The following is a 227,849-nucleotide window of genomic DNA, read 5'->3' on the forward strand; positions in this document are numbered from 1 at the left end:
AAGTGCGTTGCGGATGCAATCGAAGTTGTATCCAACGGGAACGCAATCGTGGGAACCGACAAAGGTTCCATGTGCGCAACGTTCGAATACCGCGAACATTACCGCGCGGATTCCGGCCTCAGCAAAGAGGAATACCGCGAACGTTACGATGGGAATTCTCCTTCCCACTAAAAAGAAACCCCTCCGCGTAGAAGCCGGAGGGGTTTTTTGCTAGGCGGTTTTTTTCTTGAGCAGGGCAAACGGTGCCCAGAACAGCAGATGCATCGCCAGCGCCACGCCTTCCAGCGACAGGAGGTACCACGGCCACGGACCGAGCACGTCGAGGATCGAGGCGTTGGACGGCTTGTGCGCGAGGAACATGTAATTGCCTCCCGTGAGCAAGTCGAGCCCGTACACGACCAGCGCGAGGACGTTCAGAGCGGCGAAGGAGCGCCAGACCGAGCCGAACGTGGGGCGGTATCTCTCGACGAAGACCATGAAAAAGCACGCGACCACGACCGCGCCGTGCCCGATGAAGAATTCAAACGTGCGGAAGTGAGGAAACGCATAGTTCCCGAGGTCCGGGGTCAAGAGCGCTTGCAGAGCGCCTCCAAGTCCGGCGAGGAACATGAATTCGAAGAGACGATAGCTTTTGCTGAGCAACATGAGGATGGCGAGGAGGAGCGAGATTGAGCAGAGCTGCAAGGGGAGGGAGAAATCGAGCGTCCAAGCCCCCTCGTAAGCCTGCCAGGACTCAAGCGAGATTTCGCACAGGAGCAAGAGAGCGGCGAGGACGACGCGAAACCGGAGGTTCGCGGAAGGCCCGCGCAGCTTTTTTCGATAGATGTAGGTGAGGAGGACGGCGGCGAGGATCAGGAGCAACGCGAGATCGTGATGCCAGTCGAACAAGATGAAGGGATGGTCCAGCCCGTGGATACTCCAGTTCGGGTTCATACGCACGCTCCTAAGTGGTGGATATCTCCAATTTTACTACAGAAGTTCGGAATTGTTCCATTTCCTTTTTTCAGGATAAAGCAGGGGTTCTTGACGCAATCTACATATGCCAAGAAGAAACTGTATGTATCGGGAGGAGTCAACATGTCTCTTAGAAACTTTGTAGGGCGCAACGCGATGGCGCTTCTGTGTGCAACCACCCTCATGATGGGCTCAGTTGCTCCGGCCTTCGCAGATGAAAAACAAACCGCGAAACCGACCACGCAAGTCGACCTCGCGAAACAAGCCACGTCGGCGGTCCTGATGGACGCCGCGACGGGGGCCGTCCTTTTTGAGAAAAACAGCCACCAGAAATTGCCACCGGCGTCTGTGACCAAGGTCATGACGATGCTTCTGATCATGGAAGCGGTCGACGCGGGGAAAGTGAAATGGACCGACAAGATCAACACGTCCGACTACGCCGCGAGCATGGGGGGATCGCAGATCTTCCTGCAACCGGGCGAGCAGATGACGTTGGAGGAAATGCTCAAGGGCATCGCGATTGCTTCGGGGAATGACGCGGCGGTGGCGGTAGCGGAGCATATCGCAGGGTCTGAAGAAGGCTTCGTGCAGTTGATGAACGAGCGCGCGAAGGAGCTCGGGTGTGTGGATACGAGCTTCTCGAACGTGAACGGGTTGCCGACGGAGAACCACTACACCTCGGCGCACGACTTGGCGATCATGTCGCGCGAGTTGGTGAAGCATGAGGAAGTGACGAAGTTCACGGGGTCTTATCAAGACTACCTGCGTAAGGACAGTGAGAAACCGTTCTGGCTGGTGAACACGAACAAGCTGGTGCGTTTCTACCCGGGCATGGACGGGATCAAGACCGGGTTCACGGGGGAAGCGAAGTATTGCCTGAGTGCTTCGGCGAAGAGGGACGGGTTCCGTGTGATCGCGGTGGTTATGGGTGAGCCGACCTCGCCGGTGCGGAATGCGGAGGTTTCGCAGTTGATGGACTTTGCGTTCGCGAACTACCGCTCTGAAGTCTTGTATCAAAAAGGCCAAGAAGTTGAAAAAGTCGAGATCGACAAAGGCGAAGTCCCCGTCCTCCCGCTCGTAGCCGGAGACACCGTCGGCATCCTCATGAAAAAAGGCGCGAAGAAGGAAGAGTTCCAGAAGGAAATCGTGCTGAATGAAGTGAAGGCTCCTGTGAAAAAAGGCCAAGTCGTCGGCAGCATCGTGATCAAGCAAGGCGGGAATGAGATTGCGAAGACCGATTTGGTTGCAGGGGCGGACTGCGGGGAAGCGGGTATGTGGACGCTGTTTAAGCGGACTGTGAAGTCATGGTTTACTTTCGGGGGGTGACCTTTTAACGGGAACCAGTGAATTTTTCGAAATCTGAGAAGTTTTCCCTTCTGTATTTTTCATAGCACGACATCTAAAGTTTTGACAAAAAAAGTGTAGACCTAGTATTTCTACACATCCGAAAGCCGGAATGTTTTTCCGGCTTTTTTGTTTGGCCAATAATGAACTATAATGAGAATAGCTGGATATAAAGGAGTTGATAAAATGGCTGATTTCAAACTGAAATTACTACAACGCGAGTTAGATATCATCACTAAAAGGTTATCTAGTTCTGTTACTTATACAGAACTTCTAAATTGGTTGGGGAATTTTGAAGAAAACGAAAAAGAATACGTATTAGAATTGCTGAGTTTATTTGATTACATCACTTCGGATGATATTTTTGAGAGGTACTATGAACATTTTAGTACTATTCTTAGTCGAGAAAATGAAAAGAAAATAGTTGTTCATCCTATCGGTAAATATGGTAAGAGTGGAACTGCAATGATGTATTATGCCAAAAAGGCAATCGAAGAAACAAAGCAAAAAGATCGATTCGATTTTGTTTATGATATAAAAAATTATATTGATGGACTAGAGAGTTTGGATGGCATTGTATTTGTATTTATCGATGACATATTCGGTAGTGGTGATTCGACGATTGAATATTTTAATGAAAGAATTCGTGATGGTGTAAATTCAAAGTCGGAACAAGCGACAATTTATTTTGTTTCAATAATAACAATGAGTAATGCAAAAGGTATTATAGAACAATCAGTTCCTAGATCAATCATACTAACAGAAATACGAGAAAAGGTTTTTACTGAAGGGATTGGATTGATTGAGAGAAAAGAAAGAATTAGAAAAATCAAAGATATTTGTAGAAAATACGCAGAGAAGGGAGGGAAATTATATTTAAAAGATAAAAATTTCAAACCGTTTGGTTACAAAGATTCACAAGCCCTTATTGCTTTCTCTTACGGAACTCCTAATAATACTATCCCGATTTTTTGGGGTAATCGACAAGGATGGTTTCCGTTATTTCCACGATTTTTATCTAACAAAGTTTCGCGTAGAAAAGAGTATCGACGAGAGATCGCACAATGGATCAGCATTGCTAGAATTTTTGGAGAAGATGCGTTCGTTACAAAGACAGTTGATGAGATGAACAGAACCATAGAATACATCGGTAAGGATAATTTTCAACTTTTCGCAGTAATAAAGTTTTTATTAGAAAACAATGACATTCCAGTGATTTGTCAAAAGTTAGGGATATTTGAGTCTGAATATCAAAAAGTCATTGCAATCGGAAAATCAAGAGGGTACATTAGTGAGAGGGGAACTGTTAGTGATCTAGGTTTTGCAGAATATACTCGGATTCATGATCTTGTCACAAAGGAATCAGAGAGTTTCGAAGGAAAAAAGCCGCGCTTCAAAGATGCTTCTTCTTACAAGCCTATCACATTTCGAGGGTTTAAATGACGCTGGTTAGAATGTGTTCACATGTGTGTGAACTCTGAGTTGAGTATACTCAGATGATATTTTGAAGTAACTGTAAAGTGCAGCCCAACGGCTATCGCCGGGGCGCTGCACTCGCCTTCGCTCGTGAAAGAATTTCAAGTTTTGAGTAACTAGTGTACGTGACCCTCGAAATGATGATATAAATGTGAGTGTGATCCTGTGAACCAGTTAGGTTTAGACAAAGAACTTGAAATGTATTCAAATGTTTTGATGGATAGTGGGTTACCTGTTATCTATTCTTTGAAACACTTCTCATTAATGGCTGGTGTAGACAGAACTAGGTTATTACGTATTACCGAACAAAGGGATCGGAATTATCATAGGTTCCTTTTGGAAAAAAGAGCAGGAGGTTTTCGCGAGATTCTAACGCCTAAACCTTTATTAAAAAGAATTCAGAGATTGATATACGTAAATATATTGGCTACTGTTGAGCTGGATCAAAGTTGCTTAGGTTTCCGAGAGGGTAGATCCATAAAGGATAACGCGCAGATTCATGCCAATCAAGACGCCGTAATGAAAGTAGACTTGTATAGGTTTTTTGATACGATCTCTGAAAAACGGGTTTATGGAATGTTTAAAAGCCTCGGCTATCACACTAACCTATCAGTTGATTTTGCGAAACTTACTACGCTGCATCCATCTGAACAGTATTACTTAGAAATTATGAATGATAAAAATTTGCCGGATCATTATCCTGATCCACATTTTGCTAGATTACCTCAAGGAGCACCAACAAGCCCGGTGATCTCAAATATTATTGCACGTAATCTTGACTTTCGGTTAAGAAAACTTGCTGAAAAACTGGGAGTGAATTACTCCAGATATGCAGATGATATAACTTTTTCTGGAGTTTTAACCAAGTTGCCAAAAATTCATCTGATTAACGATATAGTTAGGAGTGAGGGTTTCTTTATTAATGGATCTAAAATATCTTTGCGAAAGAAAGGTACGAAACAACTTGTAACTGGGCTAACTGTATCAAATGGTGTTCATGTTCCTAAGAAGTATAAACAGGAAACCTGGAGGCATTTGTATTACTCCAAAAAATACGGTGCTAAAGATCATTTAAGACGAATTGGAAAAACGGGGATTTCAGGATTTGAGGAGTGGCTCTTGGGAAGAATTCATTTTATTAGATCAATAGAACCAGAAGTTGGGGATGCAATGTTAGAAAAATATGAAGTCATTGATTGGAGTTTGATTTAATTTCATGCATTTCGAATAGACGTAAAGGAGTAGAAGCTTTGATCTCAAAACCATAAGATTCCACGTAAAAGTATTTGGGCGATGGAGGCTTTGGTCAACTATCGAAATGAAATTTCATTTTAAAATTCCTACAAACTCGGGCAGAGTGTCCGGGTTTTTTTTGTTCAGAAAAGTCGTGATCTGACTATTTATTACCTGTCTATATCCCACCAATATAGCGAAATTTGGCTCTGAATGAAGTGAAGGCTCCCGTGAAAAAAGGCCAAGTCGTCGGCAGCATCGTGATCAAGCAAGGCGGGAATGAGATCGCGAAGACCGATTTGGTTGCAGGGGCAGACTGCGGAGAAGCGGGGATGTGGACGCTGTTCAAGCGGACTGTGAAGAACTGGTTTACGTTTGGGGAGTAAAGTAGGAATCGGCATTTTCTTATAAAAAGAGATGACCATCATGCAGAGTATGAGTTCTGCACGAGGGTCATCTTTTTGTTTTGTGAATTGATCAACTAACTTTTCTCCTTCTCCATTTGAATGCACTTATTACTAGGAGTCCAATAACTATAAAACCCGCAGTGATCCATGTAAAGCGGTTGTTGGTAGGTGGTGTCTGTTCGGGAAGATTGCCTCCCGAACCAAATTGAGATTCTCCTTGTTTCTGGTTGATAAGGTCCGCTTCGAGATTCTCTTTGAGGGCCTTTTCAATTTCGGAAGCGGGTGAAACTTGGATAGGATTTACTTTGTTGAGTTTTACATTGCGGTTGCCGGACAGATCAGGAATTGCTACTTCTTGATTTTTAACAGTTCCGACTAAGTAACGTACATTTTTATCCACGACAAGTGTCGGCTCTACCTTTGATGCAACATAGTCATCAAATTTCTCCCAACTGGCTAAGAAATTCTTCGAATCTCCGCCTACACGTTGGAGGGCATAGTTGCCGTTTTCTTTGCCGATGATGATCGAAGTGACTGCCTGTCCGTCCTTTTCTAATAGAAACTCCCATTCTTGTTCCGCCTTACTCACGGACAGCAGTGAATGGGTAGTTGATTTTCTCAATTTCTCAACATCAATAGAGTGTATTTGCAAACCAGGCCCTAAAGTTAGCTGCTCAACTTCCTCTTTATTGGAAAGACCAACATCAGTGGGAGAGAGTGAAAGCAATTTTTTTGCCTCCACTACACCATCCGTTTGTGCGAACTTCTCAACTTCTGTGGACACCTGAGAATGAATGCTCGCATAAATCGGTTGGGTCATGGTTACAGTCAAAAATCCGCACAACAAAGTCACATAAAAAAGTTTTCTCATCCTATTTCAACTCCCATTATTTATATGCCCATGCATCTTTGAGCCCACCGATCCAACTGTGCCGGGAGTCATCTACGAACGAAACATGAGATGTCCAATAAGCATTTCCGTCTCCGGGGTCCATATATCGCACTTGGTCTGTTGATGTTTCTGTACTCCAGCCGATGAGAACAACAGCATGAGAGCCACCAGTCTTCCAGTTCCAGCCACTGAAGATCGGTTTGTTCCCGTTTATTTGCGCTTGAATATCGCTAAAAAACAACGCCCCATTAAATGAGTTCGTGGATACACCATAGTGATAAAGAGCGTTTTGAGCCTGAGTCCCTGTTGCAGTATTATTCGGAGCAGTTGTCGTTCCAAACACGTAGTTTACAATATCGGATTGTGTTTGACCCCAGTATCCGTAGTGGGCGAGAATTGCATAATCGTCGGCAGCCCAGCACCAGTTGGATTTGAGTTGTATTGAGTTGCTCCAATTGCTTACAACAGAATAGGCTGCATGAACTGGTGAAGCTGTCGAAACGGGGATCAACACTGTTGCGCTCAAAATGGCTAGCAATCCTTTCATCGGTTTAGATATTCGTGTTACATTCATAGTTAACCTCCTGAATGGAAAGTATAATTCCTTCACCATATTACAACAGTTGTAAAATAGATTCAATTCAATATTTGTGTTTGATCTATAAATAATAATATAAATAATCGTCATATTGTTTGTCTTGAACGAAGTCAAAGCCTCCGTCAAAACAGGACGGGTGGGCGGCAACAAAAGCTTTAATCGAAAAACGCATGGCGCGAAGTTTGAACTTGAAGCAAGGGGACATGCTGTCTGTCGCCATGACCAAAGAGCAGCATCAGGTGTATACCAACAGTTGGCGAGATTGTAAAACGGGGACAAGAGTATGGCGTATTCTACGAAAAAGAGTGGTCGAAGAAAGAGATGGACGGCGCAGAATACCTGATGATTTTTACAACCAATCAAATTGATGAGCCGCTCGTCGACAATCCAAACACCCATTACAGACCCAAGAGTGAATCCTGTAAAAAGTACGTGGATCAGACATCTGATTTAAAGATCAAAAAGAAATATGCAGGGAAATGGGATTTTTATTTCCCGTACGAAATGGAATTCGCCGTGTCGCCGTCCTTGCGCGAACTTTTCGAAGCGGAAGGAATCCAAGGGATGTCCTATCGACCGATCTACACCAATCGGGTGGCAATTGGTGGTCACGAAAGAAATGCCTCCGGTTCATGAGTTGACGGGTTCAACCGTTCAAGTGAGTACTGGGGTGGCGGCTATTACCCGCGCCCGCTCCTCATCGTGACCCAACGCGTCCGCCAATTGATGTTGAAACACAAAATCAAAGGCCTCGTCTTTGAACCTGTCATCATCGTCGAGTAACAAAAACAAACGCGTGAAAAAACCGGAGATCTACTTCTCCGGTTTTTTTGCAATCGATTCGTCTTCAAGGCGGCGATTCTGCATGTAACCATACCGTGGTTGTAGTAGGGACCTGAGCAGTTACGGAATAACGGGTCTACTTATGGTAATCCTATAAACAACCAAAAACAGGAGGAGTTTCCATGCAAATTGGGGAAGAGCTGCTTCGGACTGCGATCGCCTATCTTGTGATGCTCGTCCTGTGCCGTATCATGGGCAAAAAACAGGTGAGCCAGATGACCTTTTTCAATTACGTCGCCGGGATCACATTCGGTGCGATCGCGGCTTCTCTCGTCATCGACACTTCCAAAGACCTTGGGTTGGGCATACTCAGTTTGGTGGAGTGGAGCGTGCTGACCATTCTGATGGGAATTGTGTCGCTTCAATCGCCGAGACTGCGGAAGGTGATTGACGGACAGCCCACGATCATGATTCGCAATGGAAAAATTCTCGACACAGCGATGAAAGAGTCACGCCTGAACATGGACGACCTTACCATGCTCTTGCGAAAGAAAAACGTATTTTCGATCATGGACGTGGACTACGCGATCTTGGAGCCGGACGGCGCGCTGTCCGTGCTCAAAAAACAACATGCCCAAGCCGCCACTAAAAAGGACGTATACGCCAAACCGTCCCCCACCCACTACCTGCCGACCGAAATCATTTCGGACGGCCGCGTGGTGCAACGCAACCTGCAAGAGCTGAATCTCAGTCGAGACTGGCTGGAGCAACAGTTGCGGCAACTGGGAGTTTCAGATGTGAAAAAGGTGTTCTACGCGGAGATTCAAGCGGATGGTTCGCTGCATGTGGATGAATTTCAGGAGCGGGTGCATTGAACCGGAAGCTTACTGCACAAAAATGTGCGGTAAGCCGGACAAAAAGTGATAGATAAAACACGCTGACCCTTAGGCGTGTTTTTTCTTTTTCAAGGACATCGTGAATCAGTATCGGTGGGTGGGGCAAGTTGTTTTTTGTCAATCAAGACTTTTTACATAGGGTGGTTCAATCAACTTTGGTATACTGATAGAAGTCAGATTGATTATTGTTTCGGAGGGATCGACCAATGAAGGTTTGCGGTATAGAACTAAAAGGCTCTGAAGCCATTGTAGTCAGCCTAGAAGGAACCAAGGGTGAATTCACCAGACTTGCACCAACAACGAAGAAAATAGCCCTCTCAGACAATAAAACGCAAGAAAGCGCACAATCCTTCCTCCAAACCATCCAACAATACCTCCGAGATGCCGGCATCGAAGCAGTCGGAATCAAAGAACGAGCAACCACCGGAGAGTTCGGCGGCGGGGCGATGACCTTTAAACTCGAAGGTCTGATCCAGAGCCTGGATCTCCCCGTACAACTGTTCCACCCTTCAACGTTAGCAGCTACGATGCGCCGTACCCCGGTCAGCATCGAAGATCAAAAACTGCACAAGTACCAAACGGATGCTTTCAAAGTCGCCTACCACTTGTTAGGCGAGTAGGCACTCCTATCTCCAATCTAAAAAAGCGAGCCGACGTCCCACGACGTCCGCTCGCTTTTTCCATCACAACAACGTGTTCCACTCTCGCTTTTTCCCACCTGTCACGCCTTCCACTGATACACGACCCCCGGCGTCTCTTCCTTCTCCGGATGCAGCAACTCGCCAAGCGGGGGCAGTCCCTCGGGGAACGTGGCCTCTCCCGGACGACCCGGCACCACAAAAAACGGCGTCCCCAGCGACACATACGGATACAGCGTCTCGATGTCCACATTGCGCATCCGCAAGCACCCCTTGGTCACATCTCCCTGCCCGATGAGCTCCAACTGGTTCGTCCCGTGAATGGCGTACCCTTCCTGCAACTCCATCCCGCGCGTGCCCCACGGGCCCTTGCCGCCGTTTGGATTCACAACTCGGCGCGACACGTACGATTTCGTAAACGGCATCGGCGGACCGGAAGCGACAGGGTAGAGCGTGAGAATCTCCTCCCCGCGCACCAACGCCAAGAGATTCGCCTCCGGATAATAATGCAACTCAAGTCCCACATCCTCCAACCCACAAGGACACTGCGTCGCCGTCAAGAGATCGGGCGACAACTCGCTGAGCACGTTCACCGGCTGTGGACGCATCAAGTCCCCGTATCCGTTGAGATCACGTCCGTACAACTCCGTAAACCGCTGACGCCCATTCTCCACCACCAACTTCGGCAAATCGCTCGGCTTTGTGTGCGACACCGAAAACATCTCATACAGCCGATCCATCCCCACAGACAGCGTCAACAAATGAAACAACACCAAAAACAGCATCGTCCCCGCCCAAAAACGCTTCCGCTTCTCCCGAGAGCGTTTTTTCAAAAAAGGGGGCTCCGCTGTCTGCCCATTCCTCTCTCTATCATCCGACCCGGAAAACGTCCGTTGCTTCAACCGAATGATCGAAGCCAAATGACCTTCCTGCGCCGCCAAACTGTACTGCTCCTGCGCCTCCCGCAATTTCCCCAGAGATTCCAAAAAACTTCCGTACTGGTAGCGCATCTCCGCATCGCGGGGGTGTTTTTTCAAATGATCCCGGTAGTCGGGCTGTTGCACGAGGGTGCCCCCCTCACGTCTGTGGTGGTCTGAACGAACAATCTTATAAGGAAGATATCGGTTTTTGGCATGCTTTCCCACATAGGTCTTCAGACTCATTTTCCACCGCTTGACAGGGAATGGATGAACCAAGTACAGTTAAAAAAAGTAGACATGTAGACCACTACACATAGATCGTAAAAAAGGGGACCCAGGGCTCCCTTTTTTCATTTGGTAAAGAGGTGTATCGATGAAAGTTTCCGTCTGGATCACCTGCCTCTCCGACGCCGTATACCCGCGTGTCGGGGAAGCGATGGCGAAGGTGTTGCACCGCTACGGGGTGCTCTTGCATTTTCCGGAAGTGCAGACTTGCTGCGGACAGCCGGCGTTCAACAGCGGCTATTGGGAACCTGCGCGTGTTGCTGCAAACACGATTCTCGAGGCTTTCGCAGACAGTGATTTCGTCGTCGTGCCGTCGGGATCGTGTGCGGGAATGGTTCACCACTTTTATGAAAAACTGTTCGCGGGCGATGACCAACTCGTCGCCCAAGCCCGCGCGTTGAAGGAAAAAACGTACGAGTTCTCCCAGTTCCTCGTCCACGTTCTGGGCGTCACCGATCTTGGCGGTGTATATCCTGCGCGGGTCACCTACCATCCGTCCTGCCACGCCACGCGTTTGCTTGGCATCGACGAAGAGCCTCTGACCCTCTTAAAAAATGTCCATCACCTCGACCTTGTGCCTCTGCCGTTTGCCGAGGACTGCTGCGGATTCGGCGGGACGTTTGCGGTCAAGATGTCTGACATCTCGGCGGCGATGGTCGAGGAGAAAACGGAACACATCTTGGAAACGCAAGCAGAAGTCTTGGTCGGGCTCGACATGGGCTGTCTGATGAACATCGGGGGCCGCTTGTCGTATGAAGGCAAGCGGGTACGAGTCCTGCATCTCGCAGAACTGCTCTGTGAAGCTGTCGGGTTGGCCGACGCGAGAGGAGAGTTGACGAGATGAGCGGCTTCAACCCGACGATACCCCTTCGCGAACGCGTGCAAGTCGCGCTCAACGACGAGTTCTTGCGGAACGCCGTCAAGTTCACCACGACCAAACTCCGCACGCAAAAAGCGGCCGCCACCGAAGAGCTCGGCCGCTGGGAGGACTGGCGGGAGCGGGCCCGGGCGATTCGCCTGCACACGATTGCAAATCTCGACTATTACTTAGAACTTTTCATTGAAAACGCCCGCCGTCACGGTACACACATCCACTTCGCCGCCACGGCAGACGAAGCGGTTGAGATCGCGATGCAAATCGCCAAAGCAAGCGACGCGCAATCGGTCGTCAAGTCGAAGTCGATGGTCTCAGAGGAAATTCACCTGAACGAAGCTCTTGAACAACACGGCATCGAAACCGTAGAGACCGATCTCGGCGAATACATCATCCAACTGGCGGACGAAACGCCGTCGCACATCATCATCCCGGCGATTCACAAAAACAAACAGCAGGTCGCAGACCTTTTTTCCCAAGAGGCGGGCATGACCTTGCCGCCCGACACGGAGGTGCTGGCGGGATTTGCTCGTCGCAAATTGCGGGAGAAGTTTCTTGAAGCGGACATCGGCGTGACGGGGTGCAACTTTGCAGTGGCCGAAACGGGGTCGATGGTGCTGTTCTCCAACGAAGGCAACGCCCGGATGGTTTCCACGTTGCCAAAGACCCAGATCACGTTCATGGGCATGGAGCGCATCGTGCCGTCGCTTGAGGATCTGGAAGTGATGGCGACGATGCTCCCGCGCTCTGCAACCGGGCAGAAGTTGACCGTCTACATGTCGGTTATCACCGGACCGCGCCGCACGCAGGACTCGGACGGGCCGGACGATCTGCACATCATCCTCGTGGACAACGGGCGCTCGAAACAACTGGGCGACCCGGAGTTTCAAGAGGTGCTGAACTGCATCCGATGCGGCGCTTGTTTGAATGTCTGCCCGGTGTACCGCCACGTCGGCGGGCATTCGTACGGCTGGGTCTACAGCGGCCCGATCGGGGCGGTGCTGACCCCGCGCTTGCAAGACGATCAGGAAAAATGGGGCGAAGTTGCGTACGCTTCGACGCTCTGCGGAGCTTGTTACGACGCGTGCCCTGTCAAAATTCCACTGCACGACATGCTGGTTCACATCCGCCGTCAGTACGTGGAAGCCGGGTACACGCCGAAAACCGAGCAACTCGCGATGCAGGCGTTCGGGTACGCGACGGGCGATCACAAGCGGTTTCGACGTTTGATTCGACTGGGCGTCACCGGGCAGAAATTTTTCGTGCGAAACGGCAAGATCAAAGCGAAGATCGGACCCCTCAAAGGCTGGACCGCTCATCGTCATGCGCCGGCCCTCGCAGAAGTTTCGTTTCGCGATTCATGGAAAGCGTTGGAACGCGAGCTAAACGGACACCCTGTCGAGATGGAGCCGTCCATGCGCGACCGAATGACCGAGATTCTGAAAAAAAGGAGGACGTCCGATGACGAACAAGCATGAGATGTTGGCGAAACTCAACGAGCAATCTCAGCAAAGGCAACACGCATTCTTGGACGGCATCGCCAACCGTCTCGGACGCCCGCGCCTCACAGAAAAACCGGCACACCCGCATCGCGGCGCGCCTGATTTCTGGCAACGGTACGAAATCTCGGAGGAGGAGCGAGTCGCGCTGTTCGTCCACAATTGGAACGGGCTCGGCGGCATCGTCAGACGTTTTTCGGAAAAAGAGGCGCTGTCGGCGTTCGTCGCAGAAGTTGCGGACACCCTCGGCGCGAAGAATCTCGTGCGCTGGGATCATGAGCTGTTGCAAGACCTCAACGTAGAAGCCCGGCTCCCGCATGTGGAGATGACTGTCTGGAACTCGGACGACGCTCTGAACTTGAAAGCCAAGGCAGCCGGAGCTGACATCGGAATCGTCGTCGCCGATCATGCCATCGCACAAACCGGAACGGTCTGCGTCACCTCGGACGCGGGCAAGGGCCGTTCCGTCTCTCTCTTGCCAACCGCTCTGATCACGATCATCCAAGTAGAAGACCTCAAAACGCGCATGGGCGAAGTGCTGACCGCTCTGCAAACGCAATACGGCACAACACTTCCCGCAGGTGTCCACTTCATCACGGGGCCAAGTCGCTCGGCAGACATCGAGAATGACTTGACCATCGGGGTACACGGACCGGGAATCGTCTACGCACTGCTCTTGGGGTAAAAAAAGAAGGCGTTACACTCGTGGGAGTGTAACGCCTTTTTTCGCTGCTTCGCTTACAGGTCTGCAACTTTGACCAATTGCTTGCCGATGTTGTCGCCGCGGAAGAGGCCGAGGAACGCTTCGACGACGTTTTCAAGTCCGTCGACGATGTTCTCGCGGTATTTGATCTTGCCTTCCATGACCCACTGGCCGAGTTGTTGCATGCCTTCTTTGTGTTGCTTGGCATAGTCGTTGACGATAAACCCTTTGGCGAGGGCACTGCTTTTCAGCAGTTGCGTGAACACGCGCGGGCCGAGGTCCGGCTTCTCCAAGTTGTACTGGGAGATTTGACCACAGATTGCGATGCGTGCTTGGAAGTTGATGCGGCTCATGACGGCATCGGTGATTTCGCCGCCGACGTTGTCAAAGTACACGTCTACCCCGTTCGGGCAGGCTTCCTTCAACGCAGCGCGCATGTCTGCCGTGGTTTTGTAGTTAATCGCGACATCGAAGCCGAGTTCGTGGGTGAGATACGCGCACTTCTCGTCGTCCCCGGCGATCCCGACCACACGGCAGCCTTTGATCTTGGCAATCTGGCCGACGATCGTGCCGACAGCACCGGCAGCACCGGAGACGACGACCGTTTCGCCCTCTTGCGGTTGGCCGATTTCAAGCAGACCGAAGTACGCGGTCAGACCGGGCATCCCGACAACGCCGAGCGCAGTGGAGATCGGCGCGACGGACGGGTCGATTTTCAACAGACCGCGCCCGTTGGAGACGCTGAAATCTTGCCAACCCAGCAAGCCGACGACCACATCGCCCGGTTGCCAGCGTTCGTTTTTGCTCTCCACGATTTCCCCGACGACGCCCCCTTGCAGGACTTCGCCGAGTGGATACGGCTCCACGTACGATTTCGCATCGCTCATGCGACCGCGCATGTACGGGTCAACAGACAGATAGAGCGTGCGCACGAGAACTTGACCGTCCTCCAAGTCAGGAAGAGTCACCTCGCGCAGTTCAAAGTTTTCATCGGCGGGCATCCCGACCGGACGGCTGGTGAGCAGGAACTGGCGGTTTTTTCGATTCGTCAAGGTACTTCACTCCTTGTGCAAAGATAGACGCAAGTTGCATATGTATGGGTGGTAGACGTGATTGTATTACTTCATGAATGTAACCTACTTTAGATTCGAAAGTCAAGCGTGGTTTGGGCAAGATTCGCAGAGCAAGCAGGAATGGGGCTTGTGTTAGCGAAACGTCTAATACTGTACTACTTATCTTTTAAAAAGGAAGGGTCGATCCATGAACATTAAAACAAAGCTCTACACAGGGTTTGGAGCGGTCCTTGCGTTGGTGATTTTGATGCTGTTGTTGGTTTTGAACATGCTCAGCAACTTGAACGGCAGCATGAATGACATCGTGAAGGACCGCTATGCGAAGCTAAAAAACGTAACGGCTGTGCGGTACGAAATCAGCAACATCAACCGTGAACTCTACTCTTTGGTGTTGGACAACAAGCAGAGTGCCCTGGACACGACGGTGCAAGACATTACCGCTTCCAAGACGCGGGAAGAACAAGCGATGCAACTCCTTGAAAAATCTGTGGAGATTGACGATGCCAAGACATACGTCGCCCAACTCCGCACGCAGAGCATCTCGTTTGACCGGAATCTCAACCGCTTGATCGAAATGGCGCGCGCCGGTCAACATGAGGACGCCGTGGCGTTGTTGCAAGGCAACTTGCAGATTGATCGGATCGCGTTGTTCGATACGGTGGAGCAGTTAAAAGCCGTGCAGGAAAACCGGATGGAGACTGCGTTGCAGGACGCGACCAAAACCTACAACTTGGCTGTAAAATTCACGGTGGGCTTGATTTTGTTCTCGCTGATCGTCGGCGGCTTCATTGCATTCGGGGTTGTGCGCAGCACGACCGGTTCCCTGCGCTATGTCGCATCGGTCATCACCCGCGTCACAGAAGGGTCCAAGGAAGACTTGCCGCGCATCGAAGTGAAAACGCAGGACGAGGTCGGTGAAATCTCCAAAGCTTTCAACGCCATGGCGGAGGCTCTGGAAGACCACGCCCGCCACGAGCGCGAGTTCCAAGCGGCCATCCAAGAGCAAAGCTGGTTGAAGACCAAGTTTGCCGAGATCACGACGATGTACCAAGGCGTGCAAGACCTGCAATCGCTCGCCGGTTTGCTGATGTCGAAGCTCGCACCTTTGGTTTCGGCCAGCTATGGAGTCTTCTATCTAAGAGAAGGAGTCCGCGACCAACAGCGTCTGGTGAAGTTGGCGGCGTACGCCGACAACGAACAAGACCTCGCAGCAGAGGGCTTCCGCATCGGCGAAGGCTTGGTCGGTCAATGTGCGCAGGAGAATCGCGCCATTCTGCTGACCGACATCCCGGACGGGTACATACGCATCACCTCGGGACTGGGTTCCGCCACTCCCACTTGTATCTTGGTCCTGCCCGTTGAGTACGAAGGTCAAGTGCGGGCCGTGATCGAGTTGGCGTCGTTCGAACCCTTCACGGACAGCCAACGCACCCTGCTCAACCAAGTGGTGGAAAACGTCGGCACCACGATCAACTCGATCGCCTACCACATGCAAGTGGAAAAACTGCTCAAAGAATCGCAGGCGATGACCGAAGAGTTGCAAAGCCAGTCCGAAGAATTGCAACTCCAACAGGAAGAACTCAAAACGATCAACGAAAAGCTGGAGGAGCAATACAACAACTCCGAGACGAAAACCCGCGAGTTGCAGAAAACCAAAGTGGACTTGGAAGACAAGGCCCGCCAATTGGTGCTCTCCTCGAAGTACAAGTCGGAATTCCTCGCCAACATGTCGCATGAATTGCGGACTCCGCTGAACTCGCTGTTGATCCTCGCCCAGATGCTGGCGGAGAATGTGGACGGCAACTTGAGTCAGAAGCAGATCGACTTTGCGAATACCATCCATGCTTCCGGCAACGACTTGCTGAACTTGATCAACGACGTCCTCGATCTCTCCAAAGTGGAATCGGGCAAGATGGACGTTCATTTAGAAGAAATTCTGCTCGAAGACGTGCGACGGTTCGCAGAACGACAATTCGAACCTCTCGCCCGTCAAAAAGGGCTTGCTTTCACCGTGAACGTTCACGCCAATGTGCCGGGCGCCGTCTACACAGACGAAGTGCGACTCCAACAGATCGTGAAAAACTTGCTCTCCAACGCGTTCAAGTTCACCGAAGCGGGCGGGGTACACCTCGACATTCGCCTCGCAGAAAACCGAGCATTTGCAGAAGGCACGCCCTTGGCGCAATCGCCGTCCGTGCTGGCGATTTCCGTCACCGACACCGGGATTGGCATCCCGAAATCCAAGCAAGAAGTGATCTTCGAAGCGTTCCGTCAAGCGGACGGCACCACATCCCGCAAGTACGGCGGCACGGGACTCGGCCTCTCGATCTCCCGCGAGATCGCGCAACTCTTGGGCGGAACTCTGGAAGTGATCTCGGTCGAGGGCCGTGGTTCCACGTTCACATTCTATCTGCCAACTGAGTATCAACCGACGCAAGGCGTAACGAGTGCGGCGCTTTTTGACGCAAACGAAGAGGCGGAAGTGGCCGTCACGCTCGCAGACGCTGAAACTGAGATTTCGACCCCCGACAACGTGACGGCTGCAGAATGCCCCTTGGAAGGGAAAAAAGTGTTGCTGGTCGATGACGACATGCGCAACATCTTCGCGTTGACGACCGCGCTGGAAGCTCAGCAGATGAAAGTGATCTTTGCAGAAAACGGGCGCGAAGGCGTGGAGATGCTCCGCGAGAACCTCGACGTGGACTTGGTGCTGATGGATATTATGATGCCGGAGATGGATGGATATGAGGCGATGCGCTTGATCCGCCAGATACCGGGCGGGGAAGACCTGCCGATCATCGCCTTGACAGCCAAAGCGATGAAAAACGACCGGGCGAAGTGCATCGACGCCGGGGCATCCGATTACATCTCCAAACCGTTGAATTTGGAGCAGTTGTTCTCGTTGATGCGGGTGTGGTTGTATCGGTAAGCGGGCAGAGAGGAGGAGCACGCCATATGGAAGAGTTTGATGACGTGCGGCGGGACGCTCATGACTTCTTGGAGATTGGAGAAGTCGAGCGTATCGAGATGCAGCTTCTCATGGAAGGAATCTACCGGCTCCACGGATTTGATTTTAAGAATTATTCGTTGCCGTTCCTCAACCGCCGCATCCAGCACCGGATGCGGGCGGAGAAACTGCATTCGATCTCGGCGTTGCAGGATAAAGTCCTGCACGATCCGAAAGTGATGGAACGCATGCTGAACGACTTTTCCGTCAATGTCACGGAGATGTTCCGTGACCCGTCGTTTTTCCGGGCGTTTCGTCAGCGCGTCGTGCCGATCTTGCGCGAGTATCCGTACATCCGCATCTGGCATGCCGGTTGCTCGACGGGCGAAGAAGTCTATTCGATGGCGATCCTCTTGCATGAAGTTGGTTTGTATCAAAAAGCTCGGCTGTATGCGACCGACATGAACGAAAAAAGCCTCCAGCGGGCGGAACGTGGTGAGTTTCCGCTCCAGCGCATGCAGCTTTACACCAAGAACTACCTCAACGCCGGAGGGTCCAAGGCATTTTCAGAGTATTACAGCGCTATACATGAAACAGTGGCGTTCCATCCATTTTTGCGAGAGAACATCGTGTTCGCGCAACATAATTTGGTGACGGACCGCTCGTTTAATGAGTTTCATGTGATTGTTTGCCGCAACGTCATGATCTACTTTGATCAGTCGTTACAAAACCGTGTACACGGGCTGTTCTATGACAGCTTGAGCGACGGGGGCATCCTTGCGCTTGGCAGTCGGGAAGGGCTGGCGCTGACGAAACTCGCCGTTCACTATGAGGAAGTCGATCCAGCTGAGAAGTTGTACCGGAAGATCAAATAATGAGGCGATGACATGGGACTGAATCAACAGGAAGTCAACATCCTCATGGTCGATGACCGACCCGAAAACTTGTTGGCGCTCGAAGCGGTGTTGCAACAACCGCACTACCGTTTGGTCAGCGCAACTTCGGGAGAGGAAGCGTTGAAGTGTGTATTAAAGGAAGAGTTTGCGGTGATTCTGCTCGATGTGCAGATGCCGGGGATGAACGGATTTGAAACCGCCAAGCTGATCAAAGCCCGCGAACGCTCCCGACACATCCCGATCATCTTCATTACGGCGATTCACCAAGCGACCGAACATGTCCATCACGGCTATGCGGTGGGGGCGAACGATTATATTTTCAAGCCGTTCCACCCCGACACGCTTCGTCTGAAAGTGGAGAGTTTCGTAAAAATCCACCGCGACCGCGAGATTTTAAAGCAGCGCACGCGCGAGTTGGAGGAAGCCAACAAGTTGCTCAAACGGACTTCCTCGGAGTTGCGCCGTACAGAAGCGTTGGCAAGGATGATCGGCGAAACGTCACGGGACACCATCGTCACCTACGAGGAAGCCGGCACGATTCTCTCTGTCAATTCGGCCGTGGTTGAGATGTTCGGGTATGAGCCGTCCGCTTTGCAAGGAAAACCGGTGTCCACGCTCGTCGAAGTGGCGGGCCTGGGCATCGGAAAGACGGTGGAATCGACAGCTGTGCGTCTTGATGGGACCTCGTTCCCGGTGGACATGCAAATCGGGGAAGCGTCGCTTGAGGGCCAGCACATCTACGTCTGCTCGATTCGCGACATCACAGAGCGCAAGCAGATCGAAGCGGCACGCACCGAACAATACCACCTGTTAGAAAACTTGGTGGTCGAGCGCACGCAGGATTTGTTCCGCTCGCAGGAGCGGTTCCGCAAAATTTTTCAGTCGAGCCCGAGCGCGATTGCGATCCGTTCCTTGCTCGACTGTCGCTATCTGGACGTGAACGACTACTGGGTGGATGTGACCGGATACAGCGCGGACGATGTCCGTGGGGCGACCTCCGACCTGCTGCGCTTGACCCCTTGGGGCGAGGAAGAACGGCTGACACCTCATCAACCGGAATGGCAGCGAAGCGTGCGCAATGCACGCGTTTCCTATGAGACCGCCTCCGGCGTTGTGCGCCAAGGCTTGCTCTCCACAGAGGAGATCGAGTTGCACGGCGAACCGTGTCAGTTGATCTTGATCACCGACATCACCGACCGGATGATGTTTGAGAAAGAGATGGCGCGCTTGGAGCGTCTCAACTTGATCGGCGAGATGGGGGCGGGGATCGCGCACGAAATTCGCAACCCGATGACCACCGTGCGCGGCTTCCTCCAAATGTCCAGGAAAAACGCAAACCCGCCCTCGTACGAAAACATTGAACTCATGGTCGCCGAGCTCGACCGGGCGAACGCGATCATCACCGAATTCTTGACGCTTGCCAAGAACAAGACAACCAATCGCGAAGCCACAAGCCTCAACAACATCGTCGACGCGATCTTCCCGCTGATTCAAGCGGAAGCGTTGATGTCTGACAAAGACGTGAAGTTGGAGCTGACCGACATCCCGAACTTGGACTTGGATGAAAAAGAAATTCGGCAGGTCATCTTGAACCTCGCGCTCAACGGTTTGGAAGCGATGTCTTCCGGCGGGTTGCTCACAATTCGCACCGGACGTGACGAGGGAGACGTGGTGCTGGAAATCTGCGACCAAGGGCCGGGCATCCCGCCCGAGATGTTGGAGAAGATCGGCACCCCGTTTGTCACGACCAAGGAGACAGGCACCGGGCTTGGTCTCGCCGTCTGCTACAGCGTAGCCGCTCGCCACGGAGCCCGGATTGAGGTCAAAACGGGCGAGACCGGCACGACGTTCCTCGTGAGATTCGCGCTCTAAGTGCATCGAGATATGAAAAAAGCCCAAGGACGGAAGTCCTTGGGCTTTATTATGTGTAGTTTGCCAGACAGGAGTGACTGTCGAAACATCGCATGCCCTACCTCTCATGCGACCATATGGCTCCTGGGCCACGCCTGTTGTGAATCGTGGGAAAGTCTAAGATCTTGTACACACACCAATATGACAAATTAGATCTCTGCATTAACACTCTTGTCCAGCTACCTTGCGATTCACTTAGTATACACGGGAATTTACAGAGATGCAAGCCTTTGGCAAAACGTTACAGATCGGGTATGCTGAATTTACCAAATAAAACGAGGTTCGAAATGAGGCAGATTCATGTCGAAGTGGTTTACGATGCCCGTTGCGGTGCATCTGTTTTTTGTGCGCGATGGAGAAATTTTGCTGCTGAGACGCTTCAACACCGGGTACGAGGACGGCAACTACAGCGTGCCGGCCGGGCATCTGGACGGCGGGGAAGAAGTGATCTCGGCGGCGATTCGCGAGGCGCACGAAGAGTGCGGCGTGGTGATCAAGCCTGCTGACGTGCAAGTCGTAGGCGTCATGCATCGCCGTGCGAACGATGAACGCGTGGATTTTTACGTATCCGTTTCCGTTTGGTCGGGGGAAGTGGTCAACACCGAGCCGGACAAGTGTGACGATCTGTCGTGGTTTGGGCTCGATGAATTGCCCGACAATATGATTCCGTATGTCCGCAAAGCGATTGAAAATTACCACGCAGGGGTTTGGTTTGACAGTTACGGTTGGCAACCGGGAGAGTGAGGGAGTTCGATGTTTCAAGGAGCGGTGATTGAAGAGTTGGCGGTGCAACTGGCACGGGAGTATGTGTTTCCCGAAGTCGGCGAGGAGATGGCGGAAGTCCTCCTCGGCAAGTGGAAAGCAGGCGGCTATGACGGAGATCAATCGCCGCAGGAGTTCGCTTTGCAACTGACAGACGATTTGCGGGCGGTCTGTCGAGATCTGCATGTGCGAGTCGTCTACAACGAGACGCCGAGTGAACGTTCTCCAAGGGATGCCTCCTCGCTTCGGCGCCATCTTGAATTGATGAATTTTGGCTTTTCAAAAGTCGAGCGGCTGGCAGGGAATGTCGGCTACCTCAAGATGGACGCGTTTCATTCTCCAGATCTGGCCGGCGACACGCTGCGCGGGGCGATGGCCTTTTTGAAGCACACGGGGGCGATGATTCTCGACATGCGGGAGAATTCGGGCGGGCAACCGGAGATGGTGCAATTGCTGTGTTCGTACTTTTTGGGAGCAGAGCCGGTGTTGCTCAATACGATTTATTCCCGTCGCACGAACTCGACGCAAGAGTATTGGAGTTTGCCGTACGTGCCGGAAGCGCGGTATCTCGGGAAGCCGGTCTATGTGCTGACTTCTCGCCGGACGTTCTCGGCGGCGGAGGAGTTGACGTACAACTTGCAACAACTGAAGCGGGCGACCATCGTCGGAGAAGTGACGCGCGGCGGCGCGAATCCGGGCGGGATGGTGAAAGTACACGAGAATTTCTCCGTGTTCATTCCCATGAAGCGTTCGATCAACCCGATCACCCAAACGAATTGGGAAGGCAAGGGTGTCACACCGCATGTTGCACTCGAAGCGGACGCCGCGTTTGAGTGGGCGTATCGTGAAGCGCTGAAGGAGATCGCAGAAGAGGTCTCCCTGCGACCGGAGGCGTATGGGAACGGTCGTTTTTTAAAAGAATTGCATACGGCTGCAGATCGCGAGTAGTCTGTGAAAAAACGCATCTCCGCGGGGGAGGTGCGTTTTTGTGTGGACGCAGTGGTATAATATCTGTAGAAATCAAGAAAAAGTGGGGATTCTGTGAACATAACTCAGCTTGCCATCATCGACCTCGGCTCCAACTCGGCGCGTCTCGTGCTCTACGAACAGGACCAGCAGGGGATGCTGTTTGAAGCGGACAACGTCAAGCAAGTCCTCCGCCTCAGCTCGCACATCACCCAGGACGGCGTCCTCGACGACGAAGGCGTCCAACTTACGCTCGACTGTCTGCGCCGTTTCAAGGACATCTGCGACGGGCGAGGCGTCACCGAAATCGTCGGCGTTGCCACCGCCGCGATGCGTCAAGCCAAAAACGGCCCCGAATTATGCGAGGCCATCGAACGCGAAACCGGCATCTCCATCCGCATCCTCTCCGGACCTGAGGAGGCGCACTACGGCTATCTCGCGGTCGTCAACACGATGAACCTTCGCGATGCGTTCACCGTCGACATCGGCGGCGGCTCCACCGAAGTGACGTGGGTAGAAGACCGGGTCTGCGTACATAAAATATCGTTCCCCTTCGGTGCCGTGTCTCTGACACAGCGCTTTTTAAAAGGCGACTTGCCCACTCCCGAGGAACTCAAGAACCTCGAACAGTTTCTCCGCGAGCAATTCGCGAGTGCTCCGTGGCTGACCAAACGCTTACGTCCCGTTCCGCTGATTGCGATGGGCGGTGCGGCGCGCAACGTCGGGAACATGCACCAAAAGAAACGCAACTACTCGTTCCAAAGCTTGCATCATTATACGTTGAACTCCGCGGACATTGCGGACAGCTATCAAACGCTCGTCAAGACACCGCTTGACAAGCGCAAGAAAATCAAGGGCCTCTCCAAAGACCGCGGGGACATCATCGTCGCAGGCGTGGTCGTTTTTTCCGTGTTGTTGCAGGTGACGGGGAGCGAGCACTTCGTGATCTCGACGAAAGGCTTGCGGGACGGTTTGATGTTTGAACGAATCTTGCAAGGACAGAACGACAACGTTCTCGAAGACGTCTCGCTCTACAGCGCCCGCCAATGGATGAAGCGTGACCGAGTCAACAGCGTACGTGCCGAACAGGTCTCGCGTCTCGCGGTCTCGATGTTTGACCAACTGCAAGACCTCGGGTTGCTCCAAGCAGACGCCGGTCAGCGCCGCTTGCTGCAGATTTCCGGCCTCCTCCAAGACATCGGCCTCTCGATCAACACCTACGACGCCGCACAGCATACGTTCTATCTGCTGACCAACGTCTTGCTCTACGGCCTGACACACCACCAACGCTTGGTCACAGGGATGCTTGCTTCCTACAAGACCGACAAGAAACTGGAAAAACAGTTCAGCCAGCACAAAGACATGATCACGCCGGCTGAACTGCCGGCGATCAAGCGTCTCGCGCAACTCGGTCTGCTTGCCCGCTTTTTCAATCGCCCGCTGGCAGGCCAAGTCCGCTCCGTTCAATTGGAAAAACGCGGAGACCAGATTCTGCTCCAATGCCGCGTGCTTCCCAAACACATCATCGACCGAGCCCAAGTGAACGAACTCTTGGAGGCGATGAGCAAATCCTATGGACAGAAGTTCGCCTACGAGTTAATCGAAGTTCAACCCTAAGCGAAAAAAGGGGGTGGCTCACCGTGGACGACCTCGTTTCCCGGATGCAGGAGAAGTACCAAGCCAACATCGCCCACGCCCAACACGTCGCACGGCTGGCTCTGCGTCTTTACGACGGCTTGGGCCGTCTGACGCACGTGGTGACCGCCCATGACCGAGCGGTGCTGGAACATGCCGCCCAACTGCACGACATCGGCCATTACGTTCACAGCAAAAAACACCATCTGCACTCATGCCATCTGATCCGTCACGACCGCTTGTTGGAGAGTTGGCCGGAAGAGTTGCGCCTGTGGGTGTCTGTGCTCGCGCTGAACCACCGCAAGAAAAAAGTCCGCCTCGAAGACCTCCCCGCCAAACACCATGCCCGCGCCCTCACGCTGATTGCGCTGTTGCGCATGGCAGACGCGCTCGACTACGAACACGATCAAGGGACGAAACTCGAGCGTGTGGAAGTCGAGGAGGAGGAACGGCGGATCGACCTCTACCTGAGCGGTTTCGAAGTTGAAAAAAACGCCGAACACTTGCTGGGCAAGTTTCGGCTGGGGCTTTTAACGTGGAACGTCGACATCGTCCTCCACGGGGCCTCTGACTGGGTAACACTACGAACTCAAGGAGCACCTACGCAATGAAACAACATTTCGACCTCCCTACGTACTATATCAATCGGGAATTGAGCTGGCTTTCCTTCAACGAGCGCGTGATGGAGGAAGCGACCGATACCAGCAATCCGCTGTTGGAGCGCTTGAAGTTTTTGGCGATCGCCTCTTCCAACTTGGACGAGTTCTTCATGGTGCGCGTCGCCGGGATTCTGGACCTGTTCCGCACCGGGTCGACCAAGCCGGAAAGCAAGGCGGGGATGACTCCGGCGGAGCAGTTAGGTGCCATTGCACAGCGCGTGCATCCGTTTGTCGAGCGGATGTACTCGATCCTCGACGATCACATTTGGACGGAACTCCACCGCGAGAACATTCGATTTTTGAAACCGATCGAGCTGAATGCGGAGCAGGAAGCGTTTTTGGAAGACTATTACGAACGCAAGATCTTTCCGGTGTTGACGCCCTTGGCGGTCGATGCCTCCCATCCGTTCCCGCATCTCGCCAACAAGAGTTTGAACTTGGGCGTCTTGCTCCAAGCGGACCACAGGCACGATCAGCACCACCACAAGCCCAAGCATTTGTTTGCCGTCGTGCAAGTCCCGTCGGTGATCCCGCGCTTCCTCGAACTGCCGACGGACGACTCGACGGCGAAGCACTACATTCTGCTCGAAGACGTGATCTGCCAGCACATGAAGATGCTGTTCTCCGGTCACAAGATCATCGAGAGCGCCGCGTTTCGGATCACCCGCGACGCCGACATGTCGTTTGACGAAGAAACGACGGAGAACTTGGTGCAAGAGATTCAGAAGGAATTGAAAAAACGCCGCATGGGCGTCGCCGTCCGGTTGGAGATTGCCGCGACGATGAGCGAGACGTTGCGGGAGATGCTCACCGACTGGCTCGACTTGACGCAGCATGACATCTACGAAATCGACGGGCCGATCGACCCGACGTTTTTCATGAAGTTTTACAATGCGCTTCCGGGTGTCGAGCACTTGAAATTCGATGAGTTCGAATCGCAGCCGCCGCATGATTTTATCGGGGAGAACGGCATCTTCGAAGCGATCCAGCACAAAGACATCCTCGTGTTTCACCCGTATGAATCGTTCGATCCGGTGTTGCACTTCATCTCGCAAGCGGCGGACGACCCGAACGTGCTGGCGATCAAGCAGACGCTCTACCGGGTCGGCGGCAACTCGCCGATCGTAAGCGCTTTGGCACGAGCGGCGGAGAACGGCAAGCAAGTTACGGTGTTGCTGGAAATCAAAGCGCGGTTTGACGAGGAGAACAACATCGTCTGGGCCAAAAAGTTAGAAAAAGCCGGCTGCCACGTCATCTACGGGCTCGTCGGCTTGAAAACACACTCCAAAATCACACTGGTCGTCCGCCAAGAGGGACACCAACTGCGCCGCTATGTTCACTTGAGCACCGGCAATTACAACGAAGTGACCGCTCGCATCTACACCGACCTCGGGATGTTCTCCGCCCGCGAAGAACTCGGCTATGACGCGACGGAGTTTTTCAACCACTTGACCGGATACGGCAACGCCCCGGATTGGGAAGAGATCGTCACGGCGCCGATCGGGTTGAAGCAGAAACTGTTGGACATGATCGATCGCGAGATTGAAGTCTCCACGATCGACAAGCCGGGTTTGATCATCGCCAAAATGAACTCGCTGACCGACAAAGATCTGATCAAAGCGCTCTATCGCGCCTCCTGTGCGGGTGTGCGCATCGAGTTGATCATTCGGGGCATCTGTTGCCTGCGCCCCGGCCTCGAAGACGTCAGCGAGCACATTCAGGTCTCCAGCATCGTCGGGCGATTCCTCGAACACAGCCGGGTCTTCTACTTCCAAAACGGCGGGGACGAGGAAGTGTACCTCTCCAGCGCCGACTGGATGACCCGCAACATGGAGCATCGAATTGAGATTCTGTTCCCGGTCAAGCAAGAAGACTTGCGCGAGCGCTTGGTCCACATCTTGAACATCCAACTCAAAGACAACGTCAAACGCCACGTCCTGCATCCCGACGGCACGTATCACAAAGTCCGTCCCGGACACGGTGTTTGGTTGGACTCCCAGATGTATTTGGCGCAGGAAGCCGAGCAATTTGCACAAGCGAAGGAAATGCAGACCTACGTGAACCGCTTGGTTCCGAAAACGCACGTCAAATAAAAAAAGCCGACGGGTCCAAGACCGTCGGCTTTTTTCTTATTGGTGGATGATCGAATCTTTCAGCGTCGCCACGTGGGTGATGACCGCGTCGATGTCTGCCGCCGGGACGTTGAAGTCTGCGAGCGCATCGCCGAGGTGCTTTGCAACGGCGTTGAAGTGTTCTTCTTGCAGGTTCATGCCGGCATGAGCTTTCTCCATCGACTTGCCGCTGTATTGGTGCGGGCCGCCGAGAGCGAAGGAGATGAACGCAGCTTGGTGACGGCGTTGCTTTTCCATATCGGTGTGCTTGAAGAATTCGTTAATGGTCGGATCGGCGAGTACGCGGTCGTAGAAGTTATCGACTACCGCAGAGATGGATTCTTGACCGCCAAGTTTTTCGTAGAGAGACATGTTGAATTTCCTCCTTGTGTGTTCCGGTTGATCTCACGACTTCATCCTACCATCGGGGTCGGAGGGACGTTGTGACATAAATCACAGGAGCTGCTCTAATTTCCCAACATCCAAGATCAGATGCAGGTCCGGAGCTGTCTCAACCGCACCGTCCCGCTTCAATTGGTTCAATGTGCGGTTCACCGTCTCGCGCGAGGTCCCGATCATGTTCGCCAATTCCTGATTGGTGATCGGGATGTTCAACCGCGTACGAGCCTCCAGAGGTTCTCCGTGCAGGCGAGAGAGGCGGATGAGCATCAGCACGAGACGTCCGTGCGTGTCGTGCATGACCATCTCGGAGAGGCGAGACTGCAGCTCCATGTATTTGTGTTCGATGACGGCGAGCAACTTCAAACAGAGCGACGGAGTGGATTCAATCAGGTGACGGAAGCGTTCGGTGGAGAGCGTAAACATTTCGCCGCTCTCGATCATCACCGCATGGGCAGGATAGACACCGGTGGAGAAAAAGCCGACATGCGGAAACATGTCCCCCTCTTGTAACACCGTTACGACTTGTTCGCGGCCGCTCTCGTCATTGCGATAGATTTTCACTTTGCCGCTGACGATGAAATAGACCGTCTGCAACGATTCCCCTTGCAAAAAAAGACCCGTTTTCTCCGCGAAGCTTCGACGAACCAAGAGTTGGGAGATTTTCCCCAACTCCTCATCGTCCAACCCCCGGAACAGCGGGATGTGCGTTAACAAATGTAGTGTTTCCATAATCAGGCCCTTTCTTACGTACGGTTTCATCTTGGCGCATATGAATCAAGCCCCACTCGCACATCATCTTGAGCAGCGGACGTAGAGATTCCCCGTATTCGGTCATCGAGTACTCGACTTTCGGCGGGACTTCGGCATACACGGTGCGCAGGAGCAAGCCGTCCTGTTCCAACTCGCGCAACTGTTGGGTCAGCATCTTTTGCGTGATGCCGGGAATCATACGTCTAAGATCGCCAAACCGGATGACCCGGTCGCGCAGGTGCCATAGAATCAACGCTTTCCACTTGCCGCCGATCACCGCAAGGGTGGCCTCAATCGGGCAATTGAATTTCCCAGTATTCTCTGTATCCATGAGGATCACTCCCGAACTTAGTCATTCTACTTATTATAGAGGAAAATCGGCTGTTCGAAAAAGGGTATAGGTTGACGGTTGGAGTTTCGTGGAATATGATTCCTACCAGAAGGAGGGATGTCAGCATGGAACAATTCATCTTGAAAGTGGAAGGCATGTCCTGTGGACACTGCAAGGCCGCAGTCGAAACCGCCTTGATGGAAGCAGGCGCCCAGAAAGCGGTCGTCAACTTAGAGGCAGGAACTGTGGATGTACACTTCGACCCGCAGAAACTCACGATTGACGGAGTCAAAGAAGCGATCGAAGAGGCCGGGTACGACGTCGTCTAACCGAATGCCACACATATACGCGAAAAACGGCAGACGTGGGGAGCGTCTGCCGTTTTTCTTTGTCTCTCTGTAGTTCTCTCTGGTCCCTTTAACCATACCGTACTCCGACCGGAAAATCATCTGACGACTGGCACATCTTGCTCCAAAAACCAGCCCTTACCTTGCCGAGAGAGGTTCAATTCGTCGTGTTTCAACTCGATCGTGATTGTTAAGCAGATGTGTACGAAAAATGAAGATTGGACAATAAAACGAAAGCTACGTTGAACTCAATGTTCTATTTGTCTATTTTTCGCCGAATTTGTCGATTGAGAGACTGCGAGAGTGATGGTATAGTTCTAAGTGTCGCCGGTGACAAACGAAACAACACCGACGATGAACGAAACTTTACAAGTTTAACTCACGGAGAGATGTCCGAGCTTGGTCGAAGGAGCACGATTGGAAATCGTGTAGGCGGGAAACCGTCTCAGGGGTTCGAATCCCCTTCTCTCCGCCATCTTTAAACTTCCTGTGTGGCGGTGTAGCTCAGCTGGCTAGAGCATTCGGTTCATACCCGGAGGGTCGGGGGTTCGAATCCCTCCGCCGCTACCAATTTCATATGGAGAGATACCAAAGTGGCCAAATGGGGCGGACTGTAAATCCGTTGCGTAAGCTTCGAAGGTTCGAATCCTTCTCTCTCCACCATAATGGGGGATTAGCTCAGTTGGTAGAGCACCTGCCTTGCAAGCAGGGGGTCAGCGGTTCGAATCCGCTATTCTCCACCATTTGTTCCTCGATAGCTCAGTTGGTAGAGCGCCCGACTGTTAATCGGATGGTCGCAAGTTCGAGTCTTGCTCGGGGAGCCATTTGCCTTTTTAGCTCAGTAGGTAGAGCGCATCCATGGTAAGGATGAGGTCATCGGTTCGATTCCGGTAAAAGGCACCATCTGCGGAAGTGGCTCAGGGGTAGAGCATCGCCTTGCCAAGGCGAGGGTCGCGGGTTCGAATCCCGTCTTCCGCTCCATACGTTTGAAGAGAAGCGCCTTGATGATCTACGGATCATCAGGGCGCTTTTTTCGTGTGCCAATACTTTCATTTGTCGAAATTGTCTAAATACGGTATACTTCATCGTATAGCAATTGACGGGCAATGGGGTGAACGAGATGAAGAGAGGGTCTTACGTTGTACTTCTGGGGGTGGCTGCGGCGCTCCTGGGACTAATCATGCCGCATACGGAGCGGACAAGTTTTGCACAAAGAGACGTGAGCGCTGTTTCTCGCCTCCCGGGTGAGACGTTGAAACTGAAAGTGGCGACCTATAACATCCATATCGGCAAAGATGCGGAAAATAAACTGAATCTTGAGGAAACAATCAAGACACTCCAAGAAACGGACGCCGACATCATCGGGCTGCAGGAGATCGAGCGGCACAGCCCGCGCTCTCGTTTTGAAGACCAGCCGCGTTTGATCGCGGAAGCTCTGGGCTTGCACTATCATTTCGAACCGGCACTCACTGTCGGACCGTTCCAGTTTGGCAATGCACTGCTTTCCCGCTACCCGATCCTCTCCACCGAGCGCATTCAGTTGAAAAGCGCCAAGGAGGACCGTGTGGCCCTGCTCGCCACGTTACAGGTGCGAGGGGAGCCTGTGCGCGTGATGGTCACGCATCTGGGGCTTCTGCAAGGGGAGCGCGCCCGCGACGTCGAAGCGCTGGACAAGCGTCTGCGGGAGGAGGAAACTCCGTTGCTGGTGTTGGGGGATTTCAACACCGACCTCACATCTGTGGAGCTCAAACCGTGGCTTGCGAATCTACACCCGACGACCCCGGAGCGGATCGAGACGTTCCCCGGCAGCGGCGAGCAGATCGACTATGTGCTCACGTCCAAGCAGTTCAAAGCGACAAAAAGTTACACCGTCACCAGCAGCGCATCCGACCATGTTCCGCTGGTCAGCGAACTGGATTGGAACCAAGAGTAAGGGTCATAAAAAAACCCCTGCATCTCATACAATGCAGGGGTGATCTTCTTTTGAACGGTTGTGACAAACGTTGTCTTACATCACCAAGATGCGGTCGCGAAGGTTGGACTCCACGATCGTTTGCATCTTCTGCAGGGATTCCGTTGCGGAGAGGAAATCGCCGCGGGATTTGTAGATCTCGCCGAGCAGGGCATACGTCTTGGTGAGTTGCCCGATCATGTCGTTGCTTTGGAACAGTTCGATCGCTTTCTCTGCGAATTCAACGGCGGTGTCGAATTCTTCGGTCATCAGCTTGATTTCCGAGAGCGTGCGGTAGAGGAACGCAATTTCGCGCATCGACGGGTCCATCAACTGGAGAGCTTGCGTCGCATGCTTCTCCGCGTCTGCGTAGCGGCCCACTTTGAGCAAGAGGCGGGAGATTTCGGAGTGGACGTTTGCGATGTCGATCTCGGTGCCGTGCTTGGAGTAGCCTTCCATGCACTCGTCGAGCAGCGCAAGCGCTTCTTCGGTCTTGCCTTCTTCGCCTTTGATGATCGCCAAGTTGACTTTGTTGTCATACGAAGTCTTGACATAGTTGAGCGATTTGAAGATCGCAATCGCGTCTTGGGTGTGCTCAACCGCTTTTTTGTAGTTTTTCATTTCCTTGTTTGCGTGACCGAGACCGTTGTAGGTTTCGCCGATCAGCTTCAAGTAGTTCGTGCCTTGGAGCAGTTGGTACGACTCCGTGTAGTATTTGAGCGCATCGTTGTATTCGCCAAGCTTGAGATTGACCATCCCGAGGTTGGTGATGACGAACGCTTTGGTCGAGACGTCGATGTTCTCCGTGCGGGAGATGATCTGGTAGGCTTTTTTCCAGTGGAACTGTGCAAGCAGGAGATTCTCTTTGCGCAGTTGGATGACGCCCAGTTTGTTCAACGCGAGAACGGCGGTGTTGTGCTCGCCGGTGCGAATCGAGCTGTCGAGAACGTCCTCGAACAGTTCGGTTGCGCGTTCGAATTGCTCGACGTGCAAGTAGCAGTTCGCGAGGTCAAACGAGATGTTGGTGAGTTGCAAGTGCGGAGCCGGGTTCTCCAAGAGCTCTTCGAGCAAGGAGATTGCACGGTCGTACTCGCTGGATTCCATAAACGCTTTGGCCAGCTTGTAGGTGCTGGTCTGTTCGAGTTTGGTTTGCATGTCAGTCAAGAAGTAGTCGACCGAAGTCTCCAACTTTTCTGCGATGGCGCAGAGGAGTTTATGAGAAGGATTCGCTTTATCCGCTTCAATTTGAGAGATCATGCTTGGTGTCACCATGCCAGCGCCGAGGTCACTTTGAGTGAGACCCTTCAAAATCCGAAGTTCCTTGATTTTCTGTCCAAGTGATGTAGTAGTCATTGGGTAACCCTCCCACCCAGTAGTTATGAAACTAAAACTTTCGTGTGTCTATATTGTACTACAGCATTCCACTAAAGGAAATAGGTTTTCCTGTCAAAACATGAACAGCAGTCACGTTTTAAATATTATACAGGTTATACGAGTTTCCTGACAAATATACCAGATGGATTCTTCACTGTCCAGTCAAGACTAGGAAATTGACCGCATAAATTGTGAATAGAGATGCAAGATGTTCTGAAGGCTGTTGGAAAGGAGGGGTTTAGGTGTCCGACCGGTACCATCCGACTCTCTATCAAGCTTCGACCACGGCCACGACGCGAATTCTGGGCTGGGACTCCGTGAGTTGTGCCGTTGGCATCACCCAAACGGTGTATCCGGCTGCACGACCCAACGCCGTGTTGCTGGCGAGCCCGACGTGCTATCCCGAGGTGCTGGCCGCCACCCGTCTTATGCATCACCCTTATGACGCGGCCCTTTTGTTTACAGAGGGAGACGGACTTGAGGACACCGTGTCCCGCGAACTCATTCGTCTCTCACCGCGCGGAAACGGTCTGCCGGGCCAAGTGATCGTCATTGGAGTGATGCCGGCTCGCACGTTGCACGATCTCGCCGACCTTGGATTCAAACTCTGGCACGTCATCGGACATGATCTCTGGGAAACGATCGAATTTCTCAACGAGCTTGAGATTGGAAAAAAGTCGGGCAACGCTTTGCTCGTCTCAAGCGATCCCTGCGCGGGCGGCACGGTGGCAGGCGGTTATGCCGCACATACCGGTGCGCCGATTCTGTTCGCCTCTGAACAGGGTCTCTATCCAAGCACCGTGCGTTGGTTAAAAAAACACCCTCGCACGCGGGTCTTCGTCGCGTCTCCCGAAGCCTGGCTTCCGGCCCGGATCGCCGGTGAGATTAAAGCTTTAGGTTCGAAAGTGGAGGCGTGGGTCGGAGGAGCGGATGCGTACGACATGTCGGTCCGCTTCGCAAAATTCCGCCATAAATCACGATTCGGTTGGGGAAAGCGAGAACGAAGCTCGTCGCCCGTCACGCTGGTTCCGATGGAGCCTTGGCCGGTCGGTACGGCCGCGAGCGCCCTTTCGTACCGGGGCAAATACACGCCGCTTTTGTTGACCAAGCGCGATGTCCTCACCACGCCTGTCGAGGACTTTCTCCGCGGCTTGCATGCACGTGAGCAAACGCAGGGCCAGCAAGGCCACGGATTTATCGTCGGCGGGTTCGAGTTAGTGTCCTACCCGGTGCAGATGCGCATGCACCGTGCGCTGACCGAAGGAGGCCTCGACTTTTAGGCAGTATTCTATAGTAGAAAAGTAGTAGAGAGACTCCGGGTACAATCTCTTCCAATCGGGCATGATGAACCTATTGGAGGGATTGACATGAACCTGAAACTGCGAAAACTTGCCTGTCTGCTCAGTGTTGCCACCTTGGCACTCGGCACTGCGGGATGCACATCGTCCACAGCTCAGGGCGTGCTCATCTCCGCCCACGATTCGGCTCAAGAAACGGCAACCCCTGTAACGGCGGTCGTGGGGATGGTCTCCCCGAATTTCTCTCTCCTCGACTACGAAGGCAAACGGCACCAACTCAGCGAGTATCGCGGCAAACTTCTGCTGCTGAACTTCTGGGCCTCTTGGTGCGGACCTTGCCGCCAAGAACTCCCCGACTTGGCGGCTGCCTCTCAGGAATTGCGAGACCGTGTGCAACTCGTCGGGGTCAACCTCGCTTCGCAAGACGCCGCCAACGTGTCGAAGGACCTGCTTCAACGCCATCACATCTCGTACCCGAACCTGCTGGACACCGATGGAAGCGTCGCCGACGCGTATGGAATCATGGTCATCCCGACTTCGTTCCTGCTCGACGCAAACGGCAAAATCCTGCAAAAAATCCAAGGCCCGCTGACCAAAGACTCCCTCGAAAAACTCCTGCCCAAAACAAAATAACTCCATCGCGTATACAAAGCACCCCTTGTGGTCACACTGGTACTTCAGTGAGAACGGGAGGGGTTTTTTGTCATTCTGTCCCGCGAAAAATGGCAAGATTCCTCGAATGGATAGACGTTTTGTCGAGGGGGAGGAACCGGGAATTTCAAGGTAGAACTGTATGCCCAAGACGAGAAAAACTTCCTGAGGAGGGAGCCAACATGAGTTTGCAAATCGAGACGGTCGTCAGCGGAGATACGCTGATCGTTCGTATGTCTGGCGAATTGGATCATCATACGGCTGAGCAAGTGCGACAACAGGTGGAGGGTGAATTGGACCGCCACCGGACTCCGCACTTGATCATGAATTTTGAAGGGCTCGGGTTTATGGATTCCTCCGGTCTTGGCGTGATCCTTGGCCGCTACAAACGCGTAACGGCAGGTGGCGGTCGCATGTCGCTCTGCTCGGTCAACGATCAACTGATCAAGCTGTTTGAACTTTCCGGGATGCTGAAGATTCTCCGCATCTACGCAACGGAATCGATGGCATTGTCTGAGACGGGGGTGGCGTAAAGTCATGCAGAACAATCACATGGAACTGAAATTTTCCGCTCGTTCGCAAAATGAATCGTTCGCCCGCGTCACGGTGGCCGCGTTCGTCTCGCAACTCGACCCGACGGTAGAAGAATTGACCGAAATCAAAACGGTCGTCTCGGAAGCGGTCACCAACGCGATCATTCACGGCTACGAAGAGCAAGAAGGCCAAGTCTATATCCAATGCTCGCTGATCGAAGGCAACGTGGAGTTGATCATCGAAGACCAAGGCCGCGGCATCGACGATGTCGAAGAAGCTCGCGAGCCGCTGTACACGTCCAAGCCGGAGTTGGAGCGCTCGGGTATGGGCTTTACGATCATGGAGAACTTCATGGACGAGATCGAAGTGGTCTCGCGCCCCGGGGTGGGCACCCGCGTGCGCATGGTGAAATTCATGAAAAATCATTCCTTGGCCAAGCACTAGGCGCCGGGGCAACCACATGGAGAAAACAACGACTCCAAATCTAAAATATTCGGATGTGCAGGTAAAAGAGCTGATCGCCAAGTCGCAGTCCGGTGACGATTCCGCCCGTGAATCGCTGGTTCTGAGCAACCAACGGCTGGTCTGGTCAGTGGTCCAACGCTTTTTGAACCGGGGCTACGAGCCGGACGATTTGTTCCAGATCGGTTGTATCGGGTTGATGAAAGCCATCGACAAATTCGACCTCTCCTATGACGTGCGGTTCTCGACCTACGCCGTGCCGATGATCATCGGCGAAATTCAGCGCTTCTTGCGCGACGACGGCAGCGTCAAGATCTCCCGCTCGCTCAAGGAAACCGCCCGCCATGTGCGTCGCATGCGCGATGAGCTCGCCAAGAAACTGGGCCGCCAGCCGCACATCAACGAAGTGGCGGAAGCGCTCGGCATGGAACCGACGGAAGTGGTATTCGCCCAAGAAGCGATGCGCCAGCCGGCTTCCATCCACGAGACGGTGTTCGAAAACGACGGAGACCCGATCTACCTCATGGACCAAATCTCGGACGAAGCGCAGAACAAATGGTTCGACAAGCTCGCCCTGCACGACGCGCTCGCCCGTTTGCCCGAACGGGAGCGCCTGATCGTCTTCCTCCGCTTCTTCCGCGACAAGACCCAAGCAGAAGTCGCGGAGGTGCTCGGCATCTCGCAAGTTCAAGTCTCACGCTTGGAGAAAAAAATCATGCAGCAGATTCGTGATCAATTAGGGGGTTAAGGGGTCGAGATTCGTTCCATACTACGGACATCGAGCCTTTTGTTGAGAGGTGAACCGCAGGTTATGGAACCATCGATCCCGAAGTCCGCACGGTCACGCATCCTCTGGGTGGCGGTTGTGCTCTGCCTGCTCGCCGGAAGTGCCGGTGGGTACTATTGGTGGTGTGGACAAGTCGCCGTCAAGTATGATCGCATCACCAACGCCAAGCGCGTCTGATATACCGGGTTTTCACAAAAAAGGCACCGTCCGGCAACTTTTGCCGGGCGGTGTCTTTTTTGTTGAAATGGGTACTCTACACCTACAGGTAACCAAGGCATGGAGAGGGTGGTGGTCTCGTGAGCGTCAAAGTCAAGCGTGGTTTGCAAGTGAAGGCGGATTATCAAAAACGCGCCAAGGAACTCACGCCGAAACGGCCCGTCATCGCCAATTCGATTCGGGCGTTTCTCGTCGGGGGACTGATCTGTGAGATCGGACAGTTCATCCAGCAATTTTTCATCGCATACTTCGGATTCAACGAGAAAAACGCCGGTAACCCCACGGTTGCTGTTTTGATTTTCATCTCGACATTGTTGACGGGGATCGGGGTATACGACCGCATCGGCCAATGGGCCGGAGCAGGTTCGGCCGTGCCGGTTACAGGGTTTGCCAACTCGATGGCGTCCGCTGCGATTGAACATCGCAGCGAAGGCACCGTGCTTGGCATCGGCGGGCAGATGTTCAAACTGGCCGGACCTGTCATCGTGTTCGGCACGGTGGCTGCGTTCATTATCGGTTTGGTCAAAACGCTGTTCCAGATGGCCGCAAGTTGAGGTTGAAGAGAGGAGAGGTGCTGAGATGCCGCTGATCGGTCAACAGACTTGGCGATTTGATTCCAAGCCCGTCTTGCTTGGCACCGGCGCGATTGTCGGACCCAAGGAAGGCCAAGGGCCGCTGGCGATGGACTTTGACGAGATCAACGAAGACTCCTACTTCGGGCAGGATTCGTGGGAGAAAGCGGAGCGTCGCTTTTTAGAATCGGCAGTTGAAATTGCGATGCGAAAAGCGAATGTGACATCTGAGCAAATCGATGTGCTGTATGCAGGCGACCTGCTCAACCAGATCATCACGGCTAATTTTGCGGCACGTACGTTGGCAGTTCCGTTCTTGGGGTTGTTTGGCGCTTGTTCCACGTCGATGGAAGGGCTGGCGTTGGCCGCGATGACGGTGGACAGCGGGTTTGCCAAGCATGCGCTGGCGGCAACCGCTTCGCACAATTCCACCGCCGAGCGTCAATTTCGCTACCCGACCGAGTACGGAGGTCAAAAACCGCCCTCGTCACAATGCACCGTCACAGGCGGTGCTGCTGCCTTGGTCGGAAAAACGGGCCTCGGGCCGCGCATCACCCATGCCACGATCGGCAAAGTGGTGGATTTGGGCATCAAGTCGCCGTTTGAAATGGGCGCTGCGATGGCACCGGCGGCGGCCGATACGATTCTCTGCCACTTTCAAGACACGGGGCGAACGCCTGAGGACTATGATCTGATCGTCACGGGCGACTTGTCTCGTGTCGGCCTCCCGCTCGCGGTGGAGTTGATGGAAGAGCAGGGGTTGTATTTGGGCGACAAGATCAAAGACTGCGGGATCTTGATCTTCGACCCTGATCAGCCAGAAGTGTTCTCAGGGGGTTCCGGATGCGCTTGCTGCGGAGTGGTCACGTACGGGCATTTGATGCGTCGCATGCAACAAGGCGAGTTGGGGCGCATCCTCGTCTGTGCGACCGGAGCTTTGCTTTCTCCGCTCTCCAGCCAGCAGGGGGAATCGATTCCCTGTGTCGCCCATGCGGTTGTGATTGAGAGGGGGAGCGGAGCATGACGTTTTCCATGACGTTTGTCTGGGCGTTTCTGATCGGCGGAGGCATCTGTGTCATCGGTCAATTGCTGATGGACTTGACGAAATTGACCCCGGCCCATGTGATGGTCATCCTCGTCTGTGCCGGAGCCGTGCTCGACGGATTGGGTCTGTATGAACCCTTGATCAAGTTTGCAGGAGCCGGTGCCACCGTGCCGATTACGTCATTTGGCAACGCGTTGGTGCACGGGGCGATGGCCGAAGCGAAAACGCATGGCATCGTGGGATTGATCACCGGAATTTTTGAAGTGACCTCTGCGGGGATTTCAGCCGCGATTGTCTTCTCGTTCTTCGCCGCGTTAGTCTTCCGAGCGAAGGGCTAAGGGATCACAACTACCGACAGAAGGAGTGATGGGAATCATGGCTCAACACCAAGGTACTGGGAAACGCAAGGTGATCGTGGTAACAGACGGCGACCAAGTGGCTCGTCGCGCCGTTGAGGAGGCAGCGCAGCAAGTGGGTTGCCGCGTAATCTCGCGTTCGTCCGGCAATCCGACCCCGCTGGACGGCGAGCAGATCGTGCGACTCGTTCAACATGCGAAGCACGACCCGGTCGTCGTCATGTTTGACGACAACGGCAATGGTGACTTCGGATACGGCGAGCAAGCCATCCAGTACCTGACCAACCATCCGGAGATTGAGGTGTTGGGTGCAGTGGCCGTCGCTTCGAACACACCTTTTGTCGAAGGGGTGCATGTTAACTTTTCCATCGACCAAAATTTGCGCCTCATCGAGGATGGGGTGGACAAAGACGGCATCCCTGCCAATACCGGGGATGGCGTTGTCTACGGAGACACCGTGGATGTGCTGTCGGAGTGCGACATCCCGATCATCGTCGGCGTCGGCGATATCGGAAAGATGCAGGGCAAAGACCATTTTATGAAGGGCGCACCGGTGACCAAAGCGGCCTTTTTAGAAATCTTGAAACGGAGTGGATATGAAAATGCCACAGATCCTCAATAACGTGGACATCCCACCGTCCGATCAGGAGTTGCCGCTCGAGAAACGCTTGTCGGAGAACTTGAAGTTCTTCGAGCGGGTGCTCGGGATCGGACAGAGTTTTGATATGGTCAAGCGCGAAGTGACATTTGGGGGACACGATATGTGTCTCCTGTATGTCAATGGCTTCGTCAAGGATGACATTCTCGACGAGCTCTTGCGCAACCTCTCAACGTTAAAACGGGAACAGTTGGCTGTCGATACGTATGACAAACTGTTCAGGACGTTCCTGCCGCATATCCAAGTCGATAAAGTCGACAAAACGAACAAGATCATCACGGCGATTCTCTCCGGTCAGACGTGCCTCTTGATCGACGGATACGACGGGGCGTTCTTGATCGACGCCCGCAGCTATCCGGCTCGAACACCGAGTGAGCCGGAGTTGGAGCGCGTCGTACGCGGTTCTCGTGACGGCTTTGTCGAGACGATGGTGCAAAACTGCGTCCTTACGCGCCGCCGAATTCGCGACCCGCGTCTGCGCATGGAGACGTTGCAAATCGGGGCACGCTCCAAAACGGACGTCTGCGTGGCCTTTTTGCAGGACGTCGCCGACCTGGAGCTGGTCGAGGAAATCAAAAATCGGTTGAAAAGCATCGAGATCGACGGGATTCCCATGTCGGAGAAAACGGTCGAGGAGTTCTTGATCCGCCGCAACCGCTTCAACCCGTATCCGGTCGTGCGTTATACGGAGCGTCCGGACGTGGCGGCGATCCATCTCTTGGAAGGTCACGTGCTGATCTATGTGGACACATCTCCGTCTGTAATGATTACGCCGACGACGCTGTTTCACCATGTACAGCATGCGGAGGAATTTCGAGAGAACCCCGTTGTAGGGGCCTATATACGCTGGATTCGGTTCGCCGGGATTCTCGCGTCGATGTTCTTGGTGCCGTTGTGGATTCTCTTTACGTTGATTCATCGGGAATGGATGCCGACGCAATTGGAGTTTCTCGGGCCTGAGAACGTCGGGGCGATTCCGATCGTGTTGCAGTTCATCTTGGCGGAGGTTGGGATAGACCTCATGAGGATGGCGGCGATTCATACGCCGACCCCGCTTGCCACTGCGATGGGCTTGGTGGCCGCCGTCTTGATCGGGGACATCGCCGTCAAAGTCGGGCTGTTTTCGCCGGAGGTCATTCTCTATCTGGCCGTATCGGCGGTCGGGACTTTCGCGACGCCAAGTTACGAGTTGTCGATGGCGAACAAGCTCTCGGCGATGTTCTTCATTATTGCGGTCGGCATCTTCGATTGGATCGGGTTGGCGGTCGCCGTGGGCATCTGGATGATCTTGCTGCTCACCACGAAATCGATCAACCGTCCGTACCTGTGGCCGCTGATTCCGTTCAACGGTCGTGCCTTCCTCGACATCCTCGTACGCGCACCCGTTCGTGAGAAAAAAGCTCGACCTTCGATCGTTCACCCGCGTGACAAGGACCGTCAACCGAACTAGAAAAAGTCAGGAAAAAAGTGTCGCACCCAATTGCGACACTTTTTTGTATACTCGTGCATATCCTGCATTGCATTGTATGACGATTCTTTGTATAATCGACGTAATAAAAAATCTAGATACGTACCGTAATAAGAGTACCTGCAACGGTCGACGACATTCGGATTCGTCGGCTTTTTTACGTATAGAAGCGTGGCCAGAGACGAGAGGAGACGACAGCACATGTATTTGCACGGGACGAGTCGGGTAAATGAGCACGGGCATCTTGAGATCGGAGGCGTGGACACCACGGAGCTCACCTCCAAGTTCGGAACCCCTTTGTATGTGTTCGACGAGCAGTTGATGCGCGAGACGATGCGTGCCTACAAGTCTGCTTGGGACGCTACCGGTCTGCGTTATGAAGTCGCCTATGCATCGAAGGCGTTCTGCACGTTGGCGATGTGCCGCATCGTGGCGGAAGAGGGGTTGGCGCTCGACGTCGTGTCGGGCGGCGAACTGCATACCGCGCTGAAAGCGAACTTCCCGTCGGAGCGCATCCATTTCCACGGGAACAACAAGACCCCGGACGAAATTGAACAGGCGTTGAACGCGGGCATCGGAGCGTTCGTCGTCGACAACTTCCATGAACTTGCGCTGCTCGGCGCTTTGGCGGTCGAGAAGGGCGTCGTCGCCGACATTTTGCTTCGTCTGTCTCCCGGGGTTGAAGTTCATACGCATGAGTACATCTCGACCGGTCAAGAGGATTCGAAGTTCGGGTTCGATCTGCAGAGCGGGGCGGCACAGCAAGCGATTCAGCTCTCCCTGCAGACCAAGGGCGTTCGTTTGGTCGGGTTGCACTCGCACATCGGGTCGCAGATCTTTGAAACGGAAGGCTTTAAGCATGCGATCGACATCGTGGGGAATCTGTTCGCCCAAGCGGTGAAGGAATGGGGCGCGAAAGACCTCTCCGTTCTGAACGTAGGCGGCGGCTTTGGCATTCGCTACACCGAAGGCGATACCCCGCTCCAAGTTCAACAGTACATCGAAGCGATTGCGGAAGGCGTGAAAGCAACGTTTGACTCTCTGGGTCTTGCACATCCGGAAGTGGTCATCGAGCCGGGCCGATCCATCGTCGGCAATGCAGGTACAACGCTGTACACCGTCGGTTCCTCCAAGAACATCCCGGGCGTGCGCAAGTACGTGTCGGTGAACGGCGGAATGTCTGACAACCCGCGTCCGGCGCTGTACCAAGCGGTCTACGAAGCGATGCTCGCCAACCGTGCGACCGAAGAACCGACCGAAGTCGTCTCGATTGCGGGCAAAGCGTGTGAATCGGGCGACATGCTGATTTGGGACGCGAAGCTTCCGGAGGTACAAGCGGGGGATATCCTCGCGGTTTCTTGCACCGGCGCTTACAACTACAGCATGGCGTCCAACTACAACCGCATCGCTCGTCCGGCGGTCGTGTTCGTGCAAAACGGAGTCGCGGATGTCGTCGTCAAGCGCGAAAGCTTCGATGACCTCGTGTCGCTCGACGTCGTCCCAGCGCGGTTGATGGACGGAGTTTTGAGCCAGTCGTAGGGGAAGTAACGCTTCCGATGTGGACAGGCGCGGAGGGCAAGTCCTTTCTCCCAGGCATAGGATAGCTTGAGAGGAGGGATGACTACGATGGCAACTCTCTTGTTGTTCTTGCCGCGTTTGTTCACATTCTTTGGAACGTTTCGGAGTTTCTACGGGTTTATCAGTCCGTTTTGGCCGGCAATCTCCGGAATGTTTGGTGGTCGTCGGGTAGCTGCGAAAGCGTAACGAGAATACAAAAGAGCACCGAGGAATCGGTGCTCTTTTTGTGTACCTGCGTTACTTTTTCGGATTCGGAGTCGTGACCGACCAATCGGTTGACGTGTTGGTATCAACAGTCGGGTTGGTGCGGGAGAGAACTTGACCCGTGCCGGTGGCAAGACCCCAGCCGGATACGTAGTTCATCCATGCCACTTCGTCTACGGCGGTGCCGGACGCGTTTTTCAGATACAGGTCGTCGCCGGTGTTGGTCAGTGTCAAGCTCAGACCGGAGACGTCAAGGCCAAAGCCTTTGAACGAAGTAAATGCGGTGCTGTCCTTGCCGACCATGAGGAAGCTGTGCGCCGGGACCACGGTGCCGGACGGGATCGTGAAGGAACCGGACTTGTTGCTGAGTTTGTAGCCGGAGAGATCGACGGAGACGTTGTTTTTGTTGTAAAGCTCTACGTATTCTTTGGTCGCGTCAGAGCCGTTGGTGTCATAATCGACCTCGGAGATGACGACGTTCGAAGTGCCTTTGGTTTCGTCCGGGCTCCAATTTTGCATGCCGGCCGTCCAGTCATACCAGAACAATTGCTCGTAGTACGCGTTGACTTCGGTGTTGTCGATGATCACGCCTGCTTCGCGGTTGTTCTCCGGCGAAGATTCCGACCAGTTGATCGAAGAGACGAGGGTTTTTTTGCTGTCGACGAGCACGCCTTTGTTGTGGACTTTTTCAAGTCCCAGCGTTTTCAAATCGATCAGTTTCGCTTGCATGTCGAGGTGTTCGGAGGCTGCGATGTCGTTCACGTATTGAACGGTGTACGTGTTGTCACGCGGATCGGTCGTGTCCAAGAACGCAGAGTCGAGCAAGATGCGAACTTTGACGCCACGGCGAGCGGCGTTGATGCATTCTTCCAGATAGAGGTCCGGGGTGGTCGTCGTGCTGCCGGTCGACGGCGTGCCCCAGAATTTGTGAGCGTAGAGCTGTTCAACGAGCAGGCTCTGGGTGGCCGACTTCGCGAGACCGAGGATCGAGTTGTTTTGCAAGAACGTGCTGTCCGGAGCGAAAATCGGACTCGCGGTGAACTCGCCGTTGATCGGCTTGTTCTTGAAGTTGCCTTTGTACGTCGAAGTCGGGGTGGAAGTGTCCGCCACGAAGCCGGCCGTCGGCGCACCCCATTTGGTGCTGGATGCCGTGTACGGGAACGAGTCCTTGGCGTTGACGTTCCAGTCACCGTTGAACGTTGTGGAGTAGAACGACGCGACGCTTGCGTTGTTCATGATAATCCCCCAGCCGCGGTTCCCGTAGTTGGTGTTGAACGGAAGGCTGGAAGCGGCGAAGTTCTCGGATTGAACCATGACGCGGTTGCCGTCGATGATCGCGTACTTCGCATGGTCGAATCGGTAGCGCTTGAACGCACCGATGGTGGTGTCGTTGATGATGAAGCGCACTTGGCCGCCTGCGCCGACGATTTGCTGGGCGACGTACTTGCCTTGGTCGACGAGGCCGCCGACCGGAGCACCTTCGAGGAAGACGCGGACTTTGACACCGCGCTTGACGGCGTTGGTGATCGCGTCCATCAGTTGCGTTGCTTGGAATTCGTAGACATTGAGATCAATGGATGTCGTCGCACTGTTCAGCAAGCTCACGACGGTATTGAACCCGTTGTCAGGCGAAGAGTACGGTTGTACACTTCCTGCAAACGTGTAGGTCGGGGCTCCATAGCGCGATTGACCGGCTGCGTAGACACGCAAATGCTTCCAGTCGGCCGCCGTGTTGCTTTCCGGATACAGTTGGGACGTTTCATCTTTCTCACGAACGTAGATTTCGCCGGCTCCGACAACCGGAACGCCGCTACCCGACCAACCGGTCGTTGTGGTACCCGTGCCATAAGCCATCGTGTCCACGTTGGCGCCGCTTGCGTTGTACAAGTAGATGACGCTGCCCGCATTGGCGATGGCGGGAGCGGACCCGGTGACGGTCATTTGAGGGACGGTGGAGTCGGTGTCAGCCCCGTATTCGAAGTTGGCGGGGAACAGCATCTCCGTTTTGAAGTTTGCAGCTTGCTTGGTGACGTATACAGTTTGTCCCGCGGAGAGCGAGGTTCCGGTGGGGAAGCTCAATTTCGCGGTGGAGGTCCCGATCTGGAGATACCAACCGGCGAGGGAGATCGAACTGGCCGTAGGGTTGGTGATGGCGATGTATTCTTCCGGTTCGTTGGTTTCGTTGGTGTCCGAATAGACTTCTGTGATCAGCGGGGTATTGACGGCAGCCGCGTGGGTGCGAGTTGTCGGCAGAAGTCCTGCGATAAGCCCCGCAGACAACAGCGCGGTCATCAACGTGCGGGACATGCGAAGTTTACGAGTTGTAAACAAGTGGAGCACCATCCTTTATGAGGTTTATAGGAATATCACGAATGATTCACATTCATTCTACTTCATTGTTCGTATTCAATGCAATTGGAAATTTTCTTTTTTCTGAAAAAAAGCCCTGCGACGAGTGGCGCAGGGCTTCCTTTTTTGTCCATAAATTTAGTTTCCATCATAGGTTACGGTTGATTTCCGGGTTCGGCGAATGCGTCGTTGCCACATCCAGAACGCGAGTGCGGCGAACACGGCCGCTCCGAGAGCGAGGTAGCCGAATGTTCGTGTTTTGAGCTGACTGGTCGGAAGTGTCGGGGAGAGGACGTCTTGAGGCGAGAACAAATCTGCAGAAACGACCGATTGGTCGTCCAAGTGGAATTCAACTCGCCCGACTTTCGAACCCTTGGGAAAAGGAGCCGCGGGAACCGAGAGGTGAACGGACGGCTCTTTTTTGGCTGTGGACGTCTTGGGGGTTGTGCCGTAGACGTCTTGGTGCAGAATGGCCGGGACCTTGGTGCCATTGACTTCGAACGTCGCGAGGGAATCGCCCGCGTGCGCGAGTCGTTGCGTGGTGAAATGGTCGAAGCCGTAGTCGAGCAGTTGCGTAGTTTCCAGTCGAATGGTCTGTTTCAACTGAACGCCCATCACGACCGCCATCACTTCGCGGTCGCCGCGTTTGGCAGATGCGATCATCGTCTGCTGGGCTTGGTCGGTGAATCCGGTCTTGACGCCCGTGACTCCGTCGTAGTTCCAGAGCATCGGATTGATGTTGACGAGACGGGATTCCCAGGCTTGGCCGTGCCAGTCGTAATATTGGGTGGAGACAATTTCCCGAAATTTTGAATTTTTCATCGCATAATTGGCGATCAAGGCCATATCGTACGGCGTGGTATAGTGATTGTCATCGTGAAGTCCGTTGGGAGTGACGAAGTGCGTGTGGGTTGCGCCGAGTTCCTTGGCTTTCGCGTTCATCATCTCGGCAAATTTCGGGACGGAGCCCCCGATGTGTTCGGCGATGGCGACGGCTGCGTCATTGCCGGAGTTCAGCATGAGGCCGTAGAGCATCTGTTCCAAGGGCTCCTGTTCGCCGACTTCGAGGTAGACGCGATTGCCCTCTTGGTTTCGGGCGAGTTCCGAGGTGGTGACCATGTCCTGGAGACCGCCTTTTTCCAGAGCGAGGATACAGGTCATAACTTTCGTGATCGAAGCGGGGAAGGCTTGAATGTCTTTATGATCATCAAATAACACTTGACCGGATTGCATGTCGAGGACGACCGCGCCCTTGGCGGTCAATCCGGTCGGAGTCTCATCACTTGCGTTTGCTTGGGGAATACTAGTTGAGGACACCAGACCGATCAGGAGTCCGACGGTGAGGCACCAGGTCCAAACTTTTTTCATTCGCTCACACTCCACCGGTTGAGAATCATGTCGCTATGTTTGAGCCATCTCTTATTGTAGTACACGATATTGACCAATGCAAAGTTAGTAATTTACAGGAAGTGCTTGCTAGACTTGCGAATCCCATGTAAAATCTTCCTGTTACAGATACATAGGGGGTAGAACAATGCAAAAGACGAAGAAATGGCGTTTCTTCACCCCTGCGCGGGTATTGGTCATCGGGTTTGCAGGCCTGATCTTAGTTGGGGCGATCTTGCTCTCGTTGCCAATCGCGTCGCAAAGCGGCGAAAGTCTGCGCTTTCTCGATGCTTTGGTCGAGGCGACGTCTGCCGTCTGCGTCACCGGGTTGATCGTCGTGGACACGGGCACCTATTTTAATCATTTTGGTCAGATCGTCCTCATCTCGTTGATTCAAATCGGGGGCTTGGGATTCATGACCCTCGCGACGTTCATAACGATTATGACAGGGCGCAAGATCGGGTTGAAGGAACGGTTGTTGCTCCAAGAGGCGCTCAACGTCTCGACGCTGGAAGGGTTGATCCGTCTGGCGCGCAACGTCGTGTTGATCACGATGGGGATTGAGTTGGTGTTTGCCGGTATCTTGGCGACTCGTTTTTCATTCGACATGCCGTTGGGACGTGCGATCTATTACGGTGTGTTTCACTCGATATCGGCGTTTTGCAACGCGGGGTTTGATTTGTTTGGCGACTACAAGTCGATTTCTGACTATGTCGGCGACCCGACGGTCAACGTCTGCATCGGTTTCTTGATCATTCTCGGCGGTTTGGGATTCACGGTACTCGCCGACATGCCGCGTCTGTTTCGTCGGGAGCGGACGATGTTGCATACCAAGTTGGTCCTGATCACGACGGCGTTCTTGCTTGTGGTCGGTACGATTGGATACTATTTGTTTGAGAACGACAATCTGGGAACGATCGGCTCTTTCTCGGAAGGAACGAAGTGGCTGGCCTCGTTCTTCGCATCGGTAACCGCTCGTACAGCGGGGTATGCGTCGATTAATTATGAGACGATGACCCAGGGCGGTCTGCTCTGGTCGGTGATCTTGATGTTCATCGGGGCGAGCCCCGGTTCGACAGGGGGCGGGATCAAGACGGTCACGTCGTTTGTGATCATGCTCTATATCATCAACGTCATTTCGAACCGTGAGAATACGGTGGTGTTTGGCCGTCAAGTTGCACGGCAGACGATTTACAAGTCGTTGGTCATTTCGGTGATGGCCGTTTTGCTGGTTGTGTTCTCGACGATGATCTTGACGATTACAGAGCACGTCGATTTCCTGAGACTGCTGTTTGAAACGACATCGGCGTTTGCGACGGTCGGTCTGTCAACGAATTTGACCCCGACGTTGAGCGATCCGGGTCGCGTGTTGATCATCATCTTGATGTACATTGGACGTCTTGGCCCGCTGACCATTGCGGTGGCATTGGCCGCCCGTCAAGTGGACAAAGCCAACCTCAAGTATCCGGAAGGCAACTTGTACGTTGGGTAAGGTGGGTAGACGCATTGGGAAAGTAAGGCTATACTGAATACTGAACTCCATGTAGTTCCTTCAGGGTGTGGTGAGGCTTCGGCCAATTCCCAACCGGCGGTGATGCTCCTGTTCCTACAGGAGACGAGTCCGCGAGCCTGCAAGCTTGCTTGCGGTGCAGGATCTGGTGCGATTCCAGAACCGACGGTACAGTCCGGATGGGAGAAGGAATGTGTTTGGACGGCAGACGGGGAAGTGTACCCTTTTTTAGACAAGGGGGGAAGTCTGTCCGTACGCAACGCAATCAAGAGCCCTGAAGTCAGTTTTTTACTGATTTCAGGGCTTTTTTTATCTCATTGTTCTCTATAGAAGGGATGGATGTTCGCCATGACCGATGTACAGTACATGCAGATGGCGTTGGACCTCGCAGCTCAGGCGAAAGGGCAAACCAATCCGAATCCGCTGGTCGGCGCCGTACTCGTCAAGGACGGTCGTATCGTCGGTTTCGGTGCCCATCTGAAAGCGGGCGAGCCGCACGCAGAAGTACACGCGTTTCGAATGGCGGGCGAGCATGCGGAGGGCGCTACGTTGTACGTGACGCTGGAACCCTGCAGCCATCACGGCAAGACGCCGCCCTGTGCAGATCTTGTGATCTCGTCCAAAGTCAAAAAAGTCGTCGTCGCGATGACCGACCCGAATCCGCTGGTTGCCGGAAACGGGATCAACCGAATTCGTGCGCATGGGATCGAAGTGGAAGTCGGCGTGTTGGAATCGCAGGCGGTGGCGCTCAACGAGCGCTTTTTGCACAACATGCGCACGTCGAGACCGTTTGTCGTGATCAAAACCGCGATGACACTCGATGGCAAAATTGCGGCGCATACGGGCGACTCCCGCTGGATCACCGGCCCGGACGCTCGCGTCGCCGTGCATCAACTGCGAAACGAAGTCGACGGCATCCTCGTCGGGATCGGCACCGTCCGTGCAGACGATCCTGAATTGACGACTCGAATGCCTGAGGGCGGAGGCAAGCATCCGACTCGGATCATCCTCGACTCCTCGTTGCAAATCGAGGAGACGGCGAAAGTTCTGGACACAAGCATCGCTCCGACTTGGATCATCACGTCCGGGGGAGCGGATGCGGAAAAAAGTGCCCGCCTGCGTGCGCGCGGCGTGCAGATTTTGAAGTCTGCGCCGCACGATGTCGCCGCCGTGCTCGACCTGTTGTACGCAAACGGCATCACCCACTTGCTCGTCGAGGGCGGGGCGACGGTCAACGGCGCTTTTTTGCAAGCGGGGTTGATCGACAAAGTAATGGCCTTCATCGCGCCCAAGCTCATCGGAGGCGCAGGAGCGCCGACGCCGTATGCCGGAGCAGGTTTTGAAAAAATGTCGCAGGCCGTCACCCTGCGCGACATTTCCGTAACTACATATGGTGACGACATTTGTATCACCGGCTACCCGGTGTATGAAGGGGAGCAGCAGTAGATGTTCACTGGACTCGTTGAAGAGGTCGGGACGGTTGCGGAGATTCGCCCGTCCGGTCATGCGATTCATCTGAAAATCAAGTCTACGAAAGTTCTTGACGGCGTCGCGCTCGGCGACTCCATCGCAGTCAACGGCATCTGCCTGACCGTCACGGCGTTTGACAAGTCTTCGTTTACCGTCGATGTCGTGCCGGAGACGATGCGCCGGACCACGCTGCATGAACTGTCTGCCAACTCGCCGGTCAACTTGGAGCGGGCAATGCAGATGGGGGGTCGTTTTGGCGGGCACATCGTGTCGGGGCATATCGACGGCGTCGGACGGTTGGTCTCTCTCCAGGAAGAGGACATCGCCAAAGTCGTTCGTTTCTCGGCACCGCCGAACGTCTTGCGCTACGTCGTCGAGAAAGGTTCGATCACCATCGACGGCGTTTCGCTGACCGTCATGGACGTGGACAGCGAGTCATTTCGCATCTCGGTCATCCCGCATACGTGGATGATTACCGTCTTGCGGCATCGTCGGGTCGGGTCGACCGTCAATTTGGAAGTCGACATCATCGGCAAATACGTCGAGCGGCTGTTGGGGCCGCATCTGCCGGGAGCCAATTCCCAGAGCGAGAGTACCCGCCTGAGCCTTGACTTCCTGCGCAACAATGGATTCGCGTGAGGGGGAAATTCCCATGTTTCACACCATCGAAGAAGCGGTAGAAGACCTCAAGGCCGGCAAAGTCGTCATCGTCGTGGATGACGAAGATCGTGAGAACGAAGGCGACTTCATCGCGCTCGCCGACCGCACCACAGCGCAGACGATCAATTTCATGATCACACACGGCCGCGGACTCGTCTGCGTGCCGATTACGGAAGACCGTGCGGCGCAACTCGAGTTGCGTCCGATGGTTCATGTGAACACCGACCAGCACGGTACGGCGTTCACCGTCTCCGTCGATGCCAAGCATAGCACGACCACCGGCATCTCGGCACACGAGCGCTCGGCGACGGTGGCGGCGCTGATCGACGAAAATGTCGGCGGCAAAGACTTCAAGAAACCGGGCCACATCTTCCCGCTCATCGCCAAAAACGGCGGCGTGCTTCGCCGCCCCGGTCACACCGAAGCGGCGGTCGACTTGGCTCGACTGGCAGGCAGCTATCCGGCGGGTGTGATCTGCGAAGTGTTGAAAGCGGACGGCACGATGGCCCGCGTACCGGACCTCGCGTTGATCGCACAGGAATTCGATCTGAAGATGATCACCATCGCGGAGTTGATCGCGTACCGCAAGGACCGTGAGAAATTGGTCGAGCGCTCGGCGTCGACGAAGGTGGAAACCGACTCCGGCACGTTCGACCTGCATGTCTACACCAACTTGTTGGATGGACAAGAGCATCTCGCGTTCGTCAAGGGCGACATCGACTCCCAAGCACCGACCTTGGTGCGCGTGCGCAAGGAATGCCCGATGGGGGATATCTTCGGTTCGCATGCCTGCCAGTGCGGGACGCAATTACAAGCTGCGATGCGTGCGATTGAAGAGAACGGCAGCGGTGTGCTCCTGCACATCCGCAACACGTCGCAAGAGCGCAGTCTGGCGGCGAAAATCAAAGGGCAGGACATGGCAGATGCGCAAGACTACGGCATCGGCGCGCAAATTCTGCGCGACCTCGGCGTCAGCAAGATGCGCCTGCTCAGCAACAACCCTCGCAAATTTGCGGGGCTCTTGGGATACGGGCTCGAAATCGTCGAAACTGTACCGCTCAAGAAGCTCATTCAACTGTAATCACGAAGGGAGAACAACTTACAATGGCGAATTTCCTCGAAGGCAATCTGATTGGCACCGGCCTGCGCGTAGGCGTGGTCGTCGGTCGATTCAATGAATTTATCGGAAGCAAACTGCTCGGCGGTGCTCTTGACGCATTCAAGCGTCACGGGGTAGACGAAGATGCGGTGGATGTCGCGTGGGTACCCGGCGCATTTGAAATCCCGTTGATCGCACAAAAAATGTCCGCTTCCGGCAAGTACGACGCCGTCATCACTCTCGGCGCCGTCATCCGCGGGTCCACTCCGCACTTTGACTACGTCTGCAACGAAGCGGCCAAGGGCGTTTCCAAAGTCGCTCTTGACACCGGCGTACCGACGATCTTCGGCGTCCTGACCGTTGATTCGATCGAACAAGCCATCGAGCGTGCCGGCACCAAAGCGGGCAACAAAGGCTGGGAAGCTGCCGTCACCGCCATCGAGATGGCAAACCTCGGGAAACTGTTTTAATAAGAAAGAAGCCGTGCTCTCCTCATGAGGAGCACGGCTTTTTTTTGTGACTTCCAGTACAATCGCATATGGTAAATATACTAACCCACCTGTATACTGAGGGTAGTTCATCAAAATAGGGCACTCTACAGAGTGCGAACGTACCAGAAAGGGGATCTTCACTGGCATGCCAAACCAAACGAATCGCAAAGCGGTGTTGATCGCCGTGTTGCTTGCGAACTTCCTGTCAGCGATCGACGTGTCGATTGTGGGGACTGCGATGCCGACGATTATCGGGACGCTCGGGGGCTTGCCGATCATGTCGTGGGTGTTCTCGGCGTTCTTGCTCGCTTCAACCGTCACCGTGCCGATCTACGGCAAGCTCTCCGATCTCTTCGGGCGCAAGATCATCTTCATGCTCGGTGCGGCGTTCATCATCTTGGGCTCCGTTCTCTGCGCGATGGCAGGTTCCATGGAGCAGTTGATCATCTTCCGCGTTGTCCAAGGTCTCGGTGCCGGGGGCATCATGGCGGTGGCGACGACGATCATCGGCGACATCTTCACCGTGGAGGAGCGAGGCAAGTTCCAAGGGCTGCTCTCCAGCGTCTGGGGCATCTCCGCCATCATTGGGCCTTTGCTCGGCGGTCTGATCATCAAGTTTCTCTCGTGGGAGTGGGTCTTCTACATAAACGTCCCGTTCGGGATCATCGCGATGATCGTGCTGTTCGTCGCCCTCCACGAGAACATCGAGCGCAAAACACACAAAATCGACTATATCGGCTCGTTCACGCTGGCCGTCTCGATGACCACGTTGTTGCTGGCGCTTCTGAGCGGGGGGTCGCAGTATCCGTGGATGTCGATGCAGATCATGGGTCTGTTCGCGTTGGCTGTTGTATTTTTCATCTGGTTCTTCCTGAATGAACGTCGAGTTTCGGAGCCGATGATTTCCTTTGACCTCTATCGCAATCCGACCATCGCCGTCTCCGCCGCTGCGAACTTCCTGTCAGGCGCTGTGCTGATGGGGCTGAATTCGTACATTCCGTCCTACATCCAAGGGGTACTCGGAGAAAGCCCGACGATGGCAGGAATGGTGTTGATGCCGCTGTCGATCGGCTGGCCGCTGGCGTCGTTTATCGGCGGCAACCGCCTGATCAAATGGGGGTTCCGCAACACATCGATTACAGGACTTGCTTTCATCGCGGTCGGTTCGGTGCTGATCAGTTTCACCACCGAGGCGATGGGCACTTGGTATCCGATGGTCACGCTGTTTATCATCGGATTTGGCATGGGGTTGTCGACGATGTCGTTTACTGTCGCGACGCAGTCGGCCGTCACGTGGAACCAACGGGGCATTGCGACCGCCTCTCTCCAATTCGTGCGGTCGCTTGGGTCGGGTGTCGGGGTGGCGATCATGGGGGCGCTCATGAACGCCAAGATTCTCAACGACCTCTCGCAAAAAGGCATTCCGAACCCGCTCGATGCTTCCAACGCGTTGCTCGATGAGAGCCGCAGACCGCACCTGCCTCCGGAGTTGTTGAATTCCTTGAAGGATGCGTTCGGCAGCGGGTTGCACTACACGTTCATCCTCACCGCCGTGTTCGGCGTACTTGGATTTGTGATCACCTTGAGCTTCCCCAAGAATCAACAAAAACCTAACATTTCCTAGTCGAAAAGGACCATGCCATCGGGGCAGGGTCCTTTTTTTTGTGGGGCAAAAGTCTCGCTTTTCGTATATTCGTATTTGAATACCACTTTTAGGAATCGGCGCAGAAATCGACTGTCATTCGACGGCGGTTTGACAAGAAACGCTCTAATTCGAAAATCACTGTATTTTAAGCGATGATATAGTAAACGTAACCCAAAAACATGACAACAAAAGAGGTGAATCAACATGGGAGTTATTCTAACAGCTCTCGGACGTTACCTTCCCGAGAAGATCATGACGAACCGAGATCTCGAACAAATCGTCGACACGTCCGATGAATGGATTCGCTCGCGCACCGGCATCCAGGAGCGTCGCATTGCGGCACCTGAGGAAAGCACGTCGGTCCTGGCGATCAAAGCAGCGCAAGAGACGATTCGCAAACGCGGCATCGACCCGGCGGAAATCGATCTGGTTCTGGTCGCGACGATGATGGCGGACAGCCCGTTCCCGTCGACCGCTTGCAAAGTTCAACATGCGATCGGTGCAACCAACGCGGCGGCCTTCGATCTGGCAGCTGCTTGCTCCGGATTCGTTTACACCTTGGAAACGGCGGCGCAGTTCATCAAAGCAGGCACGATGAAAAACGCGCTCGTCATCGGCTCCGAAGTCTACTCGCGCTTCCTCGATTGGGAAGACCGCGCAACCTGTGTCCTGTTCGGTGACGGAGCTGCGGCTGCATTCCTCGAAGCGGACACCGTCGATCACTTCCTTGGCAGTGTACTTCGTTCGGACGGATCGGGCGAAACTCTGCTTCATATGCCGGGCGGCGGCACCGCAATGCCGGCCTCGCCCGAAACCATCGAGAACCGCCAGCACTTTTTGAAAATGAAAGGCTTGGAGTTGTTCCAGCAAGTCGTACCGATGGTCTGCGATGCACTCCTCGACACGACGGAGAAAGCGGGTGTGGATCTCAGCGACGTGGCCCTGATCGTGCCGCATCAAGCGAACGTCCACATCATCGAAGCGGTCTCGGATGCACTGGGCATCCCGATGGACAAGTTCATGATCAATATCGAAAAATACGGCAACACCTCTGCCGCATCGGTACCGTTGGCGCTGATCGATGCTTCCGAGCAAAACCGTCTGCAACCGGGCGACCTGGTCCTGATGGTCGGGTTCGGCGCAGGTTTGACCGTTGCTGCCTCTCTGATTCGCTGGTCTCCCGCGTTCGTCGCGTGAAGATCGGAATCGACATCACCCACCTCGATGACTTTGAGCAGTTTGACGAAGCCTCGGTTGATCTGGTGTTCACCCGGGCGGAATGGGCGGACGTCGACGGCGATCCGAACCATCTCGCCCGCAAGGCGGGTCGATTCGCGGCGAAGGAAGCTGTTCTGAAAGTTCTCGGGTGCGGGCTGGGGGATATCTCCCTCGTAGACATTGAAATTCTCAGCGCTGAAAACGGTGAGCCTCGTGTCCGACTCAGCGGTCGAGCCTTGGAATGGTTTCAAACCCTTTCCCTCGACCAACTAGAATTGTCAATTTCGCATCATCGAGAGTACGCGGTGGCGGTTGCCGTTGCCACCCCGAAATGAAAGGAGTGAGTTCCATGCCGAAAAGACTCGAAGGAATCGTCTTTGAAAACTCCCGCGGTCAAGAACTGGTCGGGGTCATGCATCATGGACAGGGCGAAGGCCCGCACCCGTGCCTGATCGTCTGCCACGGATTTGCAGGAACCAAAGTTGGAGGAAGCCGCCGCTTTGTCGAGTTTGGCCGCTACGCAGCGGAGCGCAACGTGTCGATTTTCCGCTTTGACTTCGCCGGTTCCGGTGACAGCGAGGGCGACCTGATCGATCTGACCTTGGATCGTGAGTTGGATGACCTCGAAGCTGCCGTCCGCGCCATCTCCGCTCTTCCGAGCGTCGATTCCTCCCGCGTCGGAGTCGTTGGACACTGCATGGGCGCTGTAACAGCCCTTCGTGCCGCGTCCCGCAACCCGGAAATCTGGCGCACGATCGCGTGGGCGCCGTTCACCGATCTGTCGGACACGATGCGCCGCCTGATCGGGGAAGATGCGATGAGCGTGTTGGAAGAGGGCGACGAAGCGGATTTCCTCTACCAAGACCAACTGTTCACCGCAGGTCCGAAGATCTTGGATTACGCGACCGACCTCGACATGGTCCAAGAAGTTTCCCGCATCACGCATCCGCTCTTGATCATCCACGGCACCGAGGACGCAACCGTACCGCTGTCCGCTGTGGAAGAGTTGATGACAAAAATCGCAGATACCCCGGGCCTCAAACGTCTGGACGTGATCGAAGGCGGACACCACTCCTTCCCGTATCACCAACAGGAACTGTTTGAACTCACCCTCAACTTTGTGCAAGAAAAAATTGCTGCCGGAATGGAGAGATAACGATGCCTGATTTCGATACGTTTGCTGCGGCTGTTGCCGAGCGCTTGAACCTCGATGCTGAAAAAATCCAACCGCAAGCCCTGTGGGTGGGCGATGTCGGTGTAAGTTCCGTTGACATCGTAAAAGTCGTCATGCTCATCCGCCAAAAGTTTGGGGTCAAAATTCCGACCACCGCAGCGGGCAAGATCAAAACCGTTGATGACGCGTACCAACTGCTGCAAGGGGCGTCCGCATGAGTCAGGTGATCACAGTCGAACAGTCGCGGCTGGTCGAACAGATCCAAGCTCTGCCGGAGCAGACGTACAAACTGGTTGCGTTCGACATGGACGGGACGTTGCTCAACGCAGAGCATGCCCTCTCCGAGCGCACCATCAAAGCTGTACAGGCGGCGGCGGAGCAAGGCTTGCATGTTCTGCTGGCAACAGGTCGGATGGCGAGTGCCGTTCGCACGCATCTGGACCTGTTGAAAACACCCGGCCTCGTCGTTTCCCACAACGGGGCGGTCGTCAAAGACCTGCACACCCAAGAGATCTGGCACAGCCAGTCCATCGCGCAAAACGTGGTGGATCACGTGTTGACCTTGGTTGAAAAAGTGGAGGTCACCGCGTTGCACTTCAACTATGACGAAGAGATTCTGCTCGTTCACCCGAACCCGCACAGCGATGATTTCGCTCGCGACCTCGGCGTCGAGCTGACATATGTCACGTCGCTTCGGGAGCGCAACGAAGGTCCGACCAGTATCTTGTTCATGGATCGCAAGTCGGTCTGTGACGAACTGCTCGCAAGTCTCCAAGAGGCTTGCCCGGATGGGTTCGATTACGTCTTGATCCCTTGGAACGAAGAGCGTTGGCAGTTCCAACTCTTGCCGACGCAGACCTCGAAGGGTCACGGCGTACTGCGTGTCGCAGAAAAACTCGGCATCTCGCCCGCTGAGATCATCTCGTTCGGGGATTCCTACAACGATTTGGAAATGATCTCGGAGACCGGTCTTGGGATCGCGATGGGCAACGCGGTCCCTGAATTAAAGCATGTGGCACGCTTGATCACGCTGTCCCACGAACAGGACGGTGTGGCGGTCGCTCTGGAAGCGTTGCTGGAGAGGGGACGCCGATGACGGCCCTCCGTTATGTCGTGATGTTCCCCGGTCAAGGCTCTCAGTACGTCGGAATGGGGCAGGAGATTGCTGATCATTCTCCCGCCGCCGACCATCTGTACGAAGTCGCCGAGAAATTCAGCGGCATGCCGATTCGCTCCATTTCCTCCGAAGGGCCGGAAGATCTGCTACAAGAGACCGCCAACACGCAACCGTGTCTGCTGGTCGCCTCGATTGCATGTTTCGAAGCGTTGCGCGAGGAGTTCCCCACGCCGCCGACGTACGTCCTCGGACACAGTGCCGGTGAGTTTGCCGCACTCGTGGCTGCAGGAGCACTCTCCTTTGAAGATGCCGTGCTGCTCATCCAGAAGCGCGGGCAATTGATGGGGGAGATGGCCAACGGCGGAATGGCCGCTCTGAAAAACGTAACGCTTGAAACGGCGCAACGCATTTGCAAGGAAGCAGTGGTTCCCGGTGGCGCTCTCGTCACTGCGAACCTCAACTCACCGAATCAGATCGTCATCTCCGGTGACGAGGATTCGATAGAAGAAGCGGTGATGTATTGTCTCGAACGAGATATCGAAGTTGTGCCGCTGGCCGTCTCGGGTGCGTTTCACTCCCCGCTGATGCAGCCGGCCGCCGAGGAGTTCGCCGAAAACCTGTCCCGTGCGACCTTCTCGTCGACTACAATTCCGGTTATCTCCAACGTGACGGCAGAACCGACCACCGATGGAGACGCTTGGCCGGAGTTGCTCGCCAAGCAGATGGTCTCCCCGGTGCTGTTTGAACCGTCCATTCGTGGGCTTGGTGAGGCTGGCATCACCACGTTTGTTGAAGTGGGCCCCAAAAATGTGTTATCCCGTCTGATCCGTCGCATTCTGCCGGAAGCACAAACCCTGCATGTGCAAGACCTTGCAAGCCTGCACGAAACGGTCGCTCGTTTGCAAGCCCTGGCTGAAAGCAGCAAAACCCGAGAGGAGATTTCCAATGCCATTTCTTTCCGTTGATACGTGGTCCGGTCTGTCGGTCGAAACGAAAAAAGCGTTTCTCTACCAAGCAACCCGCCGCACGTCCGAACTTCTGAACATCCCGCCGGACAAAATCCAAGTTCTGATCCGCGAGTCCGCTTCGGAAAACTGGTCGAAAGCGGGCGCACACGTGACCGATTCCGACTTCGCCGCGAAGACCCGCCTCACCGACTGGAACACGTCCTACGACGACGGTCAATCGCCGATCTCGAACATGACGGTCATCACGATCGACGTCTGGAACTTCTACAACCAAGAACAAAAAGACGCATGGGTTCGCGAACTGACCATCCTGTCCGGCGAACTGCTCGGCACTCCGGCTGACAGCGTGCTGATCTTGATCCGCGACATGGTACCGGGCAACTGGGGCCAAACCGGCGTCACCGGCGCTTCGTCGAACTTCCTGACCGATTCGCGCCGCCTGAACGTAGATTTTTCCGTAAAGTCATAATTCCATACTTTTTTGTAACCGAATTTACATTATTCTAGAATAGGGAGAGATTACAATAATGAATATCGACACCAAACAACTGATCGTCGTCAACCACTTTGAAGTGGCAGCCAACACCCAGGAGCAAGTAGAGCGCCTGTTCACGGAAAGCGCGGCGCGCAAAAGCCTGAAACACGCTGTGCTCTACAAAGGTCTCGATGACAACAAGTACGTGCTGCTCTACGAAGTTGCTGACTTTGCCGAACTGCAAGCCAAGCTGGAGTGCGAAGCGTATCGTGAGTTTGTTGCCGAACTGACCCCGCACCTCGCGTCCGACTTCCACCAAGAGATCGCAGGTCTCGTTGAAGCGGTTCGCGACCGTGAAACGCTGGTTCCGACCACGCCGTTCATGCAACTTCGTCACATCGAAGTACCGCTCTCCGGGATCGAACCGTACCTCGACTGGCGCCGTCGCCGCATCTTCGAATACGTCAAGAAAAACGACCTCGTCGGTTCCTTCTTGGCCTTCCACAGCGTCGTTTCGACTACGCCGGGCGTTCTGTTCGTCGTCGAGTTCTCCCACGATCCGGTCGAATACCGCAACAGCTTCTTGACCCCGGAATACCAAGTCATCATCAAAGAAGCAGGTCACGACCACATCAAGGGCGGTCTGAACACGGTTGAATACCAACTGGCAGTCGCTCCGCTCGCGCTGCAAAGCTCGCACTAATCTGCACCTGGAAGGGAGTTCTTGAAAACATGGAAGCATTGAACGGCAAAGTCGCGATCATCACCGGGGCCAACCAAGGCATTGGCCTCGCCATCGCGCAACGCCTCGCCGAACAGGGCGTCGCGATCGGTATGGGTTCGAACAAAGCAGAAGAACTTCGTCAAGCAGCGGAGGAAATCCGTGCAGCAGGCGGACGCGTCGTCGCAGTTCCGGTCGATGTGCGCAACCCGACTGACATCGAAGACCTCGTTAAGCAAACGCTGGAAGCGTTCGGCACGATCGACATCGTGATCAACAACGCAGGTGTCACCTACTTCGGCGGCGTGCAGCAATGCACGGAAACCGAGTGGGACAACACGTTGAACATCAACGTCAAAGGCTACTTCCTGCTGACGAAAGCCGTTCTCCCGACCCTGATCGAGAAAAAAGGCGGTCACATCATCAACATGTCCTCCATCTGGGGCAAAAAAGGTTCCGCCACTATGGTTGCGTATTCCACCTCGAAATTCGCAATCGAAGGCTTCACGCAAAGTTTGATCGACGAAGTCAAGCCGCACGGGATCAAAGTGACCAGTGTCGTGCTCGACAAAGTCGACACACCGTTCCGCGACAACATGACGGAGTTCGTCAACTTCTCGGAGGAGCAAAAGCAACGCATGCTGACAGCAGATGATGTGGCGGACAGTGTGATGTTCGCGCTGACCTCGTCGCCGCGCAGCTTGCCCTCCAGCATCCATCTGGATGCGTATCTCTGGAAGTAATATCCGATTTCTGTGGACGAGGCTTTGAAATTCAAAGCCTCTCTACCTATTCCTAGGAGTGATTCGTTCATGAACAATTGGCTGATTTATATTTTGTTGGTCTGTTCCACCGTCTTCTGGGGCGGTAACTTTAACGCCGGTAAGCTCGCGGTCGACCACTTGCCGCCGTTCACCGCAGCAGCGTTGCGCTTCGGCCTGGCTTCCATCGTGATGTTGCTGATCTTGTTCGCGAAGGAAAAAATCAACAAAGAAGCACTCAAACAAAACTTCTGGTCGTTCGTACTGCTCGGTTTGATCGGGGTGTTCGGTTTTAACGTCCTGTTCTTCGTTGGCTTGAAATACACCTCTGCGGTCAACGGCTCGCTGATCATGGCGACCAACCCGTTGATCACCGTCCTGTTTGCGATCTTCATTTTGAAAGACAAATTCACCGTGCAACGTGCCATCGGTTTCTTGCTGTCCCTGATCGGTGTCGTAGCCGTCATCTGCAAAGGCTCGCTCGACACGCTGACCTCGCTGAACTTCTCCGGCGGCGACCTGATCATCCTCGGCGGGAACATCTGCTGGGCCCTGTACGGCGTACTTGGCCGTAAGATTGTCAAAAACTCCACGCCGCTCTTGACGACGACGATCACGATGGTCATCGGTGCTGTCGTCATGATTCCGTTCGCACTGGCTGAAACGCAAAAAATGCCGCTGCTCGACCAACCGGGCTCCCTCTGGGGCGCGATCTTGTTCATGGCGTTGCTCGGCTCCGTCCTCGCGTACCTCTGGTGGAACCAAGGGATCGCGAAAATCGGCGCAGGGAACACCTCGATCTTCTTCAACCTCGTTCCGGTCTTCACGATGCTGATCACCGTCGTTACCGGCTCCACGGTTACGGTGGCTCAAATTGTCGGCGGTCTGCTCGTCATCTCCGGCGTTGTGTTCTCGTCCGGTCTGATCAAATTCAAATCCAAGGCTCAGGTGGCGGAAGCAGGCCTGACTGCCAAGGGCAAGTAGGGAGGACGCACTCATGGTACATGTCCTCGTCACCCTCAAAGACAATCCGAACGAACCGGAAGCTTTGGCGGAATACAAGCGTCGTGCCACGCAAATTCGTGACGAATACGGCGCCGAGCTCGTGCTTCGCATGAATGCGCAAGAACGTCTGGTCGGCGAGTTGTCGGAAGAATCGGTGCGTCTGCTGAAGTTCCCGTCTGCAGACCATGTGCGCGGCTGGCTGAACGATCCGCGCTATCTGGAGATCATTCCGCTTAGAGAACGCGGCTACGAACGGGTCACCGTCACGATTCTCGAAGACATTCGCTAAGGCGCGGCAAAGGAGAGATTCAGGATGGAAATGCGCACCCTCGGTGCATCTGGCCTGCAAGTGAGCGCGATGGGCCTTGGCTGTATGGGCATGTCCGAATACTACAGCGGCCGCGATGAACAGGAATCGCTCCTGACCATCAACCGTGCGCTGGAATTGGGCATCACGTTTTTTGACACCGCCGATCAATACGGTTTGGGTCACAACGAAGAACTGGTGGGGAAAGCGCTTCGCCCGCACCGCCGCGAGATCACGCTCGCAACCAAGTTCGGATTCGTGCGCGATGCACAGGGGAACTTGATCGAGATCAACGGTCGACCGGAGTATGTGAAGCAGGCATGTGACAACTCCCTGCGCCGTCTCGGGACGGACGTGATCGACCTGTACTACCTGCACCGTGTCGATCCGAAAACTCCCATCGAAGAGACCGTCGGGGCGATGGCAGACCTCGTGAAAGCAGGCAAAGTGCGTGCCATCGGCCTGTCTGAAGCGTCTCCGTCCACGATTCGCCGCGCCCATGCGACCCATCCGATTGCTGCGTTGCAATCGGAGTACTCGCTGTGGAGCCGCGACGTTGAGGACGAAGTTCTGCCGACCGTTCGGGAATTGGGGATTGCTTTCATCCCGTACTCGCCGCTGGGTCGCGGGTTCCTCACCGGTTCGATTCAACGCTTTGAAGACCTCGCGCCGGACGATTACCGTCGGACCTCGCCGAGATTTCAAGGGGAGAACTTTGCCAAAAATCTCGAACTCGTCTCCCGAATTCGAGAGATGGCCGCAGAGAAGAACTGCACCGCGTCGCAACTCGCGCTGGCATGGCTCCTCGGTCAAGACAAAGGGATGATTCCCATCCCGGGCACGAAGCGCCGCTCGTACCTCGAAGAAAACGCAGGAGCGCTCACCGTCTCTTTGACGAAGTCTGACTATGCGCGCATCGACGAGGTTTCTCCGAAAGGGGCGGCCTCCGGTGTTCGCTATCCGGAAGGCGCCTTGGCGTTGCTGGATCGCTAGACCCTGTAAACTCAAAAAATCCCTTTTGTGTGCCCGACACACAAAAGGGATTTTTTTATGCCGAATACGCTTGCAGCTTCGCCTCGACGATTTTGGTGAACGGTTCATTTTCCTGCAAGGCGAAGACGGCAAGTGATTTCTCAAACATCGCCAAGATGCGGTTGCGATCTCGTCCGAGCTGTTCCAAGGCGATTCCACGCTGGAAGTACAATTCTCCCAGCAGATACATCGTGTCATCGCGCAGGCAGATCAGGATGCCCTGTTGCGCCAATTTCATCGCTTCTGTGAACTCACCGGAATAATACAGCGCTTTGGCGTAGTTGTACAACACGCGAATCTTGATCTTGGGATCTTCGAGGATCGGCATCGATTGCAACGCTTGCAAGCATTCGCGAAACACGTCGCAGGCATGAGGGTAGTCATTCTCTTCCAAGTACAGAATGGCGAGAGAATTCATGATCTCGACGGTACGCTTGCTGACAAACTTGGTTCCTTTGCCGATCTCGACGGCGGAAGTCAGGAGTTCCACGGCAGCTGTCAGGTCATGGTGGATATAATAGGCCACGATACCGCGATGCCAGAGAAAGAACTGTCGGGCAAACGGAGCTTGGAACAAGAGATTGTCCCGCTCGTTTTCCAAGAGTTCGGCGAGAAGTTGATAATTTCGTTCCCGAACCGCTTCCCGCATGAGTTCGAACGTTTGCTTGGCATAATCATAGCGGGGATTTGCCGCCATGCTGTACAGATAGTCGATCGTCACATCCAGACGACTCGCCAATTCGTACAAGGTGTTTGAATTCGGGATCACCTCGCCCTTTTCAATCTTACTAAGTTGTCCCTGGGTACAGATTGAGGAGGCGAGTTCCTTCTGCGTCATCTGCAAGGAGACGCGTAGGTCTTTGATGATTTTACCGATTACAAATTGCTCCATGCAAAACCTCGCTACCATATATTCGAAAATGAATACCTACTCAGAGTATACCATAAAAAAATTATAAAGAGGTAAGTCAGTTGTTCTGAATGAGCGGCATGGCAAACGCATAGTTTGTGGGAATTATATAAACTCTTACTAGAAGCAGTAAAAAAATAAATAGTAGAATAACAAGGAGAGATTACCATGAACAAGCTTGCAAAATTCCGTCTGACGTTACTCGTTGCACTTACGCTGGTAGGAGGGGCCGTGTACACCGAAATCGCACAAGCAGATGCTCATTCCGTATATCTCGCCGTAGACGTTGACTTGCCGCCTTGCCACTAGAAGTTTATATAGAAGAAAAAGGACCTCGTTCACGACTGTGAGCGAGGTCCTTTTTCATATCTGTCTATTTCTAACGATTGTGAACTATTTCAACTCTTCCACAGCTTCGACGAGACCGTCCGCCGTGTGTCCGATCTGTTCGAAGGAAGTCTGCAATTCCTCCATGCTCGCAGATTGCTCCTCCGTGTACGTCGCCAGTTGCTGGATGGTGCCGTTGATTTGCACGATGGAACTCTGGATCGTATCCAGAAGTTCTTGAATTCCGTGTACCGCGCCCTTGCTTCGTTCGGCCATCTTGCGAATCTCGTCGGCGACGACGGCAAACCCGCGCCCGCTGTCACCGGCGCGTGCCGCTTCGATGGCGGCATTCAGTCCCAAGAGGTGCGATTGATCCGAAATCTCCGTGACAAACGAGAGAATTTGGTACACGCTCTGAATCTGTTGGGCGAGATGCTTGGACAGATCCGAAACGTCGCCCAACTGTGTGGCCACATCTTGAGTCGAAATCGTCATCTGGTTGGCCGAGGCGGTGACGGTCTGCAACGAAGCTGTCAGCTCGGTGGCACTTCGACGCAGTGTATCCGACTTCTCATTGGAAACAACCGTCGAGAACACCCCGACGACCGCACCATCGTCGAAGATCGGAATGGCGGTGGAGACATAGGAGATGCCAAACGTCTCCGGACCGCGCTCTTCCCGCAGTTTTTGCCCGGAGCGCAACGCTTTATATGTAACGGAACCTTCAAATCTATGAATGGGTGTGCCGACCACGATCTTGAGGTCGATCTGACGGCCCGGCAGGTAGCCCAAAACGGTCTCTGTGTCAGCTACGATCAGACAAGCATCTTCGGGTAGGGAATCATGGAAGAGTGACATATTCCGTAAACATTCCTGCAATTTATCAGACACGTAAATATTCCTCCCTTACCACGTACTTGTCCATTAATTTTACTACGATTCATTTCCAAGGTAAAGTCAAAGTCGCCGAGAATCCGGCAAGAGTTTGCAGATTCGATTGTCGGACAATTCCCCACTATGGTATGATACTCTGGAACTTATCTGCCCAGAGAAGTATTGTTGATTGGTTGCCAAAGGAGGGCAAGTATGTTTTTAAGTGGAATGGACTTCAATAGTTTTCTGTTTCGTGCGCTCGCGTTTTTGATTGCGATCACGTTTCACGAGTATGCACACGCGATTGTGGCGTATCGCCTCGGAGATCGGACACCGAAAGAGCAAGGTCGCCTGACGTTGAATCCGATCGCTCATTTTGAGTTGATCGGGACGCTGATGCTCTTGTTTGCTCCGATTGGTTGGGCGCGGCCGGTTCAGTTCAACCCGAACAACTTCAAGGGAAACAAACGCGTCGGAACGATCCTTACGACGCTTGCAGGGCCGATGGCCAACTTGATCGTGGCGTTTGTGTTCGCTGCACTTTACACGGGCATGATTCGTCACAATTGGGTGACCGATCCGGCTTGGACCAGTTTCTTCGACAATTTCTTTTTCACGACGTTCTCTCTGAACCTCTATCTGTGCGTCTTCAACTTGATTCCGATTCCGCCGCTGGACGGGTATTGGATTTTGCGTGACCTCTTGCCGCGCAAAGTGGCATACGACCTGACGCCGTTTGAGAAGTACGGTTCGTTCATTCTCTTGCTCTTGATCTTGACTCCGTTCTTCGGATTTGTCGTCACGCCGATCGTCTCGTCGCTCGCTCAAGGGATCGCCGGCCTGTTGACGTGGATCTAACGCATGGAAGCACTGAATCTCAGGCTCGACTCCTTTGAAGGTCCGCTCGATCTGCTCTTGCATCTGATCGACAAGTCGGAGATTGAGATCACCGACATCCCGATCTCCCAGATCACCGACCAGTACATGTCGTACTTGCGGACGATGCAAGAGTTGAATTTGGAAATTGCCTCTGAGTTTCTCGTGATGGCGTCCCAGTTGCTCGCGATGAAGTCCGGCCTGTTGCTGCCCCGCCCGATTGAGATGGACATCCCCTTGATCGACTATGACGAGGACACCGACTATGACCCGCGCCAAGCGCTGATGGAGCGCCTCATCGAGTACAAGAAATTCAAGCAACTCGCCGAAGATTTGCGCGACCGCGAAGACAGGCGCAACCGCGTCTTGACCCGCCCTCCGGAGAACTTGACCCACTTGATTCCCGAAGTGGAGCCCAACCCCGTGGAGGGCGTCTCGCTGTTCGACCTGCTCGATGCGTTTCGCAAGGCGCTCGCCAAAGCCCAACCGGATGAGTACGTCGCCGGCATTCAACGCGATGAAATTTCGGTGGAGAACCGCATGCAGGAAGTGTTGGACCTCATGGCGTTCTCCGGTGGACGCGTGCGCTTCTCCGAGTTGCTCGGCGGGTATTACCGCCGTTCGGACATCGTCGTGACGTTTCTCGCCCTGCTGGAATTGATGAAGGGCAAGAAGGTCGTCTGTTTGCAAGACCGTCTCTTTGACGACATTGTCATCGAAGCGATGTAAGTTTGGAAAGTAAGGGTGGAAGAACCATGGATGCCAGTGAGAGGAAAGCCGTCATCGAAGGCTTGCTCTTCGTCAGCGGCAGTGAAGGCATGGAGGCCAAACAGGTCGGCCTGATCCTCGACATTTCGGTTGAGGATGCTCTAGACCTGCTCTACGACCTCCAAACCGATTTCAACCGCGAGAAACGAGGCTTGCAGATCGTCGAAGTCGCAGGGGCGTTTCAGCTCACGACGCGACCGGAGCATGTCCCGTTCTACGAGCGCTACGCCTACGAGCCGCAGAATTCCGCGCTCTCGCAAGCGGCGCTGGAGACGCTTGCGATCGTCGCCTACAAGCAGCCGATCACCCGTGCGGGCATTGAAGAAGTGCGCGGTGTGAAGTCGGAGCGCGCGATCAACACGCTGATCTCCAAGCAGTTGATCAAGGGCGTCGGCCGGGCAGAAGGGCCGGGGCGACCGATCTTGTTTGGCACGACCAAGGAGTTTCTCGAATATTTTGGGCTCGGCGCACTCAGCGAGTTGCCGCCGCCGCCCGCCTTCGTTCCGAGCGAGGACTTGGAGGACGAGGAAGAACACATGCTCTTCCAGACCCCTCCGGACTTGTTCCGCGACGAATAAAAAGAGCCCGAGCCGGGAAACGGCCTCGGGCTTTTTTTGTATGAAGTGGTAGTTGTTGGGCAAGCTAAGACGGAATCTGAATGTCTGGAGGAAGGCGACCATGACCTGGGGTTGGGGACTCCTGCTGGGACTCTTGGCGGTGATCGTGATCCTGCTGGTGTTGCCGGTGCGCTTGGAAGTGCATTACAAGCGCGAAGGCGCAGACGACCGGTTGCATCTGGGTGTGCGTGCCTTGTTCGGGATCGTCCGTCTCGGATATGACATCCCCGTGGTCGCCCTCATGGAGCGCAAAGGAAAACTCGCCGTCAAAAAGGACCCGGCCAAACAGATGCCAAAAAGTCAAAAAGGCTGGACGACCGTCACCGTCGAGATGATTGAGAAGGGCATCCGCAAGTTCAACGAGATTCGGAAAAAACTCAAGAGATACAAACGGGCCATCCGTCGTCTCACCAAATCGTTTCACTTGGACCAGATGAAGTGGTACACAAAGTTTGGAACCGGTGACGCGGCGCAAACGGGCGTGTTGACCGGGTTTGGCTGGGCGTTCAAAGGTGTGATCAACGGCCAACTGCACCACTATCTCAACGTGGAACAGCGTCCCGTCTACCGGGTGCAACCGCACTTTCAAGCCAAAGGGTTTCGGACGGAGATGACTTGCATAATTCGATTTACGCCCGGTAAAACTATGGTGGCAGGACTTACATTGGTGATTTTATGGTTGATGGAGGGGATCAAATGTCGGAGCATCCGATTCAAGGACTGATGTCCACGGCCATGGAGAATTTGAAGGAAATGGTCGATGTTAACACCATCGTCGGCGATCCGGTGGAAACCCCGGACGGCAGTGTCATTCTCCCGGTGTCAAAAGTCGGTTTCGGCTTCGCGGCGGGCGGCTCAGAGTTTGACCCGGAAGTCGAAGGCAAGAAGGATAAAGCGGACGTCGAGCTACCGTTTGGCGGTGGTGCAGGCGGCGGTGTGTCGATCACTCCGATCGGCTTCCTCGTCGTCGGCAACGGCCAAGTCAAGATGCTTTCCACCGAAGGCCCGAACCAAATGTACGAAAAACTGATCGATCTCGCGCCGCAAATGTTTGACAAAGTGTCGCAGATGATCAAAAAGAACAGCAAGCAAAACGACAAGCAGCAACAAGCCGGGAGCTCGAATGGAAACGGCAACAACGGCGGCATGCGCAAGTCGGAAAACCAGCAATACGAAATGTAAGAGCTTCATAGCGAGTGCAGAGGCGTCCCGATCGTGGGGCGTCTTTTTTTTGTGGCCTGTACATACAGTTAGGACAAGGACAAATCTGAGGAGAGAGTAGGAGGACCAGATGAAAGCAAACATGCTCGCGGCCACGCTCACGCTCGCAGTCGGTGTGACGATCTTGCCGATTTCTGCAACGGCGGCCTCCCATGATCCGGCGGCCACCACGTACATTGATGTCGCGCCCACGACCAACAACGTCTACGCAAGCGATGTGTCGGTCAGCGCCCGTTCCGCTGCGGCAATCGATGTGCAAACCGGACGTTTTCTGTACGAGAAAAACGGCGATGACAAGATGCTGATCGCCTCTCTGACCAAGATCATCACCTGCATCGTCGCCATCGAATCAGGCGTCGACCTCGACTCCGAAACGACCGTCTCCAACCGTGCGGCGGGCAAAGAGGGTTCGTCGATCTACTTGAAAGTCGGCGAGAAGCAGAAGATCCGCGACCTGCTCTACGCCGTGATGCTTCGCTCCGGCAACGATGCGGCCACCGCGGTCGCCGAAGCGTGCGGGCAGGGCTCCGAAGCGAAGTTCGTCGAGATGATGAACGCCAAAGTGCAAGATCTCGGACTCACCGGCACGCACTTCGCCAACCCGCACGGCCTCGACGCCAAAGATCACTACTCCACGGCGCACGACATGGCCGTGCTGACTGCGTATGCCCTGCGCAACCCGACGTTTGCCCAGATCGTCGCGACACAAGTCAAGACGATCCCGTATCCGGGAGAGGACTACGCTCGCAAACTGTACAACAAAAACAAGATGCTCACCCGCTACGAAGGAGCCGACGGTGTCAAAACCGGCTACACCAAAGCAGCGGGACGTTGCCTCGTCTCCAGCGCCACCGTCGACGGTCGTCAAGTCGCCGTCGTCACACTCGACGCCCCGGGAGACTGGGTCGACCACCAACGCCTGCTCGACTATGGCTTTGAAGCCTACACGAATTTCCCTGTCGCCAAGGAAGACGAAGTCGTCAAAACCTTGCCGCTCGAAGACGGAATCGAACCGCAGGTCGACGTGAAGGTAGGCGTTGAATTCACCTACCCCGTTCGCAAAAACGAACAGGACAAATTGCGCACGGAGATGAAGCTGGACGATCATCTGCAAGCGCCCGTCGTCGGCGGGGAGAAAGTCGGCGAGATGAAAATCTACTACGAAGACAAGTTGCTCGGCGTCGTGCCGCTCGTCGCCGCCAAAGACGTGCGGGAGAAAACCTATTGGGAACGATTCAAGCAGTTTTTCAGCGGCATGATCCGCAACTGACGAGGGAGGGGGAGTCTCCATGATCAACGCGATCTGGTTGATTTTGCTCGTCACGGGCATCATCGTGGCCGCCCTCAACGGCCGGATCGACGTCGTGACCGAAGCGGTGCTCAACGGGGCCAAGCAGGGTGTGGTCGTCTGTGCCGGGTTGCTTAGCATCGTCGTGTTCTGGATGGGATTGATGAGGGTCGCGGAAGCGGCGGGCCTCGTCCAATCCCTCGCCAAACTGATCTACCCGCTGGCCCGCTTTTTGTACCCTTCGGTGCCCAAAAACCACCCGGCGATGGGCTCGATCGTCGCCAACATGAGCGCCAACATGCTCGGGCTCGGGTCGGCCGCGACACCGCTCGGTTTAAAAGCGATGCAACAACTGCAAGAACTCAACCCGCACAAAGACCGCGCCTCCGACGCGATGTGTACCCTGCTTGCCATCAACACCTCAGGACTTACGATCATCCCCGCGACCGTCATCGGTCTGCGTTTGCAATACGGCTCGGCACGTCCGACGGAGATCGTCATCACCACGCTGTTGGCGACGTTCCTCGCGACGACCACCGCCGTTTTTCTCGACCGCTACTTCCGGGCTCGTGAACGGCGCAAGGGCGGGTGGCAAGAATGATGCAAGTCGTGCAATGGTTCGCGTCTTGGTCGTTGCCTTTGATCATCGCCTTCATCCCGACCTACGCGTTCTTGATCAAAAAAGTTCCGGTCTACGATACGTTCATCGACGGGGCCAAGGGAGGCTTCGGCACCGTCATCAAACTTTTGCCGCACTTGGTCGGGATGCTGGTCGCCGTCACCGTGTTCCGCGAGTCGGGGGCGATGGAGTATTTGATCAAGCTCCTCAACCCGCTGTTGCAACCGCTTGGCGTACCGCCGGAATTTCTGCCGATGGCGCTCTTGCGCTCGATCTCCGGGTCTGGCAGCATGGCGATCATGACCGACATCTTCCAAGCGCACGGGCCGGACTCGTTCCTCGGTCGTCTCGCGTCGACGATGCAGGGCGCGTCTGACACGACTCTCTACGTTCTGACCGTCTACTTCGGCTCTGTGGGCATCCGCAAAGCCCGGTACGCGGTAAAAGTCGGCCTGCTCGCCGACCTCGCCTCCGTCATTGCGGCGCTGTTTGTGACACACTGGATTTTCGGGTAACCAAAACTCCTTCCTCCTGCATAGGATGTGGATACGCAAGGGGGCGGGAGCACATGAAGTTCTCGGGCATCGTGTTGCATGATTCCAGCTGTCCGACTCTGAGAAAGTCAGGGTATGATTTCTTTGTCAGTCGTGACGGACTCGTGACGCCGTCCAACGACTTCACCGACGACGACTATTTGCATGTCTGCGTGGAAGGGGATTTTTCGCGACCCATTCAGACGGGGGAGTATCCCAAAGTCCGGGAGCAGATGTTTTGTTTGGTGAAGCTCGCGATTCGTCTCGCCTCGCTGTTCGAGTTTGATCCGCAAGCGATGATTGCCCACGGCGACACCTGTCCGGGCGAAGAATTTCCTTGGATGGACCTCAAAGTCCGCGTCGGACGCCCCCCTCACTAGGGCCTAGTGAGGGGTATTTGCTTTTCCCAGCCACTTCCTGCATAATGAACTCTCGAAGTATCAGCATGGGGGTGTCCCGATGGAAGAACGTTTGCAAAAAGTCTTGGCCCAAGCCGGTGTGGCTTCGCGTCGCAAGTGCGAAGAGATCATCTTGGCAGGAGACGTAACAGTCAATGGACAAGTGGTGACCGAACTCGGTACCAAAGTCAATCCGCTGGAAGACCATATCGAAGTCAACGGCCAATCGATCTCGTCTGAGAAGAAAGTCTACATACTCTTGAACAAGCCCCGCGGCGTCGTCACCACCGCGTCCGATCCGCAGGGCCGCCAAACCGTCATCGAACTGATCGACGTGCCGGAACGCATCTACCCGGTCGGACGTCTCGACCTCGACACGGCAGGTCTGTTGATTTTGACCAATGACGGTGCCTTGGCGAACGGCCTGATGCACCCAAGCCGCGAGATCAACAAAGTGTACAAGGCGTGGGTGAAAGGCAACGTGAAGCCGGACGCGATCAAAGCGCTCACCAACGGCATCGAATTGGAGGACGGCATGACCGCGCCGGCGAAAGTCCGCCTGTTGGAAAAAGGGGAGCTGGAGTCGCACATCGAACTCACGATCCACGAAGGCCGCAACCGCCAAGTTCGCCGCATGTGCGAAGCGGTCGGTCATCCTGTGAAATCGCTGATGCGCACCCAGTTGGCGTTTCTCAAAATCGGGCGCATGCGCTACGGAGAGTATCGGGAACTGACCCCGATGGAAATCGAGCGCCTGTACGCCGTCGCCGGGATTCAAAACTAACAATGCGGGCATCCTATGGGACAAACACTGGTTCCATTAGGAGGGCTCACCATGAAATCCATCATGCAAGCGGTGCTCTGCCTTGGCATATCCGCCGGTCTCGTGGCCGGTTGCGCCCCGAGTTCGAGTGCGGGACCGCGCGAAACGAACGAAACCCGTTCGGACAAAGGCATGAACGCGTACGGAGCTTACCAAGCTCCGGCCGCTCATCGGCAGGTCGTCACCGACCTTCGTGTTTCGCAATCCGGCGTTACGACGCGTTCGGCACACGGTTTGGCGTATGAATTGGAGTCGATCCCGGCGGTCAAGGGGGCGGCTGTGCTTGTGGTCGGCCCGGATGCGTTTGTGGGGATCACGACAGACCCCAACCATGCCCTGACTCCATCGGATGAGCAACTTGTGCGTCGCAAAGTCTTCACACTCGACTCGACGATCAAAAGCTGCCGTTTGACCGCTGAGCCGCGCGCTGTCCAATACCTCAGCGGGTACACCGACGCTTTGGAGAAAGGCCGTCCTCTGACCACATACCAAGAACAATTCCGCTCGTTCGTGGAGCAGACGTTCCAAAACGCCGCGCAATAATGAATTCCGGAAGCCGATCCTATCTATGGAGAGGCTTCTTTCATGCTCGCAATTCATAAAAATGTCACTTCCTGTCGCTCGGGAAATGCATGCCTTCCTGTATAATTAGATCCGGGTGTATTAGAGAAACAAGAGGTGTCATTCATGTCTACACGATCGAATCTTTCCAGAAACATCACGATCCTCGTGTTGTTGGTGGCGGCCATCGGGATCATGTACTCGGTGTTTGCCTTTACCAAAAAAGAACCCACCGTGCTCGAAGTCGGACAAGCCGCACCCGATTTTCAACTTGAGACGTTGGATGGACACAAAGTCCAACTTTCCGATTACAAAGGGAAAGTCGTGCTGCTCAACTTCTGGGCGTCTTGGTGTGAGCCGTGCCGCCAAGAGATGCCGGATATTGAAAAAGCATACGAAACTTACAAAGACCAAGGACTGGTGGTACTCGGCGCGAACCTGCAAGAGAACAACGTCTCGATCAAGGGCTTTGCTGACAACATGGGCATGACCTTCCCGATCCTCATGGACAAGGATGGCAAGCTCGCCGTTCAGACCTACAAAGTCAAGCCGATCCCGACTTCGTTCTTCATCGATCAGAACGGAATTCTGCAGGCAAAAGCCGAGGCCCCGATGACGCTCCCGTTTATCGAGGACAACGTCAAACCGCTCCTTGCTGGAACCGGGGGATGACGCAGAAGTGAACAACGGGAAGAAACGCTCCGTTTTTGACGGGATTTGGGACTTTTTTGCTTCCGTCAAAGTGGGGGTCACGATCATTGTCCTGCTGGCCGTCGGCTCTGTACTGGGCACGATCTACCCGCAGACCAATGCGATCCCCAGTCCCAACCCGGAATTTTATTACTATGACACATACGGCAAACTCGGCGATTTCTACTACCGGATCGGTCTGGCGGACACGTTCAATTCGTGGTGGTATCTGACGCTGGTCTTGATGCTCTTCATTTCCCTGATCATCGTTTCCATCGACCGCGGGATTCCGCTCTACAAGTCGTTGAAAAGACAACCTGTCGCCCGCAAAGTCATCGGGATCAAAGGCGACCGCCTCTACACCCATGTAGAGGGTCCGGAAGCGCAAGTCAAACTCGATGAACTGGCCGCCAAATTGAAAAAACGCCGCTACAAAGTCCGCCGTGAAGACGGAGCCCTGATGGCGGAAAAAGGGCGCCTCGCACGCTTTGGCGCCTACGTCATCCACTTGGGTCTGATCATCACGATCCTCGGTGTGTTCTCCCGCCTGATTCCGGGCTGGTACTACACCGACATGATCTGGCTCAAAGAGGGCGAGACCAAAGCGGTCGGCGACCTCGGCTTTTCCGTTCAGAACAACGGCTTCACGCTGGAGTTCTACGACAAAGAACAGACGCGCGCCAAGAAATTCGAAACGGACGCCGTCGTGTTCGAAGACGGAAAGCAGACGGCTGCCAAGCACCTCGCCGTCAACGACTATCTGACGTACAAGCACACGAACATCTACCAGAACAGTTACGACCCGCAACCGATGTTCCGCACGGGTACGATTGAGTTGCTCGATACCAAGAACAACAACAAACCACTCGGCACTTTCGTTCTGGATTTCAACGATCCCAAGCGTGAATACAAAGTCGGGGATTACACCCTGACGATGACGAACTACTTCCCGGACATCAAGATCGACCCGGAGAAGGGCGTGTTCACAAATTCGCGCGACCCGTACAACCCCGGCATTCAGTTTGACATCACCGGCCCGGATCAAACAGAACCGGCTCGTCAGTGGATGCTTCCGCTGGCCGGACCGTTCGTCAAACAGATGCTCGGCCAAGATTACCGCTTTGACCTGCAATTCAAAGATGTGGACCTGTTCCATATGACCGGCCTCAAGATCGAACGCGACCTTGGTTGGTGGCCGATCGTCTTCCCGGGCCTCATCATCGCTCTCTATGGCCTCGTCCTCGCATTCTACTTCCAACATCGCCGTGTTTGGGCTAGACTGGAAGAGGGCGTCCTGCACATCGGGGCAACTACGAACAAGAATTGGCTCGGCATAACCGGCGAACTCAACAAAGTGCTGGTGCCGCTCGGCATCGAACCGGTGTCGCAGAAGAGAAAGGAGGAGCCACAACAGTCATGATGCAGTTATCGAGTATCTTTTTCGGAACGGCCTTTTTCTCGTACTTGGCCGCTACCATTCTATACGTCGTCGGTTTGACGGGACGCAAGATGAAAGCCCAGTCGGCCGCTCTGGCGACATTTTGGACGAAGTGGGGCTACATCGTCATCATCATCGGGGTGGTCACGCAAGCGCTTGCGATTGCCACTCGAGGAATTTACGGCGGGTATACGCCGGTCTCGAACATGTTCGAATACATGAGCTTCTGGGCGTTTACGATCATGCTCGCTTTTGTTATCATCAACGCGTTTTACAAAGTTCCGGTGCTCGGCGCATTCGTCGCTCCGATCGGACTGGTTATCCTCGCGTACGCATCCGTTTTCCCGCGCGATTCCAAGCCGCTGATCCCGGCTCTGCAATCGTACTGGCTGAACATCCACGTCACCACCGCCGCACTCGGCGAAGGGATTTTGACGATCTCCTTTGCAGCAGGGCTCATGTACCTGTTGGTGACGAGCGATCTCACCAAGAACTCGCGCACCGCGAAGTTCTTGGAATTCACCGTCTATCTGTTCTTCGCCTTGCTGTCGTTCGTCGCCACCTCGCTTGGTTTCCGTGCGGCAGGTTATGAAGTCAACCTGACCGGCACGATGGGCGACTTGCTCTACCATCTGCCGCCGTTCATCGGGACGTCGGGTACGGAACTTGGCACGGCGACTCATTTCCTCGGCCTGCCGCTTCCGTTCTTCGATGCACCGGCTTGGATGCATGCAGCTGACGCAGGTCAGCAGCTCAACACCATCCTCGTCACGATCATCGCGTCGCTGATCCTCTACGGACTGCTTCGCCTGCTGGCTCGCAAGCCGATCTCGATGGTGATTCAGAAGTGGGTGCGCGGTCTCGACGCGGACATGCTGGACGAATTGTCCTACCGTGCCGTTGCGATCGGCTATCCGGTCTTCACCCTCGGGGCGCTGGTGTTCGCGATGATCTGGGCCCAAGAAGCATGGGGTTCCTACTGGTCTTGGGACCCCAAGGAAACCTGGGCTCTCATCACCTGGTTGTACTACACGGCGTACTTGCACTTCCGCCTGCAACGCGGCTGGGAAGGCAAGAAAACCGCATGGATGGCTGTCGTTGGGTTTGTCGTCATCCTGTTCTTGCTGGTCGGTGTCAACTTGGTCATCTCCGGCCTGCACTCCTACGCAAAAGCCTAAGTGATAGAAAAAACACAAGTCACCGCACGCGGTGGCTTGTGTTGTATAAAAGAGGAGAGTGCGTCTGAATGGAACAAAATCCGAAAATCCTCATTGTCGACGACGAAGATCGCATCCGCCGGCTCGTGCGCATGTACTTGGAGCGCAACGCACTGGATGTCGAAGAAGCCGAGGACGGCCAAGTGGCGCTCGACATGGCACTGGAAAACCACTACGACTTGATCATCCTCGACCTCATGCTGCCAAGCCTTGACGGTCGTGACATCTGCGCTCAACTTCGCCAGCAAGGCAAGGATGTGCCGATCATCATGTTGACCGCGTCCGGCGATGAGATGAACCGCATCCACGGGTTTGAACTCGGCGCGGACGATTATGTCGTCAAACCGTTCTCACCGCGTGAACTCGTCATGCGCGTCAAATCTCTGCTTAAACGCTCCATGGCGACCCAAATCGGGGAAAAAGAAACACCCGCCGCGATTTCCAGCGTTCTGACCTTCAAAGGCCTGACCATCAACATGGACTCCCGCCGCGTGGTTTGCGAGGGCGAGGAAGTCTCGCTGACACCGAAAGAGTACGAACTGCTCTGCTACTTGGCACAGCGTCCGGAGAAAGTGTTCTCCCGCGAAGAGCTGTTGCGCGACGTCTGGAACTACCAGTTCTACGGCGACCAACGCACCGTCGATACGCACATCAAGCGTTTGCGCGAGAAATTGGGCAAAGCTTCGGAGCGCGCCGCTTCGATGATCGTCACCGTCTGGGGCGTCGGCTATAAGTTCGAGGTGTCGGAGTGATTCGCAACAGCGTCGTCGCCAAGATCTGGCTGACGATTATCTCGCTGTTCATCGTTGTGCTGCTTTTGCTCTCGATCTTCTTGGAGCAACTTTTCGACAACTACTTCTTGAAATCGGAGGAGGACCGCCTCGACGAGCGCATGGCGCACATGGCGGAAGTCCTCACCAACCCCGGCTATTCGCAAACGGAAGCAACGTTGATCATCAACGAGCTGGCGGTGGAAGAGAATGCAGAAAAACCGATGCAGATCGACCCGCCGTCCAGCGAGACGCTCATCGCCCATCTGAAGCCGGAAGACCTCAAGATTTTGGTCTCCGGCCAGGCGGTCATCCAGCGTGGCAAATCGCCGTACTGGGAGCCGAAGCTGGACAAAACCGAAGATTCGTTCTGGGTGCTTCAACCGTTGATCGTGCGAGGAGAGGTCGTCGGGCTCTTGTTCGTCGTCCAGCCCATTCATGCGGCCCAAGCGGTCGGAAAACTTCGTGAACTGCTGTTCTTCTCGGCGGGCCTCGGGGTTGTGCTGGCGACAGGTCTTGCCTTCGTCGTCTCCAAAAACCTCTCCAACCCGCTGCTGCAGATGAACAAAGTCGCCAAGCAGATGATGGAGGGTGACTTTCACGGCAAAGTGCAAGTCGTCACCCAAGACGAGGTCGGGATGCTCGGTCAATCTCTGAACACGCTGGCGTACAAGTTGGAGGAGAACATCGACAACCTCGAGCGGGAAAAGGAACAGCTCGCGTCGATCATCACGTCGATGAGCGACGGTGTCATCTCGGCAGACCTCAACGGTGCGATTACGCTTGCCAACCCGCAAGCTCGTCGGATGATTCGCGGGCAATGGTTGGTCGAGACGGGGGACCCGTCAGGCAAGACCTTGCCGCGCGACCTCTACGATTTCGAACAATCCGTGATGAAAAACCGCCAAATCCTGCTGGACGAATTGCACTGGCAAGGCCGCGTCTTGCTCATCACGATGGCACCGCTCTATGAAAAAGACGGCGACACCCTCCGCGGGGTCGTCGCCGTCCTGCGCGACGTCACCGAAGAACGCACGCTCGACAAGATGCGCAAGGACTTCATCGCCAACGTCTCGCACGAACTGCGCACGCCGCTGGCGATGATGCAGGGGTATTCGGAAGCGTTGCTCGACGAGTTTGGGGACGACCCTGAACAACGGCAGGAATTGACGCAGATCATCCTCGACGAGACGCACCGCATGCGCCGTCTCGTCAACGACCTGCTCGACCTCGCCCAACTGGAATCCGGACAGTTTCAGATGTCGGAGGAGGAGCTCGACATGGCGAACCTCATCCGCCGTGTCGGACGCAAGTTTGCCACCGTCTCCAACGAGCGGGGCGTAGGGCTTGACTTGCACATCGATGAATCGAAACTGCCCATGCTGGTCTACGGTGATCCGGATCGCTTGGAGCAAGTGTTTACGAACCTCGTGGACAACGCATTTCGTCACACGCCGTCCGGTGGTCGTTTGACGCTTGATGTGACGGCGGACGACACGCTGATTCGCATCGCCGTCAAAGACACGGGCGAAGGCATCCCGCAAGAGGACCTGCCGTTTGTCTTTGAACGTTTTTACAAAGTCGACAAAGCCCGCACCCGCAGCAAGGGCGGCACGGGCTTGGGTCTTGCCATCACGCACAACATTGTCAAAAGCCACCACGGCGACATCGTCGTGGAGAGCGAAGTGGGCAAGGGGACGACGTTCAATGTCCTCCTGCCACGCTACAACGGCTAAAAAAGCGGTGTCCCACAGGAGTGGGAACACCGCTTTTTTTTTACATCTCCGGGAGCAGGCGCGAGACGATGTCGGCAATCTCGTCGCTGAGGCCGGTGATCGGTTTGCCCGCTCGTGCGGCGTTGATCAACTCACGCGTGCGGGTGATGGTGTCGATGTCGGAGGAGACGATGGCTCGGTATCCCTTGCCGGTGCGCTCCGCCGCTTCCTTGACGGAAAACTTGATCGTGTCGATCTTCGAGCCGGTGATATTGTCGGCGAGGTCGATCCCGACCAGCGCCGTTTTACCGGTCAAGAGCACGGCTGCACGTTCTACACCGTTGATGCGCGTGACGACGTTCGAGATTTCGTTGGCTTGTTGAGTCAGCGTCTTGCCGGCAGACGTGTTGTAGTCGGCGATCTTCGGTGCGCGCAGGGAGTAGTCCGGCTTGCGGATCTCCGAGACTTGCGCTTTGTTCGGGTTTTTCTCGGCAGGCGATGATTTGTCGGCCTGCTGGTTTTGCACGCCTTCGGACGTGCGTTGGTTTGGCGTGTCTTTTTGCAAAGCTTGCGGGAGAATTTTTTGGCTGCAACCTGTAAGACCCGTCGCGAGGACGAGCGACAGAGCTACAGGGAGTAGTCGAGAGATTTTCATAGTCGGCACCCCTCCTTGTCGGTAGTGTGCCCAGCATGAAAGGAACGATATCGGGTAATTCTTGACTATAGAAGCGTTTGGAAAGGAGATCAAAACAAGCATGAGTTGGGTGTATTATGGCAAACTGTTCGACACGAAGTTCCAAGCCGGTTGTCTCGCCGACCGTTTTCGTCAAGATTGGTGGAGCAACGGGTACACCTCCCCGTCGTTTGTAGGCATTTACCGAACCAACAAGGGCAGGTACGGAGTGAAATACCTCCAATAAATTGTGTTTCCACGTGGAACAATTCTAAATATTATAGAAAATTGTCGAAAAAAGGAGTGTTGTCACATGTCCAATTTCCAAAATCCGACGGATGAAGAACTGGTCAACGTCCTCAAAAGAAGCAAAGACATCGCGGTGGTCGGTCTGTCCGGCGAAGTGACCAAACCGTCCCACAAAGTGGCAGAGTATCTGCAATCGCAAGGGTATGAACTCATCCCGATCAATCCGAATCTCGACTCCGTGCTCGGTCGCAAGTCGCACAAAAGTTTGCTGGATGTAGAAGGAAACGTCGACATCGTCAACGTGTTCCGTCGCAGTCATGAATTGATGGAGATCGTCGAACAAGCGATCCAAATCAAAGCAAAAGTGGTGTGGGCGCAATTGGAGATTGCCGATGAAGCGGCGGCCAAGCGAGCACAGGAAGCCGGAATTACCGTCGTGATGGACAAATGCTTGAAAATCGAACACGCCCGCTTGTTGGGCAAAGAAAAGCTCTAAACTCCCTCAGGGTACACCCCAAAAAACACCTCCGCCCACACACTTTACAAATGCTTCGTTGTCTGTAAAATGTGTGGAGGGGAGGTGTTTTGGCTTTTGATGAAACAACTTGCAATGTTTTTGTGTGTATTTGGAATTCTCGGACTGGTCTATATCGGAGCTGTTGAGAAGCGGATTCCGATCAATACCGTCGTCGCGGCGGCTGTGTCACGCTGAACGGGGCATACTAGGCGAAAAGGAGTTGCGCCTAATGCCGAATGTTGACAAAAGCCAAGACAAGAGCAAGGACAAGAACCAGCCCCCTTCCACATTGCCTAAGGCGATGGAGAAGCGCATCTCGCTGAAATGGCTGACCCTGCAGGCGCTCGACAACGCCGTCGCCCGCTTGCAAGCGCAGGGCGGTCAACCCCGCGTGACGATCTTGACGGCATACGGACGGATTGCAGGTGAACTGCAGGAGATTCAATCTTCGTACGCGGAGTCGTTTCACGAGGCGGAGAACGGGCGATTGACCCCGGACGTCTCCTCGATGGTCACGCACTTGCGAAGCGAGATGTTACGCACGTTGGAAGAGCAAGAAAAGCAACTCGAAATCATCGACACAGCCCCGATCTTGTCCTTGAAGAACGTCGTGCTCACTCAAGGGGGACAAGAATCGGTCTCGATGCCACAGTTGACCCTGTTTGCCGACCAAGTGATCGGGTTCACGCTGGAGGAAGTTCCCACCGTGCACTAAATCTTGTCAGAGGTAGGGAGCTATGGTAGGATGGGAGTGCTGAAATGTCCGTCTCCAAGTATGAGGAGACGGTTTTTTGTATGTGATATGACGGACAAAGAGCGAGGCTTGGGGTACAATGGATACAAGACTCTATGTGATAACGGGTCATGCGTTTTACAAGGGACGCTCGTTGGAAGATGTGATCGCGGCCGCCATTCGCGGCGGTGCCGATTGCATCCAATTGCGCGAGAAGGACTATACCGGGCGTCAACTGTTGGAAGCCGGACATGTGTTGCGCCGCTTGACTCGTGAGGCGGGCGTAAACTTGATCATCAACGACCGGATCGACGTGGCGAAAGCGGTCGATGCGGACGGCGTCCATCTCGGTCAAGGCGACCTGCCGATCGAAGTGGCGCGCGAGATCTTGGGCGCGGGCAAGATCGTCGGAGTCTCCACGCACAACGTCGAGGAAGCGCTGGCGGCGGAACGTGCCGGAGCCGACTACATCGGCCTCGGACCGATGAAACCGACGCAGACGAAGCTCGACACCGACCCGGTCGTCGGACCGGCGGGCGTGCTGGCCGTACGACGAGCGGTGCAACTCCCCATCGTGGCGATTGGTGGAATCAAGGCAGAAGACACCGCCGAGATCATTCGCAACGGCGCGAACTCCGTAGCGGTTATTTCCGCTGTGGTCGGAGCTGAAGATGTGGAAACTGCGGCACGTGTGATTCGCGGGATCGTGGACAGAGAGAGGGGGAACCGGGCATGAAGCTGATCATTAACGGTCAAGAGCGCGAAGTGGACAACCTGACCACGCTTGCAGACGTGGTGGGGCACTTCGGCTTGAACGAGCGCATCATCGTCATTGAGCACAACTTGAACATCATCCCCCGTGAGCTGTATGCAGAAACGGCTGTGTCCGACGGGGACAAGATCGAGATCGTCCATTTCGTCGGCGGCGGCTGCTAAATAACTTTTTTTGTACATAGAAGGAGTGTCGAAACAGCATGGCTGAAGAACATCTCAAAATTGGCTCGTACACGTTCAAATCCCGACTGTTGCTTGGAACCGGCAAGTTCTCAGACTTGGATGTCCAACAACAGGCGGTTGATGCTTCGGAAACGGAAGTGCTGACGTTTGCCATCCGTCGTCTGAACATCGACAACCCGGACAACCCGAACTTCTTGGAACGACTTGATCTCAAAAAGTACACCTTGCTCCCGAACACCGCCGGTGCTCAAACTGCGGAGGAAGCGGTTCGGATCGCCCGTCTGGCGAAAGCATCCGGACTGTGCGACATGATCAAAGTCGAAGTCATCGGGGACATGCGCACGTTGTTGCCGGACCCGATCGGCACTTTGAAAGCGACGGAGATGCTCGTCAAGGAAGGCTTCACCGTCTTGCCGTACACTTCGGACGACCCGATTCTGGCGCGTCACTTGGTGGAAGCGGGCGCTGCGGCGATCATGCCGGGCGCGTCTCCGATCGGTTCGGGCCTTGGTCTGTTGAACCCGCACTATCTGTCGTTCATCATCGAAGAAGCGAAAGTCCCGGTCATCGTCGACGCAGGCGTCGGCTCTCCGGCTGACGTCGCCGCCGCGATGGAATTGGGCGCAGATGCGGTGCTGTTGAACACGGCAGTTGCCGGCGCGAAAAACCCGGTGTTGATGGCGGAAGCGATGAAGCTCGCCATCGAAGCGGGTCGCAAAGGGTTCTTGGCAGGTCGTATCGCCAAGAAACGCTATGCGAATGCGTCCTCACCGATGGACATGATGATTGAATAGCACAAAGTAGAGCTGAGGAAAGGTGAGTGGGAGAGATGAGAACCGATTACCACGTACATACGGAACGCGGTCCGTATACGGTGGAATGGCTTGAGGAATTCATTCGCACAGCAAGCGAACGCGGTGTGGGAGAACTGGGGATCTCGGAACACGGGTACCGATTTGCTCAGACTCGCCCACTGTTTCACAACGCGTGGACAGACGAGCGGCGGACGGAAGACCTGGACGAGTACATGCAGATGTTCAAGGACGCGAAGAAAGCGGGGCACAACGTCAAGTTTGGCCTCGAGCTCGACTACATCCCCGGCCGCGATGCCGAGATGCGGGACTTTATCAAGAGCTATCCGTTCGATTATGTGATCGGCTCGATTCACTGGATCGGCGAAGACTTTGGGTTTGACACGCCGCAGTACTTGGCGCAATGGAACGACTGGGACGTGAAGGACGCGTACCGCGAGTATTTCGAAATTCTGCTGCAACTCTCCGACTCTCGGATGTTCGATTTCGTCGGGCACCCCGATGTGATCAAGGTATACGGTCACGAACCGGACGATGCGGTGTTCTTGCAACGCTGGTACGAGCGTCTGGCGAAGTCGTTTGCCACCAACGATCAGGTGATCGAAGTCTCAACGGCCGGGTGGAGGAAGCCGGTGAACAAAGTCTACCCGGCCCCGAATTTCCTGCGCGCTTGCTTTGCGGAGCGGGTGCCGATCGTCTTGAACTCTGACGCCCACCGCCCGGAGGACGTCGGAGCCGATTATGATCGCGCTGTCGAGTACATCCAGAGTGTCGGCTACAAGCAGATCGTCACATTCTCTCAACACGAGCGGACCCTCGTAACGCTCACCTAACTCTACTGATTGCACGAAAAAGGAGACGGACCGCACGCGCGGACGTCTCCTTTTTTGACTTCGTGCTTGCTTACGGGGTGGTCGGGGGCTGTTCCGGGCAGGTGGTTGTCGTCGACGTATCTGTGGTGGTGGTGGTGTCCGTAGGTTCGGTCGTGGTGGTCCCGTCTGTAGTCGGCGTTGTGGTTGTGGTTGTGGTTGTCGAGGTGGGGCACGTCATCCAGTACGGCGGTTCGTTGTCAGCCGGTGCCGGCGCCGGGACGAGTGCAGTCACAAAGAGCCCGATCAGTGCGAGGATGCAGAGACTTTTTTTCATAACGATTTCCCCCTCTAGCTATTGGTCAAGAGCTTTCGATAATTGCGAAGCGCTTTCTGCAGGTAAGGGACTGCTTGTGGCTCCCTGCCTTTTTCCAGATAGAATTCTCCTAACTTCTCCGCACTTTCCGCCAATTCAGTGGAACAACCCAACTTTTCATACAGATCGATGGCTTTCTCATAGAACGCGACAAATTCCTCTCCACGGCCTTCGACAAGCGCAACGTCTCCCAGTTGCCGCCACGTGTGGGCGATATGCAACGAGTTGTCCTTGTCACGAGCGGCTTTCATCGCTTCCTCCAAATGTTGCTTGGCTTCGGACAATTGGCCTTCTTCGAGCAAGACTTTGGCGAGCGCACGGATCGAGTTCAACACGCCGTCGCTGTCTTTGACTTGACGCTTGAGTTTGATCGAGCGGGCGTAGCTTTTGCGCGCCTTGTCGAACTGTTTCATCCGGAATTCCAATTCGCCGAGGTTGTGGTAGCAGCGACCGAGCGACCCGATGTCGGAGGTTTGGCTCAAGATGCGAATGGAGCGCTCCAGATGAAAGTGCGCTTTGTCATAACGGCTCTGGTTCATGTAGGCGTTTCCGAGCATCATCTGCGTCCGTCCGATGTTGATGATCATGTCATGCTGTTCGAAGATCGGCAACGAGCGTTCGCAATACCAGATGCAGCCCTCCCACTTGCGGAGCATCTGGTTGATGATCGCGAGGTGATAATAGAGCCGGCCGGCTTGTACAGAGGTGTCCTGCGTGGCATCGACCAAACGTTCTGCTTCGCGAAGCAGGTCATAGGAGTCCCAGACTTGGCCGAGGGCGTAGTAGTTGTTCCCCATCGTGGCGTAGATGTTTAAGATCTTGTCGAGCAAGAGATGGTTCCCGTCCTCCTGATGCAGCCGTAACGTCTCACGGCCCCACTCGGTGGAGACCCCATACTTTCCGCTTGCGTTGTAGAGGACGCAGAGATAATACGTACTTTCGACCAGATATTTGGCGCTGTTCTTGGTGAGTGCTTCTGAATAAAGGGTGTGGGCTGTTTCCGTGGCTTCCGGGAATTGGTTGTTCGAACGGTGCGAAATGACGAGTTGGAGGAGTTCTTCCAGCCAGTCATCCTGAAGATCGTGCATGACCAACAGATCGTCCACGCTGCACTGCAAGCGCTCCGCCAAGTGCGAGAGTGTTTCCGGCGTTACCTTCAACTTGCCGCGCTCGATGAGCGAGATCGATTGAATGGAGAAGAGATCCTTCGCCAGATCACCCTGCGTCAACCCGAGTTCCTTTCGACGGTCTCGGATGTTGCGTCCAATTTGGACGGCTTGACGTTGTTTCCATGGTTGCACAATGCTACCCCCAAGAATATGGCTTCGTATTAGGTAGTGTAACAGAATTTTCCCTCGAATCCTAGATGGGCCGTCTCAATAAAGTAGAAATTTGTCGAAAATTGTCGATGGTGTTTTAATTAAAGTAAATCCCCCAAAACGTCGACACAATATGTTATAAAATAAGTATAGATCAAACACGTTATTGATCTTTGTAACTGGGGATGGGAAGGGGTATGAAGTATGAGTGATTTAACCATTGGGATGCAGTTGAAAAAACTGCGGAAGCAAACAGGTCTGTCGGTCAAGGAATTGGCGGATCGCGCTGGGGTTTCGCAATCTTATATCTATGCAATCGAATCGGGCACGCGTGGGGCGCACGCCACGAAACTCGATTGCATCGCAAGTGCTTTGGGCGTACCTGTAGCGGACCTGTATGGGTTCTGGAGTTATTAAGGGTTCTTCGTACTCAATAGGGTGAAAATGGGAGAGGGCACTGCTAGGGGCGGTGTCTTTTTCCTTTTGTGTTAGAATGAGTGTAGTGACAAGCACAGAGGAACGTGCTTTGGAAAAAGGGAGTGTACATAGGATGCAGGTACAAATTTTTGCGTTGGGGATGTTTCAGACGAACGGCTATCTGCTGGTCGATGAAGGAAGCAAGCAAGCGGTCGTCATCGACCCCGGTCAGGACCCGGATGCATTGCTTTCCGCCATTGAGGAGCAAGGGCTCAAGGTGATCGGCATCTGGTTGACGCACGCGCATTTGGATCACATCGCAGGGGTTGGCGAGCTCAAGGAAGCGACAGGGGCTCCGGTGTTGGTTCATGAGATTGAGAAGGATTGGATGACCGATCCGATGTTGAACGGGTCGGGGCGTTACACCGAGTATTTCGAACCGATCACGGGTCCGGCGGCCGATCGTTTTGTCGCGGCGGGGGATCTTTTGAAATTGGGCGATACGGAGTTTGAAGTCCGTTTTACGCCGGGGCACACGCCGGGTCATGTGGTGTATGTGACCGAGGGGATGGTGTTCGCGGGCGACACGCTGTTCAACAACGGCATCGGGCGGACCGATATGCCGGGAGGAGATACGGCGCAGTTGGTCAAGAGCATTCGGGAGCAATTGTACACGTTGCCGGAGGAGACCGTGGTGTTCTGCGGGCATGGTCCGGAGACGACGATTGGGCACGAGCGCAAGAACAACTGGGCGGTGAATGACCAGACGGACCTGCTGCAAGGCGGCGGGGGAATGATCCGTTTTTAGAAAAAAAGCCCTCTTACACGCCTGCTTGGGCGTGTGAGAGGGCTTTTTTTGCTTACAGGGTCACGTCTCGAACGCTGAAGATGCCTTCCAACGCTTCGATCGTGCGGCAAGTTTCTTCATCCGGAGCGCGGTCGACGGCGAGCACCATGAGGGCGATGCCGTTTTCAAGCTTGCCGACTTTCATGGAGTCGATGTTGACGCCGCCTTCGCCGAGGATCGTGCCGACTTTGCCGATCATGCCCGGCTGGTCACGGTTCTCGGCGAGGATCAGAGTGCCTTGCGGTTCGAGATCGACTTTGAATTCGCCGATCTGCACGATGCGGGAGCCAAGCGAGGCTTTGTGCGTGCCGGCGACCGTGATGGTGGTGTTCTCGGTAACGACGGTCACTTTCAGCAACTCGTTGTACGTATCATGGCGCGACGCTTTCGTTTCCTTCAATTGAATTTGGCTTTGCTCCGCGAGGAACGGCGCGTTGACGTAGTTAACTTCGTCACCGTGGTAGTAGGAGAGCATGCCTTTCAAGAAACTGCGGGTCAGCGGTTCCGTTTGCTGCTCAGCCAGCGTCCCGTAGAACCCGATCTCGATCTTGCGCACGCTGTCCACCGCCAAGTTGGCCGCCAAAGAACCGAGCTTTTCAGCCAACGTCAAGTACGGTTCCAAGGTGCGCAACGTGTCGTTGGACAGCGACGGCAGGTTCACCGCGTTGCGGAACGGAAGACCTTGCAAGATGTTCAAGAGTTCCTTCGCCACGTCAATCGCGACGTTGATTTGCGCTTCCTCCGTCGAAGCGCCCAAGTGCGGGGTGACAACGACGTTGTGCATGTCGATCAACGGATTGCCATGCGGCGGCTCTTCTTCAAAAACGTCAAGGGCCGCAGCCGCGACCTTGCCGTTCTCCAGCGCTTCGGCGAGGGCTTTTTCATCAATGATCCCTCCGCGCGCACAGTTCAAGATGCGCACACCGTCGCGCATGCGGGCGAACTGGTCGCGGCTGAGGAGATGCTTGGTGTCTTTGGTCAGCGGAGTGTGGACGGTGATGAAGTCGGAGCCTTCCACGATCTCATCGACGGTGGACATGCGCACGCCGAGGCTCTCCGCACGTTCACGAGTCAGGAACGGGTCATAGGCGAGAACGTTCATGCCAAACGCTTTGGCGCGCTTTGCCACTTCCGAACCGATCCGACCGAAGCCGAGCACGCCAAGCGTTTTGCCGTTGAGCTCGACACCGACGAACGATTTGCGGTCCCACGTACCGTTTTTGAGCTTCATGTGCGCTTGGGGAATCTTGCGCGCCATCGCCATCATCATTGCGAACGTGTGCTCACACGTCGAGATCGTGTTGCCGTCCGGAGCATTGATGACGACGACGCCGTGGCGGGTTGCGGCAGGAACGTCGATGTTGTCAACGCCAACTCCGGCGCGGCCGATGGCGCGGAGTTTTTTTCCTGCTTCCAGAATTTCAGGCGTTACTTTGGTTTGGCTGCGCACGAGCAGGGCATCGTACTCGCCGATGATCTCACGCAGTTCAGCGGGCGTGAGGTCGGTTTTGAGATCCAACTCGACGAGCGGGGAATCGATCAGAGCTTGCAGGCCTTGCTCCGAGATCGGGTCACTGACGAGAACGCGATACTTAGACATGGGCGGTCACCTCTTGTTCTTGCAGATAGACTTCCTGAGCAGCGCGTACGCCACGGCCGAGTTCGATGTCGGCTCCGGCTTTGCGCAACGCGATTTCAAGTGCGGCGAGAACTTGCAGCATGTCGGCCGGCGTTGCGTAGCCCATGTGACCAATTCGGAAGATTTGGCCTTTGAGATGTGCTTGACCGCCTGCGACGATGATGTTGAAGTCTTTTTTCAAATGTTTGCGAACGGCTTCCACGTCGAATCCGTTGCTGCCGATCGACGTGACGGTGGGGGAGGCGACATGGTCTTCGGTGAACAGCGGCAAGTGAAGTGCTTTGATGGCGGCACGGGTCATCGCTTGCATTTTTTGATGGCGGGCGAAGATTTTCGGGAGGCCTTCTCCTTCGATCAGGGCGAGAACTTCCGCGAGGCCGTAGATCAGCGAAACGCTCGGGGTGTACGGAGTGGTGTTGGCCGCCAGTTGCTTGCGATAGGAGCGGAGGTCGAAATAGAAGCGCGGCGCTTCGTTTTTCTCGATCAGGTTCCAAGCTTTTGCAGAAGCGGCGAGGAAGCAGAGGCCCGGCGGGAGCATCAGGGCTTTTTGCGAGCCGGTCACGACGATGTCCAAGCCCCAGTCGTCCATCGGGAGTTCCACGGCAGCCAGCGAAGAGACCGCATCGACGACGAGGATCGCGTCCGTTTTGCCGACTTGAGCCGCGATGCCGCGAATGTCATGCAGCACGCCCGTCGAGGTCTCGCAATGGGTGGCGAAAACGACTTTGACATCCGGGTGTTCTGCGAGCGCCACGGCGACTTGCAAGGGGTCGATCCCTTCGCCCCACGGAGCGGTTACTTCTACGATGTTTGCGCCGTACGATTTGCAGATCTTGGTGAACCGATCACCGAAGTTGCCCGCCGTGCAGACGAGCACTTTGTCACCCGGTTGAACGGTGTTGGCGACGGCCACTTCCAAGCCTGCGGTGCCGGAACCTGCGAGGATGTACACGTCTTGCTCCGTCTGGAATACGTATTTCAAACGCTGTGCAGTTTGGGCAAACAGCGCGGAGAACTCGCCGCTGCGGTGGCCGACCATCGGGCGTGCCATGGCACGTTCAACTTGCGGGGGAACCGGGGTCGGGCCTGGAATTCGGAGGATCGTCTGGTCTTGGAACATCTCGTAACACTCCTTTTGTGGGAATTAGAATGAAGCTAAACAAAAAAATCCTCCCGTCCCTTTCCGCGCAGAACTCGATTCTGAACGGAAAGGGACGAGAGGATCTACAGCTCCTTCGTGGTGCCACCCTTGTTCGCATCCAACCGTCTCGGGGGAGAACGGGGGATGCCTCTATGACCGATAACGAGGTCAATCGACTGCCTCTACGACCTGCCGCACATCGTGCGAACAGGGATTCAAGGAGACGCTCAGGATTGCTGAGTCCAACGAAACGGCGTACCGGTTTGCAGCAACCACCGGCTCTCTGAAACGCCGCGATCAGGGGACGGTTCCTTCATCGCGTTTGTCGTGTGAAGATGTCGTGGAAATTATCTGTATCTTAGCATGGCGATTTAAATGGAGTCAAGGATATTGAGCTAATGATTTCATCGTGATTAATGATGAAAAGGCTTTCATTACTTATTTCGATGCAAACAAATTCAAACGCTCAAGATCAGATAGACGCCGTTGGAAAGGGAAACGACTTCTCCTTGCAAAGCGCGGGCGAGTTCCATCGTGAGTTTGTGGCAATTTTCGTCGGAGTCGGCGAGGAACGCTTGCGCTTTGCCGCCGGCGAGATGCTTTTTGTCGGTGGCTACGACGGCGATGATGTCGCGGGAACGGGTCGGGCTGGACATTCGGGGTTAGTCTCCTCCTTGGTCGGGCAGGACATTTTGGTTGCTCAAGCGCTCGCTTTTGCGCGTGGATTCGAGAAGCGGCACTTCAGCCACCAACTCCAGCAGGGACCCGGCATCGCGGCGGATCGGGACGAACGCAAAGCAGAAGCGCCCGTTGTGGAAGTCGCGCCGCATGTAGAGATAGCGTTTCAAGCCAAACGTGCGCGAAGCTTCATGAATGATCGTTTGTCGCTGACCGTAGTGGGCGAGTGCGATGGAGGCACCGACGGTCCGCGGCGTAATCATCACCGCCAAGCCTTCTTGTTTTAACAAGTCCTGCGCTTCCGGCAGTCCCACATTGGCGACGGGGATGTCATCGACATGCAACATCGAGCCTTCAAACGATAGCGTTGCCAATTTGATGTCGGCAAAGTCGCCGATGTTTTTCCCTTTCGTATAGCGGCGCAGCAAGTAGACGACGAGAAAAGCGAGCAGCGCCCCGGCGGGAATTTCCAATACGTACTGGTGGCCGGGGATGAGCATCATCGTCAGCACGCAAAGCAGAGAAGCGACCAACGAGAGATAGTTGCGCGATTCAAACGTCTTGGCGATTCCGTCGATGTACGCCGCCCCGCGCGGAGTGTACTCCGATTGCTCCAAGTCCTTCAACGATTCCCGCTCGGTCTTGCGCACGTCGCGAAACTGTTGGACGGCGAGCATGAGAAACGACACGCCGACGAAATTTTGAGTGATCAACGTAATGGGAAAAACGGCTCCAATCGTCGCCGCAACCGCTCCGGTGATTACGTTGATGAATTTGCCGTTGGGGTACGACGGGTATTGGCGCGTGTCTTCCTTGATCGTGGACATTCGTGCGGCCGTGCCCACGACGAAACCGGTTGCGATCATAGTCAGATATTCGGGCGACAGCAATGCTTGCGCCAAAGTGGGCACCTCCTCCGAGTTTTGCAATCGTTAGGTGTAGTATGTGATCCTTGGGCAACTTGCCATACTGTAGAAAAAAGGGAGGGATGCGCACGTGGACGTGAGCGCAGAGTGGAAGGAATGGGCAAGAGCGGCGCAACGGCCCGTCGCCATCACGGGAGCGGGAATCAGCGTGCCGAGCGGCTTGCCGACGATCAACCGCGAGTGGCGAGGGGTGCCGTTGCGAGAGGTTTTTACCGAGGAGATGTTCAAGGACGACCCGGCGCGATTTTACCAGTGCTACCGAGAGATGCTGTTGGATTGGCGGGAAGCACGTCCCAATCCGGCGCATGAAGCGTTGGCGGCGAGAGGGGTACGGATCATCACGCAGAACTTCGACGGTCTGCACCAAGAAGCGGGATCAAAGGAAGTTCTCGAAATTCACGGCAACTTGCGCGAACTGGTTTGCTTGCATTGCCGTGAAGTCTACCCGGCTCATGTGGCGGAAACCAACCACCTCCCGCATTGCCCGACGTGCGGGAATTTGCTCAAACCCAACATCGTGCTCCTTGGCGAAAAAGTCCGTCACATCGTGATCGCCACCGATTGGGTGGGGCAATGCGACCTCCTCTTGGTCATCGGGACGAAGCTGGAGATGGCGCCCGTGCGTCTGCTGCCGGAGATCGCCGACGTCAGAGGGGTGCCGATCATTCGCTGCAACAAGGGCTCCGAACTTCTCTTGCCTGAACTGTTTGCATAAAAAAATCCCTGTGCCGCCGGAGTGGCGGACACAGGGACTTTTTCGGTTATGTGTGGTAAAACTACCAACGGGATTCCGGACCCGAGGTGATAAATGCGATCGCCATGAAAGCGCCGGCGAAACCGACGAGAATGGTCGCATACGCTGCGGAATGCTCGGAGAGCAAGACGCCGAAAGCTGCGAAGATAAGTGACATGATTGCAATGCCCATATAGTAACGATACACGGGAATCCCCCCTCACGGTCTGAAGTCGAACTCTGTCATCAGTCATGATACCACTATTTTTCAAACCTATGCAACAGATTTCACATACTCGCCATATTTTTGAAGGTTTTGGACCGCATCTTTTTTTGAAAGAATAGTAGGAAATTGAAGTGGCTTGTCGAAATAAAAGAGCAACCACGAATATTCCGAGGGAACGAGGGAGAATCATGACAATTGCGGCAAGCCAAAAAGAACTGGTGTCCGACCTGCATCGCGGGATCCGTGCAATCGACTCTGCAGTAGCGGAGATCCAACGCACCGAGGAATCTTCGCTTCGCACCAAGGAATTGGCAGAATATCTCAACGAGAAGATCAAGGAAATTGATGCGATCACCGTCTCGATCAACCGCATCGCGTCGATGACGAAGATGCTCGCCCTCAACGCAGGGATTGAAGCAGCACGCGCAGGTGAGCACGGTCGCGGCTTCTCCGTTGTCGCAAACGAAGTTCGGAAATTGTCCGAGCAGTCGGCTGAGGCGACCACTTCTATTAAGAACGTGATTCAGGCTGTACAAGGTCTCACCGGCGATTTGTTCAACTCGGTCGACGAAGAAACCAAATCGGTGCAATCTTCTGTCACGGCGATGCACGAAGCGAAGGCTTCGTTCCACACCATCGTGGAGAACTTGGCTGAAGAAGGCTCCGAGGAGTAAGACAACACGAACTTATACGTCATGACTGTCGCAGCCGATGAGACTGCGACAGTTTTTTTAGAGGAGGAGAACGGCGTGTCGGACAAACGCTATATCTTGGCGCTGGACCAAGGCACGACTTCTTCGCGGGCGATCTTGTTTGACGAATCCGCGGTGGCGGTGGGCGTCGCCCAACTGCCGTTCCAGCAACACTACCCGCAGCCGGGTCATGTCGAGCACGACGCAGTTGAGATTTGGCAGACCCAACGGGATGCCATGCACCAATGTTTGCAAAACGCCGGTGTCCGACCTGACCAGGTCGCCGCCGTAGGCATCACCAACCAGCGCGAGACCACGGTGATTTGGGATTCTGCGACGGGAGAGCCGATCGCGCCGGCGATTGTTTGGCAATGCCGCCGCACGGCCGAACGTTGCGACGAGTTGGTGCAAGGAGGATGGGGAGACAAGATTCGGAGCAAAACAGGACTTGTCGTCGATGCGTACTTCTCCGCAACCAAGGCGGAATGGATGCTCAACCAAAGTCCCGAGTTGCGCCAACGAGCAATGCGCGGCGAGTTGCTGTTCGGCACCATCGATTCATGGCTTCTGTTTCAACTCTCCGGTAAGCGCTTACACATGACCGACGTTACCAATGCGTCGCGCACGATGCTGTTCAACATCCATACGCTCGATTGGGATGATGAACTTCTGGAGTTGTTCGGCATCCCGCGCGCGATGATGCCGGAGGTGCGTCCCTCTAGCCTCGTCTACGGGCTGACCGATCCGGGCGTGTTCGGGGCTGAAGTTGCGCTTGCGGGGATTGCCGGTGACCAGCAGGCCGCGCTGTTCGGACAGGGCTGTTTCCAACCCGGCATGGCGAAGAATACATACGGCACAGGATGTTTTCTGTTGATGAACACGGGAAGCAAGCCGACCGCTTCCACTCACGGTCTCTTGACGACCATCGGTTGGCAGATCGGCGAAGAGGTGACGTACGCATTGGAAGGTTCTGTGTTCATCGCGGGGGCGGGCGTGCAGTGGTTGCGCGACGAACTCGGGCTGATCAAGGACGCGGCGGAGACAGAAGCGTTGGCGTATTCGGTGCCGGATGCCAACGGAGTCTATCTCGTTCCGGCCTTCACAGGTCTTGGTGCGCCGTATTGGGACCCGTATGCGCGAGGCACGATCTGGGGCTTGACCCGAGGGACCAACCGAGCGCATCTTGCACGAGCTTGTTTGGAAGCGATCGCCTACCAGACGCGCGACGTGCTGGAGGCGATGGAGATCGACTCCGGCATGGAAGTTCAACGTCTGCTCGTCGACGGCGGCGCGGTGCAAAATAAGTTCCTCATGGAGTTCCAAGCGGATTTGCTTCGCCTTGATGTCGTGCGCCCTGAGCAATTTGAGAGCACGGCACGTGGAGCGGCGTTTTTGGCGGGTCTGGCCGTCGGATTCTGGCCGGGGTTGGATGTCTTGACCGAGTTGATCGGCACGGCAGCCACCGTGTTCACGGCGCGCATGTCAGACGCCCGTCGTCAAGAGTTGTACAAGGGATGGAAACAGGCCGCCCAACTTTCGCAAGGTTGGCTGATCAAGAAAAACTGATTGGTTTTTCGTGCGGCGAAGCGTTATAATGTTTGAGAAGGAAAAAGTTGACGATGAGTAGTTTTTCATACTCAGATACATAAGGAGGAGACAGCATGAAATTCCAACTGGGCGCATTTGCAACCGGTCGTACCACCATTTTGCCGGTATTCGTGGGTCAAAAGGGAGAACAATTCGGTCTGAACCTGACCGATTATCATGGCAAGAAAAAGGACCACGTCGTTTGGTTTGACAAAGACGGCACCCGTTTCGTCGTCGTCGGCCTCGGCGAACAGAAAAACTTCCATCTGAACAAACTGCGTGACGCGATGGCATTCGGCGCACGCGCAGCCGTCAAGGAAGGCGCTACCGAAGTTACCGCCCTCGTCCCGACCCTTGAGGGCTTCACCACCGAGCAACTCGTACACACGTCCGTCGAAGGCTACAAACTCGGCGAATACCGTTTTGACAAATACAAGAAATCCAAAGAAACCATCACCGTGGAAACCGTCACCCTCGCAGGCTTTGACGGCGCTCTGAGCGGTGTTGAAGGCGCGATCAAAACCGGCGAAATCTACGCAGAAGGCACGATCATCGCCCGCAACTTGAAAAACGAACCGTCTAACAAAATGAAGCCGTTCGTACTGGCTGACTTTGTACAAGACCTGTTCAAAGACTCCAAGAACACCTCCATCGAAGTCTTCAAAGGCGATGCGCTTCAAGACAAGAAATTCGTGGGCCTGATCGAAGTCGGCAAAGGTTCCGTCAACCCGCCGGCGATGATCAAAGTCACCTACCAAGGCGACGCTTCCAAGCCGCTGACCGCACTGGTCGGCAAAGGTCTTACCTTTGACACCGGCGGGATCTCGCTGAAAGTCGGCGTTCGCGACCTGTCCAACATGCGTATGGACATGGGCGGTTCGGCAGCGGTTATCGGCGCACTGTACATCTTGACCCGTCTCGAAGCTCCGGTGAACGTCGTGATGCTCGTGGCATCGGCTGAGAGCATGCCGGACGCAGCGGCGTTCTTGCCGGGCGATGTGATCGAATACCCGAACGGCGTCTCCGTACACGTGGGCAACACCGACGCAGAAGGCCGCCTCGTGCTGGCTGACGCGTTGATCTACTCCAAGGAACTCGGCGCAGAGCGCGTCGTTGACATCGCAACCCTGACCGGTGCTTGCGCGGCAGCCCTTGGCAACAAACTTGCAGGTCTGTTCGGTGAAGAATCTGTCGTGGAAGGCATCAAAGCTTCTGCGAAAGTCACGGGCGAGAACGTCTGGGAACTGCCGCTGTGGGATGACTACGAAGAACTGTTGTACTCTCCGATCGGCGACATCCGCAACATCACCGAAGGTCCGGGCGCTCTGACCGCCGCTCTGTTCCTGCGTCGATTTGTCGGCGAGAACCAAAAATGGGCTCACATCGACATGGCAGGTCCGATGGACGGCGCGAAAACCCACACGTACAGCAACGAAGGCGCGACCGGTTTCGGCGCACGTCTGCTGGCGGACTGGGTTCTCCGCTAAGTCGGGAGTCACGCACACATGTCCAATCAACGCCTCTCTTCCTATATTCGCTTTTGGTGGCGGACTTGTGTCGTGTTCTGCCCGCTGACGTTTCTCATTCTCTACGGGAGTGACGTGATCTGGTGGAAAGCGTTGCTCTCGGCCCTTGGGGTCGGGGTAGGCGGGCTGTTGCTCGTCTTGCCTTTTATCCTGTCGTGGGGCAACGTGGACCGCAGCCTCTGGTCGCAGGAGGAGTACATCAAGCGCCAGATCCGCTATCGGGAGAAGTTGCGCCAATGGGAGAACCAAGAGGAGGACGACGAACAATGAATTACGCGTACATCTTGGAGCAAAGCCGCAAAGCCAAGGCAACGCGCTCGCTCTACGAATACCTCAAGACACACACCAAGCAACCGTTTCTGCCGGCGGCAGTCGTCGCCGATTTCCCGATTACAGACGGGATTCAAGTGCAGAACCAAGATAAGCACCGCGTGATTAACCTCCGTTTGCATGACGAGCACTTGAGCCCGTATATGCGTTCGGACATGAGTTTGTTCCATCTGCTGATGATGGATGAGAAAGCGGACATTCGGATGTTCCGCGCGGAGGCCGGCTGGATGCTGGTGTTTGAAGGCATTCAAGTCGCTCCGAAACCGTTCGGGCAGAGCGGGTACGACATGCGATGACAACTCAGAACCTCTTCAAGTACCCTGAATGTGTACTGAAGAGGTTCTTTTTTGCATATCATTCCTCACTTAATTCGTGACGAAAGGGGTCGCTTGCCCATGAAAGTGAGCTTTTCCAAGCAGACGAGGGAACAGGACCTGCAGGAGATGGCGGGGAACGGTGTCGACGTACTCGTAATCGGCGGCGGCATCACCGGGGCGGGGATCGCCTGGGATGCGGCGCAACGCGGTTTGCGTGTCGGTGTTTTGGAGCAACGGGATTGGGCGTGCGGCACTTCCAGCCGTTCGACGAAATTAATTCACGGAGGACTGCGCTACCTCGCACAGGGGGAGATTGCACTGGTGCGTGAAGTCGGTCGCGAACGAGCGCTCCTGCATCGCCTCGCGCCGCACATCGTTCACCCGATGAACTTGCTGCTCCCGATCTACCGTGGCGGGGCGTATTCCCGCATCGGAGCCTCGATCGGACTTTGGCTCTACGACCGTCTCGCGGGCGTCAAACATGCGGAGCGTCGCCGGATGCTTTCCAAAATGCGCACCCTAGAGGTCGAACCGGGTCTCAAGGCAGAAGGACTTCGCGGTGGGGGACTCTATGTCGAATACCGTACCGATGACAGCCGTTTGACGATGGAAGTTCTCAAAACGGCAAACCAAGAGGGTGCTCTCCTCGCCAACTATGCAAAAGTGACAGAATTGCTGTACGACTCGGGACGTGTCTGCGGCGTGCGAGTGGACGACCAACTGGGAGACCGCAAACTCGACATCCCCGCCAAGATCGTCGTCAACGCCGCCGGACCGTGGGTGGATGAAGTTCGCGAATTTGACGGCGAAGTGACCGGCAAACGACTGCACTTGACCAAGGGCGTGCATCTGACGGTCGATGCAGTCGACCTGCCGTTGCGCCATGCGGTCTACACGGGGACGGATGACGGTCGGATGATGTTCTTGGTGCCGCGTGGAAAGCGCGTGTACATCGGCACGACAGACACCACGTACACGGGTGAGATCGCGAAGCCGATCTGCACAGAGGAAGACATGGAGTATCTGCTTCGCGCCGTCAACCAGAACTTCCCTGATGTGAAGCTGTCACGAGAACATGTAAAAAGTTCGTGGGCGGGTCTGCGTCCACTCCTGCACGAAGACGGCAAGTCCCCTTCCGAGTTGTCGCGCAAGGAAGAAATTTTCCACAACGAATCCGGTCTGTACTCCATCGCGGGCGGGAAACTGACGGGCTTCCGCAAGATGGCGGAAAAAATCGTCGACCTCGTCACCCAAGACCTCGAAACCGCAGAGGGCCGTACTTTCAAGCCTTGCAGCACCGATCTCACTCCGCTATCCGGGGGCTCGACAGGCGGGCTGGGATTTGAGCCGTTCTACAGAGCGATGCAGATCATCGGGCAGGAGGAGTACTATCTGCAAGAGGATGTGCTGGATGCGCTGCTGAATCGCTACGGCTCCAATGTGCGCACGATCTTGCGCTACATCGAAGACGACCCGCGCATGGCGGAACGAGTCGGTGGACGTCTGCCGGTTTTGCGCGGGGAGCTGAGGTATTCGGTTGAGCACGAGATGACGCTCTCGCTCGCCGATTTCCTCGTTCGCCGCACGGGCGATCTGTTGTTCTCCGCCGAAGAAGCGCTCGATTCGGCACCTGCTTTGTTGGAAGCCCTCGCAGAGCTTCTCGGCTGGGGAGAGCGAGAGCGTACACGCCAATGGGACGCATGGGAAGAAGCGGTGGAGGAAGCCAGAGGGTGTTTGTCGGGCAGGGAAGTGCGAGTGTAGGAAAAAGAGCTCTCGACCGCTACGGTGGTCGAGAGCTTTTTTTGTAAAAAAAGGAGGATGTCGTCAGATGTAGAATCTTGCAGGTGAGGTGAAAGACTTTATGAAAAAAGCACAGCAACGACTTCTCGGCACGACGCTGGCTCTGGCGATGTTGTTCGCCCCGAGAGCGGTCTATGCGTATGAGGGAGTCGCTTCGACGACCAAGACGGTCATGGGCCGCACGGTTCAATTGGTATATGCAAACTTAAACGACAGCAATTTGGAAGTCAAAGCGGTCTCGGCCGAAAGCCGTGTCGGTTCCACGGAGAGTTTGGCCGCGCTTGCTCAGCGTCACGGGGCGTTGGCGGCGTTGAATGGCGGATATTTTAACGCGTATGATGACCAGCAGCCGTTGACCGTTGTGCGGACGGACGGGAAATTTGAGCACAACGGATCGTTTGGCGCGGTGTTTGGGATTGACGAGTTGAACCATACCTACTTTGGGCGTGTGTATCCGACAATTCAGGGCAGCACGAACGATTCGTGGGTCTGGCCGAACAACTGGTCGGCGTGGGGGATCAACCATTACTACAGCGATCCGAACGCGATCACGATCTTGACGCCGGAAGTGGTCAAACGTTCGCTTAGCGGCGGCAAGACGGTGGTTGTGAAAAACAACGTCGTCACAGCAATCGTCGACGGTGACGCCGGCGTTCCGGAGGACGGGTATCTCATCCACTTCGGGTCGGGCGTGGTCTCGTCGGCGAAACCGTTCCAAGTCGGAGAGCGTGCCGCGTACAAAATCTCGTACCAAGATGCGTCCGGCAATCCGGTGCATTGGGAGCATGTGTTCAATATGATGGGCGGCGGGCCGATGCTCGTCTTCAACGGCGCAGTTGTAGTAGATCCGATTGCGGAGAAGTTCACCGACCCCAAGCAAACGGGCAACGTCCGCTCGACACGCACATTCGTCGGGGTGAATGCAGACAACCGACTCGTGCTGGGAACAGTGCCGAACGTGTCGGTGTATGAGCTGGCCGATGTGGTGAAAGCACTTGGATTGGTGCATGCGGTCGGCATGGATTCGGGTGCGACGGCAGGGCTGTATGCCAACGGAAGCTACTTGACCCAGCCGGGTCGCGAGGTGCCCAATGCGTTGGTCGTCTCGCTGCGCCAAGGGCCTGTGTACACGACCAGTGGATTCGTTGACGTGGCGAACTCCTACTGGGCGAACAATTCGATTACGAACCTGCATGCCAAAGGTGTGATCAACGGGGAAGTGATCGACGGCAAGCAGGTGTTTCACCCGGAGGACACGATTACGCGCGGAGAGTTTGCGACGTTGCTGACGAAGGCGCTTGGTTTGAAGGCGAAGTCTGCGAGTACGAAATTCGCAGACGCGAAAGGCTCGTGGATGGAGCCTTATGTGCAAGCAGTCAGCGAGGCGGGGTTCATGGCGGGCTACAGCACGACAGACTTCGGCTCGGGCGATCCGCTGACTCAGGAAGAGGTCGTCGTCATCCTTTCACGGGTCGGGAGCAAGTACGGAGTTGGCGCAACCCTTGCAGACCGCTGGTTGCCGGATGCGCCGAGCGACTGGGCGGACAAGCAAGTCCACATCGCGATTCAACAAGGGCTGATCGTCGACTCGTTCGGAGACAAAGCGTTTAAACCGCTGGACCAAGCCAACCGCGCACAAGTGGCGAGTGTGTTGGATACGTTGTGGTGGAAGTTAGGGAAGTAAGGAAAAAAAGCTCCCAAGCCGCGTGCGGCAGGGAGCTTTTTTTTGCATGGGAACCCGGCGGGAGGGTAACGTAACTGTACCATTGCGCGGAGGAGGGTTCGAATGAAAAAATGGATATTGAAAAGTTTGCTGGTCATCTGCGCGTTAAGTGCGGGTGCTTCGGTCCCGGCAACGGAGGTTCAAGCGTCGGAACAACTGCAAGTTGGCAAGCACATCCTCAAGTTGCCGAACGGTCAAACCGTGTATTCGGACTCTAACACGTTCACGTATGAAAACTTGCAGATTCAACTTCAAACGATCGGGGCCGTCAAGCCGACGGGGGCATTCTCCGTGGCAAACGTAATGGGGAATCATGCGGAACTTGTGAAGGAAGAAGTCGTTCGACTGCCGCAGGGGGTCTTTACGTACGGCCTCGTGAAGCGCACGGAACCGGCGGCTTCGATGTCCGACAAAGTCACGATGGAACACTGGCTCGTCGGCATCGGCCCAGCCCCTGACCGCCCCGACATGATCTGGGCGTACACCATGATCGTCAAGGGAACGGGCGACGAGTCCGCGATCAAAACCAAGATGCTACAGTTGGCGAAGAACTGGCAGTTGCCGGTGACGCCGAATAAGTGACAGAAAAAGCTACCGAACTGCATGAGGTTCGGTAGCTTTTTTTCAACCAGCAAATTCTCAAAAATATTATCCAATTGAATAATAGATATGTACAATAGGAGAATAATCTGATACGATACAGATGTGCTTACATATGAAGGAGGTGTATAACATTGTCGGATCAGTTGTTAACAATCGGACAGCGCGTGAAGCGGCACCGAGCGGAGCGGGGGATGTCCCAAGTCGAATTGGCGGAAGGAGTTTGTTCGCCGCAAACGGTCAGTTTGTTGGAAACGGACAAGCATACGCCCTCTGCTGACATTCTGCGCTGCTTGGCTGAGAAGTTAGAGATTCCGTTGCACGAGATGATGCGGAACCGGGAGAGCGAGTTGGAAGTGAAGTTACAAGTGGAGGTCTTGAAGATCTACACGGAGCAAAAAGCGTATGACCAAGCGTTGGAGTTGATTGCAGAAATTGATCTTCGGGACTACCTGCCTGAACATGACAAGACCCAAGTGAATCTGCTTCGGGCCGAGTGCTGGATGCGTACCAAACGTGTGCAGGAAGCGCTCGACCTCTTGGTGCAATTGAAAGACCAGTTGGAAGCGGAACGTGTGTGGGATGATCAGTTTATGGCGAGTTTTTACAACAAACTAGGCAACGCATACTATTTCGAAGCGAACCCAATTTTTGCACACTTGAACTACCTTCGTGCGTTGGAGTTGAGTAAAAAGCATCCCGAATCTCAGCTTCAAGTGGCGGAGATTAGCTTTAATTTGGGTACTGTGTGCAGTTGGTTAGGATTCTACCATGATGCAAATGAGTATTTGAGCGACGCATTGGAAGTGTTCGATCGTATTTCGGATACGAAGCGACTTGCTTACACGTATTTTACTTTCGGGGTCTTGCACAAGAATCTCAACGAGTTTGAGAAAGCAGAATCGTATCTCCAAAAAGCCTTGGCTCTCTATCGATCTCACAACCTTGTGGATATGTCACATCTCGTACGCCAGCAATTCGCAAAATCCATTCTTGCAGGTCAGGATGCCAATCGTGCCATTTTGGAATTGCTCGATTGCGTACGTGAATTTAAAAATAGCGGTGATAGTAGGCGTGTGATTCAAACCTACGCACATATCGCTTCCTTATATATAGAAGAAAATCGTTTGGATGATGCGGTCAAGTGCCTCGTCGCTGGAGTAGAAATAGCGGAGACCGCATCCATGAAGAACGACCCGATGTATGGTTATCTAAACCAAGTCTACGCTAAGTTTTTCTTGCGAGATCAAAAGTTTGAGTACGCGATAGAGTATTCTTTGCAGGCTGCAGAGCTCTATGTGAGTTCGGGTCTGCTGAGAGAGTCTGCCGATTGTTGGCAAATTTGTGCTGAGGCTCATCGGAAGTTAGGAAGGACCGAACAAGCCTTTGCTATGTTTGAAAAAGTGGCAAACACTCTTCGACGTGCTCAAGAAAATATAAATGTAGAAGATAGGAGGTTTTTACATTGAAAAAAGGAATCTTGTCTCTGATGGCGGCCATGTTGCTTGCAACTGGTATGGTGAGTGCAGGTACTCATTATACGAAGGCTGCCGTGGATGACGGCCCGGACCCGCACGGTTACGTTGTGAAAGTTGCAATGGATACGTACCCAGACCCGCTCTCGATCAAACACGTATAAGCCTCACCGAAAAGACTCCTCACATCCGTGAGGGGTCTTTTTTCATACAGTGTGCTTGCAAGATTTTTATATGAACTTGTTATTTATTAGAAGTGCGTTCTCCATTACAATTTATTTGTAGATAAGATTCGGACACAAATGAAGAGAGGGAGGACGTACGTATGGAAATGTCAGTGATCGGCGAACGAGTCAGAGAACTTCGAACCACCCGCAACCTAACGCAAGGGGAGCTCGCGGAGGGGTTGTGTACGTCAAGCATGATCTCGCAGATCGAGACGGGCAAGGCGAGGCCGTCGTATCATATGCTGTCTGAGATCGCGGCACGTTTGGAGGTGTCGATGGAATTTCTCGTCGAGGACGCCCAGCCCAATCAGGAATACATCACCGCCTGCCGCACCGCCCAGATGTTGGTCAGAGGGTCTCACTACCTGCAAGCCATCCAACTGCTCAAAGACCTGCTCAACTCTCAAAAAGGCCAACAAGACGGTGTCCCGCTGCTCTGTGATCTCATCGTCTGCTACATGGGCGTCGGACAAATCGAACACGCCACACGCTTGGTGGACAGGCTGGAACGCGAAGCAAAACGATGCGAAGAATACGACTTGCTCGCTCTGATGTACCAACATCGCGGCACCCTGGCGTTTCAAGCAAGAAACTACCGCAAAGCTCTCCACGACTGGCAACGCGCTCTGGAAACGCTCGGGAGGGTGGAGGAGCCGGACCGCTACCTCTACGCCGGACTGCTGGTCCGACTGGCACAGGTCCACGCGAAATTCGGCCACGTCGAAGAATCGCTCGAACTCTGCGCTCGTGCCATGCCCTACTTCGAACATGCCCGCAAAATCACCGAGCAAGCGCGGACGTGCCTCAGCCTCGCCAAGTCGTTCCGCCAATCGGCGGACTACCGCAAAGCGATCACGTTCGCCGAGCGGGCGCGGCATTTGCACGATGTCATACACCACCGAGTAGAGGGCGAAAGATGTCGCATAGGTCGCGCTCTGTGGATCGCCCGTCACCGAACGGTCGAAGAGGCGCGGGAGATCTTGACCGGTACGGTACAGCGGTTGCAAAAGTTGGGATGTCTGGACGAAGCGGGAGCGGCCGCGTTCGAACTCGCGCAGGTACACTTGCAACTCGACGATGTCACAGCAGCAGAGGAAGCATGGGCACAGGCGGAGCGCTGGATGCCCCAAACCCCCGCCAACTCCTGCAAACTCCAAACCTTACAAGGCCGTCTCGACGCCAAGAACCATCGCTTCCATGAAGGCAAGCGCCGCATCCAAGACGTAGTGGACAAACTCTACGAACAACGCCGCCTGTTCGAGTGGGAAGAGGCACTCTCGCAACTGGCGTGGGTCGACGCGGAGGAAGACCACCATCGCCAAGCCTGCCACGTGCTCCTCGAAGCCCGACAGCAAAACCGCGGCATCCTCCGCGAAAAAGGCATCTGCCTCTAAGCCACACGATTCACAAAAAAAGTCCCCGACACCACCCAGGGCGGTGCGGGGACTCTTTTTTCAATAAAAACTACTTCAAAACCGGCTTCTCCGGCGAGAAGGAATCGTCTCCACCCGCAGAAGTTGCTTTCACGACATTGATCTGAATCACGGTGTTGTCGAGAATGACCAGACGAACGCTGTCGTTGACCTTGACGGTGGAAATTTGACCTGCCACGCCGTTCAAGAGCACCTTGGCATCCTTGGCGACAGGGAGGGTGAGGGATTTGTTGTTGTTGATCGAGATGGAACCCTCAGCGGTTGCCGTCGCCGCCGTATAGCCGATGACTTTGCCCTTGGCGAAGTTCTCGATCTCCTCAAGGCTCGGCGCAACGTCCTTCGCTTGGGCGAACACGACTTCACCGTTCTGGTTCAAGAGCACGCGGACGTTCATGCCCGGCTTGAAATCGCTCCATTCTGCGATCTTGTTGTTGAGGAAAAAGTAAGACTGCGCCGCGACTTTGTAGGTCACGTCGCCCTTGGTCTGCGTGGAGAACGTGATGCCAGCGGCCGTGATCGTTTTCAACACGCCTTGCAGTTGACCTTGGGCCTGATGTTGGCGGTCGGCGTTGTAGTCAAAGAGGTGCTCCGCGTTGCAAAGGATCACCGCCAGTTCATTGCGAGCGACAGGCTTGTTCGGTTGGAACGTGTGGTCGTTGTAGCCGTTGATGATCTTGTGGTCGGCCGCGACTGCGACGTAGCCAACGGCAGAGGCGTCAATTTCCTTCGCGTCGTTGAATGCCAACGTGTCTTTCATGTGCGCTTGCGCTTCGTCACTCAGGCCCATGGCGCGGACGACGAGTTCGGTGGTCCATTCACGGTCTGCGTTGCCTTGCGGGTTCAGCGCGGTCTTGGCGTCGAGGAAGCCGTTTTGCAGAGCGAGAGAGACGTACGGTTTCGCCCAGTCCGAAACTTGTGCAGCGTCGGTCAGGTCGAGGGTGAGGTTCGGCGAGACGGCTTGCGCTTCGTCACCAAGGCCCATCGCACGGACGGTCATGACGATCGCTTCTTCGTGCGTGACGTTGTTGCTCGGCAGGAAGCGACCGTCGCCGTAGCCGTTGATGACGCCCTTGGCGTTCATTTCCGTGACGAAGCGGATCGCCCAGTCGTCGAGGGTGACGTCTTGGAATTTCGTTGCGTATTTGAAAGTGCCCTTGATCAGAGCGTCAGGGCGGTCGTTTTTATCCGGCATGGTTGCAAAAGCCGAGGAAGCTCCCAGAGTTGAGACCAAAGTCAGAGCAAGCAGTGCGGTGATTTTCTTTTTCAATCCAATCATCTCCCTTTTGATCTTGTCTGACATATTCTACGATTGGTGTCTATTTCCTGTGGGGGTAGGCGTTCTCAATTTTTCTTCTTTTTCGACTCTGCTCGTGCCATTCCGAGTGCCGTCCAGAGATAATAGGTGACATAGGATTCATATCCCGCCCAGCAGCTCGCCATCTCGCGGACTTCCGCTTCGGTCGGCTGGTGGTCAATGCCGTAGAAATGTTGGATGGCGTTGCGCAAGCCGATGTCCGCCGCCGGAAGCAGGTCGGAACGCCCGAGACCGAACAGCAGGACACACTCCGCCGTCCAACGACCAATGCCGCGCAGTTTGACGAGAGATTGGATCGCTTCGTCGTTGGTCATGCCTTCGAGCGCTTGCAAGTCGATTTCGCCGCCGGCCACACCGCGTGAGAAGTCGATGATATACTCGGCTTTGCGCTGGGAGTATTTGAGCGGGCGGAGGTCTTCGTACTTCAAACGGGCGATCTGCTCCGGCGTCGGGAATGCGTAAAACGGACGCCCGTCCAACTCCAAGCGATCTCCGCAGAGCTCGACCAGCGATCGTTTCAAATTCTCGGCAAACGTCAAGTTCACCTGTTGCCCGATGATGGCGAGGATCATCGCTTCAAACGGGTCGGCTTCGAGCAGCAGGTTCAGACCTGCCAGTTGGTCGGTCAAGCCGGACAGCACGGCGTCTCCGGCCATTTTTTCATAAAAAGGAGCCAGCGGACGGTCGACGGACAGCATGTGCCGCCAGATCTTCACCGCTTCGAGCGCTGTGGTTTCATCGGGGGCACCCTCCACTTGCAGGTGGATCTCAGGGGCATCGGAGGCCGGTTCCGGGCAAGAGACGCGCACGAGGACGGTGTGGCCCTGAATGACGTGCGCACGGCCCAAATGATGCTCTCCGATGTCGTAGAGGTAGGAGTTGCTGGACGTGGCGATCCGTTCTCGGAAGTAATCGAAGCGGTAAGGAGATTGCGGAGTCAACGTGTATGTAAAAACGGACATGGTAAGTTCGCTCCTTTCATTTCGGCGACACTCCATTATCATACCGTAAAATGGCAGACCAACCGTGTTCTTTTTGGCAGAAGATGCGGAAACGGCGGGTGGGGCGCGGTCTTGTGGTTCATATTGTCACAAGCATCTGCCAAACGTCACTCACATGACTCCTTAGACATACATCCCCGTACATTTTGTGAAAGGAGGATGATTCGAATGTCGCCGATGAAGCCGATTCCCAACACGAAGGGCCTTGAGTCGGCTTCTTGGTATTGCTACACCAAATTCGATTGCTACTCTTGCATCAAGAAAAAGAAGGCGCCCAACCGGGCGCTCTTTTTTGCGCTTGGATGTCAACAGGTGATATTTTGCCGTTGTCATGTATGATAGAGAGATGAGAACATCAAATGGAGGTTGCAACATGGACATACAGATACGGCCGGTGCGGCCCGGCGATGTGTTCGGAATCACTCGAACGGTGCTGGCAGCAAGGGGATTTCACGGCCCGGAATTGGACAGACAGGTCGAGATCGACTTGCAGCGGTTTCGCGACCAGAACATCACCGACTTGATCGAATCGGAAACGCTGATTGCACACGTCGGAACTCGCATCGTCGGCGTCATGCGCTACGGCGAATTCGAAGGCGACGTGCATCTGACGCATCCGGACATTGACCCGGCGTTTGACGAGGAACTCGTGACGGAGGCGTTTTTGCAAAAGTTTTGGGGCTTGGTGGAGTCGGAAACGGGCAAAGCGGTGTATCTCGATTACCCCAATCATCAACGCAAGACGCTCGGCGATGTTTTTTTGCGCAACGGCTTCTATAAATTGATCGACCGCGTGGACATGAACCTGCGACTTACGGCAGATGTGAAGCCGCAGACGAAGAGCCTCCTCTACAGCTCGTATTCGAAAAAAACGCACGACCGCTTCTTCGAAGCGTTTCGGACGTCTTTTTCCGGGACGCTTGACCCGATGATGGAATGGGACGCCAAGCATCCTGAGCAGAGTTTCGAGATGTTCCGTGAGCGATTCGGCGTGTTTGACCCGAACTTGTGGGTGCTGGCGACCGATTCCACGGGGCGGGACGTTGGATTTGCGCTGTTCCAAAATTTTCACGGCGGGCGCTATGGCGGGACGACGATGCTCTTGTACATGGCGGTCTTGCCTGATTCACGTGGTCATGGCTACGGCGAAGAGATTTTGCGCGAGGGATTGCGTCGGGTGCGCAAGAGCAACGGTGCCAATGCGACCGTCGCGCTGACAGTTACACGCGGCAACACGCCTGCGGAGCGTATTTACGAACGTCTTGGTTTCCAGTCGGTTGAGCAGTTTACTGTATATAACATGAAGCGACAGTACCCGTTCTTCTAACTTTTTGGTACAATCAGTCTAGCATACAGAGGGTACTAGAAAGGGTGTTGGCGATGACCGTTTACCAAGGTTTTCTAAGCGAACTGCGACACAAACCGCAGACGACAGTGGAATATTTTTTGGCGGTGGGCGAAGAGAGCGTACCGTTGAATGAATTGATAGGAACACAGCTTTCCCTGACTTTTTTGGAAGAAAAACAGTGCTGTTCCTGCGGGCGCAAGGTCAAAGGCAAGCTCTACGGCGGCGGCTATTGCTACCCGTGCGTCACGACGCTCGCCGAATGCGACCTGTGCATCATGAAGCCGCACGAATGCCATTTTGACAAAGGCACCTGCCGCGACGAAGAGTTTGCGAAAACGCACTGCATGATTCCGCACTACGTCTACCTCGCGCTCTCCTCGAACGTCAAAGTCGGCCTGACCCGCAAGAACCGCGAGCTCACGCGCTGGGTGGACCAAGGCGCGATCCGTGCGATTCCGATCGCCGAGCTTCCGACCCGCAAGATGGCGGGGGAATTGGAGATGGCCATCGCCGAGCACATCGCGGACAAAACCGACTGGCGCAAGATGCTCAAGGGCGTCTACGAAGAGGCGGACCTCTTTGCCGTTCGTGAAGAGATCAAGGCGATCGTACCGGCGGAATTCCAGCAATACCTGTTCGACGTGGATCAATTGTTTGAGTTCACGTATCCGATCTTGGAGAGCTTGGACAAAATCAAGTCGATGTCCTTCGATAAGGAACTGACCATTGAGGGCAAACTGATCGGGATCAAGGGCCAATACCTCATCTTCGACTGCGGCGTGCTCAACATCAAGAAACACACCGGATACAAAATCGAAGTGACCACCCAAGCCCCCGTCGAACAAACCGCGTAATCGTAAAAAAAAAGCCCGGGCCGCTACACACGGCCGGGCTTTGTCTTAGATATCTGTTTCCCAAGCCTGCAGCTCTTGCTCCACCTGAGCTTTGATCAGCGTCCAGAGGGTTTCGCGCTCCTCGTGGACCAGCAATTCGCCGTTGACATAAGCGAACGGCGTGGTGGCGCACATCGTGCAGTTGCTGAGGCAGGAAGTGCGGATGACGCTCGTTCCGGGGAAGTCCTCCTCCAAGAGTTCAAGCTCGAGGGCGGAGGCCGGGTTCACGTCACAGACTTCGACGATTACGATGCCCAAGGGGGAGTCTCCTCTCGTTCGGGGATGATTTGTCCCTTAGTGTACCAAGAATAAGAAGAACGAAGCAAGGGAGTTGTTGTAGATGAGCCATGATAAAAAATCGCTCGGCTATGTTGAATTGTCCCATTTTTCCTTCCAAGACGAGAAGGGAACCGTTGAATTTGCCGTGTTGCCGCTTCCTCCGCAATACTTGCTCGGCATGGCGATGGGCTCGAAGCTCGTCGTTCTGTCTACGCCGTACGAAGGCACTGCGCTGTTTCAACAAGGCGTGACCGCAGAAGAGGTGCAGGAGAAATTCCACCTGACGTCTCGTGAGGATGCGTTGCGTCTGTCGGTACTGATCATGACTGCGTTCATGGACCTGCCTGGTGCCGGCCACACGCCGCACATCATCCTCTAATCGTGACGCTGGGAGCCCGACTGCGTGCGCTGCGGCAACAGGCCGGCCTCTCGCAACGCGAATTGGCAGACGGCCTGGTACACAAGAGCATGATCAGTCAAATTGAATCGGGCCGCACGCATCCGTCTCACGAGTTGCTCCGTCACCTCGCGTTGCGGCTGGGTGCCGACCCGGATCACTTGCTCCCGGTCTTGCAGGACGACCAAGAACGTCTGGCCCGTTACAAACGGGCACAGGCGTTTTTCACACTTCACCACTATGCGCAAGCCCTCCCCTTGCTCGAAGACTGCCTGCCCGTCTCAAACCCCGCGTGGAATCCATATGACTTGCATCTCCAGATCGCCACTTGTCACCACTGGTTGGAACAATACCTTGCCGCGCTGCTGCACTTGGATGCGGCGCTGACCATCGCCATCGCCGAAGACCGCAGAGAGGATGTGCTTCATCTGCACATTCGCATCGGGGAAACGGCGCTGGAGGCGCAATTGTGGACGGTGGCTCACCATCGTTTGGAATTCGCGTATCGAGAAACTGTGCAACACCCGGAACGTCTCTCTCCACCGGAACGCTTGCCTCAACTTTGCATTGCCTTGGCACGGGCTCTCGCGGGACTGGACCGGCAGGAGCAGGCGGTACAAGTCTGGTTGGAGGCGAGCCAGAGAGCGACTGCTCTGGACGTGTCGCAATCGGTACAGCTCCGTTTGGAAGCGGAGATCGCGGCGGGACTCGGCAAGACATACGCTCAACTGGGAAAGTTTCGGGAGGCGGAGTTGCAGTTGGAACGCGCCCAGTCACTCTATGAAAAGGGCTGGTTGAAATCGCAAGCGGTACGAATGCGTCTGCAGCGCGCTGTACTTCTTGCCGAGAGCGGTCGGTTGCATGAGGCCCTCCAATGGTTGGAAGAGTGCCGAGACTTGGCGGAGCGGGAGCGCCATCCGGTGCTGCAGGCCGAAGTGTTGCACGGGCAGGCGGAGGCGTGGATGCAAGCAGGACGTCTGTTTCGTGCGCGCGAGTGCGCGGAACGGGCGGTTCACTTGTTGACGGAGGCGCGGCGCGAAGGAGAACTGGTCACAGCGTACCAACTTCTGTCCGCGATTGAGAAGCGGTTGGGCCATTACAGGCGTGCCAGCGAATGTTTGACTCGTTCGCAAGAGCTGTTCACGAAACGCATGGGGTGGATGAAAAAAAGCCTACGGATACTCCCGTAGGCTTTTTACGGTTGATAGAGTACATAGTCAACGCGCCCTCTGAGCGTGGAGATGTCGATCATCCCGACCCGTTTGTCACGGCTGTCAAGCGAGGCGAGTGGATGTCGGTTGTCGCCCATGACGAACACATGGCGGGGAGCGACGGTGACCGGAGCGAAATCTTCGGTGACGGTGTCGATGTAGGGTTCGGTCTGCGGGTCGCCGTTGACATACAGCCGTCCCTCGCGCATCTCGATGACGTCGCCCGGCAAACCGATCACCCGTTTGACGTAGTCGTGCGAATCGTGAGGCGCAGGGAAAATTACGACATCACCGTGCTTCGGGCCGGAAAACTCGTAGGCGAGTCGGTTGAGGTAGACGCGGGAATCGTCATGCAGAGTCGGCATCATCGAGGTTCCTTGGATCTTGGTCAACGCGAAGACGTGGTCGCGAATCACCAGGTTCAACAGGAACGCGACGAGGACGATGCACGCTCCGTTGAGGAGGTCGCGCGCCCATTTTTGTCTGATTCTTGTGAACATCAAGTAAAGGAACCCCCTTTTACTAAAACGCGAATTTATATCTGTTCTATTCGCGCCGTATCGAGAGGATTCCTTTGCCAAGATTGTCATTTGCCGCCGCCTTGTCCGCTTCCTGTTCCACCGCCTCCTGAGGCACCGCCGCCGGAGCCTGTGTTTTGCGGGTTGCGCTGCGGGTCATTGTTGCCGCCGCAAGCGGTGAGGAAGGTGCCCGCGATGAGAAGGGAGAGGGCGAATGTGAGGGTTTTGCGCATTGAGGTTCACCTCCTGCCTGTGGTCTATCTTGGTCAGTATGTCCAATTTGTAGTTGACGGCGTTTTATACGATATCGTATATTAAGTGGTAGTTTTTGTAATGGGAGGTATATGTTAAATGAAACTTGTAGCCCTTGTAGGCTCTCTGAATCCTGAGTCCAAAACGGCAAAAGGCCTGAACGTTGCAGCAGAAGCAGCACGTAAGGCAGGTGCGGAAGTACTCGTGTGGAACTTGCGTGAGCGTCCGCTCCCGATCTACGATCCGTCGGCGGAGCGCGATGAAAACACCTTGGCGTTCATCCAGTTGATGGATGAAGCAGACGGCTTCCTGATCGGTTCCCCGGAATACCACAACGGTCCGTCCGGCGCTCTGAAAAACGCCCTCGATTTCGTCGGCTACAACCAATTCAACGGCAAGCCGGTCGGTCTCGTAGCGTCTGCAGGCGGCGCGATTGCGACCAACACGCTGGTGCAATTGGCGACGATCTTGCGTTCCCTGCACGGCTACGTCATCCCGCACACCGGCTCGATGAGCTATGCGGACAATTTCAACGCAGACGGCACCTTCGAGAACCCGAAGATGCAAGAGCGCTTTGAAAAAGTCGGTACCGATGTTGTCGCGCTGACGAAAGCTCTGCGCGGCTAAACGGATGCGCGAAGCTCTCCTTCTGATCGCGCATGGAAGCCCGGTGCCGGCGGCGAATCGTGATTTGTACGAGATGGTGCAGTTGGTACGGGGACGGCGCGGCGACGTGATCGTCGAGCCGGCTTTTTTGGAAGGGACGAGCCCGAGCATTCCGGAAGGGATCGCCACATGCGTACGCCAGGGTGCTGAGCGTGTGGTGGTGATCCCTTTTTTCTTGTTGCCCGGGGGTCATGTTTCGGAAGATCTGCCTGCGTTTGTTGAAGAAGCTCGTGCGGCGTATCCCGCTGTGGAGTTTTTCATGGGGAAACCGCTCGGGGGGCATGAGCAGTTGCGAGAGATGATCTGGGAGCAAATTTGTGAGCTGGATCATGAATGAACTCCAAGGTTTCTGGTAGAATGAGTGGTAGTTGAGGAATGGAAAGAGGTGTCCGGCGTCATGGAGGAAGCTTATTTGGCGTTTGACTGCCCTTCTTGCGGCCACGCTGTCACACCGGAACCGTTGGAAGGCGAGCGAGGCAACCAGGACGCCGCCTGTCCGTCTTGCAGCGCGAAGTTCACGCGGACGTTTGCGCTCTATCAGGGCGAGTGGGTGTTCGGGTTGTGGCGAAGCAGTGAGACGGGGAAAGTGGCGTGTACATATTACAAGACCGCGTTCGGAACGTCGAGCGACGATTGCTGAGCAGGAGGTGGACAGAATGAATTGGGAAGATGCACAGGACATCGCCGAAGCGCTGAATGAAGCGCATCCGGAAACCGATGTGTTGTCGATGAAGTTTACGACGCTGCGCAAGTGGGTGCTGGCGTTGGAAGGTTTCGAAGGAGACGCTGAGGATTCCAATGAGAAGATTCTCGAGGAGATCCAGATGGCGTGGTACGACTTGGTATCGTAAGCACAGAGAAACGTCTGCCGTTTTTGAGGGCAGGCGTTTTTTCCTTGTCTGGCAGGGTATTCTAGGGGGAGAAGATCCTGTTTGAGGAGGAGTGCGCGTATGGAGTTGGTATGTCCGCTGTGCAACGGGTTGAAGGACGTTCATGCTGCCTGCAGAGAGTGTGGGGGGCAGATGGTGGACGGCGGGATGGTTACGGATTATGAAGGGCCGTATTCGCCCTATGAATTGACGCCGCAAGTCAAGCAGGAGAACGGCGGGCGGTGTACGCATTTGCTGTATTGCGGGACTTGCGGAGAGCAGATGTACATGATCGCGCAAAGTGAGTATATTTGACGATATGGAATTTTTGGGCGGGAAGATGTAGAATAGGTGGTATTGATTAAAAAAGGAGTTGTCCGTACGTGCCTTCGTCTATCAAGTGGGTATTCTGCAAGCGAAACCTTGAGTTACATACGCAAAAAGTATACGACGCCCTGGTGTCGAAATATCCGGAAGAGAAAGTAGATATCAAGGACTGCCCGTCCAAGGATCTGTGCTCCCTGTGCAAGGACGTTCCGTTTGTGTTGCGCAACGGTTCGATCGTGAACGCGAAGGATGCGAAGGATCTGTACTTCAAAATCGACAACGGCATGCAGTTCTTGACGGGACAGCAGCTCGTTGACATCCCGCCCGCACCGCCTGCCCCGCCGAAACCGGCACCGGCTCCGAAAGCTGAAGCAGCTCCGAAAGCTGAAGCAGCTCCGAAGGCTGAAGTAGCTCCGAAGGCTGAAGTAGCTCCGAAGGCTGAAGAAGCACCGAAAGCTGAAGCAGCTCCGAAAGCTGAAGAGGCTCCGAAGGCTGAAGCAGCACCGAAGGCTGAAGTAGCACCGAAGGCTGAAGCAGCACCGAAGGCTGAAGCAGCTCCGAAGGCTGAAGAAGCTCCGAAAGCTGAAGAAGCACCGAAGGCTGAAGAAGCTCCGAAAGCTGCGGCTGAGCCGGAGACCAAGGCGGATGAGTTGCCGAAACTGGACTAATTTTGTAATCTGTATCACAACCGACCCTTCAACGGGTCGGTCTTTTGCTAAAATGGGCTTGCATACTAAGATATATAGCTTTTCTTCTAATCCCCAAGGAGGTTTTTTTATATGACGGTAAACAACTTTAATATTCAAATTCAAAACATCGCCGACGTCGCCGCAGACGTTTTGATCGTAAGCCTGTTCGAAGGCACCCAACCCAGCGGTGAAACCGAAGCTGTCGACAAAGCGTTGGGCGGTCAAATCAGCGCCCTGATCGAAACCGGAGACTTCACCGGCCGCTTCAAGGAACTCAAAGTCCTCTACCCGTTTGGCAAAATTCAAGCCAAGCGCATCTTCCTCATCGGCCTCGGCGAAGCAGCCGAATTCACCCACACCCGTGCCCGCCAAGCCGCTGCTGTCACCGCACGCGCCGCTCGCGACCACAAAGCGGTCACCGTAGCAACCCTCGTCCACGGCGCAGGCAACAGCAACCTCGACGTAAACCTTGCCGCTCAAGCTCTGGTAGAAGGAACCCTGCTGGGCCTCTACCAAGTGACCACGCAAAAACTCAACCAAACCCCGTCCACCCTCACCGACGTACTCGTCGTCGAACCGGATGCCGCCAAATACCAAGCCATCCATGACGGCCTCGAACGCGGCCGCATCATCGCAGAATCCACCAACTTCGCTCGTGAGCTGATCAACCGCCCGTCCAACCAACTCACCCCGACCCAACTCGCAGACGCTGCGACCGAACTCGCAACCCGCCACGGCCTCGGCCTCACCGTCTTGGGTGACCAAGAACTCCAAGACCTCGGCGCCAACGCGATCCTCGCCATCGGCCAAGGCTCGCCGGAAGAGTCCCGCCTGATCGTCCTCAACTACCACGGCAACCCGGATTCCGAAGAAACCCTCGCCCTCGTCGGCAAAGGCATCACTTTCGACACCGGCGGCTACTCCTTGAAGCCGGCGGTAGGCATGGAGAACATGAAAACCGACATGGGCGGTGCAGGTGCCGTTCTCGGTGCGATGCAAGCCATTGCCCAACTCAAACCGAAAGCGAACATCATGGCGGTCATCCCGGCGGCTGAAAACATGGTCTCCGGCACGGCGATCAAACCGGGCGACGTCATCGTCACGCTGAACGGCAAGTCGATGGAAATCGTCAACACCGACGCAGAGGGCCGCGTCGTCCTCGCCGATGCAATCACCTACGCTCTGCGCAACGGCGCGACCAAACTCGTCGACATCGCGACGCTGACGGGCGCAATCTCCGTCGCGCTCGGCCGAACGGTAGCGGGCCTGTTCACCAATGACGGCGACTTTGCCGCAGTCGTCAAGGAAGCATTCCATCGCTCGGGCGAACGCGCTTGGGAATTGCCGCTGGTGGAGGAGTACGGCAACAACTACAAATCCAACGTGGCGGATATGAAAAACACCGGCACGCGCGACGGCGGTTCCATCGTCGCTGCGATGATCCTTCGTGAATTCGTGGAAAACACCCCGTGGGTGCATCTCGACATCGCAGGCGTTGCCCGCGACATCGAAGGCGGCCAAGATCTCAACCCGCGCGGTGCAACGGGCTTCGGCGTCCGTTCGCTTGTGGAACTCGCTTTCCTGCAAGAGCAAGAGTAATCATCAAAAAGAGCCTCGGACACGCATGCGTGTCCGAGGCTTTTTTTCAATCCTGAAAAAGTCCGAGTTTGAACAACGACTCGTATGTAACCAAAATGCCCAGCACGACGATGACGAGAGACGACACTTGCGCCATGAGATTGGAGATGCCGCGGCGTTCGAGCAAGCGGGCTTTGCTCTCCGCTTTGAGCAGGAGAAGACCGAGCAGAGACAGCGAAAGCGCACCGCCAAACGAAAAGGCGAGCACCATCCCGATGCCGAGCGACACCTGGCCTGCAGAGACCGCCGTCAGAAGCATCACCAACGAAGTCGGGCAGGGAATCAGGCCCGTCAACACCCCGACGGTGAACAGCCGCCGCACCGAATTTTCTTGACGGGGCTTTGTGGAGGTGGCAGTTGAGTCGAACATCGGCAGTTCATCGTGAGGATGGTGGTGATGCCCGTGCGAATGATCTCGCCCGGCTCGATCGACGACATGCACATGCCCGTGTGAACAGACATACGTTCTCTCCCGCTCGTTCAGCCGCCCGAGCGTTACCACAGGCGGGAAGAGCATTTGCAGAACCATGCGCCCGCCAATCAGCGTGATGACAGCGCCGGACAGAAGTCCCAGCCAGGCTTCAATCTGCTGGGGCAAGAGGTATTGCAAAGCGGTCGTCGCGACGAGGGCGAGGAACAGAATGGAGACGGTGTGCGCGAGCGCGTTGGTGACGCCGAGCAAGACGGCGTCGCGCGGACGGGCGCGGGAGGAGACGAGATACGCGGTCAGGACGCCCTTGCCGTGCCCCGGTTCCAGAAAATGCAAAGCGCCAAGTCCGATCGCCGCCGGGATGCTGACGAGTAAGTCCAAAGGGATTCACCTCCGAAAAGTGACACTGCTTGTCATGACATGTCTATGCGAGACGACCGCCCTTTTTGCCTCCTCTGTCTACAATAGGCTCACAGGGAGAGAGGGCGTACTCATAGGATGGTGGTACGAGGTGAGGGGCCGTGAAGAAAAAAGCCAAACCGCAAGCTCGCGTAACGTCAACCAAAACAGTCAAGTACACGGCGGCCAAAACGCGCCGCACCCCGGATCTCGCTGCCGGGAACATCGCCGACATTTTTGAGCGCTACCGGGATGCAGTTGTGAACATCGAAGTGGTGAAGCGTGAAAAAGCCACCCCGCGCCGCCGCGACCCGTGGAACTTTTTCCAAGATACGGAACGCGAAAGCACCAGCAAGAACACGATGAACATCGGAACTGGTTTTTTCTTTGACGCGCGGGGGTATATCTTCACCAACGAACACGTCATCCACGAAGCCGATCAAATCTTTGTACGCTTCTACGACTCCGACGAAGGAGTTCCCGCCGAAGTGGTGGGAAGCAATTTCGAGATGGATCTGGCGGTCTTGAAAGTCAAACCGCCGAAAAACGTTCGCGTTCTGCAATTTGGCTCCTCGAACAATCTGCGCGTCGGCGAATGGGTGGTCGCGATCGGCTGCCCGCTTGGCTTGGACCATTCCGTCACCGTCGGCATCGTCTCGGCGACCGAACGCCCTGTGGTGATCGGGGACCGGCAATACCCGCATTTGATTCAAACAGACGCCGCCATCAACCGGGGCAACTCCGGCGGGCCGCTGATCAACATGCGGGGTCAGGTGATCGGGATGAACACGGCGGTCAGCGCTTCGTCGCAAGGGATCGGATTCGCGATTCCGGCAGCGGTGCTCAAGCAACAACTCGCCAGCCTGCTTGGAACAGCGAGGAAGAATCGAAAGAGTTGAAGAGGAAGCGCACGTAAAAAAACCTGCCGAGGGAGACGGCAGGTTTTTTGCGACCTGTCATTGATTGAGTTTGCATTGATTGTTACACATTAGAATATACATATGTAAATACCATATTTTACTTGGTGAAATTTGTCGTTAAAATTATTATTGACTAAGTCTTGTTACCACTGTATATTGAAAACATAACAAAAATAATTCGTGATTAACCCGCTCGGCGGTCCACTAAAAATCCAAGCACAGCGAAAAGAGGGAATGCAATGCCGGAACCTTTAAAGCTTGATGTCAGCAAGTTTGAAGACGCTGTCATTGAAAGCGGTTACAAAGCCTCCCGCTTTAACATCCGCACCAATGACAAAAACGGTGACATGCTTTTGCTGAACACCTACTCCAACAAATTCATTCGTGTTGCCGAAGAGCAGAAGGGAATCGTGGCAGACCTCCTTCGCAAACCGGGTGAAGCGTTGCAAGATCATCCGGCTTTCCAAGAGTTGGTCACTCGAGGCTTCCTCGTCAAGAAATCGGTTGACGAGTTCCGCCGGGCTGAGATGCTTCACCACGAGACGATCGCTTCCACAGATGAACTCTCGCTGATCTTGCTGCCCAATGAGGACTGCAACTTCCGTTGCACCTATTGCTACGAATCTTTCGCCAAGAACTTCATGAAGCCTTGGGTACAGGACGGCGTCATCAAGTACTTGGAGAAGAACTTACATAAGTACAAGAAACTCCATATCGCGTGGTTCGGCGGGGAACCGCTGACGGCGATGCCGATCATCGAGCGATTGTCGGAGCGCATCATGGAATTGTGCAAACAGCACAAAGTCATGTATTGGTCGAGCATGACGACGAACGGGTACAACCTGACCGTCAATGTCATGAAGAAACTGCTCTCCTACAACGTGCTGAACTTCCAGATCACGCTCGACGGCATCGAAGAGACGCACAACTGCACCCGCGTTCGGTTGGACGGTGCTTCCACGTTCCAACGCATCGTCACCAACTTGCGCAACGTCCGGGATCAGATCCCGAACCGAACGTTCAAGATCATCGTGCGCGGCAACATCAACCAAGAAGTGCTGAAAGTCATCGGCCCGTACAGCGATTTCCTCGCCGAAGAGTTCTCCCACGACCCGCGCTTCATGACACACTGGCAACCGGTCGGAAACTGGGGCGGCGATGTCATCTCGCCTGAGAAACTCTGTGAGCATAACGACATGATCGGCGCGATGTTGGATGCGGCAGACAAAGGGATCGACTTCTCGTTCTACCGCAAGCTGATGCAGTCCAAAGAATCGGTCTGCTACGCCGGTCAGCGCAACCACTATATCATCGGCTCCGACGGGATCATCTACAAATGCACCATCGCCTTCAACGACGAAATCAACCATGTTGGGATGATTACGGAAAAAGGCACGATGCATCTCGATGAAGATAAAATGGCCCTCTGGGTCACAGGGCATGAGAGCACCGACACCGGTTGTCAGAAATGCTTCTTCCGCCCGAGTTGCCAGGGGGCCTCGTGTCCGCTGATGAAGATCAAAACAGGCGCCGCGCCGTGTCCGCCGATGAAAGTCTACTTCAAGGACTACATGCAGTTGATCGCAGCATCGGTACGCAACGGCGTGGAAGAACTGAAACTTTTGGAGGACGGTGTTCCCTCATGACACAAGTCAATGACTCTGCAGTGCTCACGGTTCGAGAGCGTGTTGAAAACGTTCTGCAGGACCTTGGCATTGAAACCGACTTGGAGAACGAGTTGGACCTGCCGGAACAGTTTGATTCCGTCACGTTTATCAATGCGGTGTTGGAATTGGAGCGAGCGTTCGGGATTACGATTCCGGATGAGCTGCTGAACATGCAGATCTTCGCTTCCCTTGACCATACAACAGAGATTGTCAATCAACTTCACGATCAACAGAATTGAGGATCTCCCTTACGCGTATGCGTACAGCGAATTTTCGCTGATCTTATATACTCCTTGTGAGCTGATACGCAGAAGTACATATGACAGGAGGTGTCCTGCATGAAAAAATCTCTGAAAAAACCGCAAGCGGTTGTTGTTGCAAACGTGCAAGCGTACGACAACGAAAACTGCAACAACTGCTGGTGCTAAGAAGTTGACTGAAAAGGAGCCGCGCTGGTATGCGGCTCCTTTTCCCAAATTTGGAGACTGAGAACAGGGTGATGGACATGTGGAAAGAAAATCGAGGTGCCGGCATTCGCATTGCGGTCGTTGACAGTGGAGTGAACGTTCACCATCCCGATTTGGCGGCCCATTCGTTTACGGGCGTTTCGGTGGTGGAAGCGGAGGATGGCTATCGAGTAAGTGAGGACATCGTCGATACGCTGGGGCATGGTACAGCGGTCACCGGAATTCTCAAACGCTTGGTGCCGGACGCAGAGATTGTCGCTGTGAAAGTGTTTCAAGAGCAGTTGTCCGCCAATTTGGAACATCTCTTGTATGCGCTCCAATACGTACTCGACAACATCGACTGTCACATCCTCCATCTCAGCTTAGGCGTGGTGCAGGACAGCGAAATCAAGCGGCTGCGCGGGCTGTGCGAGGCGTTGACGGCCAAGGGTGTGCTGATCGTGTCGGCGTTTGACAACGACGGTGCGGTTTCGTACCCGGCGGCTTTTCCCGAGGTGATCGGTGTAGATGCCAGTCAGATTTGCAAGGGAGACCACGAGTTCGAGTTCGTCGAGGACTCCATGGTCAATTTGCGAGCGAAGGGAACAAGTCAACGGTTGGCATGGGTGCAGCCGACCTATATCTTCCGTGGGGGAGCGAGTTTTGCGGCGGCCTATGCTTCGGCATCGGTTGCAAAACTGCGGGAAGCGGGCCTGACAGATCGCGAGGAGATTCTTGCGACTCTGAAACCCCAATCGCTCAAGGTCTTTCTCGGTCGAGAAGTGAAGACAGGGGCGCGAAAGTTTCCGATGGAGCGTGCGGTGATTTTCCCCTTTAACAAGGAAATGCACAGCGTCGCCCGTTTCCAAGACCTCTTGCAGTTCGAGTTACCGGGGGTCTATGACACCAAATATTCCGGGCAGGTGGGGCAGCCGATCTCCAAGGTCTTGCGCCAGGAAGTGCCCGATGATCTCGTGATTCAGAACTTCGACCTGCTCGATTGGAACGGGGAGTGGGACACGTTCATCCTCGGACATGTGGAGCTGTTGTCGGAGAAAGTGGGCGTCGAGTTCGTGGAGTTGGTTTTGAATCAATGCATCGAGTACCGCAAGAACCTCTACTGCTACGACGGGCTCAGCCGGTATGAAGAGCTCGTGCAGACAGCGCGGGCGCGCGGTTTGCACGTTTTTTACCCCGAAGTGACGACCGACGAAGTTCCCGCGAATCGATTTGGGAAGTTGAGAAAAATCGGCAAGCCGGTTCTGGGGATTTTCGGCACCTCTTCGCAACAGGGGAAATTTACGTTGCAGTTGAACTTGCGCCGCCGCTTCTTGCGCGACGGGTATGGAGTCGGGCAATTGGGGACGGAGCCCTCGGCGCTTCTGTACGGATTCGATGAAGTGTATCCGATGGGGTACAATTCCACCGTCGATGTGATGGCGTACCAAGCGGTGACGGTGCTCAATGAAATGATGTGGCGCATCGAGGACAACGATCCCGACATCATCCTCGTCGGGTCGCAGTCCGGTACGGTGCCCTACGACACGGGTAACCTCCGTCGTTTCACGTATCCGGCGATCGACTTCCTGCTCGGCACGCAGCCGGATGCGTTCGTGCTCTGTTGCAACGTCGAAGATGACATCGCCTACATCCGCCGAGCGGTGCAGGTGTTGGAGAACTTGGGGACGGGCAAGGTCATCGGGCTCGGTGTCTTCCCGTTGCGCAAACAGTTCATTCCGTGGGCGGGTGTCAAGATGAACCGTGGCGATGACGGGGAGCTGACTCAATTCAAAGATACGTTGCAAGCCGAACTCGGGCTCAAAGCTTTTCTCATGAACGACGATGAGGAGTTGGAGATGCTCTACCAGCAGATCTTGGAGTTTTATTCGTAGCTCGCGGATATTTGGAGGAGAAGACAATGAACGCAATGGAATCCAAGCGGGAGATCAAAGTGTTGATCGGGGCAAGCGGGGCGATCTCGGTCTTGAATCTGCACTTGTGGATCGCCTATCTGAAAAAAAATCTAGTTCAGGACATCCGCGTGATTCTCACCGACACCGCGCAAGAGTTTGTGAACCCGCAGATTATCGCTTCCTTCACGGGGCATCCCACGTACACGTCGGAGTTGGATGACCCGGAATTTCCCGCCGCTCATGTGTCGTTGCCTGAATGGGCCGACCTGTTCCTGATCTTGCCCGCCTCCGCGAACATGATCGGCAAGGCAGCCAACGGCATCGCCGACGATCTGCTGTCCAGCGCGATTCTCGCCGCCGTCTGTCCGGTGGTGTTCGTTCCGTCGATGAACTTGCAGATGTGGAACAAACCCGCGATGCAACGCAACATCCAGAGACTGCAGGAGGATGGGTACCATGTGCTCGCAGGGCCGGTGCAAGAGGGCTATCGCGTCTCAACCGGTCGTCAAGAGGAGAGCATCGGCATCGACATTTCGCAGATCGGCATCAAACTGATGCGTTTGTTGCGAGCGCAAGAGCAGGTGGTGAGAGGATGAACGCGACCTCTTCCCCTCTGCTGTTTTCGTATCGGGTGATCTTCCGAGCGGCTCCGCTGGCGGGTATGGCGTTGATTTTGTGTACGATCTTGATCGGTTTCATGCCGGGGATTCAAGCGTTCATGCTCACTTCGCTTATGGAGCAATTGTCAGACCCCGCTCCTCCCACGAGTTGGGGGGGCGTACCGCTCGCGTTCATCGGAATTACCGTGGTCAGCGTCGTGCAGATGCTGTGTTCCTTGGGAAACAACCTCGCGTTTCAATATGCGAAGAACCGCATGAACACCCGGTGTACAGAACTGATCCTCCAAAAAGTTCCTCGATTGGCGGCAGAATCGTTTGAAATCGACGGAGTTCACGACCAACTCTACCGGGCTTATTCCAATCGAGAGGCGCCGTTTGAGCAGATTCGTGCGTTCCACTCGGTCGGCTCGATTTTTATCTCGTTGATCTCGTTCTTGGTCTATGTGCAGTCGTTGAACATGTGGCTCAGTGTCGTGTTTGCGCTTAGCATCGTGCTCTATTCGGTTCAGATGTTTTTCCAGAGCAAAGTGGAGCATCGCGTCTACGAAGAGCAAACGGCTCAAGAGCGGGAGTTGAACCATCTGGCGGAGATCGGAACCCGTAAGAACTTTGGCAAGGAAGTCCGCCTCTTCGGGCTGGCCGGCTATGTATTCGACACATGGCTCTCCCTGTCCGAGCGGTTGACGAAGCAAGTCTTGCGCGTGCGCACGAAACACCATCTGCAAAATCTCTTCCTTACGACCGCAGGATTTGCCACCGTCACGATCTTTTTTGTCATCGTTGCGCTGTCGGTCGGGTCGGGTCAAACGTCTACGGCCGCATTTGCCGGTCTGGTGTCCTTCATCGGGCAATTGGGCTACATGATCTCCAATGTGGGGAAGCAGACGCGGGATTTCAACCTCACCCGCTTGAAAGTGCGCAATGTCATCGAGTTCTTGCAAGTACAGGAGGACGCCGTTCCGGAAGCGCAGCAGCAACTCTTCGACGTTCAAGGAACTCTGCATGTCAAAAACGTCTCGTTCCGTTATCCCGGAAGCGAGACGTGGACGCTTCAAGACATCAACTTGGAGATCAATCCGGGCGAGACCATCGGCATCGTCGGGGAGAACGGCGCGGGAAAAACCACGCTCGCCTGCTTGTTGGCGGGTCTGTATAAGCCGATAGACGGAGAGATTCTGCTCGACCATGTGCCGCTTCGAGAGCTGTCTGCCGAATTCCGTACGCAACAGATCGGGTTCGTCCACCAAAAGCCGATTCGCTACGAGTTGTCGTTCCGCGAGAACATCGAACTGGCGGCGACCGCCGAACGGGGCGCTTTGGAGGACGTCGTGGAGGCATTCCACATGCATGACCTCTTGCAAAAAATGCCCGAGGGATTCGAAACGTTGCTGGGGCGCTCGTTTGGCACGTTGGACCTCTCGGGCGGTGAGTGGCAACGGATGGCGATCGCACGCTGTGTCGTCCGCAATCCGGCGGTGTACATCCTCGATGAGCCGACGTCTGCGCTCGATCCGGAGAACGAGTCGATGATCTTCAACTTGTTCCACCAACTGTCTGCGCAAAAAACGACGGTGATCATTTCGCACCGTCTGGGATCGATCAAGGGCGTGGACAAAATCGTCGTGCTAAACCGAGGTCGCATCGTCGAAGTGGGCCGTCACGAAGACCTGATTGCACGCGGCGGGGAATATTGTCGCCTCTACGAACTGCAAGCACAGTGGTATAAGGAAGGTGAATGGTGTGAAGCGTAGGCCGTTGGTGTGGGTGTTCAAGTTCTTTTTTGCTTCTTCCTCCCTTCCTTTTGTCTGGATGTCACTGTCCGGTTTGGTGCAAGCAGGTCTTGCTGCGGTGTCCCTCTTGCTCTTGCGTGATCTGGTCGACGGTCGAGGGCAATCAAGTTCAACGCTTGTCTGGCTCTCGGTGGGCTACTTGCTGAGTGCGTTGGTGTTGCCAAACGCGATCAACATCCTCATCCAGATGTTCCGAGAAGCGGTGGTTCGCCGTTCTCAACAGGACTTAACGTGGAAGTTGATGCAAAAGTCTGCACGCATCCGCATGGATCGCTTGGAAGACTCGAACTACCAAGACGTGGTCTCGGCGGTGACGAAGGCGGACAGCTCCGTCATGATCAACTACTGGCAGTGTGTGCAGGAAGTCATCCTGTCGGTCCTGCGCATTGTGAGCGTGGGAGCCGTGTTGACGTCCTTTTATTGGGGAATTCCGCTCGTGGTGTTTGCTTCCGTTCTGCCGGAATTGTGGATGCGCTTGCGGTTTGCGAAGTTGCAGCACCGCATGCATCTCGACCAATCGGCGGTGGAGCGTCGGGCGACCTACTTTGCAGAGCTGTTGACCAACCGAGAGTCGTTGAAGGAACTGCGCACCTCCGCTGTCGAGAAGTTCCTGTTCGGCAAATGGTGGGCGCAGAAGGATTCGTACGATCGCAAGGACTTGGCTTTTGACCGCAAACGACAATCGTACTTCGGCGCGGGACATCTGTTGTTCCTCACTGCGATCACGATCTCCATGTACTTTATGGTGAAATGGGTCATGGGCGGTCAGACATCGGTCGGCGCACTCACCTCGGCCATTTTTGCTTTGAATACGATCATGGGCTCGATGGGTTCGCTCTTGTACAACGTGGGACAAGTGCAACACCAGCAATTGCTCGTCGAAACCACGATTGGCTTTTTGCAAGACACGGACGTTGAACAGCCGGATATGTCTGATCTGCAGGACGTGGAAGCTCCCTTTGACATCCGGTTTGAGGGGGTTTCCTTCAAGTATCCGGATTCAGATTCGTATGCGCTGCAAGATGTGACGTTCACGATCTCTCATGGGGAGCGTCTCGCGCTCGTCGGGGCGAACGGATCGGGGAAGTCAACGCTGATCCGGCTTTTGCTGGGGTTGAGTCGTCCGACTGCGGGGTGCATCTATGTAAACGGGGTTCCCTTGGACAATTGTTCCCTCGCCAAATATCGCGAGCACGTGACGGTGGCGTTCCAAGATTTCGCACAGTACCACCGCACCGTGCGTGAGAACATCGGATTTGGCCATCTCCCGTCTCTGCCCGTACAGCCTCTGCTCGAACAGGCCGCCGAGCAGAGTGGAGCCGCCGAGTTCATTTCTCGACTTCCGCAAGGGTATGACCAGCAGTTGGGTGCTGCTTATCACAACGGGGTCGATCTGTCAGGCGGCCAATGGCAAAAAACGGCGATGGCCCGCGCCTACCTGCGCCCCGCCACGCTGCTGGTGATGGATGAACCGACGGCGTCCTTGGACCCGTTGGCCGAAGTGGAAGTGTACCGCCAATTCTCCGAGCTGGCGGAGGGGAAAACGGCTTTGCTTGTCTCGCATCGCTTGGGCTCTGCGACGTTGGCAGACCGCATCTTGGTCTTGAAGCAAGGGAAGTTGGTAGAAGTCGGGAACCACCAAGGGCTGTTGCGGGAGAGCGGGGAATACGCGAAGTTGTTCACGTCGCAGGCCCAATGGTATCGACAGGATGAGGAGCAAGGGGGAGTGCAAGATGAGCATCGTGTTGCCGACGTACATCTATAATGATTTTTTCGTCAACTGCTTGGACAATCATCTGCTCGGGCTGTTGATTCAACGGGATGAAAGCTTCCGCAAAGCGGTCTGTTCGTTGAAAACGTCCTATGCCGTACACACGCCGAAACCAGGTGCCGTGATTCCGGCGGAGTACCATCAACAGGGATACTTCCTGATGCAGATCGACTTTGATCGGTTGGAGTTGGACGATTGGTTTGAGATTCAGATCGTGGAGATGAGCGAGCATCGCGACATCCACGACGCGATCCAAGCACAGTTGAAACAGGGCTACTACTGCCTCGTGTTCCTCGATCGCTTTCACTTTCCGGGCGGGATCGAGTATCAAAAGCGCCATACCGTACATCCGAGCTTCATCTATGGCTACAACTCCGTCACTCGGAACTATCTCCTCGTCGAGGACTGCCGACAGTTCGGAAGGATGGAAGCGTATGAACTGTCCAGAGAGAACTTGGAGATCGCGTATCAAGGAGTTGAGGAGCAGAATCTGTCCTTGAAGCCGAGCGCGTTCCGTTTGCGAAATGATCGCGACTTTGTCTATCAATTGCCGCGTCAGGCGCTGGTGGACAATTTCAACTACCTCCTGCAAGAGACGGTGGAGGAGCAGGAGTTGTTGGTGAAGCATACGGGGCTTTCTTGCATCGAGACATTCGCACCGCGGGTGGGGGACGTGTACACAGGGCTTGGGGATGCGTTTATCCACCAATTCATTGCGGCGGGCCGTCCCTTGCAAGTGCAACGCAAGAACTTTATGATCTTGGAAGCGTTGGACCCTTCGCGTCACGTGGAGCAGTTGGGGCGGGAACTTCAGGAATTGGCGGGGCATTGGGAGCTTTGTCGGAACCGATTGTTCAAGTACATCTTGACCCGTGACCGCTATCCCGAGACGGCAGATTCTTCCGTAAATTTTGACGAACTCACGAACGTGCTGCATACGATCTTCCCGCTGGAACAACGCTTCACACGGAAGTTGATCGAGCTCTTGCATGAAAAAAACACCTCGCTCGTCTGAGCGGGGTGTTTTCTTTTACGAGGTGAGAACGTTTGAGTGCATCGCCAGTTCTACCGCTTTTTGGACATGGAGGGTGGTCGAATCGAACATTGGCAAGGGGAGATCATCCTGATTCAAGAGCAACATGATCTCCGTACAACCGAGGATGATTCCTTGGGCTCCGCGGGATTTCAGGTCGCGTACCGTTTCTTGATAAGCATCACGGGAGCTTTTTTTCACAATGCCTTGGCACAATTCTTCAAAAATAACACGGTTGATCTCCGTCTGCTCGTCAACAGGCGGCACGAGCAACTCAATTCCATGTTGCTTCATGCGCTCTCGGTAGAAGTCCATCGACATCGTGTACTTCGTGCCGAGCAACCCGATGCGTTTCAGACCTTGGGCTGCAATCGCTTCGGCGGTCACGTCCACGATGTGGACCAGCGGAATCGTGACGGCCGCTTGCACGTCGTCGGCCACTTGGTGCATGGTGTTGGTGCAGATGAGCAACAGGTCAGCACCGGCGGCCTCCAAGCGGCGGGCGGCTTCGAGGAGAAGTCCGGCCGCTTTTTTCCAATCACCGGCGGTTTGGTAGGCGACGATTTCGGCAAAGTCGAAGCTGTGCAGCAGAATCTTGGCGGAGTGCAGTCCTCCTGCCCGGTTTCGAATCTCTTCGTTCATTTGACGGTAGTACACGGCGGTCGATTCCCAGCTCATGCCGCCGAGCAGTCCGATGGTTTTCATGTTGGCGTTCCCTGCCTCTCGATGTGTAGTGGTGTGCTCTCAGCGTACAAGGGGAGTGTCTCTTGGGAAAAGAGCCAATTCCTCGAAAGATGGCAACCAATTGGGCCGGTTGCAATTGGTTGTAGAATCTCGCGGAATTGGCTCTTTTACCTTGGACGTTTTCAAGGCTATGATGAGAGGAACGAGAGACAGACAGGATCGACAAGTAAGGAGCGGGAAACTCATGACACGCAAGACTTTGTATCAGACCGTATACCAACGACTTCGCTACCTCATCCTCAGCGGGGAATGGCCAATTGGCTCCGCTTTGCCATCGGAGCGCAATTTGGCGGCGGACTGGGACGTTTCGCGCAACACGATGGTGCGCGCGCTGACCGAGTTGGAGGATGAAGGTTTGATCTACAGCAAGGTCGGCAGCGGGCGATATGTCCAGTCGTTGCCGCCGGTGGAGGTCCTGGCTCCCTTTGATTGGAAAGATCGGTTGCGGCAAGAGACATCGCCACCGTCGAACTTCGCGGAATTGGTCCGACTCAGCGGGTCGAACTCGAAAATTAACTTTGCGTTCGGCGAGGGGGGACGTCACACGTTGGTGACGTCCAATTTTGCAGAGCAGGTGAAAGTCCAAGATCTCCTCGCCCATGCCAATGCGCACTACTTGACTCCGATCTGCGGCCATCCGGAGTTGCGTGAATGGATCGTGGACATCATGGGGATGGAGCAAGTGACGTCGCCGGACCAGGTCGTCGTCACCAGCGGTTCGCAAGAGGCGCTTTGCTTGACCACTTCGATTCTCGCCGAGCCGGGAGATGCCGTGGCGGTCGAGATGCCGGCGTTTTTTGGAGCGCTGCACATGTTTCAAGCGATGGGGTTGCGAATCATCCCGATTCCGATGGACGCTGACGGCATGCGTGTGGATGTGTTGGAAGGGGTCTTGGCGCGCTCACGACCGCGCTTCATTTATACGATTCCGACGTTTCATAACCCGACGGGGTACACGCTGTCGATGGAGCGTCGCCTGAAATTGCTGCAGCTGAGCGAACGCTACAACATCCCGATTGTCGAGGATGATGCCTACCGCCATTTGCACTTTGAGGAGGAGCCGCCGCCCTCTTTGAAATCGCTCGACCAGCACGGCAACGTGATTTATATCAACACGTTTTCAAAAACGCTCTCGCCCGGTCTGCGGCTCGGGTGGGTTACGGCGAGTCGTCCCTTTCTCCAACAGATTGCCAGGCGCAAGGAACTGATGGTCACGACCAACACGCTCGCTCAGCAGATGTTGCTGACCTTCGCGAAGCAAGGCGATTGGCACGCGCATTTGGAAAAAGTCCGACGTCAGTACTACAGCCAAGCGATGCTGATGGGGGAGTATCTTCACCAACTGCGCTCGGCGGGACTCTCGTATACCGGAATTCGCGGCGGGTTTTATTATTGGGTGGCGTTGCCTGAGCACAAGAAGCCGGGGGAGATTTTCCGAGAAGCGATCGCACACGGTGTCTTGCTGGCCACCGGTGACATGTTCCTCACTCGCGAAGCTGATCAACCGTACATTCGGTTGTGTTTTAGTCATGAGCCGGTTGACCAGATCGGAACGGGCATGAGGATCCTTTCTGCCATTTTGCAAGATTGACGAGGCGGGAGTTGGTGCAGACTAGATCGGGTAGGTTTGCATGCTTTTGGTGAGGAGGAGGGGAAGTCTTGAAAAAACGCGCGATTCATATCTTTCCGCGCTTCGAGAACGCAGAGCGAATACACAGTCTGCGCCAAGAATTCGATCCGCTCGCTGCACTGATCCCGCCGCATCTGACGCTGGTCTATCCGTTTGAAAGCGATTGGACGTTTGAAGAGGTGCGGTCTCATTGCACAGAAGCGGTGAAGGGCATTAAACCTTTTACCATGAAGCTTCGGGGGATCACCGGAACGCGGGAATGGCACTTGTTCCTCAACGTCAAGCAGGGCAATGATGAGTTGATTGGCCTGCACGACCGTCTCTACAGCGGTCTGCTCCAACCTTTTTTGTACCGCAAAGTTACCTTTGTCCCGCACTTGACTGTTGGTCACTTCCATAATGTGGAGGCTTTTGAAGCTGCGTTGGCGGCAACAGAAGCGTTCGATGACGAGTTTACTTGTCTTGTGGACGAGATCACGGTTGAGGTCATCGAAGACGACGAATCGTCGACGGTGGAAGGAGTCGTCCGCCTCTGAAAAGATGGCGGACGTTTTTTTGTGCCAACAGAAGGAATGGTTAGGTCGATGTATAATTAACATCATATAGAGTAGACCTTTGTACGGTGTAGGGGTTCGTTGTTGGCACAGTTGGGTGAGGTGAACAGGTCTTGATCGTGTTGAACAACTTATTGTTGCATATTTTTGTGAATTTGTTTTTCGTGACGATTTTCTTCTCTTTTCGTGTTCAACCGAAGCACCAAGCTTGGAAGATCTTCGCGCTGGCGAGTCTCTCGTTGCTGTTGTGTATGACGTTCCCGATCTCGATGAAGTATGGGTATCGACTGGGTCTTGGAATGATCCCGATTTTCACGATCATCCTGTATGGGCGCGGGTGGGGTCCACCTGTGTTGATCGCGTTGATGGTCGGGTATCGTCTGTTCCTCGGGGGTCCCAGTGGATGGATGCAAGTGGGCGCGGCGATACCGGCGATTTGCGCGGCGTTCGCTTGCCGTACGTACTTCCGTTTTTACGAGAAACGGGCTCGGTTGATCGTCAGTACCGCGCTGTCGCTGGTGGGGGCGTTAGGCACTTGGACGATTGTTTGGGTGCAGGGCAATCTGACAGACCACATGGTCTGGTTGCTGGCTCTTTACTCGTTGATGTACATGTTGACCACGTTCACGGTGACGTTATTGATTGAAGTGATGCGAGAGAATCGGAACATGCGGTTGGAGATGCAACGCATGGAGAAGCTCGGTGTGCTGGGCGATCTCGCAGCTGCAATTGCGCATGAGGTCAGACATCCGATGACGGTAGCGAGTGGATTCTTGCAACTGATCCAAGAAGAGAAAAATCCTGGGGACAAGAGGCACTATATCACCATCGCCTTCGATGAACTTCAGCGTGCTGAGGGGATCATCACCGATTATCTTGCGTTTGCCAAGCCGGAAATTCAAGAGTTGGAAAGCGTGGAAGTGGAGGAGAAGACTCGCCAAGTGCTGAATCTGATGTCCTCCTACGCTCTCTTGCATAATGTGGAGCTGACCAACGAAATACACGCGGGCATGCGAGTGTGTGCGGATGCGGGCAAACTGGATCACGTCCTGATGAATGTGATCAAAAACGGCATCGAAGCGATGCCGGATGGCGGTCGTCTGCACATCGCAGCCACACGGATGCAAGGGTATGTCGAGTTCTTGATCGAAGACACGGGGGTCGGTATGACGATGGACGAAGTCGCGAGGCTGGGCAATCCTTTTTACACGACCAAGGACAAAGGGACCGGTCTTGGGTTGATGGTGGCCTACCGATATGTGGAAGTGATGCGGGGAAAAATCCTCGTTCAGAGCGAAAAAGGCAAGGGCACACGCTTCTCGATTCGAATACCTATTTCTGACAAATGACCTTCTCCTTCGAGGAGGTCTTTTTGTTCGCATATCGAATTAGAAGGAATAAAGTGTTTCAGAGGGGGTTGAATTCATGCTGAGTCAAGCTTTGGTGCAAGATGTTTTGTATGCAGCCCTGGAGACAGGTGGAGACTTTGCAGAAGTCTTTGTTGAAGATAAGACGAGTTCTACCATTCAGATGCTCGGCGGTGTCGTCGATGCAGCGGTGTCGGGACGAGACTTTGGTGTGGGCATCCGCATCTTGAACGGTGTCTTTGCGGTGTATGCGTACACGAACGATTTTTCCCGTGACAATCTGATCAAAGTCGCTCGCAATGCGGGGCAAGCGATTCGCGGGCAAAAAGTAGACCGCACGATCGATCTGCGCAAGTCGCTGGTCACGCCGCATCATGAGATCAAACTGCTGCCGTCCGACGTCAGTAAAGTTCGCAAAATTGAATATATGCGCCGTGCGCACCATGCGGCGATCAACTATGATCCGGTCATTTCGCAGACGCGCGTGAACTTCCTCGATGAAGATCAGAAAGTCTTGATCGCCAATTCGGAAGGGCTGTTCGTGGAGGACCGCCGTGTGCATTGCCGTTTGATGATCGAATCGATCGCGTCGAAAGGCTCAGAGAAGCAATCCGGGCTGTATTCGCCGGGGGCGCATCAGGGCATCGAGTTTTTTGACGACTTAGATATTGAATGGTACGCCAAGGAAACAGCTCGTACGGCGAAGACGATGATCGACGCGAAGTTTGCGCCAAGCGGTAAAATTCCGGTCATCATCGACAACGAGTTCGGCGGTGTTATCTTCCATGAAGCGTGTGGTCATGGTTTGGAAGCCACGTCGGTTGCAAAGGGCGCATCTGTGTTTGCCGGCAAACTCGACCAGATGGTCGCGTCTCCGTTGGTTACGGCGATTGATGACGGTACGATTGAGAACGGCTGGGGCTCGTTGAACATTGACGACGAAGGGTCCCCGACGCAGCGCAATGTCTTGATCGAGAACGGTGTGCTCAAAGGCTACCTGATCGACAAACTCGGCGCTCGCAAGATGGGCATGGCTTCGACCGGCTCGGCTCGCCGTCAAAACTATCAATACGCTCCGACTTCGCGTATGAACAACACGTTCATCGCGGCCGGGAATTCCACGCCGGAGGAGATCATCGCCAACACCGAATTCGCGCTGTATGCGAAATATATGGGCGGCGGTTCGGTCAACACGGCAACGGGTGACTTCAACTTCGCAGTTCGCGAGGGTTATATCGTGCGCAACGGCAAAATTCAAGAGCCGGTGCGCGGCGCGACTTTGATCGGCAAAGGCATCGAGGTGCTGCAGAAGATCGACATGGTCGGCAACAACTTGGCGTTCGGTCAAGGGATGTGCGGTTCCGTCAGCGGCTCGATTCCGGCCGATGTCGGTCAACCGATGATTCGCGTGTCTGAACTGACCGTTGGCGGTCGCTAGGGGGTGGCAGGTATGGAGATGATGCAATTCAAAGATGAGTTGTTTGACCGGGGTCGAGCACTCGGCTTTACCGATATGGAGATCTACTACCAAGCGGAGCGCGACACGACTGTGCGCGTTTTCAAAGGCGAGATCGATGCGTACAACATCGCGGAACAAGCAGGGCTGTCCTTCCGCGGCGTAATCAATGGCAAGATGGGCTACTCGTTCACGGAAAAAATCGACGAGGACTCCATGGACCTCCTCTTGCAAGAGGCGCGGGACAACGCTGAGATTCTGGAATTGGGCGAGAGCGAGGAGATCTTCGCAGGTTCGGAGCGCTACGTCGAGTTGCACGATCAAGCGCAAGCGTTGCGGAACTTGACTCCGGACGTCCTGATTGAAACGGCGAAGAGGATGGAAACGGTGGCGCTGGCGTTCGACCCGCGTGTTGAGCTGGTGAACACTTGCATGACCATCAACAACGAGACGGAATTGACGATCATGAACACGAAGGGCTTGAACTGCCGGACCAAGAACAACATCGCGATCGGCTATCTGTCGGTGGTCGGCAAAGAAAACGGCGACGTCTCGTCTGCGTCTCGGAGCGAGTTCGTTCTGCGCGAGATCGGCGATCTGAACGCTGAAGAACTGGCGAAGAACGCCGCGCAAGAAGCGGTCGGCAAACTGGGGGCTCAAACGATTGAATCGGGTTCGTATCCGGTGATCTTGCGCCGAGAGACGGCTGCGACACTGTTGAAGGCGTTCGTGTCTGTATTCTCCGGCGAAACGGCGCGCAAAGGTCTGACGCTGTTGCAAGACCGCGTTGGAGAGCAAGTGGCCGGAGCGAACGTGACGATCGTTGACGACCCGCATCTTGCAGATGCACCGGGCTCTACCCCGTTTGACTCCGAAGGCATGGCAACGCATCGTCATGAGGTGGTTCGCAACGGTCAATTGGTGACTTTTCTGCACAATCTCAAGACGGCAAAGCACTTTGGCGTGGAGTCGACCGGCAACGCGTTCAAGTCTTCGTACCGCAGTTCGGTTTCCGTACAGCCGAACAACTTGTACGTAGAACCGGGAGATCTCTCGCTGGATGAGTTGATCGCAGGAACGGATCGCGGGCTGTTGCTCGTTGAACTGCAAGGGGTTCATGCCGGGACCAACGCCGTTTCCGGGGACTTCTCGCTGGCGTGCATCGGGTACCTGATCGAGAACGGCAAGATCGCGCGTCCGGTCAACCAGATTACGGTGTCGGGTAATTTCTTGCAAGTGTTGAACGACGTGGAAGCGATTGGGAACGATCTGCACTTCAATGGCTACGGACGCGGCGCATGTGGCGCTCCGTCGCTCAAGATCAAATCGCTGGCGATTGCAGGGAAGTAAGTCGTGAGGAAAAAGGGAACGGGCAGCTTAGAGCTGCACGTTCCCTTTTTTTCGTGTAGAGAAGGAAGCAAAGGACGGGAACGGTGAGGAGAGCGGTCATGACGCTCATGAGGATGGTGAACGAGGTATGGTCGAACAACAAGCCGCCCAAAAGCGGGCCAAGCATACGTCCGGCGGTGGAGGCCATGCCGATGAAGCCTTGCAAGAAGCCGGTGCGAGTCGGAGGTGACAATTGCGCGACGGCAGCCGGGATGACAGGCCAGAGCAACATCTCCCCGAGCGTGAGCAACACCATTCCGGCGACAAAGACCCCGTATTGGTCATGGTGGCTGAGTACCAGCAGGTAGGAGAGGGCGAACAGCGCGACTCCGAGGAACATCTGCGAAGACAGCGACTTGAACTTGCGGATCAGCAAGGCGATCAACGGCTGTCCGAGGAAAATCACCAGCCCGTTCAACGTCCAGAGACGACTGTATTGCGCCAAGGAATAGTCTTGCTGCATGAAGACGGCGATCGCAGTCTGCCATTGCACATAGACGATCCAGAGCGTTACGCAACCGGTGAACAGGGCAAGGATCGGAAACCAAGGGATGGCGGGCTCCGTCTTGGGTTTGGGGGCGGCGTCGACAAGGAGTTCACTCGTTGCGGCTTGTTCGCGAGCAGAGTCTGACACAGGGGCAGGACGCCACTTGCCGTCGCGTATGAAGAAGAACACGAAGCAGAGAAACACCGTCATCGTCCCGGACGCCGAGAGAAACGCGAGGTTGAAGGAATGCGCGGCAACGATCCCGCCAATCGCAGACCCTGCGGCAACGCCGAGATTGTTCGCCACATAGAGGAAGTTAAACGCTCGACGACCTCCTTCGGGCCATGCTTTCGCTGCAAAGGCAAACAGCGCGGGAGAGACGAGCGACGCGGTGAAGCCGAACAGAAACATCACGGCAACATACAACGGCCAGATCTCGAAAAAGCCGGGGATGGAAATCAACGCAGCCGAGCAGAACAGGCCGGTCAGCAAGACCGGGCGTGCTCCAAAGCGGTCAAACAGCATCCCTCCGGTCAACTGCCCTAGAGAAGCGCCGGCGGAGTGCAGGAGAAGCACCATCCCGGCGACGGCAAGAGGGCGGCCGAGGTGTTCATGGATGTAGATCGAGTTCAGCGGCCAGAGGAATGAGAGACCGCCGATGTTCAGAAAACAACCGACCGCAAGCAGCCAGAGAATCTTCGGGTAGTGGCGCACTTGATAAAAACCTCCTGACGGTTTCATAACCTGCATTATTCTAACACAAATTTGCCCTGTTACGGCTCTTGACTTATCATGAGGAAGAGGATGGAAAGGAAGTTGAATGCATGGAAATCACCAACCTGTTGCTGCTCTTGTTGTTAGCCGTCGGGATCGTCGGCAACAACACCTCGGTCTCCATCGCAGTTGCCGTGTTGCTGCTGGTTCGACTGCTGCACCTCGACCGTGTGGTTCCTTATCTGGAGAACTACGGCCTGCAAGTCGGCGTAATCATCTTGACCATCGGAGTGTTGGCTCCGATTGCCAGCGGTAAGATCGGAACGGAAGACCTGTTGAAGACCTTTTTGAGTTGGAAGTCGATCCTCGCGATTGGCGTGGGGATTTTTGTTTCGTATCTGGGCGGGCGCGGGATTCCGTTAATGGCTGCGAACCCGTTAATCGTCACAGGGCTTATGATCGGCACGATCGTCGGCGTCGCGCTGTTCAAAGGTGTGCCCGTCGGCCCACTGATCGCAGCCGGAATGATGGCGTTGATCCTCGGTGTGCTGAAACAGTAAAAGGAGTGGTGAGAGAGTGCAACAATGGATCGAAGAAGCGAGATCTTGCCAATGGCAGGATTGGGATTATGAAGAGACGATAAAAGCGAAACTCTTGTTCTTACGTTACTTGGGCGAATGCCTGGCCGAGAGCAAGTCGGAGGAAGCGGGACGTCTCGTCGAGCACCTGGAGGCGTACGGTGGGGAGGAACAAGCGACGCTGTTCACCACTTCACGCATGGTTCCGGCTCCCTTGGCAGCGTTTGGAAATGCTGTATTGCATGCTGGAGCCCCGTTGGTGTATCCGACCGTTCTCGCAGCCATCGAAGCGCAGAACAAGGGTGGTCAAGAACTCATCGCCGCTCTCATTGCCGGGTTGGAAACGTCCTACCGACTGGGGGAGCACCCGCAAGCAGACTTGATGGGAGCACTCATGGGTGTGGCTCACGCGTATGAGTTGGATGAGGACGGTTGGCAGGTCTTGCTGGGGATGGTGCTCGGGCGTTCGTTCGGATGTGCATCGACGCCGAGTTCCGGATTGTCGCGCGGGGCATTGGCTCAAGAGATCGTGGTGGCAGCAGGGTTGGCTCGAGATGAATGGAGCGAAAAAACGGCTGAGCGTTTGCCGGTGCCACAGGAGTGGTTGACGGCTTTGGAACGCACGTCGGACAAGCCGGGGATGAAGATGTTCCTCATGGCGATGGAAGTCAACGCAGATGAAACCATCGCCCAATTCCGCACCCGTGCGAAGGACCGTATACCCGCTGCGCATCTGGAATACTACATAGATGCTTGTATGGCGTTGGAAGACGTCTGTTGTATGCCACAGTTTTTTCGCAAGTGAGAGTTCCGAGGAAGGGGTCGTGCGAGATGCACGGCCTTTTTTTGTATCAAGGTTCAAGATTTATACATATATCGTGAATTGAGGTCTTATTATTTCGTATATGGACTCGCGTAAAAAAGTCCAATCGGTAGTTCTGTTTTGCACGATCTCGATATGAAAGGGCTTTCATCAAAAAATATAATCATTATGGCTTTGAAAAACTTGTGTCAGATGACGATAAGCCTTTGTATTTATATCCGATATTGTTTATAATCTGAAATATCAGAAGTGAATATGGAGGTGGAGAGACCAATGGCCAACAACAACCAGCGCAAGAGAAACGTTGAAGAGCATGATTCTTGTGGCATTGTTGCTGCAGTCGAGACGAGCGGCCATCCGACCCATGAAAACGTACAACGCATCCTAGAAGCACTCATTCAAATGAATCATCGTGCAGGATTCATTGACGGCGAAGGGGACGGTACGGGGATATTGATCGATGTTCCGCGCAAGCTCTGGACGAAGAAACTGATGAAACAAGGTCTGCCGGGGATGTGGGCAGATCAAGAGCACTTTGGCGTGGCTCATCTGTTTGTCCCGAAAACCGATGAATATAAAATGGAAGGCTGGATGGAAGACATCCGCCGCCAATTTGCAGACCGTGGACTGACCGTCTTGCTTGAGCAAACGGGCGCTGTGCATTCCAAAGCATTAGGACCGCAGGGTCGCCGAGAAGAACCGTTGTTCTGGCAGGTTGCTTTCACAGCTGAATCGGAGCAAGCACCGTCCGGCAATGCGTATGATGCCCTGCTGTTTCACTTGACCTGCTCCATTGAATCAGAAACTCCGGTACACGTGTGTTCCCTAAGCCGCTTTAGCGTAGTTTACAAGGTTCGCGGCTCGGCAGAATGCTTGCTGAATTACTACCCGGATCTACAGAACTCGGAACTTCGCTCGGCAGCCACCGTCGGTCACAACCGCTACTCGACCAACACATCGACGGTGTTTGAACGAGTTCAACCGTTCTCGTTGCTCGGTCACAATGGCGAGATCAATACGATCAAGCGTCTGCGCGAAGAAGCGGAGATGCTCGGGATTCAACTGGTTGACGGCGGTTCCGATTCACAGGACATGAACCGTACGATTGAAGGACTGATCTCAGAGTACGGATTCTCGCTGTTCGAGGCGATGGAGTTGATCTTCCCACCGATCGTCAACGAGATCAAAAACTTCAAGAGCGACCTCCAAGACCTCTACATGTTCTACCGTTCTGCATGGGGTCCGTTCGCGCAAGGCCCGGCCGGCATCGTGTCTCGCTACGGCCGTGAATGTCTGTTCGGCGTCGATGCGTTGGGTCTGCGCCCGCTGTGGCGCATGCAGACCGATACGACGATTTGGTTCTCGTCCGAGCAGGGCGTTGTGCCGCTCCCTGAGATGATCGCCGAACCGCGCCCGTTGGCACCCGGCGAGAAAATCGGTCTCCAATTGACGGAGAACGGTACGGTGGAGCTGCCCTACCACGAACTGCAACAATTGGTTCTGAAGCGGGCCGGCGCTCGCTACACCTTCTCCAACTTCCGCCGTTCGATTTCGTTCGGTGCTCCGCGCGCCGAATTCATGAACGGGGAGTTGACCGTCGAAGTCGCCAAGAAGGAGACGCCGGAAGAGCGTGAGCGTCTGTTGGCAGCCTACGGTTGGGAAGCTGAGCATCTCGACTTGATCGACCACCAATCCGGTACGGGCATGGAACCGATTCGCTCGCTCGGCTATGACGGCCCGCTGGCGATCTTGAGCCAAGAGCGTCAGAACTTGTCAGATTATTTCAAAGAGAGCGTCGCTGTCGTCACGAACCCGGCGATTGACCGTGAGCGGGAGATTGAGCACTTCTCCACACGGGTTGTCATCGGCCCGCGTCCGTCGCTTCAAGGTCACCAAGGCATCGTCTATCGCCGCGTTGAACTGCAGACGCCGTTGTTGCTCGGCGGACACCGTCGTACTGCACCGCTTTCCCGTGATCTGTACCGCCCGCTGGCACATAAACTCGGCAGCTATCTGTTCGAAGACTTGCTTCGTGAGTTCGAAGATGTCCAGCATGCCGTCTCTGTGTTGAACATCAACCGCGAGATCGGCGAAAGCATGAAGGACGCTATCGACCGCCTGACGCAGGAAGCTGTGGAGGCTGTCGTCGGCGGGGCTCACGTGCTGGTTCTCGACGACCGCTTTACCTTCCGTCACGGCTCGGGCTACCTCGATCCGCACCTGATTACGTCGGCCGTTCACCTCGCACTGAAAAGCTATCCGGTTGCGAAAAAAGCTGACAACCTGCGCCGCCGTGTCTCGCTCGTCCTCCGTTCGGCAGGTCTGCGCAACTTGCATGACATCGTCATCGCCATCGGTTTGGGGGCGGACACCGTCAACCCGTACCTGATGTGGGAATTGGCGTCGCACACCGAGCCGCTCGCGATGATCAAGAATCTCTACGAAGCTCTGCAAAAAGGTCTGGAAAAAGTCATCTCCACACTCGGCATTCACGAACTGCGCGGCTATGACCGATTGTTCTCGTCGATTGGTTTCCATCCCGAACTGTCCCAACTCTTCGGGACGCCGAACTTCTACGGCTCCGAGCGCGCAGGTCTGTCGTTCCAAGAGTTGGAGCAGGACGCGTCGGAGCGGGAAGCGCTGTTCCAATCTCCAGAAAAATCCCGCGTTGCACGCGGTTATCATGTGTACCCGCGCCTGTGGAAGCTGGTTACAGACGTTGCGACAGGCTCCAAACCGTATGACGAGTACACGGAGAAAGTCCAAGAGTTGGAGACGAAAAACCCGATCTCCCTGCGTCACTTGCTCGCACCGAAAGTCGTACAGGAGCAACAGCGCCCGGCCTTGGAAAAAGTCGATGTCTCCGTCGGTCAGCACTCGTTGCCGTTCCTCATCTCCTCCATGTCGTTTGGCTCTCAGAACGAGACAGCGTTCCGTGCGTATGCAGAAGCGGCGTACCGACTCGACATGATCTCGCTGAACGGCGAGGGCGGGGAGATCAAGGATATGATCGGCAAGTATCCGAACCATCGTGGTGTGCAGATTGCATCCGGTCGTTTCGGGGTCAACATCGAACTTTTGAACTCTTCGAACTTGCTCGAACTCAAGATCGGGCAAGGGGCAAAACCGGGTGAAGGCGGTCACTTGCCGGGCACGAAGGTTTCGACCAAGGTCGCAGCGGCACGGAACGCCCAACCGGGCACCGACCTGATCTCGCCGTCGAACAACCACGACATCTATTCCATTGAAGACCTCGCGCAAGTAATCGACGAGTTCAAGATCGCGAATCCAAACGCTCGCGTCTCCGTCAAAATTCCGGTCGTACCGGGGATTGGCACCATCGCGGTCGGTGTGGCCAAGGCCGGTGCTGACATCATCACCGTCAGCGGCTATGACGGCGGTACGGGGGCAGCCCGGGCGCACGCTCTGCGTCACGTGGGGCTTCCGACCGAAATCGGCGTCAAGATCGCGCACGAAGAATTGATCAACTCCGGCCTGCGTCACCTCGTGGAACTCTGGGCGGACGGCGGGATCAAGAACGGTCTCGATGCGATGAAGATGATCTTGCTCGGTGCCAACCGCATCGGCTTCGGCACGCTCGCGATGGTCGCTGTTGGCTGTACCGCTTGCCGTGGTTGTCACAAAGACACGTGCCACGTCGGGATTGCAACGCAGATGGATTCCATCGAAGAGGCGAAGGAAAAAGGTCTCAAGATGTTCGTCCCGCGTGAACTGGATCAATCGATTGAACGTCTGCAACGCTTCTTCTCCGGCATGGGTGAAGAACTTCGTCAATGGACGGCAAAACTCGGCGCAACACGCACCCAAGACCTCGTGGGCCGTGCCGACCTGTTGGAGCAAATCGCTCTGAACACCCGCATCGATCTCAGCTCGCTGCTCACGCCGTGTGTCGTCGAGACTGCAGTTGGAGTTCCCGCTGTGCGTCTCTCGAGCGTTGGCGTCAACTCGCTGACAGAGCGCTTGTCGATGGAAGCTGTCACCGAAATGGCAGCTGGAGGCGGAACCGTCTCGCACAACGTCGAAGGGGCGATCACCAGCGACCGCGTACTGGGCAGTCACTTGTCGGGCAACTTGACTCGTCGCCGCTTCAAGGGCGAACTCTTCCAAAAAGCGTCGGTGCGCCTCGATGACGGCACCATCGCGGGCAACGGCTTCGCAGCCTACAACACCACCGGCGTACACTTCCGCGTACAAGGCGGTGCCCAAGACGGTCTCGGCAAAACCTCCTATGGCGGCAAAGTGATCGTCCTCAAAGGCTTGAACAAAAAGGGCGTTCGTCTCAACGGTTCAGCAGGCAAAGGCCTTGGTTACGGGGCGCAACGCGGTCTGTTCATCGTCCAAGGCGTGGCAGACTCTCGTGCCGGGATTCGCTTGTCCGGCGCTGACATGGTCTTCGGACAACGTCTGGCCGAGCCGCTCCATGACGAGTACGGGATGCTCGGTGCTCGCTCGCAGATCAAAGGCTTTGCGTTCGAGTACATGACCAACGGTCGTGTCGTCGTGATGGGCGACCCCGGTCCGTGGATTTGCTCCGGGATGACCGGCGGTACGGTGTACCTCCGATTGCAACCGGAGATGGGCTTGACCCAGCAAGCACTCCGTCGCCGGATCGCCAAGGGCGCGAAAGTTTCTCTGTTACCGCTCGATCGAAACGGTGTTCGCGACGTAGAGGAACTGCTCTCCGTCTACAAGTCGGAACTCCTGCGCTCCGGTCAGTCGGAGGAAGCGGCGATCATCGAAGACTTGCTCCTGAATCCGGGACACAACTTCGTCATGATCAAACCGGGCTCTCTGCAAACCGACCAAGACATCGCAACGGAGTAACGAGAACTACCAAAACAAAGCAGGCCTCGTCCAAAGGATGGGGTCTGCCTTTTTTGCAGTTGTTGTACTACAATGAAGATATTCTACAGAACCAAAGGGGAACGAACTTTTGAACCGAACCACCCTGGGTGTCGCTCTCGTCCTGATATCTGCAACCTGTTTTGGTGTCATGTCGATCTTCGCCGTGTACGCGTACCGAGACGGAGCTTCCGTCCTCGGCTTGCTGACGATTCGTTTTGCACTGGCGGCGGTCCTGTTCTCGCTCTACATCGGAGTGGCCCGCGTGAAGATCCGTCTCACAATGCGAGAACTTCTCGCCCTGTTCATCCTCGGCGGTGTGCTCTATGCGACGATGTCGTTTACATTTTTCACAGCGGTGCAGTACATTTCGCCCTCGTTGGCAGCTCTCTTGCTCTACAGTTATCCAGTCTTCGTCGCAGTGCTGTCCGCTCGGGTGGACAAGGAGCGCTTGAACCGCCGCGTCGTCCTCTCGCTGCTCTTGGCGATGGCGGGACTCGTGCTGGTGCTGGGCACCTCGTTTGCCGACGTGAACCCGCTCGGCATCGTGTTCGGTGTCGTCTCGGCCCTTCTCTACTCGATCTACATCGTCCTGAGCAACCGTGTCGTCAAAAGCGTGCCCTCCGTTGTCACCAGCGGCAGTGTGACGATGTTCACCGCGCTTACGCTCCTCGTGGTCTCGCTTAGCACGAACCAATTTCAACTCCACTTCGGGGTACAGGCGTGGCTAGCCATCGGTGGAATCATCCTGTTCCCGACGATCATCGCAATGGTTACGTTCTTCTACGGCCTGAACATCATCGGTTCCACGAAAGCTTCAATTCTCAGCATGATCGAACCCTTGGTGACAATTCTCGCGTCCGCTCTGCTGATCGGGGACCGCTTGACGATCGCCCAGTGGATCGGCGGAGGGGCTGTCCTGCTCGGGGCCTTGCTCGTCATGATCAAACAACCAGAAGAGGGGAGCCTCGTACCGGAATGAAAAAAGCAGAAATTCCAGGCCTCATCGAACATTTGCAACAACTCTACCCGGACGCAAACTGCGAATTGATGTACCGCAACCCGTTCGAACTCCTGATTGCAGTCGTCCTGTCTGCGCAATGCACCGACAAGTTGGTGAATGAAGTTACCCCCGGACTGTTCGAAAACTATCCGACCCCGGAGGTTATGGCGACTCTCACACAAGAGGAAATGGAAAATGCGATCCGTCGGATCGGTCTGTTCCGAAACAAAGCGAAGAACATCTTGGAGACATGCAGGAGATTGGTGGAGGAGCAGAACGGGGAAGTGCCGAACGACTACGACTACCTCGTCAGTCTGCCCGGCGTGGGCCGTAAAACGGCGAATGTGGTGTTGAGCGTTGCATTCGGTGTGCCGGCCATTGCGGTGGACACGCATGTGGACCGCCTCTCGCATCGTCTCGGCTTGACCAAAGCGACCAACGTGTTGGACACGGAAAAGGACCTGATGCGTAAACTGCCCAAGGAACACTGGACCTTCACGCACCACGCCCTGATCCTGCACGGACGTCGCGTCTGTGCCGCACGCACTCCGAAGTGCGCGATGTGTCCGCTGCAAGACATCTGCAGCCATTTCAAAAAAGAGTCTAAAGCAGCAACCAAAGCTTCTGCGAAAGCGTCGAAACCCCGCAAGACGAAAACCTCCTAAGAGGTCGTCAGCGGGCGCTTCGGCGCTTTCTGTTTCTTCTGAAAAATCATCAGATATTCGCCGGCATGCAGGGGGACCGGCAAGTGAGAAGACGGTGTACGCGCATCGTACAAATTAACGACGGAGAACCCGCGGGACAGGAAGCGGTGAACAAATTGGAACCCAAGCGGCATCGTGCGCCCACGGTCCTTGATGTCGCCGATCAAGATCGCGCAATATCCATCCGGCTTCAAGACGGTGAACAATTCCGCAGCGACCACCTCGATCGCGCTCAGAAAGTCGCGCGACGAGAGCAGGGACAGGTCGGACGGGAGGTCCTTCGAAAACTTATGAGTATGTCCATAGGGCGGTTGTGTAACGACGAGATCGACCGACTCCGGACCAAGTACATCGGCCAAACGGCGGGCATCTGCACAATACAAGTCACCCGCCACATCTCCGATGCGGTCGCGCACATCCTCGACCATCTCGGGGTTGCAGTCCATCCCGATTGACCGACGGCTCATCCACAACGCCTCCGCATACGCGGTGCCGGAACCGAGAAAGCAGTCGAGCACCGTGTCGCCCGGACGGGAATACGATTGGATCAATTCACGAACAAGAGCTGGAGAGAAGGAAAGGGCGAAGGCTCCCGGCTCCTCACGCTCAAATTGGGGAGTGCTCCATGCTGTCGATAGCAAATCGAGTTGCGTCGCTTGGGGAAACGAACGGACATTTCGCACAGTAGCTTGGGAATGGAAAGCGGGAGTTGCCATGTAACCTTCACTCCTCTCAGTCTCTATGGGTCTATTGTACATCGGGTGGTGAGATTTGACAAGAACATATGTTCTGTTTGTTTTGTACGGCACAAATTCGGTATGCTGATACATGGATAATCAGACTACAGGAGGGAAAATTTATGACTGTGATCTTCATCGAACTCGGCATGGGCGTGGACCTGCATGGACAGGACGCGACCGTTGCCGCCATGCGCGCGTGCCGCGACGCCATCCAAGAAAACTCCATGCCGGGCCTGCGCTCGATCTTGCCCGGCAACGACCTCAAGAACATGAAAGTGCGCGTCAAACTGGGCGTTCCCGTCCCGGCAGAACAAGTGGACGTCGAACAGGTCAAGAAATCCTTCCCCTACGGTCAAGTCGAAGTTGAGATCGTAGCCGGCGGGTTGCTCTGCTCGAGCGGTGTCGTCTTGCCTGACAAGGGCGACAAAAACGACGAAGTGATCATCGTCAACGCGGCGGTCGAAGTCGGCTTCTAGTCCAAGTTGTTCTGAACGGGTGGATAAGCCCCATATAGTGAAGTAGCATAAAATGAGATCACTCTGTAACGGAGTGATTTTCATTTTTTGCCACAATAAGAACAAAAAGGAGACCAACGACACTCATGCCCTGTATGCGTTCCGTTATGACCTTTGCGATCTTGACCTTCGTACTATTGGTTTCGATGTGGGTGGAGTCCCCCGCACCGACAGCCTTGGCGACCCCCGTTCCGAACCCGATTCCGCTCGAAGACCGCCAAATCTCGGATCAGAAACAATCCGTCCGCAACCAGCACATCCTCCTCGCCGCGCGCTCGCTCGAGCGACTGCAACAGGCGCAGGCGGAGCATAAAAAAATCGGCAAGCGCGTCGCCGATTCGGCCGCTCACTTCGTCGGAACCCCGTATGTCTGGGGCGGCACCGGACCGCAAGGATTCGACTGTTCCGGGTTCACCCAATACATATTGAAACAAAACGGCATTGAAGTGCCGCGAAATTCCTATGACCAATATCACGTCGGCCGGGTGATTACCAGGCAGGAGTTGCAGCCGGGCGATCTCGTCTTTTTCACCACCTACGCACCGGGCCCGTCCCACCTCGGCATCTATGTCGGCGAGGGCAAATTTATTCACGCGCTCAATCAACAGAAGGGAGTGACCACCTCAAAACTTGACACGGACTACTACAATGCTCGTTTCGTCGGAGCACGTCGTGTCGTCGGGACCTCGCTCTAGCTCTTCATTGACACGAAAGGAAAAACGTGCCACGATTAATGTTGAAAACGAGGAGTAGGAGATGGATGTCATGAAAGTGGTTCACAACATCTCGGAACTGATTGGCGACACGCCGGTCGTTAAATTGAATCGACTCGTAACAGCCGAGATGGCAGACGTATATGTCAAGCTGGAGATGTTTAATCCGAGCCGCAGCGTCAAGGATCGGGCAGCTTCCAATATGATTTTTGAGGCAGAGCGCTTAGGGCTGTTGCAGGCGGGCGATACGATCATCGAACCGACGAGCGGCAACACCGGAATCGGACTTGCGATGGTCGGCGCGGCCAAGGGCTATCGCGTAATCCTCGTCATGCCGGACACCTGCACCAAGGAGCGAATTGCGATTCTCAAAGCATACGGTGCAGAAGTCGTGCTCTCTCCGGGCCCGGAACGCATGAACGGGGCCGTCGCCGTCGCCAAGCGTCTGGCGTCAGAGATTTCAGGTTCCTTTGTCCCGATGCAGTTTGAAAACTTGCACAACCCGGACATCCACCGCCGAACGACGGCTCAGGAGATTTTCCAACAGATGGAGGGTCGACTGGATGCGTTCGTCGCCACCGCCGGCACCGGCGGGACGATCACGGGAACGGGGGAGACGCTCAAAGATTTGATCCCCGGCCTGCAAGTGTTCGTCGTAGAGCCGGAGTCGTCTGCCGTTCTGTCCGGTGAACCATCCGGTTCGCACAAAATCGTCGGGACGAGCCCCGGCTTCATACCGCCGATTCTCAACCAGAACGTCTACCAAGAAATTTTCAAGATCAAAGACCATGAGGCACAGGAGACGACCCGCCGTCTGGCTCGTGAGGAAGGCATCCTCGTGGGAACCTCATCGGGGGCGTCTGTACATACCGCTTTGCAAGTCGCGCGGCGCTTGGGCCCCGGACATCGCGTACTGTGCATCGCACCTGACACGGGAGAGCGCTACCTGTCGTCCGATCTGTTTGCAAGCGACTCAGAGAAGGAGTGTTAAACTCATGCCAAACCAAATCGAAGGCATCCAACAGTACGACGCCGAAGAACTCAAGAAGATCATCGAGAACAAGGAAAACATCGTCCTCATCGACGTTCGTGAACCGGAGGAGTACAACGCAGGTCACATCCCGGGCGTGCCGCTCGTTCCAATGAACACCATCCCGGGCAAAATCAACGACTTGGACAAGGACAAAGAGTACATCTTCGTCTGCCGCAGCGGCAACCGCAGCCACCAAGTCGCGCGTTTCCTGAAACAACAAGGTTTTGAAAAAGTCCACAACTTCAACGGCGGGATGCTGTCGTGGAGAGAGCCGGTCAAGACCGGCATGGAAGAGTAGATGGCGGTGTCTCTGCGCGACCGGATCGTCTTGATCACCGGCAGTTCGAGCGGGATTGGGCGGGTGGCTGCGTTGAAGTTTGCGGCGGCCGGGGCGATCCCGGTGCTGACGGCGCGCTCCGTGGACAAGTTGCTCGAAGTCGCGGCGGAGATCCGAGATTCGTACGGCATCGAGGCACCTGTGTTTGCGCTCGATGTGCGCTCGAACCAGCAGGTTCAGAGCGTCGTGTCGGAAGTATTGGATCGTTTCGGGCACATCGACATCCTCGTCAACAACGCGGGCTACGGCTTGTTTGAAAAAACGATCAACCTAAGCCTTGAGGACATTCAGGACATGATGGACGTGAATTATTTCGGTCTCGTGCGCATGACCCAATCGGTGTTGCCGTCCATGCTAGAGCGTCACAGCGGGCACATCATCAACCTTGCTTCGCTCGCGAGTTTCTTCGCCACGCCGACGCACGGTGTCTACGCGGCGACCAAGTTCGCCGTACAGGGATTCTCGGAAGGTCTGCGCTTTGAGTTAGACGGAACGGGCGTCCATCTCTCCACGATCAATCCTGGGCCGGTGGACACGCCGTTTTTTGACCGTGCAGATCGGACCAAATTGCCCAAGATCGCGTCGAAGTTCCTGAGCGCCGATGAAGTCGCCAATGCCGTGCTCCGTGCAGCTCGCGAACGCAAGCACATGTACGTGTTGCCGCGCATCGGACGCGCCGGAATCGCGCTGCGCCACCTGTTCCCGTGGTTTTACCACAAAGTAATGTTGTCAAATCACTAAGTTTTGCATATACTGGAAGTACCATTGATGAAGGAGTGTGAGAGGGACCCATGTTGACGACCGTTGTTCTTGCAGTGCGTGTGGCTTGAGACAGGTGAAGTATGCCTTTTTTCACCCATTCAGCCAACTGCAAGCAATGCGGGAGTGAACACCTACCTCACAGCTCGGTCGGAGTCTGTCTACTCGTGAGGGGTAGGGCGTTTATTCGCCCTACCCCTTTTTGTGTTGCCTGTGTTGGCGCATGAATGGGATCAAACCATCCAAGGGAGGATTCCGTCATGAGCATTTTACATGTTGAAAACGTCACCCATTCGTTTGGGGACAAAACCGTATTCCGCGATCTGTCGTTCCGTCTGCTTCACCACGAGCGCGTGGGGTTGGTCGGCCCAAACGGGGCAGGGAAGTCGACTCTCATCCGCATCCTGAGCGGCGAAACTTTGCCGGACAGCGGTGCGGTTCACTGGCTGTCGGGCGTTGAAGTGGGGCATTTGCAACAGCATATCGACCTCGAGCCGGGGCAGACCTTGCGCGACTATCTGCGCGGCTCCTTCGCTGAACTCTACGCTTTGGAAGCCGAGATGAACTTCGTCACGCAAAAAATGGCCGAGAGTCTTCACGACCTCGACCATCTCCTCAACCGGTTTTCCGTCATTCAAGAAACGCTCGACCTCCACGATTTCTACTCTCTCGAAGCCAAAATCGAGGAAGTCGCCCACGGTCTCGGGTTGCATCAACTGGGCTTTGAAACCCACGTTGACCAACTGAGCGGAGGGCAGCGCACCAAACTCCTGTTGGCAAGACTCCTTTTACAGAAGCCGCAAGTGCTCTTGCTCGACGAGCCTTCCAACTACCTCGATACGGAGCACATCGAGTGGCTGACGGGTTACCTGCGCAACTACCCGCATGCGTTCCTCTTGATCTCGCATGACACGCGGTTCTTGAACGAAGTCGTCAACATCATCTACCACCTCGAACACCAGCGTCTAACCCGCTATGTCGGCAACTACGAGCAGTTCGTCCTCCTCGCCGAGCAACGCCGAACCCAACTGATGCAGGCGTACAGCCAGCAACAGCGCGAGATCAAGAAACTCGAAACCTACATCGCGAAAAACAAAGTCCGCACCGCGACCGCAAGACAAGCGAAGAGCCGAGAGAGGCGTCTGGAAAAAATCGACCGTCTCGACAGACCTGCAGGCCAGCCGAAACCGCTCTTCAAATTCAAAGTCTCGGTCGACCCGACCAGCGTCATCTTGGAAACGAAGCACCTCACAGTCGGATATGAAAAAGAGAACGCCTTGCTTCCGCCGCTTTCTCTCACCCTCAAACGTGGAGCCAAAGTCGCGCTGGTCGGTTACAACGGCATTGGCAAAACCACATCGCTCAAGACCTTGCTCGGCCTGCTCCCGTCCTTAGAAGGACACGTCCGCTACGGAGAGCGCGTGCAACCTGCCTACTTCGCGCAAGAAGTCGAGTTCAAAGACGGACACTCCGCGCTGGAAGAAGTCTGGCGCTCGTTCCCGCACCTCACGCAAAAAGAGGTACGCCAGGCACTCGCCCGCTGTGGACTCAAAACGGAGCACATCGGCCAGCCGCTCTCCACGCTCTCAGGAGGCGAGCAGACCAAAGTCCGACTCTGCAAGTTGATGCTCTCCGACAGCAATTGGCTGGTGCTCGACGAACCGACCAACCACCTCGACCAACAGGCCAAAAAAGCGCTGAAGGAGGCGCTGACCGCATACCCCGGCACCGTCCTGCTCGTCACCCACGAGCCCGAATTCTACGAGGGCTGGGTGACGGAGGTTTGGGACGTGCAGGCTTGGCGCGGTCGGGCCTCCTTCTAGGGCACGAACGGTTGGTTGTAGTTCTCGGGGTTGAGATGTTTTTCGAGGAAGAACAACTGATGGGGACTTCCTTCGTACACTTTGCGCAGGATGGCGAGCATGTCGTCGATCACCAGATCGAACTGCTCGCGAAATGAATCGGTCAAGTCGGTGAGCCGGACATTGTGGTCCCGGAACTCCACGCCCTCCTCAAGCTCCTTGAACGGAAACTTGTGTACGGCGTTGCGCAGAAAATTGAAGCGGGAGTCGAGGGAGTAGAGCGTGTGGTTCTGTAGATTGTCGATGAACAGCACGCCTTCCGCTTTGTGGTAATAATCGTCCGGTTCCTCGACACTGACCAAGTAGACATGGGTGATATGCGTTCGTTGTCGTTTCATGAGAGATGCTCCTGATTGTTTTTGTGAATGCTGAGTTCAAAAGTCAGATAGTGTTCGTTGACATTGTTGGCTGGGCACGGTAGAATATAAAACAAAGGTGTCACCTTTTAATGTACCGTTAGGAGGCTTCCCAATGCAAGGTAAAGTGAAATGGTTCAACGCAGAAAAAGGTTATGGTTTCATCGAAACTGAACAAGGTGGCGACGTATTCGTACACTTCTCCGCCATCCAAGTAGACGGTTTCAAAACCCTCGAGGAAGGCCAAGAAGTGACCTTCGAAATCGTGGAAGGCGCACGAGGCCCGCAAGCTGCGAACGTAACGAAAAACAACTAATTGATGCAAGCGACGCAGTCTAAGTCCTGGGAGATGATCCTGGGACTTTTTTGTTTTGCCTGGAATACCATGTAGGCATACGCAGGGAAGCCAAAGTTCATACTACAGGGAAAACCAACCTAACGGGGGTGGCCCAGATGAACCGCGTGATGCTCGCTTGTTGGCGACTGGGAGACGGCGTGTACAGACGTCTGCGGCACTTTGATTTTGAAGATCTTAACGGCAGCAACATTTTTCGCATCCGCATCCGGAACTATGCCGGACCTGCCATCAATTTGCCGAACGGCAGCGTAGTGGAGGACGGGGACTGGGTGGGATTTCTCCATTTTTACAACATGCGCTTGCAAGGACTTTTGCAAGGCATTCAATCGGACAACCGCCGCGGGTTGGTGGTCGCTCGGGAAGTGAAGCGTTCCCTGCCGGAGTTGGCAGAGTTTATCCGCCGCCATCCGCGCGGTGAACGAATCAAAGCTTTGATGGGCGTGACCCTGCTCAATCGCGGCGTGGAACCGTTCGGGTTTACGGTGATGAAAGTGCCGGATACGGCATGGTTTCGGTTTAAAAACTGGTACATGCGGCTGATGATGGCGTTTTGCCATCCGGCGGGCACCAAGCGGTTGACGAGGCGTGACGAGGCGCTACGCATCAAGCGTGTCGTACTTACCGCAGAGGAGTTGTTCGGCCGTTATGGGAAAGTTCCGGCGGACAAGGGCATAGAGATGGAATCATGAGGTGATGCCCTGATGAAGACATGGGTGCTGGCAGGATTGGTGGCGGCGTTGGCGTATGGCGTCTACAGCTTGCCTCTGAAGTACCTGAGTTCCGACCGGTATATGAAGGCACCGCTTGAACTGGTCGCCTTGGGCCTTGCGCTCGGCGTGCTGGTTACAGGCGGTGTTTTTGCGTGGTTGCGCGGCGGGATGCCGATGCTTGCGACGCCGACGATGTGGCGAGGTCTGCTGCTGGGAGCGGCGGCAGGGTCGATTTGGTTGATCGGTACGCTGACGGTGACCGCGGCGTTTCGCGACCCCGCCACCAACATGTCGCAACTGATCCCGTTGGTCAACGCCAACACGCTGGTCGCCGTGCTCGGCGGACTGCTCGTGTTCCGGGAACTTGCCAACGGCGCTGATCTGATCAAGATCTTGGTGGGGAGCGTGTTGATGATGATCGGCGGCTATGTGTTGAGTTCGTAGCTTGGAGTAGTCAGAAAATTATACGATTAATAAAAAATGAAACCCTTCCCGCCGGATGACGTCTAATACTGTGGGAGGGTCATTTTTTACCTACAGAGTCAAAAAACAGCCGTGGCGAACGAATAGAAGTAGGAAGAGTCCTTATTATGTGTGAAACCCTTGTTGTCTGGCGTCAGAGTGAGATGTAGAATGTGCAAAAGAGGTGATAGACTTGGGCAAGAAGATCTTGCGCAGTTTGCTGATCGCCTTTTTCATAACGGCGATCTCGGTGATCTTGATCGGGTGCTCGATTGCGCTCCCGACATTTGATCCATCGAAGTTGGAACTCGAATACAAAACATCCCAAATCTACGACAAAAACGACCAAGAGATCATGTCGTTCCAAGCGCAACCCGGCGAGCATGCCGCGCTGAACGAAGTCCCGAAATGGGTTTCAGACGGCGTCGTTGCCGTGGAGGACAGTCGCTTTTACGATCACAACGGCATTGACTTCCGTTCGATCGGGCGTGCGGTCTGGCGCGACATCTTGACAGGTTCTGCGGCAGAGGGCGGTTCGACCCTGACGCAGCAGTTGGCGAAGAACGTCTACTTGACGCAAGACAAGACGCTCTCTCGGAAAGTCAAAGAAGTGTATCTGGCGGCTCAAATTGAGCGCAACTATTCCAAGGAAGACATCTTGGAAATGTACCTCAACCGCGTCTACTTCGGTCACGGGGCCACCGGGATCAAGATGGCTGCGGAAGTGTATTTTGACAAGGGCGACCATATGAAAGACTTGACGCTCGGCGAATGTGCTCTGCTCGCCGGTCTTCCGAACGCTCCGTCCGCGTATGACCCGTATGTAGACCAGAACATCGAAGCGGCGATCAAGCGCCGCAACATCGTGCTCGACGCGATGGAGAAGAACGGCTACATCACGGCTGACGAAGCGGAAAAAGCCAAGCAAGAGAAACTCGTGCTGTCTCCGGGCAAGAACATCAAGGGAGCGGCTGATAACATCAAGTACCCGTACTACCTCGACTACATCCTCCAAGAAGCGGAGGAGAAACTCGACGTGCCGGCCGAACAGATTCTGCGCGGCGGCGTGAAGGTGTACACCAACCTCGACCCGAAATTCCAAGACTCTCTGGAAAAAGCATATCAAGACCCGAAAAACTTCCCGAGTGCAGCGTCCGACGGGCAGATCGTCCAAGGGGCCTCGGTCATCGTCGATCCGAAAACGGGCGGCATCTCCGCGATCATGGGCGGTCGTGACCAAGGCGATCACGCACTGCGCGGGTTCAACAGAGCGAGCATGGCGAAAGTCCGTCCGGGCTCTTCGTTCAAGCCGATCGTCGACTATGCGCCGGCGATTGACACCGGCTTCAAGACGTCGACCTCGTTGTTGAACAACAAGCGCGACACGCACTTCGGCACGTATGCGCCGAAGAACTGGAAGGACTACTACACCGACACGGTGCCGATGACCGAAGCGATTCAGATGTCGTGGAACGTCCCGGCGGCGTCCCTGCTCTACGAAATGGGCATCGACGTCGGCTACAAGTACGCGACGCAAAACTTCGGCATCCCGCTTGACAAAGAGGACGAGAACAAACTCTCCATCGCACTTGGCGACGTGGAAATTTCTCCGCTTGACCTCGCGGGCGGGTACACCGCATTCGTGCCGGACAACGGTGGGAAACGCGTGACACCGTATGCGATTCGTTCGATCAAGAGTGACGCGGGGGCTGAGATTGCCTCGATCAAAACGCAGCAACACGATGCGATCAAACCGGACACAGCGAAAGTGATGACCAAGTTGATGAAGTTGGTCGTCGATTCCGGGACGGGTACGGCTGCGAAGATCAGCGGCCGCGATGTCGCAGGCAAAACCGGGACCACCGAGATGGAAGGCACCTCCGGGAACCGTGATGCTTGGTTTGCAGGTTACACCAGCGACTATGTCATGGTCACATGGATGGGCTTTGACAAGTCTGACCAACAGCATTACTTGCGCCAAGGTTCCGAGTTGCCGGCTTCGATGTTCGCAAAAGTCATGTCTCAAGGTCTGGCCGGCACGAAATCGAAGGGCTTCGATACGAACGTGCAAGAGAAAGCGCCGGATGACAAAGACAAGACCAAAGACCAACCGAAGGAAGCAGACACCATCGTCAACGACCTCGCGGCTACGTTTGACGGCAACAAATCGGTGCAAGTCAACTGGTCGCCGGTCAAAGCGGAAGGCGTGAAATACTTCCTCTACCGGGCAGATAAAAACCCGGACGGCACGGCGGTCAACTCGATCCCGCTCGGGCAGTACAGCAAGCCGGGGTATACAGATGGCAGTGTTGTAGCCGGGAAGTCTTATTGGTACAGCGTCGTCGTCTGGAAGGACGGTCAAGAGCTGTCGAAGTCCAACTTCGCCTCTGTGACGATTCCGGGAGGCAAGACGGAACCCCCGAAAGACCCGAACCAACCGACCCAGCCTGGCAACGGGGGAACGACCCAACCGGGCGGTAACGGGACTGGCAACGGCGGTGGAACAAACAGTGGCGGGGGCACGCAACAGCCTGGCACCCCGACGAATCCAAACCAACCGGGCACACCGGACACCGGAGGAGGCACTCAGCCTCCGAGCGGCGGCGGTACGACGCAATCGGGGAACGGAACGGGCAATACCCAAGGCACGGGAGGCACGACGCCACCGGGCTCCGGCGGGCAACCGTCGATTCCGATCCCGCCTCCGACGCAGTAAGGTGCAGAGAAATCCCCTTTCGTACGCAGATGCGAAGGGGGATTTTTTTCACGAAATGCTTGAAGCGAGGCGTGGATTTTTGTAAGATTGGACACGCTTTAGAAGTGGTAGGTTTGACAAAGTCTAGGCTTAAAGCTATAGTAGTTCTAGTTTTGTGATAGTTGTAGAAGTTTTGTACACGAACAAGTCCGTAAGGTTTTACATAGGAGGCTGAAACATATGATGAAGGATGTCAACTACGCTCAAATAGAGGAAGCAGTCCGCATGATTCTTCAAGCAGTCGGGGAGAACCCGGACCGCGAAGGTCTGCTTGACACCCCGAAGCGCGTTGCGAAGATGTACGCCGAAGTCTTCGCAGGTCTTGGCAAGAACCCGGAGGACGAACTCTCCGCGCTCTTCAATGAATTGCATGAGGAAGTCGTCATCGTGAAGGACATCCCGTTTTTCTCGATGTGCGAGCATCACCTCGTGCCGTTCTACGGCAAAGCTCACGTCGCCTACATCCCGCGTGGCGGCCGTGTGACCGGTCTTTCCAAACTTGCACGCGTGGTGGAGACGGTTGCGCGCCAACCGCAACTCCAAGAGCGCATCACTGCGACCATCGCCGACACGCTCGTGAACAAAATCGAACCGCACGGTGTTGCGGTCATCATCGAAGCGGAGCACATGTGCATGACGATGCGCGGCGTCAAGAAGCCGGGCGCTTCCACGATCACCACTGCCGTTCGCGGTGTTTACCACGAAGACCCGCAAGCACGCGCCGAAGTCTTTTCTCTCATGCGCGGCTAATTGCATCTCGATACCGGGAAAAAGGACGCTGCCTGTCGCAAGCGTCCTTTTTTCGTTGCAATATGGTACGATATGGGTAGAGGAGGTTGATCAAGATGAAACAACGATTGCTGGAGCTGCTGGGGGTAGAGTACCCGATTGTCGAGGGCGGCATGGCATACATAGGAGACGGGCTGCTCGCCGCTGCCGTTTCGAATGCAGGAGCGTTCGGGCAAGTCGGTTCGGCGGGGAGAACGCTCGCAGACTTTGAGAAGCAAATTCAGATCGCCATCGAGAGCACCGACAAGCCGTTTGGCGTCAATTTGCCGATTGGGGAGCACAGCGACCCGCGAGAACGCGTGGAGATGATCTTGAAGTATCGAGAGCATCTGCGTGCCGTCTCGATTTCGGCAGGCAACCCGCGTCCGTTCATTCCCGTGTTTCAAGAAGCCGGTCTGCCGGTGATGGTCTTGATCTCCACGGCGATGCACGCGCAAAAAGCGGAGCAGGCCGGAGCAGACATCTTGATCGCCGAGGGCTTCGAAGCGGGCGGTCACAACGGCCCGTCGGAAGTGACAACGTTTGCGCTGATCCCGCAAGTGGCAAGTGTGGTCAACGTACCTGTGATTGCGGCCGGCGGTGTAGCAGACGGTCGAGGACTTGCCGCAGCGCTGGCACTTGGCGCGGCAGGCGTGCAACTGGGTACCCGACTGGTTGCCACCGTCGAATCGCCCGCGCATGAGAACTACAAGCAAGCGCTGGTCACCGCTCGCGCAGAAGACACGACGATGATCGAACGCAGCATCGGCCACGTCACCCGCGTGTTGAAATCTTCGTATGTGAATGAAGTGCTGACCTTCGAGCGCACGCAACCGTCTCCCGAAGAACTCTACCCGTATGTCAAAGGGGAGAAAAACGGCATCGCCGCTCTGCAAGGCGACATGGAGCACGGATTTGCTTACGGTGGGCAGGGCGTCGGTCTGATCCATTCCATCCCGACGACCGAGCAAGTCATCCGCACAATGGTCGAAGAAGCGCGCCAAACCTTGCAAAACTTGCCAACGCTCTAATCATTCAGTCGAAAAAAAGGGCCCCGCAACTCATGTGAGTTTCAGCGGGGCAAAATCCAAATAATCACAAGCGACCAATCGGTACTCGATGCCGTCGTGAACGCCTTCGAACGCGCCTTTGTGCCCGTCCGATCCGTGCAGATGGCCGTAGACAACCTTCTCGACGGGGTATTGACGGATGACGTCGAGGAAGCCGGTTTCTTGGTGCTTCTCGTTGGTCGGCGGATAGTGCAACATGACCCAGATGCGTTTGGCACCGGTCTTCATCGCATGATCAAGCGACAGTTTCAAGCGCCCGACCTCGCGTTCATAGACGGTGCGGTCATGCTCGTCAAACGAGTAACTGCCCGGGCAGTCCCATCCGCGAGTGGCGGCAAATGTAATGTCGCCGATGGTGATCGAATCATTTTGCAAGACTTGAATCGACGGATGGAGAGCTTTGCGCACTTTGGTCACGGTCGACCACCAGTAATCGTGGTTGCCGCGGATCATCAATTTGCGTCCGGGCAGTGATGCGATGTAGTCGAGGTCAGGCTTGGCCTCTTCGATCGACATCGCCCACGAGATGTCGCCGGGGATGAGGACGAGATCGTCCGCCGTCACCATCGACTCCCAGTGAGAGCGGATCTTGTCCGGGTGGTCCGCCCAGTTGTCGCCGAAGATATCCATCGGCTTGGGGTTGGCGAAGGACAGATGCAAGTCTCCAATCGCGAAGATATTCATATGTATCACACATCCTTTCAAAAAAAGGGAGGAAGCGTCCCTGTGAGCGAACAACAGCGTGTAAGCACCTTCCTCTATGGAACGGCGCAGTCTCTGATCGCGCATGATGACTTTACCATTTTGCCACAGGAGCACCACGAGGGGCAAGGCGTGGCACCTGTGCTGCTGGCGAGACGGCAATTTAATTCGCTGGTCTACATCCGTTTGCTCCCGGCAGACGGCCTGTCTGTGGAGCAAATTCGGGTGATCATGAAAAATGACGCCGAGAACTTTGGAGATCGTCAGCGGTCGCAGAACGTCTACAGCCTGACGATGTTTATTTTTTCCCAGTGGCGTTCTGATGAAAACATGCGGGAGATCGCCCGCGCGACACACTATTTGGGCTATTTGAAATCGATCGGGGCGGCTGCCGTCGCCATCGACCTCTCGCGGGGCGTGCTCGGCGAGTGGCCGACCGGTCCGGCTGTGAAGGGCATCACGGTACAGCCGATCCGCGAACTCGTCGCCAATTATCCGAACGGCAACTATCCCGATGAATTGCTTTGGCGGACGAAGCACCAATGGGAAGACCAACTGGTCGAATTGTCCAACCGCCGCCAAGAGCGCGTCGAATCGGTGATGAACATGGGCGGCAAGACGTGGGCCACCTACGGGTTGCTCGCGTTGACCGTGCTGATCTTCTTGATTGCGCGCATGGACTCGTCGCAGTTGTTTTTGTCCAAAGGCTTGATGGTTCCCGAGTTGATTCGTGAGGGCGAGCTCTTCCGTCTGCTGACTCCTGTGTTTTTCCATTACGAGGTCTCGCACATTTTCTTCAACATGTGGAGCCTCTGGGTGCTCGGCAAGTATGCAGAGCGAATCTACGGAGCCGGGCGGTATCTCGTCGTGTACGTTCTGGCGGGGATCGCGGGATGTTTGTTGTCGTTTGCTTTCAATGACAACCCGTCGCTCGGCGCGTCCGGGGCGATTTTTGGCCTGATGGGGGCGTTGCTGGCGTTCGGTCGCCACGATCGGAAGGCGTTTTCCATGACGATCGGGTCGTCCGTCTACTACATGCTGGCGATCAACCTCGTGATGAGCTTCACGATTCCGCGCATCGACTATTGGGGTCACCTTGGCGGACTCGCCGGCGGTTTCCTCATCGGGATGATGGTCGGCGTGCCGGGGTATCGATCGAAACCGAACAGGTTGTGGGGTCTCGGCTTCGTCGCGTACGCGATTTTGACGTATGTGATCGGCTTACAAGCCTAAACGTTTTGCACCGGAAAAAAGAGCGGGGAAACATCCGCTCTTTTTTTTGTCAGTATACGACAGAAAGGTTGCTTTTTTGATAGATTTTGGATAGCGTAAAGGTATGTTTGTGGACGAGAGGAGGACATAGGGATGATACGTTTCGACTTGCCGGGCGGACGGTTTAATCACCGGGCGGCCGGGGTCGTCGTTCACGATGGATTTGTGCTGCTGCACCGATTGGAGAAGGATGATTTTTGGAGTTTGCCGGGGGGTCGAGTTGAACTCATGGAACCCTCGCATGTCACGGTTGTGCGCGAGTTCGCCGAAGAGTTGGGCGTGGAAGTTCGCGTGGACCGCATGCTGTGGGTGGTCGAGAATTTCTTTGAATTTGAGGGCGTGCCGTATCACGAGACGTCTTTTTTATACAAAGTCGATCTGACAGATGAGCGGCATCCGTTGTTGGACAAGGAACGAGTGCATCATGGAATCGAGCCGGACTTGAACCTCCTCTACAAATGGTTCCCCGTGGACCGGCTGGAGCGGGAGCGGTTTTACCCGTCCTTTTTGCGGACCGAAATGCAAGAGCTCCCCGCCGCGATTCAGTACGTTGTACATCGCGACATTGAGGACAACGAGGACGCAAGACCATGACCGAGCAAGAACTGCAAGGACTCGTCGAGCAGATTTCCACCGAGTCATTCGGATGGCCGTTTCGGCACCGCGTGCGTTGGAATGGACGACTGCGCACGACGGGGGGGCGCTATCTGCTGCGGTCGCATGACATCGAGATCAACCCGCATCACTTTGAGGCGCATGGCCTTCAATCGATGATCGGCACGATCAAACACGAATTGTGCCACTACCATCTCCACATTCAAAAGCGTGGGTATCGGCACCAAGATCATGATTTCAAGGAACTGTTGGAAAAAGTCGGTGGGTCGCGCTATTGCCCGGACACGGGGCTTCGGCGTGAAGTGAAGACCCGCTATCTCTACCATTGTGTCGCGTGTGGACAACCTTATGAGCGCAAACGGCAAATTGACGTGCGCCGCTTTGGGTGCGGCAAGTGCCGGGGCAAATTAAAGCTGGTGGCAACAGGCAACGTTGGCAATTGACGGACAGGAATTTTTACTCGCCTGTCGAATCTATAGAGCGAAGCAGTTTTTTGAAGGGGATGACGCAACATGTTGCAACAAGGGGCTTGGACATTTCGTTACAGCCTGGAAGGTTTTCTGAAACGCGTGTTGCGCGTCGCGGCAGGTCCGATGAGCGAATCGGAGTTGGTCGATGCTGCGCAAAACGAGTGGGCAAGCGTTGGAGAGAAATCCCTGAATTCCATCCCGGATCGCGTCCGGGCGGCTTTGCAGAATCGCAAAGGTTCGATTCGCAAGACGGAGGACGCTCGTTACGAATTGCGTAACGCACCGGGGGATGATCTCGGCGAACGCGCTTATCAATTTCTGAAAGAGTCGGGTCGCCCGGAGAAGCAGGGCGAGATCTTGCGTCACTTGCAACAGACGACGGGCCGCAATCGCGGTGAGTTGATGTCGCGTGTGGATCTGGACAGCGACCCGCGCTTTGTCCGCTTAGAGAGCGGAGAGTATCTGCTGACCGAGTGGGAGTTGGTTCACGATGCCGTCGCTGACTTGATGGCGGAGTTGGGCCAGCGCCGTGCGGAGCGCAGCGATTTGCTGGAGCTGGTCAGTGGAGATGGGATTTTCTGCCCGGAATTGGACCCGCGCTTTGCGGTGGTGGGCGATACGGTGGAATGCCTGCTGGTCGAGCCGGAAGCGGCGGCGACTGCTGAACTTTTGACAGACCCTGAATTGAACCTTGAAACGGAGGAATCTTCGATGAACGCATTGGAAACCACAGTAGAACGCACCACGGATGAAGTACAAACTCAGGTTCCGACCGATCAAGTGGTCGACCTCGTTCTGGAACAGCTGACCCAAGCGGCTACCGAACTGCAAACCCGCAACCAAGGACTGCCGAACGAAGTGCTGACCCTCTTCAACTTGGAAGATCTCAAGGGGATCGAGTCCCTGATGACTCAGCGCAAGCGCATTGGCGCTCTCGCTGAAGACCTGCAAGCGCTGGTTGCAAAGTGGCGCGAAGAACAAGCGGAGTAATTCCTGCGTTCGAGAGTGCATGACGCATGCGCGTAGAGCCGGAAAGCCTGTACGAGCGTTTTCTGAGATTGCGGACGGTTGTCTCAGCTTGGGAGATTCGGTATAATCAATTGCCCGCACAAGTCCTGTCGCTATTCGATCAGGCAGACTTGGACTCGATTGCAGGACTGATGGTCGAGAAGCGGCGGTTAGAGATGTTGATTCCTGAACTTCAGGATTTTATTCGAAAGTGGGAAGACGATGCTGATTTTGAGCGAGACAGGCTTTTTTGAGGGGATCGCAGACAACGGCATACGACTCAACCCGGAACAACGAGAGGCGGTCCGCCATGTGGCGGGGCCTCTCGTTGTTTTTGCGGGACCCGGCAGCGGTAAAACCACCGTGCTCACCTGCCGCGCCGCCTACATGATGCAAGTGGCGCGGATTCCGGCGAACCAACTGCTGATCGTCACGTTCACCCGCGCGGCGGCGGAAGAGATGCAGGAGCGTCTCGGCCGGTTGCCGGGTGTTGGCGAAGGCATCGCACGGGCGGCGGAGATCGGGACGTTTCACTCCGTGTTTCTGCGGATGTTACTTCAGCAAAACGGCGGACGGATGCCGCAGCTCATTGAGGATTCGGAGCAGCGAATGCTGATCCGGAACCTTTTGCGGGAAGCGGGCGGAGACGGGGACGACGAAGAAGTGGCGGATGCGTTGCAGAAGATCGGGTTGTGCAAAAACAACTTGATCCTTCCCGAGCGCATCAAAGCGACCAAACCGGAGAACCAAAAGTTCCGCGACTTGTTCGCCGGCTACGAGAAGGGCAAAGCGCGGATGGATCGTTGGGATTACGACGACATCCTCGTGGAGTGCTACCACATGCTGACGAGCAATCCGTCGGCGTTGGAGTACTACCGGCGCAAGTACCGCTACATCCTCGTCGACGAGTTTCAAGACACGAACCTCGCGCAGTATGAAGTGATCAAACTCTTGGCGGGGCATGGGAATCTGTGCATCGTCGGGGATGACGACCAATCGATCTACCGCTTCCGTGGGTCGCGCGTGGAGTTTCTGCTGGACTTCGAGAAAACCTATGAGGGTGCCTCGAAAGTCATCCTCGCGACGAACTATCGCTCGACCGAGCCGGTGATTGAGACCGCCTCGCGTCTGATCTTGCACAACCGCAAGCGCCAGAGCAAACATATCAAAGGCACGGGCCGTGAGGGAGATCGTCCCGTGTTGATTCGACCCGAAGGCGAACGGGATGAAGCGGAGCAGATCTTGACGCAGGTGGAGACGTTGCTTCGGGATGGTCAAGAGGCGGAAGGCGTGGTCGTGCTGTACCGAACGAACATCCAAGTGCGGGCTGTCATCGACGGCTTGGTACAGCGGGAGTTGCCGTTCACGTTGCATGACGCGGACGGCGACTTTTATCGACGTTGGCAGGTGCGGGATGTGTTGACGTACTTCCGTTTGGCGATGGAGCCGGATGACTTGGACGGGCTGGTGCAGATCATCAATCGTCCGAAGCGCTATCTGTATCCGGAGCGGTGGGTGGATGAAGTTCACCACATTCGACGGGAGCATGGTTGCTCGTATCTCGAAGCGTTGAAAAAAGTCCCCGGACTGGAGCCCTATCAACGGCAAAAAGTCGAGCAGTTGGCGAAGGACTTGCACAAGTTGAAGTTCCAGTCGCCCTCGTCGGCGTTGCAGACGCTTCGCAAGGAGATCGGATATGACAAGTACCTTGAGGAGTACACGACGAAGACGGGAAACGATCTGAAAGCGGCCTCGGAACCGCTGGAAGAATTGGAGCAAGCGGTGATCGGGCATGGCACGATCCCGCGGTTCTTGGAGCACGTCGCCGAAGTCAACGAAACCATCCGCAAGAACCGCAACAAGGGAGAAGGCATCCAACTGATGACGATGCACAAAGCCAAGGGGTTGGAGTTTGAGCACGTCTATTGCATCGGGCTGGTGGACGAGATGGTTCCGCACAGCAAAGCGATCAACGTCGAGGGGGAGAAGCGAGACGCCGCCCTCGAAGAGGAACGCCGTTTGCTCTATGTCGGGATGACGCGGGCGAAGCGTTTTTTGACGCTGTCGGCGCCGATTCGTTATCACGGCGGCAAAGCGGAGCCGTCGCCTTTTTTGTATGAAACGGGGCTGTTGCAGAGACCGAAGAAAGTCGAGATCAAGTCGTCCGGGTTGGTCGACGGCGTGCCGTCTGGGAGTGCTCGCGGGAGTCTGCTCGGCGGTCGATACGGTCTCAGTGCGGAAGGTCGCGGGGCGTCTGGAAGCGCGGGCGCGATGTCCGTCTCCCCGCAAGATCGCATGAAAGCGGCGCTGGAGAAGTACAGCGCACTTCCGATCCAAGTCGGGGACACGTTGCAGCACCGTGATCTCGGGGCGGGTTTGGTCGAGGAGATCAAACCGGTTTCCGGCGACGGAGGGCGTCGTGTGTCGCTTCGCATGGAAGGTCGTGACAAGCCGTTGGACGTGCATGCGGAACTCAGCCTCTACCTCGGGTTGCTGTCGGTGCCTGTGAAAGTCTAGAAAAAACACCTCTTGCCATCGCGCAAGAGGTGTTTTTTTGCTATAATATTCGAAAAGTGGTTTCGTTTGGTAAAACAGTATTTCGTCTAGCGAAACAGGAGGAGCCTCTATGAAAACTGTAATCTTGGACGATTGGGATCACGCAACTGCCACGATTGAGAAGATTGAGACCTTGAAGCAATTCTCCGACGTGGAGATCTACCACGACCAACCATCGAAAGCGGAACTCTACGACCGAGTGCGTGACGCGGACGCTGTGATCTTCATGCGTGAGAGAACCAAAGTGACGAAGGAACTGCTCGACAACATGGAGAACATCAAACTTCTCGCGCAAACCGGCACGGGGCTTGCACATATCGACGTAGCGGAAGTGACCCAGCGCAACCTTCCGATCGCCACCACTCCGGGCGGGTCGACGGCAGCGGTGACGGAGCTTACGTTTGCGTTCCTCTTGGCTTTGGGACGCAACCTGCTCAACTTCTCGAACCAAATGAGAGAGGGCGCATGGCCAGCAGGGATCACGAACAACATCTCCGGCAAGACCCTTGGACTGATCGGCCTTGGCAAAATCGGCCTGTCCGTCGCGAAAGTCGCGAAAGCTTTCGGCATGAACGTCGTGGCTTGGGGCCCGAGACTGACGCAAGAGCGTGCCGACGCGGCAGGTGTGACGTATAGGGAACTCGACCAGTTGCTGTCGGAGAGCCATTTCGTCTCTCTGCATGTGCGTCTGGTGCCGGAAACGCGGAACCTGCTGCAAAGGAAACACTTCGAACTCATGCGCAACGACGCTTTCCTCATCAACACCTCCCGTGGGGAACTGGTTGACGAAGAAGCGTTGATTTGGGCGCTGGAAAACCGGCAGATCAAGGGGGCGGGGCTCGATGTCTTCCACCAAGAGCCGCTCGACCCGAACAACGCGATCTTGAAGCTGAACAACGTCATTCTCGCGCCGCACATCGGCTGGAAGACCGACACCACGTTCGCGAGCTTCTTGAACGGATCGATCGACAACATCGAAAGCTTCTTCCAAAAGGGCGAACCGACCAACATCGCCAACCAAGAAGTCCTGCATAACGGTTAAGAAAAAACCTCCGAACCCACACGGGTCGGAGGTTTTTTTTGATACATTACTCTTGCGTCCGTTGATACGGCATTCTCATATGCACAGCCAAGCCGATCAACACCAGAATTCCAAGCGACCCAATCGCCACACGAGACGCGAGGTTGCCGTGTTCCGCCAGCAGCAGCGTGATCGTCCCGTACAGCGCCGGGCCGACAATTGACGAGACTTTGCCCGAGAACGCGAACAGGCCGAAGAATTGACCGCGCTTCTCCGCCGGAGTCAGCTCGACGATCAGCGTGCGGGACGTGACCCACGTCGCGCCCATCGCCATGCCGTACAGCGAGCCGCAAATCCAGAGCATCGTCTGGTTGAACGCCAGTGCGGCCATCGCGAGTGCGACCAGCAAGATCGCGGCTACGTAGAGCAGCGCTTTTTTGGCCCCGACGCGCTTCGTGATATGGCCGAACACGAACGAACCGATGATGCTTGACACGGTGGAGACGAGGTAGAGGAGCACAAACTGGCCGGTCGTAAACCCGACCACCGCTTTGGCGTAGACCGCCATCACCGAGATTGCCGTCGCAATCGCGTCATTGAAGAAGAAATACGCAATCATGAACAGGAAAATCCCACGGTGCGCCCGCGCCTCGCGGAACGTCTCCCGAATCTCTTGGTAGCCGCTGAAAAACGACTTTCTCTCCTGAACTTGCTTGGCCGGTTGGTCCTTGTACAGCAAGAACATCGGCAGGCAGAACAGCAGGAACAACGCTGCAGACGGGAGGAACGCTTGATAGGAGTGGTTTTTCTCCACGAACGGATACACGACGAGACCTATCAGCGTCCCGCAATAACCGAGCGCGACACCGAAGCCGGAGATCAGCGGCAGTTCTTGCTTGGTGCCGATGTCTGAGATCATCGGGTCATAAAACACAAGGCTTGAGTTGAAGAAAAACTTCGCAAACATGAACGCCACCAACACACCCGCGAGCGGCGCGGAGAGCCCGAAGAGTTCCGCATCGGTCTGCCACATTGCCGAAACACCCATCAACGCGGTTGCGAGGATCGAGATGAGGGTGAAGGGGACGAGGTAGGCTTTTTTCTTGCCGGTGCGGTCGATCCAGACGCCGAACAACGGAGAGAGGAGGACGAGGAAAACGCTTACAAGAGCATTCGTATACGTGATCATCGTGCTGGCGATCTGGTTCATCTGCTCGTTGCCGCCGACCGCTTCCTGCAAATAAAACGGGAAGAAGATCGTCACGATGTTCGAGGAGAAAATCGTGTTGGCAAAGTCGTAGAACGCCCAAGACAGGATCGGCAGCGCGAAGTACAGCGCCAGTCCCCGGCGAGGAGTCGTCGGAGCTGTGGAACGCTTGAGTTGCGGTTGTGCCATGAAATCCACACCTTTCGGATTGGTCGTGCTCTTCTTATTTTAACAAGGAAGTTCGAAATCTCCAACAAATTCGCGTAATGACTTTGCTTTGTGCCACACCTACCTCACCAAGATAAAAAAGGTCTGTGCCCACGAGGACACAGACCTTTTTTGCTTAGAGTTGCGGCGGTTTGCGGTGTTTCGTCGCTTGTTCGTAGGCGTAGGCGAACTTGATCAGCTTCGGTTCGCTGTACGCGCCGGCCGTGAACGTGATGCCCGCCGGGACACCAGCGTTTTTGTAGCCCTCTGCAATGGTGCCGCCGGGGACGATGACGGACGGATAGCCGGCACGCGCCGCCAGCCAGCAACCCCACGTGCTGAAGTAGACGAGGGCGTCGAGGTTGTTTTTTGCCAGCACATCGTCGATGTCTTGCGCGTAGACCGTCGTGTGGGAGATGATCTCGCGGATGTATTCGGCAGAGGTCAGCGTGCCGGAGGTCTTCAAAGATTGTTCGAATTGGTATTGCCCGTGTACTAACGCTTGCTCGGCGTGCGCTTCATTGAACGCGACCAACTCTTCCAGTGAATGGACCGGAACTTCCGGGCCACAGGTGTTGAGGTAGGCTTCGAGGTCGATTTTGAACTCCTCCGTCATGACATGCGGCGTCCAGTCCAGACGGCCCGTTTTGACTTCGATGCCTTCCACGATCTCAGCACCCAGACGGCGCATGTCTTCCAACGCCGCTTGGAACAGCGGGATGTCCTCCTCGTCCAACTTCATGAAGTCCGCGACACCCAGTCGAACGCCCTTCAACCCGTCTGCATCCAAGAATTGCGTGTAGTCCGCATGCGCTTCTTGGCTCCACGTCGCCGGATCGGACTCGTCTACACCGGTCATCGCCCCGAGCAAAATCGTCGCATCGCGCAACGTGCGTGCCATCGGGCCCGCCGTGTCTTGGCTGTGGCAGATCGGGATGATGCCTGTGCGCGAAATCAGACCGACCGTCGGCTTGATGCCGACCACGGAGTTTTGCGAGGAAGGCGAGAGAATCGAGCCGGACGTTTCGGTCCCCACCGTGAGTGCCGCCAAGTTTGCCGCCGCTGCGACGCCAGACCCTGCGCTGGAACCGCCTGTCGAGCAGTCTACGAGCTTGTACGGATTCAACACTTGACCGCCACGGGAGCTGTACCCGGCCGGCATGTCCTCGGCCATCCAGTTCGCCCATTCGGTCATGTTGGTTTTGCCGAGGATGACCATGCCTGCCTCGCGGAGCTTTTTCGCGACAAAAGAGTCTTGCTTCGCCCGATGGTTCGCCAGCGCGATGGAGCCCGCCGACGTGTGCATTTTGTCTCCGGTGTCGATGTTGTCCTTGATCAGAACGGGGATGCCGTGCAAAGGGCCGCGCGGGCCTTTGTGCTTGCGTTCGAAGTCGAGCGCTTTGGCAATGAACAGCGCGTCCGGGTTCAGTTCGAGCACGGAGTTCAGTTCCGGGCCGCTTTTGTCATACGCGGCGATGCGTTCCATGTACATCAGCACGAGCTCGTGGGAGGTGAGTTCTCCCGCTTCCATCTTCTGTTGCATATCGTCAACGGTGGCTTCCACCAACCACTCTGCGCTCAGTTGTTTCAGTTTGTCTGGTAACAAGTTGTAAAAACCTCCCTTAGTTGTCGTTCGGTTACAAGCGTCTCAATTTTCCGGCATCTTGTCAACCGAATATGACCGGATTCCGAAGGGAATGCCGGTCATTCTTTTTTCGTCATGACGGAGATGGTTTGGGAGTCTTCAATCCAATACACTTTGGCTCCCAATGCCTGGGACACCGAACGCAACGGGAGGTAGGGGTGGCCGTCGATGAGCAGGACGGGGGAGGGAAGTTTGACTTTTTTGCCATTGACTTGCATCCACCAGAGTCCGACGCGGAACCACCATTTTTTGAGCATGCCTTTGTGCAGGCTTGCGACTTGGTCGGATGCGACGTAGACGGTGCCGTTCTCCACGAGCATCGGGGTTTTGAGTTTTTGCGGCTTGCCGTTCCAGAGCAGGGTGGGTTTCATGTCCTGCTGCACGACCATTTTGTTGAAATGCCCGAACAGCACGTGCGAAATCTGTTCGGCGATGCGCGTGTGGCCGGCGACGTTGGGGTGGATGTCGTCGTTGGCGAGATTGACGTATTCCTTCTCATGGTCGAGAAAAAGCGACGCTGTCGGCACCACCGTCGCTTCATGCGTGTTGGCAGCCATCGCAATCGATTCGTTGGCCCATTGGATGTACTCGCTGAGCGCTTGGTGGCGGGAATCGTCCGGGGAAAACGGGTTGTACACTTCCAGCACGAACAGACGCGCCGTGGCGTTTTGGTTGCGAATTTTCCCGAGGATCGCTTCGATGTTGGCTTCGTACTTGGAGAGGGCTTCGCGCATTTTCGCTTCATCGCCCGGCGCTTTGTAGTCGGTCCAGATGATGTCGTTGCCGCCAAGCGACAGGGTGATCAAATCGGCATGTTTGATCACGTCGCTCGCTTCCGGCCAATGGTCGAGCAGGAAGAGAAACTGCCCGCTGGTCAAGCCCGGCACGCCTAAATTGTGCAACTCGGCCGGACCTCGCGTCAGCAGTTGGCGATGCAATTGCGCGGCGAATCCGTTCAGCCGGGAACCGTTGATGGCGGGTGCCCCCCACCCGGCCGTGATCGAGTCGCCCATCGCGACGTAATCGACCTCCTCCGGCAAGATCGGGCGGTGAACAACCGCCTGCGCGGGCCGGGCTTGGGTACCCAACAGACAAAGCACCAACAGAAGGCAAAATGAAATCTGCAACCGACGCAGGAACGTCATGATCTCACCTCCGAGCCAGTCGTCGTTCCATCCAAGTATCAAGCGACGTGTAGACCACCGGGATCAGCACCAACGTGATCAAGGTGGAGAACGTCAAACCAAACAGAATCACCGTGGCAAGAGGTGCTTGAATTTCTGCACCCTCGCCCAATCCGAGAGACGCGGGCACGACGCCGAGCACAGTGGCTCCGGCCGTCATGAGAATCGGGCGCAAGCGAACAGGTCCGGCTCTCAGAATCGCTTCTTCGCGGTCGAGACCTCGTCGGCGCAGGCGGTTGACGTAGTCGATGAGGATGATCGCGTTGTTGACGACGATCCCGACCAACACGATCAACCCGATAAATGCGCCGACGCCAAGCGACCGCCCCGTCACCAGCAAGCCAAAAACCACACCGACCGCCGTGACGGGAATCGAGAACATGATGACAAACGGGTGAAAAAACGATTCGAACTGCGCCGCCATCACCATGTACACGAGCACGACGGCGAGCACGAGGGCACCTTCGAGTTTTTTGAAGGCGTCGTTCATCTGTTCAGACTCGCCGCCGTATTCAATGGAATAGCCGGAGGGGAGCTTCACTTGAGCCGTGACGGTCGATTGGATGTCGTCCATGATATGGCCGATGTCGCGGCCGATGTAGTCCGCTTCGACTGTCATCTCGCGCAAGTTGTTGTAGCGGGAGATCGTGGACGGTCCCTCCGATGTGTGAACGTCTGCAATCGTGCCCAGTGCGACGGTGGTTCCGGCGGGGGTAGGCAGTTGCAATTGGCGCAGGCGTTCCAGAGAATTACGCATCTCGATCGGTATCTGCAAGCGGACGTCGATTTCACCGGATTGGGTGCGATATTGCGTCGCCAGTTGACCTTGGGTCGCGTCGCGGATCATTTGCGAGACTTGGGCATTGCCGAGGCCGTAGGTGCGGGCTTTTTCGCGGTCGACTTGGACTTCGATCTCCCGAGTGAGTCGTTCGCGTTCGGCGGCGGCTTCGCGGACGCCTTCGACTTTGCTGATTTGCGCGGTCACTTGTTGCGCCAACCCTCGCAGAATTTCAGGGTCGTCGCCGCGGAGTCGAATTTGGATCGGCATGCCCGCTCCACCTGTGAGCTGGTCGCCGGAGACTTGCACGTTGATGCGGGCGTCCGGGATGTTCGTCAAGCGGCTGCGCAGGTCGTCCGCGACTTGGAGCGTGGTTCGGTCGCGTTGACTTCGGTCTCGGAGTTGCAGGCTGAGCACCGCTTTGTGCGATTGTGTGCCTGCAGTTGGGTTGTAGACATTGCCGCCGCCGATGGTGACGAACGTGGTGGCGAGCTCGGGGGTCTCGGTGACTTTTTTCTCAATCTCTGCGACTCGCTGGGAGGTTTTCTCCATCGGAGTGCCCGGAGTGAGCGTCATCGTGACTTGGATGACGCCTTGGTCGCCTTTGGGGAGAAATTCTTGCCCGATCAGCGGGTAGGCGGCAGCGGTCAAGCCGAGCAGGATCAAGGTGGTTAGGTAGACGGTTTTGCGGTGGTGGAGTGCCCAATGAAGCAGGTGCCCGTACCAAATTGAAAGTCGGCCGAGCGCTTCGGCTTCGTGGGTTTCTTGGGCAGGGGCCGGTGCTTGTACGGCCACTTTTTCCCCGCGCAAGAAGTAGTAGGCGAACATCGGGACGAGCAAGAGCGCGCTGAACAGCGAGGCCAAGTGCGAAAACGTGACGGTCAGCGCCAAGGGGCGGATCAGTTGCGCGGCGAGTCCCGAGACGAAAATGATCGGGGCAAAAACGACCACGGACGCAAACGCCGCGCTCGTCACCGCCAGTGTGACTTCGCTGGAGCCTTCCAAGACCGCTTCGTACAGCGGTCGTCCCATCTGGCGGTGGCGGAAGATGTTCTCCAAGATGACGACCGCCGTGTCGACCATCGCCCCGACGCCCAGCGCGAGGCCGCCCATCGTCAGCATGTTCACCGATTGTCCGGCGAAGTAGACCATGATAAACGTCGCGATGATCGAGACGGGGATCGCCAGCGAAATGACCAACGTGCTGCGCCAGGATCTCAGGAAAAAGTAGAGAATCACGACGGCGAAAACACCGCCGAGCAGCATGTCGCGGGTCAGCGTCTTCACAGACTGTTTGATAAATGTGGCTTGGTCAAACAGCGGTGTGATTTGGACGTTGGCGGGGAGTTGTTTTTTGAGTGTGGTCAGGGCTTCTGTGATGCCGTTTGAGACTTGAACGGTGTTGGCGTCGGAGAGCTTCTGGATTTGGATGGCGACGCTTTGTTGACCGTTCATGCGGGAAATTTGCGATTGCTCCTGCAGGGTTTGTTCCACGTCGGCGACGTCGCGCAGGTGGAATCGATTGCCTTGTGGACTTGCGAGCGGCAAATTGCGAATGCTCTCGACGTCGGGGAAGTCGCCGCGGATGATGACCGCCATGTCGCGTTCCGCTTCGCGGATGAGCCCGCCGGAGAGCGTGAGGTTCTCGCTGGCGAGTAGTTGCTTCAATTGTTCCAGAGTCAGTCCCCGTGCTTGCAAGTCGTAAGGGCGGACGGTGATGCGAATTTCAGGCTCGGCACCACCGGAGATTTGGACGGCGGCGACTCCTTCGACGCGCGAGAGGGTGCGTTTGACGGTGTCGTTGGCGAGGGCGCCGAGTTCTTGTAGGTCTTTGCCGCCGATCATGCTGAGTTGGACGACGGGGAGCAGGTTCGGGTCGAAGCGGATGACGGTCGGTGCTTGGATGCCTTCGGGGAGGCTTGATTTGACATAGTCGATTTTCTCGCGCATTTGCAAGGTGGCGAAGTCCATGTCGGTGCCCCAATCGAATTCGACGAGCACGAGGGTGCCGCCGTTGCGGGTGGTGGAGGAGATGTTTTTGACACCGTTGGCGGTGCCGAGAATTTCTTCGAGAGGGCGGGTAATCATGTTCTCGATGACTTCGGGGCCGGTGCCGGGGCTTTGCACGGTAACGGCCGCCAACGGAAAGGTCATGCGCGGGAACAACTCGACAGGCAATCGAAACAACGACACGCCGCCAAGGATCACAAGAGCCACGATAATCATCGTCGCAGCGACCGGGCGTTTCACAGAAAGTTCGGAGAGCCTCATGAGCGCGACCTCGGAAGTACGCGAAGATCTTGAGGTTCATGAAGAGCTTGGGGTTCATGAAGACCTTGAGGTTCACCAGAGGTTTTCATAGATGACTTCGACGGGCTCGTCCCGGAGGTGATGATTTGGATCTTGGTTCCGGGTTGTACGCGGTCGAGACCTTCGTGGATGACGGGGTCGTCTTTTTTCAAGCCGGTGAGGATCTCGGTGTAGGTGCCGTTGTTGTAGCCTGTGGTGACGGTTTTTTTGACGGCGGTTTCGCCTTGGGCGAGCAGGACGTAGGCAGTACTGCCTTCATGGAGAATCGAGGAGGTCGGCACCGTGAGAACCCCTGTGTGCGGATCGAGTGTGATCAGGGCTTGTCCGACTTGGCCGGGCTTGTATTCGCCCGCGTCGTTGTCGAGCTGAGCATGTGCCGTGAACGACTTCGCCTGCAAATCGAGCGATGGAGAGACGGATGCAAGAGTCGTAGGCACAGGCGAATGCTCTCCCACTTGCACGTTGGCAGCCTGCCCCTGCTTCAACCGCGCTTGCAAAGTCGGGTCCACGAGCACTTCAAAGTCGACTTGCGCCACGTCCCCCACGCTGAACAAAGGCACGCCGGGGCCGGACGGAGTGCCGGCGATGGCGTTTTTACTCAACACCACTCCGTCAAACGGCGAAGTGATTTGCGCCGCCTTCACTTGTGCTTCGGCGAGATGGAGAGCTTGGTGTGCTTGCACCAACTGAGCTTGCAACGTCTGTAAAAGCGGAGCCTTGAACACATCAAGGCTTTTTCCCACGAACGCTTGTGTTTGCAGGAGAGACACTTGACTCTGAGCTCGCTGTAACTGCTGAGAGATCGAAAGCAATTTTTCAGGAGTATCCGGGCCTGGTTTCTCCAACGCTTGAGCCAGCGCGAGGATCTGCGTCTGCACTTGCGATTCCAACAACGCGATCTTGCGCGAAGTGTCATCCGCCAAGGAACCTCCGACGGACGATATGCCCGCCGTCGCGATCCCATTGCCGCTCTGCAAACGACGAATTTGCGCTTCAATTCCCGCAATGGCGCCCTTGGCTTCCTGCAACGTCGCCTGAGAGCTGCCCGTGTCGAGCGTGGCGAGGAGTTGGCCTTTTTTCACGGAGTCGCCGACTTGGACGAGTACCGATTGCACTTGACCCGCCGCCGTCGCAAGCACGGGGGTCTGCTCACGGGGCATGACGCGACCGGGCAGCACCAACGTCTCCGGCAGGTCACGCGGCGTTGCGCGGTCTATGCTGACGGGCACGATCGTCGCTTCCTCTGCAACCTGCGGGGACTTCGCACACCCCGCGAAGAACAGGCTCAGCGACGCAATCGTCAACCCGGTTTGTTTCCAATACGCGTTCATCGGCTCACCTCCACCAAGTCAAACATTTCCAAGGTTGGTGGATCTAGTGTGAGTGTTTTCCATGTATCTTATGAGTGGACAGAGAAAGGTAAAAGAGGGAGTAAATTTGAGGATTTCAGGGGACTCTCAAGATAGTAAAAGATGATCCAGCCAGAAGCCGGATCATCGCCTTGAATCATTCCAGAAGGTCGGTTATATTTTCTTTAACGAAACGACGCAATTCGACAGGGAATGTCGAAACACCCCGTTAGGTGCTAACTTTGCTTTCATGTAGAACTTATACTCCATATCGTGAAAGCACCTACATACTAAGTACGCCTTGTTGCAGAATTGACTGCGGCAGGGCGTATTTTCATGTTCAGAATCTGTTCAGGACGCAGATCGCCGGTTCAGCAAGCGCACGACCCAGAAGCCGACTCCGCCGCCGCCCGTGATCGTGATGAGGTCGAGCAGGAGCCTGACCAATTGCGACCCGTAAAAAGCAAATCCATAGTGCGGATGTCGAAATTGGTGGACGACGATGGCGAGTACGACGATCCCCGCCACGGCCAGCATCGACCCGTAGACGCCGCGCATCCCGAAGATCAAGTAGAAGAAAAAGCCCAACAGCAAGGTTGCGACCAAGTGCGGTTGTTCTGCGGTGGGCATAACGGTCATGTTGGCGATTAAGTAGAGGGTGAAGACCACCCAGGCGAGCAACCACTTTTTCACGTGCGGACGCCTCCCTTTTGCTTAGTCCAAGCATATGTCGAAAGTGGTATTTTTACGACAGGGGGTAATTGGGTGGAAAAAGGTGTTGACAGGTCGGCCGCAGGGTGATAATATTGGTCTTGTTCTTCTCGCCGGTGTAGCTCAGTTGGTAGAGCAACTGACTTGTAATCAGTAGGTCGCGGGTTCGATTCCTGTTGCCGGCACCACACGAACAGATGAAGGCGTCTTCCGATGAGGGAGGCGCCTTTTTTCATGGAGGTTTTGCAGAGATGACACACGAGATGCAGGAAACGTTTGACGCGATGCAAGAGAATTGGCGGATGATGCAGTCCAGTGATTTTGATTCGGCTGCCGAAGATGCGGAGCGGTTCGAGGGCTCGTTCTACAAGTTCATCGACGCGGTGCGCGATTGGATTGAAGCTATGGAGCAGAAGCCGGAGAGCTTGGAGAAGCTCTTGGCGATGCCGGAGTTGCAGCCGTTCTCCGACGAACTGCCGGCGCCGTTGTTGCTGAACTTCGAAACGGAGCTGGAACTGATCATGGAAGGCATCACCCGCGAACAGGAAGAAAAGTACGACTGAGTGTAAAAAAAGCGCATGTCCTCGCGAGAGGCCATGCGCTTTTTTTGGCTACATGCGGTAGACACGCGCCTCATGCGGGCGCAGGGTCGTTTTTTGAATCGAGGTGGTGCCGTCGACATCGGAGTAGTTGGCGAGGACCAGCTCTTTTTTTGCATCCTCATATCCCGCCGGGAGCGTGAATTCGTTCTCGCGGTCGGAGTGGTTGAGGATGACCAGCCAGCGGACGCCGTCGAGTTCGCGCTTGAAGACGTAGAGTTCCGCGTGGCCTTCGGAGAGGTCGTAGTAGTCGCCGTAGACCATGACGGGGTTGTCTTTGCGCAGTTGGATCAGTTTTTTGTAGTAGTAGAACACCGAGTTCGGGTCGGCGAGGGCTTGTTCGACGTTGATTCTCGTGTGGTTCGGGTTGACTTTGATCCACGGCTTGCCCGTTGTGAATCCGGCGTTGTCGCTTGCATCCCATTGCATCGGGGTACGGGAGTTGTCGCGGGAACGGGGCAGGAGGCTTTCAAAGACTTCTTGCGGATCGCGGCCTTCTGCGACTTCGTCGCGGTATTTGTTTTTCATCGCGATGTCGTCGTAGTCTTCGATGGACGAGAAGCGCACGCCGGTCATGCCGAGTTCTTCGCCTTGGTAGATGTACGGCATGCCGGGCAGGGTGTGGACGAGCGTGCCTAGCAATTTCGCCGACTCCACACGGAATTCGCCGTCGTTGCCGTAGCGTGTGACTTGGCGGGTGTGGTCGTGGTTGTTGAGGAATTGCGAGTTCCAGCCTTTGTCTTTGAGCGCTTCGTACCAGCGGGTTTGGATTTCCTTGAAGCGGAGCATGTCCCACGTCGGCATCTCGTCGGCGACTTCGAAGTGGAACAGCGTGTTGAGTTCCCCTCGGTCTTCGCCTGTGTAGAGCGGGCCGTCCTCCGGTTTGATGAACCCGAGTTCGCCGACGGTGAGGATGTCGTAGTGCTTCAGCACTTTTTCATGCATTTCGTGGAGGAACGTGTGAACGCCCGGATTGTTGGCGAGGTAGGAGATGTCGTCCGGGTTTTCGGCATCGGGGTAGCCTTCCGGTTTGGCGAGCAGAGCGACTGCATCCATGCGGAAACCGTCGATGCCTTTGTCCAGCCACCAGCGCATCATGCGGTAGATTTCTTCGCGCAACGCTTCGCTCTCCCAGTTCAGATCGGGTTGCTCGACGGCGAAGGAATGGAAATAGTACTGGCCAGTTGCCTCGTCAAACGTCCACGTGGACGGCTCAAAATAGGAGCGCCAGTTGTTCGGAGCGCTGCCGTCCGCTTTCGGGTCGCGCCAGATGTAGTAGTCGCGTTTGGGGTTGTCTTTGGACGAGCGGGATTCGAGGAACCACGAGTGTTGGTCGGACGTGTGGTTGACGACGAGGTCCATGATCAGTTTCATGCCGCGCGTATGTACTTCATGGAGCAGGGTTTCCCAGAGGGGCATCGTGCCCGCTTTTTCCATGATCGTGTAGTAGTCTGCGATGTCGTAGCCGTTGTCGCGATCGGGTGATTCGTAGCAGGGGTTCAACCAGATGACGTCGACGCCGAGCGATTGGATGTAGTCCAGTTTGTCGATCACGCCTTGCAAATCGCCGTATCCGTCGCCGTTCGTGTCGTAGAACGAGCGCCAGTAGATCTGATAGACGACCGCTTCTTTCCACCAAGTTCGGTTCATGTGGCACGCTCCTATTTACAAAAGTCTACTTTATATTATCAAGGCTGAGGGCGGGAAGTGCAACCATTCGACTCCTTCCTGCGTCTAACGGGAGAAGGAAGGAGTTGGTATCGGGATGAAAAAAATGTGCTGGCTGGGAGTTGTGGCGGCGGCCGGGCTTCTGGCGGGGTGTTCGGGGAGTGCAGAGAAGCAAAAAGTGAGTGAAGCACCGCCTACAGATGTATTTCATCAACCTTCGAGCGTTGTCGAAGTTCACATGGCAGATGAAAAAACGGGCTGGGCGATCTCGCCGGGCAATGTGTATCGAACGGAAGACGGCGCAGAGAACTGGAAGTCCGTGCTGACGTTTAACTATACAGATATGATGGCACCGAGCGAGCTCAAACCGCTTGATCCTGCGAAGTTGCATATGGCGTACTTGGGGGCGGACGAAATTTGGATTTCAGAAGCCGTTGAAGCCGGGGCGTACCCGTATGTCGTGCAGCATACGGCAGATGGCGGTCGGAATGGGTTCAAGAAATGGGACACCTTTCCTGCACGGGGCGTCGGAGCGATTCAGTTTGTGGACAGCAAGCACGGGTGGATGTTTGAGAAGTTCGGTTCTGCTACCGGCAATGACATCGTGAACCTCTCTCGCACCGAGGACGGCGGCGCCACTTGGATTCGCGTGTCGGGGAATGGAAGAGGTGAGCCGGTTGAAACGTTCCCTGATGCAGGGATGAAGTCGGGGATTTCGTTCGCCGACTCTTTGCATGGCTTTGCTACCGGATCACTGCGGGATATGGACACGGCGTTTTTTTACAGAACGGATGATGGGGGCAAGACGTGGAAGGAGCAGGCGTTGCCCGTGCATTCCACGACACTTTGGACGTACCCGCCGGAGTTTTTCAAGAATGGGGCAGAGGGCGTGATGACCGCTGAGGATAGCACGGCTCATACTATTACCATGCTCAGCACGCTCGACGGCGGGCAGACCTGGCAACCCACAAAGCCGATTCCGTATCAACTGCGTCATTCGCAAGAGCCTGCTCTTGAGCAAGACGGTCGCGTCATCGCCGTTGTGAATGATTTCACCGATGTATTGCATGGCTGGGTGATGGATCAGACAGGGGGCTTGTACGCGACGAAGGACGGTGGGACCACATGGGACACGATTCCTGCCGATGAGACACTCAAACATGCCTTGGTGGAGAGTCGGGTGAAGCAACTCAACTTCGTCAACGAACACACGGGCTGGGCGTTGATGTACCAGCCGAACGGAGTACAAAGCACGCTCTTAAAAACCACCGACGGCGGTCATACTTGGCACTAAGATCGGGCAGACTATCCAAAAAATGGAGGTGTTGCCCGTCATGAAAAAACGTCTCGCCCCACTCGCGCTCGCCGTTCTCACCCTGACAGCCACCATCCCGACGGCTGCTTTTGCCATCCCGCGCGAGACACGGGAACAATTGTTGGAAACCACGCTGTTGACGACGCTTCAAGAACCGATTCGAAAAGCGGTGAACGAGCATTATAAGCACAACCCGCCGCGTTTTTACACGCACGACAGCCAAATTCTTCATCTCAACCGCAACACAGGAGGTTCGGACACCTACACGGTTCGGGTGCAGATTTTGATCATGGATGACAAATCTCGCCAACCGCAGACGCGAGACATCCTTACTCTGCGGGTGGAACCAACGAGTTCGAAGGTGATTAGTTACGAAAGTCACCCGGTTAAAGCGGGAAGCCACGCGTAGAAGTTTTGCACAATCCCAACGTACGAAAAAAAGCACCGAGTTCTCACTCGGTGCTTTTTCCCGCTTCATACACTCTCAACACGCCGTGAACCGCCTGCAACACCGGGAACTCCGCCGTCGAACGCCCGTGTTTCTCCGCGAGGGAGAGGAGATAGCCGTGAATATGATCGGTTTCAACAGACAGCCCTTTTTCCAAATCGAGCAGCATCGACGCTTTCATCGGGGCGGGGGTGTTAAGGATGCCCTTGTACGTCAACTCCTCCACGTCCTCGCTCGCCGGAGCTCCGGCCGCTTTCGTAATCTCCACGATCTCAGCCAACAGTCGCTTGCAAGTCGCATGACCATGCGAGTCTGCCATGATCGGCCCAATCGAAGAACGGAACAGCGAAGTAATCCCACTCATCACCGCGATAAAAATATACTTGTGCCACACATCCCGCTGTGCATTCTCACTCAGCACAACATTGAACTCAGCCCCCGACATATGCTCCAAAACCTTCTCCACCCTTGCAGAACGCCCGCCGCTCCACTCCCCGAACGTCACATCGTGACGCGGGCTCGTATGGACGATCCGACCCTCCGCATCGAGCGTCGTCGAAATAAAACAGACCCCGCCGAGCACTCTCTCTTGCCCGAACGCCGCCCACAAATCCTCAAAATGCTGATAGCCATTCAACAACGGCATCACCAAGGTCTGCTCGGACACATAAGGACGCAACTCCTCCACGATCTGCTCCATGTGATAAGCCTTCACCGAAAGCAGCACCACATCAAACGGCTCAGCCTTTTCACCCGCAACCAACGTCTTCACGTCCGACGCCCAATCCCCGTGGAGACTCTCAATCACCAGCCCCGTTTTCTCCAACTGCGACCGACGCCCCGGACGGACCAAAAACGTCACATCTTCGCCCTTTTGCACCAACCGACCGCCAAAATACCCGCCGACTGCACCCGCTCCAACCACGAGAAATCTCATACTTTTCAGCCTCCTTGAACGATTCGATTTTCTTTTAGTATAAAATAGATAGGAATCTACAGCAAACCTTCCTATCTTTGTGCTTTTTTGCACTTGCTTCCTGTGGTATAGTGAAGGAATAAAGTTAACGAAAAGTAGGTGAGTCCGGTGAACAAAACGATCTATGATGTAGCCCGCGAAGCTGGCGTGTCCATGGCGACAGTCTCCCGCGTTTTGAACGGGACGGCGGTCGTGAAGGATGAGACGAAAGCCAAAGTTCAAGCGGCGATTGAAAAGCTCGGGTATCGACCGAACGCAGTAGCGCGCGGTCTGGCGAGCAAGCGTACGAAGTCGATCGGCGTCATCCTCCCGGACGTGTCCGACTTGTTCCATGCAGAAGTCCTGCGCGGTATCGAAGATATCGCCACGATGTACCAGTACCATATCATCCTCACCAACTCCGATGCCCGCGAAGATCGCGAAGTCGATTTGATCGGCACGATGTGGGAGAAGCAGGTAGACGGGCTCCTTTTCATCTCTGAACAGATTACACCGAAGATTGTAAAAACTTTCGAAGAGGCACAATTGCCTGTCGTTCTCTGTGCCACCGAAGACCCGGAGCACCGCATCCCGTCCGTCGCCATCGACAACAAGCAAGCCGGCCTCGACGCGACGAATTATTTTCTCAACCTCGGGTCGGACAAGATCGTATTCCTCGGCGGTCCGACGTCACAGCCGGTCACGATGAAGCGTCTTGCCGGTTATGAACAAGCGCTCAAGGACGCAGGGCGTGAGTTCGACTCCAACTATGTCTTGCATGCGAAGGATTCGCACTACCGTTCCGGCTATGAAGTCTCCAACGCGTTCCTTAATGAAGGATTTACAGCGGACGCTGTCGTTGCCACCAGCGATGAATTGGTTCTGGGCTACTTGAACGCCGTTCGCGACCGTGGCGGCAAAGCGCCGGACGATGTTCTGCTGCTGAGTTTTGAAAACACCCGCCTGACGACCATCGTTCGTCCGGAATTGACGACCATCGCTCAACCGACCTACGACCTCGGGGCCGTCGCGATGCGACTCTTGACCAAGCTCTTGAATGAAGTATCGATCGAAGAATATACCGTGCGCCTCCCGCATTCCATTCTGGAGCGTACGTCGACGAAAAGATAATCGGAGGAGGCCCCGCATGCTCGAACGCATGCGGGCCTTCGTCTACCCAGCGAGGTGAATCCCATGGCAGACACCAAACCCCGCGTGCTCGTCACGCGCGAAATTCCGGAAGCGGGTCTTCGGATTCTGCGCGAATCTTGCGAGGTCACCGTTTTTTCCTCCGAACGGCAACCGACCCGCGAGGAATTGCTTGACTTGCTCCCGAACTTCGACGGCTTGCTCTCCATGCTGATCGACAGTTTAGACCGACCTTTATTGGAAAAAGTGCCCCATCTGCGCGTCATCAGCAACTACGCCGTCGGCTACAATAACATCGACATCCAAGCGGCCACTCAACTAGGCATCCCTGTCACCAACACGCCGGGCGTTTTGACCAACGCCACGGCCGACATTGCATGGGCGCTGCTGATGGCGGTCACTCGACGCATCGTGGAAGGCGACACTTACATACGCCAAGGTCAATGGGTCGGATGGTCCCCGAACCTCTTGCTCGGCATGGAACTGAGCGGCAAGACGATGGGCATCGTCGGCGCGGGCCGGATCGGTCTCGCCGTGGCCAAACGAGCACGAGCGTTCGACATGAACGTAACGTACTCCAACCGCCGCAGACTTGACGAAGCGGTGGAACGTGAGTACGGCTTGACCTACGTCGATCTCGATACGCTCGTCCGCACATCGGACGTGATTTCGCTCAACCTGCCGTACAACGCCGAATCCCATCATTTGTTCAACGCCGATTTGCTTTCCCGCATGAAACCAACGGCGTACCTGATCAACACAGCTCGCGGGCCGATTGTGGACGAAGCGGCTCTCGTCGAAGCGTTGAAAAAAGGACAGCTCGCCGGAGCGGGTCTGGACGTTTTTGAAAACGAACCGTCTGTGCATCCGGGGTTGCTGGAACTTTCCAATGTCGTGATGGTTCCGCACGTAGGCAGTTCCACTCGCGAGACTCGTGACAACATGGCGATTCTCGCAGCCGAGAACCTCGTCCGCGTGCTGCAAGGCAATCGTCCGCATTCTCTGGTCAACGAAGAGGTTTTTTCATAAGGAGGCGTACATACAATGTTTGAAAAGTGGATTGAAGAACATCGCGAACAGATCATCGAAAACACCCAAGGTGTCCTGCGCATCAACTCGGTCGGCGGCCCGGCCAGCGCACCCAACGAACCGTTTGGCCCCGGCTGTGCCGAAGCGCTCGACTACGTGCTGAACCTCGGGCAAGAAATGGGCTTTACCGTCAAGAACGTGGACGGCTATGCAGGTCATATCGAATTCGGAGAAGGGGAGGAGTACATCGCCGTCCTCGGACACCTCGACGTCGTTCCGGTCGGCACCGGCTGGACCTATCCTCCGTTTGGCGCCGAAATTCACAACGGCAAGATCTACGCTCGCGGTGCGATTGACGACAAAGGCCCGACGATGGCCGCTTTGCACGCTCTGCACGCCGTGAAGGAATCCGGTGTCAAACTCTCGAAAAAAATCCGCGTCATCCTCGGGGTGGACGAGGAGTCGAACTGGCGTTGCATGGACTATTACTTCGAGAAAGAACCGAAACCGATCGGCGGTTTCACCCCGGACGCCGACTTCCCGCTGATCTACGCGGAGAAAGGCATCCTCTGCTTCGATGTAAAAAAAGCCCGTTCGACCTCTGACGCGGCGACCGTGCTCGTACGCGAAGTGACCGGCGGCAACCGCATCAACATGGTGCCGGACCACTGTGCCGTCGTGCTCGATGTCAAGGGGGAACTCGACCTCGTGGCGGCGAAGATCAAAGAACTTGCCGAGTCTTACAACATCCAGTTGGAGATGGAACAGGGCGACGACACGATCAAACTGCATGTCGCAGGTGTTTCCGTTCACGCAGCAGCACCGCATCACGGTGTGAATGCAATCGTTCAAGCGGCGCGCATCCTCGCAGAATTGGACACCGCGGAGCAAGCTCTGTGGCAATTCATTTCCGAAGTGGATACCGACGGCGACCGTCTGGGCATCAAAATGGTCTGTGCGGCCACCGGCCCGCTGACCAACAACATGGGTCTCGTCCACATCGATGAAAAAGGCGTGAAGCTCGCCTTCAACGTTCGTTTCCCCGTTGACCAAACCGACGACGGCTTGCTTGCGATCATGCAAGAGAAGTTGGGGCCGGAGGGCTACTCGGTGGAGAAAAACGAACATGCCAACATGGCACCGCTCTATGTGCCGAAGGACTCCGAGATTGTGACGAAGCTTCTCAAAGTCTATGAGGAAGAAACGGGCGAGCAGGCAGAACCGCTGACCATCGGCGGCGGTACGTATGCGCGTGCGATTCCGAACGCGGTGGCGTTTGGGGCGCTGTTCCCGGGGCAAGAAGAGTTGGCGCACCAGCGCGATGAGAACTGGGCGGTGGACGATCTGATTCGCTGCACGAAGATCTATGCGAAGGCGATTTACGAGTTGGCAAGATAGAGCCTGTAACCTGTCTTACAGAACCGTGAGCCATACCTCTGCATAATATTGAGGTATAGCACCCATAAAGTCATCTCTCGGCAAAGGAGTGAGGAGAATGAAGGTAGAAAAACTCAGCACCAACAAAGTTCGCATTTATCTCACCTATGAAGATCTCAACGATCGAGGCATTGATCGCGAGGAGATCTGGCAAAACGGGCGAAAAGTACAGGAACTGTTCTGGGATATGATGGAGCATGCTTACGCGGAAGTTGGGTTTGAAGTGGCAGGTCCGCTCGCAGTCGAAGCATTCACCATGCCGACAGAGGGGATCGTGGTCATCGTCACCCAGTTGCCGCCGTCGATGGCGAACGGAACTGACTCGGCGTTGCTGGACGAAGAGGATGATCTGGAACTGGATGCCGTTCCGGCCGATCTGAGCGAAGCCTTCATTTTCGTGTTCCAAGACTTTGAGGATGCCATTCGGGCGGCTCACTCGTTGCGGGCACATGACGGCTTGGGAGGTTCGTTGTACCACTACAAGAACCGCTACCATCTGTTCTTCGACGAAGAGGAGATCGCTGAGGATCAGTACGACACCGTCTGGTCGATCCTTCACGAATACGGCGACCTCTCGGCGACCACGAAAGCCATGCTCGAAGAGTACGGCAAGTGCGTCATGAATGGAAACGCAGTGCAAACGCTTACGGATCATTTTCCGCTTCAATAAATACGTGTAAAAATACGTGGAACAAAAAAACTCTTCGCTCACACTCGGTGAACGAAGAGTTTTTTTATCGGAAGAAATATTGCACGAGCTTCATTAACATCGCGGCAATGGCGGCGGCCATGAGGGGACCGACGGGGATGCCTTTGAAAACGACGATGCCGATCACGGAGCCGAGAATCATACCTACCATGAGTTCGGGGTCCATTTTTAACATGTATAGCCCTTGACCATTGACGTAGGTGGCGATGATGCCGCCCAGAAGTGCGCAGATGCCGCCGACGGTGAGGAAGGTGCCGAGCAAGTCTTTGGTTTGAATCTTGCCGTTGACGAGCGGCACCAACACCGAAATCATGAGAAACAACAGACCGAGTTCCAATCCTCGACGCTCCATCGTCGGGAAGAACCGCTGCAAATTCAACAGTTTCATAATCAACAACAGACTCGCCGCCGTCGCCAAGATGCTCGCGCGGCCGAAGATTCCGATGATGATCAACACGACGAGGACGATCTCTCCCGCCACATCCATCCGCCCTTCCTGCAGAAGCCTTGGTACAGATGTATATGGACGAGGTACAGGCAATAGACCATCGAACCCGTCTTAGAGCGTGTAGCGCAACGTATCGCTTCGCAACCCGCAACGGAGCGCTTCCAGCGAAATAAGATCGCGGGGCGCGATGTTGCCGAAGTTGACGTTCGGCCCGAACAGTTTGATCAATTCCTCCTGTTGGCTGCGAATCGGCGCTTCCCAGATCAGCAATTCCTGGTTGCCGACCGCTTGCACCAATTCGTCAAACTCGTCGCGCAAGATCTGCCCGTTGCAGTCAAACAAGCCAACGCCCTTGCCGGACTCCCGGCCTTCGATGATCACTTTGAAAGCGCCGGCTTCCAGATCGGCGGCGATCATCTGCAATTGGGTGGAGACGGGGAGGTGGGTGTCGTTTTCCTTTTTTCCAACTTCGGTGATGACTTTGAAGCCGTGTTGTTTGGCGGTCGAGATGATCTCGCGGCGCAACTCGGAGGTCAACGAGATGGTGCCGTCCGACACTTCCACCGTGCGAAATCCTAAGCTCTGGCAACGCTCCAAAAATTCGCGCCATTTGCCTTGCAGAACGGACGCTTCGAGAAACGTCCCACCCGGATAGACGTCGATGCCCGCGCCTTGCAACAGGGCGATTTTTTCTTGCAAGACTTGAGTCGGGTAGAGCTTGGAGGTGCCGAAGCCCAGTTTTACAAAGTCGATATAGGCGCCCGCCAGTTGCACGAGGTCACCCGTTTCTTGAATTCCAAGCCCGGTGTCGATCAACATCGTCAGCCCGCTGTCGGTACGCGGTTTGCCGAGTCGCCCGGGCAACGGATCGTGGAGGATGTCATCCCATGCGCGCTGGGTGGGTTTTTGTTGCATGCTTTCACTGACTCCTTTCGGTACATCAGGCTATCTCAGCCTATGAAAAAAGCGGGCGTGTGGTTACGCCCGCGCTTTTTTCTGAGCCAGTGATTTGCGATCCCATTCGATTTTCTGGTAGCGATCTTGCCCGCCGGTGTCTTGTTTGACTTTGATCCACATCCAGCAACACACCAAGCAGAGCAAGGCGAGTCCCGCCATGATCAGGTACATCATCCGCGGCGTGTCCATCAACGCGCCGAAGATCGGCGGTCCGGCCGCCACGCCGAGGAATCGAACGGAGCCGTAGAGCGACGTGATCGCCCCGCGCTCGTTTTGTTCGACCGACGAAGTGATCATCGTGTTCAGACAGGGCAACATCAACCCGGTCCCGATCCCGGAGACGCCCAAGAGGCTGAGTTCGATGTAGGGGTTGGTCAGGAACGCGTTGATCACGAGCGGCAGGAAGATCAATGCCAAGCCGCTGAGAACCAGCGTTTTCATAAGTCCGTAGTTCTGCTTGATCTTGGTCCCGGTGATGTACGAGGTCACGGCCATCAACAGCAGCGGACCCGCGAGGATAAATCCGCGCATGAGACCTTCGATTTTGTGTACTTCCTCCAAAATCTGCGCAATGTAGAACAGAACGCCAAACAGGATGAACAGCGCAACGACACCGGCGAAATAGGCGGTGAGGAGGAACTTGTATTGTTTCTTGAAGGTTTTTTTGAGGGTGGAGAGGTACTTTTTGACTTCTTGTTTGGGGCCGGTCTTTTTCGGTTCTTTGACAAAAAAGTACACCAGAGCGGCGGAGAACAGGCAGATGATCGGGAACGCGAAGAACGCGGCGTACCAGAAGAGCATGGCGAGCAACACCCCGAATATGGGGGACAGCACTTTGCCAAGACCGTTTGAAGCCTCGATGAGTCCGAGCGCTTTGGCACGGGAGGCTCCTTTCCAGAGGTCCCCCGCAAGCGCCATGGCAATCGGTGCGGTGCCGGCAGCTCCTAGACCTTGCAGCACACGGCCGACCATGATCAGCCAGTACGGCGAGCTGAGCAACCAAGCTGCGAGTCCCGCGACCACACCGCCTGCTCCGTACAGCAAGAGCCCGGGAACGATTACCACTTTGCGGTTGTAGCGGTCGGAGAGAAAGCCGGCCAACGGGATGATGACCCCCGCCGGCACGGAAAACATCGTGATCACCAGCGAGGATTGGGTTTTCGTGATGCCGATCGTCTCTTGCATCGTCGGCAAGATCGGGATCAGCATCGAATTCCCCAGCACCATGATCAGGGGCACCATCGCCAGCGAGAACAGGGGGAGAAAATGAATCTTCGTTCCGGTGGATTCCAACAGGTTTCACTTCCTCTGCGATTGTAGTGGTGCTCTCTTGTAGTTTGCGGTGTTTGAGGTGTACCCTATGAGTGGAGATTGTTGGACACAGAAGGAGAGTGACATCCATGAACGGTGTAAACCCGCAAGATTTGCTTCAACTCATCGCCACTCGTCGCTCGATCCGCAAATGGACCGACCAAGAAGTTCCGGACGAACTGATCCGCGAAGCGCTGACCGCAGCGACGTGGGCTCCCAACGGCGGCAACTTCCAGCCGTGGCACTTCGTCGTGATCAAGAACCGAGACGTCATCCATCAGATCGCAGACGCCGTCCAGGAAAAAACGCTGCTGATGGCATCGTGGCCGGAAGCGGAAGCCTATGGCGAACATGTGGAGCGTTGGAAGTCTTCCAGCGACTTTTTCCGCACCGCACCTGCTTGTGTGGCGGTGTATATGGGAGACTATCGTTCCATCGCGGACCGACTGCTTGCAGAACGAGGTCGTCAAGACTCGGATGCGGCGGCGATGGAGGATGCGCGCAAAGTCGGCTCTTCGCGACTCCAGACCATCGCGGGGGCGGTCATGCAGATGTTGTTGATGTTCCATGCCCAAGGTCTGGGAGCCGTCTGGATGGCGGGCCCGCAACAGGCGAAGCAGGAGATTGAAGCGATCTTGCCTCCGATGGAAGGCATGGATTTCGTCGCTTTGGTTCCGGTCGGATATCCGGCCCAAGAGCGGGAGTTAACTCGCAAACCTGTAGAAGAAGTGTCCACGTGGTTGAAATAAGCAGGCAGGTCAGGAAAATGAAAAACCATTCGCACATGCGTGCGGATGGTTTTTTTTGTACATGCTAGTAGGCGGGCATTTACACTACACGGAGGTGTTCGAAATGGGAATCTTGAGTGGCAATCCGAAGCATGAACCGATGCATTATGGGGAAGTGGACGCTGTTTGGGGGTCGTTGGCGGCCAAGTACGGGATCATCTCGCATTACCAAGTGTTGTTGAACCAATCGGGGGACGCAGACCTGCGCGACTTCATCGAGCAGTCGATTGATACATGTCGGGAAGAAGCGGCCGAATTGGCGAAGTTGTTGACGGAAAACGGCGTCGCACTGCCGCCCGCAGCGCCTGAAAAGCCCAAGGCGGACCTCGAACTGATCCCGCCTGGCGCACGCCATACGGACATGGAAATTGCATCGATGCTTGCTGTTGACAACGGGGCGGGTCTGGTTGCTTGTTCCAAAATGATGGCGATGTGCATCCGCGAAGACATCGCGGCGCTGTTCATGACGATGCACACCAAAAAAGCGGAGATGGGCCTGCGTCTGCTCCGTATGTTGAAGGAAAAAGGCTGGCTGGTCGTCCCGCCGTTGCACGTGAACACGGCAGAACACCGCGAGTAAATTTATACCTTGACAGAATTTTGCGAGTGCTGTACTGTAATAAAATAATCAGACAAAACAACTGAACAAGCAAGAAACTCTCTTATCCAGAGTAGGCGGAGGGACTGGCCCGATGAAGCCCGGCAACCGACATGCGGTTATTTTTTCAGCACACGCATGCACGGTGCCAATTCCTGCAGGATCTAACGATCCTGAGAGATGAGAGAAAGGACCCCCTTATGTCTACATAAGCAAAGGCCTTTCTCCACTGGGAGAGAGGCCTTTTTTGCTTGCATCACAACTTAGGGGGACTTCAATATGACGCATCTTGAAACCAAATTCGCACAGATTGGCAACCGACGTGACCCGCAAACCGGCTCGGTCTCGTCTCCGATCTACCTCTCCACCACGTACAGCCATCCGCAGCTCGGTGTTTCCACCGGCTTCGACTATACGCGCACCAAGAACCCGACCCGTCAAACGCTCGAAGATGCCATCGCAGAACTCGAAGGCGGCGTGCGCGGGTTTGCCTACGCATCCGGCATGGCGGCGATTGCGGGGGTCTTCGGACTGTTTGCGCAAGGGGACCATCTGATCGTTTCGCACGACTTGTACGGCGGTACCTACCGCTTGATTGAACAGATTCTGCCGAAACAGGGCATCTCCGCCACGTTCGTGGATACAGGGGACGTGCAAGCGGTTGAACAGGCCCTGCAACCCAATACGAAGGGAATTTTCGTCGAAACGCCGACCAACCCGACGATGCGAATCACCGACCTCAGTGCCATAATTGAAGTAGCAAAACGTCATAACGTGTTGACAATCGTAGACAATACGTTCATGACCCCCTATCTGCAACGTCCGTTGACGCTCGGTGCCGACATCGTCGTCCACAGCGCGACCAAGTATCTCGGCGGTCACAACGACGTGCTGGCAGGTCTGGTTGTCGCACGGGAGACAGAAGTAGGAGACAAAATCTACTTCCTGCAAAACTCCATCGGCGCGACACTCGGCCCGCAAGATTGTTGGCTGCTGATGAGAGGGATCAAGACGCTGGCGTTGCGCATGGATCGTCACCAAGAGAACGCCTTGCTCGTCGCCGAATGGTTGGCGGAGCATCCGGCGATCTCCACCGTGTACTTCCCGGGGTTGTTCGGCCATGTAGGTCGTGACATTCATCTGAGCCAAGCAGCAGGATACGGCGGCATGCTGTCGTTTGAAGTGGAGAGCGAAGCACTCGTGGAGCCGTTGTTGCGCCACTTGAAACTGATCACGTTTGCCGAATCGCTTGGCGGGGTGGAATCGCTGATCACCTACCCGGCTCGTCAGACGCACTTTGACATCCCGGAGGAAATTCGCATCTCGGTGGGCGTCACCAATTCCCTGTTGCGACTCTCGGTGGGCATCGAGCACCACAGCGATCTCATTGACGATCTCGCGCAAGCACTGGCAGCGGCAGAGAAGGAAATTGGAGTGAAGGGAGTCCAAGCAAGCCATGAGTGAGAAAAAAATTTCGTTCGCCACCCACGTGTTGCATACGGGCAATGAAATCGATCCGGTAACGGGGGCAGCGGCATTTCCCATCTATCAAGCGTCGACGTTCCACCAAGAAGATCCGTGGAACCCGCCGGCTTACGAATACGCCCGCTCGGGCAACCCGACTCGCCATGCGGTCGAAGATGCAGTCGCCAAACTTGAGGGCGGTACGCGCGGGTTTGCGTTCGGTTCTGGCATGGCGGCGATCACCACGACGTTGTTCCTGTTCTCGCAGGGCGATCATATCGTTGCCTGCGATGACATCTACGGCGGTACGTTCCGGGCGCTGACCCAGTTGATCAACCGCTTCGGCATCGAAACGACGTTCGTCGATGCGACGAATTTGGATGAAATTCGGGCGGCGATTCGTCCGAATACGAAAGGGCTGTTCCTCGAAACACCGTCCAACCCGACGATGAAGATCATCGACTTGGCGGGTGCGGCACAGATTGCCAAGGAACACGGTCTGCTCTCGATCATCGACAACACGTTCATGACGCCGTACCTCCAACGACCGTTGGAACTTGGCATCGACATCGTCATTCACAGTGCGACCAAGTTCTTGGGCGGACATTCGGACGTGGTGGCGGGCGTCGTCGTCACGCGAGATGAGGAGCTGGGCAAACGGTTGTACTTTCTCCAAAATGCATGCGGCGGCGTGCTCGGCCCGCAAGATTGCTTCTTGCTCCAACGCGGGTTGAAGACGCTCAAAGTCCGCATGGATGCGTCCTGCGCCGGTGCGGAAAAAATCGCCCACTATCTCTACGAACGCGGCGACATCGAGCAGGTCTACTATCCGGGCCTGCCGTCTCACGCAGGTCACGAGATTCAAAAGTCACAAGCGGACGGCTTCGGCGCTGTCGTGTCGTTCGACCTCGGTACCGAGGAGCGAGCTCGCAAATTGATGGAACGCGTTCAATTGCCGCTCGTCGCCGTCTCGCTCGGTGCGGTGGAATCGATTCTGTCCTACCCGCGCATGATGTCCCACAACGGCATGCCCGCCGAAGAACGCCTCAAGCGCAAGATCGGCGACGGCTTGCTGCGCTTCTCGATTGGCTTGGAAGACCCGAACGATTTGATCGCCGATCTGGAACAAGCATTGAAGTAAAATTTACCATTGTGTAGAATGACCCATAGAGCATCCTAACGTATACTCCGTATGCTTAGGATGCTTTTTTTCTATGTCATAGATTGTGCAGAAGGTGGGAGAGAGATGGAATCGACAACGATGGAGATGGTGCACCGCTACATCGGTTTGGTTTTGATCGTGCTGGTCGTCGGGATGTTTGGCGGACGATTGGCACGCGTGTTGCGCATCCCGGACGTTGCGTTGTATTTGTTGATTGGGGTTTTGGTCGGGCCGATCTTGCATTGGGTGGAATTGTCTCCGCAGTCGCTGGCCGACCAGTTGATCATCATCGTCGGAGCGGCGCTGATCTTGTTCGACGGAGGACGAGCCATCCAGTTCGGCGTTTTGAAAAAAGTTTGGTTCACGCTCTCGATGCTTTCCATTCCCGGTGTGTTGATCACAGCCGTCGTGACGGCCGGTGCGGCGTATTATCTGCTGGATTTGCCGCTTTCGATTGCGTTCTTGCTGGCGGCGATCATCGCTTCGACCGACCCGGCGACGTTGATTCCGGTGTTCCGTCAGGTGCCGATTGATGAAAAAGTCAAACAAACGGTCGAGTCGGAGTCTGCTTTCAACGACGCGACGGGTTCGATTGTCACGTTCACCGCTTTGGGCGTTGTGACGGGCGGCCAATTTGCCGTCGGAAGCGCTCTGTGGGAATTTGTAAAAATGGCCGCCGGCGGTCTGATCATCGGACTCGTGTTCGGCTGGTTGGCGACCGTGATGATTTCGAGACGACGCGGAGGCTTTTTGCGTGACTATGCTTCGATTGTGGTCATCGTCGTGGCGCTTGGAGCGTATCTCGTCGGGGACTTGATGGGAGTCAGCGGCTTCATGGCGACGTTCACCGCAGGTCTAATGCTTGGCAATCACCAAAAGCTCGGCTGGCCGACAGATGAAGAACGGCTCGAGGGCGTCGGGCACTTTTTTGAAGGCATCACCTTGATTTTGCGGATGATGATCTTCATCTTGCTCGGGTCGCAAGTGGACTTCTCGTCGCTGGCCGATTTCTGGTGGCAAGGGCTGCTAATCGTCTTCGTGTTTATGTTCATCGCCCGACCCTTGACCGTCTTTCTCTGCGCGGGGCCGGATCGGATGGCGAAATGGACGCTCAAAGAACTGCTGTTCATGTGCTGGGTGCGCGAAACGGGCGTCATCCCGGCGGCGTTGGTCGCACTGATTGCCGGTATGGACATCCCGCACTACCGCGCGATTGCTTCGGTGACGTTCATGGCGATTCTGATCACCATCGTCTTGCAAGCGGGGACGACGGGAATTGTGGCACGCAAACTGGGTGTGGCATTGGATTTCTCTGGCGACCGTGGGAAACACTAGAGCTATCCACGGAAGACAGGGAGGGATCGAGATGAAACCTTTTAACGGTGTAACGCACAAAGACGGCGGCGAAAAAGACATGATCGCGTTCGACAATCCGGACGATGCCGATGCGCTGGAGAACATCCCCGAAGCGGCAAAAGGGTACGAAGAAACCTTGGTCGTGGTGGACAACCCTGACGATTTTGACGACGAAGGGGAACAAGTTTAACGTGTGAATTTTCTGGCGACAACCCACCCTGCTTCTGTTAGAATGGGGGCAAGGGAGGGATGTCCGCCATGACGATGTTTCAACCTGCGATTGGAACTGACGATTTGGAAGAACTCGTGAGCAAGTACCAGAAGCAACTCGATACGGAGGCTTTGCTGTATCTGGAAAGTCGGGACATCTCGGAGAAGACGATCGCGAACTTCTCGCTTGGTTATGAGGACATCATCATCGGGTTTTCCGTTGCAGAGAACAGCGGGCTCCTGCCGGGCCGGATCGTGTTTCCGATTCGCGACATGGAGGGGCGCATCCGCGATCTGATCGGGCGAACCATCGATGACCGCGAGCCCAAATACAAGGCATTGCTTGGCGATTCCATGGTGTTGTTCAATGAGCCTGTGCTCGCGGACAACTCGGAAATTGTGATTGCGGGCGGGATGTTCGATGTCTTGTCGCTGCACCAAGTGCCGATTCCGGCTGTCGCGGTGCCGGATTGCTATTCGTTTCACAAAGACCAAGCCCAACTGTTTGCAGACAAGCGCGTGTTCATCTGTTTCGGCAACGACGAGGAGGGCCGCCGGGAAGCCGAGCGTGTCTTTAACTTGTTGGAAGCGGTGGCGGAGGAAGTGTTCATCGTGACGCTGCCGGAGGGAATCAAAGACATTAACGATTTGTACGTGCGGGCGGAGAATGCCAAGGAAGTGTTCGTTTCGCTGATCAATCGGGCGATTCAGACCAAGCAAGAGTCCGGCATGCCGCCGGATGAGCACTATCTGACCACGTACAACGAGGAATTTTTAAAGCGTCAGCGCGGGCAGACGACCGGCATTCCGTCGGGGGTCGCGGAGCTTGACGATCTGTTGCTGGGTGGGTTTCGACCCGGACTTTACGTGTTGAGCGGGCCGATTGGCTCGGGCAAGACGACGCTCTTGCGTCAGATGGCCGACCATGCGGCGTTTCTCGATTGTCCGGTCGCTTACTTCTCGTGGCAGAATTCGTCGTTTGAACTCTGGGCGAACTCGATCGGGCGGCTCTTGAACGTCTCGTGGCGTGATATTTTACTGGGCAACGCCAACCCGGAGATGGTGAAGCAGGCGAATGAGCATTATAACGAATTCGCCGATCACATCTGGACGCTCGAAGCTTCGGTGGACAACAGCGTCGAGGACATCGCCGATTTTGTGCAAAGGATTGCACAAACCAACGGACGAGAGCCTGTCGTGTTTCTCGACTACTTGCAACGCATCCCGCACAGCAAGCAGGAGATGTTGCCGTCGCAGGAGCGGGCTTCGATGGTCGCCTATGAGTTGCACATGCTCGCCCGCGACTTGAATTGCCCGGTGATTGTGGCGGCCAATGCGGACCGCGAGGACCGGGACGGCGAGTTGTTGGCGCAGGCGTTGGAAGCGACCGTGGATGTATGGATGCATCTGTCGGCGTATGATGCGGTGGACGACACGCATGAGTTGCAAGTTGTGCAGAATCGCAACGGCGACCGTGGATCGATTCGTGTCGCATTGGGTCAAGATGCGGCGATTTTTCGCTCTACCGTAGAATAAGGCGGCATATGGACGAGTTAGTTAGCTGATTGGGCTTGATCGAGGAATTTGGACTCTTACCGTGTTTCATTGCGTCTGAACCTGTATTCATGAACTTTCCATGCGAGTATGGAAGGTGTATATTGGTTGAGGTTAGAATACCTTTCAAATGTTCAAAGGTGGTCGAGTCGAAGTGAGTACCCATAACGCAACCTCGAATGTTACATCAAACGAACCTGCTGAGAATCTGAACGTTCTGACCAGCACCCAGCTGGTCATTGGCGAAGCGTTAAACAAACTTGGCTATGGCCAAGAAATGTTTGAATTGCTCAAGGAACCGCTCCGTGTCCTGACCGTTCGTATCCCGGTCCGCATGGACGACGGCTCCGTCAAAGTGTTCACGGGCTACCGTGCTCAACACAATGACGCAGTGGGCCCGACCAAGGGTGGCATTCGCTTCCACCCGGAAGTGACCGAAGATGAAGTAAAAGCTCTCGCGATCTGGATGTCGCTGAAGTGCGGCATCGCAAACCTGCCGTACGGCGGGGGCAAGGGTGGCATCATCTGCGACCCGCGCGAGATGTCGTTCCGTGAACTGGAGCGCCTGTGCCGCGGGTACGTCCGTGCGATCTCGCAGATCGTCGGGCCGACCAAGGACATCCCGGCTCCGGACGTGTTCACCAACTCGCAGTCGATGGCTTGGATGATGGACGAATACTCCCGCATCCGCGAATTCGACGCACCGGGCTTCATCACCGGCAAACCGCTGGTGCTCGGCGGCTCCTATGGCCGTGATTCTGCGACTGCACGCGGCGTGGCGATCGCGATCCAAGAAGCGGCGAAAGTCAAAGGCATCGATCTGCAAAACGCGCGTGTCGTCGTCCAAGGCTTCGGCAACGCGGGCGGTTACCTCGCGAAATTCATGCACGACGCGGGTGCGAAAGTCGTCGGGATCTCCGACGCGTACGGCGGTCTGCATGATGAAAACGGCCTCGACATCGAGTACTTGCTCGACCGTCGCGATTCGTTTGGCACGGTGACCAAACTGTACAAAAACGTAATCTCCAACCAAGAGCTGCTGGAACTGGATTGCGACATCCTCGTACCGGCTGCGATTGAGAACCAGATTACGGCACGCAACGCCCACAACATCAAGGCGCAGATCGTCGTCGAAGCGGCAAACGGCCCGACGACCATCGAAGCGACCAAGATCCTCTCGGAGCGCGGCATCTTGCTCGTTCCGGACGTGGTGGCGAATGCAGGCGGCGTTATCGTCTCCTACTTCGAGTGGGTGCAGAACAACCAAGGCTACTACTGGAACGAGAACGAAGTCGACGAACGTCTGCAGAAGATCATGTCGAGATCGTTCCACACCGTCTACGAAACCGCTCGTGCGCGCAAGATCGACATGCGTCTGGCGGCGTACATGGCCGGCGTTCGCAACATGGCGGAAGCAAGCCAATTGCGCGGTTGGGTGTAAGAGCCGTTTTTGGTATACTAAAAGGGTGGGACTCCGCAACGAGTCTCGCCCTTTTTTACATGAAGGAGGTTTTGGAGTTTCATGACATACACAGTACCGAAGAACATCGAGACGTTGGTGAACACGTTCACCGAGATGATGACGGGCGAAGCGTCGCAGGAGAATGTGGAAGCTGTCGTGCAGTGGGCGATCTACATGCATGTCCGATCCGTGATGCCGCCGCTCGTGCAACATTGGCGCACGGCAGAACCGGAGAACGGGCAGGCGGTCTCTGAAGCGATCAAGCAAGTACAGGCTCTGAATGCGGCGTGGAAAGAAAAGCGCCAGACGACGGCACCGACACCAACACCAACACAAGACTGATTGACCTACATACTAGGACTGGACATCGAAGGCTCTCGCAAACGTAAGGTTGGCGGGAGCATTTTTTCATAGTGAGACGAGGGAGCTGAGAGAGATGACGAAGCGACTGGACACGAATGTACCGGGCGATTTTTTTGTAAACTCGAATTGCATTGACTGTGACCAATGCCGACAGATCGCGCCGGCGAATTTCTCCGATGTCCGGGGGATGTCTGCGGTGACGAAGCAGCCGCGTGGGGACGAGGAGCGGCGGTTGGCGATGCACGCCTTGCTGACGTGCCCGACGGGGGCGATTGGCAGTGAGAACCAAGAAGGGCTGCAAGCGGCGATGGAGGACTTTCCTCTGTTGGTAGAGGAGAATGTGTATTTCAACGGGTTCACGGCGCGAAATTCCTACGGGGCGAGTTCGTACTTGATCTTGCACCCGGACGGCAATTGGTTGGTGGACGCGCCGCGGTACGTCCCGCAGTTGGTTGAGAAGTTTGAGCAGTTGGGCGGCATTCGGTATATCTTCCTCTCGCACCAAGACGATGTGGCCGATGCGGCGCGTTATGCGGAGAAATTCGGGGCGGAGCGGATCATCCACGAGTGGGAGTTGAGCGCGCAACCGGACGCGGAGCATGTGATTCAGGGCCTGGACACGGTGGAGTTTGCGCCGGAGTTTCGAATTCTCGTGCAACCGGGGCATACGCGCGGGCATCTCGTGTTGCTCTATCAGGAAAAATACCTGTTCACCGGCGACCATCTCGCGTGGGATCGGGAGCGGCAGGACCTCGATGCGTTTGAAGATTTCTGTTGGTATTCGTGGGAAGTGCAAGGTCGGTCGATGGCGAGACTGGCGGGCGAGACGTTTCAGTGGGTGTTGCCGGGGCATGGCGACCGCAAGAAGCTCCCGGCGGACGAGATGCGTGTGCGCATGAACCAATTGGTGCAACGGATGGGGGCTCGCGCATGAAGCTCTTGATTCTCTCCGACTTGCACTGTGACAACAACCACCAGCGGCTGGGGAAGAGCATCGTCCCCGCCGTATCTTCCTACATCCGCGAAGTGGCACCCGACAGAGTACTCGTCGCGGGCGACATGGCGGGCGGAGCAGATCGGTGCATTCGCTACATCGAGGAGTTGGAACAGAACTCCGGTGTGGCGCTGTCCTACATCCCCGGCAACCACTCGATCTGGACGGACAAGCGAACCGATTCATGGCACGAGTATGAAAAACTCCGCGATCACCACTCGTCGTTGATTGGAAAACCGCTGTTGCTCGGCACGGACTGGGCGGTGATCGGCGACATGGGCTGGTATGACTACACCTATCGGGAAGACTCTTGGTCGCGGGAGGAGTGCGTCTCTCGCAAAGAGAGCTATTGGCGGGACGCTGCGTTTGCCCGCTGGGGCATGGAGGACGAGGAAGTGACCGATCGGATGCTGGACTCGTTTCGGACGCAGTTGGAAGCGCACCGAGACCGCAGGGTCGTTTTTGTCAATCACTTCATTCCGTATGACGACTATGTGCCGATCTCGCCGCGCAACAAGGTGTGGAACATGATTCGTCCGTTCATGGGCAGCTCGCGGATCGGCGATTTGCTGGACGATATGCCGCATGTGGAACATGTGATCTTCGGGCATGTGCATTATCGATTCGGCACCAAGCGCCGTGGAGACAAGTTGGTGCATTGCCACCCGCTCGGATATACGAGCGAGTGGCAATCGCAGCAGATTGAAAAAGAGATCCGGTCGGCGAGTTGCGTGATCAAACTGTAACCGAAAATACCCCTCCTCTGGTATACTGTACCTAACCCAAGGGAGAGGTGTTTTTTGTGTCTCATTTGCAATTTCAGCCGGACTTCTTGTCCGTTTCTTATAAAGGGTTGACTCTCGCGCTGCTCCCGAAGGAGTATGCGTTGCTGGATTTTTTGTATCAAAACCGCGGTCATGCGTTCACCCGCGAGGAACTGCTGGACCGCGTCTGGCCGCTTGAGACGCCGATCGATCGCACGGTGGACGATCACGTGTACCGTCTTCGGAAAAAAATGAAGCCTTGGGCGGACGTTGTCAGCCTCGATACGGTGCGCAGTATCGGGTATCGTTTGACGGTCAAGGACGTGCGGCCCATGACGGTGATGCCGTCGCATCAGGATGCCGAACTGAAGGAATTCGCAGCCAAGATGCTCCACAAGTACCATCTCTTCGGGCAGGGAGATGCGATTCAGATGCTCTACCAACAGCAGAAAGTGTTGGGGATTGAGCTGGACCCTTTTTATGAGATCTACGTACGCTTCATTTCGGGTGACTTGATGTGGTTGGCGGAAGCGACGAACGTCCCGATTGAGAACCGGCTGTATTTGTTGCTGATCACGTATGTTTTGGCCGGGGAGAATCCACAGGAAGCGGTGGACTTCATCGAGCGGGCGTTTGCTTCCGGGTTGTTGCCGGAGAAGCACCGGCAGGAGTTGTACATCCTCGACATGCTGTTTCCGATGATGATGGCGGGGCAGGTGGAGCAGGCGTTGGAGCGTTTTGAGAAGGTTTCGTACCCGACGATTGAGGAACAGGGGTGGGAGCGGGGCTTTCTCATGCCAACGCTGCTCGCCGAGTCAGCGGCGTTTTTTCTGACGGGGCAGTATGAGCGGTTGGAGGCGCAGTTGGATCGGGTCGAGGCGATGATTCAGGAAGCGCCATATCTGCGAGAGAGCGGGTATTATCGTTTGGCCCGCGGTGTGTGGGAGATTCACAACGGGCGCAAAGCGGTGGGGAAAGCGACGTTGGATGAGGGATTTGATATCTTGCGGCAATCGAAGTTTGTGCCGCAGTATTTGTTGTTCTTGCGCAAGGCGGTGTTTTTCTTTGAGAAGCATCTGGATGAGCCGGAGTTGTATCGGGAGTATCGGGCGTTGTGGAAGGATGCTTGTAAGCAGTATCGGTTGGAGGAAGTTGCAGGGAAGATCAGGGAGACGTTGAGGAAGATTCTCTCTTGATTTGGGAAGATGATATGAAAAAAGAAGCCCTTCCATAGATGGAAGGGCTTGTTTGTTAGCAATAGTTGCCGTCTTCGTCGATGCCGATCGGGTAGTAGGGCATGGAGTCGATCAGTTCGTATAGGTCGTCATGTTCGCCGGAGAGCCAGTCGACGGTGAAGTCTTTGGGGTTGACGTACTCCCAGTCGATTTCTTCGTCGTCGTCTTCGCTCTCCTCGTCTACTTCCTCAACGTCTTCCTCTTCGCTGTATTTCTCATCATTTTCGAGGTTGAGCTTGTCGCACGCGAGCCAGTATTTGCGGAAGATCGCGACGACGCGTCCGGAGCAAGAGATCGGGTCGAAGTTTCGGCGTACCCAGATCTCCAATTCCTCTTCGGTTGTGAAATTCTCACGGTTCCGTTCACGGATTCCTTTCAAAAAAGCTTCTTCATGCGCCACGGCTGCTCGCAGCTCACGTACATACTCTTGATAGAGCTGTTCATATGCATTCATCTGTGCTCACGGCTTCCTTCCTTATCAGTAAGCTACGAATATTGTTCCCACACCTCTCTGACATTCCTCTGACAAACCAACGAAATTCCTCTGACATTCCCCTTGTATGCTGTGTGTATAGAAGCAGAACAGGGGGAATTTTTCATGTTACGAAAAAACAAACCGTTCCAGCGGTTGTTCATCGCGTATGCGCTCTCGACGCTTGGAGATTGGTTCGACATGATGGCGATTTCGGTGTTGATCGGGTATGTATGGAACGCCGATCCGATGATCATGGCGCTCGTTCCGTTGACGTTTGCCGTGCCGGGTCTGTTGTTCGGGCAAGTCGCGGGTGTGCTGGCAGATCGTCTGCCGAAATTGAAGCTGTTGATTGCGTCTGATGTGGTGAGTGCCGGCTTGACCGTGGCGTTGATGTTTGCGCCGAATGTCACGGTGTTGCTCGCCTTGCTGACCGTGCGTTCCTGTGCGGGTACGTTCCATTTTCCGGCACAGAATGCGCTGACTCGTCACATCGTCGCGGAGGAAGAGTTGCTGCGGGCGACGTCGCTGAACGGCATGGTGAACCAGATCGGCAAGGTTCTCGGGCCAATCATCGGCGCGACGTTGGTTGCGGCGTTTTCTCCGCAGGCTTGCTTGTTGGTAAATGCGATCTCGTTCGGGCTGTCGGCGTTGGTTTTGCTGACGGTGGGGAGAGTGGAGGAAAAAAGTGCGAGTGCGGTGGTAACTGCTGAGCAGGGGGAGTTGGCCAGTGTGAAAGTGCCGGAGGAGAAGCCGTCCTTCTGGGAATCGTGGAAAGACGGATGGAAGGTACTCGCAGGCAATCGAGTGGTGTTGACCTGGTTGGTGTTTGGGTTGATGGCATCGACGGCGTTGCAGTTGGGGGATTTCCAGTTCCCCGTGTTGTTTCGGGAGTATGATGCAACGCGGACGGACTTGTTCGGATATGCAGTGGCTGCGATTGGGATCGGGTCGGTGATTTGCATCGCGGTGCTTGGACGGATGAAGGAGATCAAGAAGTACGGGTGGTTGTTCGGCGGCGGTATTCTGCTGTTGGGTGTGCTGTTCGGCGGGGTAGGGTTGATTCAGCCGGGGATGCCGTGGTGGTTGATTATCGTAATTGCGCTGGTTGGCGGGATTGGAAACGGGTTGACGATGACGGGCACGAATTATGTGTTGCAGAAGGAGACCCCGCAAGAGGCTGTGGGGAGAGTTTCGGGGATTATGAATTCGTTGTTCAGCGTAGTGCTGATCGTGTCGCCGTTGACGGGCGGGGTGTTGGTGAGGACGCTGGGAGCGGGTGTGACGTTTAAGGGGATTGGGATGGTTTTGGTTGTGATAGGGGTGTTGGGGTTTGTGGTGGAGAAGGTTTGGTTTCGGGGGAAGCAGGGAGTTACGTCTAGAAAATCCGTCCAACTTGATTCTTCACAGTAATGAACACTGAGAAATGAGGATAATGAACTCTGTCACTATTCGATTGGTGTGCTTATAATAACATACGGATATAGATAACGGAATAGTAAACTTGATAATGAACAAATGGAGTGGGTCATTTGCGACCCGCTCTTTTTGTTATGATCGGCGTTGCCTTTTGATGAAAAACTTGGTATGAATAATCAATTTTTATCAAAGTACGCATAATTGACTTTGCTCCGCTCCCGTATTGAGCACACCTGAACATTGCCGAATCACGGTAATGAACACCTCCGAAAAGTGACTGAATTCATACCTCAAAAACCTAGTGTTCATGCACTCACATCGTCCCCAATTGGATTATGAATTCGATGTTTAGTGTGGTGATGATAGTGTCGCCGTTGAGCGGTGGTTTTTTGGTCAGGTCGCTCGGGGCAGGGGTTACGTTTCAGGGGATTGGCGGGTTTTTGGTGGTGATGGGGGTTTTGGAGTTGGTGATTGAGAGGGTTTGGTTTGGGGGGGAGGAAAGAAGCAGAAGCTTCTTTGAAATCTGTTAAGCTTGATTCTTTTCATCAATAAGAACAATGAGACCTAGTCGTAGTGATGCCGTGTCCATATGGATACGGTTTTCTTATGAAAATAAATCTCATCATTTGGTGGGCTTTTAGCGTTGCTCACTCGTTCAACTGTAGATAAACATAAGAAACCACACAAAGTATAGTTATGTACCCATGATTGAGAATGAACGACGGAGGGGATTTTTTCAGCCATCCGATGCCTTAACTGGCATAATTCCGGATCTTTTGATACAGAAAATACCTCCTGCGAATTTCCTGTACGCGACGCACTGGTAATGGATAAAAATTGACAATTCGTCTTTGTTGTGTATTATATGGAATATCTGTTATCAATTGAAATAGGAGTGTTGATATGCTTAGACTGACAGTCATCCAAGATATTATTTCACCGGTTAAGAACAACAAATTTTTTATCGAAGAGGATTTTGTGATTGATCAACAAGTGAAAGATGGCCAAATTTGCGTGAATATTCACTACAAGTATGATAATAGTTTGTATTTTAATATGGTTGTAAGTATTGATTTCTCAAATAAGGCAAGTGCAATTGCGCAAGTTAGCCCGGGGATTATCATAAAGACTCAAAGTATTGCAATAAAGGAGTTGTCGGATGCTAAGTACCAATTATCCAATTGGTTGATTAGACTTGAGGAAGAAATGAAGTTAATGCCCTTAGAAAGAAAAGTTTTTGAGCATGAGGATAAAATTAGAAAATGGGAGGAGGTATTTGAGGAGGTACCGGATAAATATTTTACGAAACAAGAGGCTGAAAATCTAATAGAAAGATTGGAAAAGTTGGAGAAAGAGTTGCATCAAAAAATTGAAAACACCGTAGATCCTAACTTAAATATAGAAAGTGAATTAGACAAAATCCACTCTGATATGAGTTCTTTAAAAGAACAAATCCAAATTCTCTCCAGAAAGAATTGGATGAGTTCGTTCTTAGCTAGAGCTTTGAATTGGGCAAACAGAAACCCCGGTACTATCCGAGGTATTGTAGAGGGTACAAAAGGGCTTTTACCTGATGAAGTTAGTTCAAAAATTCCGAATGAGATAGTAGAACTTTTAGTACCAGAAGAGAATTAAAATGATATAGTAGCGCTGTTAGGATACGAACTGCGTTGTTTACGGTTCGGGAGGAAAGTCCGGCTGCGTTTCTTGCAGGAATGTTGGGATGGTCGATCCACTTCTTTCGTTCATATGTGAGGTAGTTTACATAGGACTCAATGCACGACCGACTGAATTCTGAATGATCGTTCTCTCGGAACCACCGCTTGAAGCGTTCGAGGCCACCCTTATAGGAAACTAACGTTTGCTCGGATTTTTTCTCTGAGCGTTTAGAAGTCAAAAACAACTGAATCGTCTCGTCAATGTCGAGGTTGCGATGAGTATGTGTTTCCGTCATCATTCGAAATTTCGTCATCTTAGATACCCCTTTTTAGGATAATGAACATTGCCGAATCACGGTAATGAACACCTCCGAAAAGTGACTGAATTCATACCTCAAAAACCTAGTGTTCATGCACTCACATCGCCCCCAATTGGATTATGAATTCGTTGTTCAGCTTGGTGCTGATCGTGTCGCCGCTGCCGGACGGGGTGTCGGTGAGGACGTTGGGAGCGGATTTTGATTCGAGGGAAGAGGCAAGCTACGCATGTGCACTCCGTACAACTTAATTCCTCACAGTGATGAACACTGAGGATTAAGAGAAATGAAAATTTGTCACTATTTAAAAGATGTGTTATTAATAGAAGAAAAGTTGGGGGCAGAAAAACTTATTGTGTCTAAAGAAATGGAGTAGGTCATTTGTGACCTGCTCTTTTTTCATGGCAAGTATTAGCACAATTAAGTTTTAGCAAAGCACTCATAATTGGCTTTGTCACACCTGATGCTTTATTTGTTATGAGCTATTCCCTAATTACGATCTTCCTAAAACTGCATCAAATATTGAAACAATACCGAGGCATCCATAAAACTAGTGGAAATACTAAGATCACCATGTTTCAAAATATTTCAGAAGAATATGTACATTATATAGGGATTTCAGTATAATTGATTACTGATCAAGAGTTACTTTTGACTTATACATTGAAATATAGGGTTGCCGTTCTGGGGGGATCGATATGAGTACGCTTTTAGCTCCATCACATACAGCTGTGGACAAGATACCTTTGGGTAGGCGGATCGAGGAAATCAAGAGGGAGAAGGGTGGGTATTACTCCAACGTTGCAATGGCAGGCCGGTTAGGCATTCATGTTGAGACGTTGCGGTTCATGCTGAAAGGGAAACGAGAAATCTATACCTTCGAGTTCGATAAAATTGCAATTGACCTAAAAATGTCAGTGGAACGAATCTTACAAGAGGACATAAAGGAAGAAGTGGCTCACTTATCTGGGGATTTGAAGGAATGCAAGAACTCTGCTGAATCCATTCAACGTGCCCTGAGATTAATGGAAGCTGCCCAGGGTATTTCGGAAATTCACTATGCTCTAACTCGGCTAGGGATCGCATTTCGAAATGCTTACCAATTTACTGACTCGAATAAAGTCTTCAAGGACTCACACCAACTTGCACTAAAAATGCAAGAACACTATGGCGAAACAGATGCACTATACAGCAACGTATACCATCTCATTGCATCATTTACTGCAATCCAAGATTATGTAACAGCTTCAAAACTGTTGGATGAGATCATGCCATTTTTTGAAGCAATACCAAGTAGGCTTTCAGCAATCAGTTACCAAAAGGCAAAAATAGAAGAAACGAATGGGAATTTTTTTACTGCTAAGGAGTATGCAATAAAATCGTATCAGTACGCAGAGCAAAGCGGAAATCATGTCACTGTCGCAAGAACGCAATTGAATCTCGCGCACTTTCATTACGTACTATCGGAATACAAAGAAGCGAGTGAATTACTTGTTCGTGCGATTGAAGGATTGGAAAATGATACGAGAACCCAACTAATTGCACACAAAGAATTAGGTAAGACATTGCTAAAACTTGAATTGAAGGAGCAGGCACTTGCGCAGATACAACTTTCTCTTGTTAAAGCGAAAGACTTAGATTGGAAGGATATGATAGGAAAATTGATGATTCTCATGTCAAAGGCATGTGGGGACCCGAGCTATGCAGAAACAATACTCAATGATACGACAAATAGCCTACGGATCCGTTACCTGGCCAGCAAATGCTTGCTAGAACATTTCAAGACGCTTAATGACGGGGCAAACTTTTTACATTATTCTAAGATTACAGAGGGGTTGTGTGTTGACTTCGCTGACGTTCTTGATGAGGGGGAGTTGTAGGGTGAAAAGGGCAGTTCTCTTTGGATTACTTGTTGCATTTGCAGTATGTGTAAGCAGTTCGGTATTTTCGAGTAAGGAAAAAGTGGCTGAAACAGTTCCGATCTTTCCAGATTCAATTAGTATGAAAAATCTATAATAGGCCTCATGCAAACACACCTCCACTGGGGGTGTTTTTCTTTTGGCTAAGTAAATTATCTGAAAAAATCCGTCATCGTAACCTACTACCATTTGCGAAGTGGATAACAAACGATTCGTTAAATAAAGGTGATACCATGATAATATCTCAGTAATCAATAAAGGAGAGAAGTTTAGATGGAAACATTCGGTCAACGTCTTCGCCAACTGCGAATGAAAAAAGGCCTGACTCAAATGCAACTCGCAGAAGGCATCATCACACCTTCCATGTGTTCGCAAATGGAATCTGACAAAGCGAGACCTTCTTGGCATGTCTTGGAGAAGATCGCACAGAAATTAGAGGTCTCGCCGGACGAACTCATCGGCAACTCTCAACTAAACATGGCCGTGACCAGCGAGTACCGGCTTGTGAAAGGGCTGCTCTCTGCCGGTGAGTATTCAAGTGCTCTGCCATTGTTGGAAAAAGTCATGAGAGCCAACAATGGGAAGTTCGACCCGTTTGAGCTCCGATACGACTATGCGAAATGTCAGTTGGAGCTACACCATTTTCGAGAGGCAGAGGAGACCTTCCAGCAATTGTTGGAGCACGCAAACTCAAACAGTGGGAGTGCGATCCTTGCGGTTCGAGTTCTGTATCAACTGGGTCAAATCGAATTGAAACGGAAACGACTTCAACTCGCGGAGCATTACATCGCTCTTGCTCTTTCAAAGCTAGAATCGACCGGGGTGAAAGATGTGAATTTGCAATGCTCCCTACTGCTGACATTGGGCGAGGTTCAAAAGCAGGTAGGGCAGATGAAAAAAGCGTTTGTCACCTACCAATTGGCGTTGCCGATCCTAACAGAACGTGAAGATATCCAAGGGCTGGGCAATCTCTATATCAAATTGGCTCAGACCGCACACAACGCCGACGATTTCCAGCAAGCCGCCGAGTATTCCCAACGGGCTCAATGGTGCTTTGAAACGTTGAACAGCCAAGGTGAGAAGTTGGCGATTGAAGTTCGCCTTGCAGTTCTCCAAGGGGAGATGGGAGATCGAGACAAAGCGATAATCGACCTAGAGCGGATCGTGGAGGAGTACAGACAGGTACGTCGTGAGGAGGAAATGGGAATCGCGGTGATTGAACTCGCGAAACTCTACTATGCCGGTGGGAATCTTGATCTGGCAGAGGGTGCCTGTCAGACGGGTCGTACACTTCTGCCGACTGTTCATTCGTATCAAGCATGGGGAGCCAGGGTGCAAGCGGGGATTGCGCAGGCAAGAAGTCAGCACGTGGTCGCGATTAAATATATGAAACAAGCGGCTGAGTGCTTCAAACTCACTGAGTGTCAGACGGAGTTCGAAGAAACGATGCAAGAGCTCTCCCATTTGTATGAGTCTACCAACGACTGCCATAGCGCATTGCGAGTGATGCACGAAATGTGGTCATTCAATCGACAAGCCAGAGAGAACAGGGGAATCGTGCTGTGAGCCAAGTTGTGGTACCGAAGAACGTCAGCGAGTTTGCCCGATGAGGATGTGCTTCCATCAGGATTTTGAATGATTTTAAAAATATATTATAATTTTCATACTTATCTTGAAATTACTTTTCAACCTAAGCTATAATAGTCTGGAAAGAGTGTATTTAAAAAGGTCCCATAACAGCTGAGACATACATCCTTGGGGTTCTGAATCTGAAGGAGGTGTTTTCATTGAGTCAAATGTTTGATCTCGACGTTCAAGTACAACAATCTTTGTCGCATGATGGTCAAGCGTACACGTTGTCGTGTGTTTGCACGATGGTCGGCTGCTATCAAGACGGAAAGTAGTTTGAAGGAGTCATCACCGGTTTGTACAGAACTGGTGATGTTTTGTTTGTGTATGAACCTATAGGAGGTGAATACGAATGGAAAACATCTTTGACCTCGATGTTCAAGTAAACTCAACCGAAAGCGCAGCTAGTGCAGGTGTGGTTCCCCTTTGGACGGGAGAGCTGTGCTTCTCGCTCTCCTCTTGCCGACCTGCAGATATGTAGGATGCCTGCTGGTAATTCTGCGTTCGTCATTTGCAAAGACAATCACCTGTTCGGAATCGAACAGGTGATTGTCTTTGTGTGCGAATCATTCTTGGCCAAGATAACCAAGCAATCTGGCTTTTACGCTTTCCCATTCTCGGTCTAGAATGCTGTATACGTTCGTGTTTCGAAGGTAGCCATCATGATTGATCGACTCTTGACGCAAGGTTCCTTCAAATTGTGCTCCAATCCTTTGATAGGCGTACTCTTTTCCCCTCAAGCTCAACGGTACCTTTTAACACACGAAGCACTCCCTTTCTTACATGGCAAACCTGACACATGCGCCCACGGGCAGTGCTACTAATACTAAATAAACCCGATCAATGCCGCCATCCTTTGACGGCTTTTTTGCACTCATTTTGAGATGGTGTGATTCATTGAGGATGATTTCAGTGTGATATACTTTGATAGTAGTTTGAAACGTAAAACAACATCTGTGAAAGGCACGGGCTGCTACCATGGAAATCAGAAAACCAAACAGGACAGAACTTGAAGAAATAATGAAGCTTTCACCGCAATCTCTGTTTGAAGGGACAATGGGTAGATTTCAACCGTCAGATGAAAAAGCCATGCAACTTGTGGAACCGCTTTTAGAGAAGGGTTGTTATTATTTAGTAGCAACAACGGAATCAAACAGTTTAACGGGGTGGGTACTGGTTGGGTCCAGTAAGGATCAAATGACTGATGATGTGATTGGGTATATATATGAATTGTATGTAATACAAGAATTCAGGGGGAAAGGAATCTCAAGGCAGTTACTGAAAAGTGCCATTGAGAACCTCAAACGTGAGGGATACCTCGAAATTCGTCTGAATGTTTTTGCAGAAAACCATGCGATTCAACTCTACGAAAAAATGGGGTTTTCTGTGAGGGCGTTGAGTATGAGTTTGCCACTGTAAACCAGACGACAGGATGATGTGGAGATGATGAGTCATGGAAACAACTGTAAAGCAGATCGAACTGAATGGACTTCTGTTTCAATATCGGGAGACGGGGGAAGTGTCTGCGCCACCGCTGGTTGCGCTCCATGCATTGGGAGAGAGCGCAGAATCTTGGGATGAAGCCGCTGCTTGTTTGGGTGCAAAATACCGTGTGTTGGCGCTGGACCAGCGGGGACATGGCGGAAGTGCAAGGCCGGGGACGTATACATATGAACGGATGCGTGATGATTTGCTTCAATTTGTGAATCACATGGGTTTGGAAACGTTTACTCTCGTGGGTCACTCTATGGGTGGTGTGGTTTCCTATCTCTTCGCAGAAGCTTGGCCGTCACGGGTAGAGCGTTTGGTTGTGGAGGATGTTGCGCCTCCATTTCCGGAAAATCGTAGAGCCATTCCCGAAGAGCCAACCGTACCCATCCCGTTTGACTGGCGGGTGTTGACGTCGATTCTGCAGGAAGAACCAAATTCAGAATGGTGGGAACGTTTGTCTGACATCACCGCACCAACCCTTGTCATAGGTGGAGGGTCAACAAGTAACTTTCCTCAGCACAAGTTATTGGAAGTTTCGGAACGAATTGCTCAATGCGAAGTGGTGACGATCGAGGGTGCCGGGCATCATGTACATCTCAGCAATCTACCGGCATTTTTGGCTGCTGTGAGACCCTTTTTGAACGTCTGATGTTGTGAGGAGTGGCTACTGCTACTCCTTTTTTCAGGTCAGCTATTGGGATGATATTAACAAAGTAATTCTTTACATAAAAGTCTGAAAATTATATTATTGAGACACCTACTTACACCAAATGGAGGTCTCATGCATGAAAAAAACAGCATCCTTGCTGCTCACCTTATCCATCCTCTCCACCAGTTTTCTCCTCACAAACCCAGCCTCCGCAGCCACCACCCGCCAAAACTACGCACCCATCGTCCTCGTTCACGGCTTCTCCGGCTGGGGTCGTGACGAAATGCTCGGCTACAAATACTGGGGCGGATTCACCGACATCCAAGAAGACCTGAAAAACTACAACTACACCACCTACACCGCAGCTGTCGGCCCGGTCTCCAGCAACTGGGAGCGAGCGTGCGAACTTTACGCCGAGATCAAGGGCGGCACCGTCGACTACGGAGCCGCGCATGCCAAAAAATACGGCGTGTCCCGCTACGGCCGCACCTATCCGGGCATGTTCCCGCAATGGGGAGACGTAAACCCCACCACGGGCAAGATCAACAAAGTAAACCTCGTCGGGCACAGCATGGGCGGGCAAACCATCCGCACTCTCATTCAACTCTTGGAAAACGGCTCCCCCGATGAAATCGCTTCCACACCTTCCGACCAACTCTCGCCGCTGTTCAACGGCAAGAAAAAATCCTGGGTCCTCAGCGCAACCTCCATCGCAACCCCGCATGACGGCACGACGCTGACTAACGGGGTAGAGGGCATCGTGCCCCACGCACAGCAAATCATCGGCACCGCCTCCTCGATCGGCGGGCTGATCGGCGAGCCGGTGTACGATTTCAAACTCGACCAGTTCGGCCTGAAACGCCAACCGGGTGAATCGTTCTCTTCCTATTCAGATCGCGTCTACAACTCCCCGATCTGGACGTCCACGCACGACACCGCGCAGTGGGACCTCTCCCCAGACGGTGCCAAGGAACTCAACTCGTGGGTCAAAGCGCAACCTGACGTCTACTACTTCTCGTGGTCGACCGACGACACGTTCTACAACCTGCTCACCGGGCACCAAGACCCGTGGGCCGACATGAACTTGCCGCTGCAACCGCTCTCGTTCTTCCTGGGTTCCTACACGCGCAACCAAACCGGCCACGTCGTCACCGGCTCTTCATGGTGGAAAAACGACGGTGTCGTCAACACGATCTCCATGAACGGTCCCAAACTCGGCTCCACCGATTCCATCGTCACGTACAACGGCACCCCGCAAATCGGAAAGTGGAACTCGATGGGAACCCTGCCGTACGATCATCTGCAAGCGGTCGGAGTCGGGATCTACGACATGCGGGACTGGTACCGCAACCTCGCCACGCAACTCGGCTCTTTGCCGCAATAGCAGAAAGGAAAAAAGGACTTCCACGGGGAAGTCTTTTTTTCATAACGATCAGTTCGCAAAAAACGTCAAGGAAATACTTGGCGATCTTGATACGATACATCTAGAACGTACGGGAGGTACTACATGGAGTACAGAGAGCGAATCCAAGTCACCTTGGACTACATCGAAATGAACTTGGATCGACCGATTACGATGAATGAGTTGGCGAATGTGGCGTGTTTTTCCGTGTTTCATTTCCATCGGTTGTTTGTGTTGACCGTGGGGGATACGGCAGCCGATTATCTGCGCAAGCGTCGGCTCTCCAAAGCGGCCGTCGCGTTGCTGAACTCGAACCGGCGGGTGATCGACATTGCGTTGGAACACGGGTTTCAATCGCATGAGACGTTTGCCCGCGCGTTCAAACGGGAGTTTCAGATGACGCCCGTCGAGTGTCGCAAACGCAGAATCTCGCTGGCTCTGCAACCTGTCGCGACGCTGGCTCCGCTTTCCCGTCTACCCGAAGGAGGAATTCTAATGACCCCGAACATCGTGACGAAACCTGCTTTTAAACTGATTGGCTATGGACTGGAAACCAACATCAACGAAGGGCAAAACCACACGGACATTCCTGCTTTTTGGAACCGTTATATCACGGAAGAACTCGGCGCCAACGTCCCGAACAAGTTGCGCCCTGAAGTGGAGTTGGGAATTTGCACGAACTTCCAGCCGGAGACCGGGCAGTTTACGTATGTCATCGGGTTTGAGACCGATACGTCTGAAAATGTGCCGGACGGCATGATTTGCGTGACTGTGCCGGAAGCGACGTATGCAGTCTTCACCACCCCGAAAGCGTCTGATCGCGAGTTCAGCTCCTCCATTCAAAACACCTGGGCGCGGGCGTTCCAAGAATGGTTCCCGACCTCCGGCTACGAACAGGCGGGCACAGGGGAATTCGAGTGGTATGACGAGCGTTGTATGTCGGAAACCGACAAACAGATGGACATCTACATCCCGATTCAGAAAAAGGAAGCGTTGAACCCTCAAGCGTAGGGAGGGTGCAAAAAAACCACCGTAGAGCCACGGTGGTTTTTTTCTATCTCCTGAAACTTTTTGCCGAGTTTTCCGTATATAGGGAAAATAGAACGTTGGAAAAAAGGAGACTCTCATGTTCGGAAATCGAGCGAAATCCACAGAACTGTCTGCGGAGAATTCATTTACTTGTGCGCCGTTGCTCGCCGTGATGTTTTTGGTGGTTGTGGAGTTTTTTCATAATTTCTATCAGGACGACATCAACCGGCTGATCCTGTGGCTGACTCATGCGGATCGCGTGCCGAGTTATGTGTCGATCTTCGTATCGATTGCGATCTTGCTGTTGATCGGGCTCTTGTTTGATCGTCAGCACGACGTGGCGATCGGGGAGGAGTACATCCAGATCGGCAATTCGCCGCTGCATTTCTACCGACCGGATGAAATCCGCGAAATCAAGCTCAAAAACGGTCTGCTCACCATCCGAACCCACACGTTTCGGATCTGGAAGTGGTACCATGTCAAAAAACCTCAGCGGGACGTTGCGCATCGCATGTTGTGCGAGTGGGCGAATGAGCATGGGATTTTGTACAGGATTATGTAAGGGCTTTTTTCTGAACGGGGATGTACAGGTCGACTTTGACTTTTCCCTCCGGGTCGTCCGCCGGGTTGTTCATGCAGAATTCGAGGCAGGGTCGGGCATCTGCCACATACTCGCTTGCCGGCAGCCATTGCCCGAACATCATTTGAAAAACGCCTCCCAACTGATCGGCGGTGTCGTAAAATTGGCAGAGGGCGTACAGGCCGCCGTCTAGCGTTTGAAACTTCACTTCGGGATGAGACTCGCGATCAAACCCCGGCGGCACAGTCACGCACGCATCATAGCGGCAGGCATGAGCTTCCACCGTTGCGGGGTCATCCAGCGAGATGCCGATAAACGATTGCTGCGGCGGGAACAATCCATTTTTCACAGCCCATTGCGAGAGTTGGTCCCACGCACCGCCGGTTTCCGCATAGCTCCCGACATGTCTGACAAATGCGACTTCAAAATCGGGTAGTTCTTTGATTGTGATGTTCATGTTCGATTCTCCTTGAGAAGTAATAGTGATTGTCTTCATGGTAACAAGTAAGCGAAAGAGTTACAATAAAAATAACGATACATTTCTTGAGGAGCGAATGCGTATGACGACCCCAAAAAAACCTCCGATTTTGCTGGATTTCCCCGACCGTTTCGAAACCGACAGACTGCTGGTTCGATTGCCGTTGCCGGGGGATGGACAAGAGACCTACAAAGCCATGATGGAGAGCATGGACGAACTGAAACCGTGGATGCACTTCGCCCATAACAACCAGACGGAAGAGGACGTCGAGCAAGTCATTCGGGAGGCGCACGTCAAGTTTTTGCAACGTTCCGATTTACGTCTGATGGGGTTTCATAAGGAAACGGGCGAGTTGGCCGTCTCTTCCGGACTACATCGCATCAACTGGGACTCGCGGGTGTTTGAAATCGGCTATTGGGTGCGAACCAAGTATGCGAACCAAGGCTTGGTCACGGAACTCGTCAGCGGTCTTGAACAGTACGCAATCCGCGAGTTGCAGGCCAACCGAATCTTGATCCGTTGCGATGCCCGCAATGAGCGCAGCGCAAAAGTCCCGGAGCGATTGGGTTATACGCTGGAAGGGATCATGCGCGGTGAGGAGTACGACGTGTACGGGCAACTCCTCACCGATACGAAAGTCTACGCGAAAGTGCGCGGACACGAATTCTAGCAACCAAGTCGGTTTGAGTGGGCTTCGCGAACCGTTTTAGCCCTCTCTCATTTAGGCAATCCTGAACCTGTTTACGAAAAGTCAGGAGGACTCCCGCTATGAACTACAGAATCGAAAAAGACACCCTCGGTGAAATACAAGTCCCGGCCGACAAGCTCTGGGGCGCACAAACGCAACGGAGCAAGGAAAACTTCCCGATCGGCACGGAGCAGATGCCCATCGAAGTGATCCGCGCCTTCGCCATTCTCAAACGCAGCGCCGCTCTCAGCAACCACAAACTCGGCAAGCTCGATCAGGAAAAAACCGACGCGATCGTTCGCGCGTCGGACGAAATTCTCGACGGTCGCTGGGATGAGCACTTCCCGCTCGTCGTCTGGCAGACCGGCAGCGGCACGCAATCGAACATGAACGTCAACGAAGTGATTGCCCATCGCGGCAATCAACTGTTGGAGGAAGCAGGCAGCGCAACCCGTCTGCATCCCAACGACGATGTCAACATGTCGCAAAGCTCCAACGATACGTTTCCCACCGCGCTCCACGTCGCAGGCGTCCTCGCCGTCGAAGAGCATCTCTTGCCCGCCCTGCGCAAACTCAAAGACACCCTGCACCAAAAAACAACCGAGTTCGCCGACATCATCAAGATCGGACGCACCCACCTGCAAGACGCCACTCCGCTCACGCTCGGGCAAGAGATCAGCGGATGGCACCATATGCTGGAAAAATGTGAAGCCATGATTCAAACCAGCGTCCAAACCATGAAGGAACTTGCCATCGGGGGCACAGCGGTCGGAACCGGGCTCAACGCGCACCCGGAGTTCGGGAATTCGGTCGCCGCTGAGATTTCCCGGTACTTGAACAAATCCTTCACCTCTGCGACCAACAAGTTTCATGCGCTCACAAGTCACGACCAAGTCGTCTACACACACGGCGCTCTCAAAGCCCTCGCCGCCGATCTCATGAAGATCGCCAACGATGTCCGCTGGCTGGCGAGCGGTCCGCGCAGCGGGATCGGGGAACTGACGATCCCCGCCAACGAACCGGGAAGTTCGATCATGCCGGGCAAAGTCAATCCGACGCAGAGTGAAGCGCTGACGATGGTCGTCACACAAGTCATGGGCAACGACGCGGCGATCGGGTTTGCAGCGAGCCAAGGCAATTTTGAACTCAACGTGTTCAAGCCTGTGATCATCTACAACTTCCTGCAATCGGTCTCTTTGTTGGGAGACGCGATGACCGCATTCAACGACAAGTGCGCGGTCGGTATCGAACCCAATCGGGAGCAGATCGACCACAACCTGCACAATTCGCTCATGCTCGTCACCGCCCTCAATCCGCACATCGGCTACGAGAACGCCGCCAAAATCGCCAAACTCGCCCACGCCGAAGGACTCTCGCTCAAGGAAGCCGCTCTGAAAACCGGCTTGCTCACCGCGGAACAGTTTGCGCAATACGTCAACCCTGCGCACATGATCGGACCGCTGGAAAATAAATGATTCATTTATCAGCCGCCCGTCATTGATTCCCAAGCCCTCCCTATGGTGAGATAGAATCCATAGGGAGGTTTTTTTATGAAGAAAAAAATCGGCATCGTCTCGCTCGTCACCGTCCTGCTTCTGGTGATCTACTGCGTTACCACCTACAAACTCATGAATTCGCGCACGTACCAAGTGTTCGGGGAGATCGTCCCGCGTGTCGAGACCACGCAAAAAGTTGTGGCCCTGACGTTCGACGACGGTCCCACGGAGTACACGGACGAACTTCTCAAGGAGCTGGACGACGCAGGCGTGAAAGCGACTTTTTTCCTGATCGGCAACGAGATCGAAAAGCACCCTGACGAAGCGAAGAAACTCGTCCAAGCGGGGCACGAAGTCGGTAATCATACGTACTCGCACAACCGCATGGTCTTCAAATCCCCGTCCTACATCTCCACGGAAATTGAAAAAACCGACGCGCTCCTTCGCGACGCCGGTGTCCAGGGCGAGATCCTGTTCCGCCCGCCCAACGGGAAAAAACTGCTGTACCTGCCGTACTACCTCAGCCAACACGAGCGCAAGACGATCATGTGGGACGTCGAGCCCGATTCGTTCGACGACATCGCATCGAGAGCCGACAAGATCGTGGACTACACCGTCCAGCACGTCCAACCCGGCTCGATCATCCTCCTCCACGCCATGTACGACTCGCGCCAAGAATCGCGGAAAGCGGTGCCGGGCATCATCTCGGCGTTGAAAGCACAGGGGTACGAATTCAAAACCGTTTCTGAACTACAGAATATTTCGACAAAACCGTAACTTTTTCCAGTCAACGACGTACTAAACAAGCAAGGAGGTGGTTCCCATGTGGTTTTACTTCTTGCTTGGAGGAGGCGTTGTTCTCGCCTTTTTCGTCTTGCGCTGGTTGGACAGTTTCGACGGATTCCGCAGCGCCAAATCAAAATCGCTGCGAGATGCCAGTCGAAACCTCGATTATATTGACGACGCACGGGAGAAAAGCAATCACAACCCGTTCACCTATTAATCCGCCAATCTCATGCTGTATACTGAGGATAAGAATTCCAGCAGGAGAGAGGACGTGACTCTGCATGGACATCCGGGTATACGCGACATGGGAGCAAGCAAGTCGTCGCGCGGCGGAGCAGGTCGTGGAGATCGTGCGCCGCAAGCCGAACGCTGCGATCTGTTTTGCGACAGGCAACACGCCGAAGTTGATGTACCGTGAACTGGTGCGCGAGGAGCAAGCGGGGCGGGTGTCACTGGCTGACATCCGTGCCTTTGCCCTCGATGAGCCCGGCACGGTGCCGGAGTCTGGCGTGCCGTTTTTTCGGGCGTTTTTGGACGAGCATGTGTATGGGCCGGTCGGGCTTCGGGAGGAGCAGATTCATTCCTTGAACCCGAGGGCGCAAGACCTGAACGCGGAGTGCCGCCGGTACGAAGCGGCCATCCGTGCAGCGGGCGGGTTCGATCTGGTGATTCTCGGCGTTGGGTTGAACGGTCATCTCGCCTATAACGAACCCGGCAGTCTGCGAGATTCCCGCACGCGTCGAGTGCCGCTCGCGGAGACGACGTCGCAAGTGACGTCCTCGTACTTCGCGGGGGAGTCGGACTTCGACTGGGGTTTGACAGTCGGGCTTGCCGATATCTTGGAAGCCAAACATTTGCTGGTGCTCGCCAACGGCGCGGGCAAAGCGGACATCGTGCAACAGGCGTTGGAAGGGCCAGTAGGCGTTGGCGTGCCGGCTTCGTTTTTGCAAGAGCATTCCGGCGTTCAGTGGTTTTTGGAATCGGAAGCAGCGTCGAAATTGCGCGGAAAAACCCTCTCTTAGGAGAGGGTTTTTGAATAGCATGGAGTGACCAGAGGAGGGATTCACCCATGCGACCCAAACCGCGCAAGAAAACGACTGCCAAACTCAAAGCGAAAGCCAAAACCAAAACCACCGTGAAAAAACGCTCTGTCCCGAGCGTTACGTTTCGCGACCGTGTCGAAGCGGACGATGCGTTTCTGATCCAAGTGACGCGAGAAACGATGAAGGAAGTATTTGAAAAGTCGGTGGGCGTGACGTTGACCGACCGGATGATTCTCAGCCAGATCAAGGACAGCGGCACCTCGTTGATCATCGAACAGGACGGCAAGCCGATCGGCTATACGTCGTACACGGTTTACAAACCCAAGCATATGTACTGGGGAGCGCTCGTGCTGGCGAAATCGGCACAGGATCAGGGCATTGGCTCCCGCATCTGCGAGAACATGTTCAACCACGCGGAGTTCCTGGGCTGCGAGGTCATCCAAGGCCACGTGCAGGTCGAAAACGCCGTCGCCATCAAGTTCTGGAAGCGTCACGGGTTCGAAATTGTCGGCGGTCCGACGTCGGGGTCGTATGAAATCGAGAAAAAACTTAAATAAATCGCATCTACCCTCTTTCAATGTAACAATGTTTCATGTAATATAGGTTGTAGAAGACAACCACTTTTTAAATGAGAGAGGGAGTATACCGATGCATCCGAACAAGCAATTGTTGATCAATTTCTACACCGCGATTCAGAACAACGATGTGGAAGCTCTGTCGGACTGCTACCATGAGGAACTACACGACTCTGACGAAATTCTGGATGACCTCTACAGCAATGACGCACGAGCGATGGTAAACTGGTTTGTGAGCACCCGTGAGAAAGCCCGCGTCTTGGGCTTCCGCATCCTCGACGTAACCGAGACCCACGGCCGCGCCCGCTGGGAGATTGAGTACCGCTCGGCACGTTCGGGCCGGATCAAGCGCCGCGACATCGAATCGGAATTCCGCTTCGAGAACGGCAAGATCGTCTGGCACCACGATTACTTCGACTGGGGCCGTTGGGCTCGCCGGGCGTTTGGTCCGGAAGGCACCGTGGTTTCCTGGGGTCCGATCGTGGATCGAGTGGAGGAGCGGGTCGAACGCGTCTGTGAACGCGTCGAAGATCACGTGGAACGAATCGACCGCAAAGTGCGCCGTACCGTTGACGACTATAGACACAATTGGAACTACGGAATTGACATTAACGTGAACGGGAAGGAAATTCGCATCACAACGGGAAAAAGAAGATACGACAGGTAGAGACAAGAGAGCTCACAATCGCCTGAAGCGGTTGTGAGCTTTTTTTGCAGAGAGAAAGGGTAGGGGAGAAAAAGGGATGCAACATCCGAATGAAGGTTTGCTGGACAAGTTTTACTCCGCGTTTCGAGATAACGATTACGCGTCGTTGGCCGAGTGCTATCACGAGGACGTGCAGTTTTCGGACGACATGTTCGTCAACTTGCGCGGAGGGGAGGCCTTGGCGATGTGGCACCTGTTCACGCACACGGCAAGCGGGGAGCGGCGGATGACGTTCCAAGTCATCGACGCGGACGATCACCGTGGACGGGGTCGTTGGAGCATCGATTACGTGTTCTCGCGGACCGGTCGAGCGGTACACAACGACATCGAGTCGGAGTTTCGCTTCGTGGACGGCAAGATCATCTCGCATCACGATTCTTTTGATTTCAACCGCTGGGCCAGACAAGCGTTCGGTGTGGCAGGCTTCTTCATGGGGTTCCCGCCGATGCGCAGCCGCGTGCAGAAGAAAATTCGCCTCTCGTTGGATGAGTACCGCGTGAAGGTTGGCTTGTAAGAAAAACCGAAGGGCTGAGGAGCCCTTCGGTTTTTTTAGTAATAGCGGCGGGCGCCCATGTAGTGGGGGGCCCAGTAGGTGTTGGAGAGGGAGTAGACATAGACGCCGCGGGAGTTGGTGGCGGAGATAAATTTGTTGTGACCCAAGTAGAAACCGACGTGCGAGATGTGGCTGGGGTTTTCAAGCGCGAAAAACACCAGATCTCCCGGTTGCAACTGCGATTTGTACACACGATAGCCCATCGTGTACATGTGACTCGCCGTTGTGCGCGGCATGTTCACACCGAACTTTTGAAACATGTAATACACAAAACCTGAACAGTCAAACCCGCTCGGAGAGGCACCGCCCCATTTGTAACGAACATTCGTGTAGCGATAGGAATCGTTTACCAGCATTCGCTTGATCAGGGCATGGGACATCGCCCGGCGAGTCATCGGACCGTAGGTGCCGGTGACAGGAAGACTGTACGCGCGTTGAAAGTTTTTTACGGTCGCCGTGGTGTACCAGCCGTAATACCCGGTGGCATGATGCGGATATTTGAAATACCCCAACACCGACAAATTGCGTTGCAAGAGCGAGACGGAATACCCACGCGATCCGTAATGCAGCGAGCTGGTCGCAGTCGGAACCGCGGCGTCGTCTTCAAAGCCGGGCAGTGCGTCTTGAATATCGATTGCCAGCGCTGAACCGCTTCCGGTGAACAAGAGAGTCAGCGCCAACATTACGCCGATCAATCCGCGCCATGTAAACCTCATGAGTGCAAAGACCTCCTCCGAATGATCAAAAAATCTCCCTCCTACGATACCCCCCGTCCCCCCTGAACATGCAAAAAAAGCCGAGCCCACAATCGTGGCACTCGGCTTCTTTTTATGTTATCATTCAAGGTCGAAGTATTTGCTAAGTTCCTGTACATCGTCGGTCTCACGCAGAGCGGTCATCAATTTGATGCGCGCTTTCTGCCCGTTGAGGCCGTTGGAGAAAAGTACCCCTAAGTCGCGCAGATGTTTGCCGCCGCCCTCGTATCCGTACACGTCTTGCACAATCCCGTTGTAGCAACGCGATACCAAAATGACCGGGATGTGCATCGACAGGGCCCGTTTGATGCCCGGTACGACGCCAGGCGGTACGTTGCCTGCCCCCAGTGCTTCGATCACCAAGCCTTTGGCTCCGTTGTCGAGCAGGCATTGCACGAGCAGATCATCCATGCCGACCGCCATTTTGAGCAAGCCGACTTCGGCGATGAGATCGTCGACGGGGATGTGGGCATGCGGTTTGGGAACGTGGCGAATTTGCACAGAGCGTTTGTCGAGGAATCCAATCGGGCCTACGGTCGGGGATTGGAAGGTCGCAACGTTGGACGTATGCGTCTTGGTCACAAACCGTGCGGCGTGAATTTCATCATTGAATACGACCAGCACCCCTTGGCCGACCGCATCTGTGGAAGCGGCCGTTCGCACCGAATTCAGCAAGTTGAGCGGGCCGTCAGCACCGAGTTCGTTCGACGAGCGCATCGCGCCCGTGACGATGACCGGCTTGCCCGGAGGCAGGATGAGGTCGAGGTAGTACGCCGTTTCTTCGAGCGTATCCGTCCCGTGGGTGATGACGATGCCGTCCACGTCCTCGCGTTGCAAGCGCACCAGAACGGCTTGACCCAGATCGCGCATCATCGCCGGCGTGAGATGGGGACTCGGGACGTTGGAGAACGCTTCCACCGAAACGTCTGCGTATTCGGCGAGTTTGGGTACGGCTTTGGTCAAATCGGCGGCATCGGCGACAGGGCGTACCGTTTGCGTCGCTTGGTCTTCAATCATGGCAATCGTGCCGCCGGTGGTCATTACAAGTATATGTTTCAAGAAAACATCCACCTCTCGTGGGTTGCAAACCAGACTTCTTCTCTGGATATTATGCCCTGCTCATGCACGCGGTGTCAAAGCAGGAGTTTGAACGGTAGGACTTGAATTCAGTAATGGGGAGGGGTCTGTCTTGAACATTTTCTTGCTGATTGGATGTGCAGTGGCTCCTGCACTTGCACTTTTGTCCTATTTTTATATTCGTGACCGTTATGACTCCGAGCCGTTGCGGCTGGTGGGGTTGTTATTTTTTGTAGGGATGGTTTCGGCGTTGCCGGTGATGTATATCGTGCATTGGTTGGACGGATATATCGTTTCGCCGTACGTTCACACCGTACTGGTTGTCGCCGTCGTCGAAGAGCTTTCGAAGTTTTTGCTGACCTATTGGCTTGCCGTGCGACATCATGAATTTGACGAGGAGTACGACGGCATCGTCTACGCCGTCGCTGCGTCGCTCGGGTTTGCAACGGTAGAGAATATCATAAAAGTCCTCGCGCTCGGGTGGGACGCTGTGGCGTTTCGAACTTTGTTCACGGTGCCGGGTCATGCGCTGTTCGGCGTGATTATGGGCTACTACCTCGGCAAAGCGAAATTTGCCGACACTCGCCGTCAGCGCTGGGTCAACGGACTGCTTGCGTTTGGCTCGCCGTGGTTGATTCACAGCACGTACGATTCGCTGTTGATTTCCGAACAGACGTGGTTGGTGGCGCTGACAATTCCGTTCATGGTCGGGCTCTGGATCAACGGCTTGCGCAAAGTTCGGGCGGCGCAGGAGCGGTCGCCTTTTAAACCGCTTGAAGAGAATGTTCGCGATGTATAAAGGAAGAGAGACGCGGCAACACTGGGTGTCATCACTCGCCCTATGAGGAGCTGACATTCATGCCGGAACAAACCGACCGCGTCAAAGTTCACATTCGTTGCAAGAATTGTGGAGAGTCGTTCATCTTGCGCGGCATCCGCGATTATCGAGGCCAAATCGACACAGGGTTTAAGCGTTGCCTGTGTGACAACGAATCGTCGTTTGATATCGAAACACTCGTCTAAGGACGGGGAAAGGGAGAACCCGAAGCATCGGGTTCTCCCTTTTTTTGCCTTGGATAGCTCTGCTCCTTCCACTCCACAATAAGACAAGAACACCGATTTCACACAGTTGGAGGGGGTACTATGAGGAAAAAGTGGAGGTTGCTGGCGGCGGCGCTGACTGTGGCAACGGCCTTCGCGTGCGTGGCTGTCGAGCCTCGAATGGAGCAGTCAAGCACGCACCAATCCACGTTCACCACTCGCACGCTCGTCAAGGGCAGCGCTGGTACCGACGTCCGTGAACTGCAAGGCAGACTCAAGTTACTCGGCTATTATAAGGGCGCGATCGACGGATCGTTTGGATGGGGTACATACTGGGCGGTCCGCAATTTCCAGTACAAGTTCGGCATGAAAGTGGACGGCAAAGTCGGCGCGAAGACCAGAACCAAATTGGTCGCCGCCACCAAAAAGTACAATCCCTACGCAGGCGGTGGAGGGACGGCCGCCAAGCAACCTGCGGCCCATTCGACACCGACCGCTTCGTACAGCGGGCGCAACGTGTCGGCCAACGACATGAAATTGATCTCCAACGCCGTCTACGGGGAATCTCGCGGTGAACCGTATGTGGGGCAAGTCGCCATCGCGGCGGTGATCTTGAACCGTCTGGAGAACCCGAACTTCCCGCATACGGTGCCGAGCATCATCTTCCAGCCGGGCGCTTTTACCGCTGTGGCGGACGGTCAGATCTGGTTGAGCCCGAACGAAAATGCCAAAAAAGCGGTCAACGACGCGCTGCGCGGTTGGGACCCTTCCAGCGGCGCCATCTATTACTTCAACCCGGCGACGGCCACGTCGAAATGGATCTGGTCACGCCCGCAAATCAAACGCATCGGCGCGCACATCTTCTGCCGATAGTTTCGGAAAGGAGGGACTCACGCGATGTTTTCCCGAATTACATCCTTTGTCATCGTCATCGCCTTGGTGGTCGCCGGCTTCTGGGGCTACCGTGAGCATCGTGAGAAACAAGCGCTGTTGTTGAAAGCGGAGAACCAATACCAACGCGCGTTCCATACGTTAAGCGATCATATGAACTTGCTGCAAGACGAATTGGGCAAGTCGCTCGCCGTCAACTCCAAACTGCAATCGACCTCGTCGCTGACCGAAGTGTGGCGTCTCTCGGCACAAGCGCGCAGCGACGTCGGCGAACTGCCGTTGTCGTTGATGCCGTTTAACAACACGATGAACTTCCTGAACGATGTCGGGAATTTCTCGTATCAAGTCGCGGTTCACAACGAGGACAAAAAACCGCTGAACGACCAAGAGTGGAACACCTTGCAAGAGATGTACAACCGCTCCAAACGCATGGAAAAGCAACTGTCCGCGCTGCAAACGGCGGTCATTCAAAAAAACCTGCGCTGGATGGATGCAGAACTTGCTCTGGCGCAGACCGATAAAAAAACGGACAACGTCATCGTTGACGGTTTCAAATCGATGGAGAAGCAAGTGAAAAGCGAAAAGCCTCTGACGTTCTCGCCGACGATCACGGGGATTGGTACGCGCAACAAGACCAACGAGAAGACTCTGACCGGCAACCCCGTCGATGAAAAAGGCGCGGCGCAGGCGGTCGCTTCGTTCCTCGGACTTCCGGACACATCGGGAGTCGTTGCCAAGAAAAACGGCAAGGGAACCCCGTACTCTTCGTACTCGGTGACAGCCAAGTTGCCGCAGGACGGTCAAGCGTATTTTACGGTCACGCAGAAGGGCGGGCACATCACCAACTTCATGAACAACCGCGAAGTCGGCGATCCGAAACTCGATCTGGACCAAGCGGGGAACAAAGCGTTGGCGTATCTGAAGTCGAAGGGGATTCATGGAGACGCGATCATCCGTACCGACCAGTACGACAGCGTGGGCGTGTTTGAAATTGTACCGATGCAAAACGACGTGCGGATCTATCCGGAGCGCACCACGGTCAAAGTGGCGCTTGATACCGGCGATGTCGTCGGTCTGGTCTCACAGGATTATGCGTTTAACTTCAAGGCGAGCCGTCAGATTCCGGCCGCGAAGGTTACGGAAGCGGACGCACGCAAGTATGTCTCGCCGAAAGTGCAGATTCACGAGGTCCATCGATCCATCGTCAAAGACGAACTGCAACGCGAGCAACTCTGCTATGAGTTCATCGGCACGATGGACAACGACACCTACAAAGTCTACATCAGCGCCATCGACGGCAAGGAAATCGGCGTCGAGAAGCTCAAGATGTAGATCATATAGCAACCGCGAGACAGGAAAAAGAGGGCCGGAGATACCGGGCCCTCTTTTTTTCGCGTGGTGTTATTGTTGTGTTTTCAGCCAAGAGTCTACACCGTTGGCGATGGCGACGGCGAGTTGTTTTTGGTAGTCGGGCGTGTTGAGACGTGCCCGTTCGTCCGGAATGTTCAGGTATCCGCACTCCACGATCAAACTGGGAATATTCTGTTTGCGAAGGAGATAGTATTTGCCCGGTTTCGCGTCGCGCTTTGACATGTTCGGGACTTTGTGAAGTTGAGATTGTACAGCTGCGGCGAGTTGCTCCGACCCCTCGTTTTGTTCGGAGTAGAACACCTCGGCCCCGCCGCGAGTGGCAAGGTTGGAGTTGTTGATGTGCAACGAAATGAACATCGTCGCTTGCTGCGTGTCGGTCATTTCCAGTCGTTTGTCCAAGTCTTGGCGTTTGGAGGAGGAACCTCGCGAGCCGGAGTCTGCGTAGTCTGTGTCTGAGTCTCGCGTCATCGCGGTGGGGATGCCTCGTGCTTCCAGAGCCGCTTGGAGTTGCTTGGCGATGGCGAGTGTGACTTCTTTTTCCAAAATTCCGTTCGACATGACGCCGGGGTCATAGCCGCCGTGACCGGGATCGATCATGACCAAACCCGGCAAAGGAAGGGTCGAGGTGTGACGCTCTACCAGTGTATAAGACGTCGCCGTGAAGACGACCAACAGGAGAAGCGGGAGGAGCAGCCGACGAAACCGGGGCAGTCGCAAAGTGTGAAAAAACGCGCGTTGTCGCTTCATGTGAGGAGAACCTCCCGTCCACAGATTTTCTGTACACTCTATTCAAAGGTCGTCCCAAACATTCACATTCTGAACCATCCTGCCTTTCATATGGTAGAAACAAGGCTGAAAATGTTATATACTTTTCGTAGGTCGAGTTACCGGAGCGTGGTACAGAAATGGCATACCCAGTCATTGGGCAGAAAATTAACATTGAAATTAACGAGGGCTATTATACCGGACGATATACAGCACGAGTGCAAGACATGGAGAAGACGCAGATTTTTATCGACCTGCCGATGAGACCGGACAGCAATTCTCCAATTTCTCTCCCGGACAAGGTCGGTGTGTTGATCCGATATCGCGCTGCAGACGGAGCCCAGTGCTCGTTTGCCACTGTGGTGGTCGGACGTGACAAGCGCAACATCGAGCTTTTGGCGTTGAAGAAACCCAATTACGAGGACATTCACCGTCAGCAACGCCGTGAGTTTTTGCGAGTGCCGTTCAATCTCGAATTGGAACTGGTCTATCTGGATTCCCATACGCGCAACATCATCACGTCCAAAGCGCGCGGGCACGACATTTCCGGCGGGGGCTTGGCGTTTACCGTGCCGGTTGATTTGCCCATGCAGGCCAACGACGTCATCGGGTTTCGATTCCGGATGACCTTGGAAGGCAAGGGTTATGACATCGTCGGCAAGGCGCGGGTGATTCGAATCGCACCGCCGACAGACACCGGCTACAAAACGGTTTCCCTCAAGTATTATGAGCTGACCGAGACAGACCGGCAGTTGATCGTGCAGTATTCCTTCAAGCGCCAGATTGAGATGCGCGAGAAGGGTGTATTGGGAAATTAAAAGAGAATACAGGACGCCGACGACTCCAAGTATGAAACTCCCGGGACTAGCATAGGATGAGATGTAACCGGGGGTGGTACAAGATGGAACAACGTCGGCGTCTTTCGTATGAAGAACGCTTTTTGAAAGCTTATGGCAAGTTGGAAAAACCGTTGGCACGCATCGTCGTGCTCGGCTTTGTGCTGATCATCGTGGCCCAAGTCATGCTGGCGTTCCCGTCGGGGCGCAACTTGCTCTCGATGACCGACCGGCTGGAGGGCGCACGCCAAAGCGGCGGCGTCATGCCGACGACGGCGCAGGGCACAGAAGAAACGACGCAGGTCTCGATTACGAACCTCGATCAACAAACCGCGATGCCAAACATCTGGGTCAAATTAAATGGAGTACCTCTTGTCAACTTTATGAAGTCGGAAGTCACGGTTCCCGTCAAGGAAGGCGACATCCTCACGGTCGATACGTCGAGCATCGATGGCGTGTTCCGTTTTCAAGTGGACCACAACAACCCGCACATTTCGTATCCGGTGCCGGGGACGCTCGTCGAGTCCAATGAGGATCGGGCGGCGGAAGTGGGGCCGATTCACTTGATGAAATAGGGGCTTTTTGGTACTATCATAGATAGAAATCTCAAGACATCGGAGTCCATACAAGTGCATCAAGCGGGCAATCGCCTGCTTTTTGTCTATTTGTAGCAACTTCAGAACTGTGTTGTGAGAGCAGGAGGCATTTGAACTCATGAATACATTACGCGTGGCTCTCGACGGTCCGGCCGGTGCTGGGAAAAGCACAGTCGCCAAACGTGTCGCCGCTGCCCTTGGGGTAGCGTATGTCGATACGGGTGCGATGTACCGGGCCATCACTTGGAAGGCCTTACAAAAAGGAATCGAACTCCATGACGAAGTAGCACTCACAGAATTGGCCGATTCCATTCATATCGACTTCAAGCCGCGATCTGTTGGGCAAGCGGTCTTTGTGGACGGAGAGGAAGTGACAGATGCGATCCGTTCGTTTGATGTGACGAACAACGTCTCTGCCGTTTCGGCGGTCTCCGGAGTGCGAGTGGCCATGGTGAAATTGCAACAAGACATTGCAGCGCGCACCGGCGTTTTGATGGACGGGCGTGATATCGGAACTGTGGTTCTGCCCAACGCCGACGTCAAAATTTGGCTGACCGCGTCTGTCGAAGCGCGCGCACAGCGCCGCTACCAAGAACTGCTCGGCAAGGGCATCGCCTGCGACTTCGAGCAGATCAAAGAAGACATTCAACGCCGTGACGACTACGATGCGTCGCGTGAACATTCGCCCATGGTGAAGGCGGACGATGCTGTCGTGGTGGACACGACCGGCATGTCGATTGACGAAGTCATCGCCCAGATCGAAACGATCTGCCATTCCGCCCAAGCACAGAAGTCTTAGGAGCCGTCATACAGATGATGTTATATCGCTTATTCCGCTCAATTTTCGGAGGGTATCTCACCCTCATGAACCGCTTTGAGTCTGTCGGGCAAGAGAACATCCCGGCGTCGGGCGGTGTGATGCTGTGCTCCAACCACATTTCCAACTGGGACCCGATCTTGCTTGGGTGCGGGATGGAACGCCAAGTGCATTTCATGGCCAAAGCGGAACTGTTCAAAATCCCCGTGGTCAAGAACTTGGTCACCGCGTGGGGCGCGTTCCCGGTCAACCGTGGAGCGGGCGACCGTCAATCGTTGCGCACCGCCTTGAAAGTGCTGGAGGACGGGAAATGCATGGGGCTGTTCCCAGAGGGCAGTCGCAGCAAGACCGGAGAACTCGGCGAGGGGCAAACGGGCGTGGCGTTTTTCGCTATGCGTTCCGACTGTGCGGTCGTTCCGATCGCCATCGTCGGTTCGTACAAACCTTTCCGCAAAGTCAAAATCGTCTATGGCAAACCGCTCGATCTCTCCAAGTACCGCGAAGGCAAGTCCTCCAAGGAAACGCTTGCCTTGGTCACCCAAGAGATCATGAGCGCAATTGACGAGTTGCGCAAAACCCATCGTATGGAAGATCGCACGCGGTAACATACTAAGGGAGCGCATCTACACCTAGCAAGTTTTGGGATTGACTCTGATTGACTCTTAAGTTGTTCATACTCTGCGATTTCCGGCTTTACCAAATAGAGGAGGTTGGAACAATGGTAGAAGAAATGAAAGATCTCGACCTGAACACCTTGCAACGAGGCGACATCGTCAAAGGCAAGATCACCAAGATCGAAGACGGTCAAGCGCTCGTGGACGTCGGTTACAAGTACGACGGTGTGATCCCGATTGGCGAACTCTCTGTACTTCGCGTGGACAACGTGAGCGACGTCGTGAATGAGGGCGACGAGCTCGAACTGAAAGTCCTGCGCATCAACGATGACGAAGGCAAACTGATTCTCTCCAAAAAAGCGGTGGACAGCGTCAAGTCCTGGGATGATTTGGAGCGCAAGTACGAAAGCGGCGAAGTGCTCGAAGTCAAAGTGGCAGACGTCGTCAAAGGCGGTCTCGTCATCGACCTCGGCGTTCGCGCTTTCATCCCGGCGTCTCTCGTGGAGCGTCACTTCGTCGAAGATTTCAGCGACTACAAAGGCCGTACCCTGAAAGTCAAGATCGTCGAGTTCGACCGCAACGACAGCAAAGTCATCCTCTCTGCGAAAGCGGTGCTCGACCAAGCGTTCGAATCGCAAAAGGAAGACCGTCTGAGCTCGATCCAACCGGGTCAAGTGCTGACCGGGACGGTTCAACGTCTGACCAACTTCGGGGCTTTCGTTGATCTCGGCGGTGTAGACGGTCTGGTACATATCTCGGAGATGGCACACCATCGCGTAGATACACCGGCTGACGTTGTGAAGGAAGGCGACACCGTCAACGTCAAAGTTCTGAAAGTCGATCCGTCGGCGGGCCGCATCTCGCTGTCGATCAAAGCGGCTGCACCGGGTCCGTGGTCGAATGTCGGAGAGAAGTTCTCCGCCGGCGACATCGTGACCGGTACGGTCAAACGCCTCGTGTCTTTCGGCGCGTTCGTCGAACTTCTGCCGGGTGTTGAAGGTCTCGTCCACATCTCGCAAGTGGCGAACCGTCACGTCGCCACCGCTGACGAAGTGCTGGAAATCGGCCAAGAAGTCAAGGTCAAAGTCCTGGACGTAAACGAAGGCGAACAGCGCATCTCGCTGTCGATCCGCGAAGTCGAAGGCGGCGAGCGTGAACCGCGCGGCGGCGGAGACCGTGGCGACCGCGGAGATCGTCCGAGAGGCGGCGGCCGCAACAACAACAGACAACCGATGAACTACTCCACCCAAGACGACGGCTCTTCCGGCCTCGGCACGCTGGGCGACGTATTCGGCGACCTGTTCAAGAAGTAAGGTAGAGAAATAGAAGTGTTACGAGAAGTGAGGGAGATACGTGTCCATTGAACAGCGCAAGTTGGACCATGTACGATATGCCTTGGAATTGAATCCGAGCCTGAACAACGGTTTTTCGGATTTGAGGTTCGTACACCGCGCGTTGCCGGACTTTGATCTGGCGGACGTCACCCTCGCGACCACCCTCGGCGGACTGAGTCTCAGTTCGCCTCTTTTGATTAATGCGATGACGGGTGGAGCGGGACGAACGGAAGAAATCAACCGAGGCTTGGCGGAAGTGGCGAAGAGAACGGGCTTGGCGATGGCCGTTGGCTCACAGCGTGCAGCGTTGAAAGACCCAAGCTTGGTGCGCACGTACTCGGTCGTACGAGAAGTCAACCCGAACGGGATCGTGATCGGCAACCTCGGAGCGGGTGCTTCTGTTGAAGATGCACAGCTGGCGGTGGACATGATCGGGGCGAATTTTCTGCATCTGCACTTGAACGCGGCGCAAGAGTTGACGATGCCCGAAGGAGACCGCTCCTTCCGAGGCATCTGCGACAAAATTCAAGGAGTTGTCGAAGGTCTGTCTGTCCCTGTGATCGTCAAGGAAGTCGGCAACGGCATGTCCACGGAGACGTATCGCAAGTTGGCGGACGCCGGGGTGAAGACGGTGGACGTCGCGGGCATGGGCGGCACGAATTTCGTTTCGATTGAGAACCGTCGACGTGCGGGGCTTCGTTTTACCGAGATGGAACAGGAATGGGGCCAAACCACAGCCGAAGCGCTGTTGGAAGCGCAACCGCACCTCTTCCAATTCGATCTGATCGGCTCGGGCGGTGTCCAGACGGCACTCGACGCCGCAAAATGTTTCGCATTGGGCGCCAATGCGGTCGGCATCGCCGGCGCGATTCTTCGTCCGCTGATGGAACACGGCGTGGACACCGCTGTGGAAATCGTCGAGCACTGGCACGAAGAATTGCGCGTGATCTTGACTCTGCAAGAATGCACCTCCGTATTGAACTTGCGCGAGCGTCCGCTGATCGTGCGCGGGCAAACGGCCGAATGGGGCCGCCTGCGCGGAATTGATCTGGAAAGGATCGCACGACGCGGACTCTGAGTAGAAGGGAGTCGTCTCGGTGGATCTCAACACATTCTCCATCGTCGCCCGCGACCCGATGTCAGGTCGGTTCGGGGTGGCGGTGACGACGAAGGCGTTTGCAGTCGGTTCGCTTTGCCCGTTTGCCAAAGCGGGCGTCGGTGCGGTTGCCACACAAGCACGGGTGAATCCGACACTCGGGCCAAAAGGCTTGCGGTTGTTGGAGCACGGCTTGTCGGCAGAAGAGACGCTGCAACAATTACTCGCGGACGATCCGGGCCGTCAGTACCGTCAACTGGGCATCGTGGACAAGTACGGGCGCGCGGTTGCCTACACGGGCGAAGAGAACAACGCATGGGCGGGGCATATCGTCGGCGACCACTTCACCGTGCAAGGCAACTTGCTGACGGGCATCGAGGTCGTGCAAGCGGTGGCGGCGACATTCTCCGCGTCGACGGCCCCTTTTGAAGTTCGCTTGATCCAAGCGTTGGATGCCGGACAGAAAGCGGGCGGCGACAAACGGGGCAAGCAATCGGCAGCCTTGCTGGTCGTGGATACGGATGAGTTTCCCTACGTGGACATTCGCGTGGACGACAACGCAGAACCGCTCAAGGAACTGCAACGTCTCTACGACATTCACAAAAACGGCATCCTCTCCGTCTACCACGAGTGGGTGGAAGGCGTCCGCACGGGCACGATTCCGGAAGGGATGGCCAAAACGGATGAGAAAAAAGCTGACAGGTCGAAGTGACCTGTCAGCTTTTTTTTGTGGTATTATAAGTTACGATGCGGAATTTAATTCTTACAAAACAGCGATTGTACGCGTCCTAACGAAATCGTAAGGGACAAGGTAGATTGTGAGTTATAGTGTAAGTCATAGATTCAGACAGAATGTGTTCCAAGGGGAAAGGGTGCAGATGTACATGCAGAAAAAGGTTGTAATTTTAGGCGGCGGGGTCGCCGGGATGACGGCGGCTCACGAGCTGATGGAGCGCGGGTTCCAAGTCGTGGTATACGAGTACAAGAACATCGCGGGCGGCAAAGCGCGTTCCATTCCGAAAAAAGGGACAGGCACGGAGCACCGCCCCGATCTGCCGGGGGAGCACGGGTTTCGTTTCTTCCCGGGCTTCTATCGACATGTGCCGGACACGATGAAACGCATCCCGTTTGGGCAGAACGCCAAGGGTGTATTTGACAACCTCGTTTTCGCAACCCGCACTGCCACGCTCAGGGACCACCTCCCGATGGTGGTCTCGCTCGACAACTTCCCGCGCAATCTCACCGACATGAAAGTGATGCTGCGCTCGCTGTTCGACAACAACATGGGATTGACGCTGTCCGATATCGACAACCTCGTACACAAAACATGGCAGATGCTCACCTCCTGCGACGAACGCAAAACGGACGAGTACGAAAAAATCCCCTGGTGGGAATTTGTCAACGCCAACCAACAGTCGGAAGCGTTCCAACACTTCATGACGGCGGCGACCCGTGTCCTCGTCGCGGCGAAGTCTCGTGAAGCCAGCGCCAAGACGATCGGCAATGTGTTCTCGCAACTCTGCGTCGATCTCATGACGCCGGGCGTCGGCGACGACCGTCTGTTGAACGGGCCGACCAATGACGTTTGGATCGACCCGTGGCTTCGCTACTTGCGCGAAGGCGGCGTGGAGTACAACATGAACGCCGAAGTCAAAGAGATTCACTGCGAGAACGGCGAGATCACCGGTGCGACCATCTCCATGAACGGTGCGGAGTTCGTCGCGCGCGGCGATTACTTCATCTCCGCCATGCCGGTCGAGATCATCGCGCAGAAACTGACCGACGAGATGCTGCTTGCCGATCCGACTCTGTACTACATCAAGCAACTCGCCTCTTCCGTCGCTTGGATGAACGGCATCCAATATTTCCTGACCGAAGACATCCCCGTCGTACACGGCCATCTGCTGTTCATGGATGCTCCGTGGGCGCTGACGGCCGTCTCGCAGGCGCAGTTCTGGCCGGACTTCCCGATGAGCCAATTCGGAGACGGCAACGTCAAGGGCATTCTCTCCGTGGACGTGTCCGATTGGGATACTCCGGGCGTGCTCTATGGAAAAACGGCGATGGAATGCACCGCCGAAGAGATCAAGAACGAGGTCTGGGCGCAGATGAAGACTTCGATGAACCAAAACGGCGACTGGTTGCGCGACGAGATGATCTACGACTGGTTCCTCGACCCGGACATCCAGTTTGAGAACCCGTCGGGGCAAGTCGAGACCAACCTCGAACCGCTCTTGGTCAACAAAGCGGGCACATGGGCGCTGCGTCCGGATTCCTACACGCAGATTCCAAACTTCTTCCTCGCGTCCGACTTCGTGCGCACGAACACCGACCTCGCGACGATGGAAGGCGCAAACGAAGCGGCGCGCCGCGCGGTGAATTCGATTCTGAACCGTTCGGGGTCGGATGCCTTGCCGTGTGAAATCTTCGACTTGTACGAACCGGAACTGTTTGCGATCTTCCGTCATCATGACCGCAACCGCTTCAACGAAGGGCTGCCGTGGGACGGGAAGTTTTTCTAAGGGAGGTCGGCTCCTAGACAGCGAGGTGAGGCATCTTTGTTTTCGATAGGCAATTATGAAGTGTTAGAACAACTGTCGGAGGGGTTGCACACGGTGGTCTACCGGGCGTTGCACACCCCGACGCAGAAGCGCGTCATCCTCAAGGCGTTGAAGGCAGAATACCCTCCGAAGGACGAAATCGTCCGACTCAAGCGGGAGTATGACATCGCCCGCGAGATCGAGAGCGTGGGGATCGTCCGCCCGATCGGTCTGGAACCGTATCGCAACGGGTACGCTCTCGTGCTCGAAGACGTGGGCGGCGATTCGTTGCAGCAGCATCTCGCGTACCAGCGCTTCGACCACGCGACTTTTTTGCAGGTGGGAATTCGGGTCACCGAAGCGCTCGGACGACTGCATCAACATCGGATCATCCACAAAGACCTCAAACCTCACAACGTGATCGCCAACTTGAACACAGGAATCGTGCAGATCACCGACTTTGGGATTGCGTCCCGACTGTCCACGGAGCGCCAAGAGTTGATCAACCCCGATCAACTGGAAGGCACGCTTTTGTATATGTCTCCGGAGCAGACGGGTCGCATGAATCGGATGATCGACTACCGCACGGACATCTATTCGTTGGGCGTCACGTTCTACGAATTGCTGACGGGGCGATTGCCGTTTAGCGCCACCGATCCGTTGGAGATCGTTCATTGTCACATCGCCAAGACGGCGACACCTCCGCATGCGGTGGACCCTTCGGTTCCGAAAGCTCTGTCCGACATCGTGATGCGTTGTCTGGCCAAGAACGCCGAAGACCGCTACCAAAGTGCCTACGGGCTCAAGCGCGATTTCGAAGAGTGTTTGCGGCAATGTGTGGAGACGGGCGTCATCGAGGAGTTTCCCATCGGACTGCGGGACAAATCGGAGATCTTTCAGATTCCGGAGAAGCTCTACGGACGGGGAGATGCGTTGCAATCGCTCTCGACGGTGTTCAACCGTGTCACCCAAGGCACGCGAGAACTGCTGCTCGTCACAGGGCCGTCGGGGATCGGCAAGTCGTTTTTTGTCCATGAAATTCATCGGCAGGTGGCGCGGGAGAAGGGCTTTTTCCTGACGGGCAAGTTTGACCAGTTCAAGCGGCACATCCCGTACCATGCCTTGATTCAAGCCCTCCGCCAACTGATTCACCAACTGCTGACGGAGAGCGAAGGAAGCGTGCGCCAGTGGCGGGACTTCATCTTGGCGGCGCTTGGGTCGAACGGGTCGGTCATGGTCGAGGTCATCCCCGAGTTGGAGTTGATCATCGGCAAACAACCGCCCGCGCCGCTTTTGCCTCCGACGGAGACGCAGAACCGTTTCCAGTACACGATGCAGCAGTTTATCAAGGTGTTTACAGGACGAGAGCACCCCTTGGTGCTTTTTCTGGACGATTTGCAGTGGGCGGATTCGGCGACGCTTGCGTTGTTTGAACTGTTCTTGGAAGACCCGGGCACGTCGCATCTGCTGTTGATCGGGGCGTACCGCGACAACGAAGTAATGGCTGCTGACCGGCTGATGGTCATGGTCGATGAATTGCGCCGCCACCAGCGCCATACCGTGTCGATGGTTCGACTCTCCCAACTCGATGAGGAAAACGTTCAACATCTGGTTGCCGACACGTTCCAATGTGCGGTCGAGGAGGGAGCAGCGCTTGCGGAACTCGTGTACCGGAAGACGAACGGGAATCCGTTTTTTGTCAAGCAGTTTTTGCAAAGCCTCTATGCACAAAAAAAAGTGCAGTTCGATCCCGAGGCGGGTGCCTGGACGTGGAACCTCGACGACATCCGCGAGATGGACATCACAGACAACGTGGTCGAGTTCATGGGGGCGA

The 227,849-nt window shown here is 54.9% G+C and carries 237 protein-coding genes, 8 tRNA genes and 2 riboswitches (2 of these 247 only partly in view); of the genes, 197 read left to right on the top strand and 48 right to left on the bottom strand.

Going from position 1 to position 227,849, the window contains the following annotated elements:
* On the top strand, positions 1 to 171 hold the 3' portion of the coding sequence (locus JJB07_RS13025; protein WP_201635695.1) for a DUF1540 domain-containing protein. Its footprint begins 54 nt before the window's first position; only the last 171 of its 225 coding nucleotides appear in the window; the start codon falls outside the window, past its left edge; its stop codon occupies positions 169 to 171.
* 39 nt (positions 172 to 210) lie between these two features.
* Here JJB07_RS13025 and JJB07_RS13030 read toward each other — a convergent pair whose 3' ends face one another.
* Positions 211 to 933 carry a YwaF family protein gene (locus JJB07_RS13030; protein WP_201635697.1) on the bottom strand — a complete coding sequence of 241 codons (723 nt, stop codon included), beginning with the start codon at positions 931 to 933 and terminating at the stop codon, positions 211 to 213.
* Positions 934 to 1,077: 144 nt separating this feature from the next.
* Here JJB07_RS13030 and JJB07_RS13035 point away from each other — a divergent pair, with 144 nt between their 5' ends.
* The 4 genes from JJB07_RS13035 (at position 1,078) to JJB07_RS13050 (ending at position 5,393) form a co-directional block, all read left to right on the top strand.
* Positions 1,078 to 2,280, top strand: coding sequence for a D-alanyl-D-alanine carboxypeptidase family protein (locus JJB07_RS13035; RefSeq protein WP_430727226.1), 1,203 nt, complete (start codon positions 1,078 to 1,080; stop codon positions 2,278 to 2,280).
* A 204-nt stretch (positions 2,281 to 2,484) separates the two neighbouring features.
* A complete protein-coding gene (locus JJB07_RS13040) occupies positions 2,485 to 3,741 on the top strand; it encodes a phosphoribosyltransferase-like protein (RefSeq protein ID WP_201635699.1) in 1,257 nt (418 codons plus the stop codon).
* Positions 3,742 to 3,939: 198 nt separating this feature from the next.
* The gene (locus JJB07_RS13045) at positions 3,940 to 4,986 is read left to right on the top strand and encodes a reverse transcriptase domain-containing protein (protein WP_201635701.1); all 1,047 of its coding nucleotides are present in this window, start codon (positions 3,940 to 3,942) and stop codon (positions 4,984 to 4,986) included.
* Between the two features lie 239 nt (positions 4,987 to 5,225).
* Positions 5,226 to 5,393 carry a hypothetical protein gene (locus JJB07_RS13050; RefSeq protein ID WP_347338357.1) on the top strand — a complete coding sequence of 56 codons (168 nt, stop codon included), beginning with the start codon at positions 5,226 to 5,228 and terminating at the stop codon, positions 5,391 to 5,393.
* Between the two features lie 91 nt (positions 5,394 to 5,484).
* Here JJB07_RS13050 and JJB07_RS13055 read toward each other — a convergent pair whose 3' ends face one another.
* Together JJB07_RS13055 and JJB07_RS13060 are read right to left on the bottom strand one after the other, a co-directional pair.
* A complete protein-coding gene (locus JJB07_RS13055) occupies positions 5,485 to 6,285 on the bottom strand; it encodes a hypothetical protein (RefSeq protein ID WP_201635705.1) in 801 nt (266 codons plus the stop codon).
* 16 nt (positions 6,286 to 6,301) lie between these two features.
* Positions 6,302 to 6,880: a papain-like cysteine protease family protein gene (locus tag JJB07_RS13060; RefSeq protein WP_201635707.1), complete on the bottom strand. Its 579-nt coding sequence runs from the start codon at positions 6,878 to 6,880 to the stop codon at positions 6,302 to 6,304.
* A 345-nt stretch (positions 6,881 to 7,225) separates the two neighbouring features.
* Here JJB07_RS13060 and JJB07_RS13065 point away from each other — a divergent pair, with 345 nt between their 5' ends.
* From JJB07_RS13065 to JJB07_RS13075, 3 genes are all read left to right on the top strand, one after another.
* A complete protein-coding gene (locus JJB07_RS13065) occupies positions 7,226 to 7,540 on the top strand; it encodes a hypothetical protein (protein ID WP_201635709.1) in 315 nt (104 codons plus the stop codon).
* 329 nt (positions 7,541 to 7,869) lie between these two features.
* Entirely contained in the window at positions 7,870 to 8,562 is a 693-nt protein-coding gene (locus JJB07_RS13070; protein ID WP_201635711.1) for a DUF421 domain-containing protein, read from the top strand.
* 227 nt (positions 8,563 to 8,789) lie between these two features.
* Positions 8,790 to 9,203, top strand: coding sequence for a DUF3010 family protein (locus JJB07_RS13075; RefSeq protein ID WP_201635713.1), 414 nt, complete (start codon positions 8,790 to 8,792; stop codon positions 9,201 to 9,203).
* A gap of 101 nt (positions 9,204 to 9,304) precedes the next feature.
* On the opposite strand, the gene JJB07_RS24405 is transcribed toward JJB07_RS13075, so the two are convergent.
* Positions 9,305 to 10,285, bottom strand: a complete 981-nt coding sequence (locus tag JJB07_RS24405) for a L,D-transpeptidase family protein (protein WP_201635715.1) — start codon at positions 10,283 to 10,285, stop codon at positions 9,305 to 9,307.
* Between the two features lie 229 nt (positions 10,286 to 10,514).
* Between JJB07_RS24405 and JJB07_RS13085 the strand changes: the two genes are divergently transcribed.
* The 3 genes from JJB07_RS13085 to JJB07_RS13095 are packed head-to-tail and all read left to right on the top strand — an operon-like array spanning position 10,515 to position 13,484.
* Complete coding sequence (locus JJB07_RS13085) at positions 10,515 to 11,270, top strand: (Fe-S)-binding protein (protein ID WP_201635717.1); 756 nt, start codon at positions 10,515 to 10,517, stop codon at positions 11,268 to 11,270.
* Positions 11,267 to 12,778 carry a LutB/LldF family L-lactate oxidation iron-sulfur protein gene (locus JJB07_RS13090; protein ID WP_201635719.1) on the top strand — a complete coding sequence of 504 codons (1,512 nt, stop codon included), beginning with the start codon at positions 11,267 to 11,269 and terminating at the stop codon, positions 12,776 to 12,778. Before JJB07_RS13085 ends, JJB07_RS13090 begins: the two co-directional genes overlap by 4 nt.
* Complete coding sequence (locus JJB07_RS13095; RefSeq protein ID WP_201635721.1) at positions 12,762 to 13,484, top strand: LutC/YkgG family protein; 723 nt, start codon at positions 12,762 to 12,764, stop codon at positions 13,482 to 13,484. Before JJB07_RS13090 ends, JJB07_RS13095 begins: the two co-directional genes overlap by 17 nt.
* 53 nt (positions 13,485 to 13,537) lie before the next feature.
* Here JJB07_RS13095 and JJB07_RS13100 read toward each other — a convergent pair whose 3' ends face one another.
* Positions 13,538 to 14,554 (bottom strand): NADP-dependent oxidoreductase, encoded by a 1,017-nt coding sequence (locus JJB07_RS13100; RefSeq protein WP_201635724.1) that lies wholly within the window; start codon positions 14,552 to 14,554, stop codon positions 13,538 to 13,540.
* Between the two features lie 208 nt (positions 14,555 to 14,762).
* Between JJB07_RS13100 and JJB07_RS13105 the strand changes: the two genes are divergently transcribed.
* From JJB07_RS13105 to JJB07_RS13140, 8 genes are all read left to right on the top strand, one after another.
* The gene (locus JJB07_RS13105; RefSeq protein ID WP_201635726.1) at positions 14,763 to 17,504 is read left to right on the top strand and encodes an ATP-binding protein; all 2,742 of its coding nucleotides are present in this window, start codon (positions 14,763 to 14,765) and stop codon (positions 17,502 to 17,504) included.
* 26 nt (positions 17,505 to 17,530) lie between these two features.
* Entirely contained in the window at positions 17,531 to 18,397 is an 867-nt protein-coding gene (locus tag JJB07_RS13110) for a CheR family methyltransferase (protein ID WP_201635728.1), read from the top strand.
* A gap of 12 nt (positions 18,398 to 18,409) precedes the next feature.
* Positions 18,410 to 20,290: a PAS domain S-box protein gene (locus JJB07_RS13115; protein WP_201635730.1), complete on the top strand. Its 1,881-nt coding sequence runs from the start codon at positions 18,410 to 18,412 to the stop codon at positions 20,288 to 20,290.
* Positions 20,291 to 20,629: 339 nt separating this feature from the next.
* Positions 20,630 to 21,073 carry an NUDIX hydrolase gene (locus tag JJB07_RS13120; RefSeq protein ID WP_201635732.1) on the top strand — a complete coding sequence of 148 codons (444 nt, stop codon included), beginning with the start codon at positions 20,630 to 20,632 and terminating at the stop codon, positions 21,071 to 21,073.
* Positions 21,074 to 21,082: 9 nt separating this feature from the next.
* A complete protein-coding gene (locus tag JJB07_RS13125) occupies positions 21,083 to 22,039 on the top strand; it encodes a S41 family peptidase (RefSeq protein ID WP_201635734.1) in 957 nt (318 codons plus the stop codon).
* Positions 22,040 to 22,132: 93 nt separating this feature from the next.
* Entirely contained in the window at positions 22,133 to 23,674 is a 1,542-nt protein-coding gene (gene ppx / locus JJB07_RS13130; RefSeq protein WP_201635736.1) for an exopolyphosphatase, read from the top strand.
* A 23-nt stretch (positions 23,675 to 23,697) separates the two neighbouring features.
* Positions 23,698 to 24,303, top strand: a complete 606-nt coding sequence (locus JJB07_RS13135; RefSeq protein ID WP_201635738.1) for an HD domain-containing protein — start codon at positions 23,698 to 23,700, stop codon at positions 24,301 to 24,303.
* The gene (locus JJB07_RS13140) at positions 24,300 to 26,444 is read left to right on the top strand and encodes an RNA degradosome polyphosphate kinase (RefSeq protein ID WP_201635740.1); all 2,145 of its coding nucleotides are present in this window, start codon (positions 24,300 to 24,302) and stop codon (positions 26,442 to 26,444) included. The genes JJB07_RS13135 and JJB07_RS13140 overlap by 4 nt, the downstream gene beginning before the upstream one ends.
* A gap of 36 nt (positions 26,445 to 26,480) precedes the next feature.
* On the opposite strand, the gene JJB07_RS13145 is transcribed toward JJB07_RS13140, so the two are convergent.
* From JJB07_RS13145 to JJB07_RS13155, 3 genes are all read right to left on the bottom strand, one after another.
* Entirely contained in the window at positions 26,481 to 26,834 is a 354-nt protein-coding gene (locus JJB07_RS13145; protein ID WP_201635742.1) for a group I truncated hemoglobin, read from the bottom strand.
* An 81-nt stretch (positions 26,835 to 26,915) separates the two neighbouring features.
* A complete protein-coding gene (locus JJB07_RS13150; protein ID WP_201635744.1) occupies positions 26,916 to 27,593 on the bottom strand; it encodes a Crp/Fnr family transcriptional regulator in 678 nt (225 codons plus the stop codon).
* Complete coding sequence (locus tag JJB07_RS13155; RefSeq protein WP_201635746.1) at positions 27,538 to 27,945, bottom strand: winged helix-turn-helix transcriptional regulator; 408 nt, start codon at positions 27,943 to 27,945, stop codon at positions 27,538 to 27,540. The genes JJB07_RS13150 and JJB07_RS13155 overlap by 56 nt, the downstream gene beginning before the upstream one ends.
* 125 nt (positions 27,946 to 28,070) lie before the next feature.
* Here JJB07_RS13155 and JJB07_RS13160 point away from each other — a divergent pair, with 125 nt between their 5' ends.
* From JJB07_RS13160 to JJB07_RS13200, 9 genes are all read left to right on the top strand, one after another.
* On the top strand, positions 28,071 to 28,274 hold the full coding sequence (locus JJB07_RS13160) for a cation transporter (RefSeq protein ID WP_201635748.1): 204 nt from the start codon (positions 28,071 to 28,073) through the stop codon (positions 28,272 to 28,274).
* Between the two features lie 401 nt (positions 28,275 to 28,675).
* Positions 28,676 to 28,767: transfer RNA gene (locus JJB07_RS13165), tRNA-Ser, on the top strand.
* An 18-nt stretch (positions 28,768 to 28,785) separates the two neighbouring features.
* Positions 28,786 to 28,862 (top strand) — tRNA-Met (locus JJB07_RS13170).
* Positions 28,863 to 28,871: 9 nt separating this feature from the next.
* Positions 28,872 to 28,955, top strand: a tRNA-Tyr gene (locus tag JJB07_RS13175).
* 4 nt (positions 28,956 to 28,959) lie between these two features.
* Positions 28,960 to 29,035, top strand: a tRNA-Ala gene (locus tag JJB07_RS13180).
* A gap of 5 nt (positions 29,036 to 29,040) precedes the next feature.
* Positions 29,041 to 29,116 (top strand) — tRNA-Asn (locus JJB07_RS13185).
* Between the two features lie 3 nt (positions 29,117 to 29,119).
* A tRNA-Thr gene (locus tag JJB07_RS13190) sits at positions 29,120 to 29,195 on the top strand.
* A gap of 3 nt (positions 29,196 to 29,198) precedes the next feature.
* Positions 29,199 to 29,273: transfer RNA gene (locus JJB07_RS13195), tRNA-Gly, on the top strand.
* A 238-nt stretch (positions 29,274 to 29,511) separates the two neighbouring features.
* On the top strand, positions 29,512 to 30,225 hold the full coding sequence (locus tag JJB07_RS13200) for an endonuclease/exonuclease/phosphatase family protein (protein WP_201635750.1): 714 nt from the start codon (positions 29,512 to 29,514) through the stop codon (positions 30,223 to 30,225).
* A 75-nt stretch (positions 30,226 to 30,300) separates the two neighbouring features.
* Here the strand turns inward: JJB07_RS13200 and JJB07_RS13205 are convergent, their stop codons facing one another.
* Entirely contained in the window at positions 30,301 to 31,596 is a 1,296-nt protein-coding gene (locus JJB07_RS13205; protein ID WP_201635752.1) for a helix-turn-helix domain-containing protein, read from the bottom strand.
* A gap of 263 nt (positions 31,597 to 31,859) precedes the next feature.
* Between JJB07_RS13205 and JJB07_RS13210 the strand changes: the two genes are divergently transcribed.
* The 13 genes from JJB07_RS13210 to JJB07_RS13270 all read left to right on the top strand — a co-directional run bounded on the left by JJB07_RS13210 (position 31,860) and on the right by JJB07_RS13270 (position 41,428).
* Positions 31,860 to 32,897: a hypothetical protein gene (locus tag JJB07_RS13210; protein ID WP_201635754.1), complete on the top strand. Its 1,038-nt coding sequence runs from the start codon at positions 31,860 to 31,862 to the stop codon at positions 32,895 to 32,897.
* A gap of 87 nt (positions 32,898 to 32,984) precedes the next feature.
* On the top strand, positions 32,985 to 33,548 hold the full coding sequence (locus JJB07_RS13215) for a TlpA family protein disulfide reductase (protein ID WP_201635756.1): 564 nt from the start codon (positions 32,985 to 32,987) through the stop codon (positions 33,546 to 33,548).
* Positions 33,549 to 33,748: 200 nt separating this feature from the next.
* Entirely contained in the window at positions 33,749 to 34,099 is a 351-nt protein-coding gene (gene spoIIAA / locus JJB07_RS13220; RefSeq protein WP_201635758.1) for an anti-sigma F factor antagonist, read from the top strand.
* Positions 34,100 to 34,103: 4 nt separating this feature from the next.
* Entirely contained in the window at positions 34,104 to 34,544 is a 441-nt protein-coding gene (gene spoIIAB, locus JJB07_RS13225; RefSeq protein WP_201635760.1) for an anti-sigma F factor, read from the top strand.
* 16 nt (positions 34,545 to 34,560) lie between these two features.
* Positions 34,561 to 35,310 (top strand): RNA polymerase sporulation sigma factor SigF, encoded by a 750-nt coding sequence (gene sigF, locus JJB07_RS13230; RefSeq protein WP_201635762.1) that lies wholly within the window; start codon positions 34,561 to 34,563, stop codon positions 35,308 to 35,310.
* 63 nt (positions 35,311 to 35,373) lie between these two features.
* The gene (locus JJB07_RS13235; protein WP_201635764.1) at positions 35,374 to 35,526 is read left to right on the top strand and encodes a hypothetical protein; all 153 of its coding nucleotides are present in this window, start codon (positions 35,374 to 35,376) and stop codon (positions 35,524 to 35,526) included.
* Between the two features lie 119 nt (positions 35,527 to 35,645).
* On the top strand, positions 35,646 to 36,119 hold the full coding sequence (gene spoVAC / locus JJB07_RS13240; protein ID WP_347338349.1) for a stage V sporulation protein AC: 474 nt from the start codon (positions 35,646 to 35,648) through the stop codon (positions 36,117 to 36,119).
* A 25-nt stretch (positions 36,120 to 36,144) separates the two neighbouring features.
* Positions 36,145 to 37,161, top strand: coding sequence for a stage V sporulation protein AD (spoVAD, locus tag JJB07_RS13245; RefSeq protein WP_201635766.1), 1,017 nt, complete (start codon positions 36,145 to 36,147; stop codon positions 37,159 to 37,161).
* 8 nt (positions 37,162 to 37,169) lie between these two features.
* On the top strand, positions 37,170 to 37,520 hold the full coding sequence (gene spoVAE / locus JJB07_RS13250; protein ID WP_201636511.1) for a stage V sporulation protein AE: 351 nt from the start codon (positions 37,170 to 37,172) through the stop codon (positions 37,518 to 37,520).
* A 37-nt stretch (positions 37,521 to 37,557) separates the two neighbouring features.
* The gene (gene spoVAEA / locus JJB07_RS13255) at positions 37,558 to 38,160 is read left to right on the top strand and encodes a stage V sporulation protein SpoVABEA (RefSeq protein ID WP_201635768.1); all 603 of its coding nucleotides are present in this window, start codon (positions 37,558 to 37,560) and stop codon (positions 38,158 to 38,160) included.
* Complete coding sequence (locus JJB07_RS13260; RefSeq protein ID WP_201635770.1) at positions 38,141 to 39,646, top strand: spore germination protein; 1,506 nt, start codon at positions 38,141 to 38,143, stop codon at positions 39,644 to 39,646. Before spoVAEA ends, JJB07_RS13260 begins: the two co-directional genes overlap by 20 nt.
* Before the next feature lie 219 nt (positions 39,647 to 39,865).
* Positions 39,866 to 41,203, top strand: coding sequence for a diaminopimelate decarboxylase (gene lysA / locus JJB07_RS13265; protein WP_201635772.1), 1,338 nt, complete (start codon positions 39,866 to 39,868; stop codon positions 41,201 to 41,203).
* Positions 41,204 to 41,290: 87 nt separating this feature from the next.
* Positions 41,291 to 41,428 carry a hypothetical protein gene (locus JJB07_RS13270; protein WP_201635774.1) on the top strand — a complete coding sequence of 46 codons (138 nt, stop codon included), beginning with the start codon at positions 41,291 to 41,293 and terminating at the stop codon, positions 41,426 to 41,428.
* A gap of 51 nt (positions 41,429 to 41,479) precedes the next feature.
* On the opposite strand, the gene JJB07_RS13275 is transcribed toward JJB07_RS13270, so the two are convergent.
* Positions 41,480 to 43,777, bottom strand: a complete 2,298-nt coding sequence (locus tag JJB07_RS13275; protein WP_201635776.1) for a lamin tail domain-containing protein — start codon at positions 43,775 to 43,777, stop codon at positions 41,480 to 41,482.
* Positions 43,778 to 43,933: 156 nt separating this feature from the next.
* Positions 43,934 to 45,163, bottom strand: a complete 1,230-nt coding sequence (locus tag JJB07_RS13280) for a D-alanyl-D-alanine carboxypeptidase family protein (protein ID WP_201635778.1) — start codon at positions 45,161 to 45,163, stop codon at positions 43,934 to 43,936.
* Between the two features lie 166 nt (positions 45,164 to 45,329).
* On the opposite strand from JJB07_RS13280, the gene JJB07_RS13285 reads away from it, so the two are divergent.
* The 18 genes from JJB07_RS13285 to JJB07_RS13370 all read left to right on the top strand — a co-directional run bounded on the left by JJB07_RS13285 (position 45,330) and on the right by JJB07_RS13370 (position 60,795).
* Positions 45,330 to 46,673, top strand: coding sequence for a TrkH family potassium uptake protein (locus JJB07_RS13285; protein ID WP_201635780.1), 1,344 nt, complete (start codon positions 45,330 to 45,332; stop codon positions 46,671 to 46,673).
* Positions 46,674 to 46,725: 52 nt separating this feature from the next.
* Positions 46,726 to 46,886: riboswitch (FMN riboswitch) on the top strand.
* 153 nt (positions 46,887 to 47,039) lie between these two features.
* Positions 47,040 to 48,137: a bifunctional diaminohydroxyphosphoribosylaminopyrimidine deaminase/5-amino-6-(5-phosphoribosylamino)uracil reductase RibD gene (gene ribD, locus JJB07_RS13290; protein WP_201635782.1), complete on the top strand. Its 1,098-nt coding sequence runs from the start codon at positions 47,040 to 47,042 to the stop codon at positions 48,135 to 48,137.
* Positions 48,138 to 48,800 (top strand): riboflavin synthase, encoded by a 663-nt coding sequence (locus JJB07_RS13295; RefSeq protein ID WP_201635784.1) that lies wholly within the window; start codon positions 48,138 to 48,140, stop codon positions 48,798 to 48,800.
* 13 nt (positions 48,801 to 48,813) lie between these two features.
* Positions 48,814 to 49,902, top strand: a complete 1,089-nt coding sequence (gene ribB, locus JJB07_RS13300) for a 3,4-dihydroxy-2-butanone-4-phosphate synthase (RefSeq protein ID WP_201635786.1) — start codon at positions 48,814 to 48,816, stop codon at positions 49,900 to 49,902.
* A 23-nt stretch (positions 49,903 to 49,925) separates the two neighbouring features.
* Positions 49,926 to 50,390 carry a 6,7-dimethyl-8-ribityllumazine synthase gene (ribH, locus tag JJB07_RS13305; protein WP_201635788.1) on the top strand — a complete coding sequence of 155 codons (465 nt, stop codon included), beginning with the start codon at positions 49,926 to 49,928 and terminating at the stop codon, positions 50,388 to 50,390.
* 166 nt (positions 50,391 to 50,556) lie between these two features.
* Complete coding sequence (locus tag JJB07_RS13310; protein WP_201635790.1) at positions 50,557 to 52,035, top strand: MDR family MFS transporter; 1,479 nt, start codon at positions 50,557 to 50,559, stop codon at positions 52,033 to 52,035.
* Between the two features lie 225 nt (positions 52,036 to 52,260).
* Positions 52,261 to 53,253 (top strand): beta-ketoacyl-ACP synthase III, encoded by a 993-nt coding sequence (locus JJB07_RS13315; RefSeq protein WP_201635792.1) that lies wholly within the window; start codon positions 52,261 to 52,263, stop codon positions 53,251 to 53,253.
* Positions 53,250 to 53,609, top strand: coding sequence for a holo-ACP synthase (acpS, locus tag JJB07_RS13320; RefSeq protein WP_347338350.1), 360 nt, complete (start codon positions 53,250 to 53,252; stop codon positions 53,607 to 53,609). Before JJB07_RS13315 ends, acpS begins: the two co-directional genes overlap by 4 nt.
* A gap of 14 nt (positions 53,610 to 53,623) precedes the next feature.
* Positions 53,624 to 54,430, top strand: coding sequence for an alpha/beta hydrolase (locus JJB07_RS13325; protein WP_201635794.1), 807 nt, complete (start codon positions 53,624 to 53,626; stop codon positions 54,428 to 54,430).
* Positions 54,431 to 54,432: 2 nt separating this feature from the next.
* Positions 54,433 to 54,666, top strand: coding sequence for an acyl carrier protein (locus JJB07_RS13330; protein ID WP_201635796.1), 234 nt, complete (start codon positions 54,433 to 54,435; stop codon positions 54,664 to 54,666).
* Complete coding sequence (locus tag JJB07_RS13335) at positions 54,663 to 55,544, top strand: Cof-type HAD-IIB family hydrolase (protein WP_201635798.1); 882 nt, start codon at positions 54,663 to 54,665, stop codon at positions 55,542 to 55,544. Before JJB07_RS13330 ends, JJB07_RS13335 begins: the two co-directional genes overlap by 4 nt.
* Positions 55,541 to 56,530, top strand: coding sequence for an ACP S-malonyltransferase (fabD, locus tag JJB07_RS13340; RefSeq protein ID WP_201635800.1), 990 nt, complete (start codon positions 55,541 to 55,543; stop codon positions 56,528 to 56,530). Before JJB07_RS13335 ends, fabD begins: the two co-directional genes overlap by 4 nt.
* Positions 56,511 to 57,002, top strand: a complete 492-nt coding sequence (locus tag JJB07_RS13345; protein ID WP_201635802.1) for a tautomerase family protein — start codon at positions 56,511 to 56,513, stop codon at positions 57,000 to 57,002. Before fabD ends, JJB07_RS13345 begins: the two co-directional genes overlap by 20 nt.
* A 58-nt stretch (positions 57,003 to 57,060) precedes the next feature.
* The gene (locus JJB07_RS13350; protein WP_201635804.1) at positions 57,061 to 57,711 is read left to right on the top strand and encodes a hypothetical protein; all 651 of its coding nucleotides are present in this window, start codon (positions 57,061 to 57,063) and stop codon (positions 57,709 to 57,711) included.
* A 29-nt stretch (positions 57,712 to 57,740) separates the two neighbouring features.
* On the top strand, positions 57,741 to 58,472 hold the full coding sequence (locus JJB07_RS13355; protein ID WP_201635806.1) for an SDR family NAD(P)-dependent oxidoreductase: 732 nt from the start codon (positions 57,741 to 57,743) through the stop codon (positions 58,470 to 58,472).
* A 69-nt stretch (positions 58,473 to 58,541) separates the two neighbouring features.
* Positions 58,542 to 59,474 (top strand): DMT family transporter, encoded by a 933-nt coding sequence (locus JJB07_RS13360; RefSeq protein ID WP_201635808.1) that lies wholly within the window; start codon positions 58,542 to 58,544, stop codon positions 59,472 to 59,474.
* Between the two features lie 13 nt (positions 59,475 to 59,487).
* The gene (locus tag JJB07_RS13365; protein WP_201635810.1) at positions 59,488 to 59,784 is read left to right on the top strand and encodes a DUF1330 domain-containing protein; all 297 of its coding nucleotides are present in this window, start codon (positions 59,488 to 59,490) and stop codon (positions 59,782 to 59,784) included.
* 24 nt (positions 59,785 to 59,808) lie between these two features.
* Positions 59,809 to 60,795: an aldo/keto reductase gene (locus tag JJB07_RS13370; protein ID WP_201635812.1), complete on the top strand. Its 987-nt coding sequence runs from the start codon at positions 59,809 to 59,811 to the stop codon at positions 60,793 to 60,795.
* Between the two features lie 55 nt (positions 60,796 to 60,850).
* On the opposite strand, the gene JJB07_RS13375 is transcribed toward JJB07_RS13370, so the two are convergent.
* Entirely contained in the window at positions 60,851 to 61,726 is an 876-nt protein-coding gene (locus JJB07_RS13375) for a helix-turn-helix domain-containing protein (RefSeq protein ID WP_201635814.1), read from the bottom strand.
* Between the two features lie 186 nt (positions 61,727 to 61,912).
* Between JJB07_RS13375 and JJB07_RS13380 the strand changes: the two genes are divergently transcribed.
* Complete coding sequence (locus JJB07_RS13380; protein ID WP_201635816.1) at positions 61,913 to 62,053, top strand: hypothetical protein; 141 nt, start codon at positions 61,913 to 61,915, stop codon at positions 62,051 to 62,053.
* 84 nt (positions 62,054 to 62,137) lie between these two features.
* Here JJB07_RS13380 and JJB07_RS13385 read toward each other — a convergent pair whose 3' ends face one another.
* Positions 62,138 to 62,929 (bottom strand): methyl-accepting chemotaxis protein, encoded by a 792-nt coding sequence (locus tag JJB07_RS13385; protein ID WP_201635818.1) that lies wholly within the window; start codon positions 62,927 to 62,929, stop codon positions 62,138 to 62,140.
* A 228-nt stretch (positions 62,930 to 63,157) separates the two neighbouring features.
* On the opposite strand from JJB07_RS13385, the gene JJB07_RS13390 reads away from it, so the two are divergent.
* The 16 genes from JJB07_RS13390 to JJB07_RS13465 all read left to right on the top strand — a co-directional run bounded on the left by JJB07_RS13390 (position 63,158) and on the right by JJB07_RS13465 (position 76,499).
* Positions 63,158 to 63,802 (top strand): site-2 protease family protein, encoded by a 645-nt coding sequence (locus JJB07_RS13390; RefSeq protein ID WP_201635820.1) that lies wholly within the window; start codon positions 63,158 to 63,160, stop codon positions 63,800 to 63,802.
* A gap of 3 nt (positions 63,803 to 63,805) precedes the next feature.
* Complete coding sequence (locus JJB07_RS13395) at positions 63,806 to 64,549, top strand: segregation and condensation protein A (protein ID WP_201635822.1); 744 nt, start codon at positions 63,806 to 63,808, stop codon at positions 64,547 to 64,549.
* A gap of 26 nt (positions 64,550 to 64,575) precedes the next feature.
* Positions 64,576 to 65,166 carry an SMC-Scp complex subunit ScpB gene (scpB, locus tag JJB07_RS13400; RefSeq protein WP_201635824.1) on the top strand — a complete coding sequence of 197 codons (591 nt, stop codon included), beginning with the start codon at positions 64,576 to 64,578 and terminating at the stop codon, positions 65,164 to 65,166.
* A 100-nt stretch (positions 65,167 to 65,266) separates the two neighbouring features.
* A complete protein-coding gene (locus JJB07_RS13405; RefSeq protein WP_201635826.1) occupies positions 65,267 to 65,929 on the top strand; it encodes a DUF2953 domain-containing protein in 663 nt (220 codons plus the stop codon).
* The gene (gene ytfJ, locus JJB07_RS13410; protein WP_201635828.1) at positions 65,902 to 66,387 is read left to right on the top strand and encodes a GerW family sporulation protein; all 486 of its coding nucleotides are present in this window, start codon (positions 65,902 to 65,904) and stop codon (positions 66,385 to 66,387) included. The genes JJB07_RS13405 and ytfJ overlap by 28 nt, the downstream gene beginning before the upstream one ends.
* Before the next feature lie 109 nt (positions 66,388 to 66,496).
* Positions 66,497 to 67,696, top strand: a complete 1,200-nt coding sequence (locus JJB07_RS13415; RefSeq protein WP_236588078.1) for a D-alanyl-D-alanine carboxypeptidase family protein — start codon at positions 66,497 to 66,499, stop codon at positions 67,694 to 67,696.
* Positions 67,697 to 67,715: 19 nt separating this feature from the next.
* Positions 67,716 to 68,315, top strand: coding sequence for a nucleoside recognition domain-containing protein (locus JJB07_RS13420; protein ID WP_201635830.1), 600 nt, complete (start codon positions 67,716 to 67,718; stop codon positions 68,313 to 68,315).
* Complete coding sequence (locus JJB07_RS13425) at positions 68,312 to 68,848, top strand: spore maturation protein (protein ID WP_283809126.1); 537 nt, start codon at positions 68,312 to 68,314, stop codon at positions 68,846 to 68,848. The genes JJB07_RS13420 and JJB07_RS13425 overlap by 4 nt, the downstream gene beginning before the upstream one ends.
* Positions 68,849 to 68,901: 53 nt before the next feature.
* The gene (locus JJB07_RS13430) at positions 68,902 to 69,246 is read left to right on the top strand and encodes a hypothetical protein (protein WP_201635834.1); all 345 of its coding nucleotides are present in this window, start codon (positions 68,902 to 68,904) and stop codon (positions 69,244 to 69,246) included.
* Between the two features lie 79 nt (positions 69,247 to 69,325).
* Entirely contained in the window at positions 69,326 to 70,048 is a 723-nt protein-coding gene (locus JJB07_RS13435) for a pseudouridine synthase (protein WP_201635836.1), read from the top strand.
* A 51-nt stretch (positions 70,049 to 70,099) separates the two neighbouring features.
* On the top strand, positions 70,100 to 70,630 hold the full coding sequence (locus JJB07_RS13440; protein WP_201635838.1) for a YhcN/YlaJ family sporulation lipoprotein: 531 nt from the start codon (positions 70,100 to 70,102) through the stop codon (positions 70,628 to 70,630).
* Positions 70,631 to 70,774: 144 nt separating this feature from the next.
* Complete coding sequence (locus JJB07_RS13445; RefSeq protein ID WP_201635840.1) at positions 70,775 to 71,320, top strand: redoxin domain-containing protein; 546 nt, start codon at positions 70,775 to 70,777, stop codon at positions 71,318 to 71,320.
* Positions 71,321 to 71,327: 7 nt separating this feature from the next.
* Positions 71,328 to 72,758, top strand: coding sequence for a cytochrome c biogenesis ResB family protein (gene resB, locus JJB07_RS13450; protein ID WP_201635842.1), 1,431 nt, complete (start codon positions 71,328 to 71,330; stop codon positions 72,756 to 72,758).
* The gene (gene ccsB, locus JJB07_RS13455; protein ID WP_201635844.1) at positions 72,755 to 73,954 is read left to right on the top strand and encodes a c-type cytochrome biogenesis protein CcsB; all 1,200 of its coding nucleotides are present in this window, start codon (positions 72,755 to 72,757) and stop codon (positions 73,952 to 73,954) included. Before resB ends, ccsB begins: the two co-directional genes overlap by 4 nt.
* A gap of 68 nt (positions 73,955 to 74,022) precedes the next feature.
* The gene (locus tag JJB07_RS13460) at positions 74,023 to 74,745 is read left to right on the top strand and encodes a response regulator transcription factor (RefSeq protein WP_201635846.1); all 723 of its coding nucleotides are present in this window, start codon (positions 74,023 to 74,025) and stop codon (positions 74,743 to 74,745) included.
* A complete protein-coding gene (locus JJB07_RS13465) occupies positions 74,742 to 76,499 on the top strand; it encodes an ATP-binding protein (protein WP_201635848.1) in 1,758 nt (585 codons plus the stop codon). Before JJB07_RS13460 ends, JJB07_RS13465 begins: the two co-directional genes overlap by 4 nt.
* A gap of 40 nt (positions 76,500 to 76,539) precedes the next feature.
* Here the strand turns inward: JJB07_RS13465 and JJB07_RS13470 are convergent, their stop codons facing one another.
* Positions 76,540 to 77,133, bottom strand: coding sequence for a YhcN/YlaJ family sporulation lipoprotein (locus tag JJB07_RS13470; protein ID WP_201635850.1), 594 nt, complete (start codon positions 77,131 to 77,133; stop codon positions 76,540 to 76,542).
* A gap of 100 nt (positions 77,134 to 77,233) precedes the next feature.
* Here JJB07_RS13470 and JJB07_RS13475 point away from each other — a divergent pair, with 100 nt between their 5' ends.
* The 7 genes from JJB07_RS13475 to JJB07_RS13505 all read left to right on the top strand — a co-directional run bounded on the left by JJB07_RS13475 (position 77,234) and on the right by JJB07_RS13505 (position 81,252).
* Complete coding sequence (locus JJB07_RS13475; protein ID WP_201635852.1) at positions 77,234 to 77,398, top strand: hypothetical protein; 165 nt, start codon at positions 77,234 to 77,236, stop codon at positions 77,396 to 77,398.
* A 66-nt stretch (positions 77,399 to 77,464) separates the two neighbouring features.
* Complete coding sequence (locus tag JJB07_RS13480) at positions 77,465 to 77,896, top strand: CoA-binding protein (RefSeq protein WP_201635854.1); 432 nt, start codon at positions 77,465 to 77,467, stop codon at positions 77,894 to 77,896.
* Between the two features lie 250 nt (positions 77,897 to 78,146).
* Complete coding sequence (locus JJB07_RS13485; RefSeq protein WP_201635856.1) at positions 78,147 to 78,632, top strand: hypothetical protein; 486 nt, start codon at positions 78,147 to 78,149, stop codon at positions 78,630 to 78,632.
* Between the two features lie 118 nt (positions 78,633 to 78,750).
* On the top strand, positions 78,751 to 79,386 hold the full coding sequence (gene thiE, locus JJB07_RS13490; protein ID WP_201635858.1) for a thiamine phosphate synthase: 636 nt from the start codon (positions 78,751 to 78,753) through the stop codon (positions 79,384 to 79,386).
* The gene (thiS, locus tag JJB07_RS13495) at positions 79,383 to 79,586 is read left to right on the top strand and encodes a sulfur carrier protein ThiS (RefSeq protein ID WP_201635860.1); all 204 of its coding nucleotides are present in this window, start codon (positions 79,383 to 79,385) and stop codon (positions 79,584 to 79,586) included. The genes thiE and thiS overlap by 4 nt, the downstream gene beginning before the upstream one ends.
* A gap of 38 nt (positions 79,587 to 79,624) precedes the next feature.
* Positions 79,625 to 80,401, top strand: coding sequence for a thiazole synthase (locus JJB07_RS13500; protein WP_201635862.1), 777 nt, complete (start codon positions 79,625 to 79,627; stop codon positions 80,399 to 80,401).
* 35 nt (positions 80,402 to 80,436) lie between these two features.
* Positions 80,437 to 81,252 carry a histidinol-phosphatase HisJ family protein gene (locus JJB07_RS13505; protein WP_201635864.1) on the top strand — a complete coding sequence of 272 codons (816 nt, stop codon included), beginning with the start codon at positions 80,437 to 80,439 and terminating at the stop codon, positions 81,250 to 81,252.
* A 70-nt stretch (positions 81,253 to 81,322) separates the two neighbouring features.
* On the opposite strand, the gene JJB07_RS13510 is transcribed toward JJB07_RS13505, so the two are convergent.
* Both JJB07_RS13510 and JJB07_RS13515 read right to left on the bottom strand, forming a co-directional pair.
* The gene (locus JJB07_RS13510; RefSeq protein WP_201635866.1) at positions 81,323 to 81,565 is read right to left on the bottom strand and encodes a hypothetical protein; all 243 of its coding nucleotides are present in this window, start codon (positions 81,563 to 81,565) and stop codon (positions 81,323 to 81,325) included.
* Between the two features lie 14 nt (positions 81,566 to 81,579).
* Positions 81,580 to 82,905 (bottom strand): tetratricopeptide repeat protein, encoded by a 1,326-nt coding sequence (locus JJB07_RS13515; protein ID WP_201635868.1) that lies wholly within the window; start codon positions 82,903 to 82,905, stop codon positions 81,580 to 81,582.
* A 222-nt stretch (positions 82,906 to 83,127) separates the two neighbouring features.
* Here JJB07_RS13515 and JJB07_RS13520 point away from each other — a divergent pair, with 222 nt between their 5' ends.
* Together JJB07_RS13520 and JJB07_RS13525 are read left to right on the top strand one after the other, a co-directional pair.
* Positions 83,128 to 83,340: a helix-turn-helix domain-containing protein gene (locus JJB07_RS13520; RefSeq protein WP_201635870.1), complete on the top strand. Its 213-nt coding sequence runs from the start codon at positions 83,128 to 83,130 to the stop codon at positions 83,338 to 83,340.
* Between the two features lie 133 nt (positions 83,341 to 83,473).
* Complete coding sequence (locus JJB07_RS13525; protein WP_201635872.1) at positions 83,474 to 84,148, top strand: MBL fold metallo-hydrolase; 675 nt, start codon at positions 83,474 to 83,476, stop codon at positions 84,146 to 84,148.
* 52 nt (positions 84,149 to 84,200) lie between these two features.
* Here JJB07_RS13525 and serA read toward each other — a convergent pair whose 3' ends face one another.
* The 4 genes from serA to JJB07_RS13545 form a co-directional block, all read right to left on the bottom strand.
* Positions 84,201 to 85,787 carry a phosphoglycerate dehydrogenase gene (gene serA / locus JJB07_RS13530; RefSeq protein WP_201635874.1) on the bottom strand — a complete coding sequence of 529 codons (1,587 nt, stop codon included), beginning with the start codon at positions 85,785 to 85,787 and terminating at the stop codon, positions 84,201 to 84,203.
* On the bottom strand, positions 85,780 to 86,946 hold the full coding sequence (locus JJB07_RS13535) for a pyridoxal-phosphate-dependent aminotransferase family protein (RefSeq protein WP_201635876.1): 1,167 nt from the start codon (positions 86,944 to 86,946) through the stop codon (positions 85,780 to 85,782). The genes serA and JJB07_RS13535 overlap by 8 nt, the downstream gene beginning before the upstream one ends.
* Positions 86,947 to 87,425: 479 nt before the next feature.
* Positions 87,426 to 87,623 carry a capping complex subunit for YIEGIA gene (locus JJB07_RS13540; protein WP_201635878.1) on the bottom strand — a complete coding sequence of 66 codons (198 nt, stop codon included), beginning with the start codon at positions 87,621 to 87,623 and terminating at the stop codon, positions 87,426 to 87,428.
* Between the two features lie 6 nt (positions 87,624 to 87,629).
* Entirely contained in the window at positions 87,630 to 88,547 is a 918-nt protein-coding gene (locus tag JJB07_RS13545; protein ID WP_201635880.1) for a YIEGIA domain-containing protein, read from the bottom strand.
* A 94-nt stretch (positions 88,548 to 88,641) separates the two neighbouring features.
* Between JJB07_RS13545 and JJB07_RS13550 the strand changes: the two genes are divergently transcribed.
* Positions 88,642 to 89,286 (top strand): Sir2 family NAD-dependent protein deacetylase, encoded by a 645-nt coding sequence (locus JJB07_RS13550; protein ID WP_201635882.1) that lies wholly within the window; start codon positions 88,642 to 88,644, stop codon positions 89,284 to 89,286.
* A gap of 61 nt (positions 89,287 to 89,347) precedes the next feature.
* On the opposite strand, the gene JJB07_RS13555 is transcribed toward JJB07_RS13550, so the two are convergent.
* Positions 89,348 to 89,512, bottom strand: a complete 165-nt coding sequence (locus JJB07_RS13555) for a hypothetical protein (RefSeq protein ID WP_201635884.1) — start codon at positions 89,510 to 89,512, stop codon at positions 89,348 to 89,350.
* 206 nt (positions 89,513 to 89,718) lie between these two features.
* Here JJB07_RS13555 and JJB07_RS13560 point away from each other — a divergent pair, with 206 nt between their 5' ends.
* From JJB07_RS13560 to JJB07_RS13610, 11 genes are all read left to right on the top strand, one after another.
* Positions 89,719 to 90,204 (top strand): methyl-accepting chemotaxis protein, encoded by a 486-nt coding sequence (locus tag JJB07_RS13560; RefSeq protein ID WP_201635886.1) that lies wholly within the window; start codon positions 89,719 to 89,721, stop codon positions 90,202 to 90,204.
* Positions 90,205 to 90,225: 21 nt separating this feature from the next.
* Positions 90,226 to 91,788, top strand: coding sequence for a glycerol kinase GlpK (gene glpK, locus JJB07_RS13565; RefSeq protein WP_201635888.1), 1,563 nt, complete (start codon positions 90,226 to 90,228; stop codon positions 91,786 to 91,788).
* 95 nt (positions 91,789 to 91,883) lie between these two features.
* A complete protein-coding gene (locus tag JJB07_RS13570) occupies positions 91,884 to 93,296 on the top strand; it encodes a leucyl aminopeptidase family protein (RefSeq protein ID WP_201635890.1) in 1,413 nt (470 codons plus the stop codon).
* Between the two features lie 18 nt (positions 93,297 to 93,314).
* The gene (locus tag JJB07_RS13575; RefSeq protein WP_201635892.1) at positions 93,315 to 93,605 is read left to right on the top strand and encodes a hypothetical protein; all 291 of its coding nucleotides are present in this window, start codon (positions 93,315 to 93,317) and stop codon (positions 93,603 to 93,605) included.
* A complete protein-coding gene (locus JJB07_RS13580; RefSeq protein WP_201635894.1) occupies positions 93,602 to 93,961 on the top strand; it encodes a hypothetical protein in 360 nt (119 codons plus the stop codon). The genes JJB07_RS13575 and JJB07_RS13580 overlap by 4 nt, the downstream gene beginning before the upstream one ends.
* 99 nt (positions 93,962 to 94,060) lie before the next feature.
* Positions 94,061 to 95,743, top strand: coding sequence for a glycerol-3-phosphate dehydrogenase/oxidase (locus JJB07_RS13585; RefSeq protein WP_201635896.1), 1,683 nt, complete (start codon positions 94,061 to 94,063; stop codon positions 95,741 to 95,743).
* A 100-nt stretch (positions 95,744 to 95,843) separates the two neighbouring features.
* Positions 95,844 to 97,466, top strand: coding sequence for an S-layer homology domain-containing protein (locus JJB07_RS13590; protein WP_201635898.1), 1,623 nt, complete (start codon positions 95,844 to 95,846; stop codon positions 97,464 to 97,466).
* A 102-nt stretch (positions 97,467 to 97,568) separates the two neighbouring features.
* On the top strand, positions 97,569 to 98,087 hold the full coding sequence (locus tag JJB07_RS13595; protein ID WP_201635900.1) for a hypothetical protein: 519 nt from the start codon (positions 97,569 to 97,571) through the stop codon (positions 98,085 to 98,087).
* A gap of 152 nt (positions 98,088 to 98,239) precedes the next feature.
* Positions 98,240 to 99,574 (top strand): tetratricopeptide repeat protein, encoded by a 1,335-nt coding sequence (locus JJB07_RS13600; RefSeq protein ID WP_201635902.1) that lies wholly within the window; start codon positions 98,240 to 98,242, stop codon positions 99,572 to 99,574.
* Positions 99,571 to 99,744, top strand: coding sequence for a hypothetical protein (locus tag JJB07_RS13605; protein WP_201635904.1), 174 nt, complete (start codon positions 99,571 to 99,573; stop codon positions 99,742 to 99,744). The genes JJB07_RS13600 and JJB07_RS13605 overlap by 4 nt, the downstream gene beginning before the upstream one ends.
* A 161-nt stretch (positions 99,745 to 99,905) precedes the next feature.
* Positions 99,906 to 101,201 (top strand): helix-turn-helix domain-containing protein, encoded by a 1,296-nt coding sequence (locus tag JJB07_RS13610; RefSeq protein ID WP_201635906.1) that lies wholly within the window; start codon positions 99,906 to 99,908, stop codon positions 101,199 to 101,201.
* Between the two features lie 70 nt (positions 101,202 to 101,271).
* Here the strand turns inward: JJB07_RS13610 and JJB07_RS13615 are convergent, their stop codons facing one another.
* Both JJB07_RS13615 and JJB07_RS13620 read right to left on the bottom strand, forming a co-directional pair.
* Positions 101,272 to 102,507, bottom strand: coding sequence for an S-layer homology domain-containing protein (locus tag JJB07_RS13615; protein ID WP_201635908.1), 1,236 nt, complete (start codon positions 102,505 to 102,507; stop codon positions 101,272 to 101,274).
* A 74-nt stretch (positions 102,508 to 102,581) separates the two neighbouring features.
* A complete protein-coding gene (locus tag JJB07_RS13620) occupies positions 102,582 to 103,517 on the bottom strand; it encodes a DNA-3-methyladenine glycosylase family protein (protein ID WP_201635910.1) in 936 nt (311 codons plus the stop codon).
* Between the two features lie 412 nt (positions 103,518 to 103,929).
* Here JJB07_RS13620 and JJB07_RS13625 point away from each other — a divergent pair, with 412 nt between their 5' ends.
* Together JJB07_RS13625 and JJB07_RS13630 are read left to right on the top strand one after the other, a co-directional pair.
* Positions 103,930 to 104,883: a GNAT family N-acetyltransferase gene (locus JJB07_RS13625; RefSeq protein WP_201635912.1), complete on the top strand. Its 954-nt coding sequence runs from the start codon at positions 103,930 to 103,932 to the stop codon at positions 104,881 to 104,883.
* A 53-nt stretch (positions 104,884 to 104,936) separates the two neighbouring features.
* Entirely contained in the window at positions 104,937 to 105,758 is an 822-nt protein-coding gene (locus JJB07_RS13630) for a DUF2797 domain-containing protein (protein ID WP_201635914.1), read from the top strand.
* A gap of 45 nt (positions 105,759 to 105,803) precedes the next feature.
* Here the strand turns inward: JJB07_RS13630 and JJB07_RS13635 are convergent, their stop codons facing one another.
* Positions 105,804 to 106,055, bottom strand: a complete 252-nt coding sequence (locus JJB07_RS13635; protein WP_201635916.1) for a DUF1450 domain-containing protein — start codon at positions 106,053 to 106,055, stop codon at positions 105,804 to 105,806.
* Between the two features lie 82 nt (positions 106,056 to 106,137).
* On the opposite strand from JJB07_RS13635, the gene JJB07_RS13640 reads away from it, so the two are divergent.
* Together JJB07_RS13640 and JJB07_RS13645 are read left to right on the top strand one after the other, a co-directional pair.
* Positions 106,138 to 106,455, top strand: coding sequence for a hypothetical protein (locus JJB07_RS13640; protein ID WP_201635918.1), 318 nt, complete (start codon positions 106,138 to 106,140; stop codon positions 106,453 to 106,455).
* Positions 106,456 to 106,457: 2 nt separating this feature from the next.
* Positions 106,458 to 107,663, top strand: a complete 1,206-nt coding sequence (locus JJB07_RS13645; protein ID WP_201635920.1) for a helix-turn-helix domain-containing protein — start codon at positions 106,458 to 106,460, stop codon at positions 107,661 to 107,663.
* A 5-nt stretch (positions 107,664 to 107,668) separates the two neighbouring features.
* Here the strand turns inward: JJB07_RS13645 and lepB are convergent, their stop codons facing one another.
* Together lepB and JJB07_RS13655 are read right to left on the bottom strand one after the other, a co-directional pair.
* The gene (lepB, locus tag JJB07_RS13650; RefSeq protein WP_201635922.1) at positions 107,669 to 108,184 is read right to left on the bottom strand and encodes a signal peptidase I; all 516 of its coding nucleotides are present in this window, start codon (positions 108,182 to 108,184) and stop codon (positions 107,669 to 107,671) included.
* Between the two features lie 86 nt (positions 108,185 to 108,270).
* Positions 108,271 to 108,435, bottom strand: coding sequence for a hypothetical protein (locus JJB07_RS13655; protein ID WP_201635924.1), 165 nt, complete (start codon positions 108,433 to 108,435; stop codon positions 108,271 to 108,273).
* A 118-nt stretch (positions 108,436 to 108,553) separates the two neighbouring features.
* On the opposite strand from JJB07_RS13655, the gene JJB07_RS13660 reads away from it, so the two are divergent.
* From JJB07_RS13660 to JJB07_RS13690, 7 genes are all read left to right on the top strand, one after another.
* The gene (locus JJB07_RS13660) at positions 108,554 to 109,081 is read left to right on the top strand and encodes an NADPH-dependent FMN reductase (RefSeq protein WP_201635926.1); all 528 of its coding nucleotides are present in this window, start codon (positions 108,554 to 108,556) and stop codon (positions 109,079 to 109,081) included.
* A 4-nt stretch (positions 109,082 to 109,085) separates the two neighbouring features.
* Complete coding sequence (locus tag JJB07_RS13665) at positions 109,086 to 109,457, top strand: sirohydrochlorin chelatase (protein ID WP_201635928.1); 372 nt, start codon at positions 109,086 to 109,088, stop codon at positions 109,455 to 109,457.
* Positions 109,458 to 109,517: 60 nt separating this feature from the next.
* Entirely contained in the window at positions 109,518 to 109,760 is a 243-nt protein-coding gene (locus JJB07_RS13670) for a hypothetical protein (RefSeq protein ID WP_201635930.1), read from the top strand.
* A gap of 16 nt (positions 109,761 to 109,776) precedes the next feature.
* The gene (gene iscX, locus JJB07_RS13675; RefSeq protein ID WP_201635932.1) at positions 109,777 to 109,971 is read left to right on the top strand and encodes a Fe-S cluster assembly protein IscX; all 195 of its coding nucleotides are present in this window, start codon (positions 109,777 to 109,779) and stop codon (positions 109,969 to 109,971) included.
* A 99-nt stretch (positions 109,972 to 110,070) separates the two neighbouring features.
* Positions 110,071 to 110,304, top strand: a complete 234-nt coding sequence (locus JJB07_RS13680) for a hypothetical protein (protein ID WP_201635934.1) — start codon at positions 110,071 to 110,073, stop codon at positions 110,302 to 110,304.
* A gap of 68 nt (positions 110,305 to 110,372) precedes the next feature.
* Positions 110,373 to 110,984 (top strand): DUF1450 domain-containing protein, encoded by a 612-nt coding sequence (locus JJB07_RS13685; RefSeq protein WP_201635936.1) that lies wholly within the window; start codon positions 110,373 to 110,375, stop codon positions 110,982 to 110,984.
* Between the two features lie 111 nt (positions 110,985 to 111,095).
* Entirely contained in the window at positions 111,096 to 112,604 is a 1,509-nt protein-coding gene (locus JJB07_RS13690; protein WP_201635938.1) for a leucyl aminopeptidase, read from the top strand.
* Between the two features lie 46 nt (positions 112,605 to 112,650).
* Here the strand turns inward: JJB07_RS13690 and JJB07_RS13695 are convergent, their stop codons facing one another.
* Positions 112,651 to 113,454 carry a HoxN/HupN/NixA family nickel/cobalt transporter gene (locus JJB07_RS13695; protein WP_201635940.1) on the bottom strand — a complete coding sequence of 268 codons (804 nt, stop codon included), beginning with the start codon at positions 113,452 to 113,454 and terminating at the stop codon, positions 112,651 to 112,653.
* A gap of 140 nt (positions 113,455 to 113,594) precedes the next feature.
* Here JJB07_RS13695 and JJB07_RS13700 point away from each other — a divergent pair, with 140 nt between their 5' ends.
* The 8 genes from JJB07_RS13700 (at position 113,595) to JJB07_RS13735 (ending at position 123,614) form a co-directional block, all read left to right on the top strand.
* On the top strand, positions 113,595 to 114,371 hold the full coding sequence (locus JJB07_RS13700) for a S1C family serine protease (protein WP_347338352.1): 777 nt from the start codon (positions 113,595 to 113,597) through the stop codon (positions 114,369 to 114,371).
* Positions 114,372 to 114,631: 260 nt separating this feature from the next.
* A complete protein-coding gene (locus JJB07_RS13705; RefSeq protein WP_201635943.1) occupies positions 114,632 to 116,038 on the top strand; it encodes a radical SAM/SPASM domain-containing protein in 1,407 nt (468 codons plus the stop codon).
* Complete coding sequence (locus JJB07_RS13710; RefSeq protein WP_201635945.1) at positions 116,035 to 116,298, top strand: phosphopantetheine-binding protein; 264 nt, start codon at positions 116,035 to 116,037, stop codon at positions 116,296 to 116,298. The genes JJB07_RS13705 and JJB07_RS13710 overlap by 4 nt, the downstream gene beginning before the upstream one ends.
* A gap of 266 nt (positions 116,299 to 116,564) precedes the next feature.
* Complete coding sequence (locus tag JJB07_RS13715) at positions 116,565 to 118,397, top strand: S8 family serine peptidase (RefSeq protein ID WP_201635947.1); 1,833 nt, start codon at positions 116,565 to 116,567, stop codon at positions 118,395 to 118,397.
* Positions 118,398 to 118,423: 26 nt separating this feature from the next.
* A complete protein-coding gene (locus JJB07_RS13720) occupies positions 118,424 to 119,014 on the top strand; it encodes a flavoprotein (protein ID WP_201635949.1) in 591 nt (196 codons plus the stop codon).
* Positions 119,011 to 120,789 (top strand): ABC transporter ATP-binding protein, encoded by a 1,779-nt coding sequence (locus JJB07_RS13725; RefSeq protein ID WP_201635951.1) that lies wholly within the window; start codon positions 119,011 to 119,013, stop codon positions 120,787 to 120,789. The genes JJB07_RS13720 and JJB07_RS13725 overlap by 4 nt, the downstream gene beginning before the upstream one ends.
* Positions 120,779 to 122,593: an ATP-binding cassette domain-containing protein gene (locus tag JJB07_RS24410; protein ID WP_201635953.1), complete on the top strand. Its 1,815-nt coding sequence runs from the start codon at positions 120,779 to 120,781 to the stop codon at positions 122,591 to 122,593. Before JJB07_RS13725 ends, JJB07_RS24410 begins: the two co-directional genes overlap by 11 nt.
* On the top strand, positions 122,562 to 123,614 hold the full coding sequence (locus tag JJB07_RS13735) for a hypothetical protein (RefSeq protein ID WP_201635955.1): 1,053 nt from the start codon (positions 122,562 to 122,564) through the stop codon (positions 123,612 to 123,614). Before JJB07_RS24410 ends, JJB07_RS13735 begins: the two co-directional genes overlap by 32 nt.
* A gap of 15 nt (positions 123,615 to 123,629) precedes the next feature.
* Here the strand turns inward: JJB07_RS13735 and JJB07_RS13740 are convergent, their stop codons facing one another.
* Entirely contained in the window at positions 123,630 to 124,337 is a 708-nt protein-coding gene (locus tag JJB07_RS13740) for an aspartate/glutamate racemase family protein (RefSeq protein WP_201635957.1), read from the bottom strand.
* A 223-nt stretch (positions 124,338 to 124,560) separates the two neighbouring features.
* Between JJB07_RS13740 and JJB07_RS13745 the strand changes: the two genes are divergently transcribed.
* The 5 genes from JJB07_RS13745 to JJB07_RS13765 all read left to right on the top strand — a co-directional run bounded on the left by JJB07_RS13745 (position 124,561) and on the right by JJB07_RS13765 (position 130,733).
* On the top strand, positions 124,561 to 125,967 hold the full coding sequence (locus tag JJB07_RS13745) for an aminotransferase-like domain-containing protein (RefSeq protein WP_201635959.1): 1,407 nt from the start codon (positions 124,561 to 124,563) through the stop codon (positions 125,965 to 125,967).
* A 68-nt stretch (positions 125,968 to 126,035) separates the two neighbouring features.
* Positions 126,036 to 126,542 carry a 2'-5' RNA ligase family protein gene (locus tag JJB07_RS13750; protein WP_201635961.1) on the top strand — a complete coding sequence of 169 codons (507 nt, stop codon included), beginning with the start codon at positions 126,036 to 126,038 and terminating at the stop codon, positions 126,540 to 126,542.
* 137 nt (positions 126,543 to 126,679) lie between these two features.
* Positions 126,680 to 127,909, top strand: a complete 1,230-nt coding sequence (locus JJB07_RS13755) for an ATP-binding protein (protein WP_347338358.1) — start codon at positions 126,680 to 126,682, stop codon at positions 127,907 to 127,909.
* A 76-nt stretch (positions 127,910 to 127,985) separates the two neighbouring features.
* Positions 127,986 to 129,365 (top strand): TldD/PmbA family protein, encoded by a 1,380-nt coding sequence (locus JJB07_RS13760; protein WP_201635964.1) that lies wholly within the window; start codon positions 127,986 to 127,988, stop codon positions 129,363 to 129,365.
* Between the two features lie 12 nt (positions 129,366 to 129,377).
* Entirely contained in the window at positions 129,378 to 130,733 is a 1,356-nt protein-coding gene (locus JJB07_RS13765) for a TldD/PmbA family protein (RefSeq protein WP_201635966.1), read from the top strand.
* Here the strand turns inward: JJB07_RS13765 and JJB07_RS13770 are convergent.
* Positions 130,705 to 131,973, bottom strand: a complete 1,269-nt coding sequence (locus tag JJB07_RS13770; protein ID WP_201635967.1) for an MFS transporter — start codon at positions 131,971 to 131,973, stop codon at positions 130,705 to 130,707. The two genes, JJB07_RS13765 and JJB07_RS13770, sit on opposite strands and share 29 nt — an antisense overlap.
* Before the next feature lie 110 nt (positions 131,974 to 132,083).
* Here JJB07_RS13770 and JJB07_RS13775 point away from each other — a divergent pair, with 110 nt between their 5' ends.
* From JJB07_RS13775 to nth, 5 genes are all read left to right on the top strand, one after another.
* The gene (locus JJB07_RS13775; protein WP_201635968.1) at positions 132,084 to 132,533 is read left to right on the top strand and encodes a DUF441 domain-containing protein; all 450 of its coding nucleotides are present in this window, start codon (positions 132,084 to 132,086) and stop codon (positions 132,531 to 132,533) included.
* A gap of 16 nt (positions 132,534 to 132,549) precedes the next feature.
* Positions 132,550 to 133,356 (top strand): MmgE/PrpD family protein, encoded by an 807-nt coding sequence (locus tag JJB07_RS13780; protein WP_201635970.1) that lies wholly within the window; start codon positions 132,550 to 132,552, stop codon positions 133,354 to 133,356.
* 291 nt (positions 133,357 to 133,647) lie between these two features.
* On the top strand, positions 133,648 to 138,219 hold the full coding sequence (locus JJB07_RS13785) for a glutamate synthase-related protein (protein ID WP_201635971.1): 4,572 nt from the start codon (positions 133,648 to 133,650) through the stop codon (positions 138,217 to 138,219).
* Between the two features lie 109 nt (positions 138,220 to 138,328).
* Positions 138,329 to 139,219 carry an EamA family transporter gene (locus JJB07_RS13790; RefSeq protein WP_201635973.1) on the top strand — a complete coding sequence of 297 codons (891 nt, stop codon included), beginning with the start codon at positions 138,329 to 138,331 and terminating at the stop codon, positions 139,217 to 139,219.
* The gene (nth, locus tag JJB07_RS13795; protein ID WP_201635975.1) at positions 139,216 to 139,905 is read left to right on the top strand and encodes an endonuclease III; all 690 of its coding nucleotides are present in this window, start codon (positions 139,216 to 139,218) and stop codon (positions 139,903 to 139,905) included. Before JJB07_RS13790 ends, nth begins: the two co-directional genes overlap by 4 nt.
* Here the strand turns inward: nth and JJB07_RS13800 are convergent.
* Entirely contained in the window at positions 139,902 to 140,660 is a 759-nt protein-coding gene (locus JJB07_RS13800) for a TRM11 family SAM-dependent methyltransferase (protein WP_201635977.1), read from the bottom strand. The genes nth and JJB07_RS13800 overlap by 4 nt on opposite strands.
* 143 nt (positions 140,661 to 140,803) lie before the next feature.
* On the opposite strand from JJB07_RS13800, the gene JJB07_RS13805 reads away from it, so the two are divergent.
* From JJB07_RS13805 to JJB07_RS13830, 6 genes are all read left to right on the top strand, one after another.
* The gene (locus JJB07_RS13805; RefSeq protein WP_201635979.1) at positions 140,804 to 141,160 is read left to right on the top strand and encodes a Lin0512 family protein; all 357 of its coding nucleotides are present in this window, start codon (positions 140,804 to 140,806) and stop codon (positions 141,158 to 141,160) included.
* Positions 141,161 to 141,285: 125 nt separating this feature from the next.
* A complete protein-coding gene (locus tag JJB07_RS13810; RefSeq protein ID WP_201635981.1) occupies positions 141,286 to 141,894 on the top strand; it encodes a C40 family peptidase in 609 nt (202 codons plus the stop codon).
* Between the two features lie 70 nt (positions 141,895 to 141,964).
* Complete coding sequence (gene cysK / locus JJB07_RS13815; protein WP_201636519.1) at positions 141,965 to 142,903, top strand: cysteine synthase A; 939 nt, start codon at positions 141,965 to 141,967, stop codon at positions 142,901 to 142,903.
* Positions 142,904 to 142,907: 4 nt separating this feature from the next.
* Positions 142,908 to 143,243: a rhodanese-like domain-containing protein gene (locus JJB07_RS13820; protein ID WP_201635983.1), complete on the top strand. Its 336-nt coding sequence runs from the start codon at positions 142,908 to 142,910 to the stop codon at positions 143,241 to 143,243.
* Between the two features lie 6 nt (positions 143,244 to 143,249).
* Positions 143,250 to 144,023, top strand: coding sequence for an SDR family NAD(P)-dependent oxidoreductase (locus JJB07_RS13825; RefSeq protein ID WP_201635985.1), 774 nt, complete (start codon positions 143,250 to 143,252; stop codon positions 144,021 to 144,023).
* A 278-nt stretch (positions 144,024 to 144,301) separates the two neighbouring features.
* The gene (locus JJB07_RS13830) at positions 144,302 to 145,864 is read left to right on the top strand and encodes an ABC-F family ATP-binding cassette domain-containing protein (RefSeq protein WP_201635987.1); all 1,563 of its coding nucleotides are present in this window, start codon (positions 144,302 to 144,304) and stop codon (positions 145,862 to 145,864) included.
* On the opposite strand, the gene JJB07_RS13835 is transcribed toward JJB07_RS13830, so the two are convergent.
* Positions 145,861 to 146,241 (bottom strand): hypothetical protein, encoded by a 381-nt coding sequence (locus JJB07_RS13835; protein WP_201635989.1) that lies wholly within the window; start codon positions 146,239 to 146,241, stop codon positions 145,861 to 145,863. The genes JJB07_RS13830 and JJB07_RS13835 overlap by 4 nt on opposite strands.
* A gap of 133 nt (positions 146,242 to 146,374) precedes the next feature.
* Between JJB07_RS13835 and JJB07_RS13840 the strand changes: the two genes are divergently transcribed.
* The 6 genes from JJB07_RS13840 to JJB07_RS13865 all read left to right on the top strand — a co-directional run bounded on the left by JJB07_RS13840 (position 146,375) and on the right by JJB07_RS13865 (position 152,343).
* Positions 146,375 to 146,575 (top strand): cold-shock protein, encoded by a 201-nt coding sequence (locus JJB07_RS13840; protein ID WP_201635991.1) that lies wholly within the window; start codon positions 146,375 to 146,377, stop codon positions 146,573 to 146,575.
* Between the two features lie 137 nt (positions 146,576 to 146,712).
* Positions 146,713 to 147,306 carry a YkoP family protein gene (locus tag JJB07_RS13845; RefSeq protein ID WP_201635993.1) on the top strand — a complete coding sequence of 198 codons (594 nt, stop codon included), beginning with the start codon at positions 146,713 to 146,715 and terminating at the stop codon, positions 147,304 to 147,306.
* Positions 147,307 to 147,318: 12 nt separating this feature from the next.
* Positions 147,319 to 147,771 carry a hypothetical protein gene (locus JJB07_RS13850; RefSeq protein ID WP_201635995.1) on the top strand — a complete coding sequence of 151 codons (453 nt, stop codon included), beginning with the start codon at positions 147,319 to 147,321 and terminating at the stop codon, positions 147,769 to 147,771.
* A gap of 211 nt (positions 147,772 to 147,982) precedes the next feature.
* Positions 147,983 to 150,505 (top strand): transglycosylase domain-containing protein, encoded by a 2,523-nt coding sequence (locus tag JJB07_RS13855; protein WP_201635996.1) that lies wholly within the window; start codon positions 147,983 to 147,985, stop codon positions 150,503 to 150,505.
* 222 nt (positions 150,506 to 150,727) lie between these two features.
* Positions 150,728 to 151,294: a GTP cyclohydrolase I FolE gene (gene folE / locus JJB07_RS13860; protein ID WP_201636521.1), complete on the top strand. Its 567-nt coding sequence runs from the start codon at positions 150,728 to 150,730 to the stop codon at positions 151,292 to 151,294.
* Positions 151,295 to 151,389: 95 nt separating this feature from the next.
* A complete protein-coding gene (locus tag JJB07_RS13865) occupies positions 151,390 to 152,343 on the top strand; it encodes an NAD(P)H-dependent flavin oxidoreductase (RefSeq protein ID WP_201635998.1) in 954 nt (317 codons plus the stop codon).
* A gap of 30 nt (positions 152,344 to 152,373) precedes the next feature.
* Here JJB07_RS13865 and JJB07_RS13870 read toward each other — a convergent pair whose 3' ends face one another.
* Positions 152,374 to 153,066: a metallophosphoesterase gene (locus JJB07_RS13870; RefSeq protein ID WP_201636000.1), complete on the bottom strand. Its 693-nt coding sequence runs from the start codon at positions 153,064 to 153,066 to the stop codon at positions 152,374 to 152,376.
* A gap of 42 nt (positions 153,067 to 153,108) precedes the next feature.
* On the opposite strand from JJB07_RS13870, the gene JJB07_RS24415 reads away from it, so the two are divergent.
* The 7 genes from JJB07_RS24415 (at position 153,109) to JJB07_RS13905 (ending at position 160,047) form a co-directional block, all read left to right on the top strand.
* On the top strand, positions 153,109 to 154,317 hold the full coding sequence (locus tag JJB07_RS24415; protein ID WP_201636002.1) for a rhomboid family intramembrane serine protease: 1,209 nt from the start codon (positions 153,109 to 153,111) through the stop codon (positions 154,315 to 154,317).
* 132 nt (positions 154,318 to 154,449) lie between these two features.
* The gene (locus JJB07_RS13880) at positions 154,450 to 154,950 is read left to right on the top strand and encodes an NUDIX hydrolase (protein WP_201636004.1); all 501 of its coding nucleotides are present in this window, start codon (positions 154,450 to 154,452) and stop codon (positions 154,948 to 154,950) included.
* Positions 154,947 to 155,414 carry a SprT family protein gene (locus JJB07_RS13885; RefSeq protein ID WP_201636006.1) on the top strand — a complete coding sequence of 156 codons (468 nt, stop codon included), beginning with the start codon at positions 154,947 to 154,949 and terminating at the stop codon, positions 155,412 to 155,414. Before JJB07_RS13880 ends, JJB07_RS13885 begins: the two co-directional genes overlap by 4 nt.
* 69 nt (positions 155,415 to 155,483) lie before the next feature.
* The gene (locus JJB07_RS13890; RefSeq protein WP_201636008.1) at positions 155,484 to 156,431 is read left to right on the top strand and encodes a hypothetical protein; all 948 of its coding nucleotides are present in this window, start codon (positions 155,484 to 155,486) and stop codon (positions 156,429 to 156,431) included.
* Positions 156,432 to 156,457: 26 nt separating this feature from the next.
* The gene (locus tag JJB07_RS13895; RefSeq protein ID WP_201636010.1) at positions 156,458 to 156,703 is read left to right on the top strand and encodes a hypothetical protein; all 246 of its coding nucleotides are present in this window, start codon (positions 156,458 to 156,460) and stop codon (positions 156,701 to 156,703) included.
* On the top strand, positions 156,672 to 158,966 hold the full coding sequence (locus JJB07_RS13900; RefSeq protein ID WP_201636012.1) for an ATP-dependent helicase: 2,295 nt from the start codon (positions 156,672 to 156,674) through the stop codon (positions 158,964 to 158,966). Before JJB07_RS13895 ends, JJB07_RS13900 begins: the two co-directional genes overlap by 32 nt.
* A 109-nt stretch (positions 158,967 to 159,075) precedes the next feature.
* Entirely contained in the window at positions 159,076 to 160,047 is a 972-nt protein-coding gene (locus JJB07_RS13905; protein WP_201636014.1) for a D-2-hydroxyacid dehydrogenase family protein, read from the top strand.
* Between the two features lie 46 nt (positions 160,048 to 160,093).
* Here JJB07_RS13905 and JJB07_RS13910 read toward each other — a convergent pair whose 3' ends face one another.
* From JJB07_RS13910 to JJB07_RS13935, 6 genes are all read right to left on the bottom strand, one after another.
* Positions 160,094 to 161,422: an MFS transporter gene (locus JJB07_RS13910; RefSeq protein WP_201636016.1), complete on the bottom strand. Its 1,329-nt coding sequence runs from the start codon at positions 161,420 to 161,422 to the stop codon at positions 160,094 to 160,096.
* A gap of 154 nt (positions 161,423 to 161,576) precedes the next feature.
* Positions 161,577 to 163,046 carry an amidase family protein gene (locus JJB07_RS13915; RefSeq protein ID WP_201636018.1) on the bottom strand — a complete coding sequence of 490 codons (1,470 nt, stop codon included), beginning with the start codon at positions 163,044 to 163,046 and terminating at the stop codon, positions 161,577 to 161,579.
* A gap of 98 nt (positions 163,047 to 163,144) precedes the next feature.
* Positions 163,145 to 164,230 carry an SGNH/GDSL hydrolase family protein gene (locus tag JJB07_RS13920; protein ID WP_201636019.1) on the bottom strand — a complete coding sequence of 362 codons (1,086 nt, stop codon included), beginning with the start codon at positions 164,228 to 164,230 and terminating at the stop codon, positions 163,145 to 163,147.
* A 4-nt stretch (positions 164,231 to 164,234) separates the two neighbouring features.
* A complete protein-coding gene (locus JJB07_RS13925) occupies positions 164,235 to 167,318 on the bottom strand; it encodes an efflux RND transporter permease subunit (protein WP_201636021.1) in 3,084 nt (1,027 codons plus the stop codon).
* Positions 167,315 to 168,688 carry an efflux RND transporter periplasmic adaptor subunit gene (locus JJB07_RS13930; protein ID WP_201636023.1) on the bottom strand — a complete coding sequence of 458 codons (1,374 nt, stop codon included), beginning with the start codon at positions 168,686 to 168,688 and terminating at the stop codon, positions 167,315 to 167,317. The genes JJB07_RS13925 and JJB07_RS13930 overlap by 4 nt, the downstream gene beginning before the upstream one ends.
* A 369-nt stretch (positions 168,689 to 169,057) precedes the next feature.
* Complete coding sequence (locus tag JJB07_RS13935) at positions 169,058 to 169,399, bottom strand: hypothetical protein (RefSeq protein WP_201636025.1); 342 nt, start codon at positions 169,397 to 169,399, stop codon at positions 169,058 to 169,060.
* A 130-nt stretch (positions 169,400 to 169,529) separates the two neighbouring features.
* Here JJB07_RS13935 and JJB07_RS13940 point away from each other — a divergent pair.
* A tRNA-Thr gene (locus tag JJB07_RS13940) sits at positions 169,530 to 169,605 on the top strand.
* Positions 169,606 to 169,668: 63 nt separating this feature from the next.
* Positions 169,669 to 169,980, top strand: a complete 312-nt coding sequence (locus JJB07_RS13945) for a hypothetical protein (protein WP_201636027.1) — start codon at positions 169,669 to 169,671, stop codon at positions 169,978 to 169,980.
* Positions 169,981 to 170,028: 48 nt separating this feature from the next.
* Here the strand turns inward: JJB07_RS13945 and JJB07_RS13950 are convergent, their stop codons facing one another.
* Entirely contained in the window at positions 170,029 to 171,666 is a 1,638-nt protein-coding gene (locus tag JJB07_RS13950; RefSeq protein WP_201636029.1) for an alpha-glucosidase, read from the bottom strand.
* A 115-nt stretch (positions 171,667 to 171,781) separates the two neighbouring features.
* Here JJB07_RS13950 and JJB07_RS13955 point away from each other — a divergent pair, with 115 nt between their 5' ends.
* Both JJB07_RS13955 and JJB07_RS13960 read left to right on the top strand, forming a co-directional pair.
* Entirely contained in the window at positions 171,782 to 172,978 is a 1,197-nt protein-coding gene (locus JJB07_RS13955; RefSeq protein WP_201636031.1) for a WD40/YVTN/BNR-like repeat-containing protein, read from the top strand.
* 40 nt (positions 172,979 to 173,018) lie between these two features.
* The gene (locus JJB07_RS13960) at positions 173,019 to 173,408 is read left to right on the top strand and encodes a DUF3888 domain-containing protein (protein WP_201636033.1); all 390 of its coding nucleotides are present in this window, start codon (positions 173,019 to 173,021) and stop codon (positions 173,406 to 173,408) included.
* A 43-nt stretch (positions 173,409 to 173,451) separates the two neighbouring features.
* Here JJB07_RS13960 and JJB07_RS13965 read toward each other — a convergent pair whose 3' ends face one another.
* The gene (locus JJB07_RS13965) at positions 173,452 to 174,384 is read right to left on the bottom strand and encodes a ketopantoate reductase family protein (RefSeq protein ID WP_201636035.1); all 933 of its coding nucleotides are present in this window, start codon (positions 174,382 to 174,384) and stop codon (positions 173,452 to 173,454) included.
* 147 nt (positions 174,385 to 174,531) lie between these two features.
* Here JJB07_RS13965 and JJB07_RS13970 point away from each other — a divergent pair, with 147 nt between their 5' ends.
* The 4 genes from JJB07_RS13970 (at position 174,532) to JJB07_RS13985 (ending at position 178,687) form a co-directional block, all read left to right on the top strand.
* Positions 174,532 to 175,533, top strand: a complete 1,002-nt coding sequence (locus JJB07_RS13970; RefSeq protein WP_201636037.1) for a substrate-binding domain-containing protein — start codon at positions 174,532 to 174,534, stop codon at positions 175,531 to 175,533.
* A gap of 63 nt (positions 175,534 to 175,596) precedes the next feature.
* A complete protein-coding gene (locus JJB07_RS13975) occupies positions 175,597 to 176,580 on the top strand; it encodes a 2-hydroxyacid dehydrogenase (protein ID WP_201636039.1) in 984 nt (327 codons plus the stop codon).
* Between the two features lie 15 nt (positions 176,581 to 176,595).
* The gene (gene pepV, locus JJB07_RS13980) at positions 176,596 to 177,978 is read left to right on the top strand and encodes a dipeptidase PepV (RefSeq protein WP_201636041.1); all 1,383 of its coding nucleotides are present in this window, start codon (positions 176,596 to 176,598) and stop codon (positions 177,976 to 177,978) included.
* Between the two features lie 97 nt (positions 177,979 to 178,075).
* Positions 178,076 to 178,687, top strand: a complete 612-nt coding sequence (locus tag JJB07_RS13985) for an adaptor protein MecA (RefSeq protein WP_201636043.1) — start codon at positions 178,076 to 178,078, stop codon at positions 178,685 to 178,687.
* 64 nt (positions 178,688 to 178,751) lie between these two features.
* Here the strand turns inward: JJB07_RS13985 and JJB07_RS13990 are convergent, their stop codons facing one another.
* The 3 genes from JJB07_RS13990 to JJB07_RS14000 all read right to left on the bottom strand — a co-directional run bounded on the left by JJB07_RS13990 (position 178,752) and on the right by JJB07_RS14000 (position 181,424).
* Positions 178,752 to 179,213: a DUF441 domain-containing protein gene (locus tag JJB07_RS13990; RefSeq protein ID WP_201636045.1), complete on the bottom strand. Its 462-nt coding sequence runs from the start codon at positions 179,211 to 179,213 to the stop codon at positions 178,752 to 178,754.
* Between the two features lie 72 nt (positions 179,214 to 179,285).
* A complete protein-coding gene (comA, locus tag JJB07_RS13995; protein ID WP_201636047.1) occupies positions 179,286 to 180,089 on the bottom strand; it encodes a phosphosulfolactate synthase in 804 nt (267 codons plus the stop codon).
* Between the two features lie 63 nt (positions 180,090 to 180,152).
* The gene (locus JJB07_RS14000) at positions 180,153 to 181,424 is read right to left on the bottom strand and encodes an MFS transporter (RefSeq protein WP_236588081.1); all 1,272 of its coding nucleotides are present in this window, start codon (positions 181,422 to 181,424) and stop codon (positions 180,153 to 180,155) included.
* 107 nt (positions 181,425 to 181,531) lie between these two features.
* On the opposite strand from JJB07_RS14000, the gene JJB07_RS14005 reads away from it, so the two are divergent.
* From JJB07_RS14005 to JJB07_RS14060, 12 genes are all read left to right on the top strand, one after another.
* Entirely contained in the window at positions 181,532 to 182,191 is a 660-nt protein-coding gene (locus JJB07_RS14005) for a nitroreductase family protein (protein ID WP_201636049.1), read from the top strand.
* A gap of 103 nt (positions 182,192 to 182,294) precedes the next feature.
* The gene (locus tag JJB07_RS14010; protein ID WP_201636051.1) at positions 182,295 to 182,810 is read left to right on the top strand and encodes a DUF3231 family protein; all 516 of its coding nucleotides are present in this window, start codon (positions 182,295 to 182,297) and stop codon (positions 182,808 to 182,810) included.
* 79 nt (positions 182,811 to 182,889) lie between these two features.
* A riboswitch (SAM riboswitch) is annotated at positions 182,890 to 183,015 on the top strand.
* 92 nt (positions 183,016 to 183,107) lie between these two features.
* Positions 183,108 to 184,292 (top strand): aminotransferase class I/II-fold pyridoxal phosphate-dependent enzyme, encoded by a 1,185-nt coding sequence (locus JJB07_RS14015; RefSeq protein ID WP_201636053.1) that lies wholly within the window; start codon positions 183,108 to 183,110, stop codon positions 184,290 to 184,292.
* Positions 184,285 to 185,433: a trans-sulfuration enzyme family protein gene (locus tag JJB07_RS14020; RefSeq protein WP_236588082.1), complete on the top strand. Its 1,149-nt coding sequence runs from the start codon at positions 184,285 to 184,287 to the stop codon at positions 185,431 to 185,433. The genes JJB07_RS14015 and JJB07_RS14020 overlap by 8 nt, the downstream gene beginning before the upstream one ends.
* A 105-nt stretch (positions 185,434 to 185,538) precedes the next feature.
* Positions 185,539 to 186,789, top strand: a complete 1,251-nt coding sequence (locus JJB07_RS14025; RefSeq protein ID WP_201636055.1) for a cation:proton antiporter — start codon at positions 185,539 to 185,541, stop codon at positions 186,787 to 186,789.
* Between the two features lie 31 nt (positions 186,790 to 186,820).
* Positions 186,821 to 187,000 (top strand): hypothetical protein, encoded by a 180-nt coding sequence (locus JJB07_RS14030; RefSeq protein ID WP_201636057.1) that lies wholly within the window; start codon positions 186,821 to 186,823, stop codon positions 186,998 to 187,000.
* 68 nt (positions 187,001 to 187,068) lie between these two features.
* Positions 187,069 to 188,556: a DnaB-like helicase C-terminal domain-containing protein gene (locus JJB07_RS14035; protein ID WP_201636059.1), complete on the top strand. Its 1,488-nt coding sequence runs from the start codon at positions 187,069 to 187,071 to the stop codon at positions 188,554 to 188,556.
* Between the two features lie 172 nt (positions 188,557 to 188,728).
* A complete protein-coding gene (locus JJB07_RS14040; protein WP_347338353.1) occupies positions 188,729 to 190,015 on the top strand; it encodes a Glu/Leu/Phe/Val family dehydrogenase in 1,287 nt (428 codons plus the stop codon).
* A gap of 81 nt (positions 190,016 to 190,096) precedes the next feature.
* Positions 190,097 to 190,378, top strand: a complete 282-nt coding sequence (locus tag JJB07_RS14045) for a DUF2573 family protein (RefSeq protein ID WP_201636063.1) — start codon at positions 190,097 to 190,099, stop codon at positions 190,376 to 190,378.
* A 94-nt stretch (positions 190,379 to 190,472) separates the two neighbouring features.
* Positions 190,473 to 191,333 carry an MBL fold metallo-hydrolase gene (locus JJB07_RS14050; protein WP_201636065.1) on the top strand — a complete coding sequence of 287 codons (861 nt, stop codon included), beginning with the start codon at positions 190,473 to 190,475 and terminating at the stop codon, positions 191,331 to 191,333.
* Entirely contained in the window at positions 191,330 to 192,139 is an 810-nt protein-coding gene (locus JJB07_RS14055) for a metallophosphoesterase (RefSeq protein WP_201636067.1), read from the top strand. The genes JJB07_RS14050 and JJB07_RS14055 overlap by 4 nt, the downstream gene beginning before the upstream one ends.
* Positions 192,140 to 192,195: 56 nt before the next feature.
* On the top strand, positions 192,196 to 193,353 hold the full coding sequence (locus tag JJB07_RS14060) for a winged helix-turn-helix domain-containing protein (RefSeq protein ID WP_201636069.1): 1,158 nt from the start codon (positions 192,196 to 192,198) through the stop codon (positions 193,351 to 193,353).
* A 55-nt stretch (positions 193,354 to 193,408) separates the two neighbouring features.
* On the opposite strand, the gene JJB07_RS14065 is transcribed toward JJB07_RS14060, so the two are convergent.
* Positions 193,409 to 193,846 carry a hypothetical protein gene (locus tag JJB07_RS14065; RefSeq protein ID WP_201636071.1) on the bottom strand — a complete coding sequence of 146 codons (438 nt, stop codon included), beginning with the start codon at positions 193,844 to 193,846 and terminating at the stop codon, positions 193,409 to 193,411.
* A gap of 144 nt (positions 193,847 to 193,990) precedes the next feature.
* Between JJB07_RS14065 and JJB07_RS14070 the strand changes: the two genes are divergently transcribed.
* The 11 genes from JJB07_RS14070 (at position 193,991) to JJB07_RS14125 (ending at position 205,939) form a co-directional block, all read left to right on the top strand.
* Positions 193,991 to 195,277 carry an MFS transporter gene (locus JJB07_RS14070; RefSeq protein WP_201636073.1) on the top strand — a complete coding sequence of 429 codons (1,287 nt, stop codon included), beginning with the start codon at positions 193,991 to 193,993 and terminating at the stop codon, positions 195,275 to 195,277.
* A 909-nt stretch (positions 195,278 to 196,186) separates the two neighbouring features.
* Complete coding sequence (locus tag JJB07_RS14075; protein ID WP_201636075.1) at positions 196,187 to 196,918, top strand: hypothetical protein; 732 nt, start codon at positions 196,187 to 196,189, stop codon at positions 196,916 to 196,918.
* A 1,038-nt stretch (positions 196,919 to 197,956) separates the two neighbouring features.
* On the top strand, positions 197,957 to 199,138 hold the full coding sequence (locus tag JJB07_RS14085; protein WP_201636079.1) for a tetratricopeptide repeat protein: 1,182 nt from the start codon (positions 197,957 to 197,959) through the stop codon (positions 199,136 to 199,138).
* Positions 199,139 to 199,450: 312 nt separating this feature from the next.
* Positions 199,451 to 200,743 (top strand): helix-turn-helix domain-containing protein, encoded by a 1,293-nt coding sequence (locus JJB07_RS14090; protein ID WP_201636081.1) that lies wholly within the window; start codon positions 199,451 to 199,453, stop codon positions 200,741 to 200,743.
* 230 nt (positions 200,744 to 200,973) lie between these two features.
* Positions 200,974 to 201,081, top strand: a complete 108-nt coding sequence (locus tag JJB07_RS14095) for an FDLD family class I lanthipeptide (RefSeq protein ID WP_236588115.1) — start codon at positions 200,974 to 200,976, stop codon at positions 201,079 to 201,081.
* Positions 201,082 to 201,158: 77 nt separating this feature from the next.
* Positions 201,159 to 201,287 (top strand): FDLD family class I lanthipeptide, encoded by a 129-nt coding sequence (locus JJB07_RS24515; protein WP_201636085.1) that lies wholly within the window; start codon positions 201,159 to 201,161, stop codon positions 201,285 to 201,287.
* A gap of 497 nt (positions 201,288 to 201,784) precedes the next feature.
* Positions 201,785 to 202,225 carry a GNAT family N-acetyltransferase gene (locus JJB07_RS14105; protein WP_201636087.1) on the top strand — a complete coding sequence of 147 codons (441 nt, stop codon included), beginning with the start codon at positions 201,785 to 201,787 and terminating at the stop codon, positions 202,223 to 202,225.
* Positions 202,226 to 202,259: 34 nt separating this feature from the next.
* On the top strand, positions 202,260 to 202,946 hold the full coding sequence (locus JJB07_RS14110) for an alpha/beta fold hydrolase (RefSeq protein WP_201636089.1): 687 nt from the start codon (positions 202,260 to 202,262) through the stop codon (positions 202,944 to 202,946).
* Between the two features lie 136 nt (positions 202,947 to 203,082).
* Positions 203,083 to 204,330 (top strand): esterase/lipase family protein, encoded by a 1,248-nt coding sequence (locus tag JJB07_RS14115; RefSeq protein WP_201636091.1) that lies wholly within the window; start codon positions 203,083 to 203,085, stop codon positions 204,328 to 204,330.
* A 123-nt stretch (positions 204,331 to 204,453) separates the two neighbouring features.
* Entirely contained in the window at positions 204,454 to 205,359 is a 906-nt protein-coding gene (locus tag JJB07_RS14120; protein ID WP_201636093.1) for an AraC family transcriptional regulator, read from the top strand.
* Positions 205,360 to 205,474: 115 nt separating this feature from the next.
* Entirely contained in the window at positions 205,475 to 205,939 is a 465-nt protein-coding gene (locus tag JJB07_RS14125) for a hypothetical protein (RefSeq protein ID WP_201636095.1), read from the top strand.
* On the opposite strand, the gene JJB07_RS14130 is transcribed toward JJB07_RS14125, so the two are convergent.
* A complete protein-coding gene (locus tag JJB07_RS14130) occupies positions 205,932 to 206,414 on the bottom strand; it encodes an AraC family transcriptional regulator (protein ID WP_201636097.1) in 483 nt (160 codons plus the stop codon). The two genes, JJB07_RS14125 and JJB07_RS14130, sit on opposite strands and share 8 nt — an antisense overlap.
* A 103-nt stretch (positions 206,415 to 206,517) precedes the next feature.
* On the opposite strand from JJB07_RS14130, the gene JJB07_RS14135 reads away from it, so the two are divergent.
* The 8 genes from JJB07_RS14135 (at position 206,518) to JJB07_RS14170 (ending at position 212,243) form a co-directional block, all read left to right on the top strand.
* Entirely contained in the window at positions 206,518 to 207,105 is a 588-nt protein-coding gene (locus tag JJB07_RS14135; RefSeq protein ID WP_201636098.1) for a GNAT family N-acetyltransferase, read from the top strand.
* Positions 207,106 to 207,203: 98 nt separating this feature from the next.
* Complete coding sequence (fumC, locus tag JJB07_RS14140) at positions 207,204 to 208,598, top strand: class II fumarate hydratase (protein ID WP_201636100.1); 1,395 nt, start codon at positions 207,204 to 207,206, stop codon at positions 208,596 to 208,598.
* 75 nt (positions 208,599 to 208,673) lie between these two features.
* Positions 208,674 to 209,396, top strand: a complete 723-nt coding sequence (locus JJB07_RS14145) for a polysaccharide deacetylase family protein (RefSeq protein ID WP_201636102.1) — start codon at positions 208,674 to 208,676, stop codon at positions 209,394 to 209,396.
* A 46-nt stretch (positions 209,397 to 209,442) separates the two neighbouring features.
* Entirely contained in the window at positions 209,443 to 209,622 is a 180-nt protein-coding gene (locus JJB07_RS14150; protein WP_201636104.1) for a hypothetical protein, read from the top strand.
* A 64-nt stretch (positions 209,623 to 209,686) separates the two neighbouring features.
* Positions 209,687 to 210,427 (top strand): glucosamine-6-phosphate deaminase, encoded by a 741-nt coding sequence (locus tag JJB07_RS14155; protein WP_201636106.1) that lies wholly within the window; start codon positions 209,687 to 209,689, stop codon positions 210,425 to 210,427.
* A gap of 47 nt (positions 210,428 to 210,474) precedes the next feature.
* A complete protein-coding gene (locus tag JJB07_RS14160) occupies positions 210,475 to 211,005 on the top strand; it encodes a GNAT family N-acetyltransferase (RefSeq protein ID WP_201636107.1) in 531 nt (176 codons plus the stop codon).
* A 91-nt stretch (positions 211,006 to 211,096) separates the two neighbouring features.
* A complete protein-coding gene (locus JJB07_RS14165) occupies positions 211,097 to 211,690 on the top strand; it encodes a nuclear transport factor 2 family protein (RefSeq protein WP_201636125.1) in 594 nt (197 codons plus the stop codon).
* Between the two features lie 76 nt (positions 211,691 to 211,766).
* A complete protein-coding gene (locus tag JJB07_RS14170) occupies positions 211,767 to 212,243 on the top strand; it encodes a nuclear transport factor 2 family protein (RefSeq protein ID WP_201636127.1) in 477 nt (158 codons plus the stop codon).
* A gap of 35 nt (positions 212,244 to 212,278) precedes the next feature.
* Here JJB07_RS14170 and JJB07_RS14175 read toward each other — a convergent pair whose 3' ends face one another.
* Together JJB07_RS14175 and JJB07_RS14180 are read right to left on the bottom strand one after the other, a co-directional pair.
* Positions 212,279 to 212,998 (bottom strand): C40 family peptidase, encoded by a 720-nt coding sequence (locus JJB07_RS14175; protein ID WP_201636129.1) that lies wholly within the window; start codon positions 212,996 to 212,998, stop codon positions 212,279 to 212,281.
* 120 nt (positions 212,999 to 213,118) lie between these two features.
* A complete protein-coding gene (locus JJB07_RS14180; RefSeq protein ID WP_201636131.1) occupies positions 213,119 to 214,096 on the bottom strand; it encodes an asparaginase in 978 nt (325 codons plus the stop codon).
* A gap of 130 nt (positions 214,097 to 214,226) precedes the next feature.
* On the opposite strand from JJB07_RS14180, the gene JJB07_RS14185 reads away from it, so the two are divergent.
* From JJB07_RS14185 to ypeB, 4 genes are all read left to right on the top strand, one after another.
* Complete coding sequence (locus JJB07_RS14185) at positions 214,227 to 214,913, top strand: PrsW family glutamic-type intramembrane protease (protein WP_201636133.1); 687 nt, start codon at positions 214,227 to 214,229, stop codon at positions 214,911 to 214,913.
* A gap of 59 nt (positions 214,914 to 214,972) precedes the next feature.
* A complete protein-coding gene (locus JJB07_RS14190; RefSeq protein WP_201636135.1) occupies positions 214,973 to 215,137 on the top strand; it encodes a hypothetical protein in 165 nt (54 codons plus the stop codon).
* 120 nt (positions 215,138 to 215,257) lie between these two features.
* The gene (sleB, locus tag JJB07_RS14195; RefSeq protein ID WP_201636137.1) at positions 215,258 to 216,028 is read left to right on the top strand and encodes a spore cortex-lytic enzyme; all 771 of its coding nucleotides are present in this window, start codon (positions 215,258 to 215,260) and stop codon (positions 216,026 to 216,028) included.
* A 24-nt stretch (positions 216,029 to 216,052) separates the two neighbouring features.
* The gene (gene ypeB / locus JJB07_RS14200) at positions 216,053 to 217,378 is read left to right on the top strand and encodes a germination protein YpeB (protein ID WP_201636139.1); all 1,326 of its coding nucleotides are present in this window, start codon (positions 216,053 to 216,055) and stop codon (positions 217,376 to 217,378) included.
* 69 nt (positions 217,379 to 217,447) lie between these two features.
* Here ypeB and JJB07_RS14205 read toward each other — a convergent pair whose 3' ends face one another.
* Entirely contained in the window at positions 217,448 to 218,164 is a 717-nt protein-coding gene (locus tag JJB07_RS14205) for an N-acetylmuramoyl-L-alanine amidase family protein (RefSeq protein ID WP_201636141.1), read from the bottom strand.
* A 158-nt stretch (positions 218,165 to 218,322) separates the two neighbouring features.
* Between JJB07_RS14205 and JJB07_RS14210 the strand changes: the two genes are divergently transcribed.
* The 9 genes from JJB07_RS14210 to JJB07_RS14250 form a co-directional block, all read left to right on the top strand.
* On the top strand, positions 218,323 to 219,000 hold the full coding sequence (locus tag JJB07_RS14210; protein WP_201636143.1) for a flagellar brake protein: 678 nt from the start codon (positions 218,323 to 218,325) through the stop codon (positions 218,998 to 219,000).
* 83 nt (positions 219,001 to 219,083) lie between these two features.
* Positions 219,084 to 219,593: a hypothetical protein gene (locus JJB07_RS14215; protein WP_201636145.1), complete on the top strand. Its 510-nt coding sequence runs from the start codon at positions 219,084 to 219,086 to the stop codon at positions 219,591 to 219,593.
* A gap of 139 nt (positions 219,594 to 219,732) precedes the next feature.
* On the top strand, positions 219,733 to 220,413 hold the full coding sequence (gene cmk / locus JJB07_RS14220) for a (d)CMP kinase (protein WP_201636147.1): 681 nt from the start codon (positions 219,733 to 219,735) through the stop codon (positions 220,411 to 220,413).
* Between the two features lie 14 nt (positions 220,414 to 220,427).
* Positions 220,428 to 221,036, top strand: coding sequence for a lysophospholipid acyltransferase family protein (locus JJB07_RS14225; RefSeq protein ID WP_201636149.1), 609 nt, complete (start codon positions 220,428 to 220,430; stop codon positions 221,034 to 221,036).
* Positions 221,037 to 221,149: 113 nt separating this feature from the next.
* Complete coding sequence (gene rpsA, locus JJB07_RS14230; RefSeq protein WP_201636151.1) at positions 221,150 to 222,358, top strand: 30S ribosomal protein S1; 1,209 nt, start codon at positions 221,150 to 221,152, stop codon at positions 222,356 to 222,358.
* 40 nt (positions 222,359 to 222,398) lie between these two features.
* Positions 222,399 to 223,457, top strand: a complete 1,059-nt coding sequence (gene fni / locus JJB07_RS14235) for a type 2 isopentenyl-diphosphate Delta-isomerase (protein WP_201636153.1) — start codon at positions 222,399 to 222,401, stop codon at positions 223,455 to 223,457.
* A 19-nt stretch (positions 223,458 to 223,476) separates the two neighbouring features.
* Entirely contained in the window at positions 223,477 to 224,187 is a 711-nt protein-coding gene (locus JJB07_RS14240; protein ID WP_347338354.1) for a DUF1028 domain-containing protein, read from the top strand.
* A gap of 166 nt (positions 224,188 to 224,353) precedes the next feature.
* The gene (locus JJB07_RS14245) at positions 224,354 to 225,997 is read left to right on the top strand and encodes a hydroxysqualene dehydroxylase (RefSeq protein ID WP_236588083.1); all 1,644 of its coding nucleotides are present in this window, start codon (positions 224,354 to 224,356) and stop codon (positions 225,995 to 225,997) included.
* 36 nt (positions 225,998 to 226,033) lie between these two features.
* Positions 226,034 to 227,849, top strand: partial view of an AAA family ATPase gene (locus tag JJB07_RS14250; RefSeq protein ID WP_201636155.1) — the 5' end (the start) only. 3,521 nt of this gene lie beyond the right edge of the window; 1,816 of the gene's 5,337 nt are visible here — the first part of the coding sequence; it begins with the start codon at positions 226,034 to 226,036; its stop codon lies off the right edge, out of view.

The organism is Tumebacillus amylolyticus (assembly GCF_016722965.1).
Lineage (GTDB): Bacteria > Bacillota > Bacilli > Tumebacillales > Tumebacillaceae > Tumebacillus > Tumebacillus amylolyticus.

Coding starts and splice junctions, on each gene's coding strand:
- JJB07_RS14085 (WP_201636079.1), top strand. CDS start 197,957: ATGAGTACGCTTTTAGCTCCATCACATACAGCTGTGGACAAGATACCT.
- JJB07_RS13060 (WP_201635707.1), bottom strand. CDS start 6,880: ATGAATGTAACACGAATATCTAAACCGATGAAAGGATTGCTAGCCATT.
- JJB07_RS13885 (WP_201636006.1), top strand. CDS start 154,947: ATGACCGAGCAAGAACTGCAAGGACTCGTCGAGCAGATTTCCACCGAG.
- JJB07_RS13485 (WP_201635856.1), top strand. CDS start 78,147: ATGCCGAATGTTGACAAAAGCCAAGACAAGAGCAAGGACAAGAACCAG.
- JJB07_RS13595 (WP_201635900.1), top strand. CDS start 97,569: ATGAAAAAATGGATATTGAAAAGTTTGCTGGTCATCTGCGCGTTAAGT.
- JJB07_RS13945 (WP_201636027.1), top strand. CDS start 169,669: ATGACACACGAGATGCAGGAAACGTTTGACGCGATGCAAGAGAATTGG.
- JJB07_RS13895 (WP_201636010.1), top strand. CDS start 156,458: ATGCGCGTAGAGCCGGAAAGCCTGTACGAGCGTTTTCTGAGATTGCGG.
- JJB07_RS13115 (WP_201635730.1), top strand. CDS start 18,410: ATGGGACTGAATCAACAGGAAGTCAACATCCTCATGGTCGATGACCGA.
- JJB07_RS13310 (WP_201635790.1), top strand. CDS start 50,557: ATGCCAAACCAAACGAATCGCAAAGCGGTGTTGATCGCCGTGTTGCTT.
- JJB07_RS13375 (WP_201635814.1), bottom strand. CDS start 61,726: ATGGAGCAATTTGTAATCGGTAAAATCATCAAAGACCTACGCGTCTCC.
- JJB07_RS13350 (WP_201635804.1), top strand. CDS start 57,061: ATGAATATCGACACCAAACAACTGATCGTCGTCAACCACTTTGAAGTG.
- sigF (WP_201635762.1), top strand. CDS start 34,561: ATGGAGAAAACAACGACTCCAAATCTAAAATATTCGGATGTGCAGGTA.
- JJB07_RS14160 (WP_201636107.1), top strand. CDS start 210,475: ATGCGACCCAAACCGCGCAAGAAAACGACTGCCAAACTCAAAGCGAAA.
- JJB07_RS13110 (WP_201635728.1), top strand. CDS start 17,531: ATGGAAGAGTTTGATGACGTGCGGCGGGACGCTCATGACTTCTTGGAG.
- JJB07_RS13360 (WP_201635808.1), top strand. CDS start 58,542: ATGAACAATTGGCTGATTTATATTTTGTTGGTCTGTTCCACCGTCTTC.
- JJB07_RS13295 (WP_201635784.1), top strand. CDS start 48,138: ATGTTCACTGGACTCGTTGAAGAGGTCGGGACGGTTGCGGAGATTCGC.
- JJB07_RS14150 (WP_201636104.1), top strand. CDS start 209,443: ATGTGGTTTTACTTCTTGCTTGGAGGAGGCGTTGTTCTCGCCTTTTTC.
- JJB07_RS13835 (WP_201635989.1), bottom strand. CDS start 146,241: ATGAAACGACAACGAACGCATATCACCCATGTCTACTTGGTCAGTGTC.
- JJB07_RS13505 (WP_201635864.1), top strand. CDS start 80,437: ATGAGAACCGATTACCACGTACATACGGAACGCGGTCCGTATACGGTG.
- JJB07_RS13160 (WP_201635748.1), top strand. CDS start 28,071: ATGGAACAATTCATCTTGAAAGTGGAAGGCATGTCCTGTGGACACTGC.
- JJB07_RS13075 (WP_201635713.1), top strand. CDS start 8,790: ATGAAGGTTTGCGGTATAGAACTAAAAGGCTCTGAAGCCATTGTAGTC.
- JJB07_RS14065 (WP_201636071.1), bottom strand. CDS start 193,846: ATGAATGCATATGAACAGCTCTATCAAGAGTATGTACGTGAGCTGCGA.
- ccsB (WP_201635844.1), top strand. CDS start 72,755: ATGATGCAGTTATCGAGTATCTTTTTCGGAACGGCCTTTTTCTCGTAC.
- JJB07_RS13820 (WP_201635983.1), top strand. CDS start 142,908: ATGCCAAACCAAATCGAAGGCATCCAACAGTACGACGCCGAAGAACTC.
- JJB07_RS13845 (WP_201635993.1), top strand. CDS start 146,713: ATGAACCGCGTGATGCTCGCTTGTTGGCGACTGGGAGACGGCGTGTAC.
- JJB07_RS13800 (WP_201635977.1), bottom strand. CDS start 140,660: ATGGCAACTCCCGCTTTCCATTCCCAAGCTACTGTGCGAAATGTCCGT.
- ytfJ (WP_201635828.1), top strand. CDS start 65,902: ATGTCGGAGCATCCGATTCAAGGACTGATGTCCACGGCCATGGAGAAT.
- folE (WP_201636521.1), top strand. CDS start 150,728: ATGAAGGATGTCAACTACGCTCAAATAGAGGAAGCAGTCCGCATGATT.
- scpB (WP_201635824.1), top strand. CDS start 64,576: ATGGATGCCAGTGAGAGGAAAGCCGTCATCGAAGGCTTGCTCTTCGTC.
- JJB07_RS13710 (WP_201635945.1), top strand. CDS start 116,035: ATGACACAAGTCAATGACTCTGCAGTGCTCACGGTTCGAGAGCGTGTT.
- JJB07_RS13965 (WP_201636035.1), bottom strand. CDS start 174,384: ATGAGATTTCTCGTGGTTGGAGCGGGTGCAGTCGGCGGGTATTTTGGC.
- JJB07_RS13055 (WP_201635705.1), bottom strand. CDS start 6,285: ATGAGAAAACTTTTTTATGTGACTTTGTTGTGCGGATTTTTGACTGTA.
- JJB07_RS13145 (WP_201635742.1), bottom strand. CDS start 26,834: ATGTCTCTCTACGAAAAACTTGGCGGTCAAGAATCCATCTCTGCGGTA.
- JJB07_RS13630 (WP_201635914.1), top strand. CDS start 104,937: ATGACCGTTTACCAAGGTTTTCTAAGCGAACTGCGACACAAACCGCAG.
- cysK (WP_201636519.1), top strand. CDS start 141,965: ATGAAAGTGGTTCACAACATCTCGGAACTGATTGGCGACACGCCGGTC.
- JJB07_RS13470 (WP_201635850.1), bottom strand. CDS start 77,133: ATGAAAATCTCTCGACTACTCCCTGTAGCTCTGTCGCTCGTCCTCGCG.
- JJB07_RS14135 (WP_201636098.1), top strand. CDS start 206,518: ATGACGACCCCAAAAAAACCTCCGATTTTGCTGGATTTCCCCGACCGT.
- JJB07_RS13910 (WP_201636016.1), bottom strand. CDS start 161,422: ATGGCACAACCGCAACTCAAGCGTTCCACAGCTCCGACGACTCCTCGC.
- JJB07_RS14105 (WP_201636087.1), top strand. CDS start 201,785: ATGGAAATCAGAAAACCAAACAGGACAGAACTTGAAGAAATAATGAAG.
- JJB07_RS13785 (WP_201635971.1), top strand. CDS start 133,648: ATGGCCAACAACAACCAGCGCAAGAGAAACGTTGAAGAGCATGATTCT.
- JJB07_RS13215 (WP_201635756.1), top strand. CDS start 32,985: ATGAACCTGAAACTGCGAAAACTTGCCTGTCTGCTCAGTGTTGCCACC.
- JJB07_RS13540 (WP_201635878.1), bottom strand. CDS start 87,623: ATGTCCAGCCCGACCCGTTCCCGCGACATCATCGCCGTCGTAGCCACC.
- spoIIAB (WP_201635760.1), top strand. CDS start 34,104: ATGCAGAACAATCACATGGAACTGAAATTTTCCGCTCGTTCGCAAAAT.
- JJB07_RS13925 (WP_201636021.1), bottom strand. CDS start 167,318: ATGAGGCTCTCCGAACTTTCTGTGAAACGCCCGGTCGCTGCGACGATG.
- sleB (WP_201636137.1), top strand. CDS start 215,258: ATGAGGAAAAAGTGGAGGTTGCTGGCGGCGGCGCTGACTGTGGCAACG.
- JJB07_RS13535 (WP_201635876.1), bottom strand. CDS start 86,946: ATGTTCCAAGACCAGACGATCCTCCGAATTCCAGGCCCGACCCCGGTT.
- JJB07_RS14110 (WP_201636089.1), top strand. CDS start 202,260: ATGGAAACAACTGTAAAGCAGATCGAACTGAATGGACTTCTGTTTCAA.
- JJB07_RS13735 (WP_201635955.1), top strand. CDS start 122,562: ATGAGCATCGTGTTGCCGACGTACATCTATAATGATTTTTTCGTCAAC.
- JJB07_RS14210 (WP_201636143.1), top strand. CDS start 218,323: ATGGCATACCCAGTCATTGGGCAGAAAATTAACATTGAAATTAACGAG.
- JJB07_RS13810 (WP_201635981.1), top strand. CDS start 141,286: ATGCCCTGTATGCGTTCCGTTATGACCTTTGCGATCTTGACCTTCGTA.
- JJB07_RS13725 (WP_201635951.1), top strand. CDS start 119,011: ATGAACGCGACCTCTTCCCCTCTGCTGTTTTCGTATCGGGTGATCTTC.
- JJB07_RS13670 (WP_201635930.1), top strand. CDS start 109,518: ATGGAGGAAGCTTATTTGGCGTTTGACTGCCCTTCTTGCGGCCACGCT.
- JJB07_RS13520 (WP_201635870.1), top strand. CDS start 83,128: ATGAGTGATTTAACCATTGGGATGCAGTTGAAAAAACTGCGGAAGCAA.
- JJB07_RS13610 (WP_201635906.1), top strand. CDS start 99,906: ATGGAAATGTCAGTGATCGGCGAACGAGTCAGAGAACTTCGAACCACC.
- JJB07_RS13720 (WP_201635949.1), top strand. CDS start 118,424: ATGAACGCAATGGAATCCAAGCGGGAGATCAAAGTGTTGATCGGGGCA.
- thiS (WP_201635860.1), top strand. CDS start 79,383: ATGAAGCTGATCATTAACGGTCAAGAGCGCGAAGTGGACAACCTGACC.
- JJB07_RS13745 (WP_201635959.1), top strand. CDS start 124,561: ATGACACGCAAGACTTTGTATCAGACCGTATACCAACGACTTCGCTAC.
- ribH (WP_201635788.1), top strand. CDS start 49,926: ATGGCGAATTTCCTCGAAGGCAATCTGATTGGCACCGGCCTGCGCGTA.
- JJB07_RS13405 (WP_201635826.1), top strand. CDS start 65,267: ATGACCTGGGGTTGGGGACTCCTGCTGGGACTCTTGGCGGTGATCGTG.
- JJB07_RS13580 (WP_201635894.1), top strand. CDS start 93,602: ATGAATTACGCGTACATCTTGGAGCAAAGCCGCAAAGCCAAGGCAACG.
- JJB07_RS14025 (WP_201636055.1), top strand. CDS start 185,539: ATGGAATCGACAACGATGGAGATGGTGCACCGCTACATCGGTTTGGTT.
- JJB07_RS13120 (WP_201635732.1), top strand. CDS start 20,630: ATGTCGAAGTGGTTTACGATGCCCGTTGCGGTGCATCTGTTTTTTGTG.
- JJB07_RS13990 (WP_201636045.1), bottom strand. CDS start 179,213: ATGGATGTGGCGGGAGAGATCGTCCTCGTCGTGTTGATCATCATCGGA.
- JJB07_RS14245 (WP_236588083.1), top strand. CDS start 224,354: ATGTACATGCAGAAAAAGGTTGTAATTTTAGGCGGCGGGGTCGCCGGG.
- JJB07_RS13570 (WP_201635890.1), top strand. CDS start 91,884: ATGAAATTCCAACTGGGCGCATTTGCAACCGGTCGTACCACCATTTTG.
- JJB07_RS13715 (WP_201635947.1), top strand. CDS start 116,565: ATGTGGAAAGAAAATCGAGGTGCCGGCATTCGCATTGCGGTCGTTGAC.
- JJB07_RS13775 (WP_201635968.1), top strand. CDS start 132,084: ATGGAAATCACCAACCTGTTGCTGCTCTTGTTGTTAGCCGTCGGGATC.
- serA (WP_201635874.1), bottom strand. CDS start 85,787: ATGTCTAAGTATCGCGTTCTCGTCAGTGACCCGATCTCGGAGCAAGGC.
- cmk (WP_201636147.1), top strand. CDS start 219,733: ATGAATACATTACGCGTGGCTCTCGACGGTCCGGCCGGTGCTGGGAAA.
- JJB07_RS14115 (WP_201636091.1), top strand. CDS start 203,083: ATGAAAAAAACAGCATCCTTGCTGCTCACCTTATCCATCCTCTCCACC.
- JJB07_RS13155 (WP_201635746.1), bottom strand. CDS start 27,945: ATGGATACAGAGAATACTGGGAAATTCAATTGCCCGATTGAGGCCACC.
- JJB07_RS14005 (WP_201636049.1), top strand. CDS start 181,532: ATGAACGGTGTAAACCCGCAAGATTTGCTTCAACTCATCGCCACTCGT.
- JJB07_RS13620 (WP_201635910.1), bottom strand. CDS start 103,517: ATGTCCGTTTTTACATACACGTTGACTCCGCAATCTCCTTACCGCTTC.
- JJB07_RS13955 (WP_201636031.1), top strand. CDS start 171,782: ATGAAAAAAATGTGCTGGCTGGGAGTTGTGGCGGCGGCCGGGCTTCTG.
- JJB07_RS13840 (WP_201635991.1), top strand. CDS start 146,375: ATGCAAGGTAAAGTGAAATGGTTCAACGCAGAAAAAGGTTATGGTTTC.
- JJB07_RS13575 (WP_201635892.1), top strand. CDS start 93,315: ATGTCCAATCAACGCCTCTCTTCCTATATTCGCTTTTGGTGGCGGACT.
- JJB07_RS13475 (WP_201635852.1), top strand. CDS start 77,234: ATGAGTTGGGTGTATTATGGCAAACTGTTCGACACGAAGTTCCAAGCC.
- fabD (WP_201635800.1), top strand. CDS start 55,541: ATGACGGCCCTCCGTTATGTCGTGATGTTCCCCGGTCAAGGCTCTCAG.
- JJB07_RS13430 (WP_201635834.1), top strand. CDS start 68,902: ATGAAGTTCTCGGGCATCGTGTTGCATGATTCCAGCTGTCCGACTCTG.
- JJB07_RS13445 (WP_201635840.1), top strand. CDS start 70,775: ATGTCTACACGATCGAATCTTTCCAGAAACATCACGATCCTCGTGTTG.
- JJB07_RS14205 (WP_201636141.1), bottom strand. CDS start 218,164: ATGAAGCGACAACGCGCGTTTTTTCACACTTTGCGACTGCCCCGGTTT.
- JJB07_RS13655 (WP_201635924.1), bottom strand. CDS start 108,435: ATGCGCAAAACCCTCACATTCGCCCTCTCCCTTCTCATCGCGGGCACC.
- JJB07_RS13090 (WP_201635719.1), top strand. CDS start 11,267: ATGAGCGGCTTCAACCCGACGATACCCCTTCGCGAACGCGTGCAAGTC.
- spoVAD (WP_201635766.1), top strand. CDS start 36,145: ATGCCGCTGATCGGTCAACAGACTTGGCGATTTGATTCCAAGCCCGTC.
- JJB07_RS13280 (WP_201635778.1), bottom strand. CDS start 45,163: ATGAAAAAAGTTTGGACCTGGTGCCTCACCGTCGGACTCCTGATCGGT.
- ribB (WP_201635786.1), top strand. CDS start 48,814: ATGTTTCACACCATCGAAGAAGCGGTAGAAGACCTCAAGGCCGGCAAA.
- JJB07_RS14130 (WP_201636097.1), bottom strand. CDS start 206,414: ATGAACATCACAATCAAAGAACTACCCGATTTTGAAGTCGCATTTGTC.
- JJB07_RS13030 (WP_201635697.1), bottom strand. CDS start 933: ATGAACCCGAACTGGAGTATCCACGGGCTGGACCATCCCTTCATCTTG.
- JJB07_RS13890 (WP_201636008.1), top strand. CDS start 155,484: ATGTTGCAACAAGGGGCTTGGACATTTCGTTACAGCCTGGAAGGTTTT.
- JJB07_RS14035 (WP_201636059.1), top strand. CDS start 187,069: ATGACGATGTTTCAACCTGCGATTGGAACTGACGATTTGGAAGAACTC.
- JJB07_RS13435 (WP_201635836.1), top strand. CDS start 69,326: ATGGAAGAACGTTTGCAAAAAGTCTTGGCCCAAGCCGGTGTGGCTTCG.
- JJB07_RS13960 (WP_201636033.1), top strand. CDS start 173,019: ATGAAAAAACGTCTCGCCCCACTCGCGCTCGCCGTTCTCACCCTGACA.
- iscX (WP_201635932.1), top strand. CDS start 109,777: ATGAATTGGGAAGATGCACAGGACATCGCCGAAGCGCTGAATGAAGCG.
- JJB07_RS13325 (WP_201635794.1), top strand. CDS start 53,624: ATGCCGAAAAGACTCGAAGGAATCGTCTTTGAAAACTCCCGCGGTCAA.
- JJB07_RS13365 (WP_201635810.1), top strand. CDS start 59,488: ATGGTACATGTCCTCGTCACCCTCAAAGACAATCCGAACGAACCGGAA.
- JJB07_RS14170 (WP_201636127.1), top strand. CDS start 211,767: ATGCAACATCCGAATGAAGGTTTGCTGGACAAGTTTTACTCCGCGTTT.
- JJB07_RS13920 (WP_201636019.1), bottom strand. CDS start 164,230: ATGACGTTCCTGCGTCGGTTGCAGATTTCATTTTGCCTTCTGTTGGTG.
- JJB07_RS14190 (WP_201636135.1), top strand. CDS start 214,973: ATGCCGGAACAAACCGACCGCGTCAAAGTTCACATTCGTTGCAAGAAT.
- JJB07_RS14225 (WP_201636149.1), top strand. CDS start 220,428: ATGATGTTATATCGCTTATTCCGCTCAATTTTCGGAGGGTATCTCACC.
- JJB07_RS13510 (WP_201635866.1), bottom strand. CDS start 81,565: ATGAAAAAAAGTCTCTGCATCCTCGCACTGATCGGGCTCTTTGTGACT.
- JJB07_RS14075 (WP_201636075.1), top strand. CDS start 196,187: ATGCTTAGACTGACAGTCATCCAAGATATTATTTCACCGGTTAAGAAC.
- JJB07_RS13440 (WP_201635838.1), top strand. CDS start 70,100: ATGAAATCCATCATGCAAGCGGTGCTCTGCCTTGGCATATCCGCCGGT.
- JJB07_RS13380 (WP_201635816.1), top strand. CDS start 61,913: ATGAACAAGCTTGCAAAATTCCGTCTGACGTTACTCGTTGCACTTACG.
- spoVAE (WP_201636511.1), top strand. CDS start 37,170: ATGACGTTTGTCTGGGCGTTTCTGATCGGCGGAGGCATCTGTGTCATC.
- JJB07_RS14015 (WP_201636053.1), top strand. CDS start 183,108: ATGACGCATCTTGAAACCAAATTCGCACAGATTGGCAACCGACGTGAC.
- lysA (WP_201635772.1), top strand. CDS start 39,866: ATGTATTTGCACGGGACGAGTCGGGTAAATGAGCACGGGCATCTTGAG.
- JJB07_RS13395 (WP_201635822.1), top strand. CDS start 63,806: ATGGAAGCACTGAATCTCAGGCTCGACTCCTTTGAAGGTCCGCTCGAT.
- JJB07_RS13805 (WP_201635979.1), top strand. CDS start 140,804: ATGACTGTGATCTTCATCGAACTCGGCATGGGCGTGGACCTGCATGGA.
- JJB07_RS13900 (WP_201636012.1), top strand. CDS start 156,672: ATGCTGATTTTGAGCGAGACAGGCTTTTTTGAGGGGATCGCAGACAAC.
- JJB07_RS13975 (WP_201636039.1), top strand. CDS start 175,597: ATGGCAGACACCAAACCCCGCGTGCTCGTCACGCGCGAAATTCCGGAA.
- JJB07_RS13040 (WP_201635699.1), top strand. CDS start 2,485: ATGGCTGATTTCAAACTGAAATTACTACAACGCGAGTTAGATATCATC.
- JJB07_RS13480 (WP_201635854.1), top strand. CDS start 77,465: ATGTCCAATTTCCAAAATCCGACGGATGAAGAACTGGTCAACGTCCTC.
- JJB07_RS13205 (WP_201635752.1), bottom strand. CDS start 31,596: ATGACTACTACATCACTTGGACAGAAAATCAAGGAACTTCGGATTTTG.
- JJB07_RS13740 (WP_201635957.1), bottom strand. CDS start 124,337: ATGAAAACCATCGGACTGCTCGGCGGCATGAGCTGGGAATCGACCGCC.
- JJB07_RS14045 (WP_201636063.1), top strand. CDS start 190,097: ATGACATACACAGTACCGAAGAACATCGAGACGTTGGTGAACACGTTC.
- thiE (WP_201635858.1), top strand. CDS start 78,751: ATGGATACAAGACTCTATGTGATAACGGGTCATGCGTTTTACAAGGGA.
- JJB07_RS13315 (WP_201635792.1), top strand. CDS start 52,261: ATGGGAGTTATTCTAACAGCTCTCGGACGTTACCTTCCCGAGAAGATC.
- JJB07_RS13125 (WP_201635734.1), top strand. CDS start 21,083: ATGTTTCAAGGAGCGGTGATTGAAGAGTTGGCGGTGCAACTGGCACGG.
- JJB07_RS13065 (WP_201635709.1), top strand. CDS start 7,226: ATGGACGGCGCAGAATACCTGATGATTTTTACAACCAATCAAATTGAT.
- spoVAEA (WP_201635768.1), top strand. CDS start 37,558: ATGGCTCAACACCAAGGTACTGGGAAACGCAAGGTGATCGTGGTAACA.
- JJB07_RS13460 (WP_201635846.1), top strand. CDS start 74,023: ATGGAACAAAATCCGAAAATCCTCATTGTCGACGACGAAGATCGCATC.
- JJB07_RS13880 (WP_201636004.1), top strand. CDS start 154,450: ATGATACGTTTCGACTTGCCGGGCGGACGGTTTAATCACCGGGCGGCC.
- JJB07_RS13850 (WP_201635995.1), top strand. CDS start 147,319: ATGAAGACATGGGTGCTGGCAGGATTGGTGGCGGCGTTGGCGTATGGC.
- JJB07_RS14165 (WP_201636125.1), top strand. CDS start 211,097: ATGCATCCGAACAAGCAATTGTTGATCAATTTCTACACCGCGATTCAG.
- pepV (WP_201636041.1), top strand. CDS start 176,596: ATGTTTGAAAAGTGGATTGAAGAACATCGCGAACAGATCATCGAAAAC.
- JJB07_RS14175 (WP_201636129.1), bottom strand. CDS start 212,998: ATGAGGTTTACATGGCGCGGATTGATCGGCGTAATGTTGGCGCTGACT.
- JJB07_RS14215 (WP_201636145.1), top strand. CDS start 219,084: ATGGAACAACGTCGGCGTCTTTCGTATGAAGAACGCTTTTTGAAAGCT.
- JJB07_RS13370 (WP_201635812.1), top strand. CDS start 59,809: ATGGAAATGCGCACCCTCGGTGCATCTGGCCTGCAAGTGAGCGCGATG.
- JJB07_RS14125 (WP_201636095.1), top strand. CDS start 205,475: ATGTTCGGAAATCGAGCGAAATCCACAGAACTGTCTGCGGAGAATTCA.
- JJB07_RS13140 (WP_201635740.1), top strand. CDS start 24,300: ATGAAACAACATTTCGACCTCCCTACGTACTATATCAATCGGGAATTG.
- JJB07_RS13865 (WP_201635998.1), top strand. CDS start 151,390: ATGAAACAACGATTGCTGGAGCTGCTGGGGGTAGAGTACCCGATTGTC.
- JJB07_RS14050 (WP_201636065.1), top strand. CDS start 190,473: ATGACGAAGCGACTGGACACGAATGTACCGGGCGATTTTTTTGTAAAC.
- JJB07_RS13760 (WP_201635964.1), top strand. CDS start 127,986: ATGCTGAGTCAAGCTTTGGTGCAAGATGTTTTGTATGCAGCCCTGGAG.
- comA (WP_201636047.1), bottom strand. CDS start 180,089: ATGCAACAAAAACCCACCCAGCGCGCATGGGATGACATCCTCCACGAT.
- JJB07_RS13150 (WP_201635744.1), bottom strand. CDS start 27,593: ATGGAAACACTACATTTGTTAACGCACATCCCGCTGTTCCGGGGGTTG.
- spoIIAA (WP_201635758.1), top strand. CDS start 33,749: ATGAGTTTGCAAATCGAGACGGTCGTCAGCGGAGATACGCTGATCGTT.
- JJB07_RS14030 (WP_201636057.1), top strand. CDS start 186,821: ATGAAACCTTTTAACGGTGTAACGCACAAAGACGGCGGCGAAAAAGAC.
- JJB07_RS13420 (WP_201635830.1), top strand. CDS start 67,716: ATGATCAACGCGATCTGGTTGATTTTGCTCGTCACGGGCATCATCGTG.
- JJB07_RS13660 (WP_201635926.1), top strand. CDS start 108,554: ATGAAACTTGTAGCCCTTGTAGGCTCTCTGAATCCTGAGTCCAAAACG.
- JJB07_RS14120 (WP_201636093.1), top strand. CDS start 204,454: ATGGAGTACAGAGAGCGAATCCAAGTCACCTTGGACTACATCGAAATG.
- JJB07_RS13345 (WP_201635802.1), top strand. CDS start 56,511: ATGCCATTTCTTTCCGTTGATACGTGGTCCGGTCTGTCGGTCGAAACG.
- lepB (WP_201635922.1), bottom strand. CDS start 108,184: ATGTTCACAAGAATCAGACAAAAATGGGCGCGCGACCTCCTCAACGGA.
- JJB07_RS14055 (WP_201636067.1), top strand. CDS start 191,330: ATGAAGCTCTTGATTCTCTCCGACTTGCACTGTGACAACAACCACCAG.
- fumC (WP_201636100.1), top strand. CDS start 207,204: ATGAACTACAGAATCGAAAAAGACACCCTCGGTGAAATACAAGTCCCG.
- JJB07_RS24515 (WP_201636085.1), top strand. CDS start 201,159: ATGGAAAACATCTTTGACCTCGATGTTCAAGTAAACTCAACCGAAAGC.
- JJB07_RS13425 (WP_283809126.1), top strand. CDS start 68,312: ATGATGCAAGTCGTGCAATGGTTCGCGTCTTGGTCGTTGCCTTTGATC.
- JJB07_RS13905 (WP_201636014.1), top strand. CDS start 159,076: ATGAAAACTGTAATCTTGGACGATTGGGATCACGCAACTGCCACGATT.
- JJB07_RS13355 (WP_201635806.1), top strand. CDS start 57,741: ATGGAAGCATTGAACGGCAAAGTCGCGATCATCACCGGGGCCAACCAA.
- JJB07_RS13500 (WP_201635862.1), top strand. CDS start 79,625: ATGGCTGAAGAACATCTCAAAATTGGCTCGTACACGTTCAAATCCCGA.
- JJB07_RS13415 (WP_236588078.1), top strand. CDS start 66,497: ATGAAAGCAAACATGCTCGCGGCCACGCTCACGCTCGCAGTCGGTGTG.
- JJB07_RS13095 (WP_201635721.1), top strand. CDS start 12,762: ATGACGAACAAGCATGAGATGTTGGCGAAACTCAACGAGCAATCTCAG.
- JJB07_RS14010 (WP_201636051.1), top strand. CDS start 182,295: ATGGGAATCTTGAGTGGCAATCCGAAGCATGAACCGATGCATTATGGG.
- rpsA (WP_201636151.1), top strand. CDS start 221,150: ATGGTAGAAGAAATGAAAGATCTCGACCTGAACACCTTGCAACGAGGC.
- JJB07_RS14070 (WP_201636073.1), top strand. CDS start 193,991: ATGTTACGAAAAAACAAACCGTTCCAGCGGTTGTTCATCGCGTATGCG.
- JJB07_RS14155 (WP_201636106.1), top strand. CDS start 209,687: ATGGACATCCGGGTATACGCGACATGGGAGCAAGCAAGTCGTCGCGCG.
- JJB07_RS13765 (WP_201635966.1), top strand. CDS start 129,378: ATGGAGATGATGCAATTCAAAGATGAGTTGTTTGACCGGGGTCGAGCA.
- JJB07_RS13085 (WP_201635717.1), top strand. CDS start 10,515: ATGAAAGTTTCCGTCTGGATCACCTGCCTCTCCGACGCCGTATACCCG.
- JJB07_RS13525 (WP_201635872.1), top strand. CDS start 83,474: ATGCAGGTACAAATTTTTGCGTTGGGGATGTTTCAGACGAACGGCTAT.
- JJB07_RS13680 (WP_201635934.1), top strand. CDS start 110,071: ATGGAGTTGGTATGTCCGCTGTGCAACGGGTTGAAGGACGTTCATGCT.
- JJB07_RS13585 (WP_201635896.1), top strand. CDS start 94,061: ATGAAAGTGAGCTTTTCCAAGCAGACGAGGGAACAGGACCTGCAGGAG.
- JJB07_RS14020 (WP_236588082.1), top strand. CDS start 184,285: ATGAGTGAGAAAAAAATTTCGTTCGCCACCCACGTGTTGCATACGGGC.
- JJB07_RS13665 (WP_201635928.1), top strand. CDS start 109,086: ATGCGCGAAGCTCTCCTTCTGATCGCGCATGGAAGCCCGGTGCCGGCG.
- JJB07_RS13930 (WP_201636023.1), bottom strand. CDS start 168,688: ATGAACGCGTATTGGAAACAAACCGGGTTGACGATTGCGTCGCTGAGC.
- JJB07_RS13035 (WP_430727226.1), top strand. CDS start 1,078: ATGTCTCTTAGAAACTTTGTAGGGCGCAACGCGATGGCGCTTCTGTGT.
- JJB07_RS13870 (WP_201636000.1), bottom strand. CDS start 153,066: ATGAATATCTTCGCGATTGGAGACTTGCATCTGTCCTTCGCCAACCCC.
- nth (WP_201635975.1), top strand. CDS start 139,216: ATGAAAAAAGCAGAAATTCCAGGCCTCATCGAACATTTGCAACAACTC.
- JJB07_RS13260 (WP_201635770.1), top strand. CDS start 38,141: ATGCCACAGATCCTCAATAACGTGGACATCCCACCGTCCGATCAGGAG.
- JJB07_RS13950 (WP_201636029.1), bottom strand. CDS start 171,666: ATGAACCGAACTTGGTGGAAAGAAGCGGTCGTCTATCAGATCTACTGG.
- JJB07_RS13625 (WP_201635912.1), top strand. CDS start 103,930: ATGGACATACAGATACGGCCGGTGCGGCCCGGCGATGTGTTCGGAATC.
- JJB07_RS13590 (WP_201635898.1), top strand. CDS start 95,844: ATGAAAAAAGCACAGCAACGACTTCTCGGCACGACGCTGGCTCTGGCG.
- JJB07_RS13985 (WP_201636043.1), top strand. CDS start 178,076: ATGAAGGTAGAAAAACTCAGCACCAACAAAGTTCGCATTTATCTCACC.
- JJB07_RS13270 (WP_201635774.1), top strand. CDS start 41,291: ATGGCAACTCTCTTGTTGTTCTTGCCGCGTTTGTTCACATTCTTTGGA.
- JJB07_RS13705 (WP_201635943.1), top strand. CDS start 114,632: ATGCCGGAACCTTTAAAGCTTGATGTCAGCAAGTTTGAAGACGCTGTC.
- ribD (WP_201635782.1), top strand. CDS start 47,040: ATGACCGATGTACAGTACATGCAGATGGCGTTGGACCTCGCAGCTCAG.
- glpK (WP_201635888.1), top strand. CDS start 90,226: ATGACTGTCGCAGCCGATGAGACTGCGACAGTTTTTTTAGAGGAGGAG.
- JJB07_RS13690 (WP_201635938.1), top strand. CDS start 111,096: ATGACGGTAAACAACTTTAATATTCAAATTCAAAACATCGCCGACGTC.
- JJB07_RS14090 (WP_201636081.1), top strand. CDS start 199,451: ATGGAAACATTCGGTCAACGTCTTCGCCAACTGCGAATGAAAAAAGGC.
- JJB07_RS14145 (WP_201636102.1), top strand. CDS start 208,674: ATGAAGAAAAAAATCGGCATCGTCTCGCTCGTCACCGTCCTGCTTCTG.
- JJB07_RS13640 (WP_201635918.1), top strand. CDS start 106,138: ATGAGCCATGATAAAAAATCGCTCGGCTATGTTGAATTGTCCCATTTT.
- JJB07_RS13070 (WP_201635711.1), top strand. CDS start 7,870: ATGCAAATTGGGGAAGAGCTGCTTCGGACTGCGATCGCCTATCTTGTG.
- JJB07_RS13330 (WP_201635796.1), top strand. CDS start 54,433: ATGCCTGATTTCGATACGTTTGCTGCGGCTGTTGCCGAGCGCTTGAAC.
- JJB07_RS13285 (WP_201635780.1), top strand. CDS start 45,330: ATGCAAAAGACGAAGAAATGGCGTTTCTTCACCCCTGCGCGGGTATTG.
- JJB07_RS13830 (WP_201635987.1), top strand. CDS start 144,302: ATGAGCATTTTACATGTTGAAAACGTCACCCATTCGTTTGGGGACAAA.
- JJB07_RS13235 (WP_201635764.1), top strand. CDS start 35,374: ATGGAACCATCGATCCCGAAGTCCGCACGGTCACGCATCCTCTGGGTG.
- ypeB (WP_201636139.1), top strand. CDS start 216,053: ATGTTTTCCCGAATTACATCCTTTGTCATCGTCATCGCCTTGGTGGTC.
- JJB07_RS13335 (WP_201635798.1), top strand. CDS start 54,663: ATGAGTCAGGTGATCACAGTCGAACAGTCGCGGCTGGTCGAACAGATC.
- JJB07_RS13390 (WP_201635820.1), top strand. CDS start 63,158: ATGTTTTTAAGTGGAATGGACTTCAATAGTTTTCTGTTTCGTGCGCTC.
- JJB07_RS13560 (WP_201635886.1), top strand. CDS start 89,719: ATGACAATTGCGGCAAGCCAAAAAGAACTGGTGTCCGACCTGCATCGC.
- JJB07_RS14095 (WP_236588115.1), top strand. CDS start 200,974: ATGTTTGATCTCGACGTTCAAGTACAACAATCTTTGTCGCATGATGGT.
- JJB07_RS13385 (WP_201635818.1), bottom strand. CDS start 62,929: ATGTCACTCTTCCATGATTCCCTACCCGAAGATGCTTGTCTGATCGTA.
- JJB07_RS13105 (WP_201635726.1), top strand. CDS start 14,763: ATGAACATTAAAACAAAGCTCTACACAGGGTTTGGAGCGGTCCTTGCG.